We start from the raw sequence: 210023 nt of genomic DNA on the forward strand, positions 1-210023 counted from the left end.
ATCTCTGTTTTTCGCTATTGCTAGCGAGGTCACTCACTCAAAATACTGACGAATCTCTTTCGAGATTACGTTTAATATATTTTGTGCGAGCGTTACAACGTATATTTTGAGCATCGAACCCTAAGGCTCGTGGCAATATCGTCAAACGCCCACACTTATCGACTGTTGATTTTTAAAGATCGCTGCTTTGTTTATTCGACGAAGCGTTGTGTTCGTCAGCAGCAGAGAAGCGAGATTATGCGGTACAGCGTGCAACTCGTCAACCCCTTCTTTTTTCCCGCTTCGCTCCGCCGTTTAATCAGCGCTGCGTTGCGAGGGACAGAACTATAGCAAACGATCCGGCTGTCCGCAAGGGCATTCTTCTATTCCCGTATTTCTGCATTCTGTCGCACACCGGTGGCGGCTTTGCGCAAGGTTATCTACACTTGCCCCATATTCAATAGAAAGTCGCGCATGTTTCCAACTCCGAAAGCCCAAGACACAGCAAAAACCATCCTGGCCTGGCTCCACCGGGGCTTTGATGCGACGACCGGCTGGGTGACGCACTTGTCTTGGTGGAAGTTCTTCCTGTTTGCCGCACTTTCGATGATTGCCGCGTCGATCCTGCAGGATGAACTGTTTTCGCCCTCCCGCGACGAAGAGATGGTGATCCGCTCGCATAAGCGCACAAAGTCGGGTAATGCGGATCCAAATATCACGATTGACGACAGCGGCATCCACTTTAATCCGCGTGCAGGCAAAATCAAGAAACCAGCCAGCGCCGAGGCGAGCAGCGACGAGGCTGCCAACACCCACCGCGACGACACTGATGCGGAAGAGGCTGCAGCCGCGGAAGCCGCAGCTCCCGCCATGCCGGCCGAGCCAGCAGATCCCGCGATCCCAGCGCCTCCTGCCCCGCCGGCACCGCAGGCGCACAGGTCAAAACCTCCCGCCGTGCCGGCTGCTCCGGCGGCGCCCATGCCGGGCGAAGAAGTCCATATCGAGCTGCCACCGCAGATTGGCGAAGAACTGTCCAATGCACTGGAGCAAGCAGTGGATAGCGCGGCCGAAGAAAAAGTCTCACGCTATCACAAGCAGGCCTCGACCTGGTTCACCAGTTTCATCACCTTGCTGCTGCTGGCACTTTTTGCGATGAAGGCGCTGGTTGGCGGCAAGAGGAAGGCGGAAGCGGAAGCCCAGGTAGCGAATGCCGCGGCTGAGCGTGAATCCATGCAGCGCCAGTTGAGCGAAGCCAAGATGCAGATGATGCAGGCCCAGGTTGAGCCGCACTTCCTGTTCAACACCCTGGCCTCGGTCGAGCACCTGATCGAAACCGATCCGCCGCGCGCCTCGGCCATGCAACGCAGCCTGATCAAGTACCTGCGCGCTGTGCTACCGCAGATGCGTGAAAACAAGCTGACCAGTACGCTCGGCAGCGAGTCCGATATGGTGGCGGCCTACCTGGCCCTGCTTAAAATGCGCATGGAAGAGCGCCTCACCGTCGACTTCGACGTGCCCGAAGGCCTGCGCACCGCCGCCTTCCCGCCCATGATGCTGCAGTCAATGGTGGAAAACGCCATCAAGCACGGGCTGGAAGGCAAACCGGAGGGCGGCTACCTGAAAGTCCGTGCCGACGTGGCGCATAGCAAGCTGCGCGTGACGGTGTCCGACGATGGCCTGGGCTTTGGCGCCAAGCCGAGCACAGGTACCGGCCTGGGCCTGACCAATATTCGCGAGCGCTTGAAACTGCTGCACGGCGACCTGGCTTCGCTGAAAATCGAGCCCAACCAGCCGAGTGGCGTCATCGCGATTATCGAGGTGCCATACCAGCTGGCGCGCTCGGAATAAGCGATTGCCATACGCTGCGATCCATTGAATAATTGATACTTCTTATTTCCTAATATTGAGCACTATGCCCACAGCAATTATTGCCGACGACGAGAGACTGATGCGCGACCAACTGCGCATGCGCCTGGAACAAGTATGGCCGGAGTTGGAGATCCTCGGCGAAGCCAAGAATGGCGACGAAGCGGTTGAACTGGTCGACGAGCTGAAGCCTGATTTCACTTTCCTTGATATCCGCATGCCGGGCAAGACAGGCATGGAAGCGGCCGCAGAAATCGGCAACAAGAGCAATGTGGTTTTCGTTACCGCATATGACGCCTATGCGGTGGAGGCATTCGAGCGCGGCGCGGTCGACTACGTGCTGAAACCGCCGGAGCCGGAGCGCCTGAAGATCACCGTCGAGCGCCTGAAAGGCCGCCTGTCCTCGCCGGCCGCCAGCGCAGCGCAGGGCGCCGACATGGCCGCCATCCTGAATCAGCTGGCGGAGAAGATCGCCTCGCCGAAGCCGAAATACCTGCAATGGATCCAGGCCAGCATCGGTTCCGACCTGCGCATGATCCCGGTCGAAGAAATCCTGTTCTTCCGTTCGGACGAAAAATACACCTGCGTGCAGACCGATAAATTCGAGGCGCTGATCCGCAAACCCGTGCGCGATCTGGCCGACGAACTGGACCCGTCCCTGTTCTGGCAGATCCACCGCGCGACCCTGGTCAATGTGAACGCCATCGAAGGCGTGACGCGCGACATCCGCGGCCGCCACCTGGTGATGATCAAAGGCCGCCCAGACAAGCTGGAAGTCAGCCGCTCCTTCCTTCATCTGTTCAAGCAGATGTGATCCAGATCAAGCCGCCCGGCGGCTTGCTGTAATACGGTGTCCTGGTGCTTGCTGCCACCAGGAGGCCGACTTTGAAGAATCCCCGCACCCGCGTCCAGGGACGCCGTTCCTCCGATTCCGCACTGGCGGAAATCCGGGAGGATGAACGTGTCCACATCTCGCGCGAACTGCACGACGACCTCGGTCAGTTGCTGGCGACCCTGCGCGTCGAACTCACGCTCCTCAAGCAACTGCCTTCCGGCTCTCCGGACGCCGAAGCCCGCTTGGCCAGCATGGACAGCCTGCTGGTGACGGCCATCGGCTCCCTGCGCCGCATTGCAGGCAACTTGCGCCCACGCGCACTCGATGAAGGCGGCTTGTACTTTGCGCTGGAGTCGCTGCGGCGGGAGTTCGAGAAACGGCACGGCATCAGTTGCCTGCTCGATGCATTGCCGGAGGCCCTGATTCTCGACGAACGACATAGCACGGCCATCTACCGGCTGGTGCAGGAATCTTTAACCAATATCGCCCGCCACGCCGGCGCCAGCACTGCCGAGGTCCGCTTGCAACGCAAAGCGCTTGAACTGCTGATCGACATATCGGACGATGGGCGCGGAATTGTCGTCGGCGACATGGCCAAGGCAGATGCGCTTGGCCTGCTCGGCATGCGTGAACGTGTCGCCGCACTGCGCGGCACCATGGATGTCGACGGCGGCAGTGGCACGCGCATCGCGATCCGGATTCCCCTCCCCGGCGGCTCATAAAAAAAACGGCGGGTCCGAAGACCCGCCAAAGATCATGAATCACCTCGAGAGAGAGGTACTGCTTGCTACAAAAACTGCTTAGAAGGCGTGGCGCACGCCCAGGTTGAATGCCTTGTCGCCAGTACCGGCTTCGGTGTTGTTGCCAACGGTGTAGCCTGCGCCGTTCTTGTTCTTCACTTTAGCGATGGCGGTGTAAGCGGTGGTGCGCTTGGACAGGGCGTACAGGTAGCCGATACCGAACTGGTTGGCGTCCTGTGCGTTTTGCTTGTCATCTTTGTGGATGTAGGAAGCAACCAGGGTACCGCCGCCCATTGGCACGCCTACGCCCAGCAGCCATTCGGCGCTGTCGGCGGAGGATTTAGGGGCCACTTTCAGGCCGTAGGCGTTAGCCACCGGCAGTGGTGCCGAGCCGGCGCCTTTATCCTTTTCGTAGCCGAAGTAGACTTTGGCCACGCCGAAATCGTAGTTGGCGGCCAGCAGGGTGTTCTTGGCTTTGTCCTTACGCACGGCCGGGGTGGCACCCACTGCAGCGGTGTCGTTGTTCTTGTTGTTGTGGACCAGGCGTACGTTCAATTCTTTGCTGGTGTAGTTCACGCCGAAGCCAAACTGGCGGCCGGCGGTGTTGTCGCCAGCTTGCTCGCCCATGCCGTACAGCGCGTCCACGCTGAAACCGGAGAACATGGGGGAGTTATAAACGATGGAGTTCGACAAGCGGGTGTTGGCGCCGCCGGTAGGGAACAGGTTCTTGGCATTGCCGGCGTAACCCGCGCCGAATGGGTCGGCAACCTGCGACAGGGCGTTGTACAGCATGGTGTACTGGCGACCCAGGGTGATCTGGCCCATTTCAGCGCTCTTCAGGCCAACGAAAGCCTGGCGTTGTGCGAATACGCCCGCGGTGTCCTGCTCGCCGGTGTCGATCTTGACGCCGGATTCGATCGCGAAGATAGCGGAAGTGCCGCCACCCAGGTCTTCAACACCTTTGAAGCCCAGGCGGGAAGCCGAACCCACACCACTGGTCACCTTGTTGACGCTGCCGTTCACGCCGCCACGCTCCGCGACGAAGCCTGCGTCAGCGATACCGTAGATGGTCACATTGGACTGGGCTTGAGCTTGTGCTGCGAAACCGCTGATGATCAGTGCTGCCAGAGTAAGTTTTTTCACTTGTTGTCCTACGTTGTTGAAGTTGAGGGAAATGTTTCAAACGCAGCTATATTGCCCCTCAATTACTTCAACAATGTGACAGGAAAAAATTACTTCAGGCGTGATGTAACGACCCAGTAATATTCAGATCGCAAGACCTTGATTTCGCGCGCAGCGATGCCCAAACGCTTGCGCAGCCAACTGTCGGACGGGTAGTTCTTCATCACTTCGAAGCGGTTTCCGTCGTCATCTTTCTGGAATTCGTAGGTATTTCCGTGCTGGTCGGTGCGTGCGATCGGGAAGCTCTCGCCATCGACATAGTCTTCCCCCATCAAAACCAGCAGGACATCCTTGCCAACCTTGTCACGCAGCTGCTTCAGGAATTTGTCCTGCTTTTCCCGCCCCAGTTGGGCCCACAGGAACTCGGCGTAGACCGCCGTGTACTGCCCCGGCGCGGCCTCCAGGCTATCCAGGTCGAGGCTTTCCAGCTGCAAAACCTCGTGGTCTTCCAGCAGTTCTTCGATGTGCTCGCGCACTTCTTGCAATTCGTCTTCGTTAATCACAGTTCGTAGTTCTCATGTTCGCCCTTCATCGCCTGCTCGATCAGCTTGCGGTTCAACGTCGGCGCCAGCAGTTCGATGAAGGTATATATATAGGATCGCAGGTAAGCGCCCTGCTTGACCGCCACGCGCGACACATTCATGCCGAACAGGTGGCCGGCGGGGATCGCCCGCAGGCCGCGGTCGCGCTCGGGGTCGAAGGCCATGCCGGCGATGATCCCGATGCCCATGCCCAGCTCCACATAGGTCTTGATCACGTCCGCATCGATCGCTTCGAGCAGCACGTCCGGCTTCAAGCCCCGTTTTTCAAAGGCCTGGTCGATACGCGACCGGCCGGCGAAGGCGGCATCATACGTGATGATGTGGTGCTCGGCCACTTCTTCCAGCGTCACGGATTTGATCCTTAACAGCGGGTGGTCCGGCGGCACTACTACCACGTGCTCCCACTGGTAGCACGGCAGCGTAATCAGGCCGTCGATGGCGGCAATGGATTCGGTGGCGATGGCCAGGTCGGCCTGGTCGCGCTGCACCATTTCCGCAATCTGCCGCGGATTGCCTTGCAATAAAGACAAGCGCACCTTCGGATACTTCTGCATGAAGGCCTGTACTACTTTAGGCAGGGTGTAACGCGCCTGGGTGTGGGTGGTGGCGATGGTGAAGCTGCCCGAGTCCTGCGCCGCGTACTCTTTGCCGATCCGTTTCAGGCTGTCGATCTCCTGCATGATCAGTTCAACCGAGGACAGCACCAGCCGGCCAGGCTCGGTCAGGCCGCGAATCCGCTTGCCGTGCCTTGTGAAAATATCAACACCCAATTCTTCTTCCAGCTCGATGATCGCCTTGGAGACGCCCGGCTGGGAGGTAAACAAGGCCTTGGCGGCGTCGGTCAGGTTGTAGTTCTGGCGCACGGCTTCCCGCACGAATCGCAGTTGGTGAAGGTTCATTCTCGCTCTCGTTGGACTCCCCAGCGCATATTTTACGCTGATGCTTATGCCTTAACAGCATATAAGCAAATAAAGACTATGTTGTTTGGAATAAGGCACTAGTTTATTACCATTGATTCCACTTTGGGCATGCCTTACTGGGAAAGCTATGTATCAATACGATCAATACGACCACCTCATCATCCGCGAACGCATCGAGCAGTATCGCGACCAGGTTCAACGCCGCCTGAACGATGAGTTGACCGAGGCCGAATTCCTGCCGCTTCGCTTGCAGAACGGCCTGTACATGCAGCGCCACGCTTACATGCTGCGAATCGCCGTCCCTTACGGCCTACTGTCGTCGAAGCAAATGCGCATGTTCGCGCACATCGCCCGCAAATATGACCGTGGCTATGGCCACTTCACCACCCGCCAGAACATCCAGTTCAACTGGATCAAGCTGGAAGAGACGCCGGAAATCCTGAGCGACCTGGCTTCGGTGGAAATGCACGCGATCCAGACTTCGGGCAACTGCATCCGCAACGTGACTTCCGACGAATTCGCCGGCGTAGCCGCCGACGAGATCATCGATCCGCGCCCCTACGCCGAAGTGCTGCGCCAGTGGTCGACCTTCCACCCTGAATTCATCGCCCTGCCCCGCAAGTTCAAGGTGGCGATCAACGGCGCAGTGGAAGACCGCGCCGCCATCGCCGTGCACGATATCGGCCTGACCGTGGTGCACAACGACGCCGGCGAGATCGGCTTCAAGGTGATGGTCGGCGGCGGCATGGGCCGCACCCCGATCCTGGGCAGCGTGATCCGCGAGTTCCTGCCGCGCGAACACCTGCTGACTTATACCGAAGCGATCATGCGCGTGTATAACCTGCACGGCCGCCGCGACAACAAGTACAAAGCCCGCATCAAGATCCTGCTGAAAGCCCTGGGCGTGGAAGAATTCACCCGCCAGGTGGAAGCCGAGTGGGAAGACCTGAAAGGCACCGAACAGACCCTGACGCTGGAAGAGATGGAGCGCATCATCGCCTACTTCCAGCCGCACGCCTACAAGCAGCTGCCAGCCATCGATCCGGCTGCCGACCACGCCGACAACAAGGCCTTTAACAACTGGCTGAAGCGCAACGTGAAAGCGCACAAGGTGCCGGGCTACGCTGCCGTGGTGCTGTCGCTGAAGAAGACCGGCGTGCCGCCGGGCGATGCGACCGCCGAGCAGATGGATTACATGGCCGACCTGGCTGACCGTTACAGCTTTGCGGAACTGCGCGTGACGCACGAGCAGAACATTGTGCTGGCCGACGTCGAACAATCCCAGTTGTTCGCTCTGTGGCAAGAGATCAAGTCGCACGGCCTGGCAACGCCCAATATCGGCCTGCTGACCGACATTATCTGCTGCCCCGGCGGCGACTTCTGCTCGCTGGCGAATGCCAAGTCGATCCCGATCGCCCAGGCGATTGCAGAGCGCTTCGACCACATCGACTTCCTGCACGATATCGGCGACTTCGAGCTGAATATCTCGGGTTGCATCAATGCCTGCGGCCACCACCATGTCGGCAATATCGGCGTGCTGGGGGTCGACAAGGACGGCAGCGAATGGTACCAGGTGTCGATCGGCGGCGCGCAAGGCAATAACTCCGCCATCGGCAAGATCATCGGTCCGTCGTTCTCCGCGCAGCAGATGCCGGAGGTGATCGACCGCCTGCTGCAAGTCTACGTACGCGAGCGCACGCAGGAAGAGCGCTTCGTCGATACCGCGCAGCGCCTGGGTATCGCCCCGTTCAAGGAATTTGTTTACGCCACGCCGATTGAAACCGCTGGCCGCCTGGTAGGAGAAGACGAATATGCTTAAGCAAATCATCAAGGGCCGCGCAATCGTGGCCGACGACTGGAACCTGCTGCGCGCCGAAGAAGGCGCCGAATCGGCCACCGTGGCTGCGCTGGCCGTGCCGGCCGGCCGCGTGATAGTGCCGCTGGCAACCTGGCTGGCGCAGCGCGATGCGCTTTCGGCCCGTGCCGCCGCCGGCGAGATCGCGGTATGGCTCGCGCCTGACGACGACCCGCTCGCCCTGCGCGAAGACCTGCCGCGCCTGGCCCTGGTGGCAGTCGACTTCCCGAAATTCACGGATGGCCGCGGCTACTCCCACGCCTGGAACCTGCGTTCCCGCCTGGGCTGGACCGGCGAACTGCGCGCCATTGGCGACGTGCTGCGCGACCAGCTGTTCTCCATGCAGCGCGTGGGCTTTGACGCCTACGACACCCGTCCGGACCGCAGCATCGAAGATGCGCTGAAAGGCTTGACCGTGTTCAGCGAGACTTACCAGGCATCGGTCGACCAGCGCGTGCCGCTGTTCCGCCGCCACGCGCGCCCATCGCCTGCTGTCGCAAAGACCGGGGCCTGACCATGAGCGAGCTCGCCACCCGCGTGCGGGATACGCTAGCCACGCTCGAACGCGTTGCGGAAGAGTTCTCGCCTGCCGTTTTCGCCTCCAGCCTGGCCGCCGAGGACATGGTCCTGACGGACCTGATCCTGAAAGCCGGCCTGCCGATCGGTATCTTTTCGCTGGAGACCGGCCGCCTGCACAAGGAAACCCTGGGCATGGTGGAGCGCGTGCAGGAGCGCTACGGCTACGAGATCGCGCTGTACCGGCCGGTGCAGGCAGACATCGACGCCTATGTGGAAAAGAAAGGCCTGAACGCCTTCTACGACAGCGTTGAACTGCGCAAGGAATGCTGCCAGATCCGCAAGGTTGAACCGCTTGGCCGCGCCTTGATCGGCAAGAAATCCTGGGTCACCGGCCAGCGTCGCGCCCAATCTGCAACCCGCTCCGACCTTTCGGTGCAGGAGTATGATGGCTCGCACGGCATGGAAAAGTTCAATCCCCTGGCCGATTGGTCGGAACAGGAAGTGTGGGACTACATCCGCGCCAACGACGTGCCTTTCAACCCGCTGCACGAACAGGGTTATCCGTCGATCGGCTGCGAACCCTGCACCCGCGCCATCCAGCCGGGCGAAGATGTCCGCGCCGGCCGCTGGTGGTGGGAAAACCCGGACTCGAAGGAATGCGGCTTGCACCTGGTAGACGGCAAACTGATTCGAATTAAGAAAGTAGGCTAAATGAACGCACTGGTAGAACAACACGTCAATTCGCGCCACCTGGACGCGCTGGAGTCGGAAGCCATCCACATCCTGCGCGAAGTTGCCGCCGAATGCTCGAACCCTGCCCTGCTGTTCAGCGGCGGCAAGGACTCCGTGGTGCTGTTGCGCCTTGCGGAAAAGGCTTTCCGTCCAGGGAAGTTCCCATTCCCGCTGGTACACATCGACACCGGCCACAACTTCCCGGAAGTGATCGAGTTCCGCGACCGCCGCGTGGCCGAACTGGGCGAGCGCCTGATCGTCGGCTCGGTGGAGGATTCGATCAAGAAGGGCACCGTGCGCCTGCGTAACCCGGCCACCGATTCGCGCAACGCCGCGCAGGCCGTGACGCTGCTGGAAACCATCGCCGAGCATGGCTTCGACGCCTGCATCGGCGGCGCGCGCCGCGACGAGGAAAAAGCCCGCGCCAAGGAACGCATCTTCTCCTTCCGCGACGAATTCGGCCAATGGGACCCGAAGGCACAGCGCCCGGAACTGTGGGACCTGTATAACACCCGCGTCCACCCGGGCGAAAACATGCGCGTGTTCCCGATCTCGAACTGGACCGAGCTGGATGTCTGGCAGTACATCGCCCGCGAAAAACTGGCCCTGCCATCGATCTACTTTGCGCACGAGCGCCAGGTCATCCCGCGCAACGGCCTGCTGGTGCCGCTGACCGGCCTGACCCCGGCCCGCGAAGGCGAAACCATCGAGACCCAGGTGGTGCGCTTCCGCACCGTGGGCGACATCTCCTGCACCTGCCCGGTCTCCTCCGACGCTGCCGACGTGGACGCGATCATCGCCGAAACGGCAGTGACCCAGGTCACCGAGCGCGGCGCCACCCGGATGGACGACCAGACCTCCGAAGCCTCCATGGAAAAACGCAAGAAGCAAGGATACTTCTGATGAACGCACTGAACGACAACCTGAACCAACGCAACCTGCTGCGCTTCATCACCGCCGGCTCCGTCGACGACGGCAAGAGCACCCTGATCGGCCGCCTGCTGTTCGACAGCAAGGGCATCTTCGCCGACCAGCTGGCAGCCGTCTCGCGCGCCAAGCATAAGCGCACTGTGGGCGATACCATCGACCTGTCCCTGCTGACCGACGGCCTGGAAGCCGAACGCGAGCAAGGCATCACCATCGACGTGGCCTATCGCTACTTCGCTACTCCCAAGCGCAAGTTCATCATCGCCGACACCCCGGGCCACGAGCAGTACACCCGCAATATGGTGACCGGCGCCTCCACCGCCGACGCCGTGATCATCCTGGTCGACGTGTCGAAAGTGAAGCTGCGCGAAGACGGCGGCGTGGACCTGCTGATCCAGACCAAGCGCCACTCCACCATTGCCCACCTGCTGCAGATCGAGCACGTGGTGGTGGCCGTGAACAAGATGGACCTGGTGAACTACGACCAGGACGTGTACCAGCGCATCGTCAAGGCGTATCTTGAATTCGCAGCCACCCTGGGCATCAAGGACGTCAAGACCATTCCGCTGTCGGCATTGGCCGGCGACAACGTGGTCGACGCCGGCGAGCGCATGCCGTGGTACCAGGGCCCTACCCTGATCGAACTGCTGGAAGACCTGTCGGTGTACGACGAAACGCACGGCGCGGCGTTCCGCTTCCCGGTGCAGCTGGTGGCGCGCCACAACGGCCACGAAGCCAACGACTTCCGCGGCTACATGGGCCGTATCGAGGCGGGCAACGTCAAGGTTGGCGACAAGCTGGTGGTGCAGCCTTCCGGCCAGAGCGCAACGGTCAAGGAGATCGTCACTTTCGACGGCTCCCTGCAAAGCGCCAGCGCCGGCCAGTCGGTCACCATCGTGCTGGAAGAATATGTGGACGTGTCGCGCGGCGACCTGCTGGCCTCGAGCACGCAGCCGGCTTCCCTGCTCAAGCAAGTGAGCGCCGACGTCTGCTGGCTGTCCGAGGAGCCGCTGGACCTGCGGTGCAAATACTGGATCAAGCACGGCACCAGGCAGACTGCTGCCAAAGTGAGCAAAATCGACTCCATCCTTGACATCAACACCCAGCAGCGGCACGATGCCGATGCGTTGAAGCTGAACGACGTAGCGCGCATTGCGCTGACCGTGCAGCAGGCACTGGCGGCCGATGCCTATTCGGATATCCGCGCCACCGGCGCCTTCATCCTGATCGATGAGGTCACGCACCAGACAGTAGCCGCAGGCATGATCCGCCTCGGCGAATAACAACGCCAGACAGGAGCCTGCGCATGCCATACGGGAAGGTGTATTTGATTGGAGCTGGACCGGGGGCGCAGGACCTGATCACCATGCGCGGCGCACGCCTGCTGGCGCAAGCCGAAGTTGTGCTGTACGACGCGCTGGTGACCGAAGAAATGCTGGAACTCTGTGCGCAGGCAGAGAAGATCTCGGTCGGCAAACGCGCCGGCCAGCGTTCCACCGCCCAAGGCTTGATCAACCAGCAGCTGGTCGATTGCGCCGCGCGCTACCGCATGGTGGTTCGCCTCAAAGGCGGCGACCCGATGCTGTTCGGCCGCGCCGACGAGGAATTGTCGGCGCTCGAACAGCACGGCATCGAGGTCGAAGTCGTTCCCGGCATCACCACCGCGGTAGCCGCCGCCGCAGCGACGCAACAGCCGCTGACCAAGCGCGGCGTGGCGCGCAGCGTGGCATTCTTCACCTCCTCCACCGCGCCGGGCCATCCGGAAGAACTGACGATTCCGTCTACCGACACCCTGGTCCAGTACATGGGCGGGCGCGAAGCAATCGCCACCGCCAACAACCTGCTGTCGCAGGGGCGCTCGCCGGACACCCCGGTGGTGGTGGTCGAGAATGTCAGCCGTTCGGACCAGCACGTCGAACGCATCACCCTGGCTGAGCTGGCACATGGCCTGCCGGCGGCGCACGGCCCGGTGCTGGTCATGCTGGGCAAGGCAATGGCGCCGCGGCCGCAGCAAAAACGGTAAAATATCGTCCTCTTGCAATGAGAGGAACAAGATGAGCCAAGCCCACGAAGTCCTGGAGCGCGCCCGCAATGCGCGCCTGGCAGGCAAATACGAAGACGCCCTGCGCGACCACCTGTGGTTCCACGAGCATGCGCTCGAAGACGACCCGACCCTGGCCGGCGTCCGCCTGTCGTTCGCCCTGCGCGACTGGATCTACCTTGCCGAACAGTTCCCGCTGGCGCGCCGCGCGCTGCAGGCGATCCGCGACCGCGACACCCAGCGCATCCTGAACGGCAGCGCCACGCTGGGGCGCTTCCATGACGTCAGCGCGATCAATAGCGCGCTGGGCGAGGAGCGCGCCACCCACGACCTGTTCACCCAGATCGACGCCCAGCTACCCGAACTGGCCAAGGATTGCGCCGAACTGGCCCTGCCGGCCCTGGTGGCGGTGGAAGATTTCCAGCTGGCGCGCCGCTACCTGTCCGACCCGGTGGCGCGCATCGCCGCCCTGGCCAAGCGCGTCAACGACTTCGCGGAAGACCTGGCCAGGCGCGGCAACACCTCGTCCGCCCCGCAATTGCTGGCTTTCGTGCTGAACTACACCAAGGAAGTACGCCTGGTGGTGGAAGTCTTGCGCCGCCTGGGCGAAGATGAGGAAGTGGCCAAGGCAAGTGCCGCCGCACTCGACTCCCTGAAGTCGGAAGCCCTGCGCGATGCCGTGCAGCGCGAATTCGACAACCCTGGCAGCACCATTGCCGCCATGGTGGCTCACGCCAAAGGCAGCGACGACAAGCAATAATCCGTCATCGCCCGCAGCACGGTGGGATCTTCCCCCACCGCGCCGACGGCGCGGATTGTCACGCCAGGATGCGCCAGGCGCATTTCATCAAGGATCAGCGGCAGGTCGCGCAGGACATGGCCGCCCTGCCCCAGAAACACCGGCACCACCGTGACATCGTCGACGCCCTGCGCCGCAAGCGCTGCCACCCGTTCCGGCAGGCGCGGCGCCATCAACTCCAGGAAGGCCAGCGAGACATCAAGATCGGGCTCGCTCGCCGCGACCCGCAGTTTGATCATCTCACGCAATTGTTCGAACGGCGCCGCCCAACTGGCGGAACGGGCGCCATGCGCGAACAGCACCAGCGCACGGCCGGCCATGCTAATGCCGCTCCACCCAGTAAAGGGCGCCCAGCGCCAGCAACAGGTATAGCAGGCTTGGCATCAGCGCCGTCAGGAATGCCGGCAGCGCCGACAACAGGCCGATATGCGAGAACAGCGTGTTCACCAGCAGGAAGCTGACGCCGATCATGATGCCGATGAAGATTTTCAGGCTCACGCCGCCGGCACGGGTGTGCAGGTAGGCGAAAGGCAGCGCCAGCGCCATCAGCACGAAGATTGCCAGCGGGTCGAACAGCTTTTTCCAGAAGGCGATCTTGAAGCGTTCCGTGCCCTGCTTGTTTTCCTGCAGGTGGCGGGTATACACGGCCAGTTCATTGACCGACATGTGCTCGGGATCGGAGGCCGACACCGACAGGATTTTCGGCGTGATCTCGGAAATGAGCTCCTTGCTGGCATGCCGCTTGATCTCCACCGCGCTGCTCGCCTGCGCGTAATTATTGGCCAGGTTGGCTTGCGCGCCTTCCGCCGCCAATGCCGGGTTGCTGAAGATATTCTCCGTCACCTCATTCAACAGCCAGGTATTGCTGCCCTTGAAGGAAGCGGTCTTGGCGTAGGTCAGCGTGCGCAGGCGGAAACGGTTGTCAAAGTCGTACAGCTTGACATCCACCAGCTGGCCGTCCGAGCGCACCTCGCGCACATTGAAGAAGCGCGTACCCTGCACCTCGCCGGTCATGCCTTCGCTCTTGATGATGTCCTTGGTCCACATGCCGGAACGGAACTCCGACGACACCGTGGCGCCACGGCCCATCAGGCGCACCTTTTCCGCCACCGGCGCCAGGCGCGGCGTAATCAGTTCGCCAAAGATGAAGGCAATCAGCACCAGGACCAGCCCGACCTTGCCGACCATGACCGCGGCCATGCGCGTCGACATCGACGAGGCGCGCATGATCGTGAATTCGGAGGTCGACGCGAACTGCGCCATGGTATAGATGGTGCCGATCAGCGCCGCCACCGGCAGCACCTCGTTCACGTGCTGGGGCAGCATCGTCAGCGTGAACAAGGCGGCATGCTGCATGCCATACCCGTTCTTGCCAACGACAGGCAGCTCGCCGGTCAAGTCGAAGAATGCCTGCAACCCAAGCAAGGCGGCCAGTGCAAAAGCGACCGCCTGCAGGATCGAAACGAAGAAGTAGCGTTGCAGGGTGCTCATTTGCGTGCCCCCCGCTTGAACGCGGCCCACATGGCGCGCGGATGGTAGCGGTAATTCACGTTCAGGCGCCAGGCAAACAATGCCAGCACCGCCAGCGCCATCGCCAGGTGCAGTGGCCACCAGCTCATGCCAAAGGTGAAGTTGCCGCGCCGGATGCCGGACTCGAACACGTTGATCAGGTTGTTATAAGTGAAGAAGATCAGCACAGCGAGAATCAGGTTGACCGAACTGCCCGCGCGCGGATTGACGAAGCCCAGCGGGATCGCCAGCATCGACAGCGCCAGGCAGGCCAGCGGCAGCGACATGCGCCACATGAGTTCCCCCTTGGCCGGATTGGTGCCGGCGGCGATCAGCTCCGACGTCGGCAGGGTCTTGGTTTCCTTCTGGCCGTCGGACTCGGAGGACTGCTGCGAAACGCGCATGCTGTAGCGCTCGAACTCCATGCTCTGGAAATCGGCGTCGCCCGGCTTGCCCTGGTAGCGGCGTCCGTTCTTCAGAACCAGGTGGCGGTCGCCGGAAGGCAGCGTCTCGATCACGCCCTCGCTCGCCACGACCACGGAAGTACCCTTGGCATCAACCTGGTTGACGAACACGTTGCGCACCACCGCACTGCTGCCGGACACGCCCTCCACAAAGAAGATGCGGTTGGCCGACGAGGATTCCTTGAACTGGCCCGGAGAAACCTTCTGCAGGTCTTCGCGTTTGGTGAAACGCTCGATGTACTCGGCGCTCTTCGAGCGCGCCCACGGCGTTGCATAAAAACTGAGTGCACCGGTCAACAGGATCAGCGGCAGGACAAACAGGAACACCGGCTTGACGAAGCGCGTCAGGCTGACGCCCGCGGCAAACCAGACCACCATCTCCGAATCCTTGTAGATGCGGGTCACCACCATCAGCACCGAAATAAAACTGGTGAAAATAAGGACAATTGGCAGATAATTCAGGGCTGCGAACGCGATAAGCGCGATGACATCGCTGGACGCGACCTTGCCGCCTGCGGCTTTGCCGAGGATCGAGATCAGGGTCCACGTCAGGAGGATCGAGAACAGTACCGTAAAGGAAGCCCCGGCTGAGCTGACCAGCTCACGGCGGAGGGCGCGATGGAAAATCATTCGACGTTTATAATTCGTTCTACAAAATTAAGGAGAAACCAAATGGACTTTAGCATAAAAGCACTCGACGCCAAGAACACCATCGCCAGCACCAAAAGCGGCTGCATCGTGGTCGGCGTCTTCGAAAACAAGAAACTCTCGAAAGCGGCTAAAGCCCTCGACGGCGCAGGCGAGATCACCGCTGCACTGAAATCCGGCGACATTACCGGCAAGGCCGGCACCACCCTGCTGCTGCGCGGCCTGAAAGGCGCTGCCGCCGATCGCGTGCTGCTGGTAGGGCTGGGTGCCGATGAAGCAGTCGCCGAAAAAGCCATCGGTTCCGCCATCAACGCTGCCATCAGGGCGCTGGGCACCGTCGCTTCGACCGACGCTATTATCGCACTGCCGCTGGAAGAAGTGAAAGGCCGCGACGCCAACTGGGCGATCCGCTCCGTGGTGCTGGCAGGCCGCGACGCCGTCTACCGCACCGACGCGCAGAAGTCCAAGAAAGACCCGGCATGGGCCGGCCCCAAGAAGCTGGCACTGGCCGTTGCAAACAATGCCGGCAACAAGCTGGCGCTGTCGCAGGCAGTGGCCACCGCCAACGGCATGGAACTGACCAAGGACCTGGGCAACCTGTCCGCCAACGTCTGCACCCCGACCTACCTGGCCAACGTCGCCAAGAAACTGGGCAAGGACTTCGGCTTTGAAGTCGAGATCCTGGACCGCAAGCAGATGGAAGCCCTGAAGATGGGTTCCTTCCTGTCCGTGACCAACGGCTCCGAGCAGGCGCCCAAGTTCATCGTCCTGAAACACAAAGGCGGCAAGGCCAAGGATGCGCCGACCGTCCTGGTGGGCAAAGGCATCACCTTCGACACCGGCGGCATTTCGATCAAGGCCGGTCCCGGCATGGACGAGATGAAATACGATATGTGCGGCGCCGGCTCCGTGCTGGGCACCTTCCGCGCCATCGGCGAAATGGGCCTGAAGTCCAACGTGGTCGGCATCGTGGCCGCATGCGAAAACATGCCGTCGGGCCGCGCCACCAAGCCGGGCGACATCGTCACCTCGATGAACGGCCTGACCATCGAAATCCTGAACACCGACGCCGAAGGCCGCCTGATCCTGTGCGACGCCCTGACCTACGCCGAGCGCTTCAATCCGGCCGCCGTGATCGACGTGGCAACCCTGACCGGCGCCTGCATCGTCGCCCTGGGCCACCATAACAGCGGCGTGTTCGCGCGCGACGACGACGCCGGCAATGCGCTGGTCGACGCCCTGATGGCATCGGGCAAAGCCACCGGCGACACCGCATGGCGCCTGCCGATCGGCGAACAGTACAACGAGCAACTGAAGTCCAACTTCGCGGACCTGGCCAATATCGGCTCCCCGGGCGGCGCATCCTGCACCGCTGCGGCCTTCCTGGAAAACTTCACCCGCAAGTTCCCATGGGCCCACGTCGATATCGCCGGCACCGCCTGGAAGTCGGGCGCCGCCAAAGGCGCCACCGGCCGTCCGGTGCCGATGCTGACCAACTTCCTGATCGGCCGCGCCGGCTGATTGCTGAGGTGAGCAACAAAAAAGCCGGGGAACCCGGCTTTTTCTTTAGTAGATCGACGATGCCGGAAGCGGCTGCTGCGGCGGCGCTCCGCGCGCGGCGGCACCCTCCCCGCGCTGCAGGACGACGGTCAGGGTGGAAGGCAAGTCAAAGCCGGCACCAGTCTGTTTGTCGACAATCTGGCCGGCCCCGAGCGTGAAGATGATGTTGCCCCACTTGGAGGCATTCTGGCGCGCTTCGATCTGGTCATACGCCCACACATCTTCGCGGCGGCAATCCACCACCAGCGGCTGGGTGCTCTTGTGCACCGTCACTCGCCCAGGGGAAGTAACGAACCAGCGCCCCCTGTCATTGGAGAGCACACAGCCGATGGCAGACACTTGCTGGTGATCCAGCACGGTCTGCACCAGCACCGACTGTTCGGTCGAATCGAATAAAGTGGCGCAGCCAACCAACGCCGCTGCGCACAGCGCAGCGGTCGAAAGTCGACTCAGCCTGGATGGCATGTAGTCGGGCTCAGTCGGCCGACTGGCCTCGTTTCTGACGCAGCCCCTGGATGACGTGCATGATGTCGTCCATGCTGTTCGCACCGATACCCTGGAACGCGTCGAGGACTTCGTTCAGGACTTCGTTACGCACTTCGGCGTCAGCAGCCCCAATGGCTTGTGGACGCTGGGACGCTGCGCGTGCAGTGGCTTCGCGGGCAGACTTGCGGCCGCTAGGCGATTTGCCGTGTTCCAGTGCCGCTTGCCAGATCAGCCAACGACGTTGTGTCTCATAAACCAGATACTCTTCTGGCTTGTCTTCGCGCCGACGGACGATTTGGCCGTCCTTCTGCGCCCATGCTTCGAATGCAGATCGCATGTGTATTCCTTTAGTTTGCAGTGCCCGTTAAATCGGAATTAGTTTCCCTATATTACCACTTATTAACGCAGGACAACATCAAAATCCGTTGTAAATAAGCAAAATCACCCAGCTTCGTGGAAACAACTTCGATACCAACCTTGTAAGTATATTGACATTTACGGTTGTTCATACCGTAATTTTAGTACCAATCTGATAACTTTGAAGCACTATTGGAAATTATTTTTACGCAGACACCTTTTTTGCGACAAGAAAGCACAATTTGATGTCACCGTAGAATCATTGTTTGGCCCAAATACGACAGCTTCCCATAGCATAGTGAGTATTGATAAGATCTGCCCCCACGCAACTTGAAAGCCCGACATGAAATTAGCCACTTGGAATGTTAACTCATTGAACGTTCGCTTGCCGCACGTTACGAAATGGCTGGGTGAAAATCCGGTCGATGTGCTCTGCATCCAGGAAACCAAGCTCACGGACGACAAGTTTCCGGTCAGGGAAATCGAGGAAATGGGTTACCAGGTGGTGTTCAACGGCCAGAAAACCTACAACGGCGTGGCCATCCTGTCGCGCCATCCGATGCAAGACGTGGTCAAGAACAATCCGAAGTATCCGGACGAACAGCAGCGCATCCTGGCCGCGACCATCAACGGCATCCGCGTGGTGAACGCCTACGTGCCAAACGGCCAGGCGCTCGATTCGGACAAATACACCTACAAGCTGGGATGGATGGCCAGCTTCCGCGACTGGCTGGGCGAAGAGTTGGCCGGCAACCAGCACCTGGCCGTACTGGGCGACTACAACATCGTGCCGGACATACGCGACACGCACGATCCAGCGATGGAAGGCGACATCTTCTGCTCGGACAAGGAGCGCGCCGCGCTGCAGGCCTTGTTCGACCTCGGCCTGCACGACTCGTTCCGCCTGTTCGAACAGCCGGAAAAGACTTTCTCGTGGTGGGACTACCGCATGCTGGGCTTCCAGAAGAACAAGGGCCTGCGCATCGACCACGTGCTGCTGTCGGCGCCATTGAAAGAACGCTGCCTGTCCTGCGTGATCGACCGTGCGCCGCGCAAATGGCAGCAACCTTCCGATCACGCGCCGGTCATCGCCACCCTGGGTACTTAAGCCGCCTGTCGTTCCATCAGGAGCTGGGCGCGCACGCCCAGCACAGGTTTCGAGAACAGGTAGCCCTGGGCGAAAGTACAGCCATGCTCGCGCAATAGCTGGAACTGCCCTTCCGTCTCCACGCCTTCCGCCACCACCGACAGCTGCAGGCTGTCCGACAGCGCGATGATCGCGGCCACGATGGCGCGGTCTTCCGCGCTTTCTTCCAGGTCCTTGATGAAGGCGCGATCGATCTTGATCTTGCGTACTGGGAAGCGCTTCAGGTAAGCCAGCGAGGAATATCCGGTGCCGAAGTCGTCGATCGACAGGCGGATGCCCATCGCATTGATCTGGCCCAGGATCTCCAGCGTCTGTTCGCCATGCTGCATCAGGGCCGTTTCCGTGATCTCGAATTCAATCAGGGCCGGATCGATGCCCGTCTCGTCCAGCGTACGGCGGATCGAATCGACCAGGCCGCGATGCATGAACTGGCGCGCCGACAGGTTGATTGCCATCGGCACCGGCGCCATGCCCTGGCGCTGCCACTCCATGCTTTGTTCGCAGGCGCGGCGCAGCACCCATTCGCCGATCGGCACGATCAGGCCGTTCTCTTCGATCAGCGGAATGAACTGGTCCGGCATCACCAGGCCGGCAGCCGGGCGGCGCCAGCGCAGCAGCACTTCCAGCGTGGCCAGGCGGCGCGTGGCGATATCCATGATCGGCTGGTAGTGCAATTCGAACTGGCCAAGCTGCAGCGCCGAACGCAGGGCGCTCTCCATTTCGAAATGCATGGCCGCCGCCATGTTCATCTCTTCGTTGAAATATTGGTAGTTGTTGCGTCCGGAAGCCTTGGCATGGTACATGGCAGCATCGGCATTGCGCATCAGCGTGGCGACGTCGCTGCCGTCGTCGGGATAAGTGCAGATGCCGATCGACGGCGTGATGTGCAGCAGGCGCCCTTCCAGCGGAATGGGCTCGGACAGCAAGTCGATGATCTTTTGCGCGACGTGGCTCGATTCGTCCGTGGAGTGAATGCCGGGCAGCAGCACCACGAACTCGTCGCCGCCAAGGCGTGCCACGGTATCGCTGGCGCGCACCGCGCCTACCAGGCGCGCCGCCACTTCCTTCAACAAGGCGTCGCCGGTCATGTGGCCCAGCGAATCGTTGATGGTCTTGAAGCGGTCGAGGTCGATGAACATGACGGCCAGGCGGCGCTCCGAACGCTGGGCCGCCAGCATGGCGCGATCCAGGCGGTCCGCCAGGAGCGCGCGGTTGGGCAGGCCGGTCAGGCTGTCATGGTAAGCCATGTGGTGTACCCGGGCTTCGGCCTGGCGGCGCTCGACGATCTCCGCCTGCAGCTGCGCATTGGCGCCGGCCAGTTCAGCCGTGCGTTCCAGCACCCGCACCTCCAGCTCGTCGCGCGCGCGGCGCACAGCTTCGGTGGCCTCGCGGCGCGAGGTTACGTCGTCGATCAGCCATACCGAGCGGCCTTTCGGATCGGCCATATCGAAGGGGCGCCCCGACAGGCGTGCCCAGAAGCTGCTGCCGTCCTTACGCACAAGCTGGTACTCGTAAGAACTGGCATGACCGGCCAAAAAGTCCTTTTCCGTCGCCTTGCGCGCCACGTCCCATCCTGCCAGGTCGGGGTAGAAGGTTTGCACGCTGACGCCGGCCATCTCGCCCGGCCCGTAACCGAACAGCTCTTCCATCTTGGCGTTGCAGCGCAGGTTGCGGCCCTTCTCGCAAACGGAAATGCCCATCACGGCACTGTCCAGGATCGCCTGGTTTTCCAATAGCGCGTTACGCAGCGATTCTTCGTCATGCTTTTGCGCCGTGCGGTCTTCAATGATCCAGATCGTGCCCTGGGTCGGATCTTCCGGGTTGACCACATAGCCGATCAACTGGGCCCAGAAGTCGCTTCCGTCCTTGCGGCGCATCGGCGTTTCGGAGTGGAAGTGCTTGCCTTGGCTAAGCAGCGGACCGGCAATCGAGCCGACGCGGTGATAGGTTTCGTCGTCCGGATAGATGGCGCGGCCCGGCATGCCCAGCGCCTCGTCGCCCTGGTAGCCGAACATGTCGGCAAAGCCACGGTTGTAGCGCGTGATCAGGCGATTCTTGGTGAACAGGATACTGATCGAGGCATTGGTCATGATGGCCTCGACTTCCATCTGGGTCTGGCGCGACAAGGTCACGTCCTCCAGGATCCAGATCGTGCCGCCCGCGTTATGTTCCTGGTCCACCGCCTGGGCGCGCACGCGGCACCAGATGATCGTGCCGTCCTTGCGCATCAGCTCGCACTCACGCAGTTCGAATAGCTGGCCGGCGGCGAGCAAGGGGCCCGCCTGCAAGCCGAAAGCCGAATGCTGGTCCACGTTTTCAAACAGCTGCGACGCGTGACGGCCGCGCAGTTCTTCCAGCGTATAGCCGAACATTTCAGCCATGCGCGGATTGACCGTCAGGATTTCCTGGTTCTTGGTAAACAGGATGCCCACCGACGCGTTGTCCAGGATCGCCTTCTGCTCCAACAGCAGTCGCCCCATCGCTTCGTTCGCCACGCGCTGTTCGTTGATGTCTTCCAGAATGAAGACGGTGCCTTCGCGAGCATCGCTCGGGTCAAGCGCGCGGCCATTCGAGCGGCACCAGAACAGGCTGCCATCGCGGCGGCGCAATTGCAGTTCCAGCGTCAGCGGCGTGCCTTTCGCCAGCATCGGGAAGAATTCGGCGCGGATGCGCAGCGCCTCTTCCGGTGTCGGGTACAGGATATCGCTCGGCGCGCCTTCCAGCTCCTGGCGTGAATAGCCGAACATTTCAGCCGCGCGCATATTGCATTCGACGACGTAGCCGTTCTTGGCGAGGATGATGCCGACCGCCGCATTTTCCAGGATGGCCTGCTGTTCCAGCATGGCCTTGCGCAGGGCGCGCTGATCGCGCTGGGCGCTGCTGATGTCATTGAAGATGATGGTGGCGCCGCCATCGAGTCCGCCCGGCAGCGCCTTGACGGTCAGTTGTACGGCGATGTAATTGCCGCTGGCGTTGACCAGCACACTGTCCCATTTCGGCGCGGTGCGCGGTGCCATATTCGGCAAGGCTGCCGATACCACCAGCGCGGCGTTCAACTGCGCATTCGCCTCGGCGCGGACATGGCGGGCGCACATTTCCACCACGTTGCGGCCGCGCGGGTCGGACTGCAGCAAGGCGTCGAATTCGGAGTTGGAAGCGAACACCAAGCCGTCGGCATCGCATGCGCAGGCTGGCATTCCGACCAACTGCAAGGCATTGGCCACAACTTCAACATTGCTCGAAACAGAATTCATGTACGCCTGGACTCCGGGGGTATCCAGCCGATCATAGCGTACAAAACTGGCGTGTCAAAGGAAAGGCCGGGTTTGCTGACATTGTTACAACAAAAACATGTGTTTTTGCCGCTACGCAGCATCAATCCCCTCTTTCAACTGTGCGTTGGCCCTCGGCGCAATTTGATATTCTTCGCAACTTTGTAAATTTGATAAGCGCGCGAGACGCATTTGTCACAACCGGATAATTGATAGGAGCTGCCCCGAATGTCGTTTGGTCCATTGGATGGCAAGACCGCACTCGCTTCGCCACCGTTAAGCAAGGCCGCGAGCGCGTCCGCGCTGGTCGGCAAACTGGCCGATACCGCAGTACCCACCGCAGTCGAACTGGCAACCCATGACAAGCTGCCGCCCGCAGCCGCGCAGCTGGCGCAAACCGCGCTCAGCGCCGGCATCGGCGCAGCCGTCGGCAGCGAAGCACCGGCCACCGCACTTGCACAAGATACTTCCACGCTGGCGGCAACTGGCTTGGCCGAAATAAGCGCGGCAGGCCGGGAGGCCGCGCCCGCTCCTGTGCAAACCGCCGCCAAGGCATTGCAGATCGAAGAGCACCCGCTGGCCGGCCTGGCCATCACTGACTTCATGGCGCCCGCACCGGAATATGCGCCGGCCGTCATGAAGCCGCAGTTGGCGGCACTGCAGCAGGTCGTGGACGGTGGCCCCTTTGCCGCATTCCACGAGGGCAGCCGCCTGTTGCGCTTTTATTCGCCGCTGGAAGGCAACAACGCCCTGCTGGTCGAGACAATCCAGGGCGAAGCCCGGATGTCGTCGCCTTACCTGTTTACCCTGAGCCTGCTCTCCAAGAGTTCCAGCATTGACCTGCAAGACCTGCTGGGCAAGAACGTCAGTGTTGGTGTGCGCCTGGCCGACGGCAGCGAGCATTTCGTCAACGGCTACGTCAACGTATTCGGCTTCACCCGCTCGGACGGAGGTTTCGCCTTCTACCACGCCGAAATCGTTCCGTGGCTGGCTTTCCTGCAGCGCCGCACCAACTCGCGCATCTTCCAGGACTTGAGCGTTGTGGACGTGCTGACACAGATCTTCAGCTCCGAATACGGCAGCCTGGCGGCGTACGAATTCAGGACTGCCAAGACCTACCTGCCGGAGAACTACATCGTCCAGTACGACGAGACCGACGAACACTTCGTCAGCCGCCTGATGGAGAAATACGGCCTGTTCTACTACTTCGAACACAGCGAAGAAGGCCACGTCATGGTGATCAGCGACGACTCGCGCGACAGCACCTTCTGTCCGCCGCAGTCGGCACACGCCGAGATCGAATTCAATGGCGGCAACCGCTGGCATGACCGCGATGCCATCACTGCCTTCACCGCCCGGCGCGTTCTGCAGCCAACCAAGATCGCGCTCAACACCTTCGATTTCAAATCGCCCAACACGGTGCAATACGTGGAGCTGCCGACCGCTTCACGCCAGGGCGATGTGCCGACGCTCGAGGTCTACGACGGCAACCCTGCGTTCTCCTACAAGGACCGCGACAGCGGCGAGCGCGAAGCCCAACTACGCATGGAGGCAATGGAATGGCAGGCCAAGCTGTTTGCCGGCGAATCCGACTGCCGCGGCCTGGCGCCGGGCCACAGCTTCAAGCTGCTTGGCCACCACTGGTTTGACGTGACCGACGAAAAGGACAACGACTTCCTGGTCATTGGCGTGCAGCTCGATTGCCGCAATAACTTCTTCGCCAGCGACCAGGAGGACGTCTACCGCAACACCTTCACCGCGATCCGGCGCAAGATCCCCTACCGCCCCGTGCGCGGGCATCGCTCGCCGCGCATGCCCGGCCCGCAGACTGCCAGCGTGGTCGGCCCAAAGGGACAGGAAATCCACACCGACCAGTATGGCCGCATCAAGGTGCAGTTCCATTGGGACCGCTATGGCCGCCGCGACGAAGCCAGCTCCTGCTGGATTCGCGTCTCGCAACCGTGGGCCGGCAAGGGCTGGGGCACCGTTTCCATTCCGCGCATCGGACAGGAAGTGCTGATCGACTACCTGGAAGGCGATCCTGACCGCCCGGTGTGTACCGGGCGCCTGTTCAACGCGGACCAGCCGGCGCCTTATGCCTTGCCTGCCGGCGCCCACATGATGGGCTTCAAGAGCCGTTCCACCCCGGGCGGCGGCGGCTTCAGCGAGATGGTGATCCACGATTCCAAGGGGTCGGAGCTGATCAACATCCACGCGCAGAAGGACATGCTCACGACAGTGCAGAATGCGCACGCAACGACGGTCAACGGCCCGCACCAGACCAACACGGTAAGCCAGGGCTACCAGCGCAACACGGTCAAGCAGCAGATCGAAATAGTGTCGGAGACATCCTATATCGACCTGCTGGCCAAGCGGAACATCGCGCTGACCGCGGAAACCGAACATATCGCCCTCACCGCCAAAAAGCACGTCGAAGTAGTGGCGGAGACCGAACACATCGGCGCCACCGCGAAAAAATTCGTGGAGCTGAAAGCCGAAACCGAGCATATCGGCGCGACGGCGAAAAAACACGTCATGCTCAAGGCCGAAACCGAGCATGTGGAAGTGGGCGCAAGCAAATTCGTCGACATCAAATCCGACACCCAGCATATCCACCTGACGGCCAACACCGACATAACGCTGCAAGTGGGCGCAAGCAAGATCGAACTGCGCGCCGACGGCACCATCACCATTTCGGGCAAACACATCGACATCATCGGCAGCGACCGTATCGACCTGAATAAGTAGGAACCGACAACGATGCAATACCACACCAATAGCGCAACCTTCGAGCTGCCGGCCCCGCTCAAAGACAAGTCCATGCACATGTTCGTCGTGAGAGATGATGGGCCCAGCGAATTCAGCGTGGTCATCACCCACGCCGACGTGCCGCCGGAGGAAAGCCTGGCCGACTTCGGCGAGCGCCTGCAAAAGGAACTGGGCCGCGCCCTGCCGCGCTTTCAGCTACGAGGCCTGAAAGACTGCCAGGTCGGCGGTTCGCCGGCGATCGAACTGGCCTATAGCTGGCGCAAGGAAGGCAATTTCATGCACCAGCGCCAGGCCATCGTGCTCGTCCAGGGAGCCGCGCCGGACACGCGCCAGGCCATGATGGTCGCCGCGACCTGCCTGAATGCTTTCACCGACGAGTGGAATGCGGCATTCGATGGACTCCTCGCCAGCATGACGCTTCGCAATCCACTAAGTGTCGCAGCGGCCGCCCCAAGGCGTAAAGTGGTAGTCGCCACGCAGCCCTACACATTCGCCCTCTCCGCACGCCGGCGCAGCCTGCACGTCTTTGCCAACCAGGCCGAAGCCTGCCGCAAAACCGACCCGCGGGAAGTGGAGCTGGAAACCTGGGCCTTCTTCGACGCCGCAGGGAACCAGCTGCAACCTCACTTCACGGTACCCAATTCCTACGATCCCGGCCTGCGCAACACCGGCATGTTCCAGCTCTCGCCCCATCCTAACCCTGATGCCACCAACCTGCTCGCCAATCTGCATCTGGCAAACATCTACGATCCGCCGATGGATATTCCTGCCCTGCCCCATCTGGCCGCAGTGCGCAACTTCCTCGAACAACAGGTAGGCTAGCGATGGCGCAAGCGGCAGCAAGGCTGAATGACCCAATCGGTCATAGCCCGACCATGAGCTGGCTGCTGGCTGGCGTCATCGCAGCTGCAGCCATTGCCGTAACGGCGGTCGCTGTAGTCGGCACCGGCGGCCTGGCCGCAGCCGCCATCATTGGCGGTGCGGCAGCAGCGGGCGGCGGCATCGGCGAAGTACTGAGCACCATGAGCTGGGCCCCCAAGGAGGAAGTAGGTAAGATCACCACCGCCGGCTCGCCAAATGTTTTCACCAACGGCCTGCGCGCCATCCGCGCCCATCTCGACATGGCGAAATGCGACAAGCATACAGACACAGAGAAGGTGGCGACCGGTAGCGGCAAGGTGTTCATCAACAGCATGCCGGCAGCAAGGGTGGATGACAAGACCACGTGCAGCGCCACCATCACCAAAGGTTCACCCAATGTGAATATCGGCGGCGAGACCGTGCAGACTGACGAAGTTCACGCGGAAGACCTGGTCCCAACCTGGGTTCACGTCGCCTTGTTCGTGGTGGGCGCGGGTGCAGCCGTGGTACTCGCTGGTCCAGTCGTCGCAGTCGGCGGAGTGGTTGGCGGCATTGCCGGCGGCTTCGGTGGAAGCATGCTCGGCGGGAGATTATTTGGCGAAGGCTCAGATGGCCAAAAGTGGTCGATGCTGGCAGGGAGTTTCCTGGGCGGGATGCTTGGCGGGAAGTACGCCGCCAACTGGAAGGCGGCTGGCAATCAACCAACGAGCGTCATGGCGACAGAGGGGCTTGAGGCGCCAAAACCGCCGCCAGTGCCAGGTGACCCAGATTTCATTGGACCGTTGTCAAAGATCGATTCGAAAATCCTGTTTGGAGCATCGAAGCCGGGAACCAACAATATTATTGGCGGCCATTCCCCGGATGTCCTGAATTCGCCGAACCACACAATGAGCCATGACCAGACGGTCATCAACCCGGACGGTACTATCTCGGTCAAAGACTTTAAAATGATGATTGTGCGAAAAGATGGAACGTGGGGCTGGTCCAAGGGTAAATCTCCGAACACCCACACCATTGCGCCGGAAAGCTGGAGTAACGCGGACATTCTGCGTGCAGGACAGATCACCGCGAAGGCGCCCGGCCGGGTGCTCGGCGAGTCGAACGGTGTAACCAGGGTATTACATACCGACACGGTCAATGGCGTCCAGTGGCAGGTGATCACAGAAAACGGTGTCATCACCTCGTCGTTCCCTACCGGCGGAAATGGACTTTGAATCAAAACGACAAAGGATCGAAAATGAATGCGAGCGCCCTGAGCGAATTCGAAAGACTGCTTGGCGATGAGACCTCTCCATGGTTTGAATACAATCTTGAGATGGCTAGCGAATCCTTGAGCGCATTTGTCTCAGAAGATTGGCGCGGCTTGCAGTCCAAGGTATTATCGTTTTCCGCATGCGTCCAGGAGCGCTGTGCGGAAGCTGTTGGCGACTTCGGGAGTAATGATGGAGTGGCCGCTTTGACGACGCTTCTCGCGTCCTCGCCCTACCTCGACGTCGCGGCAATCGCTGCAAGCCAACTCGACGATATGGAGATTGAACTGCCACTTTCCCTGCGTGGAAAACTGCAACAATTGCTGGATCAGTTGATGGCTCGCCACAGCACGCGTGCAGAAGACGTTCAGCGATTAATCTCGCACTTATGCTGAGCACATATGCTGCCCTGCAAAGTGGTGTAACGGAATGCGATGAAAGCGCAGTTTCGATTTACTGCAGCGGCTTATAGACGTGGGAGACGATGAGGTGACGATCGCTGCGCTCGACTCCATCAATGCATTGGCCTCGTATGGCCTGGATATTTCCGGCAATGCCACGAAACTGCGTAATGCCATCGCCGAGACAAGATCCAATGCTGGTGCAGCTGTATAGCGCATGCTGAACGCCCTTGAAGACAAACTACTGCCTGCCTGAAGTGGCTGAGCAAGCGTCCGGCCGTCAAGCCGAACGCATTGCCAAGTACCTCAAGCGGCTGGCACCCTCACCCAGCCTTCCATCAAGACCCGCGCGCTGCGGCTCATGATGGCTTTCTTCACGGTCCACTCACCCTTCTCCTGCGTAGCTTGCGCGCCGACACGTAAGGTGCCGGATGGATGGCCGAAGCGCACTGCTTCGCGCTCGCCGCCGCCGGCAGCCTGGTTGACCAGCGTGCCTGGAATCGCGGCTGCCGTACCGATTGCCACGGCGGCAGTGCCCATCATTGCGTGGTGCAGCTTGCCCATGGAGAGCGCGCGTACCAGCAGGTCGATATCGCCGGCCTGCACCTGCTTGCCGCTGGATGCGGCGTAGCTGGCCGGCGGCGCGACGAAGGCGACCTTCGGCGTGTGCTGGCGGGTGGCCGCCTCGCTCACGTCCTTGATCAGGCCCATGCGCAATGCGCCGTAGGCGCGGATGGTCTCGAACTTGGCCAACGCGGCGGCGTCGCCGTTGATCGCTTCCTGCAACTCGGTGCCGTTGTAGCCGATGGCGTCCGCGTTGATGAAGATGGTCGGAATGCCGGCATTGATCATGGTGGCCTTCAGCGTGCCGACGCCTGGAACCTCCAGGTCGTCGACCAGGCGGCCGGTAGGGAACATCGAACCGCCCGCGCCCTCTTCTTCCGCAGCCGGGTCCATAAATTCAAGCTGTACTTCGGCGGCCGGGAAGGTCACGCCATCGAGCTCGAAGTCGCCGGTCTCCTGCACTTCGCCGTTGGTCATCGGAATGTGGGCGATGATGGTCTTGCCGATGTTGGCCTGCCAGATCCGCACCACGGCCATGCCGTCACGCGGCACGCGGGCCGGGGCAACCAGGCCACCGCTGATGGCGAACGCACCCACCGCAGCCGACAGGTTGCCGCAGTTGCCGCTCCAGTCGACAAAGGCCTTGTCGATGCTGACCTGGCCGAACAGGTAGTCCACGTCGTGATCCGAGCGGGTGGAGGCGGACAGGATCACCGTCTTGCTGGTGCTCGATGTCGCGCCGCCCATGCCGTCGATCTGCTTGCCGTACGGGTCCGGGCTGCCGATTACGCGAAGCAGCAAGGCGTCGCGCGCGGCCCCTGGCACCTGGGCCGCTTCCGGCAAGTCCTGCAGCCGGAAGAACACGCCCTTGCTGGTGCCGCCACGCATATAGGTAGCCGGCACCTTGATTTGGGGTTTATGTGTGGTCATCAGGCTGCCTTTGCGGATTCAAGGAAGTCCTGCGCGAAGCGCTGCAGCACGCCGCCAGCCTCATAGATCGACACATCTTCCGACGAGTCGAGGCGACAGGTGACCGGCACTTCCACGCGCTCGCCGTTCTTACGGTTGATCACCAGAGTCAGGGTGGCGCGCGGCGCACGTTTGCCGATCACGTCGAAGGTCTCGGTGCCGTCGATGCCCAGCGTCAGGCGGTTCACGCCCGGCTTGAACTCCAGCGGCAGCACGCCCATGCCCACCAGGTTGGTACGGTGGATACGCTCGAAGCCTTCAGCCACGATCGCTTCCACGCCTGCCAGGCGCACGCCTTTCGCCGCCCAATCACGCGAAGAACCCTGGCCGTAGTCGGCGCCGGCGATCACGATCAGCGGCTGCTTGCGCTCCATATAGGTTTCGATGGCTTCCCACATGCGGGTCACCTTGCCTTCCGGCTCAACGCGGGCCAGCGAGCCGGCCTTGATGCTGCCGTCCGCATTGCGCACCATCTCGTTTTTCAGCGTCGGGTTGGCGAAGGTGGCTCGCTGCGCGGTCAGGTGGTCGCCGCGGTGGGTTGCGTAAGAGTTGAAGTCCTCTTCCGGCAGGCCCATTTTGTGCAGGTATTCGCCGGCGGCGGAATCCATCATGATCGCGTTCGATGGCGACAGGTGGTCGGTGGTGATGTTATCGCCCAGCACGGCCAGCGCGCGCATGCCGCTCAGGGTACGTTCGCCTGCCAGCGCGCCTTCCCAGTAAGGCGGACGGCGGATGTAGGTCGATTGCGCACGCCAGTCGTACAGCGGTTCGGCGCGTTCGGCAGCTTCTTCGCTGCGCGCAAACATCGGGATGTAGACCTTGCGGAAGTGATCCGGCTTGACGGAGGAAGCGACGATGGCATCGATCTCTTCGTCGCTTGGCCACAGGTCCTTCAGGGTAACCGGATTGCCGGCGGCATCGTGGCCCAGCACGTCTTTCTCGATGTCGAAACGGATGGTACCGGCGATGGCGTAGGCAACCACCAGCGGCGGCGAAGCCAGGAAGGCTTGCTTGGCGTAGGGGTGGATACGGCCGTCGAAGTTGCGGTTGCCCGACAGGACCGCGGTGGCGTACAGGTCGCGCTCCACCACTTCCTTCTGGATCACAGGGTCCAGCGCGCCGGACATGCCGTTGCAGGAAGTGCAGGCGTAGGCCACCACACCGAATCCCAGCGTTTCCAGCTCAGGCATCAGGCCGGCCTCCTCCAGATACAGCGTGACGGCCTTGGAGCCCGGCGCCAGCGAGGACTTGACCCATGGCTTGCGCAGCAAGCCGGCCTGGTTCGCGTTGCGGGCCAGCAGGCCGGCGGCGATCATATTGCGCGGGTTGTTGGTGTTGGTGCAGCTGGTGATGGCGGCGATGATGACGGCGCCGTCAGGCATTTTGCCTGGCTCGTTTTCCACCACGCCCGAGATGCCGCGCGCGGCCAGCTCGCTGGTCGGCACGCGCTTGTGCGGGTTGGATGGGCCGGCGATATTGCGCACCACGGTCGACAAGTCGAATGTCAGGACGCGCTCGTATTCCACCTTGGCCAGGTCGTCCGACCATAGGCCGGTGTGCTTGGCGTAGGTCTCCACCAGTTCGACCAGGTCGTCGTCGCGACCAGTCAGCTTCAGGTACTTGATGGTCTGCGCGTCGATGGAGAACATCGCTGCAGTTGCGCCGAATTCCGGCGCCATGTTGGAGATGGTGGCGCGGTCGCCCAGGGTCAACGCGGTCGAACCTTCACCGTAGAACTCCAGGTATGCCGAGACCACTTTTTCCTTGCGCAGGAATTCGGTCAGCGCCAGCACGATGTCGGTGGCGGTGATGCCTGGCTGCGGCTTGCCGGTCAGCTCAACGCCGATAATGTCCGGCAGGCGCATCCAGGATGCGCGGCCCAGCATTACAGTTTCCGCTTCCAGGCCGCCCACACCGATGGCGATCACGCCCAGCGCATCAACCATCGGGGTGTGGGAGTCGGTGCCGACCAGGGTGTCCGGATAGGCCACCCCATCGGTCACCTGAATCACCGGCGACATGCGCTCCAGGTTGATCTGGTGCAGGATGCCGTTCCCCGGCGGGATCACGTCGACGTTCTGGAACGCTTTCTTGGTCCAATTGATGAAGTCGAAGCGGTCTTCATTGCGGCGGTCTTCAATGGCGCGGTTCTTGTTGAACGCATCCGGGTCGAAACCGCCGCATTCAACGGCCAGCGAGTGGTCGACCACCAACTGGGTCGGCACCACCGGGTTGACCAGGGCCGGGTCGCCACCCTGCTCCGCGATCGCGTCGCGCAGGCCGGCCAGGTCGACCAGCGCGGTCTGGCCCAGGATGTCGTGACACACCACGCGCGCCGGGAACCATGGGAAGTCCAGGTCGCGTTTGCGCTCGATCAGTTGCGACAGCGACGCGGTCAGCGTGGCCGGATCGCAGCGGCGAACCAGGTTTTCCGCCAGCACGCGCGAGGTGTACGGCAGTGTGGCGTAGGCGCCCGGCTTGATCGCATCGACGGCTTCGCGCGCGTCGAAGTAATCGAGCTTGGTGCCTGGGAGTTGTTTGCGGTATTGGCTGTTCATGATTACTTGCGGTCCTTCAGTGGTACGAAGGCCAGGTCTTCAGGGCCGACGTAGTTGGCGCTTGGACGGATGATCTTGTTGTCGATGCGCTGTTCGATCACGTGGGCAGCCCAGCCCGAGGTACGGGAGATGACGAACAACGGGGTGAACATGGCGGTCGGCACGCCCATCATGTGGTACGACACGGCGGAGAACCAGTCCAGGTTCGGGAACATCTTCTTGATTTCCCACATCACCGATTCCAGGCGCTCGGCGATGTCGAACATCTTCATCGAGCCCGCTTCCTGCGACAGGGAACGCGCCACTTCCTTGATCACCACGTTGCGCGGGTCGGAGATGGTGTAGACAGGATGGCCGAAACCGATCACCACTTCCTTGTTGGCGACGCGGTTGCGGATGTCGGCTTCCGCTTCGTCGGCGTTTTCGTAGCGCTGCTGGATGTCCAGCGCGACTTCGTTGGCGCCGCCGTGCTTGGGACCGCGCAATGCGCCGATCGCGCCGGTGATGGCGGAGTGGATGTCGGAACCGGTGCCGGAGATCACGCGGCTGGTGAAGGTGGAAGCGTTGAACTCGTGCTCAGCGTACAGGATCAGCGAGGTATGCATGGCGCGGACCCACGATTCGGATGGCTTTTCGCCGTGCAGCAGGTGCAGGAAGTGGCCGCCGATGGTGTCGTCGTCGGTTTCCACGTCGATGCGCTTGCCGTTGGTGCTGTAGTGGTACCAGTACAGCAGCATGGAGCCGAAGGAAGCCATCAGGCGGTCGGCGATGTCGCGCGCGCCGGCGATGTTGTGGTCGTCCTTTTCAGGCAGGCAGCAGCCCAGCACAGACACACCGGTGCGCATCACGTCCATCGGGTGGGCCGAGGCAGGCAGCGCTTCCAGTGCCGATTTCACGCCTTGCGGCAGGCCGCGCAGGGACTTCAGCTTCTTCTTGTAGCCTTTCAGTTCGGCGATGTTCGGCAGCTTGCCATGCACCAGCAGGTAGGCGATTTCTTCGAATTCGCAGGTGGTGGCGACGTCCAGGATGTCGTAGCCGCGGTAGTGCAGGTCGTTGCCGGTCTTGCCGACGGAACACAGGGCGGTATTGCCGGCTGCAACGCCGGACAGGGCAACGGATTTCTTAGGCTTGAAGGTTGGGGCTTGCTCGGTCATGTTGGTCTCTCCTCGGATCGTCGAATTATTTTTTGGCGGCGGCGAACAGCGCATCCAGCTTCTGCTCGAAGTCGTGATAGTTGATGCGCTCGTACAGTTCGGCGCGGGTCTGCATGGTGTCGACCACGTTCTGCTGGGTGCCGTCGCGGCGGATCGCGGTGTACACATTTTCGGCCGCCTTGTTCATGGCGCGGAAGGCCGACAACGGATACAGCACCAGGCCTACGTCGGCGGACTTCAGTTCCTCCACGGTGAACAGCGGAGTCGAACCGAATTCGGTGATGTTGGCCAGCACCGGAACTTTTACCGCTGCTGCGAACTGCTTGTACATGTCCAGCGAGATCATCGCCTCCGGGAAGATCATGTCGGCGCCGGCTTCCACGCAAGCCACTGCGCGGTCGATTGCTGCCTCAAGGCCTTCCACTGCCAGCGCATCGGTGCGCGCCATGATCACGAAGTTTTCATCGGTGCGCGCGTCAACGGCGGCCTTGATGCGGTCGATCATCTCGCCCTTGGAGACGATTTCCTTACCCGGACGGTGGCCGCATCGCTTGGCGCCCACCTGGTCTTCGATATGCATTGCCGCGGCGCCGAACTTGATCATCGACTTTACGGTACGGGCCACGTTGAAGGCCGAGGAGCCGAAGCCGGTATCCACGTCCACCAGCAGCGGCAGGTCGCACACGTCGGTAATGCGGCGCACGTCGGTCAGCACGTCATCCAGGTTGGAGATGCCCAGGTCCGGCAAGCCCAGGGAGCCGGCTGCCACACCGCCGCCCGACAAGTAGATCGCCTTGAAGCCGGCGCGCTTGGCCAGCAGGGCGTGGTTGGCGTTGATCGCACCCACCACCTGCAGCGGGGATTCTTCTTGTACGGCCTTGCGGAAGGCGGCACCTGCGGAATATTGGCTCATGATGTCCTTAAACGTTATGGAGAAGTCTGCCGTCCATAGTGCAAGCGGCGTGCCAGCCGCTGCTGTCCTGCAAAATCAAGCACTTGCAACGCCGGCGCCAGAGTATAATGTTTCAAATTGAAACACGTGAAACGTTTTCGGTGAAACATGCGACATTCGACTCCCATCCCCTTCGACCCTGCGGACAAGCCCGTGATCTGGACCGTTTCCGTTTCGCGCCTGTCGGAACTGTTTCGCGACATCACGCTGGAATATGACGCACTGGCCGATATCGAACCGGTCAACCTCGGTTTCGACGAAGCGGCGCGCCATATCCGCGAACGGTTGGCGACGGAACGCTGCGATGCGGTGATTGCAGCCGGCTCCAACGCGGCCTATTTGAAGGGCCGCCTGTCGATACCGGTGGTGATCGCCAAGGCCAGCGGCTTCGATTTCATGCAGGCCCTGGCCCGCGCACGCAAGATCTCCGACCGCATCGGCGTAATCACCTACCAGGACGACATGCCGGCGCTGGCGGAATTCGCCGCCACTTTCGGCGTGCCGATCGAACAGCGCACCTACGCAACCGAAGAAGATGCGCGCGCGCAGATCAATGACCTGAAGGCATCGGGCATCAAGGCCATCGTCGGCGCCGGCCTGATTACCGACCTGGCCGAAGAAGCCGGCTTGACCGGCGTCTTCGTCTACTCCGCAGCCTCGATCCGGCAGGCCTTCGACGATGCACTGGAACTGGCGCGCCTGGCGCAGCTTGAAACCAACCGCAACCGGCGCCACGTGGTGGCCGACACCCTGCGCGCCAAGCACGGACTGGCCGACCTGCGCGGCGAGTCCGAAGCGATGGAGCGCGTACGCCAGGCCGTCGTGCTGTATGCCAAATCGCCTGCCACCGTGCTGATCCAGGGCGAAACCGGTTGCGGCAAGGAGCTGGTGGCGCAGGCCATCCACCGCGAATCGCCGCGCACCCTGGGCGGCGCCAACCGGCCATTTGTCGCGGTCAATTGCGGCGCCATTGCGGAATCGCTGCTGGAATCGGAATTGTTCGGGCACGAAGAAGGGGCTTTCACCGGTGCCCGCCGCGGCGGCCACGCGGGACTGTTCGAAGCCGCCAACCGCGGCACGCTGTTCCTCGATGAAATCGGCGAGATGCCGCTGGCACTGCAAACCCGGCTCCTGCGCGTCCTGGAAGAACGCGAAGTGGTTCGGGTCGGCGGCACACGCCCGATTCCTGTCAACGTACGCATCATCAGCGCCACCCACTGTGACCTTGAAGCCCGGGTGCGCGAAGGCCACTTCCGCGCCGACCTGTTCTATCGCCTGGCCGTGCTGCGCATGTCGTTGCCGCCGCTGCGCGAACGCCCGACCGACATCCTGCCGCTGGCAGAATGGTCGCTGCGCACGGCGCTGGCCAGCCTCGGTGCGCGCGCCCACCCCAACCTGCCGGCCGAACTGGCAGCTTGCGCGCCCCTGCTGCTACGCTACGATTGGCCGGGCAACGTGCGTGAACTGCGCAACCTGACCGAACGGGTCGCCCTGTTCCTCGCTGCAGAACCGCTGCAGGCCCTGACGCCCAGCTTCGTTGCCGCTGTCGCGCCCGAACTGAATTCCCTTTCGCACCCGCTGCTGCAACCGGCCGCGTCACCCGCGTCCGCGCAGCGCCCCGGCGTGCTGGAAAGCGCCACCGAAGTGCTGGCCCGCTTCGGAGGGCGGCGCGACGCCGCCGCCGACTACCTTGGCATCAGCCGCACCACGCTCTGGCGCCGCCTGCGCGAAGAGCAGGAATTCTGACCCGCCCGAGGCGTCAATGCCACAACACATTGCATCAATGACAATCCCGTAGTATCTTCTGGCGTTGAGTTCAGGGGCATTACATGGAATATCGCAGGGAAATTGATGGTCTACGGGCGGTTGCCGTCCTGCCGGTGATCCTGTTTCACGCAGGGTTCCAGTTCTTTGGCGGCGGCTTCGTTGGCGTGGATATCTTCTTCGTCATCAGCGGCTACCTGATCACGACTATCCTGATCAATGAACTGGAAGCCGGCCAGTTCTCCATCCTCAATTTCTACGAAAGACGGGCCCGCCGCATCCTGCCCGCGCTATTCCTGCTGCTGCTTGCCTGCCTGCCGTTCGCCTGGTTCTGGCTGGTGCCCGACGACCTCAAAAGCTTTTCGCAAAGCTTGGTGGCGGTAATCGCCTTCGCGTCCAATATCCTGTTCTGGCAGCAGAGCGACTACTTCGATTCCTCCGCCGAATTCAAGCCGCTGCTCCATACCTGGAGCCTGGCGGTCGAAGAGCAGTTCTACCTGCTGTTCCCCCTGTTCCTGATGCTGTTCTGGCGCCGCGACCAGCGGCTGTTGCTGGCGGTGCTGGTAGGCACGGCGCTCGCCAGCCTCGGCGTAGCGCAATGGGGTGTCGCCAAAGACCCAACCGCCACGTTCTTCCTGCTGCCCACACGCGGCTGGGAACTGGCCATCGGTTCATTGTGCGCCTACTACATGTCCCGGCCCGGTGCGGGCCGGCATTCGCAACGTGTGCGCGAACTCGCCAGCCTTGGCGGACTCGGCCTGATCGGCATCAGCATTTTCGCCTTCAGCAAATACACCCCATTCCCCAGCGTATATGCGCTGCTGCCTACGGTCGGTGCGGCGATGATCATCCTGTTCGCCGCCCCTTCGACCACCGTGGGCAAGCTCCTAGGCAGCCGGGTCCTGGTCGGCGTGGGCCTTGTCAGCTACAGCGCCTACCTATGGCACCAGCCTATCCTGGCGTTCGCACGCCACCGCAGCGTGGAAGGCCCTAGTCCAGCGCTGATGGCGAGCCTGGTCGTGCTGACCATGGTGCTGGCCTACCTTAGCTGGCAGTTTGTCGAAAAGCCCTTCCGCAACCGCAACAAGTTCGGACGTCCCCAGGTCTTTGCCTTCGCCATTGCCGGCTCGCTGCTGTTCTTCAGCATCGGCATCGCCGGCCACAAGACCGACGGCATGCGGTCCGTGAAGACCACGCCGCAACAACAGGAAGTCCTGCGCACTGTTGCCGCAAGCCCCAAGCGGACGGCCTGCCATACCAAAGGTCTCGATTATCGCAAGCCGCAAGACGCCTGCGCCTTCAATGGCCCCGATGGCGAATGGGCGGTGTTCGGTGACAGCCACGCGATCGAACTGGCGTACGCGCTGGCGGTAGAGCTGAAAAGCAGCCAGCAGGGCGTGCGCCAGTTCACCTTCAGTGGCTGCTCGCCGTCCTACCAGCGTGCCGACGTCAACCCCGGCTGTAGCGACTGGACGCGCGAGGCAGTCGATTTCATCGCCGCAGATCCGCGCATCAAGGAAGTGGTGGTCAGCTACCGCATTCACAGCGCCCTGTTCGGCGACCACGAAGGCATTTACCCGCGCCTGCCGGATGAATTTACCGATGCCAAGCGGATCGCCATATGGGCTTCCTACAAGACGATATTGAACCGCTTTGTCAGCGCAGGCAAACATGTGACCGTCGTATTGCAGGCGCCTGAACTGCCGAGTCAGGTGGATAAGCTGATACGCCAGGCCGACGATCCGCGCACCGTGGACGGCGTTAGCATGGACTGGTGGCATCGCCGCAGCGCCTATGTGGAACAGCGCTTGTCCGAACTGCCAGCCGGCGTACGCATCCTGCGGCCTGAATCGCTGTTCTGCGATGCTGCGCGCTGCTACGCCGTAAAGGATGCCAAGGCCCTGTATTTCGATGACGACCACATGTCTACCTACGGCGCAGCGCTGGTGGCGCACAGCGTCGCGGCAGGGCAGCCGCGCGCCTGCGAAACCGGCTGCCCGCTAGAATCGGCGGCATGGACCAGAACACCGAAAGAGAGTCACTGAAAGAACAGATGGGGCGCATCATTGAAGAGGCGCGCATGATACTGCCAGGTATCCAGGCCCTGTTCGGTTTCCAGGCCATCGCCGTCTTCAACGACCGCTTCGAAAAGCTGCCGGTCTATGCCCAGGACTGCCACGCCGCCGCGCTGGCACTGGTGGTGGTAGCCATTGCGCTGGTGATGCTGCCCGCCGCCTACCACCGGCTCGCCGAACCCGGCCAGGTTTCCATGCATGCGATCAAGATCTCCTCGCGCGCCATCTGTTACGCCCTGGCACCGCTGGCCGCCGGCCTGGCGCTGGACATTGCGGTGGTGCTCTACATGGTCACCGGCAGCGACATGGGCAGCGCGGCCGGAGGATTGGCCGCCTTCCTGCTGCTGATTGGCACCTGGTTCGTCTTTCCCCTGCACGCCCGCCGGCACCGGCGCTGAGCAACCGCCCGTCATCCGTTTCGACCACTCGTCATATCGCTGGAACGGCAGCCGGCTCGATACGGTATGCTTCCAGCCCATGAAAAGAGAACATTATTATTGGCTGCTGCAGGCCCTCGGATGGAGCGGTGTCGCCCTGTTTGTAGCCGTCGTCAATATGCTTCATGTGACTTACTTTCCGCTTGCCCTCGGGTGCGGGCTGACCGGCCTGGCCCTGACCGCCCTGTGGCGGCGCCTGTGCAACTTCCGGCTACAGCGGCGTGGCAAGCGGCTTGGCTGGCAAGCCGCAGGTCTATCAGCAGCAGCCATGGGCCTGGTGCAAACTGTCAGCAACACCGCGATTGACTATCACGTTTCCGGTGCCAACTGGTACGTCGGCAGCCCGGTGTGGTTCATGATGCTGCTGACGTTCTGGTTTGGCGTCATGCTGGCCTGGAATGTCTGCTACATGGCAGCCCTGTCCCTGCGCCGCAACCAACGCCTGGAGGCGGAGGCGCTGCTTTTGGAGGCGGAAACCTTGCGCCTCGAAGTCCTTGCCAAGGATGCGGAATTGCGCGCCCTGCAGGCCCAGGTCAACCCGCACTTCTTCTTCAATAGCTTGAACAGCGTGCGCGCACTGCTTTACCAGGATATCGGCTCCGCAGCCAATATGATCGACCAGTTGGCGACCCTGATGCGCTATACCCTGGTTTCCAGCTACAACGATTGCGTTCCGCTGCATGAGGAATTGGGCGCCGTCCGGGCCTACCTGGCGATCGAGAAAATCCGCTTTGAAGAACGGCTGCAATTCGACATCGACATAGGCGCGGACATGGAAGCCATCACGGTACCGCCGATGGCGCTGCAGACATTGGTCGAGAACGCGGTGAAATATGGCGTCGAACAATCCACCAGCGGCAGCGCAATCAACATACGCGCGCAGCGCTCCGGAGGCACTGCCATCATCGAGGTGGCAAATCAAGGCAGCATCCTGGCAAGCCGCAATTCGACCGGCGTTGGCGTCAGCAATGCGCGCAAGCGCCTCGCGCTGTCCAAAGGCGAGCATGCCACGCTCGACCTGGCTGAAAACGATGGCTGGGTGCGAGCCACCTTGCGCTTCCCCACCGCCGCATAAAGGAACCGACCATATGGACCGTAACCTCTCCCCGGCCACCCGGCTTGGATTGTTCTCCACGCTGCAAATCGCCGGCTGGGGAACGCTGCTGCTGCTCTTCATCCTTGGCAATGGCCGCTATACGAACACCAGGTTACTGGTCGCATTCATCCTGGTGATTGTCAGCGGCTGGATGTTGACCAATGCGTGGCACCGTCTCTTCAAGTCGTGGCGCTGGAATCGTCATGGCAATGACTGGCGCCTGCCGCTGGTGGCGGTGCTGGTACTGGCGCCTGTGCAGACAGCTGTCTCTGAACTGGCTACCTACTTCTACGCGCCGCACATGGCCTTTGTCGGCCTTTCGGAAAGCATTCCAATGGACCTGGCCTTCTGGTGCCTCGTCATGCTGGGCTGGACCATCAGCTACATGGCAGCTGTTGCCCTGCGTCGCGCTTCGCGGCTCGAAGCGGAAGCACTTCGACTGGAAGTGCTGGCAAAGGACGCGGAGTTGCGCGCCCTGCAATCGCAGGTCAACCCGCACTTTTTCTTCAATAGCCTGAACAGCGTCCGTGCGCTGATGTACGAGAACATCGACAACGCCGCCCACATGGTCGACCAGCTTGCAACCCTGATGCGCTACACGCTTATGTCGACCTTCAGCGATTGCGTGCCGCTGCAGCAGGAGCTCGATGCCGTGCGCGCCTACCTGGATATCGAGAAGCTGCGCTTCGAAGAACGCCTGCACGCGCATTTCGACATCGAGGCCGGAATGGCGCACGTCACGATCCCGCCGATGACTTTGCAGACCCTGGTTGAAAATGCGGTCAAGTACGGCGTCGAGCGCCGCACCGATGGCAGCGAGATCCGCATCATTGCGCGCCAGTCGGGTGAGCATGCGGTGATCGAAGTCGCGAACAAGGGCGCGTTACTTGCCAATACCGGCTCGACCCGCGTTGGCATGGGCAATGCACGCAAACGGCTGGAACTCGCAAAGGGCGAGCAGTCCAGCCTGGACCTGAGCGAAGATGAGGGCTGGGTACGTGCTACCCTGCGCTTTCCGCTCGCCGCCTGACCGACATGGACATGGAACAATCGCAAAGACCGCTGTTGGCCAGGATCAACTGGTACTGGATCCTGCAAGGACTCGGCTGGGGTACTGTTACCGCCTTCGTCTTGCTGGTCAACGGGCCGTTCCTGGAGAAACCGGGCGCAGTCCTGACCTGCATCCTGGATGGCGTCAGCGGACTGCTGCTGACCGACTTGTGGCACCGCTACATGAAGCTGCGCGGCTGGAACTCGCGCCGGGCGGACTGGCGCCAGCTCGCCGTGGCCATTTTCATCCTCGGCCCATTGCAATTGGCGTGTGTCACCGTCATCGCGCGCACCCTGGTCGGCGTGGCCGACGGCGGCAGCTGGCTGCCGATGCTGTTCCTGTTCTGGTCGGGCATCATGGCGGCGTGGCAGGTGTCGTACATGGCCGCCACAGCCTTGCGCCGCGCCAACCGCTTCGAAGCGGAAGCGTTACGCCTCGATGTGCTGGCCAAGGAAGCCGAATTGAAAGCCCTGCAAGCCCAGGTCAACCCCCATTTCTTCTTCAATAGCCTGAACAGTGTGCGTGCGCTGATTTTCGAGAACCAGCAATCGGCCGCGCAAATGATCGACCAGCTTGCAACGCTGATGCGCTATACGCTGGCCTCCAGCTATGCCGACACCGTGCCGCTGAAAGAAGAGATGGAGGCCGTCCAGTCTTACCTTGCCATCGAGAAGATCCGCTTCGAGGAACGCCTGCGCGTAGCGATCGATATCGCCGGCGGCATGGATACCGTGGCGATCCCGCCGATGGCCGTGCAGACGCTGGTCGAAAACGCAGTGAAATACGGCGTCGAGCAAAGCAGCGTCGGAACGGAGATCCGCATCAGCGCCTCCCATGCCAATGGCCGTGCATTGATCGAAGTAGCCAACCGCGGCGCATTGGCCAGGCTTGGCTCAACGCGTGTCGGCCTGGCCAACGCCCGTAAAAGGCTGCTGCATGCCAAGGGCGGCAATGCCAGCCTGGAGCTGGTCGAACGCGATGGCTGGGTGCACGCTACCCTCGCCTTCCCGTTGCCATGATGATGCGTGTGCTGGTCGTCGACGATGAACGACTGGCCCGCAAGGAGCTGCGTCGCCTGCTGGCCGGCCACCAGCACCTTGAAATCGTCGGGGAAGCCGCAGGCGTTGCTGAGGGCATTGCACAAGCCGCCACTTTGGCGCCGGACCTGATCCTGCTCAATGTGCATATGCCGGACGGCAGCGGCTTCGACCTGCTCGATGCACTGGACGACGTACCGGAAGTCATTCTCACCACGGGCCACGGTCCCTGCCTGGCCGACTACCTGCTCAAGCCGATCCATCCGCAACGCCTTGCTGCCGCGCTGGAGCGTGCCGCTGTCCGTGCCGGCATGGGCAAGAAGCCGCGCAAGCTGTTTATCCGCGATGGCGAAAGCTGCTGGTTCGTGCGCCTGACGGATATCCGTCTGTTCGAAGCGGAAGGCCGTGACACGCGCGCCTATTTCGACGGCGGCTCGCCGCTGATTGCCCGCCCGTTGTCGCAGTTGGAGCAAATGCTCGACCCGCAGCAGTTCTTCCGCGCCAGCAGCCGCCATCTGGTCAACCTTGCCGACGTTGACCGCATCGTACAAACAGCCGGCGGTTCGCTCGCGCTGAAGGTGGCAGGCATGGCGGTGGAAGTCGTGTGCGGCGATACCGAAATCGATGTATGCTCGCAGCGACCAATTCATCCAGGGAGCCGAACAACATCATGCACGTCCTGATTGTCGACGACGAACGCTTGGCGCGCGCCGAACTGCGGCGCATGCTGGCCTCCCACACCGGCGTTACCATTGTCGGGGAAGCCGCCAATGCCGCGGAAGCTGCGCTGCAAATCTCGGCCCTGCAACCGGACTTGCTGCTGCTGGACGTGCAAATGCCGGGCGGTAGCGGATTCGACCTGCTGGCCACGCTGGACGACGCGCCGGAAGTGATTTTCACCACCGCTTTCGACCAGTACGCCCTGCAAGCCTTTGAAGCGAGTGCGCTCGACTACCTGATGAAGCCCATCGAGCCGCAACGCCTGGCCGCGGCATTGGAACGGGCGGCCGTGCGCCTGGGCCTTGCGCCGGCAAGCAGCGCGGCTCCGCGCAAATTGTTCATCCGCGACGGAGAGCGCTGCTGGTTCGTGCGCCTGGAAGATATCCGCCTGTTCGAATCCGAGGGCAACTACACCCGCCTCTACTTCGACGGCGCCACGCCGCTGCTGGCGCGCTCCCTGCTGCAACTGGAACAGCGCCTCGACCCGCAGCAATTCTTCCGCGCCAACCGCCGCCATATCGTCAACCTGGCCGCAGTCAAGGGCATCGCCAATGGCGAAGGCGGCACCATGGCCCTGCGCATCGAAGACATGACGGTGGAAGTCTCGCGCCGCCGGATGGCAGCCCTCAAGCAACTGCAGGAGTTCTGATCAAATAAAAAAAACCCGCTCGGAGAGCGGGTTTTCGATGTGCTGCGCTGCGCTCAGGCCTTGCGGCGGCGCCCGTAAGCCAGTGCAATAGCGCCGACGCCCAGCAGAGGCAAGGTGCCCGGCAGCGGCACTTCCGCCGGAGTCACCGGCGCCAAGCCATATTCAGCAACGCCATCGCGCACATTGAAGGCATAACGGCCGTCCACGCCGACGTTGCTACCCTTGACCAGCGCGTGCTTGCCCGAATCCAGCAACTGCTTGGCGGCGCCCGAACCTTCGAATTCGAAATCGGCAGCCGTGCCCTGGAGATGGAAGCCCGCACGCGACTTATCGGCCGTGGTGGTCTTGTCCCATTGGATCGAACCGTAGTTGTAGTAGAAGTCGAAGTTGTTGGCACCGGTATCCGAACGGTCGACCAGCACCAGCTGGAAAGTGTTCTTCTTGTCGTTCTTGCGTGGGTAATAGCCAACGCCGGACCACGTTACCGCAAAGGCATCATGGCCGTCGAACTTGGTGTTGCCATAGCCGATGGAGCCACCGCCGTTGCTGATATCGACGTCGCCGAAGAATGGCGCCAGGAAGGAGCCCGCGTAGGAATTGCTTTCGAACGAAGCCGGCACGTAGTTCGTCATGCCGGAGCCAAAGGACACATTGCCGTTGGTGTTGATGAACAGGCTGCTGTAAATGGAACCGTTCAGGCCCAATTTCATGCCGCCAGCCAGATTGACCTTGGTGGAACCATCATCGACAGCGGCAACCTTGGTCTGGGTGAAACCAGTCAGGATCGGCGATGCATGGGCATTGGCGCTAAAAGCCAGCGCGGCGGCGAGCAACAGCTTGGTCAGTTTGGACACGGCATTCTCTTTGTGGCAACAGGAACTGCAATTATACCAATTTAGTTAATGTAAAGTAAATCAAGTTGAATAAAAAAAACCCGCTCGATCCAGAGCGGGTTGTTTGGGGCGGCCGGGCCGCTTATTCGACTTCGACGGTTTCCGGCGGTGGCGTTGGTGCCGCGTCCGGTTCGGGGAACTCCAGCTTGATGCCTTCGGCGTCGTCCAGGTCGACAATCACGCGGCCGCCGGACACCAGTCGGCCGAACAGCAGTTCGTCGGCCAGCGCCTTGCGGATCATGTCCTGGATCAGGCGCGACATCGGGCGCGCGCCCATCAAAGGATCGAAGCCCTTCTTCGCCAGGAACTTGCGCAACTTCTCGCTGAAGATGGCTTCCACCTTCTTCTCGTGCAGCTGCTCTTCCAGCTGCATCAGGAACTTGTCCACCACGCGCAGGATGATTTCCTCGTCCAGCGCACGGAAGCTGATGGTCGCATCCAGGCGGTTGCGGAACTCCGGCGTGAACATGCGCTTGATGTCCGCCATTTCGTCGCCCGCTTCCTTGCTGTCGGTGAAACCGATCGAACGCTTCTGCAGGCTTTCCGCACCCGCATTGGTGGTCATGATGATGATCACGTTGCGGAAGTCGGCTTTACGGCCGTTGTTGTCGGTCAGCGTGCCATGGTCCATCACCTGCAACAGGATATTGAAGATATCCGGATGCGCCTTCTCGATCTCGTCGAGTAACAGCACAGCGTGCGGCTTCTTGGTGATCGCCTCGGTCAGCAGCCCGCCCTGGTCGTAACCCACGTAGCCTGGCGGCGCACCGATCAGGCGGCTCACCGCATGGCGCTCCATGTATTCCGACATGTCGAAGCGGATCAGCTCGATGCCCAGGATGAAGGCCAGTTGCTTGGCCACCTCGGTCTTGCCGACGCCGGTCGGACCGGAGAACAGGAAGGAGCCGATCGGCTTGTCCTGCTTGCCCAGGCCGGCGCGCGACATCTTGATCGCCGACGCCAGCGCTTCGATCGCAGGATCCTGGCCGAACACCACGTTGCGCAGGTCGCGGTCGATGGTGGCCAGTTTGCTGCGGTCATCCTGGTTGACGGTCTGCGGCGGAATGCGCGCGATCTTGGAAATGATTTCCTCGATCTCGGTCTTGCCGATGGTTTTCTTCTGCTTCGATTTCGGCAGGATGCGCTGGGCGGCACCCGCCTCATCGATCACATCGATGGCCTTGTCCGGCAGGTGGCGGTCGTTGATGAAGCGCGCCGCCAGTTCGGCCGCGGTCGACAGCGCCGACGACGAATACTTCACGCCATGGTGTTCTTCGAAGCGCGACTTCAGGCCGCGCAGGATCTGCACGGTCTGCTCCACAGTCGGCTCGTTGACGTCGACCTTCTGGAAGCGACGCGACAGCGCATGGTCTTTCTCGAACACGCCGCGGAATTCCGTGAACGTGGTCGCGCCGATGCATTTCAGTTGGCCGTTGGCCAGCGCCGGTTTCAGCAGGTTGGACGCGTCCAGCGTACCGCCCGACGCCGAGCCGGCGCCGATGATGGTGTGGATCTCGTCGATGAACAGGATGCCGTTCGGATTGTCTTTCAGCTGCTTCAGCACCGCCTTCAGGCGCTGCTCGAAGTCGCCGCGGTACTTGGTGCCGGCCAGCAGCGCACCCATGTCGAGCGAATAGACCACGGCGCTGGACAGCACCTCCGGTACGTCACCCTGGGTGATGCGGTAAGCCAGGCCTTCCGCGATGGCGGTCTTGCCCACGCCGGCCTCGCCCACCAGCAGCGGGTTGTTCTTGCGGCGGCGGCACAGCACCTGGATCACGCGGTCCACTTCGTCTTCGCGGCCGATCAGCGGGTCGATCTTGCCCTCGGCGGCGGACTTGTTCAGGTTCTGGGTGAACTGGTCGAGCGGCGATTCCTTGGCCTGGCCCTCCGGCACGGTGCCCTCTTCCACGCCTTCGGATGCCTTGCCGGAATCCATCTGCTGGTCCTTGCGCACGCCGTGCGAGATGAAGTTGACCACGTCCAGGCGGGTGACGCCCTGCTGGTGCAGGTAGTACACCGCGTGCGAGTCCTTTTCACCAAAGATGGCCACCAGCACATTGGCGCCTGTCACTTCCTTCTTGCCGTTGGAAGCCGACTGCACGTGCATGATCGCGCGCTGGATCACGCGCTGGAAGCCCAGGGTCGGCTGGGTATCCACTTCGCCGGTGCCGGGCACGGTCGGCGTGTTATCGCCGATGAAGTTGGTCAGCGTTTTGCGCAGGTCCTCAATATTCACTGCGCAGGCGCGCAGCACCTCGGCTGCCGATGGATTGTCAAGCAGCGCCAGCAGCAAGTGCTCCACGGTGATGAACTCGTGTCGTGCTTGCCGCGCTTCGACAAACGCCATATGCAAACTTACTTCCAATTCCTGCGCAATCATACTTCCTCCATCACACATTGCAGGGGATGCCCCGCCTTGCGTGCATGCGTTAAAACAAACTCCACTTTGGTTGAAGCTATATCTTTAGAGAAAACGCCGCACACGCCTTTGCCGTAGCGATGGACACTCAGCATAATTTGTGTGGCGGTTTCCCGATCCTTATTGAAATACTCCTGGATAATGGCGACCACAAACTCCATTGGAGTGTAGTCGTCGTTCAACAGGGCCACCTGGTACATAGGTGGCGGCTTTATCGCCTGCCGTTCCAGGACGGTGTCGGTGTCATGCTTGGTTGCCATACGCTTATATTCTAATGCTTTCAGACTAGTTGCAACGCCCATTTAAGAGGGCCATTTCCACCAGTACTCATCTTACGCGTTTTCGCCGATTGCCGCAGATGGCGGTCGGGGTGCGCAAAATCAAGGGGTCGAAAAAAAGCTGTTGCAAAAAGCTCACCATGTGCTAGTGAAAGCGCTTGACATTAAAAATTGTTCCGCCAACAATGCCATATCGACCTTGTGCAGATCTGTACATTCGTTGGTAAGAAGTGAGTTGTCGAGGAGGGGGCAGGAAGCTTCTTGCTTTTATGGCTCGTGTGATTCGTTTTTAATGAAGGTTTTTTTAATATGGCAACTGGTACCGTTAAGTGGTTCAATGACTCCAAAGGTTTTGGCTTCATCACTCCTGATGATGGCGGCGAGGATTTGTTCGCACACTTTTCCGCTATTAACATGAACGGCTTCAAGACCCTGAAAGAAGGTCAAAAAGTGCAGTTCGAAGTCACGCAAGGCCCTAAAGGCAAGCAAGCGTCCAACATCCAGTCCAGCTAATCCTGGCTCCGGATAACGAAAAGCCCCGCCCCGCGGGGTTTTTTTTCGCCTGCCACCCTGCCGGCATTATGCCGATTTCGTCATGCAAATCCGCACTTTGACAACAGCCGACGCGTCCGCCCTGCTGGAATTCGAGCTTGCCAACCGTGACTGGTTCGAGTCGCAAGTCGACGCCCGAGCGCCAGACTTTTACAATCTGTTCGGCGTCGCTGCGCATATCGGGGACTACCTGGCCCGCCATGCAGCGGGCACCATGCATCCGTGTCTGCTGCTCGAGGACGATGGCGCCATTGTCGGTCGCTGCAACCTGAAAGATATCGACCGCATCGCTCGACGGGCGGAAGTCGGCTATCGCATTGCAGCCACCGCCATCGGCCGCGGCCTGGCCGGCGCCGCGCTGACACACCTGATGGAGCTGGCCTACGGCCGCTGGGAACTGCGCGGCCTCGACGCCCACGTCACAATCGCCAACGCTGCTTCCGCCCGCGTCCTGGAGCGCGCAGGCTTCGCTCTGGCCGGCCCCTCGCCTATCCTGGCCCGGGTCGCAGAGCAGCCGCTGGCGTGCCTGCATTACCGGCATCACTAGATTAGGCGGCTCGCCATATTGGCTATCAATATGACGATGCCTACAGAAATTCCGACTATCCAACGACCAAATGCGTCCTGCCGCCGCGACAATTCCAAAAGGCGCATTTCCTGTCGTCTTTCCGAATCGACGATTTGCGCCTGCAGCTGGCACGTCAACGCCTTCATATTGTCATCCTGCCGCCGGGCAGCCTCAGCAAACCGTTCCGCGCTCCTTTGCTCGGATTCGGCAAACCGTTCCGCAGTCCTTTGCTCGGATTCGGCAAACCGCTCCGCAATTCTTTGCTCGGATTTGGCACACCGCTCCGCCGTCCTGAGGTCTGCCTCGGCAAAACGGGCGGCCACGTCGGAGCGCGCCAAAGCAAAGCCGCTGTCCATATGCTGGCGTAACAAGGCTAGTTCGCAATTGAGGTTATCCACCTTGTGCTCCAATTGGTGAATTCGCGCTTCCCCATCATCTTCGGACGGGCACGATTGATCGTCAAGCAAGCTCTGCGACATGGCGGCCTCCTGGCATGAACATCGACACGCCATTGTCTGCCCAGGCTCGCGAGGCGTTTTTGACCTGCCTCAGAAGCTTGCCAGTGCCGCCCGCACCGAAGGATAAAGGCCACGTGAAACCGGAATGCCCGCAGTAAACCGGGTGTCGATCAGGTAGCGGCCGCCTGGCGCGATACGCAAGCGGATGAAGTGCTGCATATTGACCGCGTACGAGCGATGGACACGCAGGAAGTTCGGTGGCAGGGTCGCCAACAGCTTGTCCAGGGCGCAGTCATGGAAGTGACCGCTTCCATCGCACATCTGCAGCTGCGTATAGTGCCCATCCGCCCGGATATGGTTGATCTTGTCGATCGACAACAACTCGATGCCCCCCATCTTCCTGATGACCAGCGAGCGCACGCCCTCCTGCCCGGCGCTGTCGGCATAGCGCTGAAACGCCTGCTGCAGGCGCGCCTGGCTGAATGGCTTGGCGACAAAATCAAGCACGCCGAAATCGAATGCCCGCACGGCCCGCTCGGCATGGGCCGAGACAATGACAGTGCGAAAACTCCCTTCCCTGGCCATTTCCAGCAAGCGAAAGCCGTCATCGCCATGCAAGTTCAGGTCGAGCAGCAGCAGGTCGATGGTCCCTGAACGCAAGGTGACGAGGAGTTCATCCAGATCGTCGCCCTGCGAAATCTTTGCGACCCGCTCACCAAAAAATAAGCGCACCTCGCGTACCAGGCGTTGCGCGATCAGGGGCTCGTCTTCCACGATCAAGACGTTCATGCGGGTAGCCTGATCGTGGCGAGCCATATGCCCTCCCCTGGCCGGCCCTGGTAACTGGCGCTGCCGGCGAAGGCCTCCTGCAGGCTGCTATGGATGTAAGTCGAACCGGTACCACTGCCCTGGTGCTTGCGCCCATCCGCCAGTGGCATGGCCAGCGACAGGATGGCATGCCCGTCGCTGTGCGCGATGTCCATGTCAAACACCAGGTCGTCGCGATAGCGGTTATGCGAAAAAGCGTTCTCCAGGCATGTGAGCAGGACCGCCGGCGGCAGGCATAGCGCGCCGGGCTCGCCGCTGACCTTCAGCGAACAATGGCGCTGCAGCCGCACTGCCATGATTGCCAGGTAGTTGTGGCAAAGTTCCAGTTCGCGCGACAGGGGAATCGTCACCTGGCTGGCATAATCCCCCAACATCCGGAACTCGCGCCCCAGCGCTTCGACAAACTGTTCCGCCTGGAGTGGCGAATGATGCACCAGCTCCCCAATCGAACTTAAAGAATTCATCAGGAAATGCGGCTGCAGGCTTTTGCGCAGCAGCTGGTTCTCAAGGCGCGTTGCAAGCAAAGCTTTATTGCGGTCGCGGATAAGCTGGCGCAGCAACTGGCCCAGGATCGTAAACAAGAGCAGGAATACAACCAGCGCAAAGCCGGTTTCAGCAAAAAATCCTGTGCCGGGAACCAACCATAAGGCCAGCGACAGCAGCACCACCGCCAAACCTGAACGGCCCACCGCTGCACCGCGGCGCAGGGCATGCAGGTTGATCGCGGCACTTGCCACCAGCGCCACGCTGAACATCAACGCCGCCTTCGCGTCGAAATGCAGGCTGGTGCCGGCAATTGCAGCGACAGCCAGGGCCGCCGCTCCCGCCACGTATCGTTTGCGCGGCAAGGCATAGGCAAACATGAAGTATGCGGGGAGTAGCAATGAAAACAGGCCCGTAAGCACCTGGACGGCCATCAGCCTCGCCAGGTGATAACCGTATTCATACCCCGCCACACCACGCCATGCCTCGGTCACGAGCAGCAGGCTGGCCGTCACGCACAGCATGGCGAACACGCACCAATCAGCCTTGCGCTGGTAATACACGAGCAAAGCCGTGGCCAGCGCGGCTACCAGTGCCAGCGCACCCGCCAGCACGAGCGGCAGCGTCTTGCGTGCCGCAGTGGGCGCATCGTCCTCAACCGACAAGTTATAGAACTGTTCGCGAATGCGCTCACTGCCATGCCATGTCGACAGCTTCAGCACCAGGCGATGCCTGCCCGCTGACAGTTGTTCCGGCGCAAGCGCAAGCTGGTAGTCGATCCGCCCTTGCCGCTCGCCTTGCGCGGATTCCGCCGGCACGCCATTCACCCCCACACGCATGCCGTCCAGGTAAATCTCGCTCGATGCGAGCATCGACAGCAGCAGGTGTTGCGGGCGGTCCGGCTGGCGGGAAATGGTGAACTCCGCCTGGATGCAATGCGCCTGGCGCGCACCCAATTGGTCGAATGAAAAAGGTCCTGTCACGGTTCCCGCCACACTGCCGCATTCTTCAAACGGTACGCCGACTTCCTGGAATGCCAGCTTATCGAGCGACATTGATGCCACGGCCTGGAAAGGATGGAGTAACAGCAGGCAGCACAGCATGAGAAGTCGCGTCATGGGGGCATTGTAGCGAACTAATTTCCCCCGGAAGTGCATTTGGCGCCCTGCCGGTGCGGTTCATGCATTTTTGCGTGCCGGAGGGATCGCCGCTGCATAAGATTTGCCACCCAACACACTTCCATCACGCCCATGCGCCAACCATCCCTGCTTCTCCTGCTCGCCGCCGTAATCCATCCAGTGCAAGCCGCCGCGGTCCTGCGCCAGCCGCCAGCCGGTTTTGACGCCTTCGTCGGCAGCGAAATGGCTGCGCGCAGGATTCCCGGATTGTCGATCGGTTATGCGCAGGACGGCATCACCTGGGCCAGGGGGTATGGCTTTGCCGACCTGGAAAACCAGGTGCCCGCACGGGCTGATTCCAGCTATCGCCTGGCATCGGTGACCAAACCGATGACCGCCACCGCGGTCATGCGCCTGGTTGAACAAGGCAAGATCGAACTTGACGCGGAAGTGCAGGCCTATGTCCCCTACTTTCCACGCAAGCCTTATCCGATTACGGTGCGCCAACTCCTCGGGCACTTGGGCGGCATCAATGCTTATGTCAATCCGGCGGCAGAGCAGCATTTCAAGGAGCGCAAGGATACGCGGCAATCGCTGGCGGTATTCCAGGATTTCGATCTGGTGGCCGAACCCGGCACCCGGTTCCGCTATACCAGCTATGGCTACAACCTGCTGGGCGCGGTGATCGAAGGCGCTTCCGGCCAAAGCTATGGGGACTACATGCGTTCGGCGATCTGGGGGCCGCTGGGCATGGCATCAACCCGGCTCGACGATCCGCTGGCACTGATCCCGCACCGGGTGCGCGGCTACCAGCTTATCGGCCCGCAACTCCAGCACTCGGAGTTCATCGACATCAGCAGCCGCTTCTCGGCTGGAGGCGCCCGTTCCAGCGTCGCCGACATGCTTCGTTTCGGGCAAGGAGTCAGCCAGGGACGCATGCTGTCCCCCGCCAGCCTCGCCATGATGGGAACCTCGATGACGACCAGGGGCGGCGAGACGACTGGTTATGGAATGGGCTGGCAAACGTACCCAGTCGACGGCAAGTTCGTGATTTCGCACGATGGCATGCAACCGGAAACATCCACCTACCTTTTCGTGTTCCCTTCGCGCCGGCTAAGCATCGCTGTCGCGGCCAATTTGCAGCGGATCGACCTGACTGCCTTTGCCGCCCGCCTGTTCGAAAGTGTCACCGGCGAGGCCTGGCAGCTGACCCCTTATATCCGGCAGCCGGCCCACCGTCCTTACTACAGGGCGATGCAGGCACTTTATAATGAAGGCCGCAGCCATGCCGAAGCCGGGCGCCCCCCGATCAGTGGCGATGCAGTGGCAATCAGCATGGCTTTCGCCGCCATCAATGACAATGCAGCTGCGGCCACCGTATCGCAACTGCGCCTTGCCGGCAGCACGATGGCGCAGGCGCTCGCAAGGAGCGGGATGAAGCTGCAAAGCTATTCCAACATCGGGGCCATCGGATTCGCCCGGGACTACATCGCACTCTATCGCCGCAGCGCGGCCATCCCGCAAGGACAGCGCTTTTCGCAGTCCATCGAACAGGCGGTAGCAGCCTTGCACCCCGACTGGTCCCGCAACGTCCGGTTCGCGCCGCGCGTGCCGGAAAGCGCCGCCGCCATCGCCACCCTACGCAGCGAAATGCAGAAGTATCGTGGCGCGCAGGCCTATCCCGACTACACGGCACAACTGCGCGAAGGGGCTTTCCGCCTGCTGGGCCAGGGCCGGAAAATCCTGGCCATGCAGGCGGCCCAACTGGCCGTTGAGGCCTATGGCGACACGCAAGCCGCACAATCCTTGTTCGGCATGACAGCAATTCTCAGCGGAAATCGGGAAGCTGGCGAACGAGCGCTGCGCGCGGCGCTGTCAATTGAAGCGGGCGGCAGCGCAAGCGCCAGTGCCCTCAACGCACTTTGCTACGAAATTGCCGCCAGGGGCGTCGATGCGATCCCCTTGCTGTTAAGCGCCGTTGAATTGCACCCGCGCGACGCCAATTTGCGCGACACGCTTGGTGAGTTCTATGCCAGGGCTGGCGCGGATGATCAGGCCGTGCTGGCCTACCGGCAGGCGCTTGCGCTTGATCCACAGTATCCAAATGCCGCTGCCGCCCGGCAGGTCGTAGATAAGTCGGGCCGATAGAACAGGGCGCAGCAGAAAGGCGGATCGCCCCTCCTGCGCGGCAAAGAAAAAACCCCGCCTCCTTGCGGATGGCGGGGTCTTGCTTAAAGCGGACTTGCTTTACATCTGCTCGATCATGACGTCGCCGAAGCCGGAGCACGACACCTGGGTCGCGCCTTCCATCAGGCGGGCGAAGTCGTAGGTGACTTTCTTGGAGGTGATCGCCTTCTCCATCGAGGAGATGATCAGGTCGGCCGCCTCGGTCCAGCCCATGTGGCGCAGCATCATTTCAGCGGACAGGATCAGCGAACCTGGGTTCACATAATCCTTGCCTGCGTACTTGGGCGCGGTGCCATGGGTCGCTTCGAACATGGCCACGGAGTCCGACAGGTTGGCGCCCGGAGCGATACCGATGCCGCCCACTTGTGCCGCCAGCGCGTCAGAGATGTAGTCGCCGTTCAGGTTCAAGGTGGCGATCACCGAGTATTCCGCCGGGCGCAGCAGGATCTGCTGCAGGAACGCATCGGCGATCGAATCCTTGACCGTGATCTCGCGGCCGGTCTTGGGATTCTTGAACTTGCACCATGGGCCGCCGTCGATCAGTTCAGCACCGAATTCCTTTTGCGCCAGCGCATAGGCCCAGTCACGGAAGCCACCTTCGGTGTACTTCATGATATTGCCCTTGTGGACGATGGTCACGGACGGCTTGTCGTTGTCGATCGCGTACTGGATCGCCTTGCGCACCAGGCGCTCGGTGCCTTCGATCGACACCGGTTTGATGCCGATGCCCGACGTTTCAGGGAAGCGGATCTTCTTCACGCCCATTTCCTTGGTCAGGAAATCGATGATCTTCCTGGCGCCTTCGGTGCCTTGCTGGTATTCGATACCGGCGTAGATGTCTTCCGAGTTTTCGCGGAAGATCACCATATCGGTCTTCTCAGGCTCGCGCACCGGCGAAGGCACGCCTTTGAAATAGCGTACAGGACGCAGGCAGACGTACAGGTCCAGCTCCTGGCGCAGGGCCACGTTCAGGGAACGGATGCCGCCGCCGACCGGGGTGGTCAGCGGGCCCTTGATCGACACGACATATTCCTTCAGTACCTTCAGGGTTTCTTCCGGCAGCCACACGTCCGGGCCGTAGACCTTGGTCGATTTCTCGCCGGCGAAGATCTCCATCCAGCTGATCTTGCGCTTGCCGCCGTAGGACTTGGCTACCGCCGCGTCGACCACCTTGATCATCACCGGGGTGATGTCCACGCCGGTGCCGTCGCCTTCCAGGTATGGAATGATCGGGGTGTCAGGCACGGTCAGGGAAAAATCGGCGTTGACGGTGATTTTCTGGCCGTCGGCAGGTACTTTGATATGTTGGTACATCGTGTTCTCCGAAGAAGGGTTTTGGCAGTCTTCTATAAGACATAAGACACTGGCGTTCCACATTATGCACCAGTATTTTACTGGGCGCTATACTACCGACCTATGCCTCTGATACTTTTTAATAAACCTTTTCAGGTATTGTGCCAGTTTTCCCCCTCCGGAGATAAGGAAACGCTGGCCGACTACGTCAAGACGCCGAACGTCTACCCCGCCGGCCGCCTCGACTATGACAGCGAGGGTTTGATGCTGATGACCGACGACGGCAAGCTGCAGCACAAGATCGCCCACCCGGACCGCAAGGAAGCCAAGACCTACCTGGTGCAGGTGGAAGGCGTGCCCGATGCGGGGGCCATGGCGCGGCTGCAGGCGCCGCTCGACCTGGGCGACTTCACCACCCTGCCCTGCCAGGCAGTCCGCATCACCGAACCGGGCTGGCTGTGGCCGCGCAATCCGCCGATCCGCCAACGCGCCGGCCAACCCACCTCCTGGCTGGCAATTACCCTGCAAGAGGGCAAGAACCGCCAGGTGCGCCGCATGACCGCGGCCATCGGCCACCCTACGCTGCGCCTGGTGCGCTCAGCCATTGGCGGCATCTCGCTGGCCAGCCACCCGCTGATGCCGGGCGAGTCGATGGAAGTCTCGCCGGACGACCTGAGCTCGCGCTGAATAAGTCAACCAGGCAAGTTCCAGCAGCGTTGATGAATCAGGTTCACATGAACCTGCATCCACTATAAAAGGAGTTCGTCATGTCTAAGACTACTGTCGTGCTGCTGGCCTCCCTGCTTTCCCTCTCCGCCTTCGCTGCTGACCACCACATGAAAGGCTCGGCATCGGCTTCCGCCGCTTCCATGGCGTCGGCAGCGCCGATGGCTTCCGCCTCCATGGCCGCATCGGCCGCAGCTTCGGACGCGGCCTCCGCCAAAAAATCAGCCAAGAAAGCCAAGAAAGCCGCTTCTGCCGCTGCTTCGGCCGCCGCATCGGCAGCCTCATCCGCTTCCATGGCCGCTTCCATGGCTGCCTCAATGAAGTAGGCACAAAGCGAAAAACCCGCTATGGCGCAATGCCATGCGGGTTATTCCGGTACACCTGTTTGGCGGCTAATGCCGCCAGCACACGAACTTAGGCGGACAGTGCCTTCAGGGCAGCTGCCAGACGGCTCTTGTGGCGAGCTGCCTTGTTCTTGTGGATGATTTTCTTGTCAGCGATCGAGTCGATGGTCGACACGGAAGCTTGGAAGATGGTGGTAGCAGCAGCTTTGTCGCCAGCCTGGATAGCCTTGCGCACAGCTTTGATAGCGGTACGCAGGGTCGAACGCTGAGCGGAGTTGTGAGCGTTTTGCTTAACTGCTTGACGAGCGCGTTTGCGCGCTTGTGCGGTATTTGCCATTTGAGAATCCTAATTCGTTGTCAAAGTTCGTTTGCAAACAATAGCGTTTGCCAAACCGGTGCGGTGTTTTCAGAGCCGGCTGAACGTCGCTGCCTGCCTTACTGAATTCTGTACAGCCTTAAATTATAACGGGGTTTTGCTGCCAGGGCAATTCAAAATATAATCGCCCTCCATGAACTTGCTCAAAACCCTCGCTGCTATTTCCAGCATGACAATGCTGTCCCGTATTACGGGACTCCTGCGCGACATCCTGTTTGCCCGCGCGTTTGGCGCCGGCGGATTGACCGACGCCTTCTACATTGCCTTCCGCATCCCCAACCTGCTGCGCCGGCTGTTTGCCGAAGGCGCGTTTTCGCAGGCATTTGTGCCAATGTTGGCAGAATACAAAGGCAAGCAAGGCGAGGACGCTACCCGCACCCTGATCGACCATGTGGCGACCGTGCTGGTCTGGGCCACCCTGCTCACCAGCGCAGTCGGTATTATAGGCGCTCCCCTGTTCGTCTACCTGATTGGTTCGGGCCTGAGCAAAGACCCCGAATCCTTTGACGCGGCGGTATGGATGACGCGCCTGATGTTCCCCTACATCGCCTGCATGTCCTTCGTCGCGCTCTCCAGCGGCGTGTTGAATACCTGGCGCCACTTCAAGATCCCGGCCTTCACGCCGGTCCTGCTCAATCTCTCCTTTATCGGCGCCGCCCTGTTCCTCGCGCCGCACTTGAAGCAGCCGGTGTATGCGATGGCGATTGCCGTCATGGTGGGCGGCATCCTGCAGGTCGTGATCCAGGTGCCTTCGCTGGTGAAGATCGGCATGCTGCCGCGCCTGTCCTGGAACCCGCGCTCCGGCCTGTCCGATCCGGGCGTGCGCCGCGTGTTGAAGAATATGGGGCCGGCCGTGTTTGCGGTCTCGGTGGCGCAAATCAGCCTGATGATCAACACCACTTACGCCTCCTGGCTGGAGGAAGGCAGTGTCTCCTGGCTGACTTTTGCTGACCGCCTGATGGAGTTTCCGAATGCCCTGCTGGGCGTGGCCCTCGGCACCATCCTGCTGCCCAGCCTGTCCAAGGCCAGCCAGGAGCAGGACCACGCCGAGTACTCTTCCCTGCTCGATTGGGGTTTGCGCCTGACCTTCCTGCTCGCGCTGCCGGCTGCCGTCGGCATCGCCGTGCTCTCGCTGCCGCTGATCGCGACCTTGTTCCATCACGGCGAATTTTCGGATAAGGCGGCGATCATGTCGGCACAGCCGCTGCTGGCATATGCGGTCGGCCTGATCGGCATCATCCTCGTCAAGTCGCTGACGCCGGCTTTCTATGCCCGCCAGGACGTGCGCACACCGGTGCGCATCGGCCTGTTCGTGCTGGTGGCCACCCAGCTCATGAACCTGGCCTTCGTGCCGGCGTTCCACGTAGCCGGCCTGGCGCTGTCGATCAGCGTTGCCGCCCTGCTGAATGCCGCCCTGCTGTTCCGCGGCCTGCGCCGGAAAGGCATCTACGCGCCGCAGGCGGGATGGTCGAAGTTCTTCGTCAAGCTGGTGGTGGCGGTCGTGCTGATGGGTGTTGCGGGCTGGTTCGGTGCGCAGCAGTTCGACTGGCTCGGTATGCGCCATCATTCGATCCTGCGCGCCGGCGCCCTGTTCCTGGTGATCGGCGGCTGCGTGCTGGTCTACTTCGGCACTTTGTTCGCGCTCGGCTTCCGCCTGCGCGACTTCAAGCGCCGCGCCAAATAAGGCCGCAGGGCCTCAACGGCGCGGCGGCGGCGGGGGCGGCTCTTCCTGCGGCTGGTCGCCGGACTGTTCCGGCGGCGGCTCCTGCGGTTCCTGCGGTGGTTCCTGCGGCGGCTCTTGCGGTGGCTCTTGAGGTGGCTCTTGACGTGGTTCAGGCGGTTCAGCCGGTTGCGGCGGCTCTTGCGGCGTACCCGGCTTGCTGCCTGGCTGTGTGCCGTTCAAGCCGTCAGGCTGGGTGCCGGTCACGCCAGTCATCGGGCTGCCGGGCTGCATGCCCGAACCCGGCTTGGCCGGTTGCCCCGGCTGCTGGCCCGGCTGCTGGCCATCAGCGCCCTTGGCGCCCATAATCTGCACGCCTTCGCCGCTGAACTTCCAGTCGGCCAGGCTGGTTTTGCCCTCAAAGGCCACGAAACGCGGTGGAAAATTGCCGATCTTGATCGGCGCCGCTTTCGACAGGCTGTAAATGGCCAGGATGCCGCCGTTCTCGTTGGCCTTCACCAGCCCCCACTCCGCCTTGCCCGTCATCGGATCGACATAAACGCGACGCAAGTGGCGGCGCAATTGCGGGAAGCGCGGGTCTTTCAGGAGTTCGGCAAACGACTTCGGATAATTGGGCTGTCCCTCGGGCGTGGCAGCGGCATAGCTGGCCAGGGCACTGCTGTACTCCATGCCGATATCGAGCAGCGCCTGTTCAGCGGCCACACGCTGCATGGTGGTGCCAAGGCGCAGCGACGTGGCGCCTACCAGGCCGATAATCGCCACCAGGATCACCACGCTGACGTAGGTGAACCCGTGCTGCTTACCACTCCGAATAAGGCTTGCCGCTGCGGTCATTGCCGGGCGCTCCGCTCTTGATGTCTGCCACGCCGCCTTTGCCCACGTCGTCCGGCGGCACGATGGTCCAGCTATCGCTCTTTTCCGTGATCGGGTCGATCGGCAGCGCGCGCAGGTACTTCTTTTCCACCAGTTGCTCAAGGCTGTCCGGGAAGCGCCCCGTATCGCCGTAGTACTGGTCGATGATGGCGCGCGTGCTGCGCAGGTTATCGCCAAGGATGGTTTCCTTGGTCTTGTCCACGCTCGGGAAATAGCGCGGCACGGCCAGCGTCAGCAGCAAGGCGATAATGCCCAGCACCACCAGCAGTTCGATCAGCGTGAAACCCTTCTTGTTCACCATTTCTTGTAAGGCACGCCGTTCAGGCCTACCTGCTCCGAAGTCGAATACACGTCATAAACATCCTCGCCTTCGCGCGGATCGTCGGCGTCGCTGGCGTAGCTGCGCTTGCCCCAGCCCTGGCCGTTGCTGGCATTGGCGTCGGAATTGAAGGGGTCGCGCGGGATGCGGCGCAGGAAGTAGATCTTGGCCCGCTTCGGACTGCGCACGTCGACCACGCCTTCCACCAGCAGCTCCAGCGTGCGCGGGTAACCGTTGCCGGTGATGGACTTGGCGATGCGGCCTTCATCGTAGGCGGTCTTGTAGTCGTCCAGTGCCTTGCGGATCACGTGCAGCGCGCTGCGCAGCTCCTGCTCGTTGCGGCGCTGGACCACGGTCTGCCCGACCGGGATCGCCAGCGCGGCGAGCAGGCCCAGGATGGCCAGCGTCACCAGCAGTTCGATCAGGGTGAATCCGCGCGCGCGCATGTTTACTCTTTACGCTCCGTGCTGGCAGGCGGCTGCACGGTGTTGGCCGGCGCCGGCGTAGGCGCGGGCAGCGGCTTGGTCACGCTCGAAGCAGGCCCGGGCTGGGTGCCGGACAGGGGCAGCTTCTGCGGTGCAGCCTGTTCGCTGGCCGGCACTGCACCGGGCGTCGGTACACTGCTGGTAACGGCAGCGGCAGCAGCGCCAGCATCCGGGGTGCCGGCAGCCGGCGCAGCAGGAGTGCCGGCAGGACGGGCGCCCGGCAGCACGACGTTCTGGCGCGGCGTCACGTCCGGTTTGCGGCGGAAGTTGGCTTCGGTGCCGGCCGAGAATTCGGCCGCCGTGACTTCAGGGCGCTGCAGGTTGCGCACCAGGTGCGGCGTAATCGACAGCACGATCTCGGTTTTCTGCTTGTCGTCGGTTTGGCTGCCGAACAGGCGGCCCAGGATCGGGAGATCGCCAATGCCCGGCACGCGGTTGCCCGTGCTGCGCTCTTCGCTATTGATCAGGCCCGCCAGCACCTGGTTCTCGCCATCCTTCAGTTGCAGGAAGGTGGAGGCCTGTCGCGTGCCGATCTGGTAGGCGGTCGTGCCGGTGGGGGTCGTCACCCGGTCGATCAGGTTCGACACTTCCAGCGCAATGCGGATGCCGACTTCGTTGTTCAGGTAGATGGTCGGCTCCGCATTCAGCGTCAGGCCGACGTCGACATAACTCACCGACTCCGAGGCAAAGCCGCCCGACCCCGGCGAAATGGTGGTGGTGATCACCGGTACCTTCTCGCCGATCACAACCTTGGCTTTTTCCTTGTTGCGCACGCGGATGCGCGGACTGGCCAACAGGTTGGTGTCGCCATCGGTCTTCTTGGCGTTGACGGTGGTGGCGAGCGACGAAATGCCGATGGTATCGCGGTTCAGGTTATCCAGATCGCGCAATTTCAGCTTGTCTCCCGTGCCGGCGCTGTTCAGCACCGACAGGCCCACCGTGTTCGGCCAATCCACGCCCAGCTTCATCAGGCTGCTGCGCTTGATCTCCAGGATCTCCACGTCCAGCATCACTTCCGGCTCGGCCTGGTCTTGCGTGGCAATGATCTTCTCGGCCAGCTTCACCGCATCGGCGCTGTCGCGCAGGATCACCAGGTTGAGCTTTTCGTCGGCCACCACGTCGCGCGTCTTCAGGATGGTTTTCAGCGTGTTGGCGACGGTCTTCGCTTCCGCATTGGACAGGTAGAAGGTGCGCACCACCGTTTCCTGGTATTCCTTCAGCTTGGCCGCGGTATTCGGGTAAATCAGGATGGTGTTGCTATCCATGACCTGTTGTTCCAGCTGGTTTGTCATCAGCAGGAAGTAGATCGCCGATTCCACCGTGCTGTTCTTCAGCATGATGGTGGTGCGGGCGTCGCTCTTGACGTCCTTGTCGAAGATGAAGTTCAGGCCCGAGCGGCGCGAAATGATGTCGAATACCTGCTTCAGCGGCGCTTCGCGGAACTCGATCGTGATCGGGGTCTTGTAAGCCTTGGACAGGCCCGATTCGGCCGGCGGCTGCGGCGCCTGTTCATTGATCTCGCGCATCAGGGCGCGGCCGGCCACATGGTCCGGCTTCTCGGTCAGCACGGTGCCGACGCGGTTCTTCGCCGCCTCGAATTCCTTTTGCTCGAGCGATACGCGGGCTTGCGCCAGCAGTTTGTCGTGGCGATCGGCCATCTCCAGCGCGCGCAAGCCGCCGCGTGCACGCTCGTTCTGCGGATTGAGGGCCAGCACGCGCTGGTAGTCCTGCGCCGCCAGGCCGTACTTGCCTTCGGCGGTGAGTTGCTCGGCCTGCGCAAGCAGTCGGGCGGTGGTGCGGTCGCGCGCGTTGATGTAGGCGGACCGGTAGACAGCGTTACCCGGATCGCGGTCGACTGCCTCCTGGTACTTCAGCAGGCCGGCTTCCACCTGGTCCTTGTCCACCAGGTTGCGGCCATCGCGGTAGGCCATTTCGGCCGCGCAGCCGGACAGCGCCAGCACCAGCACGGACAGCGACAGCGTTCTCAGACTTGGCTTCACTCAATCACTCCAATATTTAACTGCTGCACCTGGTTCATGGGCAGGTAGGTAATCGTCAGGTTTGGCGGTGCAATCGCATCCACGCGGTACATGCCGTCGATCTGCATGCCTTTTTTCACAACAAAGGTCTGCTCGCCGCGGCCAAGGTAGACTTCCCACTGGCCATCGGCAGCGGCCTTGCCCAGGAACTGGAACGGCAACGGCGGCGCTGTGGGCGGGGGCGGTGGCGGCGGATTGAGCTCCGCGGCGGCCGGCGGCGGCGGAGGCGGATTCCAGTTCTGGCCGCCGAATACCCCATCCTTGCTCTTGAACGAGCCTTCGCCAACGTCGCCAATCAATTCCTCGCGCGGCACCAGGCGCAGGACCGACGCCTCGCCCGGCGCCGGATTCGCTGCTTTGGCGGCGGCCGGCGCAGCGGCGCCCTGCGGGCGCGCCGGCTTGCGTTCGACCGCTTCCGCCACCGTCTCATTGGGAGCCTTGTCGCCGAACAGCACCAGCGCGGCGGCACCGGCCAGCGCGGCGCCCATCAACATATGGCGCGGCTTCATGGCTTCTCCTTCAGGTACAGCGTAAAGCGCATGCGCGCCTCGACCACCGGCTCGGTAATGGTCTCGCGGCGGAAGGCGATATCGTCCAGCGCCGCGAACGGGATCGCCGCCAGGGCCTGCATGCTGAACTGCCAGATATTCTGGTACGCGCCCTTCACCGGCAACGTCACCTGGTAGGCCGCCACGCCGCTGGCCTTGTCCAGGCTGAACTTGTAATCGCCCTGATCCAGCGCCAGCCCGGTCTTGGCAGCGATGTCGAACAGTTGCTTGACCTGCTGCTCGGCCTGGCGCTTCTCGCCCAGCGAGGCATAGAAATGGGCCAGGTTCTCATTGGCCGTCGGCGGCGGCGTCGCCTGCACCAGTTGCGGCGGCGCGGGCGGCAAGGGTTCATATGCCTGCTGGCGCGCCTTGAGCGACCATGCCAATGCCAATGCGCCGGCCAGCAGCAGGGCCAGCGCGACGCAGCCGGCAATGCCAAGGCGCATGGCAGCCAGGCGCACGCGCAACATCAGGGAGGCAAGGTTCATCGCGCCCTCCATTGCACTTCCACCTGGAACCGCAGCGGGCGGTTCGGGTCCTGGTCGTTGATCTCGTGGCGCAGCAGGGCCGCGCCGGCGAAGAATTCCTGCTGTTTCAGCTGTTCGATGTAGCCAACCATGTCGTCGCTGTTTTTGGCCTCGGCCGTGATTTTCAGCGTTTGCTTGCGCGGGTCAGGATCAAGCGCCAGCAATGCCACGGCAGGCGTATTGGCAGCGGCGACGGCATCCTGCAGTTCGCGCCACGGCAAGTTCAGTTGCAGGATGGCGGCATTGACGGCCACGGCCTGCGCTTCGGGAATCACGTTTTCCGGCTTGCGCTCCGGCGCGCGCACGGCGATGGCCTGCTTGCGTTGCTGGGCGCGCAGGCTTGCTTCCCGCGCCGCTTGCTGCTGTGCCGCTTGCACGCCGAACGCGACCCCGGCCGCCAGCAATGCCACGCCCAGCACGCCGGCCAGCAGGAAGGCCGGGTGCACGCGATACAGCGTGCCGCGCCAGCCCGCAGTGGCGAAATCGATCTGCATTGGCCTCATGCTGCGACTCCCAGTGCGGCAGTGGCGATATGCTTGTCGCTGCTGGCCGGCTTGGCCAACGCTGCCGGAACCTCGCCGCTCAACTGGATCAGGGCCGGCGGCTGCAGGCCAAGCAGCAGGGCCTCGCGCTGCGTCGCCTGGGTCAGCCAGTAATGGTCGGCACCGTGCGGCATGGCGACGTGGCGCACCGCGCGCAGCTTGCCGGCTTCGCAAGCGGCAAGCGCCAGCACGCCGTCTTGCGCGACGCCGAACCAGGCCTCGTTCTTCAACGCGCCCGCATGGCGGTTCCAGGCCGCCACGAAATGAGGCACGATGGCGGTGACGGTCAATCCCTGCTGGATGGCGGCGTTTTCAATGGCAGCCTTCAGCAGGCGCGGCATCGCAGCAGCCATGAAGGGCGCGCCGGCATTCCAGTCCGCGCTGACGTGCCAGGCAGCCGGCGTTTCGCCAAACAAGGTGTAGAAACGCAGCGCGGCGGCGCCTTCCAGGTCGGCCAGGCGGGCCGCCTGCACCGGTGGAGTCACTTGCCACAGGCGCACCAGCTCGTCGGACAGCACAAAATTGGCTGCCAAGCCGCCGCTATCCCGGCCTCCGAGCAGCGTGGCCAGGGCGCCCGGCAAGGCATCGGCCACGCCGGCCGCTCCCGCAGTCACTACGGCCAGGGACTGCTCCGCCAGCAGCTCCGGCGCGGCTGAACCCCAGCGCCGCACGCGCAACAGGCGCAAGGCTTGCGGCGTGACTTCGATGCGCAGCGATTGCGTGAAATTCTTAAGCATGCAAGGTCACCCGCTTGATTTCCGCCAATGTGGTATCGCCGCGCCGCACCACTTCCAGCGCGGCGTGGCGCAGGCTGCGCGTGCCGTTGGCATAGGCGGCAGCCTTGATCTGGCGGATCGGCCGCTTTTCCACGATCAGTTCGCGGATTTCGTCGTTCAAGGTCAGGATCTCCGCGATCGAGCGGCGCCCCTTGTAGCCGGTGCCGCGGCAATCCCCGCAGCCCTTGCCTTCCTTGAAGCTGTATTCATAGACGTCGGCGCGCGACAGGCCCACGCTGGCCAGTTCATCGTCCGACGGCGTCACCTCCACCGCGCAATGCGGGCAGTTGATGCGCACCAGGCGCTGCGCCCAGATGCCGTTCAGCGCCGACACGAATGCATACGGGTCGATACCCATGTGGGTAAAGCGCCCGAACACGTCGAACACGTTGTTGGCGTGGACGGTGGTCAGCACCAGGTGGCCCGTCAGTGCCGACTGCACGGCGATTTCGGCCGTTTCGCGGTCGCGGATCTCGCCCACCATGATCTTGTCCGGGTCATGGCGCAGGATCGAGCGCAAGCCCTTGGCGAAGGTCAGGCCCTTCTTTTCGTTGACCGGGATCTGCAGGATGCCCGGCAGCTGGTACTCCACCGGATCTTCAATGGTGATGATCTTCTCGCGGCCGTTATGAATCTCGGTCAGCGCCGCGTACAGCGTGGTGGTCTTGCCGGAACCGGTCGGCCCGGTCACCAGCAACATGCCGTAGGCCTCCTGCGCCAGCGCGCGCAGGGTCGACAGGGACGCCTCGTCGAAGCCCAGCGCCTCCAGCGTCAGCGAGCCATAGGATTCGATCATGGCGCGCTTGTCCAGGATACGGATCACCGCGTCCTCGCCGTGAATGGACGGCATGATCGATACCCGCAAGTCGATCTCGCGCCCCATCGACTCCACGCGGAAGCTGCCGTCCTGCGGCACGCGGCGCTCCGCGATGTCCAGCTCGGCCAGCACCTTCAAGCGCGAAATGATCTGCTCCGCCACGTCGATGCCGTTGACCGCAGTGGCGTGGTCCAGCACGCCGTCCACCCGGTATTTGACGGCCAGGCCGCCCGCAGTCGACTCCAGGTGGATATCGGAGGCGCCCGCCTTCAAGGCGTCGTACAGGGTCGAATTGACCAGCCGCACGGCCGGGCTGGCGCCCTCCGACACCGAGGCAAACGACAGCACCGCCGCCGTCTTGCCGTCGCGCCGCATGCCCTCCCCGCCCGGCACCAGGGTATCGACGGCACGCGCCGATTCTTCCTGTTTCGACAGGTAGGCCTGGATGTCGGCCTGCAGAGCCAGCCGCAATTGCAGCGGCGCGGCCGCCGAGCAGCGCGCCTGGGTCGCCAGCCAGGTCTGCAAATCGAGGTCGAACGGATCGGCGATCACGCCCACCGCCGCCCCCTCGTGGGAGCGCAGCAGCACGCAATGGCGCGCCATCGCCTGCGACAGCGGCAGCAGGTTGAAGGCCGGCTCGAACGCCAGCATGTCCGCCGTTTCCAGCACGGCCAGGCCGAAAGGCTGGGCCAGCGCCCGCACCGCCATGCGCGGTTCGATGCCGGACAAGTCTTCCAGTTCTTCCACCAGGCTGCGCTTGGACAGCGCGCACTGCGCACGCGCCTTCGCCAGCAGGTTAGCGTCAAGTACCGGCAACGTCATGCCATTTCTCCAGCCAGGTCAAAAATCGGCATATACAGAAGCACCACGATGGCGCCCACCACCAGGCCGATACAGGCCATCAGCAGCGGTTCGAAAGTCCGAGTGAAGCGGTCGATCCAGCGCCCGATCTCGCCGTCGTAGAAGGCTGCCGACTGGGTCAGCATCGCCCCCATTTCGCCGGTACGCTCGCCCACGCGCAGCATGCGCAGCGAAATCGGCGTGGTCAATCCATTGGCTTCGAAGGCGGACGACAGCGGCAAGCCCGCCTCGATCATGGCACGCGCGCCTTGCAAGCCTTCCTTCACATTGGCCGACACCATGGCCTGCACGGTGTCCACCGCATGGAGGATGGTGATGCCGCCCTCGCTCAGCATGCCCAGCGTCAGGTACAGGCGCGAAAGCTCATAGATCTTGACGCGCTCGCCGACGCCGGGCAAGCGGGCCAGCAGGCGCGCCATGCTGCCGCTGCGCACCAGGTGGCGCACGCCGAACACCGCGCCGCCGATGGCGGCGGCCAGGCCGGCCACCAGCGGCAACGTATGCGCGGCGGCGAACTGGCCCCAGCTCAGCATGAGTTGCGACATCCACGGCAGGTTGCGCCCCGCGCCCTGGTATACCTCCGCAAAGCGCGGCACCACATAGGCAATCAGGAACATCGACACGCCGCCGCCCACCAGCAACAGGATGCAGGGGTAGATGGCCGCGCTCACCAGCTTGGCGCGCACCAGGTCCACCCGTTGCTGGTAGTCGATGAAACGTTCGAGGGAGCGCGGCAGGTCGCTGGTGCCCTCCGCCGCCTTGACGATGCCCACGTACAGCGGCGGGAACAACTGCGGCTGGTCGGCCAGTACCGTGGAAAAACGCTGGCCTTCGCGCAAGCCGGCCAGCATGCGTTCCAGCACGCCGCGCGTGGCCGGTGCCGCTTCCTTCTCCAGCAACGCTTCCAGCGCTTCCACCACGCCCAGGCCGGCGTTCAGCAGCGCCAGCAATTCCTGGCTGAAAAGAACCAGGGACAGTGCCTTGGCCTTGCCGGCGCGCAGGCCGGCGCTGCGCGGCGCGATGGCACTGACGAACAGGCCGCGCGCTTCCACTTGGCGGCGCGCGTCGGCCTCGTCGCGGCCATCGATCACCAATTGGCCGACCGCCATGTCCGGCGACAGGGTGCGTACGTCGAACTGCATCGTTCAGGCCGCGCTGTGCTTACTGGGCGCCGATGTCGGCGTTCTCGCCTTCGCCGCCCGGCTGGCCATCCTTGCCGAGGGAGATGATGTCATAGTCAGCCTTGGCGCCGGGCGCCTTGTACTGGTATGGGCGGCCCCATGGATCGGGCGGCACGCCCTTTTTCAGGTAGGGACCGTTCCACTTGGCACCGGCCGTGGCCGGCGCTGCCAGCAAGGCGGCCAAGCCTTCTTCCGTGCTCGGATAGCGGCCGACGTCCAGGCGGTAGGTGTCGAGCGCCTTGTCGAAAGCCTCGACCTGCGCCTTGGCCACCGTGACTTCGGACTTGCCCAGTTGCGAGAAGTATTTCGGGCCAACGTAGGCGGCCAGCAGGCCGATGATGACAATCACCACCAGCAGCTCAAGCAGGGTGAAGCCTTTGCTGTTCTTGCCATGGATCCGTGCTGCAAACATCCGTACCACCTCCGCCTTGAATAGAACAGCGAAGGCTACCACGCGGGTTTAGGTTTCGACAATTTTTTCTGCGGTGTGCCGCGCCCTTGTCTCAGCTGAGACATTTTGCCCAAAAATGTTATTAAAAGTGTCGCAAAATTTTCACAAGATAATTCCTACAGGCACCTCAATTTCTTCATAGGACTCACCGAACTTTATTTGCTTTTTCCGTAAGAAAATGAAATTAACATCATTGAAATTTTATCCACTTCCCATCGTGTCATTGTTATATTTCATTGCAACCTGTGCAACACGGGTTTCGCCGTTTTCGGATCACTAAAAAGCAAGGGAACGCATCATGAATGTACATTTCACTCGCATTAAACAATTGGCCGGCTGCGCGCTGGTCGGCGTTGCGGCCATGCTGGCCGCACCGGCCCACGCTGGCGTGGCCAACCTGGATTCGCAAGCGCCCATGGTGTATAACCATGGCGAACAATTCCTGGATGGTGGCCTCAGCTTTACCGCCCGGATTTCAGCCTATGTGCAGTCGCTCGGCATCACCGACGGCCTCGGCGGCACCATTCTTGACGGCAGCAATCCGAATAGCTGCGGCGCGATTATCGATTGCCCCGCCGGCAATACCAGCAAGTATTACGCGGGCTGGAATGACGGCTCGGTCGACGTCCAGCGCGGCGGCGGCTTCTATTCCCTGAACTCCCTGCGCTTCTCCTTCTTCGCCCCGGTGGGCGGCCAGCCGGACGGCAGCTACGGCCAACTGGTGCTGAAAGCCACCACCATGGACGGCAACACCGTCACCCGCAGCGCCGACTTCGCCGGCCAGGATGGCAACGGCCACTTTATGTTCTCGACCTGGAACCTGGACGCCGATTTCGCTGCCCTGCACCTGGCTAACCTGAACATCAGCGCCTGCCTGTTCGACGGCAACGGCGGCTGCCAGAACATGGCCGATTGGGCGCCGTACGCAGCCCAGTTCGCGATCGACGACCTCGCCTTCGCGGTGCCGCTGCCAGGCTCCGCCCCGCTGCTGCTGCTCGGCCTGGCCGGCCTGGCCGCCATGCGCCGCCGTCGTGCCCAATAATCGGATTACAAGGATAAACATATGAAACTGCGACCATTGACCCTGGCCGTGCTGGCCGTGCTGTCCGGCCTGGCCGTGCAAGCCGGCGCTGAAGAAGCGCGCCACTCCTACATCGTGCAACTGGCCGACGCGCCGGTCGCCAACTATACCGGCGGCGTCAGCGGCCTGGCTGCCACCAAGCCGGCCGCCGGCAACCGCCTCGACGTCAGCGCACAGAATGTGCAGGACTACATCGCCTACCTCGACCAGCAGCAAAGCAGCGCCACCGCCATCGTGCCGGACGCGCAGATCGTGCACAAGTACAAGCTGGTCCTGAACGGCTTCGCAGCCCGCCTGACCGACGCCGAAGTGCGCGCCCTGAAGAAATCCAGCGCCGTGGCCAACATCAGCGCCGACGAAGCACGCACCCTGGACACCAACTACACGCCGAAATTCCTCGGCCTGGATACCCCGGGCGACGGCCTGTGGTCCAAGCTGGGCGGCAGCGACAAGGCCGGTGAGAACGTGGTGATCGGCATCGTCGACGGCGGCATCTGGCCTGAGCATACCTCCTACGCCGACCGCGTCGACAACCAGGGCAAGCCTACTTTCGACGTCGGCGGCACCCTGGCGTACGACACCCCCTCCAACTGGAACGGCGCCTGCTCGACCGGCGAAGGCTTCACCGCCAACCATTGCAACAACAAGCTGATTGGCGCACGCTACTTCAACGCCGGCTTCCTGGCCAGCGGCCGTCCGCTGCACTGGACCGACTTTGTCTCGCCGCGCGACTCGCTGGCCGGCGCCACCGGCCATGGCGGCCACGGCGACCACACCGCGACCACGGCAGGCGGCAACTCCGGTGCGATCGGCACCCTGTCGGGCATTCCGATCGGCAGCATGTCCGGCATGGCGCCGCGCGCCCGCATCGCCGCCTACAAGGTGTGCTGGACCTATCCTGATGCCACCGCCACCGACGGCACCGGCACCCGCAATTCCTGCTTCAACTCCGACAGCGTCGCGGCGATCGACCAGGCCGTGGCCGACGGCGTGCACGTGCTGAACTACTCGATCAGCGGTTCGCAGACCAGCGTCACCGACCCGGTCGAAATGGCCTTCTTCAATGCCGCCGCCGCGGGCGTGTTCGTCGCCGCTTCGGCCGGCAACTCCGGCCCGGCCAACGCCGTGGCCCACCTGTCGCCTTGGCTGACCACCGTCGCCGCGTCGACCCACAACCGCGCCAGCATCGCTACCGTCAACCTGGTCGGCGGCGCCAGCTACAGCGGCGCGTCCTACAACCAGGCGGTGCTGCCGGACACCCCGACCATCCTGGCGCGCGACGCCGCCGTCAAGCCATACGCCCAGTTGAGCGCCACCGACAAGGCCGCCGCCCGCCTGTGCTACACCGAAGCGGACCGCGCCACCTACGGCGGCGGCCCGGACGCGGCGCTCGACCCGGCCAAGGCCGGCGGCAAGGTCCTGCTGTGCGAACGTGGCAACAGCGCCCGCGTCGACAAGTCGCGTGCGGTCAAGGAAGCCGGCGGCGCCGGCATGATCCTGATGGACACCTCCGCCGCCCAGGCGCCGGCAGCCGACCCGCACAGCATTCCGACCGTGCACCTGAACTTTGCCGACGGTTCCGCCGCCCGCACCTGGATCACGGCCCATCCGGAAGGCGCCAGCAATATGGGCAAGTCGGTGCTGACCACCAGCGCCGTGCCGGCCCCGCAAATGGCCAGCTTCTCCTCGCGCGGCCCGAACAAGCACAACGCCAACATCCTCAAGCCTGACCTGACCGCGCCTGGCGTGGACATCCTGGCCGGCGTGACCGCCGACTACAACACCCCGGCCGAGCGCGACGCCATCGCCAACGGCACCCTGACGCCGTACGCCAACTGGGCCAGCTACCAGGGCACTTCGATGTCGAGCCCGCACGTGGCCGGCCTCGGCGCCCTGATGCGCCAGGCCCACCCTGACTGGTCGCCTGCTGCCATCAAGTCGGCGCTGATGACCACCGCCTACGACACCTTCGCCGACGGCCAGCCAGGCATGGCGGCCGGCACCCTGCCATGGGGCCAGGGCGCAGGCCATGTCCGTCCCAACAAGGCGGTCGATCCGGGCCTGGTGTATGACTCCGGCCCGGTCGACTGGATCCGCTTCATGTGCGGCATCCCGGGCACCCTGTCGGCCAGCTTCTGCGCACCATACGGCGCCATCCAGCCGTACAACCTGAACCTGGCCTCGCTGACCGCCGCCTCTGTGCTGGGCAAGTTGACCATGACCCGTACCGTGACCAACGTCGGCAGCCAGGAAGCCACCTACACCGCCAACGCCACCCTGCCAGGCTTCAACGTGGTGGTCAGCCCGGCCACCCTGACGCTGGCGCCAGGCGCCAAGGCCACGTTCACCGTCAACCTGACCAACGTCAGCGCGCCGGCCAACACCTGGGCCTACGGCAGCCTGACCTGGAACGATGGCGCAGGCCACGTCGTGCGCAGCCCGCTCTCGGCACGTCCAGCCATGATCGCGGTGCCGTCCAAGCTGTATAACGAGGCGGCATCCGGCAGCTCTTCGTTCGCCATCGGCGCCGGCTTCACCGGCCCATTGGCGGCCATCAAGGGCGGCCTGAAAGCGGCGACCCGCAGCGCAGCCACCATCGGCACCGACGCCTCGGCCGACGGCGGCGTGGCAGCCTGCCGTGCCGGCGGCAGCGCCGGCGTCAAGGTGCACAGCGTGACCGTGCCCGCCAATGCACTGGTGGCGCGCTTCTCCCTGTTCGACGTCGATACCTCCGGCCACCAGGCTGGCGACCACGACGACCTGGACCTGCTGGTATTGAACGGCGCCGGCACCCAGGTGGGCTCGAGCGGCGGTGCCACCTCCAACGAGGTGGTAACGCTGAACCAGCCGGCTGCCGGCAATTACAAGGTGTGCGTGATCGGCTACGCGCCGATGGGCGGCAGCTCGAACTACACGCTGTCCTCGTGGACCGTGGCCAAGGACGAAATGGCCGGCAACCTGAAACTGGGCCTGCCTTCCATGGTGTTCACCGGCGCCACCTCGACCATCAGCGCCTCCTGGTCCGGACTGGGCAACGCCAAGCACCTGGGCGCGGTTGTGTTCACCGCGCCAGGCGGCAATGTGTCGACCACCCTGCTGGAAGTCGACACCACCGTACCGGTGCCTGAGAAAAACCAGCAACGCAATGCAGCAGTGGTACGCAACTAAAGTGGTACGCAGCTAAGCTGCCGCTGCACCCGGAAACGCCGCGCTGGTCGCGGCGTTTTTTTATTCCGCCAGCGCGCCGTTCTTCCCGCCAAGCTGGCAGGTGCCGGCGCGGCATTGCGCGCCCGGATCCATCAGGAAACGGCAATCGCTGACCAGGCCGCTCGCCTGGTTCTCCGCCTCGCGCTCCTTGCGGTAGCGCTCCGCCAGCGCGCTCACCTTCTCAGGGTTGCTGCGGGCGGTCGAGTACGCCAGATACGATTCCGGCCCGCCGCAGGACTTGGCGCCCAGCGGCACGGTCTTGCATTGCTGGTCGGCGGTGCACGCCGCTGCCTGTCCCAGCGCGCGCAATTCGGCCAGGGTCTTCGATGCGCCGGGCGTGGCATGGCTGCAAGCGCTGGCCAGCAGGCACGCCAGCAGGAGGGTCATTCGGTTCATGATCATGCTCCAGGAAGGGATGGCGCCATCATCGCGCGCCCGCGCAGGCTGGTCAACCGTGCGGCTGGACCGCGCTGCGCGCCACCGCGTGCGCGCGGTTGTGGACGCCGAGTTGGCGGTACAGGCGCTGCAGGTGATTCTTGACCGTCAGCGCGCTGATGCCGAGCTGGCGGCCGATCTCCTCATTGCTCTTGCCTTCCCGCAACCACGCCAGGATCTCAGCCTGGCGCGGCGACACGGCCGGCGCCAGGGCCGCCGCTTGCGCTGCGCTGGCGATGCGCTGCTGCGCCAGGTGCAGGTAAGGCAGCAGCAATTGCAACAGCCAGCTTGCATGCCGGCCCGGCTCGCCGGGCAAGCCGAGCAGCACGAAGGCGCTGCCGCCCATCGCCAGCGGCCCGCTGCCATGCATCAGGCCATGCCCCATGGCGCCCGCCTGCAGCGCCAGCGGGCGCATGCCGCCCTGCTGCCACTGGCGCAGCCAGGCTGGCGCCGGGCCTTGGGCCGGATCGCATAGCAAGGCGCGCGCGGACGGCGCCAACACGGTACTGTGCAGGCAGTCCACCTTGCGCGCCCGGCCCTGCTCGTCGAGCTCGATGCACAGCAGCACGCCATGCGGCAACAGCGCCTGCAATGCGCCCTGGCTCCACAGGAACAATTCGCGCTGCGTGCCGATGCCCTGCGCGCCATCGATGGCGTGCAACAGGTACTCCTGCTGGCGCGCGTCCGGACTCAGCATGGGGCGCTCGCCTCGGCGTGGAAGCGGTAGCCGCTGCCGCGCACGGTCTGGATCGCATCGTGCAGTCCACTGGGCTGCAGGGCATGGCGCAGCCGGCCCACGTGGGCGTCGACCGTGCGCTCATCGAGATAGACATGGCTGCCCCACACCTGGTCCAGCAATTGCGCGCGGCTGTGCACGCGGCCCGGGTGGTGCATCAGGTAGTTCAGCAGGCGGAATTCGACCCGCCCCAGGTTCAACTGGCGGTCGCCCGCCGTCACGCTCAGGGTATGCGGATCGAGGCGCAGGCCCGCCACCTGCAAGGTGCCCGGCATGCCGGCCGGACGCCGGCGCCGCAGCACCGCGTGCAGGCGCGCCAGGGTTTCGCGCGGGCCGAAAGGCTTGCAGATGAAATCATCGGCGCCGCCTTCCAGCGCCAGCACCTTGTCCTGCTCGGCGCAGCGCGCGCTCAGCATCAGGATCGGCAACTCGCTGGTGCGCAGGGCGGCACGCAACTGGCGGATCAGCGACAGGCCGGACTGGCCCGGCAAGTCCCACTCCAGCAGCACTGCTTCCGGCATCGTTCCCTGCAGTGCCGCCAGCGCCGTCAGCGCGTCGCCGTGGCACTGCACCGCATAGCCCGCCTGCCCCAGGTTATGGGCCAGCAGTTGCTGTACAGCGGGGTCGCTGTCGATGACGAGAATGTTGAAGGACATGGCAAAAAACGCAGGTCGTTATACGGAAAACTATGAATCATGCCAAGTCCTGCACGCTAATACAATTTTAATTAAGTATTAATATTCTGCCGAAATAAATCCCCCCGTTCACTCTGTGCCATCCAAATGAAAAAGCACCTTGGGCGCCGAAACGCCCAAGGTGCCTGTGGTGTTTGTGCAACCGCCGTGCTTAAACGCGGCGGCGGCGCGCCACGGCCAGCATCAGCAAGCCCAATGCCGCCAGGGCCAGCGAAGCCGGTTCCGGCACGGCCGCCGGCGCGGCCACGGTGGCCACCGCATCGTTGACGCTCAGGATTTGCAAGTCGGCGCTGCCGTCCGCCGCGGAAACAAACATCAGGTCCAGGATCTTGCCCTTGATCTGGTTGCCGTCGATGTCATACGCCAGCACGCCGAAATTCGAGTTCAGCAGCGCCGAAGCGTCGCCCGAAATCGTCAGCAGGAAGCTGAACACGCCGCCAAACACGCCCTGGTAAGCGACGTCATTCAGGTTGCTCGAATTCAGCATCGCAAAGCCGCCGGGCACCGCGGCGGCATCGCCCGCCAGCAGGAAGTTGACCGGATCCAGGTCGAATCCGTGCAGCTGCGACATGGTCGCCGTCGCAGCCGGCGCGCCATCCACGCCGTTGAAGGTGAAGTCCAGGTAGCCTGGGCGGCCGGCGCCATAGACCGCCGTGTCCAGGGTCACCAGTCGCATGACATCGGCCATGGCGTGGCTGCTGGCGCCAAATGCCAGCAACAGCGCCAGGATGCGCAGGAAACGGGTCATCAGTTTGTTATGCATGGTTGCTGTCCTTAGAAGCTGCCGTTGTAGACTTTTGGCGTGTAGTTGACGGCCACACGGCCCGGATTATTGAATTGCAGTTGGATGGTGGCCTGGGCACCGGCCGCCAGCGAAGGCGCGGCGGTGATGTAAGGCATGCCGTTGACATAGCCGGTAGCGTTGGCCAGGGTCACGTTGGCCGGCAGGCCTTGCAGCACATAGTGCACCGGCGCAGCCATGTCGGCGCCGCTGCTGTTGGTCAGCCAGGCGGTGGCGGTGCCGATGTTGCTGAAGCGGCCCTGCACCAGGCCGGAACGCTGGACCTGCACGCCGGCAGTGACGTCCGTATACGCGGCCGGCAGGTCCAGGCTGATCACCACCGGATCATGGTCGGAGGCACGGTAAGGCAGCGCGTTGTACAGGGCCTGGGCCGCAGCGTTCCTGCCATCCAGGTTGTAGTCCAGCACTTCCGGCTCGTCGGCATTGATATTCCACAGCACGGCGCCCGCCACTTGCTGGCTCAGCGAAACGCTGGCCAGGGCCTGGTCCAGGTAACCGCTTTCCGCACCGAACACATAGGAATGCGGGATCCCATTCGGACGCACGAAGCGCTCCAGCTGGTTTTCGAAGCGGACCTGGCGCTCTTCCGCGCCCAGGAACAGGATCGGGTCTTCCATGCCGTGGGCATTGAAGTCGCCGATCAGCAGTACGTCCTCGTCGCCGGCCGCCGCCACAACTTGCGGCACGAAGCTGTCGGCCAACTGCTGCACCTGTTCCAGGCGCAGCTGGTTGTAGCAGCCCTGGCCGTCGCCCTGGTCGACGTTGCCGCCGCTGGGGTTGCTGCAGCGCTTGGCGCGCAGGTGGTTGACCACCAGGCTGAATTTCGCGCCGTTGGCGGCCTTGAACGCCTGCGCCATGGGAGGACGCTCGTAGATGGCGTTGGCATCGGACAGCGCGCCGCCCACCAGTGCCAGTTTGGCAGGCTTGTAAATCATCGCCACGCGCACCGCATCGGTGCCGGTCGCTGCCGGCTTCGGCACGTAGGCATATTCCACCTTGCCGTAAGCGGCATTCAGGCTGTCGACCAGGTAGCTGGCGGCATAGTCGCCGTTATTCTGGATCTCCATCAGGCCCACCACGTCGGCGTCGATCGCCTTCAGTTCCGCCACGATCTTGTCGCGCTGGCGCACGAACTCGGTCATATTGTCGGCGCCGCGGCAGTTGCTCTTGCTGGTGCCCGCACCCAGGGTGCAGCCCTGGCCGGTTTGGCCCAGCACGTCCGTGCCGTCGACGAAGGTGGTGAAGAAGTTCAATACATTGGCGCTGGCCACCTTCACATTGCCCGCCGCCACTTCGGGGGCGGCACTGCGCGGGTTCGCGCGCGAAAACACCGGGGTCTCGGTCGGCTGCAGCTTGAAGCCTGCGCCACCGCTGCCGAGCGCGCCGAAATCGACCACGCCAGTCAGGCCGCTGACCGTGTCGCCGCTGCGCACAGTCCCGTCCTGGCCGATATACGGCACGCTGTTCGGCGTGACGAACAGGCCGTCATCCAGCGTGATCATATTGGCTGCGTTGGCGGCTGCCATGGCAATTGCTTCCGGACTGCGTGCCCGATAGCGGTTGGTCGGCACTTCGCGGCGGCCATCGGCCAGCGCCAGCTCGCCGCGGCTGCCCAGCGATTCGGTGCCATTGACCGTCAGCGTGCCCGGGAAGCGTACCAGCATGCCTTCCACATTGGCCAGGTTGGTGCCGAGCAGGTCGATATTGCTGGGCGTGATGCTGTGGCCGCTACTCTGCGTGACCACGCTGGTCACGTTCGACAGCTCGGTGTAGGAGCGGGCCGCGCCGCTTGGCTTGTACTCGGTCACGGTGCCGGCCACGCGCACCAGGTCGCCCACCGCAGCCGTCACCGGCGCCGCGCCCATGTAGACGAACATGCCGTCCGACGTGTTGGGATCGCCGTCGCCGGCCAGGTCCTGGATGAAGAAGCCGCTGCCGACCTTGGCGGTCAGCACGCCTTCGGTGGTCAGCTTCGCCCCGTTGTATGGGCTGGTAGCGCCCGCGCCTTGTACCTGGTGCACCGGCACCACGGAACCCGCGCCCATTTCCACGGTAACGCCGACGGTGCAGCTGGCATCCTGGCCCTGGTCGTTGGTGAACTTGACTGCCACCGGATAGGTGCCGACTGCCACCGATGGCGATGCCACCAGCGACACGCTGGCATTGCCGCCGATGCCGGCGGCCGGCGTCAGGCTGCCCAGGCTCAGGCCCGGCACGGCAGAGGAGGTAATCAGCGCACCGTTGACCATGCCGTCGGCATCCGAGGCCGACAGCGCAATGCTGCCGCCGGCGCCGAAGGTCAGCGTGGCGCTGGCCGGGCAGACCGGCACGATGGGTTGCGGCACCGGGCCGTTGTCGCACATATTGGCCGGCGACGCGGCAGTGCGGAATTGCGGCGCGACGGCAGTGAAGTCGGCGGCATTGTGATTGGTGTCGCTGCAGCCGTTGTTGGCGCGCAGCAGGCTGGTGGTGGCGCTCATCCCCGGCGCCGTCGCGGTTTCGGAGAAATTGGCCGAGCCGTAGCCGACCACGTCCTGGATCGCCGCGCTGCTGGGCTGGGCGCCGCTGAGCGCCGTGTTGTTGTTGACCAGCGCCACCTTGCCCGAGGCGCCGCTCATGTTCACGCTGCCGTTGAAAAAGTCGGCGGCGACGTCGCTGCCGACGGCGGTATTGCTGCTGGCCAGCTTGACCAGGAAATATTTGCCGGGATCGATGCTGGTGCCGGCCGGCAGTTCCGCCCTGCCCCAGCTGGAGCCGCTGGCCGACGCATACTGGATGGTCCAGCCGCCCACGGCCACCGCGCTCGTGCTGCGGTTGAACAGTTCCACGTAATCGTAGCGCAGGGTCGCGCCGTTGTTGCCGCCCGCGCCGTACAGCTGGCTGATCACCACGTCGGCCGCGAACGCCGGCTGGCAGGCCAACAGGGCGGCCAGCGCGGTCGCGCGCAAAGGAATGCGTTTGTCCATCAAAATGTGTACCCCCAGAGTATGTACCAAAAGGAATTTTTTATTGTCCTTTTGCATATTAACTGTTTGATATGACTAATTGGTGACACGGGAGTAGTCCGAACGGACTAACGAGGGTAGGGCCGCGCCAGCGGTTCGCCTATGAACAAGCCTTGCGCGGGCCAGGCGACGCTGCGCCAATAGGCTTCGATGGCAGTGGCGCCGCTGAGGTAATGCTGCAACAGGATGTGCGGATGGGGGAACTTCTGCCAGTGATTGCAGGGTTCGCTGACCGTGCCGTAACTGGCGGTCGCGCCGGCCTCCAGCCAGCGCAGGCTGCTCATTTGCCCGCTGCCCAGCAAGTCACCGCCGTAGGAAGTCAGGTGGTCGGCCAGGGCGCCGGGCAGGAAGCGCAGCGTCTCCAGCTTGCCGACGCGCGCCAGCCCGGTCTGGTAGAACATGATGTCCTGCGCGCCCTCCAGCACGTCCTGCTTCAGCGCATGAATGGTCAGCTTGCGCGCCGGGATCGCACCGCTGGGCGGAAAGAAGCGTGCCCGGCTATTGCGCGTGGCTTCGCTGGTCTGCAGGAAGTAGGCGCCGGCTTGCGGCAGGCTGAAGCCGGCTGCCTTGCCGCGCTCGGCCACCGCGCGCGCCACGTCCAGCGGTTCGGCCGGCAACAGCATCGACAGCCGCATCCCGGGCGGCAGCTGCTTGGCATTGAAGTAGGGATTCTTGCGGCCCGGCGCGCAACTGCGTTCGCACTGCGCGGCATCGAAGCCCAGGGTGTAGGCCGACGTCAGGCTGTTGCATTCGACCGCGTACGGCGCCGTCCAGGCAAACAGCACGGCGCGCGCCTGCGCGGGAAGCTGGCTGTCGATCTCGTTTTTCAGCCGCGCAAACGCATCGGCATCGAGGCGGTGCGGCTTGCCGGGCACGCTGACGTGGGCGATCTGCGTCGGCGGGATGCCGCGCAACTGCGCGTAGTAGGCGCCCAGCGCCACGCTGGCGGGATCGGCATCGTTGACCACCAGCCCGAGCTGGGCCGGCTGCAATTGGGCCCGCGCCCCGGTTGCAAATCCGGCTGCAACCAGCAGGAGCGCGGCTAAGGCGCAGCGTTTAGCCGCGATGGTAGACATCCTCGAAGCGAACGATATCGTCCTCGCCGAGGTAGCTGCCCGACTGCACTTCGATCAGGTGCAGCGGCAGCTTGCCCGGATTCTCCAGGCGATGGCTCATGCCGATCGGGATATAGGTCGACTCGTTCTCGGTCAGCAGGGTCACCTTGTCGCCGCAGGTCACGCGCGCGGTGCCCGACACCACCACCCAGTGTTCGGCGCGATGATGGTGCATCTGCAGCGACAGCTTGCCGCCCGGGTTGACGATGATGCGCTTGACCTGGAAGCGGTCGCCCATGTCGATGCCCTCGTAAGAGCCCCAAGGGCGGTACACCTTGGTATGGTGCAGGTGCTCGGTGCGGCCGTTGGCCTTCAGGTGGTCCACCACCTGCTTCACGCGTTGTACGTGGTCCTTGTGCGCCACCAGCACTGCATCGGAGGTCTCCACGATCACCAGGTCCTGCACCCCGATTGCCGCCACGATGCGGCCCTCCGCGCGCACCAGGCAGTTACTGGCGCTATCGGTGTACACGTCGCCGCGCGTCACATTGCCGTTGCCGTCCGACTCCAGCACGTCCACCAGGGCAGACCAGGAACCGACGTCGTTCCAGCCGATCGATGCTGGCGCCACGATAGCCTGTTTGGTATGTTCCATCACTGCGTAGTCGATGGAATCGGATGGACAGGCCGTGAACGCTGCCTCGTCGAGGCGGCAGAAATCCAGGTCGCGATAGCCTTTGCTTACCGCTTCTTCGCTGAACCTGGCCATATCGGGCTGGAATTGCGCCAGCTCATGCAAGTAGGCGTCGGCGCGGAACAGGAACATGCCGCTGTTCCAGAAGAAGTGTCCGGCCTCGATAAAGCCTTGCGCAGTCTCACGGTTTGGCTTCTCGACGAACCTGGCGACCTTGAAGCAGCCTTCGGCCGGCAAGGGTTCGCCGCTCTGGATGTACCCGTAGCCGGTTTCAGGCGCTGTCGGCACGATGCCGAAGGTGGCCAGCGCCCCGCCCTCCACCTGGGTGGCGGCGCGCTGGATCGCCGCGTAGAAAGAGTCCACGTCCTTGATCACGTGGTCGGCCGGCAGCACCAGCATGACCGCCTCGGGGTCGATCGCTTTCAGGTAATGGGCGGCGGCGGCCACCGCCGGCGCGGTATTGCGGCCCACCGGTTCCAGCAGGATGCCGAGCGGATGGACGCCGATGTCGCGCATCTGTTCGGCCACCAGGAAGCGGTGCTCGTTGCCGCATACGACCAGCGGCGCCATCATGCCGTTGCGGCCACCCAGGCGCAGTACGGTTTCCTGCAACATCGTCTTGTCCGACACCAGGGGCAACAATTGCTTCGGCAATGCCGCACGCGACAAGGGCCACAAGCGGGTGCCGGCGCCGCCGGACAGGATGACGGGATAAATTTTCATATCAGAGTTGTCTCTTTGGCAACATTGTACGCGGCACGCCGGGTCGCGCGGCGGTCCCGCGCATTCGCCCATCCGCCGCCTTCTGCTTGCGAAATATGCTGCATTTCGCCAGCGCGGTCGACACTATACTCTTTGAACACGATGAGTTCGTCGAGCGTAACGTCTGGTAAGACCCGAGTATATTCGAACAACACGCTGCGCACTACCCTTGCCCCGCTGCGAATGTGGCTGCCGTGGCCAATCCACGTCGGCCCGATGATGGTGGCACCGGCCTCGATGCGGCAACCGGAGCCGATATATACCGGCCCGACGATGCGGGAACCATTCCAGTCGATGCTGGTGTTCAGGCCGACCCACACGCCCTCCTCCACCTGCACGCCCGGCACGGTCATATGGGCTACGCCACCGGTCAGCACCCCTTGCAGCACTTCCCAGTAGTCTTTCACGCTGCCGATATCGATCCAGTCGAATTTGCGCGTCTGGCAGTAGAACGGCAATCCGCGCTGCGCCAGCAGGGGGAATAATTCGGAGCCGATATCGAACTCCTGGCCCGATGGAATCAGGTCGATCACCTCGGGCTCGAACAGATAGATGCCGGTGCTGGCGCAATTCGATTTGGCCTGCGCGCGCGAGGGCTTTTCCTGGAATTCGATCACCCGGCCATCGTCGTCGCTGACCACCACGCCATAGCTGCTCACCTTCTCCCACGGCACTTCGCGCGTAATCACGGTCGCCAGCGCGCCCTTGCGCCGATGCTCGTACAGCGCCGATTTCAGATCCAGGTCGATCAGCGCATCGCCGCACAGCACCACCACGGTCTCGTCGAAGAACCCGCCGAACTCCTGGATCTTCTTGATGCCGCCGGCGGAGCCGATCGGCTGCGGCACCACTTCGCCCTGGTCGTTGGTATAGCCTTCAAAGGAATAACCGATCTGCACGCCAAACTGGTGGCCCTCGCCGAAATATTCCTCGATCTTTTCGTGCAGGTAGCTGACATTGACCATGATCTCGCTGACGCCGTGCCGCTGCAAGTGCTCGACGAGATAGGCCATCACGGGTTTGCCGAGGATCGGGATCATCGGCTTGGGCAGTTCATAGGTCAAAGGGCGCACCCGCGTGCCCTTGCCGGCCGCCAGAATCATTGCTTTCATGGGTTGTCCTTTTCTAGAATCAGCTCGGGTGCGGAGTACAGCCGCTCATACGCTGCCAGCAGCTTGGGTGCCTCGTATTCCCATTCGAGCTCGTTGACTACTCGGTTGCGCCCATAGGTACCCATGCGGGCGCGCCGCTCCGGATCGTCCAGCAATTCCACAATCTTCACGGCCATGTCGACCGGGTCGTTCTTTATCGCGTACAGCGACGCCTCCTGCGCCGATACCCGGCCCTCGGTCAGGTCGAACTGCACGATCGGTTTTCCCAGCGCCATGTACTCCATGATCTTGTTCATGGTGGACTTGTCGTTCATCTCGTTGGCCACGTCCGGGTTGACGCACACGTCGGCCGTGTTCAGCATTTCCAGCAACTGCTGGTCCGGCACGCGCCCGGTGAAGGTCACGTATTCCGCCACGCCCAGCTCGCGCGCCATCTCCTTCATCTGCTCGAGCGACGTGCCGCCGCCCACCAGGCCGAAATGCACGTCGCGCCGCCCCATCTCGTGCACCACCACGCGCGCGCTCTGCAGCAGCAGGTCGATGCCTTCCTGCGCGCCCATCACGCCGACATAGCCGACCAGGAACCGCCTGCCCTGCTTCAGCTGCGCCACCGGCGGCAGCACGCGCAGCCGGTCCAGCTTGGGCCCGCTGCGCACCACGTACACCTTGTCCGGGTCCATGCCGCCGCGACCGACCGCAATCCGCTTGTAGGAATCGTTGGTGGCGATCGACACGTCGGCGGTGCGGAACGACAGCCGCTCCAGCCACACCGTCAGTTTGTAGAAGAAGTCGCGCCGGCCGAACTTGGCTTCATACAGTTCAGGATTGATGTCGTGGTGATCGAACAGGAAGCGCTTGCCCAGCGCGAACTTGAAGAAGCCGCCGACCAGGAACAGCAGGTCGGGCGGATTGCAGGCGTGGATCACATCGAAGCCGTGGCGGAACAGCACCTTCCACGCCAGGCGCGAACTATGGAACAGCGCCGCCGAATACTCGATGGCATAACCCAGGGCGCCTTCGGCCTCCATCGGCAGCTTGTAGCGGTAGATGTGGATACCGTCCAGCTCCTCATAGCGTGCCTCATAGCCCTTGCCGGTCGGGCAGATGATCGCCACCTGGTAGCCATTGGCATGCAGCGTCGTCGCCTCCTGCCATACGCGCCGGTCGAACGGCGACGGCAGGTTTTCGACGATGATGAGGACACGGCGCTGCTCCGCCCGATTACCAGCAGATGCCATCGTATGCCCCTTCACTCTGCTTGCCGGAGACACGCACCAGGTCCACCAGGTGCTGTCCGGGCCGCAGCCTGTCGGGCACGCAATGGAACTCCGGCGCGCCATTGCCGATCACCACCGTGTCGGCAAAGGCCAGCACCGCATCCATCGAGTCGACCATCAGCCGCGAGATGTGGGGAATGATATTCATGATGTAGTCCTGGTTGGCTCCTGTCAGCGCCGCCAGCTTTACATTCTTGTCGTACAGGCGCAGGTCATAGCCCTTGCCGATCAAGTGCTCGATCACGTCGACCAGCGGCGATTCACGCAGATCGTCGGTGCCGGCCTTGAACGAGAAACCGAGGATGCCGACTTTCTTGCCGGGCTTTTCCATCACCATCTTCAAGCCCTTCTCCACCTGCTTGTGGTTGGAAGGCAGGATGGCATTCAGCAGCGGCAGTTCCAGGTCGAGCTGGCGCGCCTTGTAGACCAGCGCCCGCACGTCTTTCGGCAGGCAGGAGCCGCCGAACGCGAAGCCCGGCTTCATATAGTAGGGAGAGAGATTCAGCTTGGTGTCCTTGCAGAAGATCTCCATCACTTCGTGGCCATCGATGCCGACCGCCTTGCAGATATTGCCGATCTCGTTGGCGAAATCGACCTTCAGCGCGTGCCAGGTATTGTCGGTGTACTTCACCATTTCCGCCGTCTCGACGTCGGTGCGCACGACCGGTGCATCCATGCCCGCATACAGTTGCAGCAGCAGTTCGCCGGAACGCTCGTCGGTCTCGCCGATCACCGTCTTCGGCGGATGGTGGTAGTCGTGCACCGCCGTCCCTTCGCGCAGGAATTCCGGATTGCTGCACACGCCGAAGTCGATGCCCGCGCGCTTGCCCGACGCCTGTTCCAGCGTTGGTATCACCAGTGAACGCATGGAGCCCGGCAGCATGGTGCTGCGCGCCACCACCACGTGGAAAGACTCCTTCTCGCGCAAGGCATGGCCGATCTGCTCGCACACCTTGCGTACAGCGCTCAGGTCAAGATTGCCGTTCAGTTGCGATGGCGTCCCGACGCACACCAGGGAAATTTCGCTCGCCATCACCGCATCGCGCACGCTGTCGGTGGCGCGCAGGCGGCCGTCGCGCACCGCGCCGGCGATCATCTCGCCGATATCCTTTTCGATAATCGGCGTACGGCCTTCGTTGATCAGCCCTACCTTGGTGCGGTTCGGATCGACCCCGATCACCGTATGGCCCTCCGCCGCCAGGCAGCCTGCCGAAACTGCACCTACATAGCCCATGCCAAAGATACTGATCTTCACGATGACGCTCCTTCTAGTAAGGTAATTTCGGTCACGATCGTGCTGGTGCCGCGTATCGCTCCGCGCCACGCTGCTGTCGTGATGCCGGCTTTGCTGTCAAAGCTGCGCGAGATCCATCCCGCGATTGGCGCCGTGCCGGCGCAATGGAGTTGCGGCCCATTCCCGAACTGGCATGACATGTGCAAACCCTTATCACGCTTGGCGATATGCAAAGCTTGCCCAACCGTTTCGGCATGGCAGCCTTCTGCAAAATGCCAGTGCAGGGCTACCTCGTGCTCGCCAGAACATTCTAGGGTATCTTCCACGATCACCGCGTTCCGATTGGAATCGAAACGAATGGCACGGCGATGCATGACAGGATCGCGCAAGCGCAGATAGCCGTCTTGTTTTCCCTCAAAGAAATGAGTCGCGTCGTGTGACAACGCGACAGCGTTGGCCTTGCGCAGCCACATGAAGTTGCCGCCGATCTCGGACTGGTCCAAACCGTCAACCTGCACCGTGTTATGCGCCGCCGTGCTGCGGAAGTAATCGCGCCACTGGCGATGCGTATGGTAGGCATAGGTCCCGGGATCGACCAGCATTTCCTGTCCGCCCATCGAGAGCGTGAATGCCAGCGCGTCGGCGTGTCCGTGTGCCGCCAGCGAGAGATAGCCTAGCGGGCCGCAATCGACCACGATGCGCACTTCCTGCGCCGTGCCGAAGCCTGCTCCGAGCAGGTAGTAGCCGCCGTCGGGGAAGGATAGGCGCGGCGTTTCGCGTGCGCCGGCCGCGGGCGCGGGCAACGCCGCCCAGCGCGCGTCGGCATCGGCAAACAGCCAGCGGTTGCGATCGTCGAGCACGCCAGCCTTGGCCTTGAAGTCGGCGCGCTTGAACAGCAGCGCCGCGCTGGCCAGCAGCGATCGATACGGCGGCGCGGACGATGCATCGAGGCGCAGCATCCGGGCGTCGTCGGCATCGCCGGTCATCGGTACGTTGCCGCCCACGTCCATCACGGCCGCGAGAAATTCCGCCATGCGTTCCAGGCGCGCCAGCCATCCGCTCGGGAAACTGGCGCCGTTGGCTTGCGCCGCCAGCTGGCATAGCAGCATCATGTCCATCACCTCATGGTGATAGTAGATCGCCTGCTCCTTGTTGACGCCATCCTCCCAGTTTTGCTGCAAGCCCTGCTCGACCAGGCCGCGTTCAGCCGTGGCGCGCCAGCGCACGCTCTCCGGCCAGCAAGGCCATTGCAGGCTGGCGATGTACAAGCCCATGTACTCGCCGAGCAAATGGTTATTGGCCGAGGAGTGGCGCGACAGATGGTGGCTGATGAAGTGGCAGTGCTTGTAGACCGCATTGAGCCAGCGGTGGCGCCAGTCGTCATCAAGGCTGCCGGCCAACAATTGCCATGCGGCCGACCAGTTCAGCAGGCGCACGCCCAGTTCCAGCGAACTGGCCCAGTGCACGCCTTGCGGGTAGGGACATTGGTCGAGCCAGGAAATGAGCAGCGTGCGCGCGCCGTCCCGGTATCTGCGCTCGCCGGTGGCGCGCCAGGCCTGCGCCAGCGTCACCAGTTCCAGGTGCCGGCTCGGCTCCCACAGGTATTTGATATCGCCCACCAGCGCAGAGTCGCGGTAATCGATCGACGGACCCGGTGCCATTGGCGCCGTGGTGCCGGTGCGCGGATCGCGGTTCCATTGCGGTGGAAAGCCCAACGGCGCCCCTTCCAGCGCAAACACGTTCCAGCGCCCGGCCAGCAGCGCATCCGCAGCCATGCATAGCGCAGCGACGTCCACCTGTTCCGGGGCGGCGAGAAAGGCAGCGCCAAAGCGGTCCAGGGCCGGTACCGGCGGATAGCTCGCCAGCCCGAGCCCCATCGCGGCAGCTTTGCGGCGCGCCAGCTGGTGCACGCGCCAGACAACTTCGGCAGGTCCCATCAGTTTGAGGCGATTGATTTTCCAGGCCAGTGCAGTCATTGCGGCAAAAATCCCAGTTCGCGATACAGCCGCTCAAGCCGCGGCAACACGGCATCGCTGCTGAAGGTGGATTCCACCTTGCGCCGCGCCGCCTCCCCCATGCGCCTTGCCAGCGCCTCGTCTTCCAGCAATTGTGCCAGGCGCGCCGCCAGCGCTTCGACATCTCCCGGTTCGACCAGGAAGCCTTCCACGCCGTCGGCCACCGCTTCCGGAATCCCGCCGACCGGCGTGGCCAGCACGGGCAAGCCCGCCGCCATGGCTTCCAGCACGCTCATTGGCAAGCCCTCGTTGTACGAAGGCAGCGCATACAACGAGGCCAGCGCCAATTGCTGCTGGCGGCTTTCCGCGCCCACCCAGCCCAGCAGGTTGATGTGGCTGGCAATGCCCAGTTGCGCCGCGCGCTCGCGCACCGCATCCAGCTCGCCATCCCCGCCCAGCCGCAATTCCAGCGCCGCCACCTGCGGCGCCACCCGGGCCGCCGCCTGCAGCAGGTCGTAACTGCCCTTGCGCCGGCCCAGCCGCCCCAATGACAGCACGGCACCGCGCCGCCGCTGTTCCCACGCACTGGCAGCCGGCAGCAGCACCGGGTTGTAGATTGCTTCGACATGGGGATTGCGCGACATGCCCTCCACCCAGCAACGCCAAGCCTCGGACAGCACCACCACCCGCGTGCTGCGATCGAAAATGAAGCGCACAAAGCGCTTGCGCCAAGGCCCGCACTCTTCGCCGTAGAACACTGCAAATTCAGCTCCATGCAGGTGCAGGATGGCCGGCACGCGCGCCGCAAAAGCCAGCAGGAAAAAGCCCGACTTGCGCCAGAAGCTGGCACGCGACGCCAGGTGCACATGCACCAGCCCCACCTGCCCGCGCATCAGCATCGCGGCAAAGGCCGCGTAGGCCGCCAGCATCACGCGCAGCTTGCGCCACTTGCTGCCGTCGCAATGCGTGGCCAGGTAGCGCACGCCAAAACGCCGCAGCATGCCGGCCTGCGCATATACCCTGACCACGGACGCGATGCCGCCCATGGTGTCCATTCCGGTCCCGAGCATCACTATGGTCTTCATGAGCGGCGTCCATCCTTCCATTCATTGACCACCCAGCGGAACTTGCCCGCCGCCGTATTCGGCAGGTCGTCCCGCAGCACCACCTTCACCTGTACCGTCGCATCGACCAGGTGGCGTATGTTGTGCAGCAGCTTGTCCTGGTCCGCCTGCGAGAATCGCAGATCCGGCACCAGCCGCAATTCCCACGCGCCGGGCCCCACCTGCGCCACTTGCGACTTGCGCACGTTCTCGACGCCCTTGAAAGCAAAGGTCAGCACCGAAGGACTGATTTCGGAACCATCGCCCCCGGTGATGCGGTCCTCCAGCTTGCCGGTGACCGGCTCGATCATCGGGAAGGGCCGGCCGCACAGGCAGTGCCCGTGCTTCCAGCGCGTACGGTCGCTCAAGCGATAACGCAACAGCGGCATCGCCAGGTTATGCAGAGTGGTACCGACCACATGGCCATAGCCGTCGGTTGGTTCGCCATGCTCGTCCAGGATTTCGACATGCGAATAGTCCGGATTGATGTGCATGGAGCCGTACTCGCATTGCGTCGCAAAGGCCACCCGCTCCGCCATGCCGTACATGTCCATGATCTTTGCCGCCAGGCGCTCGCGGATCAGCTCCTGCTGGTGCGGGTAGAGCGGTTCGGAGGCCGTGAACAGATGCGGGATGGACAGGCTCGTGCCGCGCCGTTCAAGTTGCTGCGCCAGCGCGTAGGCAGTGGACGGGTATGCCTGCATCATGGCGGGCGCATAGTCGCGCAGCTTGTCGATGATGGAATCGACGCAGTGGTCGGTCAGGTGCCGCGACGAGAGCAATAGCTGCCGGTTGTAGCGGTTCTCGAACCAGAACGGCGGGCGCTGCCGGTCCAGTCCCGCCACCATGTCGCCGCGCAGGGTGGCGCGCGGCATGCCGTCAACATAGCCGGCCCAGCTCCAGTGACGCTTGATGAAGGCCTGTTCCATCTGCACCGACTGCAGGCTGCGGATAATCACCAGCGGCGTCCCCGTCGTCCCGCTGGTCTTCCCCAGCGCCTGCCATGGGCGCCGGGAGCCACCGTTCGGATACAGCGCCAGGGGATGCTCCAGCAAGGTCGACTTGTCGACAATCGGGAACAACTCGCGCAAGGCATGCCGCGCCTCGACCGGCGAGAAATCGGTGGTGATGTGCGCATAGTAAGGCAGCTTGGCGATGGCCGCCTGCAGGCTGCGGTGCAACAGCTTGTCGCCCAGCACCTTCAGCGCGTAATCGTCCATCAACTCGTGCCGCCGCAGGCGCCGCACCAGGCCCTGGCTCAGCGCATTGTCGCGCACCAGTGCGCGGCCGCCATACAGGAATTCCTTACGCAATTCGGCCAGCATGATCGCCTCCCACCAGGTTCTGATAGCGTTGCGCCACCGCCGCGCCCAGCACGCGGTAGCTGCGCGCCGCTTCGATATACGCAGGGCCGGCCGCTGCACGTTCGCGCGCAGCTTGCGGATCGCGCAAGATGGCCAGCAAGCCTTCCGCCATGGCCTGCGGCGTGCTGGCCGCCAGCCAGCCGGCGCCGCTCGCGGCCAGCACGGCTTCCTGGTCCGGAATGTCGTTGCCTACGCATGGCATGCCCAGCGCCAGGTACTCCAGCAACTTGGTCGGCGAGCTGACGTCGTACAGGGCGCCGCGCGGCACGTACGATATGGCGGCTTGCGCTCCAAGCAGGTATTCCCAGGCTTGCGCGGGCGGCAGCCAACCGGTGACCTGCACCGCATCCGCCAGTCCCCGTTCGCGCGCCGCACCAAGCAACAGCGGCACATCGCCCTGCTGCGGCGAGCCGCCGATGAGGAGCAGGCTGGCATGCGGCAGCTCGCGCCGCACCAGCACCAGCGCATCGAGCACGCGCTCCAAGCAGCGTGCCCGGTCCAGCGTGCCGAGGTAGGCGACCACCGGCCGCGCTTCCCAACCGGGCCAGGAGCGTGCCGCCGGCCGCGCTTCCGGCCGCGCGACCGCCTCCATGTCGACCCCCATCGGTACCGCGCTGATGCGCCCAGCCGGCACGCCATGCCGCGCCACCAGGCTGGCCATGGCCTCGCTTTGCACGAACACATGATCGGCACGCGGCAGCAGCACGCGGTACAGCAGCCAGCGCTCGGCGCGCCCTTTCGCCAGCACCAGCAGCGCCCGCAGGCGGCGCACGCTGCGCTTGCCCTGCAGCCGCGCCAGCTCGTCTTGCGCGCGCTCGATGCGTCCTTCGCTCATCAGGTATGACAGCCAGTACATCATCGGCAATCCCTTCATGCGTGCCACCAGCAACGCCAACAGCCCAATGCTGACCATATCGCGCACTTGCACCGCATCGTGGCTACGGCGGTTGGCACCGAGCAAAGCGCGCAGGCATAGCCAGAGAAAGGAAAGCTCCGCTTTCCAGCGCGCACCAATGCGTGCCCGCCGTGAAGAGGCAAAGCCTTGGTTATCGGCAGGCGCCGCGCTGCCTTTGCCAACCAGGTGGCATTGCACGCCATGGCGTGGCAGGTATTTTCCAAACAGGGTCGCCACGTCGGCGCGAAAAGTCGGCAAGGGTTCCGGCACGAGCTGCAAGATGCGTACTGGGCGAGCCATGCTTCATCCTAGCAAGAACTGCTCGATTTCAGCGCCCGGTTCGCCTCGCCCTTCCAGCCTTCCCGCCGCCAATCGCACGCGCTGCGCCAGCTCCTCGCGCCGCGCCGGCTGTTCCAGCGCGCGCGCCAGCGCCTGGCGCATGGCCGCCACATCGTCGTGCGGCACGAAGCCCGGGTAGTCTTCTCCAAGATAGGCTTCGATCGCCTCGTGGCGGGTTGCCACCAGCGGCTTTCCATGCCGCAGGACACGCAGCAGCACGCTTTGCCCGCACGCTTCGCCGAGTCCGCGCAGCGGCATCGCCACCACGCTGCTGCGCGCCAGCAGGCCTTCGAATTCAGCCTCCGGCAGATCGCGCAGGATGCGCGTGCTGTCGCGCGCCGGCTGGCGGATCTGGTTGCGCTGCGATGCGACGATGACCAGCGGCGCCGGCAGCGGTTCGGCCGCCTCCAGCAGCAGGTCGTAATCGCGGTTGGAGAAACCACCGGCGAAAATGCTGCCGTCATCGTCCTGTGGCGACGCGCGCCCATCGAGCTCCTGCCGCCAAAGATGGCAATGCACGTCCTGCGGCGCCATGCCGACAGCCTGTACCAGGTTGCGCGCCTCGCCGGGCGAAAAGGCGATAAAGCCCAGGCCCGGCACGCGTAGCGTACGCAGCACGCGGTCGGCAAGGCGGCGCGCCCGCTTGCCGTGCACGAAGCAACTCATCACCAGCAGGCGTTCCGGCCGCGGCACAAGGCGCGCCTTGACCAGCGCCAGCACCGGCAACGCCTGCCAGCCGACGACCAGCAAGCGGTCCTTGGTCGTCCACAGGCCGAAACAGCGCAGCAGCTTGGGCGAGAACATCGACAGCACAATGGCGAGCTTGCCGCTCATCCCCGGCGTGCCGGAACCGACCACCGTCACGCGCGCACCGCGATCGCGCAGGTAGTCGGTGATATCCCGATAGCTGCCGGCTTGCGGAAGAAGCACATGGATCATGGCCGCCTTCCCTCCGCCACCACTTCGCGCAGGATCTGCAGGTATTGGCGGCTGACTACATCGGCTGTGTGCTCCGACGCATAGCGCAAGGCGCCGCCGTCCTGCAAGGTGCTGTAGTACTCCGCGTCGTCGTACAGGCGATTGATGGTGGCCAGCATGGCCGGCACGTCCTGCGGCATCATGCCGGTCCAGCCGGGCACGATGCTGAACGTCGATTGCGGGCACAGGACCGGTGTGCGGGTCGACCACGAATCGCACAGGAAGCCCCAGCCGGAATGGCTTTCCGTGTAGGCAAACCATGCCGACGACAGGCGCTGCAACGCCTCGATCCGGGTCACCCCTTCCACATGTTCGACACGATCGCCCAGCCGCTCCTGCAATTTTTTCACGATATGGGCATACGGCCCGCGGCCAATGACCACGAAGCGCTCCACCGGCGTGTGTTCAAGGATGGCCGGCACGGTCTCCAGCCAGCGCTCGCAATTCTTGTGGCGGATCAGCGAGCCGACGTAGATCATTTCACCCTGCCGCCGTTCGCGCGCCGGGCGCCAGTCCGCCGGCCGCTGCGCGCAATGCGCCGCATAATAAGCGCGCCGCCCGCGCAAGCCAAGCGTTGCCAGCTGCGGCAAGTCGGCAGGATCATTGCTCATCAGCGCATCCACCTGCCCGCACACCTGCCACCAGCGCATGCGCCCGGCGACGCGGCCGATGGCCGGCACGCCGCCGTAATAACGCCGGCGCAGCAATTGCACCGGATCGGCCGACTCCACGCGCAGCAGCACCGGCACCGGGTACAGTGGCCGCAGCAGTTCCAGCAACGGCAAGCTGTGGAAGGAATTCACCAGCAGCACATCAGGCTTGAAGGCGTCGGCGATTTCACGCACCTGCGGCAGGTAGCGCTCCGCCTCATGCGACAGCGCGCGCAGGCTGGGAAAGATGCGGTGGATCGGCACGCCCTGGAAATTCTCGTAGGCCGCGCCCGTCTCCGAACTCTTCAGCGCGGACACGCGCGACGTCACGACTTGCACCGCCACGCCTTTCGCCACCAGCGGCGGCAGCACGTGCGCCACCTCGTCGAAGGTGGGATTCAACCCGGGATAGATGGCAAGTACTTTCATGAAACCTCGCGCAGTAGTTGGCGTCCCAGCACTCGGTTGATAAGCTGTCGATCTTTCTCATCAATCGCACCCGACAATAACAGCGCTACCGCAAAAACGGCGCACAACAGCAGAGTTCCCACGGTAGCAGCCAGCACGCCTTGCCCCGGCAACAGCCATGCCACAACGGCCGCCGCACCGATCGCCAGCAAGGCGCGCGCCCACCAGCGCCAGCCCAGTGGCCAGGCGAAGCCGCGCCGCCGCATGCCTGCCACGACCAGCCCGTTCACGATCAACTCGTTGCCCAGCAAGGCTGCCGGCACCAGCCACAGTCCCAGCGTCGCGGCACCGGGCCAGGCCAGCACAGGCAGCACCAGCAAGGAGCACAGCGACGCCAGTGCCCACATCCCCATCAGGCCAACCGCATTGCACACCACGTTGAGGATCAGGCGATGCAGGCGCAGCGCCAACCAGCCGCACAACACCGCAAACAACAGACGGTATTCGCCGAAGCGCCCGCCGCTGGCCAGCTGCAGCACCAGGTCGCCGTACACCGCCGCTACCGCCAGCACCGGCAACAAGCTCAGTGCACTGACCTTGAACACGAAATGCGCCCAGCGCTGCAGTTCGCCGTAATCGCGATTGCCGGCATACGCGCCAATCATGCGCGAGCGCACTACCGAGAAAATCACCATGCCCGGCATGTAGTTGCGGATGATATCGGTCAAACGCAGGACGAATCCCAGCCCCGCCATGGCTTCCGGCGCCTGGCTGCGCGCGAGCAACAGGATCAGGCAGGACGGCGAATACAGGTATTCCACAATGCCGCTGGCATAGTTATGCAGGGCCACCGCCCGCATCTGCGCGCGGCTTGGCTGCTGCCACCCCTGCTGCGCCTGCGCCGGCAGCTTGCGCACGGCATGGGCGACGAATGCCGCCCCCAGCAGCAGCGCGCCAACGCTGGCCCCGAGCTCCGCCAGCAGCAGCGTGCGCGCCGTGCCGCCATCGATTGCCAGCAAGGCGCAGGCAATGACCGTGCCGCGCAGCACCGTGACGATCTGCATGCGCGTTTGCAGGGCCAGCGCTTCCAGCGTGTTGTCGCGCAGGATGCGCATCACGCCCTCCACCACCAGCAGGATCGCCACCACGGCTGCCAGTTCGGGCGGGAAGCTGGCAGGCAGCCAATCCAAGCCGCGCGCCAGCCATACACCGCCGGCCACCAGCCCCAGCAGCAACAGGCGGCAAGCCGCCACGCCGATGACCAGGCGCGCCAGCGCATGGCGGCTGCCGCGCAGGCGATATTCGGGAAGGAAACGCAACAGGACCCAATCGAGGCCAAAGCTCGATAGCCCAAGGACGAGTTCCACCAGCGCCATGCCGACCACATAGTGGCCGAATTCGGCAGCCGGCAGCACGCGTGCCGACAGCCCAAGCACGCTGGCTGTCAGCACGGCGGTAGGCACCTTGCCTACCAGGAAAGCGGCGATATTGCGCCGCGTCTGGGAGCCCGAGTATGGTGCGGTCATAGCATGGCTCAGTCTCCCCGGCGGCTCAAGGCAGCGGCAGCGTGATGGTCTGGCTGCCCACCGTCAGCACGCGGCTGGTGGTGCCGGTGGTCAGCTTGACCGCCGGCTTCTTGCAGCCCACGTCCAGCAACACCACGAACTCGCCCTTGACTGCGGCCGGACGCGTAAATGCCGCATGGCCCTCAATGCCGGTGCGCGGCGCCGGTCCGTCGCGCTTGACCAGGGTGGTCCCCGGCGTGATCGACTTCACGCACAGCGAACGGTCGCCGTTGACGATGGTTGCCGTGCCGTCCGCATTGGCCGTGATGGCCACCGCAGCATGGAAATTCCATTCCCAGGCATGGGCCACCGGTGCGGTCAGCGTATCCATGACCACGGCCGCATCCTGGCTGCGGAAATACCATACCTTGCGCCGATTCAGCGACAGCGCGCCTTCGAATGCCGGCGTCGCATCGCCCTCCACGTAGTCCATGGCGGAGGTGGTCGAGAAGCCGGTGATCTTGCCGTTGCGGCCCAGGTTCACCGTATTGCCTTCGATCCGCTGTCCAATGCCATTGTCGTAGGTGACCGCGTTATGCGACTTGGTCGCGCGGTACCAGCTGCTCCACAAGGGCGAGCCGTACCAGTCGTAATAACCGGCCTCGATCAGCAAACGCTTGCCGCCGCTGTTCAACACGATCGAATTCTGGTCGCCGTGGCTGTGGTTATACGAGCCGTAAGGGCTGGCCTTGAAATACAGCGAAGTGCGTTTCGTGTCGGCCATCGAGCTGTGCATGGCGGCCCAGCCCACGCTCGGGTAGAACGCACCGTTCGGCGGCGGCACCGCGCTCGCGACAGTGTTGACCGGCAGCGGCGATGGCGCCTGCAGCAGCGTCAACGGGTCTTCCACCCCGGTCATGCTGTTGTAGTACCACTTGGCAGCCGGCGTATTGAAGCGCGAAGCGAAAGCCTTCAACAGATAGGTGTTCGGCACGTCTTCATGGCCATCGCCGAACACATGGTTCGGCGTACCGGGCGGCACGAAGTGCGCCATGAAGCGCAGGAAGCCGTCCGACCAGGGCTTGCGGTAGATCGAAACACCGAGCGCCTGGCTCAGCGGGTCCCAGATCTGCACCGAAAAGTCGGCCGCCGCCTGGCCGTATGCGGTACCGTTGGCATAGCCCCCTTCCGGTCCGCTCCAGGTGTAGACCTGGTGCACATAGGTGCGCACGGCGAAGTCGAACCAGGTCTGGGCCGCCGGCACATCGCCCAGGTTGAGGGCCGCGATCAGGGCCAGGAAGCCCAGCGTATTGCCGCCATGGGCATCGTAAGGATACTGGTCCATGCGGCCATTGCTGCCGGCAAGATCGTTGTAGATATCGGTAGTGCGGCGCGCGATATTCGATTGCCAGCTGGCCTTGCGCGTCGCGTCGAGGTTATTCCACAACATGTCCAGCGCCTTCGACAGCGACATCGCAATGGTGCGGGTCGCCTGGTCCTGGTTGGCATAACTGGTCGGCCCGGTCGGGCTCAACGCCGCCAGCTCATCGCCGCGCTTGATCGCTTCGTTCAGGTAAGCGGTAGCGATCGCCTCGCCCTGTTTCAAGCGGTACAACAGGGCTGCCGCTTCCACCTGATGCGCGGTGCGGTTGATGCGGTTGCGGATGTCCGAGTTCTGGTTGCTGAGCGCGGTGGTCATGGTCCCGCTGCTCAGCAGCGGCCAATCGCTGTCCTTGACCGGCGCCATGCTCATGCGCGACTGCACGGTTTCGATCAGGCGCCGCACCTGGTCGCCGCGCTCGGTGACCGTGGCCGTATTCCATTTCAGGTAAGGCAGGAAAGTCGGCGACAGCATGCGCGAGCGGCCATGCCGCAGCACATTGTCGCGCAAGGTCGCATTGTCGTACACCTCGAACTTGGTGGCGCTGCTGTCGATGGTGAAACTGCGCACGGTCGACCAGTCTTTCGCCACCGTTTCAGCCAACGGCACCACCGCAGCTTCGGCAGCCGCTTCGATCTGGGCCAGGTTGGAACCGGCGGCCTTGGCCTTGGCGCGCGCCGCCGCATCGGCATCGTTCATCGCTTGCGTGCGGGTAAAAGGCGCGACTTTCCAGGTATAGATGCCGGCAGTGGGGAACGCATGGGTCGGCAACAGCCAGTTGCGCGGTACCGCATGCTTGATCGGCGATGCGGTGCCCGGCGGCTGGATGATCACCAGGTACCAGGTGGACGAGGTCGCAATCGGATAACGCGACCAGGAAAAGCCGGGCGGATTCTGCGGCTGCAACTGCATTTTGTCCGGCGCGGGGCGTACGGCTTCGATGTTGGCGGAGATCGCCCAGTCGGCGCGACTGGCGGGGGCGAACGTGCTCAGGGCTGCGAAAACGGCATAGGGCAAGAGGGAATATTTAACGAATTTCATGTGATACTCTCCAGACAATTTCGTTTGCGAATCAATAAGTTAACAACGCTTTTGATCCGCCACAACAAGGAAAGTCTACATCACGCATTTCACAAATTCGTTCCTGTGCGACAAAAGTTTTGTAACAGTGTCGCTCAGAAATGACACAATTCCCTAGCGTTGGGACGCGCTGAAACGGCATAACTGGACAATCGTCCCCATGCACATCATCAGGAGCAGCTGGGCGGTGGGTTCATCCATCAGCGCGCGGTTATAGACCAGCATCATCAGGAACAGCAACATGGCTGCGACGCAGGTATCGGCCAGCGCGAGCTGGGCCACGCTACCTTGTTTTCGGCGCACGTAGCGCCAGGCAGCTAGCAGGGAAAACAGTAGCATGGAGCCATAAGCGAGAGCGCCCAATAGGCCCACATCCCATAGCAAAATGCCGAGCGCGGTGGCATCGAGGTGCAAGGGCTGGTAACGCTTGGCAACCTCCCCCGCACCAAGCAGGCCGGATGGCTTGGACGCGCCGGGGCCGTATCCCACCAGGCGGCGCGGCACCGTTGCCAGCGGGTCGTTGGCCCACAGCGCGAGCGAGGCGGCACGGCTGACTTCACCGGTGCGGTAATTGACGTTGTTCGGATCAAAGAAGTAGCCGCCGCCACGGTCCAGCTTCTCGGCCACGTTGTGCGCCGACTGCACCTTCTTGCCCCAGTACAGGGTTTCGTACACGGTATAGGTGGTGCCGATGAAAGCTGCCAGCAGCACGGCGAAACCGATGAAGGCAGCGATGCTGCGCAGGATACGGCGCCGCAGCACCCAGGCCAGCACCAGCGGCAGCCAGATGAAGGCCGCCTTCACTTCACCGAGCAGGATGATGGCAAAGCCGACCGCCTGGAACGCCCACATCGCCTTGCCCGACATCTGGCCCGCGTTCCAGCGCGCCGCCGCATAGCCCATGGCCAGCACGGTGAACAAGACCATGATGGCGCTGTTGCCGCCAAAGCCAGGCGTACCGCCAAAGGTGCCGACGATCGAATCGAAGCTGGTTGCCGTGGCAACGAAGAAGTGCTGGTACAACACGACCGGAACCTGGATCAGCACCACCCAGAACATCATGCGCCAGCTGGCCTCCAAATGATTTTCCTTCCAGCGGAACCAGTACAAGGCGAACAGCACCGAGAACATCGGCAGCATGGCCTTGGCCGCGGAAAAAATCTGCGACTTGGGCACGCGATTGAACACCAGGCTGACGGCAAAGGCCGCCACAAACAGCAGCGCTGCGATTTCAACGGTGGAGCCGTCACCCTTGCGCATGCGCCGCTGTTCGCGCTTGTGCACCACCAGGTCCAGCAGCGCGCGGCAGAAGAACAGGATCGCCAGGCCAAAGGCAAGCCAGGCGGACGGCCGCAATTTCAGGAAATACACGGCCGACCCTTGCAGCAGGAAGGTCAGCACGAACAGGCACCAGAACATGCCGTGCAGCGGCAGCACGAACAGCATCAGCACCGACAGCACGGCCGTGCCGACGATGGCTATCAGCGGCGGCGAATCGAGCCCGCCCACCATACCGACGAAAATCGCCAACAGCATGAACGGCAGCAACAGCATCAGCGGCAGCCCGCGGTTCGGGCGGGCCAGTGCGCGTGGGTTGGCGGCCGCAGTCGCTGTCGCCGTCGCGGCGCGATGGAACAATGGCAGGCGCATCATCGCCCCCTATTCGCCGAACACGCCGACCAGGCGCTCGCGTGCGGGCCGATCGAGCGCCGCCAGCAGCGAACGCACGAACTGGTCTTGCAGCGCGTAAGCCGTCCCGGTTTCGGCGCTGATGCTGGATACCCTCACCAGCATCCCGTCCGGCACCGTGCCGCTCAAGCCGTAGCGCAATTCCTGCAAGCGCTGCTCGACGCCCGGCATGGTGGCCTTGCGCCCGACCGTGATCCAATAGGTGATCGGCTCCTGGCGCGCCCCGGCAATGGCAAACAGGCGCTTCACCGGCAACACGCCAATGCCGGTATCGAGCCTGCCCTGCTCGCCGTCGCGCACGGTGAAGCCTTGCGCCGTATAGCATACTTCCGGCTTGTGCACGCCCATATTGTCGCTCTGGTCGCCGCCGTAAGCGATCGACAGCATGATGCGTTCGCCATTGCGGTTGACGTAGGTACGGCTCAGCGTCTGGTTGTAGATCTTGTCCAGCTTGGCCTGGGTGGCGGGATCGACCTGCAGCGGGATGACCCGTGCGTCGACCTGCCATTCGCCGAAATTGCGCGGCACCATCTGCTCCAGGCTGAAGCGCCCCGCCGTATCGGCCATGCGTGCGGTCGGCGTCAGGGCCCGCGTCACCGCAGCGGAACACACCATCAGCGCGCCCAGCACGACGCTTACCATCATCGATTTTTTCATGAATTGCGCCACTTGACGAACCATTGCAGGAAAGCGTCCACGCCGATAATCAGCAGCAGCGCCGTAATGAACAGCACCATGCCGGCAAAGCCATGCAGGAAGCCCTGCCCGGCCGCGTCGCCGAGGTAATAGGTCACCAGCGACAGCGTGATCACCCGGATCACGTTGGCGGTAAAGGAGATCGGGATGATCAGCAAGGCCAGCGCCACGTTGCGGAAGGCCGAGGAATGACGCACCACGTTCAGGTAGAACAGTCCGAGCGCTTCCAGCGTCAACAGCGTTTGCAGGCCGGCGCAGGCATCGGCCACCAGCAACTGGTACTGTCCCACTTGCAGGATCACGCCGCTGCGCGCGATCGGATACCCCGCCGCATACATCAGGTGTTCGGTAGCCCATGACACCGCCATCTTCATCGGCATGGTCAGCATGCCGACCAACGGTCCCGGCAGCGGCACCATAAAGGCCATGAAGAAGAAGGCAAACCATTGCACGCGCAGCGCGCCATGGCCGCATTTGAGCATCAGCACCGCAGCCAGCAGCAGGATGAAGGAGGCAATCTCGAAGGCGACGATGCCTTGCGAGCGGCCCAGGATATATGCCAGCAAGCCCACGCCCAGCACCGGCCAGCCGGTGGCGGACGGCTGGCCGTCCGCGCGCGCCAGCATGGCCGGCCATTGCCGGTACATCAGCCACAAGGCGAGCAGCAGGATGATCGGTCCATGGGCTTGCTCCTCGGTGGCCCACAAGCCGGTGAACAGGCGGTGGAAGGTGGGCACATACAGCACCAGCATGCCGAGCAACACCGGCAGCCAGTCGGGCAGCGCGTCGCGTTTCTCTTCGAGAAGCGGGCGGATGGCCAGGCCCGGATCCACGTCAGAACTCCAGCAGGACCGAGCCGACGACTTCGGCGCCTGCATAGCGCACCTGTTCGCTGAGCGCCGCCACATCGTACAGCGAGGTGGCATTGCGGTGCACCACCAGCAGCACGCCACGGGCGCGCGCCATCACCGGCAGCGAATCGTGGGCGGTCAGCACGTCCGAAGTGTCGTACAGCACCACGTCGTGCAGCGCCTCGAGCTGGGTATTCAGGCCGGTAAAATCCTTGCGCGCCAGCAGTTCTGCCGGATTCGGCGGCAGCGTGCCGGCGCCCAGCACGGCCAGCGATTCGAAAGCGTCGATGCGCGTCACCGCGGCCATCGTGGCGCGCCCGGCCAGCATGTCGGACAAGCCGGACTTGCCCTGCAGGTTGAAGATCTCATGCTGCGAAGGCTGGCGCAGGTTGGCGTCGACCAGCAGCGTGTTCTGCCCCAGCTGCGAGAACACCACGGCCAGGTTGGCGGCAAACAGGCTGGTGCCGGAGCCCGGTTCGACGCCGACAATCGCCAGCGACTTGTGGCCGCGTGCAAACCAGCGCAGCATCAGCTGGCCGCGCACCGCGCGCAACTTTTCCACCTGGCGGCTGAACGGGTCATACGCCGCCACCAGGCGCGAAGAGAAGCACTTGTCGCCGGACGGAACGTAGGGGTAGTCGAACTGCCGCGCCAGCACCTGCTGGATGTCGGCCGCGCTGACCATGCCCAGCGCCTGCGCCGCTTCGCCGAAGCGGATCCCGGTCTCCTCCTGCATGCGCAGCACGGCATCGGTATTTTCCGGCGTCAGCTTGCCCGCTTCCTGCAGCAAGGCGCCGATGGTCGCATCGCCGACGCCGTGCGGCGAGGCGGGATTGAAATGCAATGGGCTGTTCATTCAGCTCCTCCTCAATTCAGCCGCAGCGTGCGCGGCGCATGCAGGTGCGGCAGGCCGAAGCGGCGCTGGCGCGGCGGATTCCAGTCGATCGTGGCCAGTACCGGTATGTGCAGCACCTCGGCCATGTCGGCTTCCGAGCGCACGCGGCGATCGAACATCTCGGACAGCATGGCGATGCCGATGCCCAGCATGGTCCCCAGCAGCAGCGACAGCACGGTGTTCAGCATCACGCGCGGGCCGGCCGGCTCGATCGGCGCCACGGCCGGGTTCAGTACCGACACGTCGGACTGGTCGTTGCCGCCCTCGATGCGGGTCTGCGACGAGCGCTGCGAAGCATTGTCGAAGGCGCGCTGGGCGCTCTCGACATCCTTGTTCAGCACATTCATTTCGTCGCGCTGGCGGTTCAGCTGCAGCACCTTGGTCTTCTGGTCGGCCAGCGCCGTGCGCAATGCCGCTTCGCGCTGGGCGAACACGTTGGCGTTGTTGCTGACCGACGAGGCGACCAGGGCGGTCTGCTCGTTCAGGCCGGCCCGCAGCCGCGCCACTTCCGCCGCGGCGCTCTGGTATTGCGGATGGTTGCGGCCCAGGCGCTGCCCCATCTCGGCCAGCTTGGATTGCTGCTGCGCCAGGTTGACGCGCAGGTTCTGCACCACCGGGCTGGACGTCACGTCAGGCGAAGCGCTGCCGGAACCGTGCGCCACCGCCTGCCGCGAATTGGCCTCCATGGCCTGCGACTGCGCCGCGACCAGTTGCGCCGACAAGTCGTTCAGGCGCATCGATTCCACATCGAGCCGGTTGTCGACGCTGACGATGCCATGCTCCTGCTGGTACTTGGACAGCTTGGCCTGCGCCACTTCCAGGTTATCGCGCAGCACCTTCAACTGGGAGTTGAAGTAGCTGGTGGCCTTTTTCATCGGCTCCACCTTGAGCTGCACATTGATCTTCTGGTACTCGTCGGCGAAAGCATTGGCCACCGCAGCGGCGAACTGCGGGTCGGACGCCTTGAAGGTCACGTTCAGCACCGAGCTTTCCTTGGACGGCACGATATCCAGCTTCTTTTGCAGCAGCTCGGCCAGCCAGTCGCGCACCGTGCCCTTGCCGCCGGTCGACTCGTTGAACTGGGCGATGACGGCCGGGCTTTCGGCCAGCTTCAGCTGGTCCACCACGCGCAGCGCGACATTCTTGCTGCTGATGATGTCGATCTGCGTCGCCATATAGCCGGGCATGAGCTGGCCCGGCAAGGCCATCCCGGTCAGCGGGTCGACGCCCTTGTAATTCATCACCAGCGAGCTGGTTGCCTCATACGTCTTGGGCAGCAGCAGGCTGACGACGAGGGTGGCGGCCACCGTGACCAGCAAGGTCAGCAGCACGATCTTCTTGCGCGCCTGGAGGATCAGCAGGAACTGGGCGAAATTCATACATCCTCCTTAGAACCAGCTTTCCTTGATGAAGATGACGTCGTCGGTCTGCACCACGTCTTCGTTCTTGGCGGCGATCACCTGTACCGAACCGTCGCCGCCGCGGCGCTTGATCTTGATGCCGCTCTCGGTACCGCGCGGCGTCAGGCCGCCGCCGACCGCCAGCGCCTGGCTGACCGTCATGGTGCGTTCCAGCCGGAAGGAACCCGGACGCTGCACTTCGCCATAGATGTAGAAGCGCGGCGAACGCTCGGCATAGATCACATCGTTGGGACCGAGTTCGATCTCCTTGTCCAGGGCCCCGTTGCGCACCATGTCGACCACGTCGATCACGGTCTTGCTGGTCTTGCCGTCGCGGGTGCGCACCACGCTCACTGTATCGCCGCCATCGACATTGAAGCCGCCCGCCTGCGCCAGCATATCCATCACGCCGCGCTTGCCGCCATCAAGCGGATAGCGCCCGGGACGGTTCACCATGCCCAGCACCGACACTTGCGCGCTCTGGATCTGCGAGACGATGATGCTGACCTGGGCGTTTTTCAGGTAGCCCTTCTTGACCAGCTGCTCGCCGATCGCACGTTCGGCCTGCTGCACCGTCAGCCCGCTGACCTTGACTTCGCCCAGCAAAGGGAAGGTGATCTTGCCCGATTCGCTGACCCGGGTTTCGGTCGCCATGTCGGGGTTGCCGAACACGGAAGCCTTGATCACGTCGCCGGCGCCCAGCGTCAGGTCGGCGGCCTGGGCCATGCCGACACCCAGCACACAGGCCAGCGCCATCATCCACATCAATAGTCGTTTCATGATTGCTCCTCGATCCAGGTTTTATTTGAGTCCGGCCACGCCGCGTTCCAGGGCGGTGGCCGGAGCCCCCGCGTCCGCCACCGGCGAGGGCTGGTTGATATAGGCGATCTTGGCGCTGGCGCGCAGGCGCTTGACTTCCTCCTCCGCCGATTCCTTGCCCTTCTTGGCGACCAGGTATTGCTCGATCTGTGGCCGCGCCGCATCCAGTTCCACCGGCGAGGAGCGGATATCGGCAATGGTGACCAGCATGCTGCGTTCGCCCTCGCGCACGATGAAGAGCTGGCCTTTCGCCAGGGCCAGCAGCTTGGCCGACAATTCCGGCGGCAGTTCCGAGCCGCTGCGGCTCAACTGCGCTTTCTGGTATTTGACCTTGTGCTGGTCAAGCCAGGCCGCCACCTCGTCGAGCGAACGGGTCTTGTCCATCACCGCCTTCAATTCATCGTTCACCTCACGGGTCGGCAAGATGATTTCGCGCATATCGAAATGCTTGCGCTGTGCGAAGAATTGCGGGTTCTGGCTGTAATAGGCTTCCACCTCCGCCGCGCTCGGCTTGGCAGGCGTGCCGATGCGTTTCTGCATATAGGCTTGCGCCAGGATCACCGAGCGCGCCCTTTCGATCGCCTGCACCACGCGCGGGTCGCGGTCGACTTTCTCTTTGGCTGCTTCGCCGATCAGCAACTGGCGATCGATCAACGCCTCCAGCGCCTGCTTGCGTGCGGCTTCCTGTTGCGTGGCTGGCGCGTTGCTGCGCGACAGTTCGTCGTTCAACTGCAGCACGGTGATTTCCTCACCGTTGACGTTGGCCAAAGCCTGGCCCGGCTTCTGTTCCACCTTGCTGCTGCAGGCGGAAACCAGAATCACCAGCATGCCGGCGCAAGCCATATTCGGGTTGATGTGCTTCAAAATATCCTCCCTCGACTGTTGCAACTCATTCTAATAGCGCGACGAGCGCGCACGATTGATTCAGTACGCGTTTTGCCGCTTCAACACCACCTTGACTGTCCGCAAGATAATCCACAGGTCGAGCCACAGCGACCAGTGGCGCAGGTAGTCCAGGTCATAGCGGATACGCGCTTCCATCTTCTCCAGGGTCTCCGTTTCACCACGCAGGCCGTTGACCTGGGCCCAGCCGGTAATGCCCGGCTTGACCTTATGGCGCAACATATAGCCCTTGATGAGCTTGCGGTATTGTTCGTTGTGGGCAACGGCATGCGGGCGCGGCCCGACAATGCTCATTGATCCTTGCAACACATTGATGAACTGCGGCAGTTCATCCAGCGAGGTCCGGCGCAGGAAGGCGCCGATCTTCGTAATGCGCGCATCGTGGGCGGTGGCCTGGCGCACCACCGGCCCGTCTTCGGTCACGCGCATCGAGCGGAACTTGTAGACGATGATTTCCTCGCCATACAGGCCATAGCGGCGCTGGCGGAAGATCACCGGGCCCGGCGAGCTGATCCACACAGCCAGCGCAATCACCAGCATCAACGGCGCCAGCGCCATCAGGATCGCGCTGCCGATCAGCACGTCGCTGGCACGCTTGACGATGCCATCGAAGCCGACAAAGGGCGTCTCGCAAATTGCCACCACCGGCATGCCGCCCACGCTATCGAAGCGCGCCTGCATCAGGTCGAACACATAAATATCGGGCAGGAAATAGACCGAGGCCGTGGTGTCCTGCAACTCATCGAGCAGCTTGCGGATGCGCGGCTGGGCCGAGATCGGCTGGCTGATGAAGATCATCTTGATATGGTGGTCGCGCACGAAACCGGCCACGTCGCCCATATTGCCCAGCACGGGATGCGACAGGCCGGATTTGCGGCGATCGGCGGTGCGGTCGTCGAAGAAGCCGCGCACGCTGAGGAACAGGTTGGGCATGCGCTCCACGGTGCCGGCGAACTTGGTGCCCACCTCGTTGGCGCCGACGATGACCACCGAGCGCACCTCGCTCTCCTTGGCCGGATCGGTGCCGACATGGCGCGCCGCCAGGTGGCTCATGAGCAGTGCAAACGGCGTGGCAAGGAACCAGCTGAACACCACCGCTTCATCGTAATGGTAAGCCAGGCCGCTGACATTGCCCAGGAAGACCAGGATCACCGCGGTGACGATCCAGCCCATGAAGATATCGCGGGCATAGGCGGTGATGCGGCCGCTGCGCCAGGTGCGGTAAGGATCAACGTGCTGGTACACCGCCGACGAAATGAAGAAGGCCAGTACCATCAGCACCAGCGAATATCCGGTAAACGGTTCCCCATACACCATCGATGTGGCGTACAGCATCCCCATGATGATCAGCGGATCGAGCACACGCTGGAAAAAGGAGACCAAGGGAATATCGTTTACCGTCATCGTCGCTCCTTGCCATCAGAATTGCACTGTCGCCATGAATGAAACGCCCTTGGCCTTGTAGCTGCCGGTGCCGATCAAGGGCGTGCCGGTACGGCGGTCCTTGAAGCCGGTCACGCTCAGCTGCACCTTGCGCCAGGGCTGGTAGACCACGCCGATATTGGTGCTGCGCGTGGTATCGCTCGGGTCACCATTGAAGGTGACGTAAGGCATGCGCTCGAATTTCCGCTTCTCGCGCTTGACGCCGGCATTCGCCTGCACCTTGGCCGACATATCCCAGGTGGCGTTCAGGCTGGCGCCCTTGTTGACGCTGTTATTCACCACGATGCTTTCCACTGCGGCGAACTCGCGCCATGCGTCGGCAGTGAAGCGCAGCTTGCTGCGCGGCCGCCAGTTCAGTGTGGCGCGGCCGTTCAGACCGCTGGTATCGCGTTCGGCGAAGGTATCGTGCTTGCGCTTGGCATAGCCGGCCAGCAATTGCAGTTGCGTGATATCACTGTAGAGCCAGTTGATATTGGCTTTCAGTTCATCCTGCGTATAGTTCTGGTCGAGGAAGGTGGCGCCGATCCGGCGCGGGTTCAGGAAGCTACCCTTGATGTGGCGCGCCACCAAGCCCACCCTGCTGCCGCTCGTTGCGTGGTAATCGATGCCGACTTCGCTGCGGTCTTCCTGACGGTTGTTCAAGCTTTGCGCCTCCAGCTCGTAGTCGAAGCGATCGCGCTGGAAGCCGGTATAGATGCGCCAGCTGGGATGCATGCGCCAGCCGCCGTTGGCATATTGGCGGCGCTGCGTGCGCAGGTTGCGCTGTTCCGAGTGGAAGTCGTTGAATGGCGTCAGCACCTGCTGGTAGCTGCCACCGATATTGCCGTCGAAGTGGTTGCCGATCACCCAGGCCCAGTCCAGGCTGAAATCCTTGCCGTTGTAATCGAGTTGGTCGTAATGATCGAAAGTCACGCGCGAGACTTTCGCTTGCCCGGTAATCTTCTGGCGCCCGACAGGACGATCCAGCGCGATGCCGGCAATCGCTTGCGTGGCACGGTCCGAGCGCTGGATGCCCTCCTGTGAGTTGTCCGGCAGGCGCAGCAGGTTATCGTCATACGACTGGCCCACACTGATAAAGGGCTTGAAGGTTTCGCTGATATCCGCCTGCGCAGGACAGCACGCCAGTGCGGCAGCCAGCGCCAATGGAGTTGGCAGGATGCGCATTTTATTATTAGCCTTTGTTAACACTACCAATAGGTCCAGCTACCGGTCACCATGATCCAGGCAGCCAACAAGCCGTTCGTCACGGCATGTCCCAGGATGGGCGTCCACAGCGTCTCGCTGCGCATGTACAACAAGGTGTAGGCGATACCCGCGACGATGCCGGCTAGCCACAGGTTATGTTCGATACCGAACAGAAGAACTGAAATCGCGGCGGCACGCAGGCCAACGCGCGCCGGCCGCTGTGACAGGAAGTCACGCCGCTCAAGCCAACGCAACAAAAAGGAACGCCAGAACAGTTCCTCCATCAAAGGCACCACCAGCGCCGCCCCGAAAGCCCGTACAGCAACCAGCGGCCAGTCGATGCGGCCATCGCTGCCCGCAGCGTCGAAGCCACGCGGCGTGCCGATCTGCATCCAGCTCGCATCGAGTGCAAGCCACAGCGCGAACACCCCGGCGCCAACGCCGACGGCAAGCAATGCATCGCGCCGTGCAGGCAGCGTGCGTAACTCCCGGTAGTGCTTGCGCCACGCCAGCAGCATGGCCAGCACCAACGCAATCTTGGCGGGATACAGCCAGCGCATGGTGTTCGCGTGCGCACCGAAACGTTCAAGCACGTCGGCGAAGATGATGAAAACAATGAAGGTGGCAAACGGCAGCACGCGCGGCAAGGCGGCGCTGTGGTTGGCGCGCAGTGCGAGCACAGGCGCGGCAGCCGCTCTCGCCTGCGGCTGTTGGGAAATGCGCTTAGGTGGCTGCTGTAAAGTCACGATATCTGCCTTCCCGTTGGAAATGCCGAAGCAGGACTGCCTCGGCATTAAGGTTGTCAGATATTACAGCGGGCAATCGTGCGCAAGCGCACGAAAGTGAGAAAGTGCAAAGAGTGGATTGCGTTACATCAAACGTTGTTACGGGATTCGATCGCTTCCCAACGTTCCAGCGCCGCCAGCAACTCTTCCTCGATTTGCGCAACGCGCTCGTTGAGGCGCTTTGCTTCCGCCGGCGTCTTCTTGTAGAAGTCCGGATCGGATAGCGCGAGGTTCAGCGCAGTCTGCTCATCTTCCAGCTTGGCAATAAGTTGCGGCAGTTCTTCGAGTTCGCGCTGCTCTTTGTAGCTGAGTTTTTTCCCTTTTGCCTGCGCCGGCGCTGGGGCGGCTGGCGCAGCAGCGGTGGCCTGCTTCACATCGGTCTTCTTCGACGCCTGTGCCGCGGCGGCATCGCGCACGCGCTCCCAGTCGCTGTAGCCGCCCACATACTCTTTCCACCTGCCCTCGCCTTCGGCAACGATCACCTGGGTCACCACGTTATCGAGGAAGGTACGGTCGTGGCTGACGAGGAAGACGGTGCCGGCGTAATCCTCCAGCAATTCTTCCAGCAGTTCCAGGGTATCGATGTCGAGGTCGTTGGTCGGTTCGTCCAGCACCAGCACGTTGGCTGGCTTGGCGAACAGGCGCGCCAGCAGCAGGCGGTTGCGCTCGCCGCCGGAGAGGGAGCTGACCAGCGAACGCGCGCGTTGCGGTTCGAACAGGAAGTCGCCCAGGTAGCTCATCACGTGCTTGCGCTGGCCATTGATCTCGACCCAGTCCGAGCCCGGCGCGATGGTGTCGGCCAGGGTGGCGTTATCGTTCAACTGGGCGCGCATCTGGTCGAAGTACGCCACCTGCAGCTTGGTGCCTTGCTTGATGGTGCCGCTGTCGGCCGACTCTTCGCCGAGGACCAGTTTCAGCAGCGTGGTCTTGCCCGCGCCATTAGGGCCGATCAAACCGAACTTATCGCCGCGCATGATGATCGAGCTGAAGTCCTTGACGATGGTCTTGGCGCCGTAGGCCTTGCTCACATTTTCCAGCTCCGCCACGATCTTGCCGGAACGCTCGCCGGTGCCGACCTCCAGGCGAACCTGGCCCTGCTGGTCGCGGCGAGCAGCGCGCTGCTCGCGCAAACGCTCCAGCCGGCGCACGCGGCCTTCATCACGGGTGCGGCGTGCCTGCACGCCTTTGCGGATCCATACCTCTTCGGCCGCCAGTACCTTGTCGAACTTGGCGTTTTCGATTTCTTCGATGGCCAGTTGTTCCGCCTTGCGCACCTGGTAGGTGGTGAAATTGCCCGGATAGGACATCAGGATGCCACGATCGAGTTCGATGATGCGCGTCGCCACATTGTCCAGGAAGGAGCGGTCGTGGGTAATGAACAGGATGCTGCCCTTGAAATCGCGCAGCAGGGCTTCCAGCCAGGTGATGGAATTGAAGTCCAGGTGGTTGGTCGGTTCGTCCAGCAACAGCACGTCCGGGGCGCCGACCAGGGCGCGTGCCAACGCCGCGCGCTTCTTGGTGCCGCCGGAAAGGGTTTCGATCAACACCGCGCCATCCAGGTTCAGGCGGCCCAGTACGGTTTCCACTTTGTTCTTCAGGTTCCAGGCGTCGCCTGCATCGAGCTTGACCTGGATGTCGTGCATGCGCTCCATCAGCGCATCGTCGTCGCCCTGGCCGAACTTGCCGGTGAGCTCATCGTATTCTTTCAGCAGCGCCGGCAGTTCGCCAAGGCCGGATGCCACCGCGTCGTACACGCTCTGGCCGGCTTGAAACTGCGGCTCCTGCTCGACATAGACGACTTTCAGGCCCTGCTGCATGACCAGCAGGCCATCATCCAGCTTCTGGAAGCCGGCAATAATCTTCAGCAGCGAGGATTTACCGGTGCCGTTGCGCCCGATCAGGCCGACCCGCTCCCCGGTCTCCAGGGAAAATTCAGCGTGGTCCAGCAGGGCGTGGTGGCCAAAAGCCAGTTGTGCAGATGTTAATGAAATGACAGCCATTGGAATGCAAATCTTGACGGGAAAACGCGCATTTTACCTGTTGCCGGGCTGTCAGCTATAATTGCGCTCGCTTTGCGTCCTCCCCGTAGCACAATGGATAGTGCACATGCCTCCTAAGCGTGGGATACTGGTTCGATTCCAGTCGGGGGGACCAACAGCGCCCTCACCGTCGGCCACGCCGCATGAATGCGATCACGCACAATCCTGACAGCAGCATCATCCACGTCTCCGCTTCCGGCACGGCGAATATCCGCCACACTTCCATATCGCCGTAGGTGACGTTGGGCGATTTGTAGTCGCGCCCATCGAGCAGGCTGGAATCAAAGTTGCTGCGCTCCGGATCGATGTAGGAATACATGGTCGAGTAGCCGCCATGGGTCAGGTCCCACGGCACATACAAGTCGTGGCCGGCGCCGAATACCGGTCCGGTCTTGGCATCGTTCCAGGTCTGGAACGAACCGACCGTGTCGAGCGCGTACGTGCGCGGCGTCTGGCGATGCATCTGGCGCGACGTCAGGTTGAACAGGAAGCCGGTGCGCTTTTCATCTTCGGTCGTGATGTGGAACTTGCCGGACGAATCCCAGCTTTGCGGGTTGTAGCCGCCCACCTTGAACATTTGCCCAAGCTCATTGGTGGCTTCCATCACCGTGAATGTACGGCCGTTGCCGTCCACTGCCGCGTGGAAATCCGCGGCGGTTTGGCCGTCGCGCTTTTTATACAGGCGCTCCAGCCTGATCGGGCCGTTACCCAGCCAGGTCGATAGCTGGGCGATGTCCGCATCCGTCAACAACGGCGTTGCAGCTTGCGCTGTCGATAGCACTAGCAGAAAGAAAGCGCCCATCAGGCGCACGAGAAGTTTAGCCATGGCATTGCACCTCCACGGCCGGACTATATCACTTCATTAAAACTACGCGGGCACGACTGCCGTGACTTCGATCTCTACCCTTGCGCGCGGTTCCAGCAAGCCGGCAACCTCGACGGCCGTCATGGCTGGATAGTGCTTGCCGATCAGCTCGCGGTAGATGGCGCCAATCTCTTGGTAGGCACCCATGTATTCATGTTTGTCGACCACGTACCAGGTCATGCGGGCAATGTGTTCCGGAGCACCGCCGGCTTCCTTCAGCACGGTCAGGATGTTTTCAATCGCTTGGCGTACTTGTCCGGCGAAATCGTCAGTTTGAAATTCGCAATTCGCATCCCAGCCGATCATGCCGCTGACAAAGACCATGCGGCCGGTGGCCGCGATGCCGTTGGAATAGCCGCGTGGTCGCGCCCAGCCCGGCGGTTGTAATACTTGCATAGTGACTCCTCAGCCTTCGCGCAGCAATTCCCGCGCGATGATCAATTGTTGTACTTCGGTGGCGCCTTCATAAATCCGCAGCGCGCGGATTTCGCGGTACAGGCGCTCCACCGGGTGTTCGCTGACCACGCCCATGCCGCCGAACATCTGCACGGCGGCATCGATCACCTGCTGCGCGGTTTCGGTGGCGGTCATCTTGGCCATCGCGGCTTCCTTCGTGACCTTCCGGCCCTGGTCGCGCTGCCAGGCGGCGCGGTAAGTCAACAGCGCGGAAGCATCCACCCCGGTCGCCATCTGCGCCAGCTTGGCCTGCGTGAGCTGGAAGTCGGCCAGGGCCTGGCCGAACATCTTGCGGCTTTGCGCGTGCGCCAGTGCTTCGTCCAGTGCACGGCGGGCGAAGCCCAGCGAGGCGGCGGCGACCGAGGTGCGGAATACGTCCAGCGTGGCCATCGCGACCTTGAAGCCCTGCCCTGCTTCGCCCAGGCGTTGGCTGGCGGGGATGCGGCAGTTGGTGAATTTCAGGCGGGCCAGCGGGTGCGGCGCGATCACGTTGATGCGTTCTGCGATGCCGAAGCCCGGCGTGTCCTTGTCGACGATGAAGGCGCTGATCCCGCGTGCGCCGGGCTGCTCGCCGGTGCGCGCAAAGACCACGTAGAAGTCGGCGATGCCGCCGTTGGAGATCCAGGTCTTTTCGCCATCGAGCACGTAATGGTCGCCATCCTGCACGGCCGCGCATTGCATGGCAGCGACGTCGGAGCCGGCTTGCGGCTCCGACAACGCGAAGGCGGCGATTGCTTCGCCTTTGGCGACGCGCGGCAGGTAGGCTTGCTTGTTGGTGTCGCTACCGAACAGGCTGATGGCGCCGGAGCCCAGGCCCTGCATGGCGAAGGCGAAATCGGCCAAGCCATTGTGGCGGGCCAGGGTTTCGCGGATCAGGCAGATCGCGCGGGTGTCGATGGCGTCGAGCGCGCCGCCGTATGCGGTGCCGCCGATGGCGTGGCGCAGCCAGCCCGCGTCGCCCAGCGCGCGTACCAGTTCGCGGCATTGCGCATCGGTGTCGCTGCCGTGGGCGTCGCGCACGTGGCCGGCCGCCCACGCGTCCAGTTCGCGCTCCAGCGCGGCGTGGCGCTGTTCGAAGAAAGGCCATTCCAGGTAGGATTTATCGGCCATCTCAATCGCCCTCAAAGACTGGTTTCTGTTTCGCCACGAAGGCGTGGTAGGCGCGATGGAAGTCGTTGGTGGCCATGCAGATGGCTTGCGCCTGCGCTTCGGCCTCGATGGCTTCGTCGACGCCCATATTCCATTCCTGCTGCAGCATTTTCTTGGTCATGCCGTGCGCGAAGGTCGGGCCGCTGGCCAGGCCCTGGGCCAAGGCTTGCGCCGCGGCGAGCAGGCTTTCCGGCGCATGCAGGCTGTTGAAGAAGCCCCAACGTTCGCCTTCCGTGCCGGACATCGAGCGGCCGGTGTACAGCAGTTCGGCGGCACGGCCCTGGCCGATAACGCGTGGCAGCAAGGCGCAGGCGCCCATGTCGCAGCCGGCCAGGCCGACGCGGGTGAACAGGAAGGCGGTCTTGCTGCGCTCCGTGCCGAGGCGGATGTCGGAGCCAAGTGCCAGCATGGAACCGGCGCCGGCGCAAACGCCGTCGATGGCGGCGATCACCGGTTGCGGGCAGGCGCGCAGGGCTTTCACCACGTCGCCGGTCATGCGGGTGAAAGCCAGCAGGCCCGGCATATCGAGCTTGGTCAGCGGGCCGATAATTTCGTGCACGTCGCCGCCCGAACAGAAGTTCTCGCCGGCGCCGGTGATGACGATGACTTTGACGTCGTCGGCATACGCCAGTGCGCGGAACAGTTCGCGCAGCTCGGCGTAGGAGTCGAAGGTGAGCGGGTTCTTGCGCTCCGGGCGGTCCAGGGTGAGCGTGGCGACGCCTTGCTCCACCGTGAACTGGAAATGCCTGGCCTGGTAGCCGGCCAGTTGTGCGCGGTTGCCCGGCAGGTGTTGCGCTTCCCCTTGCAGGTATTTCATGGTTTGTCCTTTTGTTCGCGGGCGTACAGGTGGCCCTTCATTTGCGACAGCAGTTCGATGAGCTGTCCTTTGTCTTCCTGCGAGATCTCTTGCAGCAGCTCGGCGACCCAGCCTTCGTGCACTTCGGCCATCTGCGCAAAGGCTTTGCGGCCGGCCGCTGTGAGCTTGACGCTGAAGGCGCGGCCGTCTTTCGGGTCCGGCACGCGCACCACCAGGTTTTCCTGTTCCAGCTGGTCGGTGATGCCGGTGATGTTGCCGCCGGTGACCATCATGCGCTTGGAGAGTTCGCCCATGCGCAGGCCTTCCGGGTGGCGTTCCAGCTGCGCCATAAGGTCGAAGCGCGGCAGCGTGATGCCGAATTCGGTGCGCAGGCGGCTGCGGATTTCGGTTTCGATCTTGGTGGTGCAGGAGAGCATGCGCAGCCACAGTTTCAACGACTGGTGGTGATCGTTGGTCAGGCGGCTTTCCAGGTCTAATTGCATCGTTCCGGTTTCCTTACATGACTTCACCGCCGGCGACGGCGATGGATTGGCCGGTCATTGCGCTGGATGAGGTCTGGCAGAGCCAGGCCACGGCGTTGGCAACTTCCTCGACCTGCACCAGCTTCTGTTGCGGATTGCCGGCCGCCAGCTCGGCGCGCGCTTGCTCTTCACTGCGGCCGGTTTTCCGCATGATGTTGGCGATGGCGTCTTGCACGATGTCGGTTTCCGTGTAGCCGGGGCAGACGGCGTTGACCGTGATATTCCTGGTCGCCAGCTCCAGCGCTAGCGCTTTCGTCAGGCCGACCAGGCCATGCTTGGCGGCGACGTAGGCACTGACGTATTTGTAGCCTTTCAGGCCGGCAGTGGAGGCGATGTTGACGATCCGGCCCCAGCCCTGCTCCAGCATGTGCGGCAACGCCGCTTGCGTGCAATGGAAGGCGCCCGTCAGGTTCACGTCAAGCATCTGCTGCCAATGCTGGCTGGAGGTCTTGGCAAACGGCGCGGGCTGCGCCTGCCCTGCATTGTTCAGCAGGATAGTGATCGGCCCCAGTTGCTGCGCCGCCGCCGCGATGGCCGCGTGGACCGCCGCTTCGTCCGTGACATCAAGCACACAGGTGCCGACCCGCGGTGCTTGCACGCCCGGTGCCTGACCCTGCGGGTTGGACACCATCTTGCCGGTTTGAAGGGTTTGCGCCAGCAAGCCGTCCGCGGCACGTTCGAGAGCGCCCGCATCGCGACCGGCAATGGTCACGCTTGCGCCCTGCGCAAGCAATGCCCGTGCGCATGCCAGGCCGATGCCGCGGCTGCCGCCCGTGATAAATGCGTGCTGGCCTGTGAGCGCCATGCTTCAACCCTCCAGCAATTTGGCCGCAAGCTGCTGCGGCGTCAGGCCGGCGCTGGCGGCGGCCAGTTGGCGTTCACGCTCCAGGTTGCGCTCCAGCTGCTGCTTGCCTGCCAGGTACTGCTTCGGCCAGGTCACCGGCGTGTAGCCAAGCCTGGCCGCCTCGCCCAGCGTCCACGCAGGGTTCGCCAGATGCGGGCGCCCCACGGCGCATAGGTCCGCGCGGCCGGCGGCGATGATGCCGTTGGCATGGTCCGCCTCGAAAATCGAGCCAACCGCCATCGTCGGAATCCCCGCCTCATTGCGCACGCGGTCGGCAAACGGCGTCTGGAACATGCGGCCGAAAATCGGCTTTTCGAGCTTGCTGACCTGTCCCGACGAACAATCGATCATGTCGGCCCCCGCCTGCTTGAACAGGCGCGCAATCTGTACCGCATCATCCGGTGTAATTCCGCCTTCCACCCAGTCATGCGCTGAGATACGCACGCTCATCGGCTTATGCGCCGGCCATGCCGCGCGCATGGCCGCGAACACACGCAAGGGGAAGCGGCAGCGATTCTCCAGCGAGCCGCCGTATTCATCGCCGCGCTCATTCGTCAGTGGCGAGATGAATGACGACAGCAGGTAGCCGTGGGCGCAGTGCAACTCAAGCCAGTCGAATCCGGCCTCCTGCGCCGCCAGCGTTGCGCGCACGAAATCGGCTTCGATACGGCGCATGTCTTCGGCGCTGGCGGTGCGCGCAACCTGCGACACTCCGGCCAGGTATTGCTGCTGCGAAGCCGCCACCAATGGCCAGTTGCCTCGATCGAGCGGCAGGTCGATGCCGTCCCACATGGCGCGGGTCGAACCCTTGGCGCCGGCGTGGCCAAGCTGCAGGCCGATTTTGGCGTCGGTACTTTGGTGGATGAAGTCGACGATACGCTTCCAGGCCATTGTGTGCGCGGGCGCATACATGCCAGGGCAGAATGGCGTGATGCGGGCGTCGGCGGAGACGCAGGTCATTTCCGCCATCACCAGCGCCGCGCCGCCCATGGCGCGCGCGCCAAGGTGGGCCATGTGCCAGTCGCCTACGCAGCCGTCGACCGCGCTGTATTGCGCCATCGGGGACACGACGATACGGTTTTTCAGGACCACGTCACGCACCTTGTAGGGCGTGAACATCGGCGGCACCGGGCGCGCAGGCGCGGCTGGCTGGGCCAGGCCGGCTTGCGCGAAGGCGCGTTCGGCCAGCCAGCGCTCAAAGCCGGCCACGTATTCCTTGTCGCGCACGCGCAGGTTCTCATGCGACAGGCGCTGGCTGCGAGTCAGCATCGAGTACGCAAACTGCGGCGCTTCCATTGCAGTGTAGCGCTGCACGTTCTCGAACCATTCCATCGAATTGCGCGCCGCGCTCTGGATCTTCAGCACTTCGACAGCGCGCACGTCCTGGTATGCGGCCAGTGCGGCGGGTGCATCCCCGTGCGCGGCAAAGCAGCGCGCCAGCTCGATTGCGTCTTCCAGCGCCAGCTTGGTGCCGGAGCCGATCGAGAAGTGCGCGCTGTGCGCCGCGTCGCCCATCAGGACCACCGGCACGTCGCCGTTCCAGTGCAGCCACTGTTGGCACACGATGCGCGGGAACTTGATCCACACGTTCGAACCGCGCAGGTGGGCCGCGTTGGACATCAGCTTATGCCCTTCCAGCCGATCGGCGAACAGCTTCTCGCACCAGGCCAGCGTTTCCTCCTGCGACATGTCGTCCAGTCCCGCGGCGCGCCACACCGGTTCCGGCGTTTCGATAATGAAGGTCGAGGTCTCGCCGTCGTACTGGTAGATGTGCGCCTGGAACCAGCCGTGCTCCGTCTGCTGGAAGTCGAAGGTGAAGGCATTGAATTTCCTGGTCGTTCCCAGCCACACAAAGCGGCACTGGCGCGCTTCGATCATCGGCTGGAAGGTCGCTTGGTAGCGGTTGCGCACGCGCGAATTCAGGCCGTCCGAAGCAATCACCAGGTCGGCCTGGTAGCGCGCCGCCAGCTCCTGGTCGTCCTGTACGTCGGTTTCGAACACCAGCTCCACGCCCAGCTCCTCGCAGCGCTGTTGCAGGATGTTCAGCAGGCGCTTGCGGCCGATGCCGCAGAAACCGTGGCCGCCCGAGGTGACTTTCTGCCCCTTGAAAAATACGTCGATATCGTCCCAATGATTGAACGACTGCAGGATCTCACGCGCCGTCTTTTCGTCGGCCGCCACCAGGTTGCCCAACGTCTGGTCGGAAAACACCACGCCCCAGCCAAAGGTATCGTAAGGCCGGTTGCGTTCCACCACGACGATGCGATGCGACGGATCCTGCTTTTTCATCAGCAGGGCGAAATACAGGCCGGCCGGGCCTCCCCCAATACAAACGATATTCATGCGATTCCTCAGGTGCTACGGAGTTTGAAGCGTTGCAGCTTGCCGGTTTCGGTGCGCGGCAGCGACGACAGGAAGCGGATCGAGCGCGGATACTTGTACGGGGCGATCTGTTCCTTGACGAAGTCCTGCAGTTCCGCCGCCATCACGGGCGACGGTTCAAAGCCCGGCTTCAGCACCACATGCGCTTCCACGACCTGTCCGCGTTCATCATCCGGCTTGCCGACCACGCCGCATTCGGCGACAGCGGGATGGCGCAACAAGGCGTCCTCCACTTCCGGGCCGGCGATGTTGTAGCCGGCGGAAATGATCATGTCGTCGGTGCGCGAGCGGTAGAAGAAGTAGCCGTCGGCATCCATTTCATAGGCGTCGCCGGTCAGGTTCCAGCCGTTCAGCACATAGTCGCGCTGGCGCGGATCGTCCAGGTAGCGGCAACCGGTCGGTCCTTTCACGGCCAGGCGGCCGACGATGCCGGGTCCCACCGGTTGGCCATTGTTATCGAGCACGCAAGCGCGGTAGCCGGGGATCGGCTTGCCGGTGGCGCCGGGACGAATCTCCTCGCCCGATGCCGAAATGAAGATGTGCAGCATTTCGGTGGCGCCGATGCCGTCAATCATGCGCAGGCCGCTGGCCTGTTGCCAGGCGTCCCGCGTCGCAACCGGCAAGGCTTCTCCCGCCGATACGGATTGCTTAAGGCTGGACAGGTCGTACTTGCCGGCCAGCGTCGCCATCTGGCGGTAGAAGGTCGGCGCGGTGAAGCAGATGGTGGCGCGGTATTTTTCAATGGCCTGCAGCAGCGTTTCCGGCGTCAGCTTTTCCAGCAGCACGGCCGCTGCGCCGACGCGCAGGGGAAACAGCAGCAGGCCGCCGAGGCCGAAGGTAAAGGCCAGCGGCGGCGTGCCGATGAACAGGTCGCCGGCTTCGGATTTGAGGATATGGCGCGGGAAGCAGTCGCAGATGGCCAGCACGTCACGATGGAAATGGATGGTGCCTTTCGGGATGCCGGTGGTGCCGGAGGTGAAGCTGATCAGGCACACGTCGTCGGCAGCCGTGTCGCATGCCGCGGCGCTGGCTGGCTGCGCGGCCATCAGCGCGTCGAGCGAGCGTTCCGGCGCAAGGCCGGCCTGGGCGTCGGCCGGAACATTGAACCACAGGGTCCGCTGCGGGCGGTCGGGCGCCACTTCGATCTCTTCGCGCAGGGCGTGGGCGCACAACACCGCCTGCACCTGCGCCTTTTGCATGATCACGCCCAGTTCGCGCGCGCGCAGCAGGGGCATGGTGGGCACGGCGATCAGGCCGGCCTTGAGCACCGCCAGTACCGCGGCGGCCATCATCGGATGATTGGCGCCGCGCAGCAGCACGCGGTTGCCCGGCACCAGTGCCATTGGCCCGCGCAGGACGTTGACGATGCGGTCGACCTGCTGCTGCAGTTCGGCGTAAGTCCAGCTGATGCCCTCGCCGTGCAGGGCCACGCGCCCGCCGCGCCCCGCGGCAACAGCCTGGTCGAGGATGTCGGCCACGCAGTTCAGGCGCGCCGGGTACTGCAACTCGGGCAGGTCGAACACCAGGTCCGGCCATTGGTCGGCCGGTGGAAGGTGCCGGCGCGCGAACTGGTCGAGATGCGCGCTCGGTTCTGCAGCAGTGGTTCTGTTCATGGTCGCCTGGGTAAGGTTCGGTTGAAAGTACAGCCTGCGGTGCAGACTACTTTAAACCTAAAATATATTTACCGCAAGGCTCGGCTTTTCAGCTTTGGCGCACCAGCGACGATTGCTGCAGCACCGCCCGGATCACGTCGGTCAGCGCCGCCTGCACCGCTTCGTTGCTGACATGGCCTTCCAGCAAGGGCTTGAGGGCTGCCGCGGCGCCGTGCAGGCCCAGCGTGGTGCAGCCGGTCAGCAGGCGCTCCAACCGCACCCGGACTTCAGCGAGCTCGTCGTGGGCCAGCAGCGCGTTGATCTCGTTGCTGGCCGCGGTCAATTGGTTCTGGAAGCCGGTCAGGTAGACCAGCAGGCGGTCGGCGCCGATCCCCAGCCGCGCCAGGGTGGCCGACGGTTCTTCCGCCCGGTGTTCGTAGCCATTGGCCGCCTGGTCGAGGAAAGCGCCGAGGTGGGCGCGCACCTGCTCCGACTGGAACGGCTTGACGATGTAGCCGGTGGCACCGGCCAGCGTGGCCTGTTGCACCGTTTCCTTGTCGGTGGCGGACGACACCAGCACGAACGGCACTTGCGCCAGCTCGCCATGCTCGCGCACGCGCTGCAGCAGTTCAATGCCCGACAGGCGCGGCATGCGCAGGTCGCAGAAGACGATGCCGGGACGCAGTCCATCGTCCAGCAGCTGCCAGGCCTCGGCGCCATCCTCCGCCTCGACGATCTCGAATTTGCCGCAACCATCGATCAGGTGCATCAGCACCATGCGTGAGACTACGTCGTCGTCGACTACCAATACTTTCATGTTCTCTCCGCTTTTATTTTAATGACGCGTTGGGGATACGACGTGTTCCAGCAGCAGGCGCAGGCGCGGCAGCTTTTCGCGGATCGCCGGCCACATGGCGCGATCCGCAGCCCGTTCCAGTTCACCGCACAGTGCATGCAGCTCGGCCTCGTCCAGATAAGCGGCACTGCCTTTCATGCCGTGGAACAGGCGGCCCGCCGCATCGGCATCGGCCGAGGCCAGCGCCTGGTCCATCTCGCGCAGGCGCGCCGGCAGGTCGGCAATGAAGGCGTCGCGCAGGCGCAGCTTGAGCGCCTGCCCGGCCTGGCCCGGCATCGGTTTCGGCGGCGGCAGGTCGCACACGCCGAACATGGCATCGAGCTCCGCTACGGAGGGCCGTTCCTCGGTGCGCGCCCGCATGCGCGGCAGCTTGATGCCGCGCGCAAGCTGGCGTTCGATGGCGCGTTCAAGCTGCATGTGCAGCGCACCTTCGTCGATCGGCTTGGTCAGGAAATCGTCCATGCCCGCGGCCAGGTAGCGGCTGCGGTCTTCGTCGCTGGCGTTGGCCGTCAGGGCCACGATCATCAGGTGCGGATCGAGCACCGGCGCTTCGCGCGGACCGCCGGAGCGGATCAGGCGCGTCGCGGTGGAACCGTCCATCTCGGGCATGCGGCCGTCCATCAGCACCAGGTCATAGCGCTGCTGGGCGCAGGCGGCCAGCGCCAGCACGCCGTTGCCGGCGATATCGACCTTGTGTCCCAGGTCCTCCAGCATCATGCGCACGATGATCTGGTTGGTCGGGAAGTCTTCCGCGCACAGCACGCGCAGCTGGTGCGTATGGGGCTCGCGCGCCACGTGCGGTGCCAGCGGCGGCGCCACGCCGTCGCGCAGCGGAACGGTAAAGGCAAAGCTGGAGCCCGCGCCAGGCGCGCTGACCACGTCGATCGAGCCGCCCATCAGTTCCACCAGCTGGCTGCTGATCGCCAGGCCAAGCCCGGTGCCGCCGTAGCGGCGGGTGGTGGTGGTATCGCCCTGCTCGAACTTCTGGAACAGGCGCGGCAAGGCGTCCGGCGGGATGCCGATGCCGGTATCTTCCACCGTGAAGCGGATACGGTGCCCGTCCGGTCCGCTGCCTTCGCGCTCCACCCGCAGCGACACCTTGCCGCGCTCGGTGAACTTGAAGGCGTTGCCGACCAGGTTGACCAGCACCTGGCGCAGGCGGGTCGGGTCGCCGACCACGAACTCCGGCAGGTCCGGCGCGAAATCGACTTCGAAGCCCACCATATTGGACATGGTGTGCTCGGCGAACAGGCTGACCACGTTTTCCACCATGCTGGCCAGGGCGAAATCGATCGATTCGATGTGCAGCTTGCCCGCTTCGATCTTGGAGAAGTCCAGCAGGTCGTTGATGATGCCCAGCAGCGACTGCGCATTGCCCTGGCCGCGCTCGATCTGTTCGCGCGTGCGCTCGGCCAGCGCATTGTCGCGCAGCGCGAAGCCCAGCATGCCGATCACGCCGGCCAGCGGGGTGCGCATTTCGTGGCTCATATTGGCCAGGAATTCGGATTTCTGGCGGGTGGCGTCTTCCGCCCGCTGCTTGGCCAGCGACAGGTGCTTGTCGCGCTGCTCCAGCTCGCGCTTCTGCTCTTGCAGGAGCTGGTTTTTCAGCTCGACTTCGGCAGTGCGCAGGCTGACCTGCTTTTCCAGTTGCAGTTGCTGGCTGCGCAGCACGCGCACGCGCATGTGGTAGGCGGCCCAGGCGCCGCCCATCGCCACCACCAGCATGCACAGGCGGAACCACCAGGTTTTCCAGTACGGCGGCGCGATGTTGATTTCGAGGGTGGCGGCGTTGTCGTTCCAGATGCCGTCCTTGTTGGCGGCCTTGACGCGGAACTGATACGTGCCCGGATCGAGGTTGGTATAGGTGGCGAAACGCTTGCCGGCATCGGTCACCACCCAGTCCTTGTCGAAGCCGACCAACTGGTAGGCAAAGCGGTTGCGTTGCGGCGCGGCGTAGTGCAGCGCCGCGAATTCCAGCGAAAAGACGGAATCGCCTTCGCGCAGCGACAAGGAGCTGGTGTATTCGATGGCCTGCTGCAGCACGCCCTTGTTGGCACCGCCCTGCCCTGGCCGCACCGGCTTGTTGAAGATCTGGAAGTCGGTGATCACCGCTGTCGGCGCCGAACTGTTTTCCCGCACATCCTGCGGATCGAAGGCGGTGATGCCGTTAAAGCCGCCGAAGTACAGGGTGCCGTCGGCCGCGCGCAAGGCGGAACCGTCGAAGTACGCGCCCTCGATGGTGCCGTCCACGCCGGAATAGTTGCGCACCTGGCCGTTGCCCATGTCCAGGCGCGAGATGCCGGTATTGGTGGACAGCCACAGGTACTTGCCGCGATCCGGCAGGATGCCCGCGATCGCATCGTCGGCCAGGCCGTCCTTGCGCAGGAAGCGGCGGAAGTGCACGCTGCCGTCAGGGCGCCGCTCCATGCGGTTCAGGCCCGCCGCCGTGCCGATCCACAGCATGCCGTCGTCGTCCTCGAACAGGTAATGCACCTCGTTGTGGCTCAAGCTGCCCGCGTCGTTCGGATTGTTGCGGTAGTGCGTGAAGCGGCCGGTCTTGCGGTCCAGCAGGTCAAGGCCGTTGAAGGTGCCGACCCACAGGTTGCCGCGCCGGTCTTCCAGCACCGGGCGCACCACGCTGTCGGCCAGGCTGTGGATGTCGGCCGGGTCGTGGCGGAAGGTCAGCACGCCGTTGCTGGACGGGTCGATGCGGTGCAAGCCGTTGCGGGCCGAAGCCCACACCATGCCTTCGCGGTCGCCGTACAGGAAGCGGATCACGTCATTTTCAGGATCGCCGTGCGACAGCATCAGCGGGCCAAAGCGGCGCGCCTTGATGTCGAAGCGGCGCACACCGTTGCGGCTGCCGACCCACAGCACATTGCGGTCGCGCGGGTCATGCAGCAAGGCCGTGACCTGGAATTCCAGGCCGTCGCCGCCGGTGCCGGTGCGGTACAACACGGTCTTGCCGCTCACCGGATCGTAGTAATTCAGGCCATCGCTGTTGCCGACCCAGACCTTGCCGTCCCCGGCATCGAGCAAGCCGCGCACCTTGTTGTCGGTCAGCGTGAAGGGCTGGCCGGGGTCCTTGACCAGGCGCGCAAAGCCGCCGCTGCCCAGGTCGACCCGGCTCACGCCGCGGTACCAGGTGCCGACCCACAAGGTGCCCACGTTGTCGCGGAACAGCGAGAACACATAGTTGTCGGCGATGCTGTGCGGGTCGCCCTGCTGGTGGCGGTACTGCACGAAACGATCGTCCGAGTGGCGCCAGCGGAACAAGCCGCCGGTCTGGCTGCCGACCCACAGTGTGCCGTCCTGGTCCTGGTAGATGCGCTTGACGGTACTTTGCGGCAGGCCTTCCGCCGCGCCCATCATCCGGCGTTGCGGATGTTTTCCATCCAGCGTCCAGCGCTCGATGCCGTGCTGGGTGCCGACCCACAGCACCTGGTCGCGGTCCACCAGCAAGGATTGCGCGCCGCGCGCGCCCGCCGCCTTCAGCGGATAGTGAGTGAAACTGCGCGAGCCGGTTTCCAGCATGTCGACGCCGGCCGAGGTGGCGATCCACAACCGGCCCTGCTTGTCGCGCGCCAGCGCGTTGACCTGGTCGTGGCCAAGGCTGCCCGGGTCGGTGCGATCGTGGTGATGGATGACGAACTTGCCGGTGGCCGGATCGAAGTGCTGCAGGCCGTCGGCGGTGCCGATCCACAGCCCATCGCGGCCGTCGTCGATGATGGCCTTGATATGGCGGTTGCCGCTGCCGCGCTTTTCCGGCTCGCGCGGCAGGAAGTGGCTGAATGCCTGCGTCTTGGGGTCGAACAGGTCGAGCCCACCGTCGGTGCCGACCCACATGCGGCCGCGCGGATCGAGATGCAGCACGCCGACCCAGTTCTCGGCCAGGCTGCGCTGGTCGCCGACGACATTACGGTAGACCGTGACCTTGTAGCCGTCGAAGCGGCTCAGGCCGGCCTGGCTGCCGAACCACATGAAGCCCTGGCGATCTTGCGCGATCGACAACACCGATTCCTGGGCCAGGCCGTCGTCCACGTCCAGCTGCTCGAAACGCAGGGTGCGCGGCGGCGCCGCCAGCGCCGGGAGGGCAAGCGTGCAAGCCAGGGCCAAGGCGGCCAGGCGCAGGATCAATCGACGAACAGTTCCAGCCACGGGGGTCAATAATCGGGAAGAAGCGGGACAAAAGCTGCCATTTTACTATTGGTCACCGTCAAGACCCGAAAAATGCCAGTACATCGGCACGCCGCGCCTGTGTATCGCGCTGGCCGAGGCGGATCAATTCCTGGGTGTAGCTCGATTCGAACAGCAGGTAGGATGCCAGCGCCGAGCCGCGCGCCTCGGTGGCGCCGATCCCCGACAGCATGGTGCGGATCGGTGCCGGCAGGCTGCCGATATGGCGCGCGGCCAGGTCGTCCAGCCGTTCGGAGGGCGCAATCACCAGCAGTTCGACCGGCCGCAAGGGGGTTTTGGCCAGCAGGTCCTCCGGCAACACGGACAGGGTCTGGTTGACCCGGTTCAGGCGCTCGATGTCGACCGCCAGGCCGTCCAGGAAGATCGACGACATGGCGTGGCCGGCAATCTGCGCCAGGCTTGGATAGCGCGGCGTTTCGGTCATCTGGCGCGGCGGCTCGGTCAGGCGGCCGGCACCGACCACCAGCACCTTCTGCGCGCCCAGGTGGATGGCAGGCGAAATCGGCGCCAGCTGGCGCATCGAACCGTCGCCGCAAAATTCCAGGTGGCCGCCCATGTACAGCGGCGTGGCTGGGAAGATGAAGGGAATCGCCGACGACGCCAGCAAGTGCTCCACGCCGATCTGGTCCTGCATCGCCACCCGCTGCATCCGCACCCAGGGCGCGATTTCGGCCGCGGTCTGGTAGAAGGTGATGTGCTGGCCGCCGGTGTAGGACGAGGCGGTGACCGCCACCGCGTGCAGCAGGCCTTCCTGCAGGCAGTTGTCCAGGCGCGGCAAGTCCAGCATCCGGTGCAGCAGGTTCACCAGCGGCGTGTTGTCGAGCAGCGACTGCGGCGGCGCTGCGCGCCATTTGCGCAGCAGCCAGCCGAATGACAGCAGCGACAGCCAGCGCGCTCCTGAACGCAGCACGCCCAGCGAGTCGGCGCGGTAGACCTGGTTCGCTTCGAAGTTGCTCCACACATCGAGCAGTTTTTGCACGCCTTCGCCAAAGTTGTCGGCACGGCAGGCCAAGGCAGTGGCGTTGATGGCGCCAGCCGAAGTACCGCAAATGATCTGGAAGGGATTACGTGCCGGCGGCCATCCCTCTTCCCAAAGGATTTCCGAGATCGCCTGCAAAACGCCAATCTGGTACGCCGCACGGGCGCCACCGCCCGTCAGGATCAAGCCTGTTTTCTTTTTCATGCCCATTTATCAAGGGTAACATGCTGGCTGCGGGGCGGGAATGCCTGGCGGCCCTGCCCGCTCCTGGCCTGTCGCGCGCCCGTCACTCGCCGCGCACGATGCCTTCCCGGCGCGGATCGGCGCCGCCGAACCAGCCGCCTGGCGTGCGTTGCAAGCCTTGCAGGCCGGAGTTCATCTCGACCTGGCGCACTTCATGGCCGCGCGCCTTCAACTGCGCCACCACCTCGGCCGGAACCTTGCCCGCTTCGATTTCGGTCGGGCCGTTGCGGCTGCCGAAATTGGGCAGGCTGATGGCCTGCTGTACGTTCAGCTTCCAGTCCAGGGTGCCGACCAGCACCTTGGCCACGTAGTTGATGATGGTCGAACCGCCCGGCGAACCGGCAGCCAGCACCAGCTTCCTGGTCTGCTTGTCGAACACCAGGGTCGGCGCCATCGAGCTGCGCGGGCGCTTGCCCGGCTGCACCCGGTTGGCGACCGGGCCGTTTTCGTCGGCCGAGTCCCAGGAAAAATCGGTCAGCTGGTTATTCAGCAGGAAGCCGCCCACCATCTGGCGCGAGCCGAAGGCGTCTTCCACCGAGGTGGTCATCGAAATGCCGTTGCCAAAGGCGTCCACCACCACCAGGTGCGAGGTGGATGGCTTGTCCAGTGCGGTGTCGTCGCCCCAGGCCACCTTGACTTCGGCCGGCACGCCGGCGCGGGCGCGGCCCATCGACTTGTCGCCGATCAGGGCGGCGCGCTGGCGCAGGTAGGATTTATCGAGCAGGCCGCTGGCGCCCTTGCCCGGCAACGGCACGAAGTCGGTGTCGGCCACATAACGGTTGCGGTCCGCATAGGCCAGGCGTTCCGCCTCCGACATCAGGTGGATGGCGTCGGCGCCGATCACGCCGTTCACCGGCGCATAGTCGCCGATCTTGCTGTTTTCCATGATGCCGAGGATCTGCGCGATCGCCACGCCGCCGGACGAAGGCGGCGGCATGCCGCAAACGGTGTAGGCGCGGTAGTCGGCGCACAGCGGCTCACGCTCCCTGGCCTGGTAGCCGGCGATATCGGCCGCCGTCAGGCCGCCGGGGTTGCTTGGGTGGCCCTGCACTTTTGCGGCGATGTCGCGCGCGATGTGGCCGCGGTAGAAGGCGTCGGCGCCTTCGGCGGCGATTTCACGCAGGGTCTTGGCCAGCGCCGGGTTCTTCAGGACGTGGCCGACGGGCCAGGGCTGCTTGTCCTTATCGAAGAAATAAGCGGCAGCGACCGGATCGCGCTGCAGGTAACGCTCGCTGCTCAGCAAGGCATGCAGGCGCGGGCTGACGGCAAAGCCCTCGTCGGCCAGCTTGATGGCGGGGGCGAACAGCTTGGGCCAGGCCAGCTTGCCGTATTGTTTATGCGCCAGTTCCAGCATGCGCAACACACCGGGCGCGCCCACCGAACGTCCGCCAACCACGCCTTCGGCACGCGGCAAAGGCTTGCCGTTGGCGTCCTGGAACAAGGTTTCGGTGGCGACTGCGGGCGCGGTTTCACGACCATCGAAGGCGCGCACTTTCTTGCCGTCCCAATGCATCAGGAAGGCGCCGCCGCCAATGCCCGAGGATTGCGGCTCGACCAGGGTCAGTACCAATTGGGTGGCGATGGCCGCGTCGACGGCGGAACCGCCCTGTTTCAGCATCTGGTAGCCGGCTTCGGTAGCCAGCGGGTTGGCTGCGGCCACCATGAATTTCTGTGCGGACCAGCCGGCTTTGTCCTGCCAGCCTGTGGCGATTTCGGGAGCGCGGTTGTCTTGGGCGTGCAGCGGGAAGCTGGTGCAGCAGAGCGCTGCAAGGGCAAGGGCAAGGGCGATGGCTTTCATCCGGCCATGCTACACGAAAACCGGCAATTCAGTGCCAGACCCGCAGGGTCCGGCACTCGGCATGCGAGCACCGCGTATCAGTCTTATTTAGGCTGCATGCGGATCGCGCCATCCAGGCGGATCGTCTCGCCATTCAGCATGGTATTTTCGATAATGGACTTCGCCAGCGAAGCGTATTCGAACGGCTTGCCGAGGCGTGGCGGAAACGGCACCATCTTGCCCAGCGCGTCCTGCACTTCCTGCGGCATGCCCAGCAGCATCGGGGTCTCGAAGATACCCGGCGCAATGGTCATCACACGAATACCGCTGCGCGACAGGTCGCGCGCCATCGGCAGGGTCAGGCCGGCCACGCCGGCCTTGGACGCGCCGTAAGCCGCCTGGCCGATCTGGCCGTCAAAGGCCGCCACCGATGCGGTATTGATGATCACACCGCGCTCGCCCCACTCCGCCGCCTCGGTCTTGCCCATGGCATCGGCCGCCAGGCGGCACATATTGAAGGTGCCGATCAGGTTGATGCTGATGGTGCGTGCGAAGGAGTCCAGCGGATGCGGGCCATCCTTGCCGACGGTCTTGATGGCCGGCGCCACGCCGGCGCAGTTGACCAGGCCACGCAGGGTGCCCATGGCGGTAGCCGCGGCCACCACAGCCAGGCCGTCCGCTTCCGACGTCACGTCGCACTTCACGAACTTGGCCGCGCCCAGTTCGGCAGCCAGCTTTTCGCCCGCTTCCACCTGCACGTCCGCCAGCACGACCTTGCCGCCGTTCTCGACGATCATGCGCGCGGTGGCCGCGCCCAGGCCCGAGGCGCCGCCGGTGATGATGAATACTTGGTCCTTGATTTGCATGCTTTGTCTCCCCTATTCACTTTACGTTACGTAAACGTCAATCGAGGCGTATTGTAGCCGAAATCAGTAGCAAGTCATCCATCCCCCGCTCTGGGAACACACTTTTCCGCTCGGGCTGACCACCTGTCCTGGCGTCCCATGATAGTAGGTGCCGCCAGCGTCGCGGCAGCCGCCCGCATCGCACTGGACCGGGATGGGCGCACTGGGACCGGGCAAGGGCGTGACCGGCATGGGCACGGCCGGCGCCACCGCGCGCGGCAGTTGGGCGATGGCGGTCGGCGCGGCATGCGGATCGCGCTGGGTGAGCACGGGGGCCCAGCTCAGCGCAGGGTCGGGCGCCGGCGCAATGCGCGGCGTCGGCGTGATGATCAGCGGCACCGGGCGGCGCGGCCGATTCTTGCGGGTACGCGCGGTGCGGCAGGGCTGCTGCAGCAAATGCTTGCCGTCGGCGCTGAGCCGGCATTCCGGCAGTTGCCGGTACTCATCAAGGGTTTCGGCGCCAGCGGCCGGGACGAACAGCCCGGCGGCCAGCGCCAGCAGGAGTGGAAAGTTCATGATGCCCTCCGCAGCGTACCGTCATCATACGCCGCAGAGGGTAGGTGTGGCGCGGCTTACTGCGCCGCTGGCGCCTCGCTGGCCGCTTGCGCCGGCACCTCGGCTGCGGATGGGGCCGAGGTTGACGCTGCGACGGGCGCCGCGACCTGCGGCGCCGCAGCCGTCGCCGACGCTGGCGCCGGCGCCCCGACCTGTTGCTGCGCCTGCATCGGCGCCATGGTCACCGACAGGATGCCGGTGGCCGGCAGCAGCGGCACCAGCAACAGCGCCACAATGTTGATGATCTTGATCAGCGGATTGACCGCCGGGCCGGCGGTATCCTTGTACGGGTCGCCCACGGTATCGCCGGTCACCGCCGCCTTGTGCGCGTCGGAGCCCTTGCCGCCATGGTTGCCGTCCTCGATATACTTTTTCGCGTTATCCCAGGCACCGCCGCCGGTGGTCATCGAGATCGCCACGAACAGCCCGGTGATGATGGTACCCATCAGCAGGCCGCCCAGCGCGCGCGGGCCAAGCAGCATGCCGACCAGGATCGGCACCAGCACCGGCAACAGCGATGGGGCGATCATTTCCTTGATGGCGGAAGCGGTCAGCATGTCGACCGCCTTGTCGTATTGCGGCTTGCCGCTACCGTCCATGATGCCCTTGATGTCGCGGAACTGGCGGCGCACTTCCACCACCACGGCGCCGGCGGCGCGGCCCACCGCTTCCATCGCCATCGCACCGAACAGGTATGGAATCAGGCCGCCGATGAACAGGCCCACGATCACCATCGGGTCGGACAAGTCGAACGACATCGACATGTTGCGCGATTCCAGCGCATGGGTGTAGTCGGCAAACAGCACCAGCGCGGCCAGGCCGGCGGAACCGATCGCATAGCCCTTGGTCACGGCCTTGGTGGTATTACCCACCGCGTCCAGCGGGTCGGTAATGGCGCGCACGGAATCGGGCATGCCCGACATTTCGGCGATGCCGCCGGCGTTGTCGGTGATCGGGCCGTAGGCATCCAGTGCCACCACGATGCCCGCCATCGACAGCATCGAGGTCGCCGCAATCGCAATGCCGTACAGGCCGGCCAGCTTGAAGGAAACCATGATCGCCACGCAGACAGCCAGCACCGGCCAGGCGGTGGACTTCATCGATACGCCCAGGCCGGCGATGATATTGGTGCCATGGCCGGTGGTGGAAGCCTCCGCGATATGGCGCACCGGGGTGAACTCGGTGCCGGTATAGAACTCGGTGATATAGACCATCAGGCCGGTCAGCACGATGCCGACCACGGTTGCGCCCAGCATCTTGTAGCGCATGTCGTCGTCCGGCCAAATCATCCAAGTCACGATCACGAAGCCGATCAGCGACAGCCCGGCTGCCCACCACAAGCCGGTGTACAGCGCCGACATGATCTTCTTGCCCGGTTTCGCCTTGACCATCGAGCAGCCGATGATGGAGCCGATGATGGACACCGCGCCAAGCAGCATCGGATAGATAGCCGCTTGCGCCGGTGCGCTGGTGATCATCAGCGCGCCAAGCAGCATGGTCGCGATCAGGGTCACCACATAGGTTTCGAACAGGTCGGCCGCCATGCCGGCGCAGTCGCCCACGTTGTCGCCCACGTTATCGGCGATCACCGCCGGGTTGCGCGGATCATCCTCGGGAATGCCCGCCTCCACCTTGCCCACCAGGTCGGCGCCGACGTCCGCACCCTTGGTGAAGATGCCCCCGCCCAGGCGGGCGAAGATAGAGATCAGGGAAGCGCCGAAGGCCAGGCCGATCATCGGCTTCAGCACCTCATGCACGTTGAGCGACGGGGCAGGCGCGGAAGGAGCGCCCATCACGGTGAGGATCCAGTAGAAACCGGCCACACCCAGCAGGCCCAGGCCGACCACCAGCATGCCGGTGATGGCGCCGCCCTTGAAGGCGACATTGAGCGCTTCGTTCATGCCCACCGACGCAGCCTGCGCGGTGCGCACATTGGCCCGTACCGACACATTCATGCCGATAAAGCCGCAAGCGCCGGAAAGCACGGCGCCAAGGAGGAAGCCGATGGCGGTCTTCATATCGATCGCCACCCCGATGGCTACCAGCAGGACTACACCGACGATACTGATGGTGCGGTACTGGCGGGCCAGGTAGGCCGCAGCACCCTGCTGGATGGCTGTCGCGATTTCCTGCATGCGGGCATTGCCCGCGTCCTGCCGAAGAATCCAGCTGCGCGCCCACAACCCATATACAACCGCGAGCACGCCGCACGCAATCGCGAACCACAAACTTGCTGCCATAAATTGCCCCCTTACGTTATTAGAATCAAAAGCTACAAAACGAACTCGGTACGACCGAACTACGTACTGCAAAACTTTGACACTTCACGGCCAGGGGGCCGCTGTGAACCGGTAAACCAGTGTCAGACCCGCAGGGTCCGACACTCAAGACGCGGCTGCCGCGTGCTGGTGTACCGGTTTAAAAAATTAGCTGCTCAGCGCCGCGAACGCACGGTCGCGGATCTCGTCGACTGGACCAACGCCTTCGATCTTGCGGTATTTCGGCGCACCAGGCTGGCCCGATTTGGCCCACTCGCCGTAGTAGCCAAGCAGGACTTCGGTCTGGTTGTGGTAAACGTCCAGGCGTTTCTTGACGGTTTCTTCCTTGTCGTCGTCGCGCTGCACCAGGTCTTCGCCGGTGACATCGTCCTTGCCTTCGACTTTAGGAGGATTGAACTTGACGTGGTAAACACGGCCCGAAGCCGGGTGGCTGCGGCGGCCGCTCATGCGTTCGACGATCTGGTCGTCCGGCACGGCGATTTCCAGGACGTAGTCGATCTTGACGCCTGCGTCCTTCATCGCGTCGGCTTGCGCGGTGGTACGCGGGAAGCCGTCAAACAGGTAGCCATTGGCGCAATCCGCCGCTTTCAGGCGGTCTTTCACCAGGCCGATGATGATGTCGTCCGAAACCAGTTGGCCTGCGTCCATCACTTTTTTAGCGGCCAGGCCCATTTCGGTACCTTCCTTGATCGCGGCACGCAGCATGTCGCCGGTCGAAATCTGAGGGATGTTGTACTTTTCCTTGATGAAGTTGGCCTGGGTGCCCTTACCGGCTCCTGGTGCTCCTAACAGAATGAGACGCATGAATGTTCCTAAACGATTTAATAATAATTTTTGATGATGCCTTAGCCACCTTGCTAGAAACTTACCACAAAAGTTGGCTTAACCGCCACTTTTGTAGAGAGCTTGCACACGCGCCAGGTCTTCCGGAGTATCCACGCCGGCGGCCGGGGCGGAATCGGTCACGTGGACGGCAATCGGGTAGCCGTGCCAGAGGACGCGGAGCTGCTCCAGCGCTTCGATCCCCTCCAGCGGCGACGCTTCCAGCGCCGGATAGGCCTGCAAGAAATCGTTTCGGTAGGCGTACAGGCCGATATGGCGCAGCGGGACGTAGCCGGCCGGCAGGACTGATTTGTCCCGGGCGAAAGCATCGCGGTGCCACGGGATGGTGGCACGGCTGAAATACAGTGCGCGGCCCTGCTTGTCCAGCACCACCTTCACCACGTTCGGGTTGAAGGCGTCGGCCGCATCGTGCAACGGGTGGGCGCAGGTGGACATCGGCACGTCGGCGCCGATGCGGGCGGCGGCAGCTTGCAGCAGTTGCGGGTCGATCAAGGGTTCGTCGCCCTGCAGGTTGACCACCACGGCATCCATCGGCAGGTTCATGGCGCGCGCCACTTCGGCGATGCGGTCGGTGCCGGACGGGTGGTCGGCACGGGTCATGAAGGCTTCGATGCCGTGCTGTTCGCAGGCTTCCTGAATAGAGGCGTGGTCGGTGGCCACCACGATGCGGGCGGCGCCGGCTTCTTTCGCGCGTTCGGCGACGCGCACCACCATCGGCTTGCCGCCCAGGTCGGCCAGGGGCTTGTTGGGCAGGCGGGTCGAGGCCAGGCGGGCCGGGATGATGACGATGAAGGACACCGCTTACTCCGTGGTGTCCGGCAGGGAGCGCGCTTCGTCGGCCCACATGATCGGGATGCCGTCGCGGATCGGGTATGCCAGGCGATCGCCTTTGCAAATCATTTCCTGGGCTTTTTTATCGTACTCCAGAGGGCCCTTGCACACAGGGCAGACCAGGATATCAAGCAGGCGTGCGTCCACGTAGTTTCTCCACAATTTGATCGGCCAGCGCCGCTTCGATCCGGGCGCTGACTGGAACGACCCAGATTCTCGGATCGTTGCGTAATTCTTCAATTTGCCAGCATTTTACTGCATCCTTCTCCGTCACCAGAATAAAGTCGGCCTCGACATTGGCGAAAGGACGGTCCTTAAAGTCATGATGGTCGGGCAGCGGCAGTTCTTGCGGCTTGAGTCCCGCGGCGCGCAGCATGCCAAAGAAGCGGGCTGGATTGCCGATGCCTGCCGCAGCCGCCACGCGCAGCCCGGCGCCCTGCCCCGCACGGCGCGCCAGCTCGGCCAGCGGCATGCGTTCGCTGCGCCCGGCCAGCCGCTCCGCAACGTCGCCGGCCAGGCGCATCTGCCAGGGAGCAGCCGGCGCGCCGCCGCGCACGGCGCCGGGCGGCGCGACGACGGCCGACAGCGCTGCCGTCAGCTCGGGCGCGTTGACCACGGTGAAATCGCGTTTGCGGGACGGCGCTTCACGCAGCGGACCGGCCGGCAGCGTCCAGCCATTGCCGACGCCGCGGGCGTCGAACAGCACGATTTCGACATCGCGCGCCAAGGCATAATGCTGCAAGCCGTCGTCCGTGACGATTACGTCGACTTCCGGATGGGCCGCCAGCAATGCCTTGCCCGCCGCCGCGCGCGCGCGGCCGACAAACACCGGGCAAGCCGTGCGGGCGGCAATCAGGACCGGCTCATCGCCCACTTCCGCAGGCGTCGAAGCGGCGCCGACTTCGCGCGGGGCTGCATCCTTGCTGCCAAACCCGCGCGAAACAACGCCCGGCCGCAAACCAGCCGCGCGCAGCGCCTCCACCAGCCAGATCGTCAGCGGCGTCTTGCCGGTACCGCCAATGAAAATATTCCCCACGACGACGACCGGAACCGGCAGGCGCTCGGCGTGCGAAACGCCGGCCGCATACAAGCCGCGGCGCACGGCGGCCAGTCCCCGGAACAGCAGGGACAAGGGCCACAGCGCGCATGCCAGCGCGCCCCGCCGCAACCATTCGCGCGAGAACGTCGTCTCGAGGGATGAGGCCATTACTTGGCCTGGGCCGTCTGCGCCTCGAAGGTCACACGCTCGAAGCCGGCCACACGCGCCGCTTCCATCACGTTGATCACCATCTGGTGCATCGCGAACTGGTCGGCGTTGATCTTGACGATCGGGTTGGCGCCCTTGGCAGCTGCCTTCATCTGCTCCGACAGGCCGGCCACATCGTGGAACGCCACCGGTTCGCCGTTGATGGTGTAGTTACCCTTGGCATCCACCGTCACGTTCAGGTCATTCGGCTGCTCCACCGTCTTTTCCGCATCGGCGGTCGGCAGGGTGATTTTCAGCTCGGTGAACTTGCTGTACGTGGTGGTGATCATCAGGAAGATCAGGATCACCAGCAGCACGTCGATAAACGGGATCAGGTTGATCTCGGGATCTTCGCGCTTCTGGCCGCGGCGGAAATTCATCGCCATAAACTGATCCCTCGCTTACTTGCGGGAGTTGTGGACCACGTCCACGAACTTGACCGCCTGCTGCTCCATGTCGATGACGAAGGAATCAACCAGGGCGCGGAAGTGGCGGTAGAACACCAGGGTCGGCATCGCGATCGCCAGGCCGAAACCGGTGTTGTACAGTGCCACCGAGATACCGTGCGCCAGTTGCGCAGGGTTGGCGCCGGCGGAATTCTGCGAGCCGAAGATCTCGATCATGCCGACCACGGTACCGAACAGGCCCATCAGGGGTGCCAGGGTGGCGATGGTGCCGAGGGTGGTCAGGAAGCGCTCCAGCTGGTGCGCCACGGCGCCGCCCGCCTCTTCGATCGACTCCTTCATCACATCGCGTGGAGCGTTAACATTGCGCAACGCTGCCGAAAGAACAACACCGAGCTGGGAGGATTGTTCCAGCTTGTTGATGATGTCGTTGTTGATGTTTCCGCTGCGATAGACGCGCACTACCTCGTCCAACAGTGTCTTCGGAATGATGCGCGAACGGCGAAGATACATCAGGCGTTCCACGATCAGCGCAAGGGCAACGATGGAAGCGATCAGCAGAGGCCAGATCGGCCAGCCGGCGGCTTGGAAAATTGCGAGCAAGACATACTCCTAAGAAAGAAAAGCTAAACGCGCAATGTAGCGTGTCGAGAGCTATCAGGCAAGTGTGTGCATTCTTCACATTTTCTGTGGACAAGATTGTTGGCAATCCCACTATTTCGCATTAAGCCTATGATTTGATGATGATTTTTTCTAATGCAAAAAATTTCATCAGCCCTGGAAGGACCAGTTCTGCACATATTCTGTGGACAAAATTGTGGGGAATGGCGGCTTTTATATGCTAAGCCTTTGATAGGAAAGCGAATTGTTCTCAAGCACAAAAAATGCGCATTGGCACTGTGGCGGTTTTCCCCGGCTGTGCACTTCTTCACATATTCTGTTGATAAGATTGTTAGCAAGGCTATGCTTGAGGGGTGAAGTACTTGATCCATAAGGACTTTCTTGCCATGCGTAAAAACTTCGCATTGCAATGTCCACTTGGTTCCTGACCCCAAGTGGACATTTCTTCCCTTTCTGCACAAATTCTGTGGACAAAAGTGTGTGCAAGGCTGCGGGAGATGGTGCAAGTGTTTGATCTGTAACGACAATCGATCGCCGCTCAATTTTTGGGCAGGATTTTTCCCCACAGCTTCTGTGGATAAAATTGTTAGCAAGGGGCAGACTGGAGTGCCAAGTCCTTGATTTCTAAAATGAAAGTTACTCTGCAAACATTTTCATCACGCAAGTTTCAACGGTGAAGAGTTCCTCACACATTCTGTGGATATCTTTGTGCGTAACAGCGGTTCGCTATGACAAAGTCCTTGATCTATAAGGAAATTCGTCCGCTGCCCGCTTATGTAGCATTGGCGTTTACCCTTAATAATCATGTGTTTACAAAATATACTTGCGAGTTGAAGTGATATATGACATAAGCATGACCGCTTTCAAAAAGTGTGGACAGGTCCCATGATCAACAGCCCCGAACCCAACCAGGTTATTTCCGTCAGTGCGCTCAACCAGGCCGTCGCCCGCCTGCTGGAGCGCTCCTTCCCCTTGCAGTGGATCTCCGGGGAAATCTCGAATTTCACGCGCGCCAGCTCCGGCCATTGGTATTTCACCTTGAAGGATGACGCGGCCCAGGTGCGCGCCGTGATGTTCCGGGGCCGCGCCCAGTACGCCGGTTTCGTGCCGCGCGAGGGCGACAAGGTCGAAGTGCGGGCCCTGGTGACCCTGTACGGGCCGCGCGGCGATTACCAGATCAATGTGGAAGCGATCCGCCGGGCCGGCGTGGGCTCCCTGTTCGAAGCTTTCCAGCGCCTGAAGGAGCGCCTGGCCGCCGCCGGCTTGTTCGACACCGAACGCAAGCGCGCCCTGCCCCTGTTCCCGCGCACCATCGGCATCGTCACCAGCCCGCAAGCGGCAGCCCTGCGCGATGTGCTGATCGCCTTGCGGCGCCGGGCGCCGCACGTCAACGTGGTGCTCTACCCTACCCTGGTGCAGGGCCAGCAGGCCGGCGCCCAGATCGCGGCCGCGATCGACACCGCGTCGCGCCGCGCCGAGTGCGACGTGCTGCTGGTGGTGCGTGGCGGCGGCAGCATGGAAGACCTGTGGTCCTTCAATGAGGAAGTGGTCGCTTACGCCGTGGCCAACTGCCAGATGCCGGTGGTGTCCGGCGTTGGCCACGAAACCGACTTCACCATCTGCGACTTTGCCGCCGACGTGCGCGCCGCGACGCCGACCGCCGCCGCCGAACTGGCCGCAACGCCGCGCGCCGACTGGCTCGGTTCCCTGCGCGCCGACGCCACCGACCTGCGCCGCGCCATGCGCCGCGCCCTCAACGACGCCACCCAGACGCTGGACAACCTGCAGCGCCGCCTGCTCAGTCCCACGGCCCGCATCGCGCAGCAGCGCGTGCAATTGCAAAGCCTGTCCACCGCCATGATGCACGCCACCCGCAACCCGCTGCAGCAGGCCCGCTTCACGGTCGACCGGCTGGCCGGCCGGCTGGCCGCGCGCAAGCCGGACGCGAGCAAGGCAAGGGCAGCAATGGAAGCCCTGCAGCACCGCGCCGGCGCCAGCATGCGCGGGCAACTCCTGCAGCGGCGCGATGCCCTGCATGCGCTGTCGGCGCAGCTCGAATTACTGAATCCCCAGCGCACGCTGGAACGCGGCTACGCCATCGTCACCGATGCCGCCGGCGCCGTATTGCGCGAACCGGCGCATATCAAGCCGGGACAAACGCTGGGTATCCGCCTGGCCGAGGGCAGCGCCGAAATCGGCGTAGCCACCGTGCAACCAACGCTTACCTAGCGTTCGTATTAGAATAGTGGCCGTTTCGGCAAAAATAACTTTTCGTCTCAATCAAAAGGAAACATTCATGGAACATACCCTGCCACCACTGCCGTATGCGATGGACGCACTGCAGCCGCACATCTCCAAGGAAACCCTGGAATTCCACTACGGTAAGCACCACCAGGCTTATGTCACCAACCTGAACAACCTGATCAAGGGCACCGAGTTCGAAAACCTGTCCCTGGAAGAGATCGTGAAGAAGTCTTCCGGCGGCGTGTTCAACAACGCAGCCCAGGTCTGGAACCACACCTTCTACTGGAACTGCATGGCACCTAACGCCGGCGGCGCTCCGACCGGTGCAGTGGCTGACGCCATCAACGCCAAGTTCGGTTCCTTCGACAACTTCAAGGCTGAATTCACCAAGTCTTGCGTCGGCAACTTCGGTTCCGGCTGGACCTGGCTGGTGAAAAAGGCTGACGGCTCCGTCGAGATCGTCAACACCTCCAACGCCGCCACCCCGCTGACCGGCGCCGACAAGCCTCTGCTGACCTGCGACGTATGGGAACACGCTTACTACGTCGACTACCGCAACGCACGTCCGAAGTACGTTGAAATCTTCTGGAACCTGGTGAACTGGAACTTCGTGGCCCAGAACTTCGCTTAATCGCGCGTTCTTGCCCCGCAAAGAGCCCGCAACCGCGGGCTCTTTTTCATTTGAGACTACCCATGACCGACAAGCAAAAGACGGAAGACCGCATCATCATCGATCAACTCGGCGCCATTCTCATCATTCTGGGTATCGTCCAACTGTGCTGGGGAATCTATACTGCGCCGAAGGGGCAATTCAAGCTCAATTTTGGCTTTTTGCTATGTGGCCTGTTGATCCTGTTTGGCAATATGCGCATCGTTTCCGGCGTGCGCTGGCTTGCATGGCTAGCCCTGGCGCCTGCGGCCATCGACCTGCTTGCACCGTTTCTTCTCACGCCGAGGAGGCTGCTCCTGACGGAAATCCGGCTTGCCACTTTCCAGTTCATAGCCGCCACGCTGACAAGCCTGGTTGCATTTTGCGCCATTATCCTGGTGATCCGCCGGCTGGGCAGCGCCCCGGTACTGGCAGCCCGCGTCAGCGCCGGCCGCAAACTGCGCGACATGCGTATCCCACTTGCCCTGGGCGTGGCGCTTGCAGCATTCTTTCAAATTACGGCAGCCGTCGTCCTTTACGGCGACAATGCCCGCAAGGCGGAACAAATGGTCGCCGAACGCATGGGCCCCAGGTACCAGTACCACACGAATTTCATCGGTGCTTCCTACGGCGATGAGAAATACGTCCAGGCCACCGTACAGGCCTGGAACGAGAATGAGCTCTTGCTCATCCCCGTCCGTTGGGATCAATAGCGTCGCTTCACGCTGATCACGACCTTGCCGAAGTGGTTGCCCGAGTCCATGTGCTGGTAGGCCTCGCGCGCCTCGTGGATGTCGAACACGCGGTCAACCACCGGCTTGATGTTGCGCAGGGAGACCAGGCGCGACAAGTCTTCCTGCATCTTGCGGCTGCCGACGTAGATGCCGCTCATGCGCTTGCCGCCGATGACGATGCCGAGCAGCTGGATACTGGTTTCAAAGCCGCCACCCAGGCCGCCGATCACGGCCACCTTGCCGCCCATGCCGACCGCGGCGATCGAACGCGCCAGCGTATCCTGGCCGCCGACTTCGAGCACCAGGTCGACGCCCTCGCCGTTGGTGGCGCGCAGCACTTCCTCTTGCCATTCAGGCGTCGTGCGGTAGTTGATCAACACGTCGGCGCCCAGCGCCCGCGCCCGTTCCAGCTTGGTGTCGCTGGAGGAGGTGACAATGGCGCGTACGCCTGCGGCCTTGGCCAGTTGCAGCGCCCAGACCGACACGCCGCCGGTACCCAGCAACAGCACTGTGTCGCCGGCTTTCAGGCCGCCTTCCACGAACAGCGCATTCCAGGCGGTGACGCCGGCGCAAGTCAGCGTGGCGGCTTCTTCGTAGCTCAGGTGCTCCGGCACCGCGACCAGGCCGCCAGCCTGGATCACCAGTTCCTCGGCCAGCACCCCGTTGCCGCCGGCGCCCAGCGTCGCGGCGGTTTTGGCCGGCGTGACCTTGCCTTCTTCCCATTCCGGGAAAAATGCGGTCGCAACGCGGTCGCCGACGCGGAAATGCTGCACGCCAGGGCCGACTTCAATCACCTCGCCTGCCGCATCGGAACCCGGCACCACGGCGCCCTCGCCGCTGACCGGGTAAGTACCCTGGGCCACCATCAGGTCGCGATAGTTCAGCGAAACGGCGTGCACTTTGACGCGCACTTCATGGTATTCCAGTTCGCGTTGAGGTAATTTGACGGCTTCCAGGCTATCGATACCGGCGCCAGGAGTGATTTGGTAAGCATGCATTGGGATTTCCTCACAAGTTGTGGTTAAGTGAGAAGCACTATATAGTTTCCTGACGCTCCACAGTGGTGGAGTTTTATCGACAGATTGTCGCCGAACTGGAAACAATATGAATGAGCGCCTGAATGGCATCAACGTCTTCGTGCAGGCGGTGGAAGCCGGCAGTTTTTCCGCCGCCGCCGCCCGTCTGCACCAGACCCGCTCCGCCGTCGCCAAGTCCATCGCGCGGCTGGAGGAAAGGCTTGGCGTGCGCCTGTTCCACCGCACCACGCGCAGCCAGAACCTGACCGAAGCCGGCCAGTCCTATTACGAGCGCTGCGTGCGGGCACTGGCGGAACTGGATGCGGGTGAAGCCTGCATCGGCACCGGCCGCAGCGAACCGACCGGGCGCCTGCGCATCAGCGTGCCGGTGCTGTTCGGCCGCCAGTTCGTGGCGCCGTTGATGATGGACCTGGCCCAGCGCTACCCGCAGCTGACCATCGACATCTCATTCAACGACCGGGTGGTGGACCTGCTGGATGAAGGCTTTGACCTTGGCCTGCGGGTCGGCCCGCTGCCAAACAGCAGCAGCCTCGCCGCGCGCCACCTGGGCCAGCAACGCATGCTGATCTGCGGCGCGCCCTCCTACCTGCAGGCGCATGGCGAGCCGAACAACCTGCAGGAAGTGAGCGGGCACGCCGGCATCCTGTACTCGCGCGGGCGCGTGGTAAAGGAGTGGACGGTGTGCACGCCGGATGGCCGCACGCACGACCTCTTGCCGCAACAGCGCATGCTGGTGGATGACTTGCAGGTGATTGCCGATGCCACGGCGCGGGGCATGGGACTGGCCTGGCTGCCCTGCTGGCTGATCGCCCCGTACGTGAAACGGGGCGAATTGAAAGTGCTGTTCGATTGCGGCGAGATGGAAGCCTCACAGATGCACCTGGTGTGGCCCCATACTCCCTATATGCCCGCCAAGCTGCGCGTCGCAATCGACACGCTGCTTGAGGTGACGCCGATCTACCTGGCAAGCGCGGAGGAGAACCCGGCGCTGCCTTTACCGGCGACTCACATACGCCAGCGCAAGGACAAGCCAACCACGCGGTCGTAACGGCGCACGTCGCGCGGATTGCTCGCAATGCCGTGGAAGTCGTTGTACTTGCGGTCCAACAGGTTCTCGACATCCAGCGTCACGCCCATATTGTCGTTGATCTTGTACGAGATCGAGGCATCGGCGGTCTTGATCGGTTCCACGATCAGGTCGAAGCCCAGGGCGCGGTAGTTGTAGGCGTCGACGAACTTGCTGCGGTAGTTGTATGCCAGGCGGCCAGACCAAGGGCCGCGCTCATACAGGGCCACGATGTTGTAGGCGTTCTTCGACATGCCCACGAAAGGATTCTTCACGCCTTCATCCAGCAGGTAGCCTTTCATATAGGTGTAGTTCGCCTCCAGGCCGAAACCGCCGAGCCAGCCGGGCAGGAAGTCGTAGAACTGGCGGTAGCCGATTTCCACGCCTTTCAGGTCGCCCTTGTTGATGTTGCGCGGACGGTCCATGCGGTACTGCTTGCCGTCGATGGTTTCCATCGCCACGCGGCGGATCACGTAGTCCTCGAATTTGTGGTCGAACAGCGTGGTGGTGATGCTGCCGGCCGGGGCGAAGTACCATTCCAGCGCGGCGTCGAAGTTCTTGCCGACGACAGGCTTCAGGTCAGGATTGCCGCCGTTGCCTTCGTAAATCCCCTGCGAGTTCGGGGTTGCACCCAGCGATTCGCCCGGATTGAAGTCGCCGAAGTTGGCACGCTGCACCGCCTTGCCGGCATTGAAGCGGCCGATCAGGTCCTTGGTCAGCAGGGCTTTCAAGGTAATGTTGGGCAGGTAGTCGGTATCGCTGCTCTTGCGGTTGACCGCCACCGGCTGCCCGTTCACATTGCTGAAACCATTCACGTCCAGTTCCGTGCGGACCACGCGCACGCCGGCCGTGCCTTCCACCGGGATCGCGCCAAGCTGGAAGCCGAAGCGGGTCTTGCCGTAGAAGGCGCTGGTATCTTCACCGTTGCGATACAGCGAGTATGGATCGGGATCGGTCTTGCCGCTGCGGCCATACAACTGGCGGACTGCATCGATATTCGCGTGCTGGTAGTCGTCGCACACCACCAGCCACTGGCGCATGCCGTAGTCGTTTGCCAGGCGCATCGATGGGCACAGCAGCCCAGGCACCGAGGCGGCCGCCGGCAGGTTGGCGTTAGGCGGCAGGAAGTTCATGCTCTCGTGCTGGTAGGCCGCCTTGCGCTGCGCCAGGCGCACGCCGGCGCTGAACTCGCGCAAGAAATTCTCCTCGCCGTTGTTATAGGTCGCATCGGCCCGCCAGTCGGTGGACTGGCCGCTGGAAGCCGACCAGTTGTCGATGAAGGCCGACATGCGGTAATTGTTCGGGTCCATCATGTTGTAGCCCGGGTAGTCGAACCACGCGCCGCCGTTGACGAAGGTCTTGCCGCTGACGCCAGGTGGGTCGGCCAGCAACTCCATGATCGGAAATTCCTGCTTCCAGCGGCTATTAGTGCGCGCCAATTCAGTGCTCACGCGCAGGTCCGGCGTCACGTTCCAGCGCGCGCCGATGGCGCCCTGGTGGCCTTCGGAATCGTCGCGCGGCGCCTGGTTCGAACTCAGGGTGAAGATGTGGTAATTGCCGGCCGGTTTGGTAGCGTTGATGGTATCGATCTGCCGGGTGCCAGGGATCAGGGTGTATTGGGGATTGGTGCGGATGCCGCCGCCCCAGTCGATATCGCCGCTCGCCGTCCACGGCTGCGCGAACCAGCCCTGGTTACCGAGGAAGAACTGGCGCTCGGCGTCGTGGTCGATGCGGGTCGACCAGCCCTCGGCATACACTTCCACGTCGCGCGATGGGCGCCATTGCACCGCCCAGTTGCCGGCCCAGCGCTTGCGCTCGCCCTGGTAGTTGACGTGGCCCAGGTCATAGGGGCCTGTGATAGTCGGGTCGGTGGTGACGGTTTTGTCCGGCGGCGAATTCCAGGTCACCTCATCGTGGTAATTCCCCTTCTGGTAGGAGAGGCCGGCCAGCACGCCGATTTCGCCGATGCCGGTTTTCCAGCGATTCGACAACATGCCCGACAGCTGCGGGTCGTTGGTCTTGGATTTGTCGCGGTGCTCGACGCGGGTGTTCACGTTGGCGCTAAAGCCCTTGAAGTCGAACGGGCGCGACGTGCGCACGTCGATCACGCCCGCGGTACCGCCCTCCACCATGTCGGCACTCTGCGACTTGTAGACGTCGATGCGCTGCAGCATGGTGGTCGGGATATCGGCCAGGTACAGGTTGCGATTGTTCGCGGTGTACACTTCGCGGCCATTCAGCAAGGTGACCAGGCCGGGCAGGCCACGCACGATGACGGAGCTGGCTTCGCCGAATTCGCGGCGGATCTGCACGCCGGAGACGCGGCCCAGCACTTCGGCCACGTTCTTGTCGGGGAATTTGCCGGCTTCTTCGGCGACGATGGAATCGAGCACGTCGTCGGCATTGCGCTTGATGTTCTGCGCGCTCTGTGCGGCCTTGCGCACGCCGGTCACCTGCACGACATTCGGATTGTCCTGGGCGGCGTCCTGGGCCCAGACCGATGCGCTGCTCAGCAGGCCGGTGGCCAGCATGCAGGCGACGGTGGTTTTCAAATTGAACTGGTGCTGCATGTACGGTCTCCCTGATTGGTTTTTGTTGAACCGAATGTAGGGGAACTGCCGTAATGCAATCCAATTAATTCTTTTCCGGCTTTAATACCGGTTTTGATATCGAACGGGCGCGCGCCCTAGGAGGGAAAGCGCGCTCGCGCGTGCCCATCAGCGCCCCGGGCGGGGCACTTTGTAGCCTTACCGCAACAGCTTTTAGCTGCCACGTTCGACGTCGTCGCGCTCCCTGCGCTGGGCCCCGGGCATCGATTCGACGTGGTCGACGTCGATGTCGGCGCCGTCCGGGGCCGGCGTATCGCGGCCGACACTGGCGCGCTCGCCGGTGCCCTGGGCATCGGAATCACTGTCGAGTTCGGTGTCGCCGGGGCCCGGCGGGCGCGCGCCTTGCACGTCGCTGCCGGAATCGGACGAATCGCTGGGGCCGAGCGCCCCGGTACCGTGTCCCTTGTTGACCTGGCGGTCAGGCTGCACCGGCATATTGTCCGGGTCGAGTGTACTGGTTCCTGACATGGTGTCCTCCTGTTTCCATTAATTTAACGAATTCAGGCTCCAGGGGGCGCAGTGTTGGAAGATGCCAACACTGTGTTACATAAGCAATAATTCTGAAACATCTTCGGTTGTATGCCATTTGTACCAAATTTCCCCTTTAAGTATAAGGTTTTCCCAAGATGTAGCTTTCAAAAAAGACGGAACTCATCCTTACTTGGAGCTTACGTTTGGGAGTTGATACAGATCAAAAAGGCATTTACCTTAGGTCAACACTAGTACAATTCAGGCTTGAACAAATTGCACAGGAGTGCCTGCAGAATGAGTAGTTTTGACGCAACCAATAAGCGCCTGAAAAACATTCATACTCGCATCCCGGAATTCCCGGAAGACTTGGTACGCCTGCTGCGCATGACCTATCACGTCCAGAAACGCATGAAGGATCTGGCGAATTCGGTGTTGCGCAAGTATGACCTGGTCGATGCCAGCTATATGGTGCTGGCGGTGCTGTACGGATCGGAAAATGAGACTTCGACCGCGTCCAACCTGGGCGAAGCGTGCATGGAAAAGCCGGCCAACCTGACCCGGGTCTGCAACGACCTGGAAGCGCAAGGCCTGATCACCCGCGGCAACCGCCCGGGCGACCGCCGCTGCGTGATGATCACCCTGACCGACGCCGGCCGCAACCTGATCGAGCAAGTGATGCCGGAAGTGTGGTCGCGCACCACCCGCGCCTACGACGGCTACAACGGCGACGACATCCGCGTGCAAGAACAGCTCTTCAAGCGCCAACTCGCCAACCTCGACGTCAGCGCTTAAAAAACAAGGACTTAAAAAATAGGGACGTACCCCATTTTCCCGCATAGCGGGAAAATGGGGTACGTCCCTATTTTTTAAGTCCTTGATTTTATTTCTGCGGCTTGGTGTGCTTCATGGCGTAGTACAGGTGCTGCCACCAGTGCTCGCGGGACTGCACGCTCAGCATGCACTGGCGGTCGATCTCTTCTTTGAAGACCCGGTCGCGGCATTGCATATTGGCTAGCGCATTGCGCTGGTTCTCCGCATTCACCACCGCCAGCACAAGCCAGAACACCAGCCCGGACAGCACAACCACCAGCGTCCAGGCCAGGTGGTTGACCCAGGTGCGCTGCACCAGGCCGGCCTCGTCAGGGGCCGACTCCCGGAATGCACGCATCACACCTTCTTCACGTTGATCCATGTCTTATTTCTTGGTCGCTGCAGCCTTGGCTACCAGGTAATCGGCAACAGCCAGCGCTGCGGCCTGGGACTGCTCTTCCGGCTGGCCCGGACGGCCGGCCATGGATGGGGAAGTCACGTAACGGCCGTCGATCACCAGCGTTGGCGCGCTATCCACCTTGTACTGGGCGACGATGCTCTCCATACGCTTCATTTTAGACTCGACGCTGAAGGATTTATAGACGCTTTCGTACTTGGCCTTGTCGACCCCGGCGCTGACCACCACGGCGGTCACGTCTTCCTCACGCATCAGGCGTTTGCGCTCGTTGTGAATCGCATGGAACAGCTTCTGGCTGGCGGCATCGGTGCTACCCATGGTTTCCAGGGTCACGTAGGCGCGTGCCAGCGGGTCTTTTTCGCCGCGGGCAAAGTGGATGCGGCGGAAGTGGATCTTGTCGGCGTTCTGCTTGACCCAGGCCGACATGCGCGGCTCGAGCGCGTTGCAGTGCGGGCAGGTGAACATGAAGAACTCGACCACCTCGACTTTCTTGCCCTGGGCTTCGGTGCGCACCGGGGTATCGAGGACCGTAAAGTCAACGCCCTGTTTCGGCTCGGCGGCATGGGCGCCGGCGGCGGTGAACATCAGGGCGGCAGAAGCAATCAGCAGTCGCAGCAAACGCATGGTCATCCTTAAAGAGGTAAATGGTAAACGCCGCGAGATTACCATTTTTTGCGCGCTGTGATCAGCCCCGCGGGCCAAATTGGCGCCGGCGGGGCGGTTTTAAGCTTCGTTTAAGCGCTTAAAAGTCGTAGCGCGCCGAAACTTTCAGTTGGCGGCCACTGTTCGGGTAGATGCCCGCGCGGCAGCTGAAGGCCTGGCTGAAGTGCTCCTTGTCGAACATGTTCAGCGCCGTCGCCGCCAGCTCCCATTGGCCGAACTTGCGCGCATAGCGGCCGTCGACCACGGTGTAGGCCGGCATGCGGGTGCTGCAGCTGTTATCGAAATCGCTACCATAACGCTGCTCGCCGACGCGCTGCACGCCGATGTCGGCGCTCTGGCCGTCGGACGGCAGCCATGCCAGGCGCACGGTCAGGATGTTCTTCGGCACCAGCGCCAGCTCGCGGCCGGCGTTGGAGCCGGAGCGGAACTCGGCATCCACTTGCTGGAAGTGGCCCTGGACCTGCCATGCCGGCGCGAAGCGGTAGCTGCCGTCCAGCTCGAAGCCCTGGCGTCGGGTCGGTGCCAGGTTGGTGTTGGCGCCGAACATGCCTGCGGTCGGATCGTAGTAGATCTCGTTGTCCAGCTTGTGGCGGAACACGCGCGCGTCGACCTTGGCGGCGCCTTGCGCGTAACCGAGGCCGATCTCGGCATCGTGCGAAGTCTGGGTTGCCAGCGGCTTGTTCGCTTGCGGGGTGAAGCCGTTCTCGTCGGAGTTGGCGACGCGGTAGCTCTGGCCAAGCTTGGCCCATGCGGTCAGGCCCGGCGCGGCCAGCATGCTGCCCTGCACTTCCCACGCGTTATTGGCTTGCTTGACGCTGTAAGTGGCGGTGGTGAACGGCACTGGATCGACGGAGTCCTTGTCGAACAGTTCGCGGCGCACACCGGCGGACAGGCGCAATTGCTGCGGGCCGGCGAACTTCATCTCGTCGCGCAGATAGAAGGCTTTGCTCTTCTGGGTGGCATCGGCCGCCGAGAAGGCGGAGCTGGTGACGCGGTTCCAGCGGCCGAAGTCGAAGCCGGCTACCAGTTCGTTCAGCATGCCGTTGAACTGGCCCAGGTGGCGTACGCGCGGCGAGAACTGGCTCTGCTTGGTGTCGTAGGCCGAGCTGGAAACGCCGAATGCGCTGAAGTACGTGGCTTCGGCTTCCTTCTTGCGGTGCGACAGTTCGGCCGCCAGGTCGAAGGCGCCGACCTTGTGTTCCCACGCTGCGGTGTAGCGGTCGGTATCGAGCTTGCCGAAGTCGTTCGGTGTCAGGGTTTGGCGCGGATTGGCCTTGAATTGCGCTTCCGTCAGGCTGCCGGCGAAGCGCTGGTCCTGGCGCGCGATATCGGCGCGCAGCGAGATGCGGCCGACGCCGGTGTTGAACTTGACGCCGCCGTTCAGGCGCGACTGCTTGAATTCATTGTTGTCGCGGTAGTTGTCGGCGCGCTGGTGGCCGCCCGATGCGTCAAAGGCGAAATCGTCGAAGCCCTGTGCCAGGCTGGCGCGTACTTCACCGCTGTCGAACTGGCCCAGCTCCGTGAACATATTGCCGCTGCGCTCGCCGGCCTGGGAGCGCTTGGTGGTGATCTGGATCACGCCGCCGGTGGCGCCCTCGCCATACAGCACGCTGGCGCCGCCACGCATGATGTCGATGCGCTCCACCATGTCGATCGGGATGGTGGACAGGGTTGCGCTGGACAGCTCGTTCTCGTTCAGGCGAACGCCATCGAGCACGATCACCACGTTCTGGTCGCTGTTGGTGCCGAAGCCGCGCAGGTCGAGGCCGAAGTCCGGGCTGCCGGTCAGGCTCTGGCGCCCGTACACGCCGCCGATCTTGCGGATCGCCTGGTTGACGTCGGCTACGCCGGCGCGACGGATATCGGCCGCGGTAATGGTGGTGGCGCCGATCGGCAGCAGCGATGGGTCGCTGGCGAAGCGGGAACCGGAAACGACAACGGTGTTCGATTGGGCTTGGGCCGCTGCGGCGAAGCACAGGGCGATAGCTGCGGCAAGCGCGCAGCGCGAGGTGATCAAGGTCATGGCTTTTATGATGAGTATTTTCCGCCTGCCTCCCCGCAGCCGGAATCCACGGAAGTCGATCCCTGTGCGGGTGCGCTTCCACCTCCCTGGCCGGTATCCGGGCTGGCAAGACTGACCGATCCACCTTCCTGCGTGTTCATTCATGCAGTGGTTGTTTGGCGCGGCCTGCCGTCATGACGACGGCGCTTGCGTACCGTTGCGGGGGCAGCACATTGCGTTTCCCGTTTAACTGCCCCCATGAACAGGAGGCGGGCACCAAGGCGCGCACATTATACGCTGCTTACGCTATAGTGACGCGTTGCCAAATTATTATGAGATAACCATGCGCACTTTCATCGCGCTCGCCGCCGTCGCCCTGTTGGCCGGCGCCGCGGCAGCGCCAGCAGAAATACCGACCGTCGCGCGCAACGCCGCCGCAGTCAGCGTGCCCAGCGCGCCCCATGCCTGGGGCGGCATGCGCACCGGCCGGGAAGCCACGCTGTCCGACCGCGTGGTGGACTACAAGATCGAGGCCAGCCTCGATCCGGTCAAGCACACCATCGACGGCAAGCAGCGCCTGACCTGGCGCAACCGCAGCAGCGAGCCGGTGCGCAGCGTGTACCTGCACCTGTACCTGAACGCTTTCCAGAATTCCGGCAGCACCTACTTCACCGAACAGCGCAAGAGCGGCGGCGGCTTCCGCTCGGGCGTCGATACCAAGGATGGCGACTGGGGCTATATCGATCTGCGCAGCGTGCAGCAGAACGGCGCCAACGTGGCGTGGAAATTCGTGCAGCCCGATGGCGGTCCCGTCACCGACCGCACCGTGGTGCGCATGGACCTGCCTCAGCCGGTTGCACCCGGCGCCAGCACGACGCTCGACATCAGCTTCTTCGACCAGTTGCCGCGCGTGGCATCGCGTACCGGCTATTTCGGTACCTTCCACCTGGTGGCGCAGTGGTTCCCCAAGATTGCCGTACTGGAGCTGCCCGGTGAACGCGGCGCCACCCAGGCCCGCTGGAATGCGCACGAGTTTCACGCCGAATCGGAGTTTTACGCCGACTTCGGCAGCTACGACGTCAAGCTGACCGTGCCAAAAGGCTATACCGTGGGCGCCACCGGCGAACTGCAAGGCCAGCCGGTCGAAAAGGACGGCAAGCTGACCCACCACTACATGCAGGGCGACGTGCACGATTTCGCCTGGACTGCCGACAGCCGCAGCGCCAGGCCGCTGACCGACACCTGGACCGGCGCCGGCAGCCCACAGGTGAAGATCACGGTGTTGTTCCCGCCGGAATACGCATCGAACGCGGCGCCCGCACTGAAGGCCACCAAGGATTCGCTGGACTACTTCTCGAAGACGCTCGGCCCTTACCCGTACAAGACGGTCACCGTGGTGATCCCGCCGTACAACGCGCGCGAAGCGGCCGGCATGGAATACCCGACCTTCTTCACCGCCGATGCCTACAAGGATGTCACGCCGGGCACGTTCAGCGCTTTCGAGCTCGATTTCGTCACCATCCACGAATTCGGCCACGGCTACTTCTACGGCATCCTCGCCAGCAACGAGTTCGAGGAACCGATGCTGGACGAAGGCTTGAACCAGTACTGGAACACGCGCATGCTGGCCGACCTGCGCCGTACCATCGATGCCACCACGCCCCTTCTCGACAAGATCGGCTTTGCACCGCGCTTCGATGTCTGGCAGGTCGAGCGCGCCGTGAGCCCGCGCGATGAACCAGCCGATCCGCTGGGTGCCAGCGCCTTCCATCGCCTGCAGGGGGTGGGGCCGGTGTATTCGCGCACCGCAACCACCATGCACGACCTGGAGGCCCAGCTAGGCAAGGAGGTGATGGGGCGCGCCTTCCAGGAGTACTATCGCCGTTGGAAATTCCGGCATCCGAGCGTTGCCGATTTCCGCGAGGTGTTGAGCGAGGTAAGCGGCAAGCGCGAACTGGTGGAGCGGGTATTCGCCCAGCAGGTGTACAGCGTCAGCCGCGTCGATGACCGCATCGCCAAGTTCACCAGCGCCGAGGTGGTGCCGCTTCCCGGCATGCAGGTAGAGAACGGCAAGCACGTCGAGTTGACGGCGGAGCAGGCCGAGGAGCGGGAAGACCAGCAGCGCAAAGCTTGGGAGAAGGCGCACCCGAATGCGAAAACAGGCGAAGGTCCCTTCCCTTACCACACCATGGTCACGGTGCGCCGGCGCGGTGCCGACGTGCCGCAAACCCTGGTCGTCAGCTTCGCCGACGGCAGCAAGGAAACCGTGCAATGGAGCGGAGAAGAGCGCTGGCAGACCTTCGAATGGACCAAGCCATCGAAGGCCGTGTCGGCCGAAATCGATCCTGGCCGCAAGAACTACCTCGACGCCAACAAGCTCGATGACAGCCGCACGCTCAAGTCCGACGGCCGCGCCGCGCGCCGATGGACCTTCGACTTTGCCGCCATCGTCCAGACCCTGATCTCCTTCATCGCGACCCTATGAAACTGAGCGCCAACCTGAAAAACGCAAGCCGCGCCGCCCTGCAATGGCGCCTGCTTGTCATCTGGCTCGCCGCCGCCCTGCTGCCTACCCTGTTGCTCGCGCTGCCGATGTGGAGCACCCTGTCCGGCATCCTTTCCCATTCGGTGCATGCACCGCAACTGGCCAAGTCGCTGGACGTGCTGGCACTGGCCGACCTTATGGGCGAGTTCAAACGCAACAACCTGGCGCTGCAGGCTGGCGGCATAGGCGCGGCGGCGCTGGCCCTGCTGCTGTCGCCCCTCCTCACCGGCGTGATCGCCAGCGCGGGCCGGGCGCAGGAAACCGCCACCTTCCGCCAACTGTTCGCAGGCGGCGTGAGCGAATACCCGCGCATGTTCCGCATGCTGCTGTGGGCTGTCGTTCCCCTGGGCCTGGCGCTGGCCCTCGGCGGCGCTGTGGCCGACAGCGTGCAGGACATCGCGGAAAAAGCCAGCCTCGAATCGACCGCCGACGCCTGGTCGCTGTGCGCCAACGTGCTGGGCGTGCTGCTGCTTGCCCTGGCCAACCTGACACTGGACGCGGGGCGCGCCCAGTTGGCCATCGACCGCCGCCGCACATCCGCGGTCAAGGCCTGGTGGTCGGGCCTCAAGCTGCTGCTGCGCCGCCCGGCAGCCATGTTCGGCAGCTACCTGCTGCTGACCGTGAGCGGCCTGCTGCTGGCCGGCTTGTTCGCGCTGGCACGCTTCAATGTGGAGGCCAGCAACGGCTTGCTGCTGGTGGCCGGTTTCCTGCTGGCGCAGCTGGTGGTGCTGGCGATGGCGTGGATGCGCGCGGCGCGGCTGTTTGCGCTAATGACGCTGTCTGCAACGAATCGCTGAGCGGAGTATATTGGTGGGCATGACTACCTTGCCCACCTTCTTCCTGTCGCACGGCGGCGGCCCATGGCCCTGGATGCGTGACCAGTTCGGCAACGCTTACGACCAGCTGGATGCAGCGCTGCGCGACTTGCCGCGCCTGGCCGGCGGCAAGCCGAAAGCCCTGCTGGTGGTCACCGCGCACTGGGAGGGTCGCGACTTCCTCGTTTCATCGTCGGCCAAGCCGCCGATGATCTACGACTACGGCGGCTTCCCGCCCCATACTTACCAGATCCAGTACCCTGCCCCCGGTTCGCCGCAACTGGCGGCGCGCGTGATCGAATTGCTGGGTACCCGTGCCCGGCTGGATCCGGAGCGCGGCTTCGACCACGGCACGTTCAGCGCCATGTATCCCGCCTTCCCGCAAGCCGATGTGCCGATCGTGCAGCTCTCGCTGCGTCATGGCCTGGACCCGGCCGAACACCTGGAGATCGGGCGCCTGCTGCGGCCCTTGCGTGACGAAGGCATCCTGATCGTCGGCAGCGGCCTGAGTTACCACAACCTGCGCGCTTTCAACGCCGCCGGCGCCGAGGCTTCACACGTGTTCGATGGCTGGCTGCGCGACACGATGACTGCTGCGCCGGCCGAGCGCATCAGGCGCCTGCTGGAATGGGAGCGTGCACCGGCCGCGCGTATGGCGCACCCGCGCGAAGAACACTTGCTGCCGTTGATGGTGGTGGTAGGCGCGGCCGAGGATGCGGCCGCACAGGTGGTGTATCACGAAGACCGCTTCATGGGGGCGCTGGCGGTCAGCAGCTTCATGCTGGGCTGATTCCAGGGTGTCGCGGTCAGGTGCCGCGCTTGCCCTTCAGGCGTTCGGCTTCCTTCTCGGCGGCTTTGCGCTCCGCCTCTTCCGACTTGATGCGCTCCGCTTCCGCGTGGATCGCCAGCGCTGCGGCGCGGGTGGCCGGTGTTTCCAGCGAAATGCGGCCCAGCGCGCCGCTGCGGTAATCCAGCAACAGCATATGCGATGCTTTCTCGAAGTCCCAGTCGCCGCCCTTCAAGCGATAGCTGCGCAGTTGCGCCACGCGTTCGATCAGCGCCACGCCGTCCATGGCCGACACGTCGGCCTTGTAGCGCGCCTTCAGCAATTCCGGATAGCGCTGCAGCAGTTCTTCCGCCAGCCATACCGCCACTTCTTCCTCGATCAGCGCATTGGCGCCGATCGCATGCGAAGCCGCCAGCGCCATACCGTCGGACGGCATTTCGATCTTCGGCCACAGCAGGCCTGGCGTATCGATCAGCACCGTTTCCAGATCGAGGTAAATCTTCTGCTGCTGCTTGGTGACTGCCGGTTCGTCGCCCACTTTCGCCACGCGGCGCTTGAGCAATGCATTCATCAGGGTCGACTTGCCGACGTTGGGAATGCCCATGATCATCATGCGCAGCGGCTTGATCGGCTCGTTGCGGTGCGGCGCCAGCTTGCGCGCCTTGGAAATCACCTTGGCCACGTCGGACGGCTTCTTGGTCGTCATCGCATAGGCGGTGACGGTCTTGTCCTGCTCGAAATGGCGGATCCAGGCCGCGGTGGCATCCGGGTCGGCCAGGTCGATCTTGTTCAGGATCTTCAGGCAAGGGCGTTGGCGGAACTTGCGCAGTTCCTCCACCAGCGGATTGCAGCTGGCCGCAGGCAGGCGCGCGTCAACCACTTCGATGACGACATCGACGTCGGCCATCTGTTCCGCCGCCTTTTTCTTGGCGGCGTTCATATGCCCGGGGAACCATTGGATAGACATGCTCTTGCCTTACGAATCGAATCAACAATCCGCCATTTTACCTCAAGACCACCCTGCCGAACGAGGTGTCGGTGCGGGCGCCGGTGGCCTTGGGCGAGATGCCGAAACGACAAGTTTGCAGCCAGCTTACCGCATCGCGCACCACGCCGGCATCGAAATGCGCCGCCTCCGGCACGATGCGCTGCGCCTTGCCCTCGGGGTCGACCAGGAAGCGCAGCTTGATGGCGGCCCGGCCATCGGGGCGCTGCTCCAGGTTGTCGTAGCGCAGGAAGCGCTGCGACGGGGCGCAACTGCCGGGCAGCAGCATCGGCCGCAACGGCGCCGGGCCTTCCAGCGTCCAGGCATATTGCAGCGGGAAAACGGCGCCCTCGCGCGCCGCGGCCAGCCCCGGCTTGAAACGGCAGCGCGCCAGGCCGGCCAGCGCCGCCTGGTCCAGGATGCTCCAGCCGCTGCCTTGCTTCACATGCGCATTGCGCACGGCACCGTCGGCGCCGACCTGGAATTGCAGCATGGTGCTGCCTTCGATCTCATAGCGCACGGCTTCGCGCGGCCACTCGGGCACGGTGCAACTGGCCGGCGTGGCCAGCGACTCATAGGGAAAGGCGCTGGCACCGGCCAGCGCAAGCAACAGCGACAGCATGTCAGATCTCGGCCAGGGCCTTTACATGGGCGACCACGCTGCGGCCCAGGGCCGACAGGTTGTAGCCGCCTTCCAGGCAGCTCACGATGCGGCCTTGCGCATGCCGGCGCGCGACCTCCATCACCTGCTGCGTCATCCAGGCGTAATCGGCTTCCACCAGCCCCATGCCGCCCAGGTCATCCTCGCGGTGCGCATCAAAACCGGCGGAGATGAAGATCATCTGCGGCTGGAACGCATGCAGCGCCGGCAGCCATTTCTCCTGCACCAGGGCGCGCACCGTGTCGCCCTTGGAACCGGCCGGCACCGGCACGTTGACGCGGTTCGGCGTCTCCGGCAGCACTTCGCAATACGGGTAGAACGGGTGCTGGAAGAAGCTCACCATCAGCGCGCGCGGCTCGTCGAGCAGCGCTTCCTCGGTACCGTTGCCGTGGTGGACGTCGAAATCGACCACCGCTACCCGCTCCAGGCCGCGCACGTCGAGGGCGTGCTTGACGGCGATCGCCACGTTATTGAACAGGCAGAAGCCCATCGGCTCGGTCGGCCGCGCATGGTGACCCGGCGGGCGCACGGCGCAGAAGGCATTGTCGATCTCGCCGTCGAGCACGGCGTCGGTGGCTGCCACGGCGGCGCCGGCGGCGCGGCGCGCGGCTTGCCAGCTGTGAACGTTAAGCGAAGTATCGCCATCGATCGGATAGTAATCGCCGGCGCACGGCAGGTTGTCGCGCACGATGGCAATCGCATTGGCGGTATGGTTGCGCGCAATCGAAGCTTCATCGGCCAGCGGCGCGTCGCGGTGTTCCAGCAGGTCGTCGATGTGGGCATTGATCAACTGGTCGGCAATGGCTTGCAGGCGTGCCGGGCATTCGGGATGCCAGTCGCCCATTTCGTGGCGCTGGCAGTCGGGATGGCTGTAAATTGCTGTGCTCATGAATCGCGTTCTCGCATAGAATGCGAGTAATCTACCATGCGGCGGCAGGTCCACCAAAACACGTACCAAAACCATGTATACCAAATTACACGCCGTAGCACGCCAGGTTGGCCAGGTCATCGTCGGCAAAGAATTGCAAGTGCGCCAGTCCCTGACCTGCCTGCTGGCCGGCGGCCACCTTTTACTGGAAGACTTGCCGGGGGTCGGCAAGACCACCCTGTCGCACGCCCTGGCGCTGTCGCTCGGCCTGCAGTTCAACCGCATCCAGTTCACCAGCGACCTGCTGCCGGCCGACGTGGCCGGCGTTTCGATCTATGAACGCGAGCTGAATGCCTTCAGTTTCCACCCCGGCCCGATCTTCACCCAAGTGCTGCTGGCCGACGAAATCAACCGCGCCACGCCGAAGACCCAGTCCGGCCTGCTGGAAGCGATGGAAGAGCGCCAGGTCTCGGCCGACGGCGTGACCCGCCCCCTGCCCGAACCGTTCTTCGTGATCGCGACGCAGAACCCGACCCACCAGGTCGGCACTTTCCCGCTGCCCGAATCGCAGCTCGACCGCTTCCTGATGTGCATCTCGCTCGGTTATCCCGACGCTGCCGCCGAGCGCGCGCTGCTGATGGGCGAGGACCGCCGCCAGATGCTCAAGCATCTTCCACCGGCCATGACGCCGGCCGAACTGCACGCCGCGCAGCTGTCGCTGCGCCAGATCCACGCCGCTCCGGCCCTGATCGATTATGTGCAGGCGCTGGCGCAGGCTTCGCGCCAGAACGGTTTCTTTGCCGAAGGACTGAGCCCACGCGCCGCGCTGGCCCTGCTGCAAGCCGCGCGCGCCTGGGCCGCACTGGAAGGCCGCGACCACGCCATGCCGGAAGACGTGCAGGCCGTGCTGGTGCCGGTCTGCGCCCACCGCCTGCGGCCGCTCAAGTCTTCGCACGGCACTGCGCTGGCCAGCCGCGACCTGGTGCTGCAACTGCAAAAATCGGTACCGGTATAAGCCATGCTTGCTCCAGCGAGGAGAATGCTTGACCGCTGGCTGTTCCAGCTGAAGGACAAGGAAGCGGGCGAGGTGCACCTTGTGATGCGCCGCGTCTTCATCCTGCCGACCAGGCCGGGCATGGCCTTTGTCGGCCTGCTGCTGATCATGCTGATCGGCTCCGTCAACTACAACCTTGGCCTTGGCTTCGTGCTGACCTTTTTCACCGGGTCCTGCGCCGTCGTCGACATGTATATGACGGCCAAGAACCTGGCCTTCCTGCACCTGGCGCCCGGCCGCGCCCAACCGGTGTTCGCCGGCGACGAGGCCCAGTTCGAACTACTGGTGCGGAATGCCACGCCGCGCGACCGCTACGCGATCTGGCTCGGTTTCCAGGACGAGGGCGACGCGCGCCAGTCGATCGACGTCGCCGCCAAGGGCAGCGCCGCCGTGGTCCTGTCGCGCCCCACCACGGAACGCGGCTGGCTGGCCGCGCCGCGCGTACGGCTGTCCACCCGCTTCCCGCTTGGCCTGTTCGGCTCCTGGTCGTACTGGCAACCGGACCTGAAGGTGCTGGTCTACCCGCAGCCGGAGCTCACGCCGCCGCCGCTGCCCACCACCGGCGCCGCGCGCGAGGATGGCTACGGCACCGTGGGCCTGGATAACTTCTCCGGCATCCGCAATTACCAGCCCGGCGACCCGATGCGCCACCTGGCCTGGCGCCAGATCGCGCGCCTGCATCCTGCCGACGGCGGCAACCTGGTGAGCAAGCATTTCGAAGGCGGCGCCGTGTCCGACCTGCTGCTGGACCTGAAAGCGCTGCCGCCGCTGCTCGATATCGAGGTGCGCCTGTCGCGCTTGACCGCATGGGTACTGGAAGCGGAGCGGCGCGCCCTGCCCTATACGCTCCATGTCGGCCATCGCGAGATCGCGCAAGGCCTGGGCGAAGCGCATTGCGCCGAATGCCTGCGCGTATTGGCACTGCACGGCAAGGAGGGCGCATGATTGCCCGCCTGACCGGCATGGCCGGCCGCCTGACGCGCGACAAGGCCGATACCCTGCTGCTGCTGCTGGCGGCGGTGATGGTGCTGGCGCCCCACTTCGGCCACCTGCCGCTGTGGACGTCGGCCACGGTTTGCCTGACATTGTTCTGGCGCGGGGCGATTACCCTGCGCGGCAGCCGCCTGCCGCCAATGTGGCTGCTGCTGCCCGTCTCGCTGCTGGCGATGGGCGGCGTCTACCTGACCTTCCGCACCCTGCTCGGGCGCGAGCCGGGCGTGACGATGCTGGCCCTGCTGCTGACCTTCAAGCTGCTGGAGATGCACGCGCGGCGCGACCTGTTCGTGGTGATCTTCCTCAGCTTCTTCCTGCTGCTGACGAATTTCTTCTACTCGCAGTCGATTCTCACCGCACTGGCGATGATTGCCACCATCATCGTCCTGCTGTCGGCGCAGATCACCTTCCAGTTCACCGGCAGCGTGCCGCCGCTGGCGGCGCGCCTGAAGCTGGCCGGACGCGTCTTTCTCATTGCCGCGCCGCTGGGCGTGCTGCTGTTCGTCGGTTTCCCGCGCATCCAGGGCCCGTTGTGGGGCTTGCCCGGTGATGCCGGCGGCAAGAGCGGCATGTCCGACACCATGTCGCCCGGCTCCATGACCAGCCTGGCGCTGTCGGAAGAAGTGGCGTTCCGCGCCCGCTTCGATGGCGCCGCGCCGCCGCAGGAACAGCTTTACTGGCGCGGGCCGGTGCTGAGCAACTACGACGGGCGCACCTGGAGCCGCATCGGCCGCCCGTTGCATCCGGTTGCCCAGTTGCGCCTGGCCCGGCAGCTGGCCTGGAAAGGGCCGTCCTATCCCTATGAGGTGACGCTGGAGCCGGGCCGCCGCCAGTTCCTGTTCATGCTGGAGCTGAGCGATCCCGGCCCCAGTGTCGACGGAGGCAACCCGGCCTACACCGCGGAGCTGGAACAACTGGTGGGCGCCAGCAGCGACAAGCGCATGCGCTACACCTCGGTGGCGCACCCGAACCATGTCGCCCAGCCTGGCCTGGAGCCGGAAGTCCTGGAGCGCTGGCTGCAGCTTCCGCAAGGCTTCAATCCGCGTACGCTGCGCTATGCGGCGCAGATCCAGGCCCTGCGCGCCGAACGCGGCGACGATGTCGCCATCGCCACCGTGCTGGACATGTTCCGCAAAGGCTTTGAATACACGCTGGAGCCGGGCCGGCTTGGCCGCGATGAAATCGACGAATTCCTGTTCGATACGCGCAAGGGATTCTGCGAACACTTTTCCGGCTCCTTCGTCTACGTGATGCGCGCGGCGGGCCTGCCGGCGCGCGTGGTGAACGGCTACCAGGGCGGCGAACGCAATCCGGTCGACGGCTATTACACGGTGCGCCAGTCCGATGCCCATGCCTGGAGCGAAGTCTGGCTCGGGCCCCAGCGCGGCTGGACGCGCGTCGACCCGACCGCCGCCGTGGCACCCGAGCGCATTCGCACCAGCCTGGCGCAAACCTTGCCGCAAGTGGCGCCTTTCGGATTGCAAGGCTTAGCCGATTTGGCGCGCGACCAGACTTCCTGGCTGGCACAGATGCGTTTTGGCATCAGCGCGATGAATAATGCTTGGAATCAATGGATCCTCGATTACAATCCAAACAGGCAGCAAGATTTCCTCAGGGCACTGGCGGCCGCCTTTGGCGACTGGCGCCTGCTGGCAGGACTCGCCCTGTGCGCCGGGCTGGTGTGGTGGATGAAATACCGCCGCACCGAACGGGCGCGCGATCCCGTCGATGCCGCCTACCTCGCCTTCTGCCGCCAATTGGCGCGGCATGGCGTGGACAAGGCGCCGGACGAAGGCCCGCTGGACCTGGCGCAACGCGTGCGGCAACTGAAACTGCCGCACGAGAAAATAGTTGCCATGACAGGATTCCTGACGCTGTACGGCGCACTCAAATATGGCGCGCCGGCAGCACAACGAGAAGATAACCCAGTCGCACGGCTGAACAGTTTGCTGAAGCAATCCCGATGATTTTTCTAAAGAATTTCCCCTCCGCCATGCTGGCCATGGCTTGCATCGGCCTGGCGCCGGCAGCCGATGCCGCGCCGCGCAAGCCAGCCAAGGCCCGGCCCGCCCCCAAGAAGCCTGCTATTGATTACAGCGGCGAATTCGTCAACTTCGGCCAATGGAAGGACGTGCAGCAGTTCATGGGCGACATGGAACTGAAGCACGGTGTGCCGGTCGCCGAATCGGAAAAGCTGTTCCTTGAAGTGCGCTATATCGACGCGGCAGTGCAGCTGGTGAAGCCGGCGCCGCCGGGCAAGCCAAAGAACTGGCAAGCCTATCGCAGCCGATTCATCGAACCGAGGCGCATCAATGCAGGCGCCGAATTCTGGAACGCCCACCGCGACACGCTGGCGCGCGCCGAAGCGCTGTACGGCGTGCCGGCCGAAATCATCGTCGGCATCATCGGCGTGGAAACCATCTATGGCCGCGACATGGGCAAGTTCCGCGTGCTCGACGTGCTGGCCACCCTGGCCTTCTCCTATCCGCTGACGCCGAATCGCGAAGCGCGCATGGCATTCTTCCGCGGCGAACTGGAAGCGGCCATCGTCTCGGCGCGCCAGGCAGGCATCGACCCGCTATCGCTGACCGGCTCTTACGCGGGCGCAGTCGGCATGCCGCAATTCATGCCAAGCAATATCTACCAGCTGGGCGTGGATTTCGACGGCGATGGCAAGGTCGACCTGCGCAACTCGGCGGCAGATGCCATCGGCAGCGTCGCCAATTTCCTGGTGGCGCACGGCTGGAAGCGCGACGATCCAGTACGGCTGGCCTATCCGGCCACCGTCTCGCCCGAGCGTGCATGGGAGAAATACCTGAATACCGGCCTGGAAGCCCAGGTCAGCGGTGCCGACCTGCTGGCGGCCGGCGTGCACCCCGACACGGAATTGCCGCCGGGCTTGTATGGCTTGGTTGATCTGCAGAACGGATCGGATCCTACCGAATACTGGGTCGGAAGCAATAATTTCTTTTCTATTACAAAGTACAACCGAAGTTATTTCTATGCCATGTCGGTAGTCGAACTGGGGCGCGCCGTAAAGCTTTCAATGAGAGAAACTTTGTAACTGCGTGTAACTTGTGTGATATACAAGAGTATAGAATTACCCTAACACAAAAATTCAGGTAGAATTCTCTCAGAATGTTGCGATAGGACAACGCGTTTCGAGAGCAATATACTATTTTTTGTTGCACGCAAGTACTGCTGACCGCGCTGTTGTACAATTGTGTATATATTATGAAACTTGTTAAACAGGAATCCGTCTCAGGATTTGGGTCGTTAGCAGGACAACTTTAGAGAAGGAACAGAAGACATGACCAACCAAGTCGGTAATGATATGAACAACGAGTCGGAAGGCGATGATCTGCTGCAGTACAATCCGAACCGTCTGCTCGACACCCTGATCGAAAACCTGCGCCTGAAGAACGATGCGGCCCTGTCGCGCGCTCTGGAAGTGGCGCCGCCTGTGATCTCCAAGATCCGCCACCACCGCCTGCCGGTTGGCGCATCGCTGCTGATCCGCATGCACGAGGTTTCCGACCTGAGCATCCGTGACCTGCGCTACCTGATGGGCGACCGCCGCAATAAGTTCCGCATCAGCGACAAGCAGTTCAAGCCGAAAGAAGGCGTCGGCTCCGAAAACAAGGGCTGATTTCAGCTCCTGTTTTACCCTCCCCGCCCGGGGAGGGTGAGCGCCGCCACGCTTAGGCCGGGAACACGCCGGTCGACAGATAGCGGTCGCCGCGATCGCAGACGATGAACACGATCGTCGCGTTTTCCACCTGCTGCGAAATACGCAGCGCAATCTCACAGGCACCCGCTGCCGAAATCCCGCAGAAGATGCCCTCTTCAGCAGCCAGCCGACGCGCCATGCGTTCCGCCGCTGCCTGCGACACGTATTCCACCTGGTCCACGCGCGCCTTGTCGTAAATCTTCGGCAGGTAGGCTTCCGGCCATTTGCGGATGCCGGGAATCGACGAGCCCTCTTCCGGCTGGGCGCCGATGATGCGCACGTTCTCGTTCTGCTCCTTCAGGTATTGCGACACGCCCATGATGGTGCCGGTGGTACCCATGGCGGACACGAAGTGCGTGACGCGGCCTTCGGTATCGCGCCAGATTTCCGGACCAGTGCCCTCGTAGTGGGCGCGCGGATTGTCGCCGTTGGCAAACTGGTCGAGGATGATGCCCTTGCCGTCCTTCTGCATCTGCTCGGCCAGGTCGCGCGCGTATTCCATGCCGCCGGTTTTCGGGGTCAGGATGATGTTGGCGCCATAGGCGGCCATGCTCATGCGGCGCTCTTCGCTCAGGTTCTCCGGCATCAGCAGGATCATCTTGTAGCCGCGAATGGCGGCGGCCATGGCCAGTGCGATGCCGGTATTGCCGCTGGTCGCCTCGATCAGGGTGTCGCCCGGCTTGATCTGGCCGCGCTCTTCGGCCCGGCGCAGCATCGACATGGCGGCGCGGTCCTTGACCGAACCGGCCGGGTTGTCGCCCTCCAGCTTGCCGAGGATGACGTTGCCGCGCGCGGCGGCTTCTGCGCCGGGGATGCGTACCAGCTGCACCAGCGGCGTGTTACCGATGGTATCGGCGATTGTTTTGTATCCCATGGTTCCTGCTATGGTTTGTTCTGTCAAACGACCATTTTATCCGCTTCGGCCGCGAGGTGCAGGGACATGAAGACATAGCCCAGGCTTTCGCCGTCGATCCGGAACAAGTCCTGGATCTCGCCGGTCTGCACGAAACCACATTTCCGGTATAGCGCGCGCGCCGGGGCATTGCCCGCCAGGACTTCCAGGTCCACCCATTCCAGGCCCTGTTCGCGCGCCCAGCCGGCCGCCGTGGCCACCAGCGCGGCGCCCAGGCCGCTGCGACGGGCGGCGCGATGCACGCCCATGCCCAGCAGGCAGCGATGGCGGGCCGTCGCTTCGGGGCGCGAGCGCAGGTCGATATGTCCCATGATTTCGCCTTCGGACAGCGCGATCCAGACCCGGCGCCAGCCTTGCTGGCCGAAGCTGGCCTGCAGCCCGGTGTTGAAGCCATTCACCTTCTCCGGCGGGAAACCGGCGCTGGTGCGCGACATGGGCTGGAACAAGGGCGCGCCATCGCGTCCGTTATCAAGCAGGTGGTCGTTCAGGTAATGGAAGAAGGCGGCCAATTCCCCTGGTTGCAGCGGCCGGATCGTAAAGGTCATGGCAAATCATAGCAGGCCGGGGGAATTGCATTAAACTACATGGATTACTACAGGAGTTTTCATCCATGAGCGACACTGAAGTCATCTCCATTCCATCCACCATGGAAGGCCGCCGGCACCAGTTCAATCCGGTGCTGACCGAGCAGGAGATCAAGCGCCTGCACCGCTTCGGCACAGTGCGCCAATACGCACGCGGCGTGCGCATCCTGGAAGCGGGCCATACCTGCTTTGGCATGATCATCACGTTGAAGGGCACCGTCACCATCTGCAAATACGATGGCCTGGGCAATACTGAACTGCTGGCCGAACACGGTCCCGGCGAATTCACCGCCGAGGTATCGCAGCTGTCGGGCCGCCCTTCCCTGGTCAACGCCACCGCCAAGGACGATGTCGAAGTGCTGGAAGTGTCGCCGGAGAACCTGCGCGCGCTGGTGATCGCCGAAGCGGAATTGGGTGAGCGCATTGTGCGCGCCCTGATCCTGCGCCGCGTCGGCCTGCTGGAGCGCGAAGGCGGCGGCCTGGTGCTGGTGTCCCCGCCCGGCAATGCGGCCCTGTTCCACCTGCGCTCATTCTTGAGCAGCAACGGCTACCCTTACAGCATCCTCGACCCGAAAGAGGACGAGCAGGCGCGCGCGCTGTGCGAGTACTACGAACCGGGCCAGGACGACTGGCCGCTGGTGGTGTGTCCCGACGGCGTGGTGAAGAAAAACCCGAGCAATGCGGAAGTGGGCTACTGCATTGGCCTGCTGCCGGAAATCGATTCCGACAAGCTGTGGGACGTGGTGGTGGTCGGCGCCGGGCCTGCCGGCCTGGCGACCTCGGTGTATGCCGGTTCGGAAGGCTTGTCGGTGCTGGCCCTGGAGCAGCGCGCCTACGGCGGCCAGGCTGCGGCCAGCGCGCGCATTGAAAACTACCTTGGCTTCCCGACCGGCATTTCGGGCCGCGCCCTGGCCGGCCGCGCCTTCGTGCAGGCGCAGAAATTCGGCGTCGAAGTCGCCATTCCAGCGCCAGCCACCCGCCTGTTGTGCGATAGCTGGCCGCTGCGGGTGGAAATCGACGGCGGACAAATCGTGCGCGCCAAGACCGTGGTCCTGGCCAGCGGCGCGCGCTACAAGCGCCCCGACCTGCACAACATCGGCGAGTTCGAAGGCCGCGGCATCTATTTCTGGGCTTCGCCTATCGAAGCCAAGTTGTGCAAGTCGGAAGAAGTGGTGCTGGTAGGCGGCGGCAATTCCGCCGGCCAGGCTGCCGTATTCCTGTCCGGCTTTGCCTCCAAGGTGCATATGGTGATCCGCGGCGACGGCCTGAAAGCCACCATGTCGACCTACCTGATCGACCGCATCAAGGCCACGCCGAATATCGAACTGCACACGCATACCGAGATCGTGGCGCTGGAAGGCAACGACGACGGCCTGTCCAAGGTCACCTTCCGCTGCAAGGACACCGGCGAAGTTGACAGCTGCGACGTGTGCCGCATGTTCCTGTTCATCGGCGCCGACCCGAATACGGCCTGGCTGGCCGACTGCGGCGTGGAAGTCGACGCGCAAGGCTTCATCCGCACCGGTTTCGATGCCATCAAGGACCAGTGCCGCGCCAAGATGACGCTGGCCGATGCACCGCAGCGCGCGCCCCTGGAAACCAGCGTACCCGGCGTGTTCGCCATCGGCGACGTGCGCTCCGGCTCCACCAAGCGCGTAGCGGCCGGTGTAGGAGAAGGCGCGGCCGTGGTATCCCAGATCCACGCCTTCCTGGCCAACTTGCCGGTCACTTCCATCTGAAGCACGCTTGCCTGCCGCCGTCATGCACGGCGGCAGCCTGCCTTACTCACTTGCTTACTTGCGTGCAGCCTCCTTGCGGGCCGGTGCCGCGCCTTCACGCGATTTGCCGTTGACCATCAGCCCGGCCTCCGACAACTTCATGGCGTTTTTCTCGCCGATGCCCTTGACGCGCTGTTCCAGGTCGGCCCAGTCCTTGAACTCCCCTTTCGCGCGTTCCGCCATGATGGCCTTGGACTTGGCCGGGCCGATCCCTTTGACGCTATCGAGTGCAGCCTGATCGGCTTTGTTCACGTCAACCTGGGCGAATGCCATGCCCATGCAAGCGACCAACGCGGCGACGGCAAGCAGCAGTTTCCTGATCATGATGACCTCCATATGTGGACACGAGAAGACCTCGTTCAGCCACAACGCGGCCCGCGCCTTCCGGCTGACGCGAGGCACGCGCAGTTTGAGGCAGATCAATCAACGCACGACTAATTCCACACGACGGTTCTTCGCGCGCCCTTCCTCGCTGGCGTTGCTGCCCACCGGTGCGAGGTTGGCGACGCCACGCGGCATCATGCGGTTGGCGGCGATGCCATACTTGCCGGCCAGCGCATCGGCCACAGCCTGAGCGCGCTTCTGAGACAGGACCAGGTTGGCCTCGAACTCGCCCTGGTCATCGGTGTGGCCGACGATGAAGACTTTCGTTTTGGGCTGTGCTTGTAAAGCCTTGGCCATCTGCTCCAGCTGCTCGCTGGATTGCTCGCGGATCACAGCCTTGTTGGTGTCAAAGGTCACGCCATACAGCGCCACCTTGCCGTCACGCTGCAAGCCGTCCTGGATGGCGCGGGTGTCGACGGTCACCTTGCCGCCTTCCATCACAGTCGGTTCGACGATTTGCACGAACTGGCGCACGCGCTGGTAATCAGCGTATTCGGACAAGGCAACCATCACATAGGTACTGCCGCCCGGCCCAGGCTTGGCGGCGCTGACCAGGTGAAAGCGCGGCTGGTTGGCGCTGTTGAAAATGCTGTTGATATAAGCATCGGAAGATTTCCAGTTCACTTCGCGCGGCAACTCCTGCACCAGGCGCTGCGCCTTATCCTTTTCGCACTGGTCGGTCTCGCAGGCGTACAAGATCTTGAACCCGGCAGCACTCAACGCCTGCTGGTAATTGCGGTGAATTTCCAGCGCGCTGCGGCCTTTCGGCCCCCAGTAAAAGCGGTTGGCCGTCTTGCCCTCCACCTTGCGCAGGACCGGCTTGCCGGCTTCCGTGTCGACGACGCGGACCTGCCCCATATTCTCGCCGCCGTACATATGGAGCATCGAGCCCTCATAGCGATGCAGCAGCGGATGGTCGCTGCCGCCCGCGATGTCTTTGGAGAAATTGGGCTGGGCGTGTGCTTGCATCGAAAGCGCAGCAAGCAGGGAAAGGATGAGCAGGCGCATAGCAGTCCGGAAAGATTAAACGGATTGCCAATATAACAAAAATCCCTCGCCACCAGCGCTAATGAAAGTCGGGGTCAGCTCTGGCAATCGGACATAAATTTCGCAAGCGAAATTTATGTCCGATTGCCAGAGCTGACCCCGACTTTTATGCGAATAGTTCGTCGCGGGTGACGGTGGCGGTGCCGAGCTTGCCGACCACGATGCCGCCGGCGCGGTTGGCGGTTTCGACGGCTTCCTGCCAGCCGGCGCCGGAGCCCAGCATGGCGGCCATGGTGGCGATCACGGTGTCGCCTGCGCCGGAGACGTCGAACACTTCGCGGGCGCTGGCTTGTACGTTGTGGATGCCTTCGTCGGTGAACAGGGTCATGCCCTCTTCCGACCGGGTCAGCAGCAGCGCGTCCAGCGACAGTTCGGCGCGCAGGTTTTGCGCCTTGGTCACCAGCTGTTCTTCGCTGTTCCAGGAACCCACGATGCGCTTCAGTTCCGATTTGTTCGGGGTCAGCACGCTGGCGCCTTTGTAGGGCGAGAAGTCGTCGCCTTTCGGGTCGACCATCACGATCTTGCCGGCCGCGCGGGCGGTGGCGATCATTTCGGCCACGTCGACCAGGCCGCCCTTGTTGTAGTCGGACAGTACGATCACGTCGTATTCCGGCAGCAGGGTCTTGAACTGCACCAGCTTGTTGCGCAGCACGGCGTCGCTTGGCGGCTCTTCGAAGTCGATGCGCACCATCTGCTGCTGGCGGCCGATCACGCGCAGCTTGATGATGGTGGAAATCGCGCTGTCGTGTTTCAGGTAGCTGTGGATGCCGCCGCTTTGCAGCAGTTGCTCCACTTCCGTGCCGGCTTCGTCGGCGCCGACGATGCCCAGCAGGCCGGCGTGCGCGCCCAATGCCGCGGAATTGCGTGCGACGTTGGCGGCGCCGCCCAGACGGGCTTCGCGGCGTTCGATGCGCACCACGGGGACCGGGGCTTCCGGCGAAATGCGGCTGACGTCGCCGAACCAGTAACGGTCCAGCATGACGTCGCCGGCGACGAGGATGCGTACTTTATCGAGTGCGGGCGCTTTGCTCATATCAGTTCATTACGTTGAGTTCTTCGGTGCGGCGCGGCGGGTAGGAATCCCAGCGGCTGCAACCCGGGCAGTGCCAGTAGAACTGGCGGGCTTTGAAGCCGCAGTGGCTGCATTGGTAGCGGGCCAGCTTTTGCGTGTAGCCGTGCACCAGGTTCTTCACCATGGACAGTTCGGACAGTACCGAGGCCGGCGCATCCATCATGCGCGCTTCCAGCAGCTTGTCGAGGCCGAGCAGGGTCGGCGTGCGGCGCAGTTCGTCCAGCACCACTTGCTTGGCGGCGTCCACGCCATCCAGTTCGATGACCGCCTTGAACACCACTTCCAGCAAGTCGATCGAGGATGCCTGTTCCAGGTAGGACTTCAGCAGGCTGACGCCTTCCTGCGGGCGGCCGACCTTGCGGTAGCCGTCCATCAGGCGCGTTGCCACCAGGGCGGTGTGCGGCACGGATTGCTGCTCGACGCGGCGCCAGGTGAGCAGCGCGGCTTCGGTGTCGCCTTTGGCCAGCTGCGCATCGCCGCACAGGATGGTGGCGCGTACGCTGGAACGGTCGGCTTGCAGGGCTTGTTCCAGCAGGCTTTCCGCTTCTTCGGGCTTCATGTGCACCAGCGCGTCCTGCGCCAGCTCGCAGTAGAACTGCGAAATCTCTTTCTGGCGCGAGCCGGCGCCGGCTTCCTGCAACGCCAGTGCGGCTTCGATGGCGCGCTTCCATTCCTTTTCGCGCTGGTAGATTTCCAGCAGCGCCTTGCGGCCTTGCACGGCATAGGTGGTGTCAAGCAGGCGCGTGTAGGTTTCTTCGGCTCGGTCCAGCAGGCCGGCCTTCAGGTAATCCTGCCCCAACTCATATTCGGCGTGGGCGCGCTGTTCGGCCGGCAGGTCGGGACGCGACAACAGGTTCTGGTGCACGCGGATGGCGCGCTCCGTCTCGCCGCGGCGGCGGAACAGGTTGCCCAGTGCGAAGTGCATGTCGGCCGTCTCGGGGTCGAGCTTGACGATCTCGATGAAGGAGTCGATGGCCTTGTCCGGCTGGTCGTTCAGCAGGTGGTTCAGGCCACGGAAATAGCCGCGCGGCAGGGAGCGCGATTCGGACACCACGGCGCGGATATCGACGCGAGCGGCGATCCAGCCGAGGGCAAACATAGCTGGGATACCCAGCAGCCACCAGAGTTCAAAATCCATATTTCTCTTATTGCTGGGTGTTGATGCTATCCGGCAGCGGGCGCTCATTCACTTGCATGGCCGCGGTCTGCAGGGATTGGATAGTGGATTTCTGCTTGTTCGCTTCGCGGCGCTGGCGGAACAAGGTAGGAGTCAGCGCGAGGATGCACAGGGCGGCGCCGGCCACGAAGAAGGCCAGCAGCATCAGCACCAGTGGGCCGCGCAGCTCGTAATTCAGGAACAAGTGCAGGTCGACTTCCTGCGTATTTTTCAGGGCAAAACCAAAGAACAGGACAAACAGGACAACGCCGAAGGCGGTGGAAATAAATTTCATTCTTGGTTCCTATCTTTAAAACCGGTAAATCTGGGTCAGACCCAAGGGTCTGACCCTGTCTGCTCAACGGCCTGGGGTTTCGGTTGTGCGACTTTGATCTTCTTGAAAAATCAAAAGCCTTGAACCAAACCAGTGGCTTCGAAACCGTTGAGGGTCTGATCCTTGGGTCTGACCCAGGTTTACCGGTTCTAACCAACAAAAAAGGGGCCGGCAAATGCCCGCCCCTTCATTCTACTGTGCCAGAGACTCAGTCCTCAATAATCGGTTGCCCGACCATCGCATCGACCCGCTCGCGCAGCTGCTTGCCAGGCTTGAAGTGCGGCACCCGTTTTTCAGGGACCATCACTTTGTCGCCGGACTTCGGATTGCGTCCAATGCGTGGCGGCCGCGAATTCAGGGCAAAGCTGCCAAAACCACGGATCTCGATGCGCTGGCCTTCAGCCAAGGCGTTGGTCATCGCATCGAGAATGGTCTTGACGGCATACTCCGCATCTTTGGCCACCAGCTGAGAGTAACGCTCAGCCAGGCGGTTGATCAATTCGGACTTAGTCATCTAAGTGCCCGGTAGATTAGTTCTTGTTGTCGAACTTGGCCTTCAGCAGCGCGCCCAGGCTGGTGGTGCCGGAAGCGGCGCTGGAGTCAGCGGCCATCTTCGACATCACTTCAGCGGTGTCCGCGTTGTCTTTAGCTTTGATCGACAGCTGGATCGAACGTGCCTTGCGATCGATATTGATCACCAGGGCTTCCACGGAATCGCCAACCTTCAGGTGGGTGCCGGCATCTTCCACGCGGTCGCGGGAGATTTCGGAAGCGCGCAGGTAGCCTTCAACTTCTTCGGACAGCTGGATCACGGCGCCTTTTGGCTCAACCGACTTAACGGTACCGGTGACCAGGGAGCCCTTGTCGTTCATGGCTGCGAAGTTGTTGAATGGATCGCCTTCCAGTTGCTTGACGCCCAGGGAAACGCGCTCACGCTCAACGTCGATCGCCAGAACCACGGCTTCCAGTTCGTCACCTTTCTTGAACTTGCGTACGGCTTCTTCGCCGGACTCGGTCCAGGACAGGTCGGACAGGTGCACCAGGCCGTCGATGTTGCCTGGCAGGCCGATGAACACGCCGAAGTCGGTGATCGACTTGATCGCGCCTTTGACCTTATCGCCCTTCTTATGGGTCATGCCGAAGTCGTCCCAAGGGTTTGCCTTGCACTGCTTCATGCCCAGGGAGATACGACGACGCTCTTCGTCGATTTCCAGGACCATGACTTCAACTTCGTCGCCCAGTTGAACGACTTTGTTTGGAGCCACGTTCTTGTTGGTCCAGTCCATTTCGGACACGTGAACCAGGCCTTCGATGCCTTGTTCAACTTCAACGAACGCACCGTAGTCGGTCAGGTTGGTGACTTTACCGAACAGGCGGGTGCCTTGTGGGTAACGACGGGACAGACCGGTCCAAGGATCGTCGCCCAGTTGCTTCACGCCCAGGGACACACGGTTCTTCTCTTGATCGTACTTCAGGACCTTGGCGGTGATTTCCTGGCCCACGGTCAGCACTTCCGATGGGTGACGTACACGACGCCATGCCAGGTCGGTGATGTGCAGCAGGCCGTCGATGCCGCCCAGGTCAACGAACGCACCGTAGTCGGTGATGTTCTTGACGACGCCGGTCACCACGGTGCCTTCTTTCAGGGTTTCCATCAGCTTCTGACGCTCTTCGCCCATCGAAGCTTCGATGACGGCGCGGCGGGACAGAACCACGTTGTTGCGCTTGCGGTCCAGCTTGATAACCTTGAACTCGAGGGTCTTGCCTTCGAATGGGGTGGTGTCTTTAACTGGACGGGTGTCTACCAGCGAACCTGGCAGGAAAGCACGGATGCCGTTGGTCAGAACGGTCAGGCCGCCCTTGACTTTGCCATTGACGGTACCAACGACGATCTCGCCGGATTCCATTGCTTTTTCCAGTGCCAGCCACGATGCCAGGCGCTTGGCCTTGTCACGGGACAGGATGGTATCGCCGAAACCATTTTCCAGCGATTCGATGGCCACGGAAACGAAGTCGCCTACTTTGACTTCCAGTTCGCCTTGGTCATTCTTGAATTCTTCAACAGGAATGAAAGCTTCCGATTTCAGGCCGGCGTTGACGATCACAAAGTTGTGGTCCAGACGCACGACTTCAGCGGAGATCACTTCGCCAGAGCGCATGTCTTGACGCGACAGGGACTCTTCGAAGAGGGCTGCAAAACTTTCCATTATTTATTTCCAGGTTAGCCAGTAAGGCCCGCACTATGCGGCTTCAACTGGGTTGAGGGTTGAACAAAAACAGCTATTTATTTATGGGTGGCGGCCCACCATTTCAACACCTGCTCGGTCGCTTCATCAGCGTTCATGGCAGACGTATCGAGGAGGTAAGCACCCTCTGCTGGCGCCAGCGGTGCAATGGCCCGGTTCATATCCCGGTCGTCGCGCGCTTTCAAATCCATCAGCAGGTCTTGCATACTAGCAGAAATTCCCTTTCCGATCAATTGCTTATAGCGCCGCTCGGCGCGCGCTTCCACGGAGGCGGTCAAAAACACCTTCAAGGGGGCGTGCGGGAAGATCACCGAGCCCATGTCGCGGCCGTCGGCCACCAGCCCGGGGGTCTTGCGGAAACTCAGCTGCAGGCCGTACAGGGCTTGCCTTACTGCCGGCAAGGCGGCGATTTTCGATGCCGTATTGCCAACTTCTTCGGCACGGATGGCGTCGGTGACGTTTTCCTGCGACAGGTAGATGGCGTCGCCGGCGAAATGGATGTTGAGGTGCTCGGCCAGCTTGGCCAGGGCATGCTCGTCGTTCAGGCTGGTTTCGCGGCGCAGGGCCTGCAGCGCGGTCAGGCGGTACAGGGCACCGGAATCGAGGAGGTGGAAGCCAAGCTTCTCCGCGACCTTGTGGGCCACGGTGCCCTTGCCGCTAGCGGTCGGGCCGTCGATGGTGATGACTGGGATGTTCGATGTTGGCATATGGTTAATTTCTAAGCCGGTAGACCGATGCCTGACCCGCAGGGTCAGGCACCTATGACGCGACGGCCGCAGAGCGGTGCCTGACCCTGCGGGTCAGGCACCGAACTACCGGTTTTGGCTAAAAGTTAAACGCTACCACGCTTCGCGATCGACGCAAACGCGGTGAAATACTCCGGGAACGTCTTCGCGACGCATTTTGGATCATTGATGCGAACCTTGGCGCCCTGACGGACAAAGCCATCCAGCGAGGCGAGCGAGAAGCACATCGCCATGCGATGGTCATCATACGTATCGATGGCAGCCGGCAGCAGCACCGCTGGCGGGGTGACCGACAGCCAATCAGCGCCCTCTTCCACCTTGGCGCCCAGCTTGCGCAGCTCGGTCGCCATGGCCGACAGGCGGTCCGTTTCCTTCACGCGCCAGGAGGCGATATTGCGCAGGGTCGTGGTGCCTTCGGCATACAGTGCAGCCACGGCAATCGTCATCGCCGCATCCGGAATATGGTTGAAGTCCATGTCGACCGCCTTCAGCGGGCCGTTCGCACTGGCTTCGATCCAGTTGTCGCCCATGACGATGGTCGCGCCCATCTGCTCCAGCGCTTGCGCAAAGCGCACGTCGCCCTGGATCGAGTTGTTGCCCACGCCCTGGACGCGCACCGGGCCACGGCCAATCGCGCCGGCAGCCAGGAAGTAGGATGCGCTGGAGGCATCGCCTTCCACATGGATGGTGCCCGGGCTCTTGTACGTCTGGCCGGCCGGAATGGTGAACGACGACCAGCCGTCCTGCTCCACCACGCCGCCGAAGCGGCGGATCAGGTTCAGCGTGATTTCAATGTAAGGCTTGGAAATCAGTTCGCCTTCCACCTCAATGGTCACGGCATGCTCGCGCGCCATCAGCGGGGCGACCATCAGCAGAGCGGTCAGGAACTGGCTCGACACATCGCCACGCACCGACAGGCGTTGCGACTTGAACTCGCCGCTGCGGATGTGCAGCGGCGGGTAGCCCTTGTTCATGGTGTATTCGATATCGGCGCCGGCGGCATTCAGCGCGTCGACCAGGTCGCCGATCGGACGCTCGTGCATGCGCGGCACGCCGTGCACCTTGTAGTCGCCGCCGATCACGGCCAGCGCCGCGGTCAGCGGACGGATCGCGGTGCCGGCGTTGCCCATGAACAGGTCGGCGCTGCGCAGCGGCCAGCTGCCTTTCACGCCCTGCAGCACGTGCACGGTGCTTTCGCCTTCACGGTGTTCGGTCCACTCCACGCCCAGGGAGCGCAGTGCAGCCAGCATCACGGCGGTATCGTCGGACGCCAGCAGGTCGATCACGCGGGTTTCGCCTTCAGCCAATGCGGCCAGCAGCAGGATGCGGTTGGAAATGGATTTCGAACCTGGCAGGCGCACCGTGCCCTCGGCACGGGCGACCGGCAGCAGGTCGAGGTAATGCGGATATTCAGTCATGCGTGTTCCTTATTCTGCCGCCGCGTCTTTCGGCTGTGGCGGCTCAGCCGCCTCGATGGTCTCGATCCATTGCCGCCGCGCGCGCTGGGCGTTGGCGTAGGTGGCTTCAAGGGCGGCGGCGTCGCCAGCGGCAAGGCTGGCGCGCAAGCGGGTTAATTGTGCCAGATAAGCATCCAGCTCAGTCAGGAGTGCGGCCTGGTTGGCGAGGCTGATGTCGCGCCACATTTCAGGCGAGCTGCCGGCGATGCGGGTGAAGTCGCGGAATCCGCTGGCAGCATATTGGAACAGCAAATCCGAGTGGGGCTTGCGCTCGATGTCGTCTACCAGCGCGTAGGCCAGCAGGTGGGGAAGGTGGCTGACGGCGGCGAACACTTTGTCGTGCTCTTCCGGGGTCAGGGTGTGGATGATGGCGCCGCAGGCTTTCCAGGCATTGGCCACGCGCTCCACGGCAGCTGGGTCGTTCTCGGCCAGTGGGGTGAGGACGGTTTTCTTGCCTTTGTACAGGTCGACGATGGCGGCGTCGGGGCCGTTGGTTTCGCGCCCGGCGATGGGGTGGCCGGGGACGAATTGGCTTAGCTTGTCGCCCATCACGGCGCGGGCAGCGGCCACCACATCGGATTTGGTGCTGCCGGCGTCGGTGACGATGGTGCTGGCGTCCAGGTGGGGCAGGATCGACTGCAGGATGCGGGCGGTCTGTGCGACTGGCGCGGCCAGCAGGATCAGGTCGGCGCCGGCGATTGCTTCTTCAAACCGGTAACCCGGCCGGATGGCCGAGTCAATAATGCCCAGCTCAAGCGCCCGCGCCAGGAACGCTTCCGAACGGTCAACACCCACGAGATGCCGGACAGCGCCAGCCTGCTTCAGCCCCCGCGCAAACGAGCCGCCGATCAGGCCAACGCCAAAGATGACAACCTTGTTAAGCACGGTTCTCCGCCAGCGCCTTGCGCAGCGCAGTAATCAGTACCGCATTCTCTTGCGGCAGGCCGATGGAAATACGCAGCCACTGCGGCAAGCCGTAGTTACCCACCGGGCGCACGATCACGCCCTGCTTCAGCAGCGCCAGGTTGATGCGCGCACCAGCCGCGTCATCCGAGCCCACGCGCACCAGCACGAAGTTGCCGTACGAAGGCACGTACTCCAGGCCCATATCCTTGAACGCCTCCACGAACTGCTCGTAGCCCGCGGTATTGTTGGCCGCCGATTTGTCCAGGAAGTCCTTGTCGTTCAGCGCAGCGATGGCCGCGGCTTGCGCCAGCGAGTTCACGTTGAACGGTTGGCGGATACGGTTCATCAGGTCGGTCACTTCCGGCTGCGCCAGTGCGAAGCCCACGCGCAGGCCGGCCAGGCCATAGGCCTTGGAGAAGGTACGCGACACCAGCAGGTTCGGGTACTTCTTGACCCAGGCGGCTGACTCGTACTGGTCTTCCTTCTTCAGGAATTCGTTGTACGCCTCGTCCAGCACGACCACCACGTTCGCCGGCACCTTCTGCAGGAAGGCTTCGATCTCGGCGCCGGTCACGAAGGTGCCGGTCGGGTTGTTCGGGTTGGCGATGAACACCAGCTTGGTGTCCGCTTCAATCGCAGCAGCCATCGCATCCAGGTCGTGGCCATGGTTCTTGGCCGGCACCACAATGTGGCGCGCGCCGATGCCCTGGGTCGCCAGCGCGTACACGGCGAACGAATACTGCGAGTACACCACGGACTGGCCGCGCTCAACAAAGGCGTGTGCAGCGATTTCCAGGATGTCGTTGGAGCCATTGCCCAGGGTGATCCAGTCCATCGGCACGTCGTAGCGCTTGGACAGCGCCATCTTCAGGTCGAAGGCGTTGGCATCCGGGTAGCGGCCCAGCTCCGCAGCGGCAGCGGCCATGGCCTTCTGCGCCGATTCCGGCACGCCGAACGGGTTCTCGTTCGATGCCAGTTTAACGATGGACTCTTCCTTCAGGCCGAACTCGCGCGCCACTTCGGAGATAGGCTTGCCGGCCTGGTAAGGGGCGATTGCACGAACGTATTCAGGGCCGTAATTCTTGGACATGGATCTAATCTCTTTAAAGGTCAGGTGAGGCTGGTCGGGTAAGAGCCCAGCACTTTGAAGAAGGCAGCATTGTCCTTGAGTTCAGCCAATGCCTTTGTCACGGACGGGTCTTGTACGTGCCCTTCTACGTCTACATAGAAATAGTATTCCCAGGTGCCGATGCGGGCCGGGCGCGACTCGAAACGCGTCATCGACACGCCGTGCTTGGCCAAGGGCGCCAGCAGCTGGTACACCGCGCCGGCCTTGTTCGGCACGGCCAGGATCACCGAGGTGTGGTCGCGGCCGGACGGGTTGGTGTGCAGGCTGCCGATCACCACGAAGCGGGTGCGGTTGTGCGGGTCGTCCTGGATGTGGGCATTCACCACGCCCAGGCCATATTGCGCACCGGCGTGCTCGCTGGCGATCGCGGCGATGCCGGGATCGTCGCCGGCCATGCGCGCCGCTTCGGCATTCGATGCCACGGCGCGACGCTCGATATGCGGGTAATTCTGGTTCAGCCACACCTGGCATTGGGCCAGCGCTTGCGAATGGGCGCAGATCACCTGCACGCCTTCCATGGTGCCGGTCTTGGTCATCAGGCTGTGGTGAACGGCAATCGCGATCTCGCCCGAGATCAGGCAAGGCGTGGCCAGCATCAGGTCCAGCGTGCGGTTCACCGCGCCTTCGGAGGAATTCTCGACCGGCACCACGCCGAAATCGGCGGTACCGGCTTCAGTCGCGCGGAACACTTCGTCGATGGAGACGCAAGGAATGCCATCCACCGCGGTGCCGAATTGCGCGTAGACCGCCTGTTCGCTGAAGGTGCCGGCCGGACCGAGGTAGGCCACGGTCACGCGGCGCTCCAGCGCGCGGCATGCCGACATGATTTCTCGGAAGATGGTCTGCACTTCGCGTGCACCCAGCGGGCCCGGATTGCGATCGGCCACGCCGCGCAGCACCTGGGCTTCGCGCTCGGGACGGAATACGGGGGCGTTGGTTTCGGCTTTTACGTGGCCGACTTCCTGCGCCACTTCGGCGCGCTCGTTCAGCAGCGCCAGGATTTGCGCGTCGATCGCATCGATCTTCTCGCGGAGAGGTTTCAGTTTGTCTGTCATCAGTTTGCGTTCACTGTATTGCCGGTTCTAGCGCCCAGCAAATTCGTTCAAATAGTCGACCAGCGCTTGCACGCCCTCGATCGGCATCGCGTTATAGATCGATGCCCGCATACCACCGACGGACTTGTGGCCCTTCAGCTGCAACAGCCCGCGCGCCTTCGCGCCGGCCAGGAATGCTTCATTTTTCGATTCGTCGCGCAGGTAGAACGGAATGTTCATGCGCGAACGGAATTCTTTTGCGACGCGATTCTGGTAGAAGTCGTCGGCGTCGAGCGCCTGGTACAGCAGCTCGGCTTTCTCAATATTACGCTTTTCCATGGCGGCCAGGCCGCCCCGCTTCTTCAGCCACTGGAACACCAGCCCGGCAATATAAATGCCGTAGGTCGGTGGCGTGTTGTACATCGATTCATTCTCCGCCACGTTCTTGAAATCGAAGGCGGAAGGGCAGAACGGCAGCGCCTTGCCGATCAGGTCATTGCGCACGATCACCACAGTGACGCCGGCCGGGCCGATATTCTTTTGCGCGCCGCCGAAGATGACGCCGTACTTGCTGACGTCCACCGGGCGCGACAGGATATGGGACGACATGTCGGCCACGATATCGGTCCCGCCCTGCGCGGTCGGCACGAAGTTGAACTCGACGCCGTCAATCGTCTCGTTGGTACAGATGTGCAGGTAGGACGCGCCCGGGGTCAGTTTCCATTCCGCCTGGTCCGGCACGCGGTCGAAACCGGTTGCCTGCGACGAAGCGGCCACGTTGACGCGGGCATAGCGCGCCGCTTCCTTGATCGACTTGCTGGACCAGGAGCCGGTCTGCACGAAATCGATGGTGCTGTCGGCGCCGCCGCACAGGTTCATCGGCAGCACGGCATTTTGCGACAAGCCGCCGCCCTGCATGAACAGGATCTTGTAGTTGTCCGGCACAGCCAGCAGCTCGCGCAGGTCTCGTTCGGCAGCCTTGTAGATCGAAATGAATTCAGGCCCGCGGTGGCTCATCTCCATGACGGACATCCCGCTGCCCTGCCAGTCCAGCATTTCAGCGGCCGCCTGTTGCAGCACTTCCTTTGGCAGCACGGCCGGGCCGGCGGAGAAATTGTAGATGTTCGCCACTTCGAGACTCCTTACTTCGTTTGTTCGACAATGCGCTTCGCGCGTTCCTGCATCAGCTTTTGTGCGGCCTGGGCACTTTCGCCCATCAGCACCGGCATGACTTCCAGCGATTTCTTGCCGATCGGGCTGCGGTAAAACGCCGTCAAGGCCTTCACTTCATCCTGCGTGAAATGGCGGGCATACAGCGGCACCACCTGGTTGTACAGCTCGTCGACCATTTTCGGATCGTTCAAGTCCTTTTGCAGGGCAGTGGTGATGACCGGCATGCGGCGTTCGACGTTTGCCATTTCGGCCTTGCGCTGCTCGTCGTTGAGCTTTGGATTATTGCGCACCACCGCCTCCGCACGTATGCGCAGGATCTGCGGCAGCGCCTTCGCCAGGTTTTGCAGCGAGGAAGCCATGTTGGCGCGTGCGCCGGTGGTGTCCATCAGCTCACGGATGGAAGCCTCGCTTGGCGGCGCTGCATGGGCGGCAGCGGCGAAGGCGAATACTGCGGCGGCGAAGGCGATCTTCTTCATGCTTGCTCCTTAGTTTTTACGGAACTGCTCCATTGCTTTCTGAATGCGCGGGCCGGTAATGCGCTGGCCGATCGCCATCGATTCCGCCATCACCTGGGGCATCAGCTGCATGCTCTTCATGCCGACCGGAGTACGGTAGTAAGCCGCGATCTGTTTCAATTCGTCGGCGGTGAAGTGGCGCGAGTACAGCGCGATCATTTCATTTTCCATGTCCGCCATCACGCCAGGGTCGCTCAGGACGCCGCTCACTACTTCGGCCACTTTCGGCAGCTCTGCTTCCATCTTCAGCAGCGCGTCTTTGCGCTTCGCCTCGGTCAGCCTGGAGTCGGCCTTGATCGCCGCTTCCATCTGCTGTCGCATGATGCCAGGCAAAGTCTTGGACATCTGGTCCATCGACGCCTTCCACATGGAGCGGTAGTTCATCGCGTCCAGCAGGTCGCGCACGGCGGCGGCATTGGCCGCAGCCGGTACAGGCGCCTGGTCGGCGGCAAACGCGCCCTGGACCAGTGCCAGGGAAGCGATCAAGGCTACGACGATTCTCTTCATTGTTTATGCGTTTTTCGAATTTGGGGGTTGAAAAAACTAACGGGCCCGGCCTGATCACTCAGACGGGGCCCGTTGCGGGTCAGCCTTATTCGGCTGCTGCGCCGCCGTCTGCTTCCGCTTCCGCCTCCGGCTCGTCGGCGTCCGCCTCCATGATGCGCTGCAAGCCGGACAGCTTGGTGCCGTCTTCCACCGCGATCAGGGTCACACCCTGAGTCGCGCGGCCCATCTCGCGGATCTCGGAAACGCGGGTACGAATCAGCACGCCGCCGGTGGTGATCAGCATGATCTCGTCGGTCTTGGTGACCAGGGTCGCCGCCACCACCTTGCCGTTACGCTCGGAGGTCTGGATCGCGATCATGCCCTTGGTACCGCGGCCGTGGCGGGTGTACTCGGTGATCGGGGTACGCTTGCCGAAACCGTTCTCGGTTGCGGTCAGCACCGACTGCTCTTCGTTTTCCGCCACCAGCAGCGCGATCACGTTCTGGCCTTCTTCCAGGTTCATGCCGCGCACACCGCGCGCGGTACGGCCCATCGGACGCACATCGTTCTCGTCGAAACGCACCGCCTTGCCGGCGTCGGAGAACAGCATCACATCGTGCTTGCCGTCGGTCAGCGCAGCGCCGATCAGGAAGTCGCCGTCATCCAGGTCGACCGCAATGATGCCGGCCTTACGTGGATTGGAGAAGTCCTTCAGCGGGGTCTTCTTCACGGTACCCAGGCTGGTCGACATGAAGACGTAGTGGTCTTCCGGGAAGGTGCGGTTTTCGCCGGACAGCGGCAGCACCACGGTGATCTTCTCGTTGTCCTGCAGCGGGAACATGTTCACGATCGGCTTGCCGCGCGAAGTGCGCGAGCCTTGCGGCACTTCCCATACCTTCAGCCAGTACATGCGGCCGCGGTTGGAGAAGCACAGGATGTAGTCGTGGGTGTTGGCGATGAACAGCTGGTCGATCCAGTCCTCATCCTTGGTCGCCGCCGCCTGCTTGCCACGGCCGCCGCGCTTCTGGGCACGGTATTCGGACAGCGGCTGGGCCTTCATATAGCCCATGTGCGACAGGGTCACCACCATGTCCTGCGGCGTGATCAGGTCTTCGGTTTCCAGGTCGGTCGCGTTGTTCTCGATATTCGAACGGCGCGGATCCTTGTCGCCGAATTCCAGCATCGAGGCGTTCAGTTCGTCGGTAATGATCGCGGTCACGCGGGCCGGCTTGGACAGGATGTCCAGCAGGTCGGCGATCAGGGCCATCACGTCCTTGTACTCGTTGACGATCTTGTCCTGTTCCAGGCCGGTCAGGCGCTGCAGGCGCATTTGCAGGATTTCGCCTGCCTGTTCGTCGGACAGCTTGTACAGGCCATCGGCTTGCAGGCCGTAGTGCTTCGGCAGGTGCTCCGGACGGAAGGCTTCGATGCCGCCCTGGCCTTCTTCGCCGGTGCGCTTCAGCATTTCGCGCACGATGGACGAATCCCAGCCGCGCGCCATCAGTTCCTGCTTCGCTATCGGCGGCGTCGGTGCAGCCTTGATGATGGCGATGAAATCGTCGATGTTCGCCAGTGCAACCGCCAGGCCTTCCAGCACGTGGCCGCGTTCGCGCGCCTTGCGCAGTTCGTACACGGTACGGCGCGTGACGACTTCGCGGCGGTGCGACAGGAAGGTCGCCAGCAGGTCCTTCAGGTTCATCAGCTTCGGCTGGCCGTCCACCAGGGCCACCATGTTCATGCCGAAGGTGTCCTGCAACTGGGTCTGCTTGTACAGGTTGTTCAGCACCACTTCCGGCACTTCACCGCGTTTCAGCTCGATCACCACGCGCATGCCCGACTTGTCGGACTCGTCGCGGATGTCGGAAATGCCTTCCAGCTTCTTGTCGCGCACGTTCTCGGCGATGCGCTCCAGCAGGGACTTCTTGTTGACCTGGTATGGCAGCTCGTCCACGATGATCGCGGTGCGGCCGCCTTCCTTGCCGTATTCCTCGAAGTGGGTCTTGGCGCGCATCACCACGCGGCCACGGCCGGTGCGGTAGCCATCGCGCACGCCGGACACGCCGTAAATCGTGCCGCCGGTCGGGAAGTCCGGCGCCGGGATCAGTTCGATCAGTTCGTCGATCGAGCAATCCGGGTTGTTCAGCACGTGCAGCGCGCCGTTGATCACTTCCGTCAGGTTGTGCGGCGGGATGTTGGTGGCCATACCCACGGCGATACCGGACGAACCATTGATCAGCAAGTTAGGAATCTTGGTCGGCAGGACGGTAGGCTCTTTCTCCTTGCCGTCGTAGTTGGGCGCGAAATCGACGGTTTCCTTGTCGATGTCGGCCAGCAGTTCCGCCGAAATCTTGTCCAGGCGGCACTCGGTATAACGCATCGCCGCGGCGTTGTCGCCGTCGATGGAACCGAAGTTGCCCTGGCCGTCGACCAGCATATAGCGCAGCGAGAAGTCCTGTGCCATACGCACCAGCGTGTCGTAAATCGACGCGTCGCCGTGCGGGTGGTACTTACCCATGACTTCACCCACGACACGGGCGCATTTCACGTAAGGGCGGTTCCACACGTTGTTCAGTTCGTGCATCCCGAAGAGTACGCGGCGGTGCACAGGCTTCAGGCCGTCGCGAGCGTCAGGCAGAGCTCGGCCAACGATCACGCTCATGGCGTAATCGAGGTAGCTCTTGCGCATCTCTTCTTCGAGGGAAATTGGGATTGTTTCTTTTGCGAATTGATCCATTGGCGGGTCGATCTAGTGTCTAGGCATACAAGCCTGCGATTTTAGCATGGCGTCAAGGCGGCCGGACGAAAGTCATCGGGTTGACATAAATGCACCGTATTATGCCCCTTATGTTGCAACAAAACAACATTTTGGTCAAATGCACGAAACTGGGCTGTTCCTCCAGTTTTGATGCGGTTTTGCGAAATATGGCAAAATGGTCGAGAAACTAATGAAATACCTAGTTTTATTAGCGTTACCCCCCGATTAAGGAAAAGACCAATATGAAGAAAATCCTCGCCACCGTGTTTGCTGCGTCTTCCGTTCTGGCCGGCCCTGTGCTAGCACAAGACAAGCCGACCGCTCCTCCGTTCGCACCAGTGACCCAGGACATCAAGGCCGCGACGCCTAAGAGCGCCTATGTGCAGGATGCCCGTGGCATCATCGCCCGCAATCCATTCGGCCTGTGCTGGCGCACCGGTTACTGGACCCCGGCCGACGCCGTGCCAGGTTGCGACCTGCCGCTCTGCACCCCACCGGAAGAGCTGAAAGATGGCAAGTGCGTGCTGCCTCCGCCACCACCAGCACCAGAGCAACCACCAGTCGCGGTGCCGCCAGTGGCAACCCCGGCAGCCCCAACCGCCGTACCGACCGCTGAGAAAGTATCCTTCGCAGCCGACGCCTTCTTCGACTACGACAAGGCCGTGCTGAAGCCGGAAGCGAAAGAAAAGCTGGACGAAATGGCCGACAAGCTGAACGGCATCAACCTGGAAGTGATCATCGGCGTCGGCCACACCGACTCCATGGGCACCGACCAGTACAACGACAAGCTGTCGCTGCGCCGCGCTGAAGCCGTCAAAGCGTACCTGCTGAGCAAAGGCGTGGAAGCCAACCGCGTATACACCGAAGGCAAGGGCGAGAAGCAGCCAGTAGCGGACAACAAGACCGCCGAAGGCCGCGCCCAGAACCGTCGCGTGGAAATCGAGGTCGTTGGCACCAAGAAGTAATTCCCGGCGCATCAGCGCTATTGCAGCCCCGCCCCGAGCGGGGCTTTTTTTGGAAAGAAACAATTGTCCCCCTGGGGTCAGGAACGAATCGGACTTTTGATTCCTTGATGCAGGAAATGTCCACATCGTTCCTGACCCCAGCTTGGACATTTTTCCAGTATCATCCGGGCATGAACGCCGACCCATTAGAACTGCAAAAATTCAGCGAACTGGCCCATCACTGGTGGGATCCCACTTCCGAATTCAAACCCCTGCACGAAATCAATCCTCTGCGCCTGGAATGGATCAACGCCCGCGCCCCGCTGGCCGGGAAGAACGTGATCGATATCGGCTGCGGCGGGGGGATCCTGTCCGAATCCATGGCCCGCAAAGGCGCCAAGGTTACCGGCATCGACCTGTCCGAAAAAGCCCTGAAAGTGGCCGACCTGCATAGCCTGGAATCCGGCGTGCCGGTACGCTACAAGCTGATCGCCGCGGAGGAAATGGCGGCGCAGGAAGCCGGCCAGTATGACGTGGTGACCTGCATGGAAATGCTGGAACACGTTCCCGACCCAGGTGCCATCGTGCGCGCAGCAGCCACCCTGGTAAAACCGGGCGGCCACGTGTTCTTCTCCACCCTGAACCGCAACCCGAAGGCCTACCTGTTCGCGGTGATCGGCGCCGAGTACCTGCTGCGCATGCTCCCCAAGGGCACGCACGATTATGAAAAGTTCATCACTCCAGCCGAACTGTCGCAATACGTGCGCACTGCTGGCTTGCAGGTAGATGCCTTGAAAGGCATGGGCTACAATCCGCTCACCAAGGTCTACTCCCTGAACAACGACACCAGCGTTAATTACCTGGTGGCCTGCACCCGCCCTGAATAAAGCCAGGCGGCCTGCGCGCCGCCTGCTTCGAAAGCCCTCCCCCATCATGAGCCTGTTCCCAGCCCCGCGCGCCATCTTGTTTGACCTGGATGGCACCCTGGCCGACACCGCCCCCGACCTGGCCGCCGCCATCAACCTGCTGCGCACCGTGCGCGGGTTGGAGCCGACGCCATATGAGGTGCTGCGCCCGCAGGCGTCGCACGGCGCTCGCGGCATGATCGGCGTGTCCTTCGGCCTGAAGCCGCAGGACCAAGGCTTTGAAGAACTGCGCGACGGCTTCTTCACCAATTACGAAGCCGCGATGGCGGTGCACAGCACCCTGTTCGACGGCATCAACGAACTGCTGGACGGCATTACCGAAGCCGGCCTGCGCTGGGGCATCGTCACCAACAAACCAGCCCGCTTCACCGACCCGCTGGTGCCGCAGATCGGCCTGGCTCAGGCAAGCTGCGTCGTCTCCGGCGACACCACCCCGCACGCCAAGCCCCACCCTGCGCCCTTGCTGGAAGCGGCAACCCGCCTTGGCCTGGCGCCGGAAGAATGCTGGTACGTCGGTGACGACCTGCGCGACATCCAGGCCGGCCGGGCCGCCGGCATGCGCACGGTGGCCTGCCAGTGGGGCTATTGCGGACCGGTCGAGCCGGCCACCTGGGGCGCCGACCACTTGCTGGCCTCCCCTGCCGACCTGCTGGCCCTGATCCGCGCAACCGTACCATCCCCGACACCGTTGGCCGCCTAGAAACATCGTTACAACTTGCCCAACAGCAATAAGTTTCTATACTATAGTCAGTAACGATTACAGGAAAAGGGCATCGGGAGACTTTATGGACGGGGACGAGAACAACGAGGCAGCGCTCCCACCACGCAGCAGCGCGCCGCAAGCCTGGGATGCCTCCGTTGCCGAAAGCCGCTTTTACTGGTACGACCTGCTGGTTAACGACCCGCTGGTGCCCGACTTCCGCGATCCGATCGGCCGCTACCAGCGCCGCATGCAGTTCGCGCTGGACGCGACCATGGAAAAGCAGCTGCTGTTCTTCGTTGTTTCCCGCCCCCGCCTGCGCTTCGACATGAAGAAAGGCACCAGTTGGGGCTTTTTCGGCCTGAAACTGACCGTACCGCTGCTGGCCGGCACCGACAACCGCAAGGAATCGATCACGCTCGAACTGGAAGTGCCGTTCGAAGCGACCTTCAAGAAGCCGATCGTCACCCTGCACGACAAGTACATCACCCTGAACTGGGGCGCGCTGACGGAATGCTATTCCGCACACGACCTGCTGCAGAAATTCCCGAATGACCTGAAGTACGAAAGCAACGTGCAGTTCGTCGGCATCACGCGCGATCCGCAGTCCCGCCTGGCCAAAGGCCGGCTGCCTTCCGTCAACCGCATCATGGAAGACAACGACGGCGCCTTCGACACCTTCCTGCTGGTCAAACGCATGGATGTGAAGGTTGAAACCGCGGTGCAAGACCCGCTCAGCGAAGCCTCCGCCCGCTCGCACAGCGAAGTGATGGAAGGCGCACTGATCCGCTACTTCGAAGGCGAAAAGCCAGCCCACCACGGCACCATAGAGAACAACAGCCGACGCGACCGCGTGGCTGGGCTGGTCGAGACTTACCAGCTTGACAGGCTCACCGTCGATCTCGGCTTCAAGGAAGCCGACAGCTTCCACGACCTCAAGTCCGCCATCGTGCCGGTCTCACGCCGCCACCTGGTCGAATTCACCTTCGGCCCCGGCGGTGACATCCGCTCCAGCCGCCTTCCCGACGACGCCCGCCCACTGGTTTCGCTCGAAGAGTGACGCGGACGAAAAGATTCAGGTAAAATACAACTTCCTTCTGTGGGGACGACCTGGTTTCGACGTGGGTTGCAAAGCAGAACAGGGCATACCGAGGGCTGGTTACCTCGTAAATACACCCAGAAACAAACTAACTGCAAACGATAACTCGTACGCACTGGCAGCTTAATCGCTGACCTGCCCGACAACACCTCGCCCTTAGGGTGTGACCGCAAGGTCGTGTTGGGTCATTTATAAGGGATCGAGCTACGAGGGTTCACTTCGAGTAGCTCTAAATCTAAGGTGAATCGCTTGTCCGGAACGTGCACATCCGTGCCGTACAGGTTAAATTAAATGATAGTGCTAAGTATGTAGAACTGTCTGTAGAGTGCTTGCGGACGCGGGTTCGATTCCCGCCGTCTCCACCACTAATTCCTTTAAAATCATGAAATTATGATTTTAAAGCTGTCATTAATTGGGGTATTTGGGGGCCGATTTGGCACCGGAATGGCAGCTTAATGACAGCATGGAAATAGCCGCTCAGTGCGGCTATTTTTTCGCCATAGTTCAACATCGCAGCAGGTCACGCCGATGATGCACAGCGTATTCTTCCTGTGAGAACTTAGTGAACTTCACTAAAAAATTACGGCACAAGTTGCGCCGAGACATGAACGAATAAGCCCAGGACGCAAAGCGACAAGAAGCAACGATTGGGCTACACTAGTTGCATCGATTTTGAGTAAGGGAGGCGCAAATGAGCGCCCGAAAAATATCCGAGGAAGACATTCGCGAAATGTCGATTGTCGACCTGGAAGCAATAGTCGACGAAGTAGCAAGGCGCCTGGCTGATCCAGCTAAACCAGCTGTTGCGACTCTGGAGTTGGCACGTCGCCGACGTCTGGGGGCCCTTACGGCCGCCGAGGGATTGTGGAAGGATCGCGTTGACGTTCCGAAGGATGGCGTTCAGGCCCAAGAACAACTGAGGGCTGAATGGCGTTAGTTCTTTTCGACACCTGCATATTTATCGACATGCTTAATGGCGTCCACCAGGCGACAGTCGAACTTAGCACCTACGATCACCCCGCTATCAGCGTAATCACTTACATGGAGCTTCGTGCCGGACAATCAAAGCGTCCGCATGAGGAACCAATCCTTGATGCCGTGCTGGCTGAATTCGAAATCCTTCAACTGGACCAGCAGATCATTGAGCAGGCTATTGAAATCCGGGGAAATAGCCTCATCGCCGGCCCATCCGTCAGGTTGCCGGATGCGATCATTGGTGCGACCGCGAGGGCATATGGCATCCCGGTAATTACGCGCAATCCGAAAGATTTCAACTGGGAAGGCATCACTGTGCACGTTCCCTATGACTACGATTCCAACGCTGCTTTCGTAACGAATATTCGTACAGCCTTTACCGACTTTAAGCCCCGTGGCACTCTCAAGCGCATTCGATAGTCTTGACAACTGCCGACGGTCAATCCCGTTCAGGAGTTCGAATCTCACCGCTCTCAGTGAGTTCAAAAGAGCATTACATTTGGCTGAACTACAGCCTTAAGACTGAGCATATCGCTTTGCCCAGATAAAAAATACACAAATATTACTTACCATATCGAGTGGAAACCGCATGAACATCTGACGTAACGTCGGTTCGGTTCTCGCCGTGCCACCTCTAATTCCCCCCTGAACGACAGCTGAATGACATCCTGAAAATAGCCGCGCTAAGCGGCTGTTTCTTCGCCCGTTATCCGAAGTCCTGTATGTGCGAACGAAAATTCGCTCCGCCTCACGACACTGGGGGCGCCAGTGCGGCTGCATTTCAAAGGATGCGATGGTGTGAACGGGTGGAATCAGAAGGAATGTAGTACGCCTCGGCTATGCCAACGTGCGCCTCAAGGCAAAAATCGCGGCAGGCATCCGCGCATGCAAGACATGCTCGCGCCGGCTCGGCAAAACCTTGCACGTCGGCGAGTGCATCTCCGCAAGCTTCGCAAACCTGCCACGACATTCGAGCAAAATCGTTTGCGTACGGTGGTTCCGGCATCGCCATTGCACCAGCCGTAGTTCGGCAGACGTCCGCACACACACGCAAGAGCTCCAGCAGTGGTTCCCGCATCGCATCTGGAATGCGCCGCCTTTCAGCTATCGCATTAACGCAACTGTCGTGACAATGCAGGCAGCGCAGTGTGATGTGATCCATTTTAGAAGCAGCATCGTCGCGCATAATCGAAGCTCCGAACGAGTCCACGCTGCTAACATATCCAGGACACTTCGCCCGCACAGTGCGCCAGCGCACAACGGCTATCGGATATTTCAGCCGGATCCCAGGGCCACAAGCGCAAGCCTAGGGCCCCGGTTTTTATGGTCCGGATCAAGTCAAGCAATTTCACTTGGTTCCGCATGCCTCGACTGTGTAAGCGCTCAGATTCGCACTCCCCTCCAGCGTCAGGTTCTTCGCAAAGAAACAGGCATATGGCCGGTTGCTCGCTTGGTCGACATAGAGGAATTCGGTCGGCACGTTGTACGCCATGTCGAACTTCGAGGCCGGTTGGGTTGGAGAGAGCGCTTTGAATGCTAAGTGCAGTTTCAGGCCGAAGTTCGGATGATGGAAGTCGAAGCACCCTTCCGGATAGGAGCAGCTGCCGTTCTGCGCTGGCAGATGCAGCGGGACGACTGTTTGCTGCGACGGGTCCGTCGGCATGCGCTCGTAGCGCATCGCGATAGGCGGATCGTCGGTGGTGATCTCGCTGATTGCACTGCCCGGCTGATGGAAGTTCGCGTAGAGCTGCTCGAACGCCGGCCAACTGTCCGGGTGGATGAAGGTCTGCTTGACCTGGTCTTTCTCGTAGCTGGTCTGCGCCTGCACCGCGTACACCGCCCGCACGCGTGAAGACTTGGTCTGGTATGGGAACGGGCTCTGGTCATCGGCCAGGTTCTTCGACAAGGCGTTCATCAGCCCAAGCGTGCCGCGCGATTGCCCGACGATGAAAATATTCGTGCCGTCGATGCCGAGCATGCCGGACCGGTGCCGCGCCCATTGCACTGCGCGTGCGATGTCCGTGTTGGGTATATCGAGATCGGGCGGCTGGCCGTACCGCTGGCTCGCAACCGGATGGCGGAATTCGACCGACATGAACGCGAAGCCCAGCGCCAGCGCGGGCGTTACCAGCTTCGAATAAAGATCGCCCTGCTGCGGCAGGTTATCGGTCATGCCGTTCGGATGCGCCCAGATGATCAATGGCAGACGTTGCGACGACGGAAGTGAAGCAGGACGGTAGAAGTCGAAGCGCTGGTCCAGCGTAACGTCGTAGGGGCCGGCTGGCGACTTCTCGTTCCATTCCGTGCCTTCGGCGTAGCAGATGTCCCTCGCAACTGTGGCCTGAGCTCCCTGTGCCTGGGTGTAGCTGGAGAGTTCAGATTCCGTGCCGATCTTGCGGCATGGTTCTGCGGCGGCAATGCCTGAAGCCGCTGCCAGCAGCAGGCCGCAAATCGGGGATAGGAACGATCGGAAACGTGGCTGGATATTTTGTCGCATTCTTTGCTCCGGTATTGGTGTTTGAATGGTGGACAGCCGCGCTACATTATCATTAAAACAATTTAGTGTTCGCATCGGAGGCGAGATGGAGAAATTCGAAAAGCTCTTTTCTTACGGGACGCTGCAACAGGATGGCGTTCAGCTTGCGACGTTCGGGCGCAAGCTTGAAAGCACGGCGGACGAGTTGAACGGGTATAAGCTCGGGCTGCTGGAGATCGATGATCCCGCAGTCGTTGCGACGAGCGGGAAGACGCACCATCCGATCATTTCGCGCAGCGGAAGTGACGCGGATACCGTCTCCGGCTCGGTGCTTCTGGTCACCCCTGAGGAACTACAGCAGGCAGACCAGTACGAGGTGGCAGCGTATCGGCGGCACAGCATCACGCTGGCATCGGGGACTGTCGCGTGGGCCTATGTCGATGCGCGCGACATCCAGCGCGATGTGGACTGACGCACAGACCAGGCTTCCCGGCGCGACGTAGCCTAAGCGCTGGCTCTAGGAGACAGCGTGGATCAACGAAGTCATAAAGAACGGCGTCACGACAGCGGCACTGCCGAGCGATTCGACATGGCAGTGCGTACCGCCCTGGCTTTCGACCAGGGCGCGGCTTATACCTACCTTGCCATCTGCGGTGTGGAGCACATGCTGATCCGTTCGTTCGCGGAACGCTTCCCGACCCAAGTACGGTCGGTCGCCTCCCTGCCCTGGCACTCCAGCGACCGCCGCAGCGATTCAATGCAGCGTGCGTTTTAGCGCGCGCCGCCCTTTCAGCAAGGCCCGGCGGGTGTCGTAGGTTGTTTGCAGGTTGAGCCAGAACTCCGGCGTGGTGTCGAAATAGCTGGCAAGCTGCTGCGCGGTGGCGGGCGAGATGCTGCGCTCCTGCCGCACGATGCCAGTCAGGTATCCGGGTTCCAGGTGCAGCACGCCGGCCAGCGTGCTTGCGGAGAGCCCCATCGGGTCCATGAATTCTTCCAGCAAGACTTCGCCCGGATGGATCGGGCGCATAGTGTTTTCCATAGCCGCCTCCTTCCTGTAGATTCTACTACTGTCCAAGCACCGGAAATACTGTTGGCTTAGAATAGCGACCGTATGAAATGGAAAGCTTTCACTGCGACCGCCCTTTTCGCTCTCACCGCCCACAACGCGCTTGCCGCTTGCGGCACGATCCGCTTCGCCTATCCTGATCAACATCGTCCGCCATATTGGATGGGCAACGGCGCGGCCGTGCCTGAACCAGCCGGCGCGAGCGTGGAATGGATCCGGGAGTTTGCCGCCAGCGGTGGCTGTGGCATCGAATTGGTGCGGCTGCCGGTACTGCGCTTGCGCAGCGCGCTGGCCAGCGGCGCGGTGGATTTTGCACCGGTCGATATCACTGCAGATGGACAGCCCGGCATCACCATCCCGCGCAATGCGCAAGGCCAGCCGGACCTCAAGCGTGCCGCCACCGTGGTCGTGGTGGCTTTCGTGCGGGCCAAGGATGGCTATTCGCGCGACCGCGATCCGATGGAGATGCTGCGAGGTAAGCGGGTGGGCTTGATGTACGGCTCGTCATACGGCGCGAAGCTGGAGAAGGCCGGCGCCATCCTGGACCAGGGCGCGCCCACGGTCCCGAGCAATTTCGAGAAACTCCAGCTTGGCCGCGTCGATGTCGTCATCGTGCCGATGATTGCCGCCTCGGACCTGGACAAGTACGTGGCCGAGCGTTTCAAGGGCCAACTGGTGCGGCTCGACAAACCCGTGCTCAAATCCTATAACTGGATTGCGGTCAACACCGCCTATTATGAAGCGCATCGCCACGAAGTCGATACCCTCTGGAACTGGCTCGGCACCGAGGGCAACAAACGCTTCAAGCTGCTACTGCGCAAGTACACAGAGAACTAGTAGATTCCTCCCTACAGGCCTAGAATGGACTATTGGCCGTAGCTACAAGGAGGCAATCATGTCCACATTCAACAAAGGACGCAGCCTGGAGCAACAAACCCACGATGGCACCAGCAGCATCGCAACCATGGGCGCCGGTTGCACCGGGCGCCGCAATCTCTCCCAAACGCAGGAAGGCAACCAGCAGTCGGCGGAATCGGCGGGACGTACCGACGACCTGCTGTCGGGCGGTGTCGATGAGGGCGAACGTGAGCACGGTTTCCAGACCGGTCCCCAGTACCGTCAGGGGGAGCAGCAGGATCCGGGGCGCGATACCGTGCGGCGCAGTGAACGCTAAAACCTTGATCTAGTACAAGATTTACTGTTGAACAAAGTTCCCGGGTGGCGCATAATTGAGAATGATAACAATTCTCATTACGTAGCCACTTAGGAAATCGCATGTCGTTGAACAAGTCCCCGCTGGCGCTTGCCGTTGCGCTGGCACTGCCGCATTTCGCAGTTTTCGCCGAAGAAGCCACCCTCCCCTCCGTCACCGTCACCGCAGCACGCGACGCCGCTTACAATCCAAGCACCGCCACCAGCGCCACCAAGATCGATGCGCCGCTGCGCGACATTCCGCAAACCGTGAACGTGGTGCCGCAGGAGCTGCTGCGCGACCAAGGCGCGAGCTCGATGGAAGACGTCATGAAGGGAATCCCGGGCGTCGGACTGTCGCATGGCGACGGCCAGCGCGACCAGGTGACCATCCGCGGCTTTACCGCGATTGCCGACCAGTTCATCGACGGCATGCGCGACGACGCGCTGTATTTCCGCGACCTGTCCAATATCGAGCAGATTGAAGTGATCAAGGGCCCGGCTTCGGTGCTGTATGGCCGCGGCTCTTCGGGCGGCATGATCAACCGTATCACCAAGAAGCCTGGCATCGACCGCACGGAAGCCAGCGTGACCTTCGGCAGCTGGAGCAAAAAGCGCGGCGAATTCGATGTGGCACGCAATCTCAACGACAGCGGCGTGGCATTCCGCGTCACCGGAGCCAAGGAAGATTCGGACAGCTATCGCGACCAGCAATTCCTCAAGCGCGAAGCCGTGTCGCCTTCCCTGCTGTGGAAAATCAATGCCGATACTTCCCTGCTGCTGCAGGGTGAATACCTGTCCGATCGCCGCCTGACCGACTTCGGTATCCCATCCTACAAGGGCCGGCCGGTCGACGTTGAACCAGGTACCTACTTCGGCGCCGCCAACGCGCGCGACGTGGACTTCAGCCAGGCGCGCGTGAAATCGCTGGCTGCCGTGCTGGATCACCGCATCAACGCCAACTGGTCGCTGCGCAATGCCTTCCGCCGCTACGATTATTCGCTCAACCGCAATAACACTTTGGTGGGCAGCGTCAACGAGGCGGCGCAAACCGCCTCGCTCACGCACGGCAATGTGCGCCGCGAAGAAGACGGCTACTTCAACCAGACTGAGTTGACCCAGCGTGCGGAATTCTTCGGCATGCAGCACCAACTGCTGTACGGCATTGAGATCGGCAAGCAGGACAAGGACCAGGTCAACCGCTCGAAGACCAATGTGGCCACGGTCAACCTGTTCAAGCCCGTGCTGCCGGTGCTGCAATTGGCGGCCAACGTCGCACCAGGCACCGACAACCTGGGCATCATGAAGAACAAGAGCGTCTACGTGCAGGACCTGGCGACGCTGACGCCGCAATGGAAGCTGCTGGCCGGCGTGCGCTACGATGACTTCAGCCAGGAGACGCGTGAGCGCCGCGTAGGCCAGAAGGACCTGGAGCGCACCGACCGTGCCTGGAGCCCGCGCGCAGGCCTGGTGTACCAGCCAAGCGGCACCGTTTCCTACTACGCCTCGTTCAGCAAGTCCTTCCAGCCTTCGGGTGAAACCTTCGCACTGGCCGCCAACAACGCCGCGATCGAGCCGGAAGAAACCACCAACAAGGAAGTAGGCGCGAAGATCGACTTGTTCGGCGGCCAGGCCACCGTTGGCGCATCGCTGTTCCGCCTGCAGCGCACCGGTATCAAGGCCACCGATCCAATCACCAACATCGTCATGCCGGTCGGCACCCAGCGTACCGACGGCCTGGAACTGACCTTCACCGGTGAGCTGGGCCAGGGCTGGCAAGTGGCTTCCGGCCTGGCGTTGATGGATGCGGAAATCATCAAGTCGATCGCGCGCGACGACGGCCAGAACGTGCAAGGCAAACAGCCAACGCTGACGCCAAAGCGCAGTGCCAACCTGTGGCTGAACAAGGCATTGGGCGGCGGCTGGTTCACCGGCGCCGGCGTGAACTACCAGGGCGACCGCTTCGCCAACCCGGGCAACACCACCACCCTGCCTGGCTACACCGTGGTCGATGCCATGGTGGCTTACCGCACCGCGTCCTTCGATGTGCAGCTGAACGTGAACAACCTGCTTGACCGCGAATACATCGTTTCCGGCCACGGGTCAAGCAAGCTGCTGAACATGCCGGGCGCACCGCGCAATGTCCGCGTCACTGCCCGCTACCGCTTCTGATCCAACTGAGGCACAATCGGGACATTACTTTGCGAAAGGAATGTCCCGATGATTTACGAGTTGGCGGAATTTGAAATCAAGGATGGCCAGGGTGCCGGGTTTGAAGCGGCGGTGCAGCAAGCCGTACCGCTGTTCCAGCGTGCGAAAGGCTGCAAATCGATGCGCCTTGAGCGCGTGATCGAGCGCGCCAACACCTATATGCTGGTCATCGTGTGGGAAACGCTGGAAAACCACACCGTCGATTTCCGCGGTAGCGAAGACTTCCAGACCTGGCGCGGCATGGTCGGCCAATACTTCGCCAACACCCCGCGCGTCGAACACACCACCAACATTGTCGCCGGATTTTGATGCGAATCCTCGCCTGCCCAAGGGTCCGGATATTCAAATCCGGCTATGCCGAGAATAGCCGCGACGAATATGCCGCGCACCATCTCGACAGCGATATCGACTTCCTGCGTACCGTGCATCTGCATTGGTCGTCGCGCAAGGGCCAGGCGAAGTAAGCGCGCGCCCCGTTACGGCGCCTTACGCGACAATTCCATCAAACAGGAGACCAATCATGCCAAGCATCATTTACCGAAATTTCCGCCAGATCGCGGATGCCGAGGGGGCCCGCAGCGCACTGCTGGCAGAAGGCTTTGCCAATTCAGCCGTGCAACTGAACCTGCATGAAGCACGCGCGCTCAGCACCACCGCATCGGCCGTGAAGAACATCATGGATTCGCTTACGCCGGACGACGTCGACAACACCGACAAGCCGGACCGCCCTGCCGCCCTGTTGTCGGTGGACGTGGACGACGATGCCCAGCGCGAACAGGCCGACCGCATCATGGCCCGTTTCGGCGCACAGGAAGCCTAAAGCTCCACCGATTTCAATTGTTCGCGCAGCCAGCGGTGCCCCGCATCGTGCTCGCTGCGCGGATGCCAGGCCATGGCAATCGCAAATTCCGGCAGGTCAAACGGCAGCTTGAAAATGTCCAGCTGGTCGCTGAAGCGCTGCAGGAAGCGCACCGGCAAGGTGCACACATGATCGGTATTGGCCAAGATGGTCGGCACCAGGTTGTAATGCGGCACAACCACAGTCACCTGCCGCTGCTGGCCCAGGTCCTTCAGACGCTGGTCCAGGAAACTGTGGAATTCTCCCCTGCCCGAGACCAGCACATGCTTCAACGCGCAAAACTGTTTCAAGGACGGCGCGCGCATGCCGCGCGGGTGGCCGCGCCGCTGCGCCATGACATAACGTTCGCTCGATAGCGGTAAGGCCTTCAACGCAGCCGGGATGGTCTGCGCGGCGCCAAGCAGCAGGTCAAGCTCGCCGCGCTCCATACGCGCCACGACGCCGTCCGGGTTCGGCTCGGAAAAACCGACGCGCAGGCCGGCGCCCCCGCTGGCGGCCATGCGCCGTACCAGTTCGATGCCGAACATCGTTACCACGTTGTCGTTGGCGGCAATCATGAAGGTGCGCTCGGCGCGCGCTGGATCGAAGGTTTCCGGATCGCGCACGGCGGCTTCCAGCTGGTGCAGCGAATCGCGCAAGCCGTCGCGCAGCGCCAGCGCCCGCGCCGTCGGCACCATGCCACGTCCACTCTCCGACGGGACCAGCAAGGGATCGCCAAACAGTTCGCGCAGGCGCGCCAGCTGGGCCGACAAGGCGGGCTGGCTGATATGCAGGCGTGCGGCGGCGCGGGTCACATTATTCTCTTCCAGCAGGGCGTTGAGCGATACCAGCAGAGCGAGGTCGGAAGGCCTTATATCCATATGGCTTATATGTCCAATATCAACGATCGATTTCAAGTATATGTTCAGCGCCGCCACAATGGCAATCATCCACCAACAGACAAATGGAGATTGCCATGAAACGAATGATCGCCGCGGCCTTGATGGCCATTGCCGTACAAGCCCCTGCACCGGCGCTGGCTGCCGACCAGGCACCGGGCTTTTACCGCGCCCAGTTGGGCGACTTCCAGGTCACCGCATTATCGGACGGTGTCGCCCCACGCGATGTCACAACGATCCTGAGCGATGCCACCACCACCCGCGCCGAACTGCGCGCCAGCCACCTGGGCGATACCCTGGCCTTGTCGATCAACGTCTACCTGGTCGACACAGGCAAACACCGCGTACTGATTGATACCGGCGCCGGCGAATTGTTTGGCGCTACCAGCGGCCACCTGCTGGCCAACCTCGCCGCGGCGGGATTCAAGCCGGAACAGATCGATGCCATCCTTCTGACGCACATCCACGGCGACCATTCGGGCGGGCTTTCCATCGGTGGAAGGATGCTGTTCCCGAACGCCCAGGTGTATGTGGACCGGCGCGAAGTCGCGCGCAGGATCGATGAACCCGCGTCGAAAGCGACTGTCGGTCCTTACTACGACGCCGGGCGCGTCAAGTATCTGCCGGCGGGCGGCGAAGTCCTGCCGGGCATCACGGCGCGCGCCGTACCGGGCCATACGCCCGGGCACAGCGCCTACCTGGTGGAGAGCAAGGGTCATCGCATGCTGTTCTGGGGCGATACGGTGCACGTGGCGGAAGTCCAGCTGGCGCATCCCGGCATTACGATCTCCTACGACGACAGCCAGCCGCAAGCGGCCGCCGCGCGCCGCAAGCTGTTCGACGAAGTGGCAGCCACCGGCGTGGTGGTAGCATCGCCGCATTTTTCCTTCCCCGGCGTGGGCCATCTTCGCAAGGACGGCGACTCTTTCCGCTGGATCCCTGTTGCCTACAACGACCAGGTGGCGGAGCTGGCGCCCTAGCCTGCCGCCGAAAAGACCTTCAAGCCAATCACGCCGCCGACGATGAGGACCATGCAGGCCAGGCGTGCCGGCGCGGCGGAGTCGCCCATGAACAGCACGCCCGCCGCTGCCGTTCCAACTGCGCCGATGCCGGTCCACACGGCATATGCGGTTCCCACTGGCAGGGTACGCAAGGCGAGCGACAACAGGTAGATGCTGGCCAAGCCAGCGCGGTGAACGCGCCCGGCCACGGGCGCGAGAAACCCTGTGACCATTTCATTCCAAGCGCAAAAGCGATCTCCAGCAGACCGGCGGCAGTCAACAGAATCCAGGGCATTTCTCTTCCTTTCCTTATATTGGGGCTGCCATTGTCGGGCTGCCGCCCCTTGGCTGGAATGCCCTTGGCCGAGGGTGGCGTAGCGTTGGCCGAAAATGACGTATGCAAGCACTATCAGCCATGCAATTGCCGTCCGATAATGAATTCATCGCACATTCACCGGATGAACATCATGCAAACCGCAATCGCCACCGCCCTGCCCACCAGCAGAGCCTCGGTCAAAAACCTTCCCGTCAACCTGTTTGGGTCCGTCATGGGCATTGCCGGCCTGGCCCTCGCCTGGCGCGGCGCTGCCCTCCTGTACGGAAGCAGCACGCTGATCGCCGATGGCATCGGCATCCTGTCGCTGCTGGTGTTTGCGGTGCTGGCTGTGGCCTACCTGTCGAAATGGGCTGCATTCCCTGAAGCTGTAAAAGCCGAGTTCTCGCACCCGGTGGCGGGCAACTTCTTCGGCACCATCAGTATTGCGGTGCTTTTGCTATCAAGCGTCGTGGCCCCGTGGAGCAGCCAGCTGCAAAAACTGGTGTGGACGTTCGGTTCCGTCGCCACGCTGGTGCTGGGCTATGTTGTGGTGTCGCGCGTCCTGAAAGGGAATATGGCGCCGGCCAATGTGGTGCCGGCCTGGCTGATTCCCGGCGTGGCTTCGCTCGACATCGCCGTCACCGGCGGCACCTGGGGTCATGAAGTGAACATGATTGCCCTCGGCATCGGCACGGCCATTGCCATCGTGTTCTATGTGCTGATCTTCAGCCGCCTGGTGCACGGCGAGCCCCTGCCGGCCGGCATGATCCCTTCGCTCATGGTGATGATCGCCCCGTTCGAAGTCGGCTTCCTGGCCTACGTCAACGTTACGCAGCACGTCGACATGTTCGCCGCCATGCTGTTCTACTTTGGCCTGTTCATGTTCCTGGTGCTGGCTCCACGTGTGTTCCGCCGTTCGGTGCCTTTCGGCCCGGGCTGGTGGGGCATCAGCTTCCCGATCGCCGCACTGGTGAACGCTGCGATCAAGTATGCCTCCGTCGCCGATGGCCTCGCTGTCATGGTGCTGGCCGGTGTGCTGCTCGCCTTCCTGACCGTGACGATTGCCGTGCTGCTGGTGCGTACCTTATATTCGCTGTACACCGGCAAACTCCTGGCAGGCTAACCATGCGTATCGCTTTACTCGTATTCCCTGGCGTGCAAATGCTCGATGTGGCAGGGCCGATGGATGTCTTTCACGAAGCGGCCCGCCAGTCCGGCAAGAAGGACGCTTACCAATTCGACCTGGTCGCGCTGGAAGAAGGCCCGGTCCGCGCCGACAACGGCATGCTGTTCCAGCCTACCGCCGCTATCGATACGCTGGACCGCGCGGTGGATACGCTGCTCGTCACCGGCAGCCACCAGGTGCAGGACGTCACCAGCCATCCGCGCCTGATGCACTGGCTGCAGCGGCAGGCGGCAGAGGTGCGCCGGCTCGGCTCCGTGTGCTCCGGTGCATGGCTGCTGGCGCACGCCGGCCTGCTGGACGGCCGCCGTGTCACCACCCACTGGAATATTTCGGCCTCGCTGGCGCGGCGCTTCGAACAGGTGCAGGTCGAGCATGACCAGATCTACCTGCGCGACGGGAACCTCTATACCTCGGCCGGCGTCACTGCCGGCATGGACCTGGCGCTGGCCCTGGTGGAAGAAGACCTCGGCCGCAGCGTGGCCCTGGCCGTCGCACGCGAACTGGTGATGTTCATCAAACGCCCCGGCGGCCAGGCCCAATTCAGCGCCCACCTTGCCGCGCAAACCGCGCAGCGCAACCCGATCCGCCAAGTGCAGGAATGGGTGCTGGAAAACCTGGAAGAAGATCTGACGGTCGACCAGTTGGCCGAACAAGCCGGCATGAGCGTGCGTAATTTCTCACGCGCGTTCAAGAGCGATACCGGCGAAACGCCGGCCGACTTTGTTGAAGCCGCGCGGCTCGATGCCGCACGGCGCATGCTGGAGGAAACCGCCAGCCCCCTCAAGCGGGTGGCGGCCCGCAGCGGCTTCCACGACCAGAACAGCCTGAGGCGGGCCTTCGTGCGCCGCCTCGGCGTAACGCCGGGCGACTACCGCTTACGCTTCCACCCTCAGGAGGCCTGATGGTTGAACACTTGCCGCAGATAGGCGAGGAAAGTCTCGTCCTTGCACAGGGTCTTGCCCGGCGAATCGGACAGCTTGGCCACCGATTGTCCGTTCAGGCGGATCAGCTTCATCACGATATTCAACGGCTTGATGCCGACATCGTTGGTCAGCCAGGTACCGATGCCGAAGCCCACCATGATGCGGTCGGCGAACTGGCGGTACAGACGGAAAGCAGTGTCGAAATCCAGCCCGTCCGAGAACACCAGGCGCTTGGTGTTGGAGTCGATCCGCAAGGCCTGATAGTGCGCGATCGCCTTTTCGCCCCACACGATCGGATCGCCCGAGTCGTGCCGCAAGCCGTCGAACAGCTTGGCGAAGTACAGGTCGAAGTCGTTGAGGAAGGCATCCATGCCCACCACGTCGGTCAGCGCGATACCGAGGTCGCCCCGATACTCCTGCACCCAAGCCTCGAGCGAAGCTTTCTGGAACTCGCGCAGCCGCACGCCGAAGGCCTGGAAGGACTGCATGTACTCGTGGGCCATGGTGCCGATTGGGATCAGGCCGAACTTTTTCGCGATGTAGACGTTGGAAGTGCCTTTGAAGCACTCCGGCACCTCGCGTGCCAGACGCTCGACGACTTCATCGTGCCATGCGGCCGAAAAGCGGCGGCGCAAGCCAAAGTCGGAAAATTCGAAGGGATGACGCAGGGCCGGCGTAGTACCGAACGCCTTTAACTGCACGATCTTCTCACCGAGACGCTTGCGCCCCTCTCCCAGCGCGGCCGGCGTTCCAACGCGGCGGAAATACAGCTCATTCACGATGTAGAGCACGAAGATCTCATACGCCATGATGTGCACTTGCGGGCCCTCGGCGCGGATCACCAGGGTATCGCCTTCCGCGCGCACCTCAATGAACTTGCGCTGGAAACGAAACACCGTGAGGAAATCGACGAAGTCGCTCTTGATGTAGCGCAGGGAGCGCAGGTAATCCAGCTCGTCCTCGGTAAAGGACATGCTGCACAGGTGGTCAAGCTGGGCCTCGACTTCACCCTTCAGCTCCGACAGCGGGAAGACCGTCTGGTTGCGGCACACGAATTCATACTCGGCATGCGCGCTCGGATGGCTATGCAGCAAAGCCTGCCACATGGTGAATTTATACAAGTCGGTTTCAAGCAGGCTGCGGACGACAGGGATCATTGCCGGTCCTCCGCATTGGCCAGCAGTTCCGGCAGCACTTCAGGCGACGTGGCAAGGCGCGCGCCGCGGCGCTGCATGGCTTGCGCGAACTCGATGTATTGCGCTTCAAAGCCGGACACAGGGCTCATGCAATCGGTGACCAGCACCAGTTTGCGCGGATCGACATGGTCGGCGATATGCTCGGTGGTCGCTTTCACGCAATGGCTGCCGGCTTCACCGGTGACGTAAATGACGTCGGCTTGCGACAGGCTGGCGATCAGTTCGCGGTTCAGTTGCGAAGCCGGATCGGCCGGATCGGGAACTTCGGCCATGACGGCGGAATAGTGTTCGGTCCAGGGATTCGAACCTTTACCGACTTTGGCCACCACCGCATGGCGCCCCTCTTCCCAGCGGTTGTAGGCAGTGCGCACAGCGTCATGCACATTGTGGCCCCAGCTACCGATTTCGCAGTGGATGGGCCAGACCATCAGCTGGTAACGGCCGGCCGATTCCAGCGCATCGAGATAAGACAGCACGCGCGGCAAAGCGGATGCATCGCGCGGCACAAACCGGCCGGCGCGCACGTCGGCAGCGGAAATCTGCGTGAACGGCCCCGGCGCCGCGCCTTCAGCAGTGCGCCAGAAAGTCGGATGCGCCACGTCATAGCGGTGGTGCGAATCGAGCGTCACGGTGATGGCGGAAAGCCCGGCGCCACCGCGTTCGATCAGGCTGGCGACGCGCAGCATGTCCTGATGGGCGCCCGGCACCGGCAAGGCCGGCGCGGCAGGAGAAGGAAGATCACAGAAATCGTTCTGCGGATCGATGATGAGCAGGTGATAGTGGCGTTTCATTTTGCAATGATAGCAAATGACCAGTCCACTACCGCGAGAACGAATGGCCGAGTCCGTGTCCCACCATGGGGTCACACCCCAAATGAGACACGAACTCAAGCATGTACCAGCAGAGCCCGTGTCCCGTTTCGGGTGTGACCCCATGGTGGGACACGGGCTCGGCGGTACGCCAGCTTTAGGCGGCGATCAGTTGCTCGATCGACTTCTGCGCCTTGGCCAAAGTGTCGGCGACGGCTTGCTCGCCCATCGCTACGCCTTCGGCGCGGATGAACTGGACGTCGGTCAGGCCGATGAAGCCGAGCACGGTGCGCAGGAAAGTGGTCAGGTGGTCGTATGCCACGGCGGCGCCTTCGCTGTACACGCCGCCACTGGCGGTGAAGACGTAGACTTTCTTACCTTTCAATAGGCCTTCCGGGCCGTTGGCGGTGTATTGGAATGTGCGTCCGGCGCGGGCGATGTGGTCGATCCAGGCCTTCAGCGTCGATGGCACGGAGAAGTTGTACATCGGCGCACCGATCACAACCACGTCCGCTGCGGCCAGTTCGTCGACCAGGGTGTCTGACACTTTGACGACCTGCGCCTGCTCGGCATTGCGTGCTTCGGCTGGCGTGAAGAAGGCCCCCATCATCTGCTCGGTCAGGTGCGGCACCGGATTGCTGGCCAGGTCGCGCTCGACTACGGTATCGGCCGGATTGGCGGCTTTCCATTTGGCGATGAACTCGGCCGACAATTGTCGGGAAAGGGAACCTGCGCTGCGTACGCTGCTGTTGATGTAGAGAACGTTTGCCATGACCTTGCTCCAAGAAAGTTGGTGATTGCGGCCATCTTAGAACGGGTTTATTTTCGACGAAATAGGTTTTATCACGATAGAAATTATCGATTTTGTTGATATGAGAGATCCCGGCCATCCTACCCTCGACCAGTTGCGCGTCTTCATCGCGGTCATTGACCATGGCGGTTTTGCCCATGCGGCACGCGCCCTGCACCGTACCCAGTCGGTCATCAGCTACACGATTGCCAACCTGGAAGAGCAACTGAACATTGCCCTGCTCGACCGCAGCACGCGCAAGCCGACCCTGACCGAAGCCGGCAAGACCTTGCTGGCCGATGCCCGCGCGGTGACCAGCAAGGTGGACGGCATGCGTTCGCGCGCCAAGGCCCTCGGCATGGGATTGGAGGCTGAACTGTGCATCGTGGTCGACGTGATGTTCCCGGCCTGCGTGCTGGTGCGCGCGCTCGAGCACTTCCAGCGCGAATTCCCGACCGTTTCGCTACGCCTGCATACGGAAGCGCTGGGCGCCGTGGCGCAGATGGTGGCCGACCGCCGCTGCCAGCTGGGTGTGGCGGGCATGGCTGCCACCGCGCCGGTGAATATCGAGCGCCATGCGGCCGGCTTCGTAAAAATGATGCCGGTCTGCTCGCCGCTGCATCCGCTGTCGCGCGAAGCGGCGCCGATCGCGACGTCGGTGTTGCGCGAGCACCTGCAACTGGTGGTGACCGACCGCAGCCCGCTGACCGAAGGCCGCGATTTCGGCGTACTCGGGCTGCGCGACTGGCGCTTGGGCGACCTCGGTTCCAAGCACGCCCTGCTGCTTGGCGGGCTCGGCTGGGGCAATATGCCCGAGCACACCGTCATGCGCGACCTGGCGGAAGGGCGCCTGGTGCGCCTGCATACCCAGGAAGGCAGTGAGCTGGAATACCTGCTGTTCGTGATCCATCGCGGCGATGATGAACTGGGCCCGGCCGGCAAATGGCTGCGTCAAAAGTTCGTTGCGCTCGACCATACGCTGCCGCAAGACGCTTTCTAAACCTTCCTACAGGCCAGCGGCGCGTGCACCTACAGGCTAGTCCGCGGCATCGGCCTAGGATGGAATCGCTTCAACCACAAAGGAGAGCGATCATGGCATCACGCAAAGATGAGCAATCGGATGATTGGCGCAACCAGGCTGGTCAAGCAGGCCAAAGCGGCGGTAACCGTCAGCAAGGCCAGCGCGAAAACCTGACTGGTGGCAATCAGCAATCCGATCAGGAGAGCGGCAACCAGCAATCCGACCAGGAACGCGGTAACCAGCAATCCGACCAGGGCCGCGGCAACAAGCAGAGCGACGTCGGCCAGGGCCAGCGCCAGGGCAGCCGCGATGACTTGCTGGACGAGGAAAAAGGCAACACCGGCAACCGCGGCAATCGCGGCGGGCGGGACCAGCAGCGCTAAGCCCTCAGGCTGCTAGGTCACTCCGGCGGCGCGCAGGCGCGATTTCAGGCGGCGTACCTCGTCGCACAAATCGACCACCAGCGCCGCCAAATCTTCGTCCGCATCGAAATCCCGCTCAAGCTGGGCCAGGCGACGCGCCCTCCCCAAGTCCACGCTGGTAAATTGCAGGGTTTCGATGCTTGCCCCTTCCCGGCCGATCAGGATGCCGCGCCGCACGTGGTGCACCACCCATTCCGGCGCGACGGCGCACGCGCGCGCCAGTTGATCCAGCGTCAGCGCCTGGTGTTCCAGCGGCACGCCTTCCACAATCTCTTCCTTTGGCATCGCTCATCCTCCTATTTCGCGTTGCATCTGTTCGTATAGCGCGCGCCGCTCGGGCGTATCGGCTGGCGGCGCAAAGATGTCGAGTATGAGATAAAGGTCGCCCGCCGCGCCGGAGCTATTGGCGGCGGGAATGCCGCGCCCTTTCAGGCGCAGTTTGCGGCCGCCTTGCGAATCGGGCGGCACGGTCACGGTCACGCGGCCGGATGGCGTGGTCACGTCGCGCTCGCCGCCCAGCGCAGCGAGCCACGGCGGGATCGGTACTTTCTGGTAGACGTCGCGGCCTTCAACGCGATAACGGTCGTCGGCCTGGAACGCGACTTCGAGGTAAAGGTCGCCTGCCTCGGCGCCATGCATGCCGGCCTGTCCCTGCCCTCCCAGCCGCAATTGCTGTCCCGCCGTCACGCCTCGCGGAATGCTGACCTTGAGCGTGCGCTGGCTGCCCAGCGAGATCTCGCGTTGGGCGCCGTTGTAGGCATCTTGCAGGCTGATTGGGAGGACGGCATGGAGATCTTCGCCACGCATGCGGAAGCCCTGGTGGCGGCCGCGCTGCCCGCCCACGTGGGCGAACAGGTCGGCAAAGAAGTCTTCGGCACTGCTTCCTTCGAAGCCGCCGGCCCAGTCCGGTGGCGGACGGAATTCCTGGCCGGCGCGGTACTGGCCGCTGCCTAGCGAATCGTAGGCGGCACGCTTTTCGGGATCACCCAGCACGCCGTACGCCTCGTTCAGCTCCTTGGTGCGGGCATCGGCATCGGCTTCCTTGCTGACGTCCGGGTGATACTTGCGGACCAGCTTGCGGTAGGCCTTCTTGATCTCGTCTTCGCTGGCAGTCTTGGCGACTCCCAACGTTGCGTAGTAATCCTTGTATTCCACGCCACGTCCTCTCGGTGAAGGAGAAGACAGGGTATCAGGAATTCACCGCATGCGGCTCCACGATCATGGTTCAGCGATCAGCTGTTAGCCGCGGTTCCAAAGTCATACGAGTCGACGATCGACTGATGACGGGCTATCTGCGTCTTCAGCGGTTCGATCTGCGCTGCCGCATTTGCTTCGATCGCCTTTACCCTTTTGGTCACGGGCACGAGGAACTGGGACCCGAAGATGAATCCGCCGACAATGATCGGGATCGACCACCAGCCATACATCACAATCGCAAAGATCGCGAAAGCGATAATCGCCCAGCCGACGAGCGCGCTATTCCTGGCATCGGCTGCCCGTAAGGCGCCCACTTGGCTGTCGCGCCTGGCGCAAATTGCTGCCACGTCCGCTTGTAGTCTCGTCAGGGCAAGTTCCGATGCGGCCCGATTGGTGCCTAGCTTCACATCGTCCAGCGCTTCCTCCAATCGCCTCAGCGAGACAATTCCACCGCTCCGTTCAACGTGTTGCTGAACGCCACAGTAACCGCAAGCGAAGTCGTTGATGTCTTCCTTCACTTCGAGGCCGGCACCGCAATTCACGCATTTCAAGGAAAGAATTTTCATAAGGTCTGGGTAAGTGTCGATTATATTTACAAAATAACAACTAACAGAGCAAAATAAAAGCGCGCTGTGCGGCGCGCTTTAATGCGGCAAGTGACGATCAGCGAACGCGGCGGATCGACGAGATGCGGTCGCTGAAGTCCCTCAGGTCAGGGTAGCGGCCTGGCGCAAACGTGCGGCACTGGCCGCCGAAGTCGGCGTGTTCGCAGGCTTCCCAGGTGCCGTAGTTGACGACCATCGAGTTGGCGTTGTCGTTGAAATGGACATTGCGCAGGGTGTCCAAATCGTTATTGACCTGGATCACGCGGCCACGGAAACCGTTGTCGTTGAACAGTTCCACCGCGGGGCCGCGTGGCTCTTCGCGATACTCGCGACGTTCTTCGCGGCGCTCTTCACGCCAGCGCTCGTCGCGGTCGTCGCGATTGTCGCGATTTTCGCGGCCCCAGCCATGACCACGGCGGCGGTCAATCTCACGGGCGGAAGAGAAGTTATTGTTGAAGCGGCGCAGGTCGGGATATTCGCCGCGCTCGAACACTGCGCAATGGCCCTGGAAATTGACGTGCTCGCACAATTCCCAGGTGCCGGAGCGCACCACCAGGCTCGAAGCCCGGTCGTTGAAGTCGAAGTCGCGGAAATTGGTGGCGGCCCCGTCGGCAATCACCACACGCTGGCCGCGAAAGTCTTCACGCGAGAAGAGCTGCAATTCACCGGCCGAAGCGGCCTGGCCAACAAGGGAAGCGGCCAGCAGGAAAGCGGCGGTCAAGGTATTCTTCATTACTAAATCTCCGATATTCAGGCATCCTAAGCGCACTAACGCGGCGCAAAGGCCGTTAGACTACCCTACCTTGTAACAAATTCCTACTGCGCAACACATGCCGACCACGATTTTGACCTCCAATTTACGCAACGAAGCAACAGCATTATGGAAATTGGCCTGGCCGGTCCTGGTTGGGCAGCTCGCCACCGTTGGCATGGCGGTGGCGGACGTGGCGATGACCGGCCACACCCGGGCTTCCGAACTGGCTGCGGTATCGACCGGCGCGGCGATCTGGTCCATCGTGCTGGTGACTGTGATGGGCACCATGATGGCCATGAACACGCTGGTAGCGCATGAAGTGGGGGCCGGCAGCTACCAGCGCATTCCGCACCTGGTGCGCCAGGGTTTGTGGAAAGGCCTGGGCGTCGGACTGCTGGCGATGTTACTGGCCAACCTGGCCACCCTGCTGTTCGACCACCTGCAACTGGCGCCGGAAGTGAACCGGCGCGCTTCGCTGTTCGTGCATTTCATCAGCATCGGCTTGCCGCCATTCGCCTGCTACCGAGCGCTGTATGGCTATAGCACCAGTATCAACCAGACCAAGCCGGTGATGGTGATCGCCTTGCTCGGGCTGGCCTTCAACGTCTTCGTTAACTGGCTGCTGATCTTCGGCCATTGGGGTTTGCCGGCCATGGGCGGCGTGGGCTGCGCGGTATCGACCGGCATCTGCATGTGGCTCATGTTGGGCGCGATGCTGGCGTGGATGCGCATTTCGCGAGCCTATCGCGCCACCTACCCTTTCACGCACTGGGAATGGCCGCATTGGCCGGAAATCAGGAGCATGCTGAAACTTGGCCTGCCGATCGGCGTGACCTACTTCGCCGAGGTCAGTGCCTTCGGCGCGGTGGCGCTGCTGGTGGCGCGCTTTGGCGTGATCGAACAGTCGGCGCACCAGATTGCGCTGAACTTCTCGTCGCTGGTGTTCATGGTACCGCTTAGCCTGGGCATCGGCATGGTGACGCGCGTGGGGCAAGCGCTGGGCGAAGGCGATGCGCGCCGCGCCCGTTCGGCTTCCTGGGTCGGGCTGGGCATGTCGCTGGCGTTTGCCGTGGTATCGGCGGCCTTTATTGCCCTGTTCCGCAACGAGATCGCGGCAGCCTACACCAGCGACGTCGCGGTGCAGCAGACTTGCGTCACCCTGTTGCTGTTCGCCGCGTTGTTCCAGTTGTCCGACGCGACGCAGGTGGCGGCGGCCTGCGCGATTCGCGGTTACAAGGTGACGCGCGGGCCGATGCTGATCCAGCTGCTGGCGTTCTGGGTCTTTGCGCTGCCGGTCGGCTGCCTACTGGGCTTGTGGAAGGAAATGGCCGCGGCCGGGTTCTGGATCGGCCTGGTACTCGGCTTGACGATTGCTGCCATTTTGCTCACAGCCTACTTGCGCACGCTGTCGAATTCCCGTGTAGCCGAAGGAAAAACGGCATAGGCCATAGCATTCCGAATATCAGCGGGGGCGGGTTCTGGTATTGTCTTGCGATTCGTAAGTAAACCATTCCGGGACAAACCATGCGCCTTATCCTCACCCTGGTAGCCCTGCTGGCTGCCGGCACCGCTTCCGCTGAACGCCTGACACTGGAGCGCCTGTACGCCGATCCTGCACTGTCCGGCCCTGGCGTGCGAGCCCTCAAAGTGTCGCCGGATGGCGCCCGCGTCACCTTCCTGCGCGCTCGCGCGGACGACCAGTTCCAGATGGACCTGTGGGAATACAATATGAAGGACAAGACCACGCGCCGCCTGGTCGACTCCAAGGCCCTGGTCCCGGTCGAGAACCTGTCCGACGCTGAAAAAGCGCTGCGCGAACGTGCCCGTACTGCGGCGCTGAAAGGCATCATTTCCTACAACTGGTCGCCGGATGGCAAGCAGTTGCTGGTGCCGTTGGCCGGCAACCTGTACCTGGTGGACCTGTCCAAGCCGGACAACGCGCGCCTGGTGGCATCGGGCAGCGTGATCGATCCGAAGATTTCGCCAAAGGGCAAATACGTATCCTTCGTGCGCAACCAGAACCTGTTCGTGATCGACCTGGCCACCGGCAAGGAACGCCAACTGACCAGCGACGGCAAAGGCACCGTGCATAACGGCGAAGCCGAATTCGTGGCGCAGGAAGAGATGCACCAGTTCACCGGCTACTACTGGGCGCCGGACGATTCCGCCATTGCGTTCCGCTGGTACGATGAAGCGCAAGTGCCGGTGGCGCGCCGCTTCGAGATCTACGCTGACCGTACCGACGTGGTGGAGCAGCGCTACCCTGCCGCCGGCGACAAGAACGCCATTGTCGGCCTGAAAATCGTATCGCCCGCAGGCGGCGAGATCCGCGACGTGGACCTGGGCGCCAACAAGGATATCTACCTGGTGCGTGCCGACTGGAGCAAGGATTCCAAGTCGCTGTTCTTCCAGCGCCAGTCGCGCGACCAGAAGACGCTGGAGCTGATCGCTGTCGATGCGGCCTCGCTGGCGCAGCGCCCTGTGCTGACCGAAACCGCAAAAACCTGGACCACCATCAATGACGACCTGCGCTTTCTGGAAAGCGGCAAGGGCTTCATCTGGTCGTCCGAACGCACCGGCCGCAACCACCTGTACTTCTACGGCATGGACGGCAAGCTGAAACACGCCATCTCCAAAGGCGAGTGGGGCTTCGACGACGTGCTGGCGGTGGACGAGAAGGCCGGCAAGGTCTTCGTCTCCTCCAACAAGGATGCGGTCTACGACAAGCAAGTCTACGAACTGAAACTGGATGGCTCCACTGCCGACAAGCCAAAGCGCATTACCCAGGCTGACGGCTGGCACGACGCCTCGTTCTCCAAGCACGGCGAAGTATTCGTCGATACCTGGTCCGACCCGGCCACCCCGCCGCAGGTGGCAATCCGCCGTCCGGACGGCGCGCTGGTAAGCTGGCTGGAAAAGAATGAAGTCAACGCGTCGCACCCCTACTTCAAATACAAGTCGGACCAATTGCCGGTCGAATTCGGCAACATGAAGGCGAAGGATGGCCAGACCCTGTACTACTCGATGATCAAGCCGTACAAGTTCGACGCCGGCAAGAAGTATCCGGTCTACCTGTCCACCTACGGCGGCCCGCACTCGCAGCACGTGACCCGCAAGTGGGATAGCGCGCAGTTCGACCAGTACATGGCGCAGCAAGGCTATGTGGTCTTCCGCCTGGATAACCGCGGCTCCTCGCGCCGCGAGCGCGTGTTCACCGATGCGATCTACCGCAACCTGGGCAAGGTCGAAGTGGAAGACCAACTGACCGGCATCGACTGGCTGGGCAAGCAGTCCTTCGTGGACGCCAAGCGTATCGGCGTGTACGGCTGGAGCTACGGCGGCTTCATGACCCTGCGCCTGCTGTCGCAAGGGTCGGACAAGATCGCCGCAGGCGTGTCCGGCGCGCCGGTGACCGACTGGGGCCTGTACGACACCCACTACACCGAGCAGTTCATGGACCGTCCTAGCGACAACGTGGAAGGCTACAAGCAGTCGAACGTGTTCTACCACGTCGACGGCCTGAAGTCGAACCTGCTGCTGATCCACGGCATGGCGGACGACAACGTCCTGTTCACCAACACCACCAAGATGATCGACGCGTTGGTGAACCGCGGCGTGCAGTTCGAGCTGATGACCTATCCGGGCGCCAAGCACGGCGTGTCGAACCGCCTGGCCAAGCGCCACGTGCAAACCTACATCGACGCCTTCTTCCGCAAGCACCTGAAGCCGGAATCGAACTAAGGCCCGGCCCTTGCCGCCAAAGCCCGCCCGCGCAAGCCGGCGGGCTTTTTTGTCGATTTTTACGCACCTCAAACGTCGTAGCGGTAAGATCAACCACCACCGACGGAGGCGCCATGTCCCTGCAACTGTTCTACCATCCCCTTTCTTCCTACTCCATGAAGGCGCTCATCGCGCTGTATGAGAATGGCACGCCATTCGAGTACCGCATGCTGTCGCCGGACCACGCCGTCAATTGCCAGCAATTCGGCGAAATGTGGCCGATAGCGAAATTCCCGATCCTGCTGGACGGCGAGCGCATGGTGGTGGAGGCCAGTATCGTGATCGAACACCTTCAGCTTTACTATCCAGGCCCGGTCAAGCTGCTGCCGGCCGATCCCAAAGCCGCACTGGAAGTACGGATGATGGACCGCTTCTTCGACAACCACATCGCCACGCCGCAGCAGAAGCTGGTCGCCGACGTGCTTCGCCCCGACGGCGAACGCGACCCGCATGGCGTCGCCGAAGCCAAGCGCAAGCTCGATACCGCCTACGCCTGGCTGGACAAAGTCATGGCGAATCGCACCTGGGCAGCGGGCGACGAATTCAGCATGGCCGACTGCGCGGCTGCGCCCTTCCTCCTGTACGCGCACTGGTCGCACCCGATCCCCGAAAAGCATGAACACGTGATGGCCTACCTGCGCCGCTTGCGCGAACGCCCATCGTTTGCCCGCTGCTGGGCCGAAGCCAAGCCATACCGCCATATGTTCCCGCTGGGCGTACCAAACGGTGAAGACTAAGCCCTTAGTTTGAAGCACACAGGAGAATGCCCATCACCTGCGCGCACGAATTTAGGTAATGCGGACTCGGAAGATCATGCGGTGCCATTTCGAGGAACAGAGGACGAAGCAGCAAACTTTAGGGGAGATGCAAATGAAATGGATGGTGGGAGCGCTTGTTGTCTTGCTGCTGCTTGGCGGCTTCTGGCTCAATGGAGGCCGGGCGCCAACAGGAACCGATCCGGTTCTTCTAGGCCATGAAGCCTACATCGGGGTATGGAGAGCAGAGGGGAGTGAGTTGAAGATTACGCGGTCCGGGCGAATGTGGTTCGAGCGCAAAGCCTCCCAAGAACATGTGGCCGAAAAGTTCATCAATATGCCGATTGCCAGCATCAGTGATCGCGAGATTTTGGGCCGGACGTCTGAGGCAAGACTTGAAGTAAATGAGCCTCCACATAAGGTAGGTTCGCAATGGGTGATGAAGGTGAATGGCGCAGCGTTGGTTAAGGAGTGATCGCAGTCAGGCGAGCCTGTCAGAATTTTAGTGTGAATCCGGGGTCATGAAATAATACCGAAAGGGATTGTCCATGACCGACGCAATGACCACGAAGAAGCCAAAAACCAAAAAGCAGTACCCGTTTCCCGTTGAACTAATCGACCAGCTGCTTGCCCAGGTCGAAAACAAGGACGCCGAGTCGATTCTCGGCGAATCGGGTCTAGCCGGCCAGCTCAAAAAGATGCTGGCCGAGCGCATGCTGACAGCCGAACTTAATCATCACCTTGCCAGCGAAGGCGACGCTAAAAACCATCGTAACGGCAGGAGCCGCAAGACCGTGCTGGCACCAGGCGGCGAGCTGGAACTAGAGATCCCGCGTGACCGTCTTTCCAGCTTCGAGCCCAAGTTGGTCGCCAAGCACCAACGCCGTATGCCGGGTTTTGACGACCATGTAATCGGCATGTATGCCCGTGGCATGACGGTTCGCGAAATCCAGGCTCACCTGCTGGAGCTGTATGGTACCGAGGTGTCACATGACCTGATCTCCACAATCACCGACGAGGTCATCGACGAAGTGGCGCAGTGGCAGCAACGCCCACTGGAAGCGATGTACCCCATCGTCTACTTCGACGCACTGCGCCTGAAGATCCGCGATGAGGGCACCGTCAAGAACAAGGCCGTGTACCTGGCGCTGGGCATTCGGGCCGATGGCCGCAAGGAAGTGCTGGGCCTTTGGATCGAACAAACAGAAGGCGCCAAGTTCTGGCTGAAAGTCTTTAACGAGCTGCGTAATCGTGGTCTGGAAGACATTCTGATTGCCGTCGTTGACGGCCTGCGCGGCTTCCCTGAAGCGATTGAGGCAGTGTTCCCGCAGGCGCATATCCAGACCTGCATCGTGCACCTGATTCGCAACTCGATGACGCTGGCGTCGTGGAAGGACCGCAAAGAGCTTGCAGCGGCGCTTAAGCCAATCTACCAGGCTGCCAACGCTGACGCGGCTGCGGCGGCGCTAGACGCCTTTGCAGCAGGCCCTTGGGGCCAGCGTTTCCCGACCGTGGTGGCCATGTGGCGCCGCCAGTGGGAGCAGGTGATCCCGTTCTTTGCCTACCCGCCCGACGTACGCTCAATCATTTACACAACGAACGCCATCGAGAGCCTGCACATGCGCTTGCGGAAGATCGTCAAGAATCGCGGGCACTTCCCGAGCGACGAGGCAGCGACAAAATTGCTGTACCTGGCCTTGCGCAATATCGAAAAAGATTGGAAGATGCCGCAGCGGACCTGGAAGATGGCCGCCAACCAATTTGCCATCCTGTTTGGGGAACGCTTTACCAACGCGATCAACTAATTAACCGCGACCCCGGCACACAAAATTCCTGACAGGTCCAGTCAGGCGCATTCTCCAATTAGCTCTACAATGAGATACTTGCGCTTTGTGAGTCCATGCGATGAGTAATCGCGTCCGAGCGCTTACGGCCAATACCTGCCCTTGATTACTGACATGTCAACTATCATAACTCTTGAAGACGGGCGCCAGATAAGTGGGCCGACAGGCTCAATGGGGCATATGCTTGAACTTGTTGCCGACGAGTTGCCGCAGGAATTCCTGCGGATGAAATGCTGGTTGATTGATAATGCAGAGAGGTGCGCACCCTGCATGGATTTCGATGTTCGCGGTTTTCCTATCGAGGCGCGAACAGCATTTTGGGTGGCAACTAGGCAGGCGGCGGAAAAGATCACTGCAGAATATGCGAAAACAAACTGGACGGGCAATCGCATCATGCTCCTGTTAAGAATGCACGACGGTATCGAACCTCTCGAGGATGGAGAGGAATTCAAACCCTACGATGATTGCCAGGAAGTGGATTTTGATGATTTATGGTTCACCACCGGCGCATGATCATTTAGTCGACGCTTCCTGATACCCTGAGCGAACTTCCGATTTGGGGCGACTTCGACAATCAAGAGGCCGGCAGTAGCCGGCCAACAGCGGCTAGTCCGTTAAAGAACATCATTATTACAAGTCAACTTGTGCATGAATCCACCGAGCATTAACCAACTACCAGAACTTTGGGAGCGTGACGGATCACTTCGCGACGTTTATCTCGCCAACGTCGACTTGGATGGATGGAAACGGTTTATTCGCTATTCATCAACTTATCGGCTTACATATCAGGCGGATGGGAATGAAGCACCCGTTCCAGGAGTCGACGAGGCGTTTAGACGGACCGACGTTAGTCATTGTCTTTCGATCTGGATTGGCAACGTGTCTGTTAATTGTCATTTCTTTCAAGTCGATGAAATTGAGTTGGACATCGATCCCCGAGAGATTATTGGGGCGAGCGAGCACGCGGCCGTGCTGGAGTTCATTGAGGGAATTTCGAACGCCGTTGGTGCTAATGCGGCAGTTACGCCAGAAGGATCCCAGGCTTCGCCGTTCTTGACATTTGACATCCAGGAAAAGACCTGGGAAATTCATGGATAGAGCGCAATCGGCCAAAAGTGGTCTCTCACGCCGGCTATTGACGAGCAGGGTTATGGTGCCTGAGTCCCCGGCATCACTTTATTGCGGAGATGTCGATGGAAGAGAATGCACAACGACAGCTTGGGCTCGCTGCGGACTTAATTGGGACAGCGGCCGGCGTTTTTCTTGATCAAAAGGGTCTCGTCGGTAGCGGAATCGGCTCAATTGTCGGAGTGGGCATCGCCGGTGTGATCAAGGAAATGGCCGCAAGAGCATACACTCTTCGGCAAAAAAATAGGATTAGAACTGCTCTAGACATTGCGCAAGAGCGAATTGGTACACAGCTGATTGCTGGTCATATCGTTCGCGCAGATGATTTTTTCGCTGAGCGAGACCTTGGACAGTCCAATGGGAGCCAACTCCTGGAGTCCACACTCGTCAAAGTATCCACCACATTTCAAGAAAAGAAGATTCGACATATTGGGCTGTTTTATGCCAATTTGATATTCGCGGATTACATATCTGCGGAGACAGCGCACATGTTGTTATCTCAGCTAGAAAGAATGAGCTATCGTCAGTACGCGCTTCTCGCCCTACTTGGGAAAGTGCAAACGTTAGACGTAGAGCGTTTACGTCGCCCATCGCACGAGGATCCGGAGCTCGCGGCGTTGAAGCGCGAAGAGATGGATCTTCATGCCAGCGATTTAGGAACAGGTGGTCTGATCGAAGGGGACGGGCCATGGGTCGACAAGTTATCTACTTTGGGGAAGGTCATCTTTGATTTGGCCGGGCTATCAGAATTTGATGCTGACGACTTAGCGAAGCTGTGCGAGCAATTATCTTTTTCAAATCAATGAATTCGTACGAATGAGGGATCTTCCGTTTTGTGGCGGATGCGTCAGCTAGCCGACCGAGTACAATCGGCCAAAAGCGGCCCGTCGATCTCGTATGGCATTTGAAGGAAATCTGGATTGCGCGATGAATAGAGTACAGGTTGTTGAGCGCCTCAAGCTTGGGCGCTTGGTGGAAGCTGAGGCGCCGCGGGACGAGAAAAATCGCAGGGTCTTTCTTGAAGTTCGCCCTAAAGTCGATCATGCGCGAGGCACCGTGATTTCACAAGGATTGGTGAGCGAACCTTATCTCCTTCGAAATCGACCGAACGAGGATATCATTCTGGGCTACGACATTCGGGTCTGTGCATTAAATGCGGGTTGGGAAGCGGAGCCGGATGATTGGGATCACTTTGCGCATACTGATGAACGGATCAACTGCCAGTCCCTCGACGAACTCGAGAAAATGCTCTTAGATCGATTTGGACTGCATCTCGAGAACTTGACAGTACCTGGCGCTACCGAGTCACCACTTTAATCGCCCAAAAATTCACGCCGGCGGACGGCCAACGGCGGCGCTGGTCGGGGTAGCCGTCGAGCTTGCAGGGGGCACAGTCGGCCAAGAGCGGACCTCGTACGAAGAGAAAGGACTAAGATTGGATTTCAGCCTCATCGGTGAAAAACTTCGTGCAGTCGAGGCGGAGAACCTGCGCGTTAGGTTAATGAAACAGGCGGAGACTCATCGCATTGCGGAACGAATGCCTGGCATTCCGATCGCTTGTCAAATCAATGCTACCGAGACTTCTGACCACATTGAACGAGCATGGTTTGGCGGTGAGGGAACAGTGATCGCTTTCTTTGAGAACGATAACGTCATGGTTAGAGCCACCGTGAGTTTTCTGCTGGATTTTCTCGCGCAACGTGAGCCTTGGCAAGACTGGGACGTTTGCATCTTCGATTACGATGTGACCTGGTGCGCGGCGATAACGCATAATGATGAAGCCAAATTTGTGCGCTTTGCGTAGAAATCCTTGTCCTCTGGCCGGATGCTCCGAGTCAACGCGATCGGCCAGCAGCGGCCCTTGATGACCGAAAGCATTTATAACCTCAAGTGAAACTTCCCACGATGGCTCGAAATATTTCGTTCATGTTTTGCCTTGCGTGTTTCGCGGCGAATAGCTTAGCGAACGGATCGAAAAGCATCGAGAAGCCAAAACACCCAGATACGAAACAGGAGTGCGTCGCAAAAGGTGGAAAATGGATCCTCTATCCCATGGGGCAGTTCTACTTTTGTGCCGTCAAAACGACCGATGAAGGAAAGGCATGCTCTGATGATAGCGAATGCGAAGGGGATTGCATTCCAGCGGCGCGAAAGGATAAGTCACCGGGCATCTGCTCACCGACTTTACCTATGCCAGGAGGGTGTCCGAAGCATATGATTAACGGTAAGATAATCTCCGAGCCGTGCATTTGAGGCTGCCTTGAATTTTATGAGGCTTGCCTGGAGACCGTATCCGGCCAGAATCGGACCATCATCCAGATTATCAATCTCTAAACCTTGCTTCATGAATTCATTAACTTGGGACGATCTATTCGTCGATGTATCACTGCTTGACTTCAATTCACTGCTATTAGAATGGCCGGATCTGATTATCGGCGAGATCCGACCTATAGGTGCCTCCGTATTTGGAGATCTATTCTTTGAGCGTAGGTCAGGTGAGGTGATTAAGCTTGATGTGTTGGAGGGTGGGGTACACTTGGTAGCTCCCAGTTTCCAACGTTTTGCCGAACTGATGAATTCTCTTGAGTGGCAGGAGCAGCATCTTCTAAGTCAAGGCGTTGCCCTTCTCAAGGAAAAGGGACTTTCGCGGGATCAAGGCCAATTCTTCGGCTTTGCTCCTCATCCGGTATTACTAGGAAAGATTGACTGGTCCAGGGTAATGCCTTTGGATGCTGTAGTGTGGAACTCGATTTGCGCGCAAACGTTAGGAGTCACGCCTAAAGAAGAATCACCGACGTCAAACGTTCCTCCTAAACGTCCTTGGTGGAAGCTCGGAAGGAGTTAAAGCGAAGGTCCGAGATGGGGCGATAGCTGCCGGCCCGCTGACTATAGTGGCCCCCGAATTTGAGACGGTGGTTTAAGCTGTCGTCCGCGAAAGGATGATAGCAAATGAGTGAAGGCAAAAAACGCAGGGTGCATACG

The 210023-nt window shown here is 62.5% G+C and carries 195 protein-coding genes, 1 tRNA gene, 1 other RNA gene, 1 pseudogene and 1 riboswitch; of the genes and pseudogenes, 78 read left to right on the forward strand and 120 right to left on the reverse strand.

The features are described 5' to 3' along the window. Positions 1–453: 453 nt before the first annotated feature. From BM269_RS19735 to BM269_RS19745, 3 genes are all read left to right on the forward strand, one after another. Positions 454–1827, forward strand: a complete 1374-nt coding sequence (locus tag BM269_RS19735; protein WP_090440862.1) for a sensor histidine kinase — start codon at positions 454–456, stop codon at positions 1825–1827. 64 nt (positions 1828–1891) lie between these two features. Continuing rightward, on the forward strand, positions 1892–2659 hold the full coding sequence (locus BM269_RS19740) for a LytR/AlgR family response regulator transcription factor (protein ID WP_090440865.1): 768 nt from the start codon (positions 1892–1894) through the stop codon (positions 2657–2659). A 71-nt stretch (positions 2660–2730) separates the two neighbouring features. Further along, on the forward strand, positions 2731–3402 hold the full coding sequence (locus tag BM269_RS19745) for a sensor histidine kinase (protein WP_229204712.1): 672 nt from the start codon (positions 2731–2733) through the stop codon (positions 3400–3402). Between the two features lie 78 nt (positions 3403–3480). Here BM269_RS19745 and BM269_RS19750 read toward each other — a convergent pair whose 3' ends face one another. The 3 genes from BM269_RS19750 to BM269_RS19760 all read right to left on the reverse strand — a co-directional run bounded on the left by BM269_RS19750 (position 3481) and on the right by BM269_RS19760 (position 6043). Then, a complete protein-coding gene (locus BM269_RS19750) occupies positions 3481–4563 on the reverse strand; it encodes a porin (protein ID WP_229204713.1) in 1083 nt (360 codons plus the stop codon). An 89-nt stretch (positions 4564–4652) separates the two neighbouring features. Continuing rightward, positions 4653–5105 carry a hypothetical protein gene (locus tag BM269_RS19755; protein ID WP_090440870.1) on the reverse strand — a complete coding sequence of 151 codons (453 nt, stop codon included), beginning with the start codon at positions 5103–5105 and terminating at the stop codon, positions 4653–4655. Next, a complete protein-coding gene (locus BM269_RS19760; RefSeq protein WP_090440873.1) occupies positions 5102–6043 on the reverse strand; it encodes a CysB family HTH-type transcriptional regulator in 942 nt (313 codons plus the stop codon). The genes BM269_RS19755 and BM269_RS19760 overlap by 4 nt, the downstream gene beginning before the upstream one ends. Positions 6044–6191: 148 nt before the next feature. Here BM269_RS19760 and BM269_RS19765 point away from each other — a divergent pair, with 148 nt between their 5' ends. From BM269_RS19765 to BM269_RS19795, 7 genes are read left to right on the forward strand one after another with little or no spacing between them, the layout of a single operon-like run. Further along, positions 6192–7883, forward strand: coding sequence for a nitrite/sulfite reductase (locus tag BM269_RS19765; protein WP_090440876.1), 1692 nt, complete (start codon positions 6192–6194; stop codon positions 7881–7883). Next, positions 7876–8433, forward strand: coding sequence for a DUF934 domain-containing protein (locus tag BM269_RS19770; protein WP_090440878.1), 558 nt, complete (start codon positions 7876–7878; stop codon positions 8431–8433). The genes BM269_RS19765 and BM269_RS19770 overlap by 8 nt, the downstream gene beginning before the upstream one ends. Positions 8434–8435: 2 nt before the next feature. Continuing rightward, positions 8436–9149, forward strand: coding sequence for a phosphoadenylyl-sulfate reductase (locus BM269_RS19775; protein ID WP_090440880.1), 714 nt, complete (start codon positions 8436–8438; stop codon positions 9147–9149). After that, on the forward strand, positions 9150–10073 hold the full coding sequence (gene cysD / locus BM269_RS19780) for a sulfate adenylyltransferase subunit CysD (protein ID WP_090440883.1): 924 nt from the start codon (positions 9150–9152) through the stop codon (positions 10071–10073). Next, entirely contained in the window at positions 10073–11380 is a 1308-nt protein-coding gene (locus tag BM269_RS19785; RefSeq protein ID WP_090440886.1) for a sulfate adenylyltransferase subunit 1, read from the forward strand. Before cysD ends, BM269_RS19785 begins: the two co-directional genes overlap by 1 nt. A gap of 23 nt (positions 11381–11403) precedes the next feature. Beyond that, positions 11404–12120 (forward strand): uroporphyrinogen-III C-methyltransferase, encoded by a 717-nt coding sequence (gene cobA, locus BM269_RS19790; RefSeq protein WP_090440889.1) that lies wholly within the window; start codon positions 11404–11406, stop codon positions 12118–12120. Positions 12121–12151: 31 nt separating this feature from the next. Continuing rightward, complete coding sequence (locus BM269_RS19795) at positions 12152–12898, forward strand: hypothetical protein (protein ID WP_090440892.1); 747 nt, start codon at positions 12152–12154, stop codon at positions 12896–12898. On the opposite strand, the gene BM269_RS19800 is transcribed toward BM269_RS19795, so the two are convergent. Genes BM269_RS19800 through lptF form a run of 3 tightly spaced genes read right to left on the reverse strand, consistent with a single transcriptional unit; the run spans position 12868 to position 15540 of the window. Beyond that, positions 12868–13257, reverse strand: a complete 390-nt coding sequence (locus tag BM269_RS19800; RefSeq protein WP_090440895.1) for a sirohydrochlorin chelatase — start codon at positions 13255–13257, stop codon at positions 12868–12870. The genes BM269_RS19795 and BM269_RS19800 overlap by 31 nt on opposite strands. Position 13258: 1 nt before the next feature. Next, entirely contained in the window at positions 13259–14428 is a 1170-nt protein-coding gene (lptG, locus tag BM269_RS19805) for an LPS export ABC transporter permease LptG (protein ID WP_090440897.1), read from the reverse strand. Next, positions 14425–15540, reverse strand: a complete 1116-nt coding sequence (lptF, locus tag BM269_RS19810; RefSeq protein ID WP_090440900.1) for an LPS export ABC transporter permease LptF — start codon at positions 15538–15540, stop codon at positions 14425–14427. Before lptF ends, lptG begins: the two co-directional genes overlap by 4 nt. Positions 15541–15582: 42 nt before the next feature. On the opposite strand from lptF, the gene BM269_RS19815 reads away from it, so the two are divergent. Continuing rightward, positions 15583–17079, forward strand: coding sequence for a leucyl aminopeptidase (locus BM269_RS19815; protein ID WP_090440903.1), 1497 nt, complete (start codon positions 15583–15585; stop codon positions 17077–17079). Positions 17080–17124: 45 nt separating this feature from the next. Here BM269_RS19815 and BM269_RS19820 read toward each other — a convergent pair whose 3' ends face one another. Continuing rightward, positions 17125–17583 (reverse strand): hypothetical protein, encoded by a 459-nt coding sequence (locus tag BM269_RS19820; protein WP_090440906.1) that lies wholly within the window; start codon positions 17581–17583, stop codon positions 17125–17127. Between the two features lie 10 nt (positions 17584–17593). Beyond that, entirely contained in the window at positions 17594–17941 is a 348-nt protein-coding gene (locus BM269_RS19825) for a phiTE_015 family protein (RefSeq protein ID WP_090440909.1), read from the reverse strand. Positions 17942–18304: 363 nt separating this feature from the next. Between BM269_RS19825 and xth the strand changes: the two genes are divergently transcribed. Then, positions 18305–19069 carry an exodeoxyribonuclease III gene (gene xth / locus BM269_RS19830; RefSeq protein WP_090440912.1) on the forward strand — a complete coding sequence of 255 codons (765 nt, stop codon included), beginning with the start codon at positions 18305–18307 and terminating at the stop codon, positions 19067–19069. Here xth and BM269_RS30060 read toward each other — a convergent pair. Continuing rightward, positions 19066–22362 (reverse strand): sensor domain-containing protein, encoded by a 3297-nt coding sequence (locus BM269_RS30060; protein ID WP_090440915.1) that lies wholly within the window; start codon positions 22360–22362, stop codon positions 19066–19068. The genes xth and BM269_RS30060 overlap by 4 nt on opposite strands. 246 nt (positions 22363–22608) lie before the next feature. Here BM269_RS30060 and tssI point away from each other — a divergent pair, with 246 nt between their 5' ends. Genes tssI through BM269_RS19855 form a run of 4 tightly spaced genes read left to right on the forward strand, consistent with a single transcriptional unit; the run spans position 22609 to position 27655 of the window. Beyond that, the gene (gene tssI / locus BM269_RS19840) at positions 22609–25128 is read left to right on the forward strand and encodes a type VI secretion system tip protein TssI/VgrG (RefSeq protein ID WP_090440918.1); all 2520 of its coding nucleotides are present in this window, start codon (positions 22609–22611) and stop codon (positions 25126–25128) included. A 12-nt stretch (positions 25129–25140) separates the two neighbouring features. Continuing rightward, on the forward strand, positions 25141–25971 hold the full coding sequence (locus BM269_RS19845) for a DcrB-related protein (RefSeq protein WP_090440921.1): 831 nt from the start codon (positions 25141–25143) through the stop codon (positions 25969–25971). A 53-nt stretch (positions 25972–26024) separates the two neighbouring features. After that, positions 26025–27224, forward strand: coding sequence for a PAAR domain-containing protein (locus tag BM269_RS19850; protein WP_170860436.1), 1200 nt, complete (start codon positions 26025–26027; stop codon positions 27222–27224). Further along, complete coding sequence (locus tag BM269_RS19855; protein WP_139232805.1) at positions 27221–27655, forward strand: hypothetical protein; 435 nt, start codon at positions 27221–27223, stop codon at positions 27653–27655. Before BM269_RS19850 ends, BM269_RS19855 begins: the two co-directional genes overlap by 4 nt. A 312-nt stretch (positions 27656–27967) precedes the next feature. On the opposite strand, the gene prpF is transcribed toward BM269_RS19855, so the two are convergent. The 4 genes from prpF to prpB are packed head-to-tail and all read right to left on the reverse strand — an operon-like array spanning position 27968 to position 33819. After that, the gene (prpF, locus tag BM269_RS19860) at positions 27968–29155 is read right to left on the reverse strand and encodes a 2-methylaconitate cis-trans isomerase PrpF (protein ID WP_090440931.1); all 1188 of its coding nucleotides are present in this window, start codon (positions 29153–29155) and stop codon (positions 27968–27970) included. Beyond that, positions 29155–31752, reverse strand: a complete 2598-nt coding sequence (gene acnD, locus BM269_RS19865; protein WP_090440935.1) for a Fe/S-dependent 2-methylisocitrate dehydratase AcnD — start codon at positions 31750–31752, stop codon at positions 29155–29157. The genes prpF and acnD overlap by 1 nt, the downstream gene beginning before the upstream one ends. 2 nt (positions 31753–31754) lie before the next feature. Next, complete coding sequence (prpC, locus tag BM269_RS19870; protein WP_090440938.1) at positions 31755–32906, reverse strand: bifunctional 2-methylcitrate synthase/citrate synthase; 1152 nt, start codon at positions 32904–32906, stop codon at positions 31755–31757. A 25-nt stretch (positions 32907–32931) separates the two neighbouring features. Next, the gene (gene prpB, locus BM269_RS19875) at positions 32932–33819 is read right to left on the reverse strand and encodes a methylisocitrate lyase (protein ID WP_090440942.1); all 888 of its coding nucleotides are present in this window, start codon (positions 33817–33819) and stop codon (positions 32932–32934) included. A 147-nt stretch (positions 33820–33966) separates the two neighbouring features. Between prpB and prpR the strand changes: the two genes are divergently transcribed. The 8 genes from prpR (at position 33967) to BM269_RS19915 (ending at position 42687) form a co-directional block, all read left to right on the forward strand. After that, a complete protein-coding gene (prpR, locus tag BM269_RS19880) occupies positions 33967–35604 on the forward strand; it encodes a propionate catabolism operon regulatory protein PrpR (RefSeq protein ID WP_090440945.1) in 1638 nt (545 codons plus the stop codon). A gap of 83 nt (positions 35605–35687) precedes the next feature. Next, entirely contained in the window at positions 35688–37667 is a 1980-nt protein-coding gene (locus tag BM269_RS19885; protein WP_090440948.1) for an acyltransferase family protein, read from the forward strand. After that, on the forward strand, positions 37637–38095 hold the full coding sequence (locus BM269_RS19890) for a DUF6328 family protein (protein WP_090440951.1): 459 nt from the start codon (positions 37637–37639) through the stop codon (positions 38093–38095). The genes BM269_RS19885 and BM269_RS19890 overlap by 31 nt, the downstream gene beginning before the upstream one ends. Positions 38096–38174: 79 nt before the next feature. Further along, a complete protein-coding gene (locus BM269_RS19895; protein ID WP_090440954.1) occupies positions 38175–39209 on the forward strand; it encodes a sensor histidine kinase in 1035 nt (344 codons plus the stop codon). 13 nt (positions 39210–39222) lie between these two features. Continuing rightward, positions 39223–40260, forward strand: coding sequence for a sensor histidine kinase (locus BM269_RS19900; protein ID WP_170860437.1), 1038 nt, complete (start codon positions 39223–39225; stop codon positions 40258–40260). A gap of 11 nt (positions 40261–40271) precedes the next feature. Then, on the forward strand, positions 40272–41300 hold the full coding sequence (locus BM269_RS19905) for a sensor histidine kinase (RefSeq protein WP_090441391.1): 1029 nt from the start codon (positions 40272–40274) through the stop codon (positions 41298–41300). Continuing rightward, positions 41297–42001: a LytR/AlgR family response regulator transcription factor gene (locus BM269_RS19910; RefSeq protein WP_090440959.1), complete on the forward strand. Its 705-nt coding sequence runs from the start codon at positions 41297–41299 to the stop codon at positions 41999–42001. Before BM269_RS19905 ends, BM269_RS19910 begins: the two co-directional genes overlap by 4 nt. Then, on the forward strand, positions 41989–42687 hold the full coding sequence (locus tag BM269_RS19915) for a LytR/AlgR family response regulator transcription factor (RefSeq protein ID WP_090440962.1): 699 nt from the start codon (positions 41989–41991) through the stop codon (positions 42685–42687). Before BM269_RS19910 ends, BM269_RS19915 begins: the two co-directional genes overlap by 13 nt. 53 nt (positions 42688–42740) lie before the next feature. On the opposite strand, the gene BM269_RS19920 is transcribed toward BM269_RS19915, so the two are convergent. The 3 genes from BM269_RS19920 to clpS form a co-directional block, all read right to left on the reverse strand. Further along, positions 42741–43541, reverse strand: a complete 801-nt coding sequence (locus tag BM269_RS19920; protein ID WP_090440967.1) for a nidogen-like domain-containing protein — start codon at positions 43539–43541, stop codon at positions 42741–42743. 121 nt (positions 43542–43662) lie between these two features. Beyond that, complete coding sequence (clpA, locus tag BM269_RS19925; protein WP_090440970.1) at positions 43663–45963, reverse strand: ATP-dependent Clp protease ATP-binding subunit ClpA; 2301 nt, start codon at positions 45961–45963, stop codon at positions 43663–43665. Continuing rightward, positions 45960–46262, reverse strand: a complete 303-nt coding sequence (gene clpS / locus BM269_RS19930) for an ATP-dependent Clp protease adapter ClpS (protein WP_090441394.1) — start codon at positions 46260–46262, stop codon at positions 45960–45962. The genes clpA and clpS overlap by 4 nt, the downstream gene beginning before the upstream one ends. Before the next feature lie 327 nt (positions 46263–46589). Here clpS and BM269_RS19935 point away from each other — a divergent pair, with 327 nt between their 5' ends. Both BM269_RS19935 and BM269_RS19940 read left to right on the forward strand, forming a co-directional pair. Further along, positions 46590–46793 carry a transcription antiterminator/RNA stability regulator CspE gene (locus tag BM269_RS19935; RefSeq protein WP_055937397.1) on the forward strand — a complete coding sequence of 68 codons (204 nt, stop codon included), beginning with the start codon at positions 46590–46592 and terminating at the stop codon, positions 46791–46793. A gap of 82 nt (positions 46794–46875) precedes the next feature. Continuing rightward, positions 46876–47379 (forward strand): GNAT family N-acetyltransferase, encoded by a 504-nt coding sequence (locus BM269_RS19940; RefSeq protein WP_090440973.1) that lies wholly within the window; start codon positions 46876–46878, stop codon positions 47377–47379. Here BM269_RS19940 and BM269_RS19945 read toward each other — a convergent pair. The 3 genes from BM269_RS19945 to BM269_RS19955 form a co-directional block, all read right to left on the reverse strand. Beyond that, complete coding sequence (locus tag BM269_RS19945; protein WP_090440976.1) at positions 47376–47879, reverse strand: hypothetical protein; 504 nt, start codon at positions 47877–47879, stop codon at positions 47376–47378. The genes BM269_RS19940 and BM269_RS19945 overlap by 4 nt on opposite strands. A gap of 69 nt (positions 47880–47948) precedes the next feature. Continuing rightward, a complete protein-coding gene (locus BM269_RS19950) occupies positions 47949–48674 on the reverse strand; it encodes a LytR/AlgR family response regulator transcription factor (protein ID WP_090440978.1) in 726 nt (241 codons plus the stop codon). Continuing rightward, the gene (locus BM269_RS19955; protein WP_170860438.1) at positions 48644–50287 is read right to left on the reverse strand and encodes a histidine kinase; all 1644 of its coding nucleotides are present in this window, start codon (positions 50285–50287) and stop codon (positions 48644–48646) included. Before BM269_RS19955 ends, BM269_RS19950 begins: the two co-directional genes overlap by 31 nt. A gap of 132 nt (positions 50288–50419) precedes the next feature. Between BM269_RS19955 and BM269_RS19960 the strand changes: the two genes are divergently transcribed. Next, positions 50420–52435 carry a serine hydrolase domain-containing protein gene (locus BM269_RS19960; protein WP_090440984.1) on the forward strand — a complete coding sequence of 672 codons (2016 nt, stop codon included), beginning with the start codon at positions 50420–50422 and terminating at the stop codon, positions 52433–52435. Between the two features lie 99 nt (positions 52436–52534). On the opposite strand, the gene icd is transcribed toward BM269_RS19960, so the two are convergent. After that, positions 52535–53788, reverse strand: coding sequence for an NADP-dependent isocitrate dehydrogenase (icd, locus tag BM269_RS19965; protein WP_090440987.1), 1254 nt, complete (start codon positions 53786–53788; stop codon positions 52535–52537). A gap of 102 nt (positions 53789–53890) precedes the next feature. Here icd and BM269_RS19970 point away from each other — a divergent pair, with 102 nt between their 5' ends. Further along, positions 53891–54454, forward strand: a complete 564-nt coding sequence (locus BM269_RS19970) for a pseudouridine synthase (protein WP_090440990.1) — start codon at positions 53891–53893, stop codon at positions 54452–54454. 80 nt (positions 54455–54534) lie between these two features. Further along, a complete protein-coding gene (locus tag BM269_RS29495) occupies positions 54535–54819 on the forward strand; it encodes a hypothetical protein (RefSeq protein WP_170860439.1) in 285 nt (94 codons plus the stop codon). A gap of 88 nt (positions 54820–54907) precedes the next feature. On the opposite strand, the gene rpsT is transcribed toward BM269_RS29495, so the two are convergent. After that, the gene (rpsT, locus tag BM269_RS19980; protein ID WP_055937377.1) at positions 54908–55174 is read right to left on the reverse strand and encodes a 30S ribosomal protein S20; all 267 of its coding nucleotides are present in this window, start codon (positions 55172–55174) and stop codon (positions 54908–54910) included. A 172-nt stretch (positions 55175–55346) separates the two neighbouring features. Between rpsT and murJ the strand changes: the two genes are divergently transcribed. Beyond that, positions 55347–56897 (forward strand): murein biosynthesis integral membrane protein MurJ, encoded by a 1551-nt coding sequence (gene murJ / locus BM269_RS19985; protein WP_090440996.1) that lies wholly within the window; start codon positions 55347–55349, stop codon positions 56895–56897. Between the two features lie 12 nt (positions 56898–56909). Here the strand turns inward: murJ and BM269_RS19990 are convergent, their stop codons facing one another. From BM269_RS19990 to gspG, 11 genes are read right to left on the reverse strand one after another with little or no spacing between them, the layout of a single operon-like run. Then, positions 56910–57728: a type II secretion system protein gene (locus tag BM269_RS19990; protein WP_211482728.1), complete on the reverse strand. Its 819-nt coding sequence runs from the start codon at positions 57726–57728 to the stop codon at positions 56910–56912. Then, positions 57694–58068 carry a type II secretion system protein gene (locus tag BM269_RS19995; protein ID WP_090440999.1) on the reverse strand — a complete coding sequence of 125 codons (375 nt, stop codon included), beginning with the start codon at positions 58066–58068 and terminating at the stop codon, positions 57694–57696. Before BM269_RS19995 ends, BM269_RS19990 begins: the two co-directional genes overlap by 35 nt. Next, a complete protein-coding gene (locus BM269_RS20000) occupies positions 58062–58532 on the reverse strand; it encodes a type II secretion system protein (RefSeq protein ID WP_090441002.1) in 471 nt (156 codons plus the stop codon). Before BM269_RS20000 ends, BM269_RS19995 begins: the two co-directional genes overlap by 7 nt. Before the next feature lie 2 nt (positions 58533–58534). Next, complete coding sequence (locus BM269_RS20005) at positions 58535–60571, reverse strand: secretin N-terminal domain-containing protein (RefSeq protein ID WP_229204714.1); 2037 nt, start codon at positions 60569–60571, stop codon at positions 58535–58537. Next, positions 60568–61119: a hypothetical protein gene (locus tag BM269_RS20010; protein ID WP_090441005.1), complete on the reverse strand. Its 552-nt coding sequence runs from the start codon at positions 61117–61119 to the stop codon at positions 60568–60570. Before BM269_RS20010 ends, BM269_RS20005 begins: the two co-directional genes overlap by 4 nt. Further along, positions 61116–61646 (reverse strand): hypothetical protein, encoded by a 531-nt coding sequence (locus BM269_RS20015; RefSeq protein ID WP_229204715.1) that lies wholly within the window; start codon positions 61644–61646, stop codon positions 61116–61118. Before BM269_RS20015 ends, BM269_RS20010 begins: the two co-directional genes overlap by 4 nt. Beyond that, complete coding sequence (locus BM269_RS20020) at positions 61643–62188, reverse strand: hypothetical protein (protein ID WP_090441008.1); 546 nt, start codon at positions 62186–62188, stop codon at positions 61643–61645. The genes BM269_RS20015 and BM269_RS20020 overlap by 4 nt, the downstream gene beginning before the upstream one ends. Next, entirely contained in the window at positions 62185–62964 is a 780-nt protein-coding gene (locus BM269_RS20025; RefSeq protein WP_090441012.1) for a hypothetical protein, read from the reverse strand. The genes BM269_RS20020 and BM269_RS20025 overlap by 4 nt, the downstream gene beginning before the upstream one ends. Further along, the gene (locus tag BM269_RS20030) at positions 62957–64642 is read right to left on the reverse strand and encodes a GspE/PulE family protein (RefSeq protein ID WP_090441015.1); all 1686 of its coding nucleotides are present in this window, start codon (positions 64640–64642) and stop codon (positions 62957–62959) included. Before BM269_RS20030 ends, BM269_RS20025 begins: the two co-directional genes overlap by 8 nt. After that, positions 64639–65823: a type II secretion system F family protein gene (locus BM269_RS20035; RefSeq protein ID WP_090441018.1), complete on the reverse strand. Its 1185-nt coding sequence runs from the start codon at positions 65821–65823 to the stop codon at positions 64639–64641. The genes BM269_RS20030 and BM269_RS20035 overlap by 4 nt, the downstream gene beginning before the upstream one ends. A gap of 19 nt (positions 65824–65842) precedes the next feature. Beyond that, a complete protein-coding gene (gspG, locus tag BM269_RS20040) occupies positions 65843–66274 on the reverse strand; it encodes a type II secretion system major pseudopilin GspG (RefSeq protein WP_090441021.1) in 432 nt (143 codons plus the stop codon). A 337-nt stretch (positions 66275–66611) separates the two neighbouring features. On the opposite strand from gspG, the gene BM269_RS20045 reads away from it, so the two are divergent. Next, positions 66612–67355: an NF038120 family PEP-CTERM protein gene (locus BM269_RS20045; RefSeq protein WP_090441024.1), complete on the forward strand. Its 744-nt coding sequence runs from the start codon at positions 66612–66614 to the stop codon at positions 67353–67355. Between the two features lie 21 nt (positions 67356–67376). Beyond that, positions 67377–70562 carry a S8 family serine peptidase gene (locus BM269_RS20050; protein ID WP_090441027.1) on the forward strand — a complete coding sequence of 1062 codons (3186 nt, stop codon included), beginning with the start codon at positions 67377–67379 and terminating at the stop codon, positions 70560–70562. 60 nt (positions 70563–70622) lie between these two features. On the opposite strand, the gene BM269_RS20055 is transcribed toward BM269_RS20050, so the two are convergent. From BM269_RS20055 to BM269_RS20195, 29 genes are all read right to left on the reverse strand, one after another. Beyond that, on the reverse strand, positions 70623–70997 hold the full coding sequence (locus tag BM269_RS20055; protein ID WP_139232806.1) for a hypothetical protein: 375 nt from the start codon (positions 70995–70997) through the stop codon (positions 70623–70625). A 52-nt stretch (positions 70998–71049) separates the two neighbouring features. Continuing rightward, the gene (locus tag BM269_RS20060; RefSeq protein WP_090441033.1) at positions 71050–71733 is read right to left on the reverse strand and encodes a LuxR C-terminal-related transcriptional regulator; all 684 of its coding nucleotides are present in this window, start codon (positions 71731–71733) and stop codon (positions 71050–71052) included. Further along, a complete protein-coding gene (locus tag BM269_RS20065; protein ID WP_090441036.1) occupies positions 71727–72428 on the reverse strand; it encodes a response regulator transcription factor in 702 nt (233 codons plus the stop codon). The genes BM269_RS20060 and BM269_RS20065 overlap by 7 nt, the downstream gene beginning before the upstream one ends. 190 nt (positions 72429–72618) lie before the next feature. After that, a complete protein-coding gene (locus tag BM269_RS20070; protein WP_090441039.1) occupies positions 72619–73230 on the reverse strand; it encodes an NF038129 family PEP-CTERM protein in 612 nt (203 codons plus the stop codon). A gap of 11 nt (positions 73231–73241) precedes the next feature. Continuing rightward, positions 73242–76235, reverse strand: coding sequence for an ExeM/NucH family extracellular endonuclease (locus BM269_RS20075; protein WP_090441402.1), 2994 nt, complete (start codon positions 76233–76235; stop codon positions 73242–73244). A 107-nt stretch (positions 76236–76342) separates the two neighbouring features. Then, entirely contained in the window at positions 76343–77350 is a 1008-nt protein-coding gene (locus BM269_RS20080; RefSeq protein WP_090441042.1) for a TIGR03790 family protein, read from the reverse strand. Further along, positions 77331–78746, reverse strand: coding sequence for a mannose-1-phosphate guanylyltransferase/mannose-6-phosphate isomerase (locus tag BM269_RS20085; RefSeq protein WP_090441045.1), 1416 nt, complete (start codon positions 78744–78746; stop codon positions 77331–77333). Before BM269_RS20085 ends, BM269_RS20080 begins: the two co-directional genes overlap by 20 nt. Continuing rightward, complete coding sequence (locus BM269_RS20090; RefSeq protein ID WP_090441047.1) at positions 78743–79897, reverse strand: nucleotidyltransferase family protein; 1155 nt, start codon at positions 79895–79897, stop codon at positions 78743–78745. Before BM269_RS20090 ends, BM269_RS20085 begins: the two co-directional genes overlap by 4 nt. Beyond that, positions 79894–81135: a glycosyltransferase family 4 protein gene (locus BM269_RS20095; protein WP_090441049.1), complete on the reverse strand. Its 1242-nt coding sequence runs from the start codon at positions 81133–81135 to the stop codon at positions 79894–79896. Before BM269_RS20095 ends, BM269_RS20090 begins: the two co-directional genes overlap by 4 nt. Then, a complete protein-coding gene (locus BM269_RS20100) occupies positions 81119–82429 on the reverse strand; it encodes a nucleotide sugar dehydrogenase (protein ID WP_090441052.1) in 1311 nt (436 codons plus the stop codon). Before BM269_RS20100 ends, BM269_RS20095 begins: the two co-directional genes overlap by 17 nt. Further along, entirely contained in the window at positions 82426–84384 is a 1959-nt protein-coding gene (locus BM269_RS20105; RefSeq protein ID WP_090441055.1) for an alginate lyase family protein, read from the reverse strand. The genes BM269_RS20100 and BM269_RS20105 overlap by 4 nt, the downstream gene beginning before the upstream one ends. Beyond that, positions 84381–85448, reverse strand: coding sequence for a glycosyltransferase family 4 protein (locus BM269_RS20110; RefSeq protein WP_170860440.1), 1068 nt, complete (start codon positions 85446–85448; stop codon positions 84381–84383). Before BM269_RS20110 ends, BM269_RS20105 begins: the two co-directional genes overlap by 4 nt. Then, positions 85445–86791: a phenylacetate--CoA ligase family protein gene (locus BM269_RS20115; RefSeq protein WP_090441061.1), complete on the reverse strand. Its 1347-nt coding sequence runs from the start codon at positions 86789–86791 to the stop codon at positions 85445–85447. Before BM269_RS20115 ends, BM269_RS20110 begins: the two co-directional genes overlap by 4 nt. After that, positions 86772–88025 (reverse strand): glycosyltransferase, encoded by a 1254-nt coding sequence (locus BM269_RS20120; protein WP_090441064.1) that lies wholly within the window; start codon positions 88023–88025, stop codon positions 86772–86774. The genes BM269_RS20115 and BM269_RS20120 overlap by 20 nt, the downstream gene beginning before the upstream one ends. A 3-nt stretch (positions 88026–88028) precedes the next feature. Beyond that, positions 88029–89003 (reverse strand): glycosyltransferase, encoded by a 975-nt coding sequence (locus BM269_RS20125; protein WP_170860441.1) that lies wholly within the window; start codon positions 89001–89003, stop codon positions 88029–88031. Then, positions 89000–90121 (reverse strand): glycosyltransferase family protein, encoded by a 1122-nt coding sequence (locus BM269_RS20130; RefSeq protein ID WP_090441069.1) that lies wholly within the window; start codon positions 90119–90121, stop codon positions 89000–89002. The genes BM269_RS20125 and BM269_RS20130 overlap by 4 nt, the downstream gene beginning before the upstream one ends. Beyond that, positions 90118–91626, reverse strand: coding sequence for a lipopolysaccharide biosynthesis protein (locus BM269_RS20135; RefSeq protein ID WP_090441072.1), 1509 nt, complete (start codon positions 91624–91626; stop codon positions 90118–90120). Before BM269_RS20135 ends, BM269_RS20130 begins: the two co-directional genes overlap by 4 nt. A 25-nt stretch (positions 91627–91651) precedes the next feature. Beyond that, the gene (locus BM269_RS20140; protein ID WP_229204716.1) at positions 91652–94027 is read right to left on the reverse strand and encodes a heparinase II/III domain-containing protein; all 2376 of its coding nucleotides are present in this window, start codon (positions 94025–94027) and stop codon (positions 91652–91654) included. Positions 94028–94180: 153 nt separating this feature from the next. Further along, positions 94181–95719 (reverse strand): hypothetical protein, encoded by a 1539-nt coding sequence (locus tag BM269_RS20145; RefSeq protein WP_090441074.1) that lies wholly within the window; start codon positions 95717–95719, stop codon positions 94181–94183. 6 nt (positions 95720–95725) lie between these two features. After that, positions 95726–96412 carry an exosortase-associated protein EpsI, B-type gene (epsI, locus tag BM269_RS20150; RefSeq protein WP_090441077.1) on the reverse strand — a complete coding sequence of 229 codons (687 nt, stop codon included), beginning with the start codon at positions 96410–96412 and terminating at the stop codon, positions 95726–95728. Next, positions 96409–97284 carry an exosortase B gene (xrtB, locus tag BM269_RS20155; protein ID WP_229204717.1) on the reverse strand — a complete coding sequence of 292 codons (876 nt, stop codon included), beginning with the start codon at positions 97282–97284 and terminating at the stop codon, positions 96409–96411. The genes epsI and xrtB overlap by 4 nt, the downstream gene beginning before the upstream one ends. A gap of 1 nt (position 97285) precedes the next feature. Beyond that, complete coding sequence (gene epsG, locus BM269_RS20160; protein ID WP_090441081.1) at positions 97286–98158, reverse strand: chain length determinant protein tyrosine kinase EpsG; 873 nt, start codon at positions 98156–98158, stop codon at positions 97286–97288. 11 nt (positions 98159–98169) lie between these two features. Beyond that, entirely contained in the window at positions 98170–99576 is a 1407-nt protein-coding gene (gene epsF / locus BM269_RS20165; RefSeq protein ID WP_090441084.1) for a chain length determinant protein EpsF, read from the reverse strand. A gap of 9 nt (positions 99577–99585) precedes the next feature. After that, positions 99586–100377: a polysaccharide export protein EpsE gene (gene epsE, locus BM269_RS20170; protein WP_090441087.1), complete on the reverse strand. Its 792-nt coding sequence runs from the start codon at positions 100375–100377 to the stop codon at positions 99586–99588. A gap of 21 nt (positions 100378–100398) precedes the next feature. Continuing rightward, the gene (locus BM269_RS20175; RefSeq protein ID WP_229204718.1) at positions 100399–101280 is read right to left on the reverse strand and encodes an EpsD family peptidyl-prolyl cis-trans isomerase; all 882 of its coding nucleotides are present in this window, start codon (positions 101278–101280) and stop codon (positions 100399–100401) included. A gap of 60 nt (positions 101281–101340) precedes the next feature. Further along, a complete protein-coding gene (locus BM269_RS20180; protein WP_090441090.1) occupies positions 101341–102723 on the reverse strand; it encodes an undecaprenyl-phosphate glucose phosphotransferase in 1383 nt (460 codons plus the stop codon). Between the two features lie 15 nt (positions 102724–102738). Beyond that, positions 102739–103926 carry an XrtB/PEP-CTERM-associated polysaccharide biosynthesis outer membrane protein EpsL gene (epsL, locus tag BM269_RS20185; RefSeq protein WP_090441093.1) on the reverse strand — a complete coding sequence of 396 codons (1188 nt, stop codon included), beginning with the start codon at positions 103924–103926 and terminating at the stop codon, positions 102739–102741. A 23-nt stretch (positions 103927–103949) separates the two neighbouring features. After that, positions 103950–104693 carry a CAAX prenyl protease-related protein gene (locus BM269_RS20190; protein ID WP_229204719.1) on the reverse strand — a complete coding sequence of 248 codons (744 nt, stop codon included), beginning with the start codon at positions 104691–104693 and terminating at the stop codon, positions 103950–103952. A gap of 128 nt (positions 104694–104821) precedes the next feature. Continuing rightward, positions 104822–106732, reverse strand: a complete 1911-nt coding sequence (locus BM269_RS20195; protein ID WP_090441099.1) for an ATP-binding cassette domain-containing protein — start codon at positions 106730–106732, stop codon at positions 104822–104824. A gap of 79 nt (positions 106733–106811) precedes the next feature. Between BM269_RS20195 and BM269_RS20200 the strand changes: the two genes are divergently transcribed. After that, positions 106812–106886: transfer RNA gene (locus tag BM269_RS20200), tRNA-Arg, on the forward strand. Positions 106887–106895: 9 nt separating this feature from the next. Here BM269_RS20200 and BM269_RS20205 read toward each other — a convergent pair. From BM269_RS20205 to BM269_RS20305, 21 genes are all read right to left on the reverse strand, one after another. Continuing rightward, positions 106896–107597 carry a PEP_CTERM-anchored TLD domain-containing protein gene (locus BM269_RS20205; protein WP_090441102.1) on the reverse strand — a complete coding sequence of 234 codons (702 nt, stop codon included), beginning with the start codon at positions 107595–107597 and terminating at the stop codon, positions 106896–106898. 42 nt (positions 107598–107639) lie between these two features. Continuing rightward, on the reverse strand, positions 107640–108032 hold the full coding sequence (locus BM269_RS20210) for a RidA family protein (RefSeq protein WP_090441104.1): 393 nt from the start codon (positions 108030–108032) through the stop codon (positions 107640–107642). A 9-nt stretch (positions 108033–108041) separates the two neighbouring features. Continuing rightward, positions 108042–109202 carry an acyl-CoA dehydrogenase family protein gene (locus tag BM269_RS20215; RefSeq protein WP_090441107.1) on the reverse strand — a complete coding sequence of 387 codons (1161 nt, stop codon included), beginning with the start codon at positions 109200–109202 and terminating at the stop codon, positions 108042–108044. Between the two features lies 1 nt (position 109203). After that, positions 109204–110058 (reverse strand): enoyl-CoA hydratase family protein, encoded by an 855-nt coding sequence (locus BM269_RS20220; protein WP_090441109.1) that lies wholly within the window; start codon positions 110056–110058, stop codon positions 109204–109206. Continuing rightward, positions 110055–110540 (reverse strand): MarR family winged helix-turn-helix transcriptional regulator, encoded by a 486-nt coding sequence (locus BM269_RS20225; RefSeq protein ID WP_090441111.1) that lies wholly within the window; start codon positions 110538–110540, stop codon positions 110055–110057. The genes BM269_RS20220 and BM269_RS20225 overlap by 4 nt, the downstream gene beginning before the upstream one ends. Positions 110541–110553: 13 nt before the next feature. Further along, complete coding sequence (locus tag BM269_RS20230) at positions 110554–111384, reverse strand: SDR family NAD(P)-dependent oxidoreductase (protein ID WP_090441116.1); 831 nt, start codon at positions 111382–111384, stop codon at positions 110554–110556. Between the two features lie 3 nt (positions 111385–111387). Beyond that, positions 111388–113766: a bifunctional salicylyl-CoA 5-hydroxylase/oxidoreductase gene (locus BM269_RS20235; RefSeq protein WP_090441120.1), complete on the reverse strand. Its 2379-nt coding sequence runs from the start codon at positions 113764–113766 to the stop codon at positions 111388–111390. An 8-nt stretch (positions 113767–113774) separates the two neighbouring features. Next, positions 113775–115418, reverse strand: a complete 1644-nt coding sequence (locus BM269_RS20240; protein ID WP_090441123.1) for an AMP-binding protein — start codon at positions 115416–115418, stop codon at positions 113775–113777. 88 nt (positions 115419–115506) lie between these two features. After that, on the reverse strand, positions 115507–116214 hold the full coding sequence (locus tag BM269_RS20245; RefSeq protein WP_090441126.1) for a response regulator: 708 nt from the start codon (positions 116212–116214) through the stop codon (positions 115507–115509). An 18-nt stretch (positions 116215–116232) separates the two neighbouring features. Beyond that, positions 116233–120390, reverse strand: coding sequence for a hybrid sensor histidine kinase/response regulator (locus BM269_RS20250; RefSeq protein WP_090441133.1), 4158 nt, complete (start codon positions 120388–120390; stop codon positions 116233–116235). 79 nt (positions 120391–120469) lie between these two features. After that, positions 120470–121639, reverse strand: a complete 1170-nt coding sequence (locus BM269_RS20255; RefSeq protein ID WP_090441136.1) for a patatin-like phospholipase family protein — start codon at positions 121637–121639, stop codon at positions 120470–120472. A 76-nt stretch (positions 121640–121715) separates the two neighbouring features. Next, entirely contained in the window at positions 121716–123470 is a 1755-nt protein-coding gene (gene ggt, locus BM269_RS20260; protein WP_090441138.1) for a gamma-glutamyltransferase, read from the reverse strand. Between the two features lie 83 nt (positions 123471–123553). Next, the gene (locus tag BM269_RS20265) at positions 123554–124315 is read right to left on the reverse strand and encodes a 3-hydroxyacyl-CoA dehydrogenase (protein WP_090441141.1); all 762 of its coding nucleotides are present in this window, start codon (positions 124313–124315) and stop codon (positions 123554–123556) included. Positions 124316–124378: 63 nt separating this feature from the next. Continuing rightward, positions 124379–124870, reverse strand: coding sequence for a hypothetical protein (locus tag BM269_RS20270; RefSeq protein ID WP_090441144.1), 492 nt, complete (start codon positions 124868–124870; stop codon positions 124379–124381). A 56-nt stretch (positions 124871–124926) separates the two neighbouring features. Continuing rightward, a complete protein-coding gene (locus tag BM269_RS20275) occupies positions 124927–127149 on the reverse strand; it encodes a sodium-translocating pyrophosphatase (RefSeq protein WP_090441147.1) in 2223 nt (740 codons plus the stop codon). 186 nt (positions 127150–127335) lie between these two features. Beyond that, the gene (gene adk, locus BM269_RS20280; RefSeq protein WP_090441151.1) at positions 127336–127992 is read right to left on the reverse strand and encodes an adenylate kinase; all 657 of its coding nucleotides are present in this window, start codon (positions 127990–127992) and stop codon (positions 127336–127338) included. A gap of 78 nt (positions 127993–128070) precedes the next feature. Then, positions 128071–128829, reverse strand: coding sequence for a 3-deoxy-manno-octulosonate cytidylyltransferase (gene kdsB, locus BM269_RS20285; protein WP_090441154.1), 759 nt, complete (start codon positions 128827–128829; stop codon positions 128071–128073). Between the two features lie 3 nt (positions 128830–128832). Further along, positions 128833–129009, reverse strand: coding sequence for a Trm112 family protein (locus BM269_RS20290; RefSeq protein WP_082507565.1), 177 nt, complete (start codon positions 129007–129009; stop codon positions 128833–128835). Then, a complete protein-coding gene (gene lpxK, locus BM269_RS20295; protein ID WP_090441157.1) occupies positions 128990–130069 on the reverse strand; it encodes a tetraacyldisaccharide 4'-kinase in 1080 nt (359 codons plus the stop codon). Before lpxK ends, BM269_RS20290 begins: the two co-directional genes overlap by 20 nt. After that, positions 130069–130488 carry an ExbD/TolR family protein gene (locus tag BM269_RS20300; RefSeq protein WP_090441411.1) on the reverse strand — a complete coding sequence of 140 codons (420 nt, stop codon included), beginning with the start codon at positions 130486–130488 and terminating at the stop codon, positions 130069–130071. The genes lpxK and BM269_RS20300 overlap by 1 nt, the downstream gene beginning before the upstream one ends. A 21-nt stretch (positions 130489–130509) precedes the next feature. After that, positions 130510–131115 carry a MotA/TolQ/ExbB proton channel family protein gene (locus BM269_RS20305; RefSeq protein WP_090441160.1) on the reverse strand — a complete coding sequence of 202 codons (606 nt, stop codon included), beginning with the start codon at positions 131113–131115 and terminating at the stop codon, positions 130510–130512. Between the two features lie 903 nt (positions 131116–132018). Between BM269_RS20305 and xseA the strand changes: the two genes are divergently transcribed. From xseA to BM269_RS20320, 3 genes are all read left to right on the forward strand, one after another. Then, positions 132019–133362, forward strand: a complete 1344-nt coding sequence (gene xseA / locus BM269_RS20310) for an exodeoxyribonuclease VII large subunit (RefSeq protein ID WP_090441163.1) — start codon at positions 132019–132021, stop codon at positions 133360–133362. Positions 133363–133429: 67 nt separating this feature from the next. Then, positions 133430–134008 (forward strand): superoxide dismutase [Fe], encoded by a 579-nt coding sequence (gene sodB, locus BM269_RS20315; protein ID WP_090441166.1) that lies wholly within the window; start codon positions 133430–133432, stop codon positions 134006–134008. Positions 134009–134070: 62 nt separating this feature from the next. Beyond that, positions 134071–134739 carry a hypothetical protein gene (locus tag BM269_RS20320; protein ID WP_090441170.1) on the forward strand — a complete coding sequence of 223 codons (669 nt, stop codon included), beginning with the start codon at positions 134071–134073 and terminating at the stop codon, positions 134737–134739. Here the strand turns inward: BM269_RS20320 and BM269_RS20325 are convergent. Beyond that, complete coding sequence (locus tag BM269_RS20325) at positions 134733–135758, reverse strand: zinc-dependent alcohol dehydrogenase family protein (RefSeq protein WP_090441174.1); 1026 nt, start codon at positions 135756–135758, stop codon at positions 134733–134735. The genes BM269_RS20320 and BM269_RS20325 overlap by 7 nt on opposite strands. Positions 135759–135864: 106 nt before the next feature. On the opposite strand from BM269_RS20325, the gene BM269_RS20330 reads away from it, so the two are divergent. Beyond that, positions 135865–136845, forward strand: coding sequence for a LysR family transcriptional regulator (locus BM269_RS20330; protein ID WP_090441177.1), 981 nt, complete (start codon positions 135865–135867; stop codon positions 136843–136845). Here the strand turns inward: BM269_RS20330 and BM269_RS20335 are convergent. After that, positions 136803–139433, reverse strand: coding sequence for a TonB-dependent receptor (locus BM269_RS20335; RefSeq protein ID WP_090441181.1), 2631 nt, complete (start codon positions 139431–139433; stop codon positions 136803–136805). The genes BM269_RS20330 and BM269_RS20335 overlap by 43 nt on opposite strands. A 192-nt stretch (positions 139434–139625) precedes the next feature. Then, complete coding sequence (locus BM269_RS20340) at positions 139626–139940, reverse strand: hypothetical protein (protein ID WP_090441184.1); 315 nt, start codon at positions 139938–139940, stop codon at positions 139626–139628. Positions 139941–140237: 297 nt separating this feature from the next. Here BM269_RS20340 and BM269_RS20345 point away from each other — a divergent pair, with 297 nt between their 5' ends. Further along, a complete protein-coding gene (locus BM269_RS20345; RefSeq protein ID WP_090441188.1) occupies positions 140238–140735 on the forward strand; it encodes a MarR family winged helix-turn-helix transcriptional regulator in 498 nt (165 codons plus the stop codon). An 88-nt stretch (positions 140736–140823) separates the two neighbouring features. Here BM269_RS20345 and BM269_RS20350 read toward each other — a convergent pair whose 3' ends face one another. From BM269_RS20350 to BM269_RS20360, 3 genes are all read right to left on the reverse strand, one after another. Continuing rightward, positions 140824–141135 carry a hypothetical protein gene (locus BM269_RS20350; RefSeq protein ID WP_229204720.1) on the reverse strand — a complete coding sequence of 104 codons (312 nt, stop codon included), beginning with the start codon at positions 141133–141135 and terminating at the stop codon, positions 140824–140826. 3 nt (positions 141136–141138) lie between these two features. Continuing rightward, positions 141139–141795 (reverse strand): thiol:disulfide interchange protein DsbA/DsbL, encoded by a 657-nt coding sequence (locus tag BM269_RS20355; protein WP_229204721.1) that lies wholly within the window; start codon positions 141793–141795, stop codon positions 141139–141141. Positions 141796–141913: 118 nt separating this feature from the next. Next, entirely contained in the window at positions 141914–143857 is a 1944-nt protein-coding gene (locus BM269_RS20360) for a TonB-dependent receptor (protein WP_090441194.1), read from the reverse strand. Positions 143858–143927: 70 nt separating this feature from the next. Continuing rightward, positions 143928–144132, reverse strand: a riboswitch (cobalamin riboswitch). A gap of 47 nt (positions 144133–144179) precedes the next feature. On the opposite strand from BM269_RS20360, the gene BM269_RS20365 reads away from it, so the two are divergent. Genes BM269_RS20365 through BM269_RS20375 form a run of 3 tightly spaced genes read left to right on the forward strand, consistent with a single transcriptional unit; the run spans position 144180 to position 147986 of the window. Beyond that, complete coding sequence (locus BM269_RS20365; RefSeq protein WP_090441197.1) at positions 144180–146321, forward strand: M1 family metallopeptidase; 2142 nt, start codon at positions 144180–144182, stop codon at positions 146319–146321. Next, a complete protein-coding gene (locus tag BM269_RS20370) occupies positions 146318–147178 on the forward strand; it encodes a hypothetical protein (protein ID WP_090441200.1) in 861 nt (286 codons plus the stop codon). Before BM269_RS20365 ends, BM269_RS20370 begins: the two co-directional genes overlap by 4 nt. Before the next feature lie 19 nt (positions 147179–147197). After that, positions 147198–147986, forward strand: a complete 789-nt coding sequence (locus tag BM269_RS20375; protein ID WP_090441203.1) for a DODA-type extradiol aromatic ring-opening family dioxygenase — start codon at positions 147198–147200, stop codon at positions 147984–147986. 16 nt (positions 147987–148002) lie between these two features. Here BM269_RS20375 and ylqF read toward each other — a convergent pair whose 3' ends face one another. From ylqF to BM269_RS20390, 3 genes are read right to left on the reverse strand one after another with little or no spacing between them, the layout of a single operon-like run. Further along, a complete protein-coding gene (ylqF, locus tag BM269_RS20380; protein WP_090441206.1) occupies positions 148003–148950 on the reverse strand; it encodes a ribosome biogenesis GTPase YlqF in 948 nt (315 codons plus the stop codon). Positions 148951–148987: 37 nt separating this feature from the next. Further along, entirely contained in the window at positions 148988–149590 is a 603-nt protein-coding gene (locus BM269_RS20385) for an energy transducer TonB (RefSeq protein WP_090441209.1), read from the reverse strand. 1 nt (position 149591) lies between these two features. Then, on the reverse strand, positions 149592–150518 hold the full coding sequence (locus tag BM269_RS20390) for a histone deacetylase family protein (RefSeq protein ID WP_090441212.1): 927 nt from the start codon (positions 150516–150518) through the stop codon (positions 149592–149594). A 73-nt stretch (positions 150519–150591) separates the two neighbouring features. Here BM269_RS20390 and BM269_RS20395 point away from each other — a divergent pair, with 73 nt between their 5' ends. From BM269_RS20395 to BM269_RS20415, 5 genes are all read left to right on the forward strand, one after another. Beyond that, a complete protein-coding gene (locus BM269_RS20395) occupies positions 150592–151512 on the forward strand; it encodes an AAA family ATPase (protein WP_090441215.1) in 921 nt (306 codons plus the stop codon). A gap of 24 nt (positions 151513–151536) precedes the next feature. Then, positions 151537–152496, forward strand: a complete 960-nt coding sequence (locus tag BM269_RS20400; RefSeq protein WP_229204722.1) for a DUF58 domain-containing protein — start codon at positions 151537–151539, stop codon at positions 152494–152496. Beyond that, positions 152493–154511, forward strand: a complete 2019-nt coding sequence (locus BM269_RS20405) for a transglutaminase TgpA family protein (protein ID WP_090441219.1) — start codon at positions 152493–152495, stop codon at positions 154509–154511. Before BM269_RS20400 ends, BM269_RS20405 begins: the two co-directional genes overlap by 4 nt. After that, positions 154508–155608: a lytic murein transglycosylase B gene (gene mltB, locus BM269_RS20410; RefSeq protein WP_090441222.1), complete on the forward strand. Its 1101-nt coding sequence runs from the start codon at positions 154508–154510 to the stop codon at positions 155606–155608. Before BM269_RS20405 ends, mltB begins: the two co-directional genes overlap by 4 nt. A gap of 246 nt (positions 155609–155854) precedes the next feature. Continuing rightward, positions 155855–156193, forward strand: a complete 339-nt coding sequence (locus BM269_RS20415) for a hypothetical protein (RefSeq protein ID WP_090441225.1) — start codon at positions 155855–155857, stop codon at positions 156191–156193. A gap of 52 nt (positions 156194–156245) precedes the next feature. Here BM269_RS20415 and cysM read toward each other — a convergent pair whose 3' ends face one another. After that, positions 156246–157148: a cysteine synthase CysM gene (gene cysM / locus BM269_RS20420; RefSeq protein ID WP_090441230.1), complete on the reverse strand. Its 903-nt coding sequence runs from the start codon at positions 157146–157148 to the stop codon at positions 156246–156248. A gap of 23 nt (positions 157149–157171) precedes the next feature. Further along, a complete protein-coding gene (locus BM269_RS20425; RefSeq protein ID WP_090441233.1) occupies positions 157172–157732 on the reverse strand; it encodes a GNAT family N-acetyltransferase in 561 nt (186 codons plus the stop codon). A 65-nt stretch (positions 157733–157797) separates the two neighbouring features. Between BM269_RS20425 and BM269_RS20430 the strand changes: the two genes are divergently transcribed. Further along, the gene (locus BM269_RS20430; RefSeq protein WP_090441235.1) at positions 157798–159510 is read left to right on the forward strand and encodes an FAD-dependent oxidoreductase; all 1713 of its coding nucleotides are present in this window, start codon (positions 157798–157800) and stop codon (positions 159508–159510) included. 54 nt (positions 159511–159564) lie between these two features. On the opposite strand, the gene BM269_RS20435 is transcribed toward BM269_RS20430, so the two are convergent. From BM269_RS20435 to gyrA, 16 genes are all read right to left on the reverse strand, one after another. Continuing rightward, positions 159565–159873 carry a ComEA family DNA-binding protein gene (locus tag BM269_RS20435; protein WP_090441417.1) on the reverse strand — a complete coding sequence of 103 codons (309 nt, stop codon included), beginning with the start codon at positions 159871–159873 and terminating at the stop codon, positions 159565–159567. Positions 159874–159972: 99 nt separating this feature from the next. After that, positions 159973–160902, reverse strand: a complete 930-nt coding sequence (locus tag BM269_RS20440) for an OmpA family protein (protein WP_170860442.1) — start codon at positions 160900–160902, stop codon at positions 159973–159975. A gap of 184 nt (positions 160903–161086) precedes the next feature. After that, positions 161087–162013: a D-glycero-beta-D-manno-heptose-7-phosphate kinase gene (gene rfaE1, locus BM269_RS20445; protein ID WP_090441243.1), complete on the reverse strand. Its 927-nt coding sequence runs from the start codon at positions 162011–162013 to the stop codon at positions 161087–161089. A gap of 1 nt (position 162014) precedes the next feature. Then, a complete protein-coding gene (gene lapB, locus BM269_RS20450; RefSeq protein WP_090441246.1) occupies positions 162015–163190 on the reverse strand; it encodes a lipopolysaccharide assembly protein LapB in 1176 nt (391 codons plus the stop codon). A gap of 7 nt (positions 163191–163197) precedes the next feature. After that, positions 163198–163503: a LapA family protein gene (locus BM269_RS20455; RefSeq protein WP_090441249.1), complete on the reverse strand. Its 306-nt coding sequence runs from the start codon at positions 163501–163503 to the stop codon at positions 163198–163200. A 247-nt stretch (positions 163504–163750) separates the two neighbouring features. Further along, positions 163751–164056 (reverse strand): integration host factor subunit beta, encoded by a 306-nt coding sequence (locus BM269_RS20460; RefSeq protein WP_057260302.1) that lies wholly within the window; start codon positions 164054–164056, stop codon positions 163751–163753. A 16-nt stretch (positions 164057–164072) separates the two neighbouring features. After that, the gene (rpsA, locus tag BM269_RS20465; RefSeq protein WP_090441252.1) at positions 164073–165749 is read right to left on the reverse strand and encodes a 30S ribosomal protein S1; all 1677 of its coding nucleotides are present in this window, start codon (positions 165747–165749) and stop codon (positions 164073–164075) included. A 77-nt stretch (positions 165750–165826) separates the two neighbouring features. Beyond that, on the reverse strand, positions 165827–166495 hold the full coding sequence (gene cmk / locus BM269_RS20470; RefSeq protein ID WP_090441255.1) for a (d)CMP kinase: 669 nt from the start codon (positions 166493–166495) through the stop codon (positions 165827–165829). Positions 166496–166620: 125 nt separating this feature from the next. Then, on the reverse strand, positions 166621–167952 hold the full coding sequence (aroA, locus tag BM269_RS20475; protein WP_090441258.1) for a 3-phosphoshikimate 1-carboxyvinyltransferase: 1332 nt from the start codon (positions 167950–167952) through the stop codon (positions 166621–166623). A gap of 9 nt (positions 167953–167961) precedes the next feature. Beyond that, complete coding sequence (locus BM269_RS20480) at positions 167962–168876, reverse strand: prephenate dehydrogenase (protein ID WP_090441261.1); 915 nt, start codon at positions 168874–168876, stop codon at positions 167962–167964. Continuing rightward, on the reverse strand, positions 168869–169987 hold the full coding sequence (gene hisC / locus BM269_RS20485) for a histidinol-phosphate transaminase (RefSeq protein ID WP_090441264.1): 1119 nt from the start codon (positions 169985–169987) through the stop codon (positions 168869–168871). The genes BM269_RS20480 and hisC overlap by 8 nt, the downstream gene beginning before the upstream one ends. Positions 169988–170007: 20 nt before the next feature. Then, positions 170008–171081 carry a prephenate dehydratase gene (gene pheA / locus BM269_RS20490; RefSeq protein ID WP_090441267.1) on the reverse strand — a complete coding sequence of 358 codons (1074 nt, stop codon included), beginning with the start codon at positions 171079–171081 and terminating at the stop codon, positions 170008–170010. A 27-nt stretch (positions 171082–171108) separates the two neighbouring features. Beyond that, on the reverse strand, positions 171109–172191 hold the full coding sequence (serC, locus tag BM269_RS20495; RefSeq protein WP_090441270.1) for a 3-phosphoserine/phosphohydroxythreonine transaminase: 1083 nt from the start codon (positions 172189–172191) through the stop codon (positions 171109–171111). 11 nt (positions 172192–172202) lie between these two features. Continuing rightward, positions 172203–172709 (reverse strand): DUF2059 domain-containing protein, encoded by a 507-nt coding sequence (locus tag BM269_RS20500; RefSeq protein WP_090441273.1) that lies wholly within the window; start codon positions 172707–172709, stop codon positions 172203–172205. Positions 172710–172718: 9 nt separating this feature from the next. Next, positions 172719–173255 carry a DUF2059 domain-containing protein gene (locus tag BM269_RS20505; protein ID WP_090441275.1) on the reverse strand — a complete coding sequence of 179 codons (537 nt, stop codon included), beginning with the start codon at positions 173253–173255 and terminating at the stop codon, positions 172719–172721. Between the two features lie 85 nt (positions 173256–173340). Further along, positions 173341–175968: a DNA gyrase subunit A gene (gene gyrA / locus BM269_RS20510; RefSeq protein WP_090441278.1), complete on the reverse strand. Its 2628-nt coding sequence runs from the start codon at positions 175966–175968 to the stop codon at positions 173341–173343. 263 nt (positions 175969–176231) lie between these two features. Here gyrA and ompA point away from each other — a divergent pair, with 263 nt between their 5' ends. The 7 genes from ompA (at position 176232) to BM269_RS20545 (ending at position 181053) form a co-directional block, all read left to right on the forward strand. Beyond that, entirely contained in the window at positions 176232–176954 is a 723-nt protein-coding gene (gene ompA / locus BM269_RS20515; protein ID WP_090441280.1) for an outer membrane protein OmpA, read from the forward strand. 170 nt (positions 176955–177124) lie between these two features. Then, positions 177125–177820, forward strand: a complete 696-nt coding sequence (gene ubiG, locus BM269_RS20520) for a bifunctional 2-polyprenyl-6-hydroxyphenol methylase/3-demethylubiquinol 3-O-methyltransferase UbiG (protein WP_090441420.1) — start codon at positions 177125–177127, stop codon at positions 177818–177820. A gap of 46 nt (positions 177821–177866) precedes the next feature. Next, the gene (locus BM269_RS20525; RefSeq protein WP_090441283.1) at positions 177867–178559 is read left to right on the forward strand and encodes an HAD family hydrolase; all 693 of its coding nucleotides are present in this window, start codon (positions 177867–177869) and stop codon (positions 178557–178559) included. Positions 178560–178644: 85 nt separating this feature from the next. Beyond that, a complete protein-coding gene (locus tag BM269_RS20530) occupies positions 178645–179619 on the forward strand; it encodes a hypothetical protein (protein WP_090441286.1) in 975 nt (324 codons plus the stop codon). A gap of 41 nt (positions 179620–179660) precedes the next feature. After that, positions 179661–180023, forward strand: a transfer-messenger RNA (tmRNA) gene (gene ssrA, locus BM269_RS20535). 326 nt (positions 180024–180349) lie between these two features. Continuing rightward, positions 180350–180595: a hypothetical protein gene (locus BM269_RS29150; RefSeq protein WP_139232807.1), complete on the forward strand. Its 246-nt coding sequence runs from the start codon at positions 180350–180352 to the stop codon at positions 180593–180595. Continuing rightward, positions 180586–181053 carry a type II toxin-antitoxin system VapC family toxin gene (locus BM269_RS20545; protein ID WP_090441294.1) on the forward strand — a complete coding sequence of 156 codons (468 nt, stop codon included), beginning with the start codon at positions 180586–180588 and terminating at the stop codon, positions 181051–181053. The genes BM269_RS29150 and BM269_RS20545 overlap by 10 nt, the downstream gene beginning before the upstream one ends. A gap of 928 nt (positions 181054–181981) precedes the next feature. Here the strand turns inward: BM269_RS20545 and BM269_RS20550 are convergent. Continuing rightward, a complete protein-coding gene (locus BM269_RS20550; RefSeq protein ID WP_090441297.1) occupies positions 181982–183130 on the reverse strand; it encodes an alpha/beta hydrolase family protein in 1149 nt (382 codons plus the stop codon). A gap of 85 nt (positions 183131–183215) precedes the next feature. Between BM269_RS20550 and BM269_RS20555 the strand changes: the two genes are divergently transcribed. Together BM269_RS20555 and BM269_RS20560 are read left to right on the forward strand one after the other, a co-directional pair. Further along, positions 183216–183581 carry a gamma-glutamylcyclotransferase family protein gene (locus tag BM269_RS20555; protein WP_090441298.1) on the forward strand — a complete coding sequence of 122 codons (366 nt, stop codon included), beginning with the start codon at positions 183216–183218 and terminating at the stop codon, positions 183579–183581. A 57-nt stretch (positions 183582–183638) separates the two neighbouring features. Beyond that, positions 183639–183884, forward strand: a complete 246-nt coding sequence (locus tag BM269_RS20560; protein ID WP_139232808.1) for a hypothetical protein — start codon at positions 183639–183641, stop codon at positions 183882–183884. Here the strand turns inward: BM269_RS20560 and BM269_RS20565 are convergent. Further along, entirely contained in the window at positions 183864–184148 is a 285-nt protein-coding gene (locus BM269_RS20565) for a HigA family addiction module antitoxin (RefSeq protein ID WP_211482730.1), read from the reverse strand. The two genes, BM269_RS20560 and BM269_RS20565, sit on opposite strands and share 21 nt — an antisense overlap. A gap of 72 nt (positions 184149–184220) precedes the next feature. Here BM269_RS20565 and BM269_RS20570 point away from each other — a divergent pair, with 72 nt between their 5' ends. From BM269_RS20570 to BM269_RS20590, 6 genes are all read left to right on the forward strand, one after another. Then, positions 184221–185012, forward strand: a complete 792-nt coding sequence (locus BM269_RS20570) for a type 2 periplasmic-binding domain-containing protein (protein ID WP_090441309.1) — start codon at positions 184221–184223, stop codon at positions 185010–185012. A 58-nt stretch (positions 185013–185070) separates the two neighbouring features. Next, a complete protein-coding gene (locus tag BM269_RS20575) occupies positions 185071–185349 on the forward strand; it encodes a hypothetical protein (RefSeq protein ID WP_090441312.1) in 279 nt (92 codons plus the stop codon). 101 nt (positions 185350–185450) lie between these two features. Continuing rightward, a complete protein-coding gene (locus BM269_RS20580; RefSeq protein WP_090441316.1) occupies positions 185451–187538 on the forward strand; it encodes a TonB-dependent receptor in 2088 nt (695 codons plus the stop codon). A 48-nt stretch (positions 187539–187586) separates the two neighbouring features. After that, entirely contained in the window at positions 187587–187886 is a 300-nt protein-coding gene (locus BM269_RS20585; RefSeq protein ID WP_090441319.1) for an antibiotic biosynthesis monooxygenase family protein, read from the forward strand. Beyond that, positions 187886–188041, forward strand: a complete 156-nt coding sequence (locus BM269_RS29500) for a hypothetical protein (RefSeq protein WP_170860443.1) — start codon at positions 187886–187888, stop codon at positions 188039–188041. The genes BM269_RS20585 and BM269_RS29500 overlap by 1 nt, the downstream gene beginning before the upstream one ends. Positions 188042–188097: 56 nt before the next feature. Next, entirely contained in the window at positions 188098–188397 is a 300-nt protein-coding gene (locus BM269_RS20590) for a hypothetical protein (RefSeq protein ID WP_090441322.1), read from the forward strand. Here BM269_RS20590 and BM269_RS20595 read toward each other — a convergent pair. Next, positions 188394–189296 (reverse strand): LysR family transcriptional regulator, encoded by a 903-nt coding sequence (locus BM269_RS20595; RefSeq protein ID WP_090441422.1) that lies wholly within the window; start codon positions 189294–189296, stop codon positions 188394–188396. The two genes, BM269_RS20590 and BM269_RS20595, sit on opposite strands and share 4 nt — an antisense overlap. A gap of 95 nt (positions 189297–189391) precedes the next feature. Between BM269_RS20595 and BM269_RS20600 the strand changes: the two genes are divergently transcribed. Continuing rightward, positions 189392–190294, forward strand: a complete 903-nt coding sequence (locus tag BM269_RS20600; RefSeq protein ID WP_211482731.1) for an MBL fold metallo-hydrolase — start codon at positions 189392–189394, stop codon at positions 190292–190294. Here BM269_RS20600 and BM269_RS20605 read toward each other — a convergent pair. Beyond that, positions 190291–190610: pseudogene (locus BM269_RS20605) on the reverse strand (multidrug efflux SMR transporter). The gene BM269_RS20600 and the pseudogene BM269_RS20605 overlap by 4 nt on opposite strands. 172 nt (positions 190611–190782) lie before the next feature. Here BM269_RS20605 and BM269_RS20610 point away from each other — a divergent pair. Next, complete coding sequence (locus BM269_RS20610; protein WP_373994404.1) at positions 190783–191754, forward strand: SLAC1 anion channel family protein; 972 nt, start codon at positions 190783–190785, stop codon at positions 191752–191754. Between the two features lie 2 nt (positions 191755–191756). Beyond that, positions 191757–192719, forward strand: a complete 963-nt coding sequence (locus tag BM269_RS20615; protein WP_090441331.1) for a GlxA family transcriptional regulator — start codon at positions 191757–191759, stop codon at positions 192717–192719. On the opposite strand, the gene pncB is transcribed toward BM269_RS20615, so the two are convergent. The 3 genes from pncB to BM269_RS20630 all read right to left on the reverse strand — a co-directional run bounded on the left by pncB (position 192707) and on the right by BM269_RS20630 (position 195517). Beyond that, a complete protein-coding gene (gene pncB / locus BM269_RS20620) occupies positions 192707–193897 on the reverse strand; it encodes a nicotinate phosphoribosyltransferase (RefSeq protein ID WP_090441333.1) in 1191 nt (396 codons plus the stop codon). The two genes, BM269_RS20615 and pncB, sit on opposite strands and share 13 nt — an antisense overlap. Continuing rightward, a complete protein-coding gene (locus BM269_RS20625) occupies positions 193894–194727 on the reverse strand; it encodes a cysteine hydrolase family protein (protein WP_090441337.1) in 834 nt (277 codons plus the stop codon). The genes pncB and BM269_RS20625 overlap by 4 nt, the downstream gene beginning before the upstream one ends. Before the next feature lie 175 nt (positions 194728–194902). Further along, positions 194903–195517 carry an FMN-dependent NADH-azoreductase gene (locus BM269_RS20630; RefSeq protein WP_090441340.1) on the reverse strand — a complete coding sequence of 205 codons (615 nt, stop codon included), beginning with the start codon at positions 195515–195517 and terminating at the stop codon, positions 194903–194905. Between the two features lie 100 nt (positions 195518–195617). On the opposite strand from BM269_RS20630, the gene BM269_RS20635 reads away from it, so the two are divergent. Then, positions 195618–196535, forward strand: coding sequence for a LysR family transcriptional regulator (locus BM269_RS20635; protein WP_090441343.1), 918 nt, complete (start codon positions 195618–195620; stop codon positions 196533–196535). 92 nt (positions 196536–196627) lie between these two features. Continuing rightward, positions 196628–196939: a hypothetical protein gene (locus BM269_RS20640; protein ID WP_090441346.1), complete on the forward strand. Its 312-nt coding sequence runs from the start codon at positions 196628–196630 to the stop codon at positions 196937–196939. A 12-nt stretch (positions 196940–196951) separates the two neighbouring features. Here BM269_RS20640 and BM269_RS20645 read toward each other — a convergent pair whose 3' ends face one another. The 4 genes from BM269_RS20645 to BM269_RS20660 form a co-directional block, all read right to left on the reverse strand. Beyond that, positions 196952–197263 (reverse strand): chaperone modulator CbpM, encoded by a 312-nt coding sequence (locus BM269_RS20645; RefSeq protein WP_090441349.1) that lies wholly within the window; start codon positions 197261–197263, stop codon positions 196952–196954. 3 nt (positions 197264–197266) lie between these two features. Further along, positions 197267–198133: a DnaJ C-terminal domain-containing protein gene (locus BM269_RS20650; protein WP_090441352.1), complete on the reverse strand. Its 867-nt coding sequence runs from the start codon at positions 198131–198133 to the stop codon at positions 197267–197269. Between the two features lie 77 nt (positions 198134–198210). Beyond that, positions 198211–198741 (reverse strand): hypothetical protein, encoded by a 531-nt coding sequence (locus BM269_RS20655; protein ID WP_139232809.1) that lies wholly within the window; start codon positions 198739–198741, stop codon positions 198211–198213. A 97-nt stretch (positions 198742–198838) separates the two neighbouring features. Continuing rightward, positions 198839–199513 carry a beta/gamma crystallin family protein gene (locus tag BM269_RS20660; RefSeq protein WP_090441358.1) on the reverse strand — a complete coding sequence of 225 codons (675 nt, stop codon included), beginning with the start codon at positions 199511–199513 and terminating at the stop codon, positions 198839–198841. Positions 199514–199610: 97 nt separating this feature from the next. Here BM269_RS20660 and BM269_RS20665 point away from each other — a divergent pair, with 97 nt between their 5' ends. From BM269_RS20665 to BM269_RS29160, 11 genes are all read left to right on the forward strand, one after another. Then, positions 199611–200978 carry an MATE family efflux transporter gene (locus BM269_RS20665; RefSeq protein ID WP_090441360.1) on the forward strand — a complete coding sequence of 456 codons (1368 nt, stop codon included), beginning with the start codon at positions 199611–199613 and terminating at the stop codon, positions 200976–200978. Between the two features lie 80 nt (positions 200979–201058). After that, positions 201059–203275 carry a S9 family peptidase gene (locus tag BM269_RS20670; RefSeq protein ID WP_090441363.1) on the forward strand — a complete coding sequence of 739 codons (2217 nt, stop codon included), beginning with the start codon at positions 201059–201061 and terminating at the stop codon, positions 203273–203275. Positions 203276–203388: 113 nt separating this feature from the next. Next, positions 203389–204051 carry a glutathione S-transferase family protein gene (locus tag BM269_RS20675; RefSeq protein ID WP_090441366.1) on the forward strand — a complete coding sequence of 221 codons (663 nt, stop codon included), beginning with the start codon at positions 203389–203391 and terminating at the stop codon, positions 204049–204051. Between the two features lie 133 nt (positions 204052–204184). Then, a complete protein-coding gene (locus BM269_RS20680) occupies positions 204185–204544 on the forward strand; it encodes a hypothetical protein (RefSeq protein WP_139232810.1) in 360 nt (119 codons plus the stop codon). An 85-nt stretch (positions 204545–204629) separates the two neighbouring features. Then, entirely contained in the window at positions 204630–205874 is a 1245-nt protein-coding gene (locus BM269_RS20685) for an IS256 family transposase (RefSeq protein WP_139232815.1), read from the forward strand. Positions 205875–206027: 153 nt separating this feature from the next. Next, positions 206028–206426, forward strand: coding sequence for a hypothetical protein (locus BM269_RS20690; RefSeq protein ID WP_139232811.1), 399 nt, complete (start codon positions 206028–206030; stop codon positions 206424–206426). Between the two features lie 135 nt (positions 206427–206561). Continuing rightward, entirely contained in the window at positions 206562–207011 is a 450-nt protein-coding gene (locus tag BM269_RS29155; protein ID WP_139232812.1) for a hypothetical protein, read from the forward strand. Between the two features lie 95 nt (positions 207012–207106). After that, the gene (locus BM269_RS20695) at positions 207107–207847 is read left to right on the forward strand and encodes a hypothetical protein (protein ID WP_090441379.1); all 741 of its coding nucleotides are present in this window, start codon (positions 207107–207109) and stop codon (positions 207845–207847) included. A gap of 91 nt (positions 207848–207938) precedes the next feature. After that, complete coding sequence (locus tag BM269_RS20700) at positions 207939–208358, forward strand: hypothetical protein (RefSeq protein ID WP_139232813.1); 420 nt, start codon at positions 207939–207941, stop codon at positions 208356–208358. Positions 208359–208476: 118 nt separating this feature from the next. Further along, on the forward strand, positions 208477–208845 hold the full coding sequence (locus BM269_RS20705; protein WP_090441385.1) for a hypothetical protein: 369 nt from the start codon (positions 208477–208479) through the stop codon (positions 208843–208845). Positions 208846–209385: 540 nt separating this feature from the next. Continuing rightward, entirely contained in the window at positions 209386–209886 is a 501-nt protein-coding gene (locus tag BM269_RS29160) for a hypothetical protein (RefSeq protein WP_139232814.1), read from the forward strand. Positions 209887–210023: the final 137 nt, after the last annotated feature.

This window comes from Duganella sp. CF458, from assembly GCF_900113115.1.
Taxonomy (GTDB): Bacteria; Pseudomonadota; Gammaproteobacteria; order Burkholderiales; family Burkholderiaceae_D; genus Rugamonas.

Coding starts and splice junctions, on each gene's coding strand:
- lptG (WP_090440897.1), bottom strand. CDS start 14,428: ATGAGCACCCTGCAACGCTACTTCTTCGTTTCGATCCTGCAGGCGGTC.
- BM269_RS20575 (WP_090441312.1), top strand. CDS start 185,071: ATGTCCACATTCAACAAAGGACGCAGCCTGGAGCAACAAACCCACGAT.
- BM269_RS20670 (WP_090441363.1), top strand. CDS start 201,059: ATGCGCCTTATCCTCACCCTGGTAGCCCTGCTGGCTGCCGGCACCGCT.
- BM269_RS20550 (WP_090441297.1), bottom strand. CDS start 183,130: ATGCGACAAAATATCCAGCCACGTTTCCGATCGTTCCTATCCCCGATT.
- BM269_RS20455 (WP_090441249.1), bottom strand. CDS start 163,503: ATGAAATTTATTTCCACCGCCTTCGGCGTTGTCCTGTTTGTCCTGTTC.
- BM269_RS19770 (WP_090440878.1), top strand. CDS start 7,876: ATGCTTAAGCAAATCATCAAGGGCCGCGCAATCGTGGCCGACGACTGG.
- BM269_RS20010 (WP_090441005.1), bottom strand. CDS start 61,119: ATGAAGCCGCGCCATATGTTGATGGGCGCCGCGCTGGCCGGTGCCGCC.
- BM269_RS20345 (WP_090441188.1), top strand. CDS start 140,238: ATGAGTAGTTTTGACGCAACCAATAAGCGCCTGAAAAACATTCATACT.
- BM269_RS20110 (WP_170860440.1), bottom strand. CDS start 85,448: ATGAAGACCATAGTGATGCTCGGGACCGGAATGGACACCATGGGCGGC.
- prpF (WP_090440931.1), bottom strand. CDS start 29,155: ATGACCACACATAAACCCCAAATCAAGGTGCCGGCTACCTATATGCGT.
- BM269_RS20440 (WP_170860442.1), bottom strand. CDS start 160,902: ATGCAAGCACACGCCCAGCCCAATTTCTCCAAAGACATCGCGGGCGGC.
- BM269_RS20325 (WP_090441174.1), bottom strand. CDS start 135,758: ATGCATGCTTACCAAATCACTCCTGGCGCCGGTATCGATAGCCTGGAA.
- BM269_RS20635 (WP_090441343.1), top strand. CDS start 195,618: ATGAGAGATCCCGGCCATCCTACCCTCGACCAGTTGCGCGTCTTCATC.
- BM269_RS30060 (WP_090440915.1), bottom strand. CDS start 22,362: ATGAATTCTGTTTCGAGCAATGTTGAAGTTGTGGCCAATGCCTTGCAG.
- icd (WP_090440987.1), bottom strand. CDS start 53,788: ATGTACCAACATATCAAAGTACCTGCCGACGGCCAGAAAATCACCGTC.
- epsG (WP_090441081.1), bottom strand. CDS start 98,158: ATGAACAGCCCATTGCATTTCAATCCCGCCTCGCCGCACGGCGTCGGC.
- BM269_RS20115 (WP_090441061.1), bottom strand. CDS start 86,791: ATGCTGGCCGAATTGCGTAAGGAATTCCTGTATGGCGGCCGCGCACTG.
- BM269_RS20035 (WP_090441018.1), bottom strand. CDS start 65,823: ATGCAGTTCGACGTACGCACCCTGTCGCCGGACATGGCGGTCGGCCAA.
- BM269_RS20135 (WP_090441072.1), bottom strand. CDS start 91,626: ATGACCGCACCATACTCGGGCTCCCAGACGCGGCGCAATATCGCCGCT.
- BM269_RS20525 (WP_090441283.1), top strand. CDS start 177,867: ATGAGCCTGTTCCCAGCCCCGCGCGCCATCTTGTTTGACCTGGATGGC.
- ylqF (WP_090441206.1), bottom strand. CDS start 148,950: ATGTCTATCCAATGGTTCCCCGGGCATATGAACGCCGCCAAGAAAAAG.
- prpR (WP_090440945.1), top strand. CDS start 33,967: ATGCGACATTCGACTCCCATCCCCTTCGACCCTGCGGACAAGCCCGTG.
- pncB (WP_090441333.1), bottom strand. CDS start 193,897: ATGATCCCTGTCGTCCGCAGCCTGCTTGAAACCGACTTGTATAAATTC.
- BM269_RS20570 (WP_090441309.1), top strand. CDS start 184,221: ATGAAATGGAAAGCTTTCACTGCGACCGCCCTTTTCGCTCTCACCGCC.
- BM269_RS20675 (WP_090441366.1), top strand. CDS start 203,389: ATGTCCCTGCAACTGTTCTACCATCCCCTTTCTTCCTACTCCATGAAG.
- BM269_RS20095 (WP_090441049.1), bottom strand. CDS start 81,135: ATGGCATCTGCTGGTAATCGGGCGGAGCAGCGCCGTGTCCTCATCATC.
- xseA (WP_090441163.1), top strand. CDS start 132,019: ATGATCAACAGCCCCGAACCCAACCAGGTTATTTCCGTCAGTGCGCTC.
- BM269_RS20215 (WP_090441107.1), bottom strand. CDS start 109,202: ATGGCCGATAAATCCTACCTGGAATGGCCTTTCTTCGAACAGCGCCAC.
- BM269_RS19815 (WP_090440903.1), top strand. CDS start 15,583: ATGGACTTTAGCATAAAAGCACTCGACGCCAAGAACACCATCGCCAGC.
- clpA (WP_090440970.1), bottom strand. CDS start 45,963: ATGATTGCGCAGGAATTGGAAGTAAGTTTGCATATGGCGTTTGTCGAA.
- BM269_RS20555 (WP_090441298.1), top strand. CDS start 183,216: ATGGAGAAATTCGAAAAGCTCTTTTCTTACGGGACGCTGCAACAGGAT.
- BM269_RS20700 (WP_139232813.1), top strand. CDS start 207,939: ATGGCATTTGAAGGAAATCTGGATTGCGCGATGAATAGAGTACAGGTT.
- BM269_RS20580 (WP_090441316.1), top strand. CDS start 185,451: ATGTCGTTGAACAAGTCCCCGCTGGCGCTTGCCGTTGCGCTGGCACTG.
- BM269_RS20500 (WP_090441273.1), bottom strand. CDS start 172,709: ATGAAGAAGATCGCCTTCGCCGCCGCAGTATTCGCCTTCGCCGCTGCC.
- BM269_RS20395 (WP_090441215.1), top strand. CDS start 150,592: ATGTATACCAAATTACACGCCGTAGCACGCCAGGTTGGCCAGGTCATC.
- BM269_RS20630 (WP_090441340.1), bottom strand. CDS start 195,517: ATGGCAAACGTTCTCTACATCAACAGCAGCGTACGCAGCGCAGGTTCC.
- cobA (WP_090440889.1), top strand. CDS start 11,404: ATGCCATACGGGAAGGTGTATTTGATTGGAGCTGGACCGGGGGCGCAG.
- lpxK (WP_090441157.1), bottom strand. CDS start 130,069: ATGGCCTCATCCCTCGAGACGACGTTCTCGCGCGAATGGTTGCGGCGG.
- BM269_RS20075 (WP_090441402.1), bottom strand. CDS start 76,235: ATGGACAAACGCATTCCTTTGCGCGCGACCGCGCTGGCCGCCCTGTTG.
- BM269_RS20425 (WP_090441233.1), bottom strand. CDS start 157,732: ATGACCTTTACGATCCGGCCGCTGCAACCAGGGGAATTGGCCGCCTTC.
- BM269_RS20255 (WP_090441136.1), bottom strand. CDS start 121,639: ATGGGCATGAAAAAGAAAACAGGCTTGATCCTGACGGGCGGTGGCGCC.
- BM269_RS20195 (WP_090441099.1), bottom strand. CDS start 106,732: ATGGCTGTCATTTCATTAACATCTGCACAACTGGCTTTTGGCCACCAC.
- BM269_RS20390 (WP_090441212.1), bottom strand. CDS start 150,518: ATGAGCACAGCAATTTACAGCCATCCCGACTGCCAGCGCCACGAAATG.
- BM269_RS20400 (WP_229204722.1), top strand. CDS start 151,537: ATGCTTGACCGCTGGCTGTTCCAGCTGAAGGACAAGGAAGCGGGCGAG.
- BM269_RS19795 (WP_090440892.1), top strand. CDS start 12,152: ATGAGCCAAGCCCACGAAGTCCTGGAGCGCGCCCGCAATGCGCGCCTG.
- cysD (WP_090440883.1), top strand. CDS start 9,150: ATGAACGCACTGGTAGAACAACACGTCAATTCGCGCCACCTGGACGCG.
- BM269_RS19825 (WP_090440909.1), bottom strand. CDS start 17,941: ATGCGATCTGCATTCGAAGCATGGGCGCAGAAGGACGGCCAAATCGTC.
- BM269_RS20050 (WP_090441027.1), top strand. CDS start 67,377: ATGAAACTGCGACCATTGACCCTGGCCGTGCTGGCCGTGCTGTCCGGC.
- BM269_RS19905 (WP_090441391.1), top strand. CDS start 40,272: ATGGAACAATCGCAAAGACCGCTGTTGGCCAGGATCAACTGGTACTGG.
- BM269_RS19915 (WP_090440962.1), top strand. CDS start 41,989: ATGCACGTCCTGATTGTCGACGACGAACGCTTGGCGCGCGCCGAACTG.
- BM269_RS20360 (WP_090441194.1), bottom strand. CDS start 143,857: ATGACCTTGATCACCTCGCGCTGCGCGCTTGCCGCAGCTATCGCCCTG.
- BM269_RS20085 (WP_090441045.1), bottom strand. CDS start 78,746: ATGAAAATTTATCCCGTCATCCTGTCCGGCGGCGCCGGCACCCGCTTG.
- BM269_RS20405 (WP_090441219.1), top strand. CDS start 152,493: ATGATTGCCCGCCTGACCGGCATGGCCGGCCGCCTGACGCGCGACAAG.
- BM269_RS20140 (WP_229204716.1), bottom strand. CDS start 94,027: ATGAAATTCGTTAAATATTCCCTCTTGCCCTATGCCGTTTTCGCAGCC.
- BM269_RS20065 (WP_090441036.1), bottom strand. CDS start 72,428: ATGTCCTTCAACATTCTCGTCATCGACAGCGACCCCGCTGTACAGCAA.
- BM269_RS20590 (WP_090441322.1), top strand. CDS start 188,098: ATGCCAAGCATCATTTACCGAAATTTCCGCCAGATCGCGGATGCCGAG.
- BM269_RS20330 (WP_090441177.1), top strand. CDS start 135,865: ATGAATGAGCGCCTGAATGGCATCAACGTCTTCGTGCAGGCGGTGGAA.
- BM269_RS19740 (WP_090440865.1), top strand. CDS start 1,892: ATGCCCACAGCAATTATTGCCGACGACGAGAGACTGATGCGCGACCAA.
- BM269_RS20120 (WP_090441064.1), bottom strand. CDS start 88,025: ATGGCTCGCCCAGTACGCATCTTGCAGCTCGTGCCGGAACCCTTGCCG.
- cysM (WP_090441230.1), bottom strand. CDS start 157,148: ATGGGATACAAAACAATCGCCGATACCATCGGTAACACGCCGCTGGTG.
- BM269_RS19775 (WP_090440880.1), top strand. CDS start 8,436: ATGAGCGAGCTCGCCACCCGCGTGCGGGATACGCTAGCCACGCTCGAA.
- BM269_RS20270 (WP_090441144.1), bottom strand. CDS start 124,870: ATGAACTTTCCACTCCTGCTGGCGCTGGCCGCCGGGCTGTTCGTCCCG.
- acnD (WP_090440935.1), bottom strand. CDS start 31,752: ATGAACAGCCAATACCGCAAACAACTCCCAGGCACCAAGCTCGATTAC.
- clpS (WP_090441394.1), bottom strand. CDS start 46,262: ATGGCAACCAAGCATGACACCGACACCGTCCTGGAACGGCAGGCGATA.
- prpC (WP_090440938.1), bottom strand. CDS start 32,906: ATGACCGAGCAAGCCCCAACCTTCAAGCCTAAGAAATCCGTTGCCCTG.
- adk (WP_090441151.1), bottom strand. CDS start 127,992: ATGCGTCTCATTCTGTTAGGAGCACCAGGAGCCGGTAAGGGCACCCAG.
- BM269_RS19940 (WP_090440973.1), top strand. CDS start 46,876: ATGCAAATCCGCACTTTGACAACAGCCGACGCGTCCGCCCTGCTGGAA.
- BM269_RS19800 (WP_090440895.1), bottom strand. CDS start 13,257: ATGGCCGGCCGTGCGCTGGTGCTGTTCGCGCATGGCGCCCGTTCCGCC.
- BM269_RS20070 (WP_090441039.1), bottom strand. CDS start 73,230: ATGCATAACAAACTGATGACCCGTTTCCTGCGCATCCTGGCGCTGTTG.
- murJ (WP_090440996.1), top strand. CDS start 55,347: ATGAACTTGCTCAAAACCCTCGCTGCTATTTCCAGCATGACAATGCTG.
- BM269_RS20225 (WP_090441111.1), bottom strand. CDS start 110,540: ATGCAATTAGACCTGGAAAGCCGCCTGACCAACGATCACCACCAGTCG.
- BM269_RS29150 (WP_139232807.1), top strand. CDS start 180,350: ATGAGCGCCCGAAAAATATCCGAGGAAGACATTCGCGAAATGTCGATT.
- BM269_RS20505 (WP_090441275.1), bottom strand. CDS start 173,255: ATGAAGAGAATCGTCGTAGCCTTGATCGCTTCCCTGGCACTGGTCCAG.
- epsI (WP_090441077.1), bottom strand. CDS start 96,412: ATGAAAAAATCGATGATGGTAAGCGTCGTGCTGGGCGCGCTGATGGTG.
- BM269_RS20060 (WP_090441033.1), bottom strand. CDS start 71,733: ATGCTGAGTCCGGACGCGCGCCAGCAGGAGTACCTGTTGCACGCCATC.
- BM269_RS20245 (WP_090441126.1), bottom strand. CDS start 116,214: ATGAAAGTATTGGTAGTCGACGACGACGTAGTCTCACGCATGGTGCTG.
- BM269_RS20220 (WP_090441109.1), bottom strand. CDS start 110,058: ATGAAATACCTGCAAGGGGAAGCGCAACACCTGCCGGGCAACCGCGCA.
- BM269_RS20240 (WP_090441123.1), bottom strand. CDS start 115,418: ATGAACAGAACCACTGCTGCAGAACCGAGCGCGCATCTCGACCAGTTC.
- epsE (WP_090441087.1), bottom strand. CDS start 100,377: ATGAAACGACTATTGATGTGGATGATGGCGCTGGCCTGTGTGCTGGGT.
- BM269_RS20205 (WP_090441102.1), bottom strand. CDS start 107,597: ATGGCTAAACTTCTCGTGCGCCTGATGGGCGCTTTCTTTCTGCTAGTG.
- BM269_RS20585 (WP_090441319.1), top strand. CDS start 187,587: ATGATTTACGAGTTGGCGGAATTTGAAATCAAGGATGGCCAGGGTGCC.
- BM269_RS20030 (WP_090441015.1), bottom strand. CDS start 64,642: ATGACGTTGCCGGTACTTGACGCTAACCTGCTGGCGAAGGCGCGTGCG.
- BM269_RS20090 (WP_090441047.1), bottom strand. CDS start 79,897: ATGAAAGCAATGATTCTGGCGGCCGGCAAGGGCACGCGGGTGCGCCCT.
- rpsT (WP_055937377.1), bottom strand. CDS start 55,174: ATGGCAAATACCGCACAAGCGCGCAAACGCGCTCGTCAAGCAGTTAAG.
- BM269_RS20610 (WP_373994404.1), top strand. CDS start 190,783: ATGCAAACCGCAATCGCCACCGCCCTGCCCACCAGCAGAGCCTCGGTC.
- BM269_RS20655 (WP_139232809.1), bottom strand. CDS start 198,741: ATGAAAATTCTTTCCTTGAAATGCGTGAATTGCGGTGCCGGCCTCGAA.
- BM269_RS19820 (WP_090440906.1), bottom strand. CDS start 17,583: ATGCCATCCAGGCTGAGTCGACTTTCGACCGCTGCGCTGTGCGCAGCG.
- BM269_RS19970 (WP_090440990.1), top strand. CDS start 53,891: ATGCCTCTGATACTTTTTAATAAACCTTTTCAGGTATTGTGCCAGTTT.
- rpsA (WP_090441252.1), bottom strand. CDS start 165,749: ATGGAAAGTTTTGCAGCCCTCTTCGAAGAGTCCCTGTCGCGTCAAGAC.
- rfaE1 (WP_090441243.1), bottom strand. CDS start 162,013: ATGAGCAAAGCGCCCGCACTCGATAAAGTACGCATCCTCGTCGCCGGC.
- BM269_RS20660 (WP_090441358.1), bottom strand. CDS start 199,513: ATGAAGAATACCTTGACCGCCGCTTTCCTGCTGGCCGCTTCCCTTGTT.
- BM269_RS19785 (WP_090440886.1), top strand. CDS start 10,073: ATGAACGCACTGAACGACAACCTGAACCAACGCAACCTGCTGCGCTTC.
- BM269_RS19995 (WP_090440999.1), bottom strand. CDS start 58,068: ATGGTGAACAAGAAGGGTTTCACGCTGATCGAACTGCTGGTGGTGCTG.
- BM269_RS19890 (WP_090440951.1), top strand. CDS start 37,637: ATGGACCAGAACACCGAAAGAGAGTCACTGAAAGAACAGATGGGGCGC.
- BM269_RS20080 (WP_090441042.1), bottom strand. CDS start 77,350: ATGTCTACCATCGCGGCTAAACGCTGCGCCTTAGCCGCGCTCCTGCTG.
- BM269_RS20210 (WP_090441104.1), bottom strand. CDS start 108,032: ATGCAAGTATTACAACCGCCGGGCTGGGCGCGACCACGCGGCTATTCC.
- xth (WP_090440912.1), top strand. CDS start 18,305: ATGAAATTAGCCACTTGGAATGTTAACTCATTGAACGTTCGCTTGCCG.
- BM269_RS20430 (WP_090441235.1), top strand. CDS start 157,798: ATGAGCGACACTGAAGTCATCTCCATTCCATCCACCATGGAAGGCCGC.
- BM269_RS20340 (WP_090441184.1), bottom strand. CDS start 139,940: ATGTCAGGAACCAGTACACTCGACCCGGACAATATGCCGGTGCAGCCT.
- BM269_RS20375 (WP_090441203.1), top strand. CDS start 147,198: ATGACTACCTTGCCCACCTTCTTCCTGTCGCACGGCGGCGGCCCATGG.
- BM269_RS20145 (WP_090441074.1), bottom strand. CDS start 95,719: ATGATGCGCCTGCCATTGTTCCATCGCGCCGCGACGGCGACAGCGACT.
- lptF (WP_090440900.1), bottom strand. CDS start 15,540: ATGATTTTCCATCGCGCCCTCCGCCGTGAGCTGGTCAGCTCAGCCGGG.
- cmk (WP_090441255.1), bottom strand. CDS start 166,495: ATGCCAACATCGAACATCCCAGTCATCACCATCGACGGCCCGACCGCT.
- BM269_RS19845 (WP_090440921.1), top strand. CDS start 25,141: ATGCAATACCACACCAATAGCGCAACCTTCGAGCTGCCGGCCCCGCTC.
- BM269_RS19900 (WP_170860437.1), top strand. CDS start 39,223: ATGGACCGTAACCTCTCCCCGGCCACCCGGCTTGGATTGTTCTCCACG.
- BM269_RS20545 (WP_090441294.1), top strand. CDS start 180,586: ATGGCGTTAGTTCTTTTCGACACCTGCATATTTATCGACATGCTTAAT.
- BM269_RS19960 (WP_090440984.1), top strand. CDS start 50,420: ATGCGCCAACCATCCCTGCTTCTCCTGCTCGCCGCCGTAATCCATCCA.
- BM269_RS20015 (WP_229204715.1), bottom strand. CDS start 61,646: ATGAACCTTGCCTCCCTGATGTTGCGCGTGCGCCTGGCTGCCATGCGC.
- BM269_RS20265 (WP_090441141.1), bottom strand. CDS start 124,315: ATGCAAATCAAGGACCAAGTATTCATCATCACCGGCGGCGCCTCGGGC.
- BM269_RS20230 (WP_090441116.1), bottom strand. CDS start 111,384: ATGGCGCTCACAGGCCAGCACGCATTTATCACGGGCGGCAGCCGCGGC.
- BM269_RS20645 (WP_090441349.1), bottom strand. CDS start 197,263: ATGCCAAAGGAAGAGATTGTGGAAGGCGTGCCGCTGGAACACCAGGCG.
- gyrA (WP_090441278.1), bottom strand. CDS start 175,968: ATGGATCAATTCGCAAAAGAAACAATCCCAATTTCCCTCGAAGAAGAG.
- BM269_RS20640 (WP_090441346.1), top strand. CDS start 196,628: ATGGCATCACGCAAAGATGAGCAATCGGATGATTGGCGCAACCAGGCT.
- BM269_RS19910 (WP_090440959.1), top strand. CDS start 41,297: ATGATGATGCGTGTGCTGGTCGTCGACGATGAACGACTGGCCCGCAAG.
- BM269_RS20105 (WP_090441055.1), bottom strand. CDS start 84,384: ATGACTGCACTGGCCTGGAAAATCAATCGCCTCAAACTGATGGGACCT.
- tssI (WP_090440918.1), top strand. CDS start 22,609: ATGTCGTTTGGTCCATTGGATGGCAAGACCGCACTCGCTTCGCCACCG.
- BM269_RS19955 (WP_170860438.1), bottom strand. CDS start 50,287: ATGACGCGACTTCTCATGCTGTGCTGCCTGCTGTTACTCCATCCTTTC.
- BM269_RS20530 (WP_090441286.1), top strand. CDS start 178,645: ATGGACGGGGACGAGAACAACGAGGCAGCGCTCCCACCACGCAGCAGC.
- BM269_RS19760 (WP_090440873.1), bottom strand. CDS start 6,043: ATGAACCTTCACCAACTGCGATTCGTGCGGGAAGCCGTGCGCCAGAAC.
- hisC (WP_090441264.1), bottom strand. CDS start 169,987: ATGTCCAAGAATTACGGCCCTGAATACGTTCGTGCAATCGCCCCTTAC.
- BM269_RS20385 (WP_090441209.1), bottom strand. CDS start 149,590: ATGCTGTCGCTGTTGCTTGCGCTGGCCGGTGCCAGCGCCTTTCCCTAT.
- BM269_RS20415 (WP_090441225.1), top strand. CDS start 155,855: ATGACCAACCAAGTCGGTAATGATATGAACAACGAGTCGGAAGGCGAT.
- BM269_RS20130 (WP_090441069.1), bottom strand. CDS start 90,121: ATGAAAGTACTTGCCATCTATCCCGGGTTGAATCCCACCTTCGACGAG.
- lapB (WP_090441246.1), bottom strand. CDS start 163,190: ATGGATTTTGAACTCTGGTGGCTGCTGGGTATCCCAGCTATGTTTGCC.
- BM269_RS20320 (WP_090441170.1), top strand. CDS start 134,071: ATGACCGACAAGCAAAAGACGGAAGACCGCATCATCATCGATCAACTC.
- BM269_RS20365 (WP_090441197.1), top strand. CDS start 144,180: ATGCGCACTTTCATCGCGCTCGCCGCCGTCGCCCTGTTGGCCGGCGCC.
- BM269_RS20000 (WP_090441002.1), bottom strand. CDS start 58,532: ATGCGCGCGCGCGGATTCACCCTGATCGAACTGCTGGTGACGCTGGCC.
- BM269_RS20055 (WP_139232806.1), bottom strand. CDS start 70,997: ATGAACCGAATGACCCTCCTGCTGGCGTGCCTGCTGGCCAGCGCTTGC.
- BM269_RS20335 (WP_090441181.1), bottom strand. CDS start 139,433: ATGCAGCACCAGTTCAATTTGAAAACCACCGTCGCCTGCATGCTGGCC.
- gspG (WP_090441021.1), bottom strand. CDS start 66,274: ATGTTTGCAGCACGGATCCATGGCAAGAACAGCAAAGGCTTCACCCTG.
- BM269_RS29155 (WP_139232812.1), top strand. CDS start 206,562: ATGAATCCACCGAGCATTAACCAACTACCAGAACTTTGGGAGCGTGAC.
- BM269_RS29500 (WP_170860443.1), top strand. CDS start 187,886: ATGCGAATCCTCGCCTGCCCAAGGGTCCGGATATTCAAATCCGGCTAT.
- aroA (WP_090441258.1), bottom strand. CDS start 167,952: ATGACTGAATATCCGCATTACCTCGACCTGCTGCCGGTCGCCCGTGCC.
- BM269_RS20235 (WP_090441120.1), bottom strand. CDS start 113,766: ATGAATATCGTTTGTATTGGGGGAGGCCCGGCCGGCCTGTATTTCGCC.
- BM269_RS20355 (WP_229204721.1), bottom strand. CDS start 141,795: ATGCGTTTGCTGCGACTGCTGATTGCTTCTGCCGCCCTGATGTTCACC.
- sodB (WP_090441166.1), top strand. CDS start 133,430: ATGGAACATACCCTGCCACCACTGCCGTATGCGATGGACGCACTGCAG.
- ubiG (WP_090441420.1), top strand. CDS start 177,125: ATGAACGCCGACCCATTAGAACTGCAAAAATTCAGCGAACTGGCCCAT.
- BM269_RS20665 (WP_090441360.1), top strand. CDS start 199,611: ATGCCGACCACGATTTTGACCTCCAATTTACGCAACGAAGCAACAGCA.
- pheA (WP_090441267.1), bottom strand. CDS start 171,081: ATGACAGACAAACTGAAACCTCTCCGCGAGAAGATCGATGCGATCGAC.
- BM269_RS19950 (WP_090440978.1), bottom strand. CDS start 48,674: ATGGCTCGCCACGATCAGGCTACCCGCATGAACGTCTTGATCGTGGAA.
- BM269_RS20020 (WP_090441008.1), bottom strand. CDS start 62,188: ATGAGGCCAATGCAGATCGATTTCGCCACTGCGGGCTGGCGCGGCACG.
- BM269_RS20180 (WP_090441090.1), bottom strand. CDS start 102,723: ATGACGGTAAACGATATTCCCTTGGTCTCCTTTTTCCAGCGTGTGCTC.
- BM269_RS19895 (WP_090440954.1), top strand. CDS start 38,175: ATGAAAAGAGAACATTATTATTGGCTGCTGCAGGCCCTCGGATGGAGC.
- BM269_RS19935 (WP_055937397.1), top strand. CDS start 46,590: ATGGCAACTGGTACCGTTAAGTGGTTCAATGACTCCAAAGGTTTTGGC.
- BM269_RS20595 (WP_090441422.1), bottom strand. CDS start 189,296: ATGGATATAAGGCCTTCCGACCTCGCTCTGCTGGTATCGCTCAACGCC.
- BM269_RS29160 (WP_139232814.1), top strand. CDS start 209,386: ATGAATTCATTAACTTGGGACGATCTATTCGTCGATGTATCACTGCTT.
- BM269_RS20045 (WP_090441024.1), top strand. CDS start 66,612: ATGAATGTACATTTCACTCGCATTAAACAATTGGCCGGCTGCGCGCTG.
- BM269_RS20600 (WP_211482731.1), top strand. CDS start 189,392: ATGAAACGAATGATCGCCGCGGCCTTGATGGCCATTGCCGTACAAGCC.
- ompA (WP_090441280.1), top strand. CDS start 176,232: ATGAAGAAAATCCTCGCCACCGTGTTTGCTGCGTCTTCCGTTCTGGCC.
- BM269_RS20615 (WP_090441331.1), top strand. CDS start 191,757: ATGCGTATCGCTTTACTCGTATTCCCTGGCGTGCAAATGCTCGATGTG.
- BM269_RS20370 (WP_090441200.1), top strand. CDS start 146,318: ATGAAACTGAGCGCCAACCTGAAAAACGCAAGCCGCGCCGCCCTGCAA.
- BM269_RS20625 (WP_090441337.1), bottom strand. CDS start 194,727: ATGAAACGCCACTATCACCTGCTCATCATCGATCCGCAGAACGATTTC.
- BM269_RS20690 (WP_139232811.1), top strand. CDS start 206,028: ATGTCAACTATCATAACTCTTGAAGACGGGCGCCAGATAAGTGGGCCG.
- epsF (WP_090441084.1), bottom strand. CDS start 99,576: ATGAATTTCGCCCAGTTCCTGCTGATCCTCCAGGCGCGCAAGAAGATC.
- BM269_RS19885 (WP_090440948.1), top strand. CDS start 35,688: ATGGAATATCGCAGGGAAATTGATGGTCTACGGGCGGTTGCCGTCCTG.
- BM269_RS19850 (WP_170860436.1), top strand. CDS start 26,025: ATGAGCTGGCTGCTGGCTGGCGTCATCGCAGCTGCAGCCATTGCCGTA.
- BM269_RS20125 (WP_170860441.1), bottom strand. CDS start 89,003: ATGATCCATGTGCTTCTTCCGCAAGCCGGCAGCTATCGGGATATCACC.
- BM269_RS20680 (WP_139232810.1), top strand. CDS start 204,185: ATGAAATGGATGGTGGGAGCGCTTGTTGTCTTGCTGCTGCTTGGCGGC.
- BM269_RS20695 (WP_090441379.1), top strand. CDS start 207,107: ATGGAAGAGAATGCACAACGACAGCTTGGGCTCGCTGCGGACTTAATT.
- BM269_RS20350 (WP_229204720.1), bottom strand. CDS start 141,135: ATGGATCAACGTGAAGAAGGTGTGATGCGTGCATTCCGGGAGTCGGCC.
- prpB (WP_090440942.1), bottom strand. CDS start 33,819: ATGAGCCAATATTCCGCAGGTGCCGCCTTCCGCAAGGCCGTACAAGAA.
- BM269_RS20460 (WP_057260302.1), bottom strand. CDS start 164,056: ATGACTAAGTCCGAATTGATCAACCGCCTGGCTGAGCGTTACTCTCAG.
- BM269_RS20435 (WP_090441417.1), bottom strand. CDS start 159,873: ATGATCAGGAAACTGCTGCTTGCCGTCGCCGCGTTGGTCGCTTGCATG.
- mltB (WP_090441222.1), top strand. CDS start 154,508: ATGATTTTTCTAAAGAATTTCCCCTCCGCCATGCTGGCCATGGCTTGC.
- BM269_RS20300 (WP_090441411.1), bottom strand. CDS start 130,488: ATGAATTTCCGCCGCGGCCAGAAGCGCGAAGATCCCGAGATCAACCTG.
- ggt (WP_090441138.1), bottom strand. CDS start 123,470: ATGAAAGCCATCGCCCTTGCCCTTGCCCTTGCAGCGCTCTGCTGCACC.
- BM269_RS19945 (WP_090440976.1), bottom strand. CDS start 47,879: ATGTCGCAGAGCTTGCTTGACGATCAATCGTGCCCGTCCGAAGATGAT.
- BM269_RS19765 (WP_090440876.1), top strand. CDS start 6,192: ATGTATCAATACGATCAATACGACCACCTCATCATCCGCGAACGCATC.
- BM269_RS19735 (WP_090440862.1), top strand. CDS start 454: ATGTTTCCAACTCCGAAAGCCCAAGACACAGCAAAAACCATCCTGGCC.
- BM269_RS20025 (WP_090441012.1), bottom strand. CDS start 62,964: ATGCTTAAGAATTTCACGCAATCGCTGCGCATCGAAGTCACGCCGCAA.
- BM269_RS19990 (WP_211482728.1), bottom strand. CDS start 57,728: ATGACCGCAGCGGCAAGCCTTATTCGGAGTGGTAAGCAGCACGGGTTC.
- BM269_RS20565 (WP_211482730.1), bottom strand. CDS start 184,148: ATGGAAAACACTATGCGCCCGATCCATCCGGGCGAAGTCTTGCTGGAA.
- epsL (WP_090441093.1), bottom strand. CDS start 103,926: ATGCGCATCCTGCCAACTCCATTGGCGCTGGCTGCCGCACTGGCGTGC.
- BM269_RS29495 (WP_170860439.1), top strand. CDS start 54,535: ATGTCTAAGACTACTGTCGTGCTGCTGGCCTCCCTGCTTTCCCTCTCC.
- BM269_RS20685 (WP_139232815.1), top strand. CDS start 204,630: ATGACCACGAAGAAGCCAAAAACCAAAAAGCAGTACCCGTTTCCCGTT.
- BM269_RS20275 (WP_090441147.1), bottom strand. CDS start 127,149: ATGGCAGCAAGTTTGTGGTTCGCGATTGCGTGCGGCGTGCTCGCGGTT.